The sequence below is a fragment of the Pseudomonas sp. R1-43-08 genome (genome assembly GCF_003852255.1).
Taxonomy (GTDB): Bacteria; Pseudomonadota; Gammaproteobacteria; order Pseudomonadales; family Pseudomonadaceae; genus Aquipseudomonas.
In genome coordinates this window covers 3434280-3662638 of sequence record NZ_CP027734.1, presented here as the reverse complement: position 1 = coordinate 3662638, position 228359 = coordinate 3434280, and the positions used below count along the sequence as shown (strand labels likewise).

Here is a 228359-nt window from a genome sequence, read left to right as displayed (position 1 = left end):
GCTTGCTCGCGAAAAACGTCAACGATAACGCGCAAAACCTGGGGCTACGCGTGTTCTGAGGTTCTTCGCGAGCAAGCTCGCTCCTACAGTAAGCGGTACGCTTTGTCTGGCTTATTTACGGTCGAACCACACCGTCTGCGCATTACAGAATTCGCGCACGCCAAAGTGCGACAGTTCGCGCCCGAACCCGCTTTTCTTCACGCCACCAAAGGCCACCCGAGGGTCGGAGACGCTGAACGCGTTGACGAAGATCCCACCGGTTTCCAGTTGGTTGGCGATGTCCCGTGCCTTCGCCGAGTCGCGGGTGAAGATACTCGCGGTCAGGCCGAATTCGCTGTCGTTGGCCAGTGCCACTGCATGGTCGGCGTCGCGTGCGGTGATGATCGACGCGACGGGGCCGAACAGTTCCTGTTTGAACGAGGTCATCTGGTCGGTGACGTCAGCCAGTACGGTGGGCTCGTAATAGTTGCCGGCGCCGGCCACTTTGTTGCCGCCGAGCAACAGGGTCGCGCCTTCTTTCACGGTGGCCTGGACCTGGCCGTGCAGTTCATCGCGCAAATCGAAGCGCGCCATGGGGCCGATGTAGGTGGCCGGCGAGGTCGGGTCGCCCATCACCAGGTTGCGGCTGGCTTCGAGGAACTTGGCGGTAAAGGCTTCGACCACGCCGTCTTCGATGATCAGGCGCTTGGCGGCGGCGCAGACTTGGCCGCTGTTCTGGAAACGGCCGATCAGCGCGGCCTGTACGGCTGCGTCGAGGTCGGCGTCGTTGAGCACGATGAACGGGTCGGAGCCGCCCAGTTCCAGCACGCATTTCTTCAGTGCCGCACCGGCCTGGGAGCCGATGGCGATACCGGCGCGCACGCTGCCGGTGAGGGTCACGGCGGCAATGCGTGGGTCGGCGATGGCGCTGGACACACCCTCGGTCGTGACGTTGATGACCTCGAACAGGCCTTCAGCGAAGCCGGCCTTTTGGAACGCCTGCTGGATCAGGTAGGCGCTGCCCATCACGTTCGGCGCATGCTTGAGCACGTAGGTGTTGCCGGCCAGCATGGTCGGGATGGCGCCGCGCAGCACTTGCCACACCGGGAAGTTCCACGGCATCACGGCAAGGATCGGGCCCAGCGGGCGGTATTCGATGTGGGCGGTGCCGTTGTCGACCAGGGTCGGCTCCGGGGCGAGCATGGCGGGGCCGTGCTGCGCATACCACTCGCTGAGCTGGGCGCACTTCTCGATTTCGGCTCGGGCCTGGGCGATGGGTTTGCCCATTTCCAGGGTGATCATCTGCGCCATGGCTTCGGCCTGGTCACGCAGGGCGCTGGCCAGGGCCAGCAGCAATTCAGCGCGCTGGCCGACGGATTGGCGGCGCCAGGTGCGGAACGCAGCGGTGGAACGGTTAAGCGCGGCGTCCAACTGCGATTGGCTTTCGTACGCGTAGCGGGCAACGGTTTCACCGTTGGCCGGGTTGATCGACAAGGCGTGGGTCTGGTGAGAAATAGCGTTCATGGCACCGTCCTGCTGGGATGATTGGAATGGAGTTCAGCGTACGGGGCTGTATCTTTTCTGGAAACTGAATAATATTAAGCAATACGTTCACGAATGGAGAATGAATTGGATCTGGTGCAGTTGGAAATCTTCAAGGCCGTTGCCGAGCAAGGCAGCATCAGCGCCGCCGCGCAGTTGATCCATCGGGTACCGTCAAACCTGACCACCCGCATCAAGCAACTGGAGCAGGATCTGGGCGTCGAGTTGTTCATCCGCGAGAAAAGCCGCCTGCGCCTGTCACCGGCCGGGTGGAATTTCCTCGGCTATGCGCGGCGTATTCTCGATCTGGTACAAGAAGCCCGCGCAACGGTGGCGGGGGAGGAACCCCAGGGCGCGTTTGCCCTTGGCTCGCTGGAAAGTACGGCGGCGGTGCGTATTCCCGCGTTGCTGGCGGCGTATAACCAGAAACACACCAAGGTCGAGCTGGACCTGAGCACAGGACCTTCGGGCACGATGATCGAAGGCGTGCTGTCCGGGCGGCTGACGGCGGCTTTTGTCGATGGCCCGGTGCTGCACTCCACCCTGGAGGGCGTCGCGGTGTTCGAGGAAGAAATGGTGGTGATCGCACCGCTGCACCATGCGCCCATTACGCGGGGGCGGGAGGTGAATGGCGAGAATATCTACACCTTCCGCTCGAACTGCTCCTACCGGCATCACTTCGAGCGTTGGTTCTCACAGGATGGCGCGATGCCGGGCAAGATCTTCGAGATCGAGTCTTACCACGGCATGCTGGCATGCGTCAGTGCCGGGGCAGGGCTGGCGTTGATGCCGCGCAGCATGCTGGAAAGCATGCCGGGGTTTGCGGCGGTGAGCGTGTGGCCGCTGGCCGACAGCTACCGCGTGCTGAACACCTGGCTGATCTGGCGCAGGGGTACGGTGTCGCAGAGTTTGAACAGCTTCGTAAAACTGCTGGAGGAACGCGGGTTAGTAGCAGCCTGAATCCAATGTGGGAGGGGGGCAGGCCCTAATCTTGTAGGAGCGAGCTTGCTCGCGAAAAACGTCAACGATAACGCGTAATTCCTGGATAAACGCGGTGGCTGTGAGTTTTTCGCGAGCAAGCTCGCTCCTACAACATCGGGAGCAAGTCGAGTCGTCGCACCGCCCCTCCCACAGTTTGACCTTCATCAGCCGCCGAACTGGAAGGTGCCCATGGCCAGCTTGGCCATGATCGCCGTGGCGCCCAGTTGCACCAGCCACAACGCCAGGCCACCGAGGAATACGCCCAGCGCCACTTGCAGCACCAGGCTTTTCTGGCGCTTGGCTTGGGGCGCGCGTGGGGTGAAGTGGTCCAGTTCGTCGCGGTCGGCGCGCAGGTCCAGGTCGTCGTTTCTCATAGGGTTCTCGCAGCAGAAGGGCAGTTGGTGTTCAGTCTAGTGGGTTCGCCAGCAAAAAGGGGGAAGCCATTGGCTTCCCCCTTCGTATAACGCTGGCAGGTTTACAGCACCTGAACGATCGCGTTGGTCACAGCACCAATGTTGGACTGGTTCAACGCCGCCACACAGATACGCCCGGTATCCAGGGCATAGATGCCGAACTCGCTGCGCAAGCGGGTGACTTGCTCGACGCTCAGGCCGGAGTAGGAAAACATCCCGCGTTGGCGGCCAACGAAGCTGAAGTCGTGGCCGGGAGCCGCCTTGGCCAGTTCGGCCACCATCTGCTCGCGCATGCCGCGGATGCGCAGGCGCATTTCGGCAAGTTCGGCTTCCCACTGGGCGCGCAGCTCAGGGTTGTTCAGTACCGCTGCAACGATCGCCGCGCCGTGGGTCGGCGGGTTGGAATAGTTGGTACGGATCACACGCTTGACCTGGGACAGGATGCGCGCGCTTTCTTCCTTGGATTCGCTGACGATGGACAAGGCGCCCACGCGTTCGCCGTACAGGGAAAACGACTTGGAGAAAGAGCTGGACACAAAGAAGGTCAGGCCCGATTCGGCGAACAGGCGCACGGCGGCGGCGTCTTCGTGGATGCCGTCGCCAAAGCCCTGGTAGGCCATGTCGAGGAACGGCACCAGGTTCCGCGCCTTGATCACGTCCAGCACGTTCTGCCAGTCGGCCGGGCTCAGGTCGACGCCGGTGGGGTTGTGGCAGCAGGCATGCAGCACCACGATGGACTGCGGCGGCAGAGCGTTGAGGTCGTCGAGCAGGCCGGCACGGTTGACGTCGTGGGTGGCGGCGTCGTAATAGCGGTAGTTCTGCACCGGGAAACCGGCGGTTTCGAACAGCGCGCGGTGGTTTTCCCAGCTCGGGTCGCTGATGGCGACGACGGCGTCGGGCAGCAGCTGCTTGAGGAAGTCAGCGCCGATTTTCAGCGCGCCGGTCCCGCCGACGGCCTGCACGGTAACCACGCGGCCAGCGTTGAGCAGGGGCGACTCAGCGCCGAACAGCAGGGTTTGCACGGCCTTGTCGTAGGCGGCGATCCCGTCGATCGGCAAGTAGCCACGGGCAGCGTGTTGCGCCACACGAATGGCTTCCGCTTCGGCAACGGCACGCAAGAGTGGAATCTTCCCCTCCTCGTCGCAGTAAACGCCCACGCCAAGGTTGACCTTGGTGGTTCGTGTATCAGCGTTGAATGCTTCGTTGAGGCCCAGGATTGGATCGCGTGGTGCCATTTCGACAGCGGAGAACAGGCTCATTTTTGCGGCAGCTCTATGGGGGAAGGGAGGGACGTGTCGCGCTCCAGCCGGATGCACTAGAGCGGTGCACAAACGGGGAGCTAGTATAGAGGCCATCACTGCTGAGGGCGACAGCCGAAATGGCTTTTCGGCCAAGTTTTTCGGTTTATTTGCCGACCGTTAGTCTTATTGCAATATGGATCCCGGACGAAGGTAGGGCGATTGCCTTGAAACCCGTCACATTCGTCACCACTACTACGGCTATCATGGTTTTTTCCTGCAGCCTGCGATGACTATTCGCGGGTTGCTGAGCTATTTCGTCCCTGGCGGTGTTGAGTCTGGGGTGACCACACGAGGTACGTTATGTCGGATTTCCAGCTCGTCACCCGTTTTGAACCCGCCGGCGATCAGCCGGAAGCCATTCGCCAGATGGTCGAAGGTATCGAGGCCGGCCTGGCGCATCAGACGTTGCTCGGGGTGACCGGTTCAGGCAAGACCTTCAGCATCGCCAATGTGATCGCGCAGGTGCAGCGCCCGACCCTGGTGCTGGCACCGAACAAGACCCTCGCCGCACAGTTGTACGGTGAGTTCAAGGCGTTCTTCCCGAACAACGCGGTCGAATATTTCGTTTCCTACTACGACTACTATCAGCCGGAAGCATATGTGCCGTCCTCCGATACGTTTATCGAGAAGGATGCGTCGATCAACGACCATATCGAGCAGATGCGGCTGTCGGCGACCAAGGCCCTGCTGGAACGCAAGGACGCGATCATCGTCACCACGGTGTCGTGCATTTACGGCCTGGGCAGCCCGGAAACCTATTTGAAAATGGTGCTGCACGTCGACCGCGGCGACAAACTCGACCAGCGCGAACTGCTACGGCGCCTGACGAGCCTGCAGTACACCCGCAACGACATGGACTTTGCCCGCGCCACATTCCGTGTGCGCGGCGATGTGATCGATATCTACCCGGCAGAATCCGACCTGGAAGCGATCCGTATCGAGCTGTTCGACGATGAAGTTGAAAGCCTGTCGGCCTTCGACCCGTTGACCGGCGAGGTGATCCGCAAACTGCCGCGCTTCACCTTCTACCCGAAAAGCCACTACGTGACCCCGCGCGAAACCCTGATGGGCGCCATCGAGGGCATCAAGGTCGAGTTGGCCGAGCGCCTGGAATACCTGCGCGCCAACAACAAGCTGGTGGAGGCCCAGCGCCTGGAGCAGCGCACCCGCTTCGACCTGGAGATGATCCTGGAGCTGGGCTACTGCAACGGCATCGAAAACTACTCGCGCTACCTGTCGGGCCGCGAGTCCGGTGCGCCGCCGCCGACCCTCTATGATTACCTGCCGCCGGACGCCTTGCTGGTGATCGACGAGTCCCACGTCAGCGTGCCGCAAGTGGGCGCCATGTATAAGGGCGACCGCTCCCGCAAGGAAACCCTGGTGGAATACGGCTTCCGTCTGCCATCGGCGCTGGATAACCGGCCGATGCGCTTTGACGAATGGGAAGCCATCAGCCCGCAAACCATCTTTGTCTCCGCCACCCCCGGCAACTATGAGGCCGAACACGCCGGCCGGGTGATCGAGCAGTTGGTGCGACCGACTGGCCTGGTGGACCCGCAAATCGAAATCCGCCCGGCGCTGACCCAGGTTGACGACCTGCTGTCGGAAATCAACAAGCGCGTGGCCCTGGAAGAGCGCGTGCTGGTCACCACGTTGACCAAACGCATGTCCGAAGACTTGACCGATTACCTGGCCGACCACGGCGTGCGCGTGCGCTACCTGCACTCGGACATCGACACCGTGGAGCGTGTGGAAATCATTCGGGACCTGCGCCTGGGTACCTTTGATGTGCTGGTGGGCATCAACCTGCTGCGCGAAGGCCTGGACATGCCGGAGGTGTCGCTGGTGGCGATCCTGGACGCGGACAAGGAAGGCTTCCTGCGCTCCGAGCGCTCGCTGATCCAGACCATCGGCCGTGCGGCGCGTAACCTCAATGGCCGGGCGATCCTGTATGCGGACCGCATCACCGGGTCCATGGAGCGGGCGATTGGCGAGACCGATCGCCGTCGCGAGAAGCAGATCGCGTTCAACCTGGAGCATGGCATCACGCCCAAAGGCGTGTTCAAGGATGTCGCCGACATCATGGAAGGCGCCACCGTGCCCGGCTCGCGCAGCAAGAAGCGCAAGGGCATGGCCAAGGCCGCCGAAGAGAGCGCCAAGTACGAGAACGAACTGCGCTCGCCGAGTGAGATCACCAAGCGGATTCGCCAGTTGGAAGAGAAGATGTATCAGTTGGCGCGGGATCTTGAGTTCGAGGCCGCGGCGCAGACCCGGGATGAGATTGGCAAGTTGCGCGAGCGCTTGCTCACCGTATAAAACCACCCACTGTAGGAGCGAGCTTGCTCGCGAAAATCGTCAACGATAACGCGGGGTCTTCTGGCTAAACGTGGTGTCCTTGCGTTCTTCGCGAGCAAGCTCGCTCCTACAATAAGGCGCTTTGGGCTGTTACCATTCGCCCCTTGTTTCAATTTTCAGTTATATCGCCCATTCGAGACCTGCCATGACCACCGTCCGCACGCGCATTGCGCCATCGCCTACTGGGGATCCCCACGTCGGCACTGCTTACATCGCCTTGTTCAACTACTGCTTTGCCAAGCAGCACGGCGGTGAATTCATCCTGCGGATCGAAGACACCGATCAACTGCGCTCCACTCGTGAGTCGGAGCAGCAGATTTTCGATGCGCTGCGCTGGCTGGGTATCACCTGGGCCGAAGGCCCGGACGTCGGCGGCCCTCACGGCCCGTATCGCCAGAGCGAGCGCAGCGACATCTATAAAAAGTACACCCAGCAGCTGGTGGACATGGGCCATGCGTTCCCCTGCTTCTGCACCGCCGAAGAACTCGACCAGATGCGCGCCGAGCAACAGGCCCGTGGCGAGACGCCGCGCTACGACGGCCGTGCATTGCTGCTATCGAAAGAAGAAGTGGCCGCGCGCCTGGCCGCCGGCGAGCCCCATGTGATCCGCATGAAAGTGCCGAGCGAAGGCGTATGCGTGGTGCCGGACATGCTGCGCGGTGACGTCGAGATCCCGTGGGACCGCATGGACATGCAGGTGCTGATGAAGACCGACGGCTTGCCGACGTACTTCCTCGCCAACGTGGTCGACGATCACCTGATGGGCATCACCCACGTGCTGCGCGGCGAAGAATGGCTGCCGTCGGCGCCGAAGCTGATCCTGCTTTACGAATACTTCGGCTGGGAACAGCCGCAGTTGTGCTACATGCCGCTGCTGCGTAACCCCGACAAGAGCAAGCTGTCCAAGCGCAAGAACCCGACGTCGGTGACCTTCTACGAGCGCATGGGCTTCATGCCCGAGGCGATGCTCAACTATCTGGGGCGCATGGGCTGGTCCATGCCGGATGAGCGCGAGAAGTTCTCGCTGCAGGAAATGGTCGATAATTTCGACCTGTCCCGCGTCTCCCTGGGCGGGCCGATTTTCGATATCGAGAAGCTGTCGTGGCTCAACGGCCAGTGGCTGCGTGACCTGCCGGTGGAAGAGTTTGCCAGCCGCGTGCAGCAATGGGCGCTCAACCCCGAGTACATGATGAAGATCGCGCCGCTGGTGCAGGGCAGGGTGGAGACGTTCAGCCAGGTTGCGCCGTTGGCCAGCTTCTTCTTCGCCGGTGGCGTGAACCCGGACGTCAAGCTGTTCGAATCGAAAAAGCTTTCGGGTGACCAGGTACGCCAGCTGATGCAGTTGATCCTGTGGAAGCTCGAAAGCCTGCGCCAATGGGAGAAGGATGCGATCACCGCGACGATCCAGGCGGTGGTCGAGTCCCTGGAACTGAAATTGCGCGATGCCATGCCGCTGATGTTTGCCGCGATTACCGGGCAGGCCAGTTCGGTGTCGGTGCTCGACGCGATGGAAATCCTCGGTCCGGACCTCACGCGTTTCCGTCTGCGCCAAGCCCTTGATTTGCTTGGTGGTGTTTCAAAGAAAGAAAACAAAGAGTGGGAAAAACTGCTGGGCGCTATCGCTTAAGCAGGTGGCTGTAAGCACGAAACCCCGGTTTTCCGGGGTTTCGTCGGTAAGTGATTGTTATCCCGGCAAAAAATTTTGAAAATTGTTGAAAATAAATTTGACACGTTTCGAAACCGCCATTAAGATTCGCCCCGTCCTCACCGATGAGGGGCTATAGCTCAGCTGGGAGAGCGCTTGCATGGCATGCAAGAGGTCAACGGTTCGATCCCGTTTAGCTCCACCAATTTACAGGTTCAAGGTCTGGCCACACCGTCCTTGAATCGATCGGCACTCAGCGCCGATCAGTTGTACAGAAGGTTTTGTCCCCTTCGTCTAGTGGCCTAGGACACCGCCCTTTCACGGCGGTAACAGGGGTTCGAGTCCCCTAGGGGACGCCAGTTTCAACAAGCAGTTCGAAAGGTCTGCTGCGCCGCCAGGCGAAAAATCGGGGCTATAGCTCAGCTGGGAGAGCGCTTGCATGGCATGCAAGAGGTCAACGGTTCGATCCCGTTTAGCTCCACCAATTTACAGGTTCAAGGTTGCGGCCACACCGTCCTTGAATCGATCGGTCCAAGCACCGATCACTGTACAGAAGGTTTGTGTCCCCTTCGTCTAGTGGCCTAGGACACCGCCCTTTCACGGCGGTAACAGGGGTTCGAGTCCCCTAGGGGACGCCACGATTACCCGCTTTGCGGGATTTTTAAGGGTCATTCAATTATTGAATGGCCCTTTTGTTTGTCTGGCGTTTGGCCAACTCTCTCCTTACTTCCTTTTTGCGTTCTGACCAGTGGTCACGCTTCTCGCTTGCGCAATATTATTATGGTAATAATATTCAACCCATGACAGACGGAGGCTTTGATGAGCGACAAGAAAGCGCAAACTCGCGAACGCATATTGCAGGCTGCCAGCGCGGCATTGGTCCAGCGTGGCCCGGCTGAGCCGAGCGTCGGCGAAGTCATGGGGGCGGCGGGGCTGACGGTCGGTGGTTTTTATGCGCACTTTGAAAGCAAGGACGCGCTGATGCTGGAGGCGTTCACTCAGCTATTGGCCAAGCGTCGCGCGGCGATCGAAGACATCGACTCAACACTCACCGGCGAAGAGCGCCGAAGCCTGGTGGCGGCGTTTTACTTGTCGCGCAAACACCGCGACTCCACCGCCCAGGCGTGCCCGCTGCCGGCGACAGTCGGCGAGATGGGCCGTTTGCCGGACGAATTCCGCCAGGCCTTGAGCGAACACTGCGAGCTGATGGCAGCTCAACTGGCGGCCAGCCCGGAAGACACCGACAAGGCGCTGGCCGACATGGCGTTGATGATCGGCGGCCTGACACTGGCGCGGGCCCTCGGCCCCGGCGAGCTGTCCGATCGTGTATTGCGCGCCGCCAAGTCGGCGGTACGCTGAAGAGGGTTCACCGCATGGGCGACTTGACCTGGGTTCGTGGCTTCAACGGCACTGTCGGCCGACTTGCTCCGCAAATGGCGGCCAACAGGATGCGTCGCACCTTCATGACGCCCCGTGAGCTGCCGCCGCGCGCGTGGGAGCTGCCGCTGCTGGCGCAATCTGAGCGCATCACCTTGCGTTTCGGCCTGTCGGCGCTACGTTGGGGGCAGGGGCCGGCGGTGTTGCTGATGCACGGTTGGGAAGGGCGGCCTACCCAGTTCGCCAGCCTGATTACGGCATTGGTAGAGAACGGCTATTCGGTGATTGCGCTGGACGGCCCGGCCCATGGGCATTCGCCGGGGCGCGAAGCAAACGTGCTGTTGTTCGCCCGTGCCATGCTCGAGGCGGCGGCTGAGCTGCCTGCGCTGCATGCGGTGGTCGGCCACTCGATGGGCGGCGCCAGCGCGATGCTGGCGGTGCAACTGGGGCTGCGCACGCAGGCGTTGGTGAGTATCGCTGCACCATCGCGGTTCCTCGATGCGCTGCGCGGTTTCACGCGAATGGTGGGTTTGCCGCCGCGCGCGCGTTCGGCGTTTATCCACGCGGTGGAGCTGTCTTTCGGTATGCCGCTCAAGCACCTGGATGTCGCCCATTACCACATGAACCTTCCTGGCCTGATCGTGCATGCCGAAGACGATACGTTCGTCCCGGTCAAAGCCTCTCAAGCCATTCACGAGGCCTGGTTCGACAGCCGCCTGCTGCGCCTGGAGCAGGGCGGGCATCAGAAGGTCCTGGCCGACCCGCGCGTGATCGAAGGCGTACTTGCCCTATTGGCAAGCTGCCATTTACAGGCGCGCCAAACCGCCTGATACACTGCGCCCGCCGACATCAATCGACTGGAGCAAGGCATGGGCTGGGATTTGGCAACGCCGTTTATCATCGATCTGCAGGTCGCCCCTGAGGACATCGACGGCCTGGGGCACGCCAATAACGCGGTGTACGTGTCCTGGCTGGAGCGTTGCGCCTGGCGCCATTCCCAGCGCCTGGGGCTGGACCTTACCGAGTATCGGCGCCTTGACCGTGCCATGGCCGTGGTGCGTCATGAGATCGACTACCTGGCGGCCGGCTACGAAGGCGATGAACTGCAACTGGCCACGTGGATCGTCGATTGGGACCAGCGTCTGAAGATGACGCGGCGTTTCCAGCTGATACGCCCGCGTGACGGCGCCACCTTGCTGCGCGCGCAAACCACCTTTGTGTGCATCGAGCTGTCCAGCGGCAGGCCCAAGCGCATGCCCGTCGAGTTTATCGAGGGCTATGGGCCTGCGCTGACAGGGGGTTAACGGTTGTTGGGGGAAACCCAGTAAACTGCGTCACGATTTTTGTTGAGTGTTTTCCATGCAAATTGCTTTGGCGCCCATGGAGGGGTTGGTCGACAACATCCTGCGGGACGTGCTGACCCGCGTGGGCGGTATCGACTGGTGCGTGACCGAATTCATCCGCGTCAACGACCGCTTGCTCACCCCTGCCTATTTCCACAAGCTCGCCCCGGAACTGCTGCACGGCGCCCAGACTGCGGCGGGCGTGCCGCTGCGCGTGCAGTTGCTGGGGTCTGACCCGGTATGCCTGGCGGAAAACGCCGCACTGGCCTGCGAGTTGGGGTCGCAGGTGATCGACCTCAATTTCGGCTGCCCGGCCAAGACCGTCAACAAGTCCCGAGGCGGTGCAGTGCTGCTCAAGGAGCCGGAGCTGCTCAACCGGATCGTCGAGCATGTGCGCCGTGCGGTGCCGGCCCATATCCCAGTCACTGCTAAAATGCGCCTGGGCTTCGACAGCCCGGATGGCGCGCTGGTCTGCGCCACGGCGCTGGCCGAAGGCGGCGCCGCGCATATCGTGGTGCATGCACGTACCAAGACCGATGGCTACAAGCCGCCGGCCCATTGGGAGTGGATCCCGCGGGTGCAGGAAGTGGTCAAGGTGCCGGTGTTTGCCAATGGTGACATCTGGAGCGTCGAAGATTGGCAGCGTTGCCGCGAAGTCAGCGGCGCCGAAGACATCATGTTGGGCCGTGGCCTGGTGGCGCGCCCTGACCTGGCGCGGCAGATCGCGGCGGCGCGCACAGGGCAGGAGGTGGTGGAAATGACCTGGGCCGAAATGCAGCCGATGCTCCAGGAGTTCTGGACCCAATCGGTGGCGCAATTGACTGAGCGCCAGGCGCCCGGCCGCTTGAAGCAATGGCTGGCGATGCTGACGCGCAATTACCCCGAGGCGGTGCAGCTGTTTACGGCGATGCGCCGCGAGACCGACCTGGAGCAGGTCAGTCGCCTGTTGGGGATGCCTCATCCACTGGCTGCCTGACGCCAGTCAACGACCACTGCTTATATCCATCTAAAGAAGGCGCCACTGCAGGCGCCTTTTTTTGTCGGCGAATTAACACAAACCACCGACGGGTAGATGCGCGAAATGTTATCGATGAGTGACTTGCCTACCGAGTATTAGCGCGTGTGACCACGCTTGAACCTCAAATAAGCCATGAATCAAGGCTTGGAGTAAATTGTCCATGAGGCAAAGTCTGATAATGCGCTTTGGTTTCCTTATATGAACTGCGAATTTCGGAACTCGATAGCCTAACTCCCCACGAATGGGGGGACTGCGAAACAGCGCTGTGGTTATTCAGTCTTAAAACTATCACTCCCTCTGGCCATTAACCGGTCAGGTTGTATGGAATAAAGGAACTCGCGAATGTCTATGTCGATTCACACTCCGCCTTTGGTAAGGGGCGATACATCTGGCCTTGATCAGCCAGCAGTTTCGAACAATAAGCTTATTGTAAAACCGAACGCTCAGACCCCTGGCGCAACGGTGCTGCAGACGTCATTGCGTCTTGACGATACTCAAGGTTTGCGCAATACGGCGCTGACCCCCGAGACTGCTTTGCGGCAACTGTTCGATATGCTGGAAGGCATCTTCAGGACCATGCGCGACATATTTTCAGGCAAGACCACGATTAAGCCCGATCCGGACAAACAACCGGTTGCGCCGGACACCCGCAAGGAACTCGTCAAGCCAGACGCAGGCAAGTTGCCGGTGCTGCCGGATGCCTCCAAGGAGCTGGTCAAGCCGGATGCAGGCAAGTTGCCGGTGCTGCCGGATGCCTCCAAGGAGCTGGTCAAGCCGGATGCAGGCAAGTTGCCGGTGCTGCCGGATGCCTCCAAGGAGTTGGTCAAGCCGGACGCAGGCAAGTTGCCGGTGTTGCCGGATGCCCGCAAGGAACTCGTCAAGCCGGACGCAGGCAAGTTGCCGGTGCTGCCGGATGCCCGCAAGGAGTTGGTCAAGCCGGACGCAGGCAAGTTGCCGGTGCTGCCGGATGCCCGCAAGGAGCTGGTCAAGCCGGACGCAGGCACGCTGCCGGTGGTGCCGGATGGCCGCAAGGAGCTGGTAAAACCGGACGCCGCCACGGTGCGAGTGCTGCCGCAACCTGCTGATGTTTCGGTCATCGTGCCCGACGGAAATAAGCCGCGCCCCTCGCCATTTCCGCCAACGGTGCCCAAGCCCGAGATAAGCGTGAACAATGACCCCAAGACAAACGTTCAGGTGAATGTGGTCCTTAATCATTGCCACTGCCCGGATGGAAAGGTGTCGCCGGACCGACTGCCGACACCGAGGGTTTCCACGGATACGCGGCCTCAGCCATCCATACTGCCAGACGCCCAGCCCCAGCCAGCGGTGCTTCCGGGCAACATCCCGAAGCCGAATGTGCCGATGGATATCAAGCCTCAACCCCAGGTGTTGCCGGATACAAAACCGACGCCTTTGCCCGACACTCCCGCCCCGGATCTGACCAGTCCAGGTCCTGTCGACGCTGGCAGGCATGGACGCTTTAATCATCGGCTAAGTTCCAGGTTCTAACGATAGCTGTCGCGTTTCAATCTTTTATAAGTGCAGGCATCTTTTCGAAAGTTCGTTTCGAGGAGATGCCTGTGTGGAGAACTCTATGTCACTCTTTCCAATTAATAATATTGCGCGGGTCATTGATGTAAGGCCGTCCCTGTCAATCGATGCACTCACTGCAAGTAATGAAACTACGATCAGACCCAATGTCGGTCGCGAGTCGGTCAGGACAATGCCTGTCATGGCATATGGTGATAAATCGCATAGTTTGCCAGGTGCCGGGAACGACTCGCCATCGATCAGTGCAATCGTGGCTATATTTGCTTCACTCTTTTCTCAGCTGCTCGCTCTCGTAGCTGATAAAAAAGACAAGCATGTTCCTGACACTAATCCTTTACCCCCGCCTATTGTTCCGCAAGTAACGCCCCAACCGGTATTACCCAGGCCTGATGCCGCAGCGAACATTCCGGGTTTGTCGACCAAGCGCGGCGGTGCGAAGCCGGACAATATCTGGAGTGGCTTTCGCCAGGGCCCGGATGGCAATTGCGTGACGGTGTCGGCGATCAAGGCTGCAATGTATCGATTCGGTCAAAGCCCCACGGATATTTTCAAGGAGGTGGCCAAGACGAGCGACGGTTATCAGGTGTTCATGCGTGATGGCTTTCGGCTCACGTTGACCGACCGCGAGCTGGCGGAGGGCGCCCGGGGCGCCAAGTTCAGCGGGCCCGACACCGGCATGCTGAAGGATGCGCAGTTCCTGTTCGCCGTCAGCGCCAAGCGTGCGCAGATGGAAAACAACGATCGTACGGCCGGTCGCAGTTTTCAGGCCGCGATCCGCAGTCTGAACGATGGAGAGGATGAGAGCGGTCCGGGAGAAGGCTTTCTACGCCTTGGGTTGAAAGGCCACATGAAAAGAGTGTCGGTACGTGAGCTCGCCCAAGGGCAGATAGGCATGTGCAACCGGACCGGGCATTCGGTGGCCGTCATCAATGGCCGCGAGGAGTTATGGGGGAAACAGGGACGAGTCCCGACGCATGGTCATGCCGTCGCACTGATGTGACCGTGATGCACCTGGGCAGGGATAACCCAGGCTGCATATTGTTTCAATGCTGGGTTTCAAACACATCTATTCCAGTAACTGCCTGAATCCCTCTATCGGCAATGGCCGACTATGCAAATACCCCTGGTACAAATGGCAGCCGAGCTTTTGCAGGAACGCCAGTTGCTCCGTAGTTTCCACGCCTTCGGCAATCACCTCCAGATTCAAGCTGCGGGCCATGGCGACAATGGCGCGGATGATTTCAGCGTCATTGGGATCGTGCGTCGCGTCGCGCACGAACGACTGGTCGATTTTCAACGCGTCCACCGGCAGGCGCTTGAGGTAGGTCAGGGATGAGTAGCCCGTACCAAAGTCATCCATCGCAAAGCTGATGCCGAGTTTTTTCAGGCGGCGCATTTTCAACACCGTATCGTCCAGGTTCTGGATCACGATGCCTTCAGTGATTTCCAGCTTCAGCAAACTGTAGGGCAGTTGGTGCTGCGTGAGGCTGCGTTCGACCCGTTCCACAAAGTCGTTCTGGCGAAACTGTCGGGGGCTGATATTCACGCACAGGCTGAAATTCAGCGGGTCCACCAGGCCGTCGGCAATCAACTGCGCAAAGGCGCTGCACGCTTCGTCGAGGATCCAGGTGCCGACCTCCAGGATCAAGCCGCTGTCCTCCAGCACCTTGATAAATTCGGCCGGCGACTGCGCACCCAGTTGGGGATGCTGCCAGCGCACCAGAGCCTCGGCGCCGACAATCTTGTTGCCGCGCGCATCCACCTGGGGCTGGTAATGCACACTGAACTCCCCGCGGGACAAGGCCAGGCGCAGGTCGGTTTCCATGCGCAGGCGCTCGCTGGCGGTTTTCTGCATGCTGTTGTGGAACATCTGAATGGTGTTGCGCCCGGAATCTTTGGCGCGGTACAGGGCGATGTCGGCGCGCTTGAGCAAATCGGCGGGCGTGGTGCCATGGTCGGGGATCAACGCCACGCCGATGCTCGGCGTTACTTGCAGGCGGTGGCCGTCGAGGAACATCGGCTCGGAGAGCAATTCACGCAGGGTATCGGCCAGTTCCTGCACCTGGCCGCTCACTTGCGTGCGTGAGCCCTCCAGGCCGCTGAGCAGCACCACGAACTCATCACCGCCCAGGCGCGCCACCGTATCCTCCATGCGCACACTGGCTTCCAGCCGTGCGGTGACGATTTTCAGTACGGTGTCGCCCACCGGGTGACCGAGGGAGTCATTGATATGCTTGAAGTGGTCGAGGTCGAGAAACAGCAAGGCGCCACGCAGGTTGTGGCGCTTGAGCAGGGCGATCTGCTGGCTCAGGCGGTCCATCAGCAGCGCGCGGTTGGGCAGGTTGGTCAGCGGGTCGTGATAGGCCAGGTGGCGGATCTGGGCCTGGGCGTTTTTCAGCAGGCTCACGTCACGCGCGGTCAGTAGCAGGCACGGCGTTTCATTCAAGGTAATCGGTTCGACCGACACCTCCACCGCCAGCACGTCGCCCAGTTTGTTGTGCCATAGCATTTCCAGATGATGGATGCGTCCCTTGATCTGCAGCTCGGCCAACAGCGCGGTACGCTGGTTTTCATCGGCCCAGATGCCAATCTGGTACAGGGTGAGGCCGATGGCTTCTTCGGCGCGATAGCCGGTCAGGCGGCAAAACCCGTCATTGACCTCCACATATCGACCGGTGTCGCGCTCGGTGATCGATATGGCGTCGGGGCTGGAATGGAAGGCCTTGGCGAACTTCTCCTCACTGGCCTTGAGCGCCGCCTCCGAGCGTTGCTGCTGGGTGATGTCGCGCAGGGTGGTGACGATACACGGCTGCTCATTGACCTTGACCAGGCGGCTGGAAATCACACAGGTCAGGCTCTGGCCGTTCTTGGCATGCACCACGATGGCCACATTGCTCAATGACTGCTCGCGAATCACCCGCTCGATGCGTTGCAGGCGCTTGCTCGACTCATCCCACAAGCCGATCTGCTCGGCGCTTTTGTCGAACACTTCGGCGGCGGTCCAGCCAAAGGTCTGGGTGAACGCCGGGTTGATCTCGATAAACGCGCCGCTATCCAGGCAGGTGACGCAGATTGGATCGGGGCTGGCCTGGAACAGGCTGGCGAATTTCTCCTCGGAAGCGCTCAGGCGTTGTTCGCGCTCCACCTGATCGGTGATATCGAGCAAGGTCCCGGCCATGCGCAGGGGCTTGCCGGATTCATCGCGATACAGGCGTGCGCGGCTTTCCAGATAGCGCGAGCTGCCGTCCTCGACCGGCACGCGATAGGTCAGCTGGTAATTGTCGCCCGGGCCTTCACGCAGGTTGCGGTAGGCATGGCGCATGCCCTCGCGGTCCTCATCGGACATACCTTCAAAAAATGCATCGAAGGATTCGTGGAAGGGTTCGCACGGCAGGCCATGGAGTTGGGCGGCGCGGGCGGAGCCGTAGAGCATGCCGGTGGGAATGTGCCAGTCCCAGGTGCCCAGCTGTGCCGAGTCCAGCGCCAGATCCAGGCGTTCCTGGCTGTCTTTCAGCGCTTGCTCGGCGTTTTTGCGCTCGGTGGTGTCGAGGAAGGTGCTGATCAGATAGGCCTCGCCCTCCAGTTCGACCTTTTGCGCGCTGAGCGTGCCATCGTGGATCTGGCCGTTGCTGGCGCAGAACTGCACTTCCATGGTGATGGATTCACCTTTGCGCTGGGTGGCCTTGACCAGGTGCGCGCGCTGCTCCGGATGACGCCACAGGCCCAACTCCAGGGTGGTGCGGCCGATGGCGTGAGCCACCGGCCAGCCGAACAGCATTTCGAAATGCTGGTTGGCTTCGCTGATCAGGCCGTCGGCCTGACGCGTCAGCAGCACCATGTTCGGGCACAGGTGGAAGAGCGTGGCGAAGCGCTTTTCAGAGTGGCTGAGCGCCTGTTCCCGCTCGCGCTGGTGAGTGATCTCGCGGATCACCCCGATCATCCGGCGCTTGCCGTTTTTGTCCGGCACCAGGCTGCCATTGATTTCCAGCCAGTGCAGGCTGCCATCGGGCCACTGGATGCGGTGATGCATGGCCTGTTCGACCGGTTCGCCGGCCAGCACCGCATGAAACGCCCGTACCACGCGGGCACGGTCTTCCGGTGCCAGCAGGTCGAGGTAATTGAGGTCGTTGGGCAGCGGCTGGCGCGGGTCGTAGCCAAACAATGCCTGAGTGCCTCGCGACCAGCTGATCTTGCCCGTTTCGATTTCCCAGCACCACGCGCCCAGCCGCGCGGCATTGAGTGCCGACAGCAGTTGCGGGGCGCTGTCCCAGCGTTGTTCCGCCTCTTGAGGGTCCAGGGCGTAGATGCGGGGCAGCGGTGGCACAGAATCGACGGGGTTGGGCATTATTCAAAGGGCCTTGGCTCGATGGAAGACAGCGCGGTTTACCTGAAACCCGAGGCCGCACAATGTCATGCCGGTAGCCCTGGCAGATCGACCTGTGCATCCAACAGGCTCATGAAAGCCCGCGCAGCGTTCGACAGCGTCCTTTCGGTGTGCACGATATAGCCTAGCTGGCGACTGAGCTGTATGCCCGGCAAAGCGATACTTGCCACCTGGGCGTCGAACATGGTGCGTGGCAGCACGCTCCAGGCCAGGCCGATGGACACCATCATTTTGATCGTCTCCAGGTAGTTGGTGCTCATGGCGATGTTCGGCGTCAGCCCCTGGGCCTCGAATAGACGGCTGACAATATGGTGGGTAAAGGTGTTCCCTCCGGGAAACACCGCAGGGTGCCCGGCGATATCGGCCAGGCTGACGGAGCCGTTGCTGATCAGGCTGTGTTCGGGGGCCACCACGAAATCCAGCGGGTCGTCCCATACCGGCGTCGCGCGTACCAGGTTGTGCGGCTCGGGCGCCAGGGTGATCACTGCCACTTCGGCGCGACCGTGGAGGATTTCTTCGTAGGCCACTTCTGAATCGAGGAATTGAATATCCAGCGCCACGTTCGGGTACTGCCGAGTGAAGGTACGCAGGACCGGCGGCAGGCGATGCAGGCCGATATGGTGGCTGGTCGCCAGGGTGAGGCGCCCGCTGACTTCTCCGGTGAGGTTGGTCAGGGCGCGACGGGTGTCGTCCAGCACGTTCAGGATCTGATAAGCACGCGGCAGCAAAGCTCGCCCGGCTTCGGTCAAGCCCACTTCACGGCCCAGGCGATCGAACAGGCGCACCTTCAATTGTTGCTCCAGGCCGGCGATGCGTTTGCTGATGGCCGGTTGGGTCAGGTGCAAGCGCTCACCGGCGCCGGAGAAGCTGCCGGTCTCGGCAATAGCGATAAAGGCGTTGAGGTTGGCCAGGTCCATGGTGCTATTCCAGTTGGTAATCCAAAGCATGAAAAATATGAATTTGAGTTATTTAATGTAGCGCCCTACCATCAGCCTCACAAGCCAAAGGGTTATAGAAAAGCCCGGCGCAAAGAAACACCGCTGATGAGGACCGACTGATGGCCGGCAAAACGCTTTACGACAAGCTTTGGGATTCCCATGAAGTGAAACGGCGCGATGATGGGTCGTCGCTGATCTACATCGACCGTCACATCATCCATGAAGTGACCTCGCCCCAAGCGTTCGAAGGCCTGCGGCTGGCCGGGCGCAAGCCATGGCGCGTCGACTCCATCATCGCCACGCCGGACCACAACGTGCCGACCACCCCGGAGCGCAAGGGCGGGATCGACGCCATTGTCGATACTGTGTCGCGCTTGCAGGTGCAGACCCTCGACGACTATTGCGACGAATATGGCATCACCGAATTCAAGATGAATGACGTGCGTCAAGGCATCGTCCATGTGATCGGCCCGGAGCAGGGCGCGACCTTGCCGGGCATGACCGTGGTCTGCGGTGACTCGCACACGTCGACCCACGGTGCCTTTGGTGCCCTGGCCCATGGCATCGGCACCTCCGAGGTGGAGCATGTGTTCGCCACCCAGTGTTTGGTGGCCAAGAAAATGAAGAACATGCTGGTACGCGTCGAAGGCCAGTTGCCATTCGGCGTGACCGCCAAGGACATCGTGCTGGCGGTGATCGGCAAGATCGGCACCGCCGGCGGTAACGGGCATGCCATCGAGTTCGCCGGCAGCGCCATTCGTGACCTGTCCATCGAAGGCCGCATGACCATCTGCAACATGTCCATCGAAGCCGGTGCCCGCGTGGGCATGGTGGCGGCGGACGAAAAAACCATCGAATACGTCAAGGGTCGCCCATTCGCACCAAAAGGCGCCGATTGGGACGCAGCGGTGCACGCCTGGAAAGACCTGGTATCCGACGCCGATGCGGTGTTCGACACCGTGGTCGAGCTCGACGCAACCCAGATCAAACCGCAAGTCAGCTGGGGCACATCACCGGAAATGGTGCTGGCCGTCGACCAGAACGTGCCGGACCCGGCCCAGGAACCCGACCTGGTCAAGCGCGGCTCCATCGAGCGCGCCCTCAAGTACATGGGCCTGAAGGCCAACCAGGCGATTACCGATATCCAGCTGGATCGCGTGTTCATCGGCTCCTGCACCAACTCGCGGATCGAAGACCTGCGCGCCGCCGCCGTGATCGCCAAGGGCCGCAAAGTGGCCTCGACCATCAAGCAAGCCATCGTGGTTCCCGGCTCGGGGCTGGTCAAAGCCCAGGCCGAAGCCGAGGGCCTGGACAAGATCTTCCTCGAAGCCGGCTTCGAATGGCGTGAGCCGGGCTGCTCCATGTGCCTGGCGATGAACCCGGACCGGTTGGAATCCGGCGAGCATTGCGCATCGACCTCCAACCGTAACTTCGAAGGGCGTCAGGGCGCCGGTGGCCGTACTCACCTGGTCAGCCCGGCCATGGCTGCCGCCGCTGCCGTCAACGGTCGTTTCATCGACGTTCGCGAATTGATCTGAGGAAATCCCGATGAGAGCTTTTACCCAGCATACCGGTCTGGTAGCGCCGTTGGACCGTGCCAACGTGGACACCGACCAGATCATCCCCAAGCAGTTCTTGAAGTCGATCAAGCGCACCGGGTTTGGCCCCAACCTGTTCGACGAATGGCGCTACCTGGACGTGGGTTACGCCTACCAGGACAACTCCAAGCGCCCGCTGAACAAGGATTTCGTGCTCAACGCCGAGCGTTACCAGGGCGCCAGCGTGTTGCTGGCCCGGGAAAACTTCGGTTGCGGCTCCAGCCGTGAACACGCGCCGTGGGCCCTGGAAGAATATGGTTTTCGCAGCATCATCGCGCCGAGCTACGCCGACATCTTCTTCAATAACAGCTTCAAGAACGGCTTGCTGCCGATCATCTTGAGCGACGCCGAAGTGGATGAGCTGTTCCAGCAAGTGGAAGCCAATGTGGGCTACCAGTTGACCGTGGACCTGGCCGCGCAGACCGTGACTCGTCCGGACGGCAAGGTGTACCACTTCGAGGTGGATGCCTTTCGCAAGCACTGCCTGATCAATGGCCTGGACGATATCGGTCTGACTTTGCAGGACGGCGACGCGATTGCAGCGTTTGAAACCAAGCATCGGGCGAGCCAGCCCTGGTTGTTTCGCGATTGATGCAGGCAGGACCGCCGCCATCGGGAGCAAGCCCCCTCCCACACTTTGAATTGTGAATACCTTCAAATGTGGGAGGGGGCTTGCCCCCGATGAGGCCAGTGTCAACACCACAAAACCCAAGGAAAGCCCCCATGACCAGCACCGCCCACACCCAAGTTGTGCAAAAACAATTCGGCGAGCAAGCCTCGGCCTACCTGAGCAGTGCCGTGCACGCCCAAGGCACCGAATTCGCGCTCCTCCAGGCCGAACTGGCCGGGCAGGGCGCGGCGCGACTGCTGGACTTGGGCTGCGGTGCCGGGCATGTGAGTTTCCAGGTTGCCCCGCTGGTCAAGGAAGTGGTGGCCTACGACCTGTCCCAGCAGATGCTCGATGTGGTCGCCGCCGCTGCGCAAGATCGCGGTTTGACCAATATCAGCACGGTTAACGGCGCGGCTGAACGCCTGCCGTTTGCCGATGGCGAATTCGACTTCGTGTTCAGCCGCTACTCCGCCCACCATTGGAGCGACCTCGGCCTGGCCCTGCGCGAAGTGCGTCGGGTGCTCAAACCCGGTGGCGTGGCGGCGTTCGTGGATGTGTTGTCACCGGGCAGCCCGTTGCTGGACACTTACCTGCAAACCGTCGAAGTGCTGCGCGACACCAGCCATGTGCGCGATTATTCTGCCGCCGAGTGGATGCGCCAGCTCAGCGAAGCCGGTTTGCATGTACGCAACAGCAGCCGCCAACGCCTGCGCCTGGAATACACTTCGTGGGTCGAGCGCATGCGCACCCCGCCGGCCTTGCGCGCGGCGATCCTGCAGCTGCAACAGGCGATGGGCCAGGAAGTGCGCGATTATTACGAAATTCAAGCCGACGGCACCTTCAGCACCGACGTGCTGGTGGTGTGGGCGAACGCTGATTGATTTTTTCCGACCTGCCCACGGGCAGGTCGCTCGATGAAATGAGGAACCCATGAGCAAGCAGATTCTGATTCTCCCTGGCGACGGTATTGGTCCGGAAATCATGGCCGAAGCGGTCAAGGTCCTTACACTTGCCAACAGCAAGTACAGCCTGGGCTTCGAGCTGAGCCACGACGTGATCGGCGGCGCGGCCATCGATAAGCACGGCGTGCCCCTGGCCGACGAGACCCTGGAGCGCGCCCGCGCCGCCGACGCCGTGCTGCTGGGCGCCGTGGGTGGGCCGAAGTGGGACAAGATCGAGCGTGATATCCGCCCTGAGCGCGGCCTGTTGAAAATCCGCGCGCAACTGGGCCTGTTCGGCAACCTGCGTCCGGCGATTCTTTACCCGCAGTTGGCCGAGGCGTCGAGCCTCAAGCCGGAAGTGGTCGCCGGCCTGGACATCCTGATCGTGCGTGAGCTGACTGGCGGTATCTATTTCGGCTCGCCACGCGGGGTGCGCGAGCTTGCGAACGGCGAACGCCAGGCCTACGACACCCTGCCGTACAGCGAGAGCGAAATCCGCCGTATCGCCCGTGTCGGTTTCGACATGGCCCGCGTGCGCGGCAAGAAGGTCTGCTCGGTGGACAAGGCCAACGTATTGGCCTCCAGCCAACTGTGGCGCGAAATCGTCGAAGAAGTCGCCAAGGACTACCCGGACGTCGAACTGAGCCACATGTACGTCGACAACGCCGCCATGCAACTGGTGCGTGCGCCGAAGCAGTTCGACGTGATCGTCACCGACAACCTGTTCGGCGACATCCTGTCCGACCAGGCCTCGATGCTCACCGGTTCCATCGGCATGCTGCCGTCGGCGTCCCTGGATACCAACAATAAAGGCATGTACGAGCCTTGCCACGGCTCGGCGCCGGACATTGCCGGCCAAGGTATCGCCAACCCGCTGGCGACCATTTTGTCGGTGTCGATGATGCTGCGTTACAGCTTCAACCTGGTTGACGCGGCCGACGCGATCGAGAAAGCCGTGAGCCTGGTGCTGGACCAGGGTTTGCGCACCGGCGACATCTGGTCGCAGGGCTGCACCCGGGTCGGCACGCAAGAAATGGGCGACGCTGTAGTCGCCGCGCTGCGGAATCTGTAATCTCTCGGGCCCGCTTGCAGTTATCGCTGCAAGGCGGCCCACTTTTTAACAAGGTGTAGTTGCGATGAAACGTGTAGGTCTGATCGGTTGGCGCGGTATGGTCGGTTCCGTGCTCATGCAGCGGATGCTGGAAGAGCAGGATTTCGATCTTATCGAGCCGGTGTTTTTCACCACTTCGAACGTAGGTGGCCAAGGGCCGTCCGTGGGCAAGGATATTGCCCCGCTCAAAGACGCCTATAGCATTGAAGAGCTGAAGACCCTCGATGTGATCCTGACGTGCCAGGGCGGCGACTACACCAGCGAAGTCTTCCCCAAGCTGCGCGAAGCCGGCTGGCAGGGCTACTGGATCGACGCCGCGTCGAGCCTGCGCATGCAGGACGATGCAGTGATCATCCTCGACCCGGTCAACCGCAAGGTCATCGACCAGCAACTGGATGCCGGCACCCGGAACTACGTCGGCGGCAATTGCACCGTCAGCCTGATGCTGATGGGCCTGGGTGGCTTGTTCGAAGCCGGCCTGGTCGAGTGGATGAGCGCCATGACCTACCAGGCGGCCTCCGGCGCCGGTGCGCAGAACATGCGTGAGCTGATCAAGCAGATGGGCGCAACCCACGCGGCGGTGGCCGATCAACTGGCCGACCCGGCCAGTGCGATCCTCGATATCGACCGCCGCGTGGCCGAAGCCATGCGCAGCGACGCTTATCCGACCGAAAACTTCGGCGTGCCGTTGGCCGGTAGCCTGATCCCGTGGATCGACAAGGAACTGCCGAACGGCCAGAGCCGCGAAGAGTGGAAGGCCCAGGCCGAGACCAACAAGATCCTCGGGCGCTTCAAGAACCCGATCCCGGTGGACGGCATCTGCGTACGCATTGGCGCCATGCGCTGCCATAGCCAGGCGTTGACCATCAAGCTGAACAAAGATGTGCCGATTGCCGATATCGAAGGGCTGATCAGCCAGCACAACCCCTGGGTCAAGCTGGTGCCGAACAACCGTGAGATCAGCATGCAGGAGCTGAGCCCAACCAAGGTCACCGGCACCCTGAATGTGCCGGTAGGCCGCCTGCGCAAGCTGAACATGGGCAGCCAGTTCCTCGGCGCGTTCACCGTGGGCGACCAGCTGTTGTGGGGCGCGGCTGAGCCGTTGCGTCGCATGCTGCGGATTCTGCTGGAGCGTTGATCGCTTGCAGGCTTTGAAGAGCCCCGCGTTCTGGTGACAGGCGCGGGGTTTTTTTATTGTTCTTTCGGACGCTATCGGGGACAAGTCGAATCGTCGCACCGCCCCTCCCACATGTTGACCTGTGAACACATTCAAGTGTGTGAGGGGGCTTGCTCCCGATGGGGCCGTCAGCTCCACCCCAATTGCCTCACCCCCAACCACCCGGTAAAGTGCCGCTCCCCCCGCAATGCCCGAGGCAGCCCGATGACCCAGACCTTTGAAATCGCCGTGATCGGCGCCACCGGTACCGTTGGCGAAACCCTGGTGCAGATTCTCGAAGAGCTGGACTTCCCGGTAGGCACCCTGTATTTGCTGGCCGGCAACAACTCCGCCGGTGCATCGGTACCGTTCCGGGGCAAGAACGTGCGGGTCAAGGAAGTCGATGAATTCGACTTCAGCAAGGCGCAGTTGGCCTTTTTCGCGGCCGGCCCGGCGGTGACCCTGAGCTTCGCCCCACGTGCCATCGCTGCCGGTTGCTCGGTGATCGACCTGTCTGGCGCATTGCCAGCCGAACAGGCGCCGTCCGTGGTGCCGGAAGCCAACGCCCATGTGCTCAAGGGCTTGAAAAAACCCTTTCAAATCGCCAGCCCGAGCCCGTCCGCCACCAACCTGGCGGTGCTGCTGGCGCCGTTGCGCGGTTTGTTGGATATCCAGCGCGTGAGCGTCACCGCTAACCTGGCCGTGTCGGCCCTGGGCCGCGAGGCCGTCAGCGAGTTGGCCCGCCAGACGGCCGAGCTGTTGAATGTACGCCCGTTGGAGCCGACCTTCTTTGATCGGCAAGTAGCCTTCAACCTGTTGGCACAAGTCGGCACGCCAGACGCCCAAGGTCATACAGCCCTGGAGAAACGTCTCGTACATGAACTGCGGGCCGTGCTGGAAACTCCGTCGCTGAAGATTTCCGCAACCTGCGTTCAAGCCCCGGTGTTTTTTGGCGATAGCCTGACTGTGTCGCTGCAATTGGGGGCGCCGGCCGATTTGGTTGAGGTGAACCGTGTACTCGATGCGGCGCCGGGTATCGAGCTGGTCGAGGCGGGCGACTACCCAACGGCAGTAGGCGATGCGGTGGGTCAGGACGTTGTTTATGTAGGGCGAGTGCGCGCAGGTGTGGACGACCCGGCGGAACTAAATGTGTGGCTGACGTCAGATAACGTACGCAAAGGCGCTGCGCTCAATGCCGTGCAGCTGGCGCGGTTGTTGATAAAAGACCTTGCGTAAAAGATACTTGGCGCCAATTTGTAGATTGATTCTCACCAAGCGCTATGCTTGGCCAAAAGCGGAACACAAGCGCGTCGGTGACCTATCGGCTCGCCATGCCTTATGGCAGCGGTTACCAACCTTCTCGAAAGCCGGGGAGTGTTCAGACAAAGGATGAGGCTATGGTTCAAGTTCGCAAACTGGTGTTAGCAATAGCGGCCGCCTCGGCGCTGTCCTCCGGTATGGCGCAGGCGCTGCAACTCGGGGAGATGACCCTCAAGTCGAAGTTGAACCAGCCGCTGTCGGTGGAAATCGAGTTGCTCGACGTCGGCGGCCTTACGGCGTCCGAGATCACCCCGAGCCTGGCCTCGTCCCAGGCGTTCGTCGATGCCGGTGTCGATCGCCAGGCCTTTCTCGACGACCTCACCTTCACGCCGGTGGTCAATCCCAACGGCCGCAGCGTGGTGCGTGTCACCTCCAGCAAACCGTTGCCTGATTCCTATGTGCGCTTCCTGTTGCAGGTGCAGTGGCCGAACGGCCGACTCATGCGTGACTACAGTGTGCTGCTCGATCCCGCCAAATTCGACCAATCGACACCGGCTGCCAGTGCGCCAGCGCCGCGCTTGAGTGCGCCGGCCAGTACCGCGACCGCCGTCAGCAAGCCAGCGCAACATACCACCACTGCTCGCGATACTTTGTGGGAAATTGCCGAGAAAAACCGCAATGGTGGCTCTGTGCAGCAGACGATGCTGGCCATTCAGGCGCTCAACCCGAATGCGTTTATCGACGGCAACATCAACCGCCTGAAAACCGGCCAGGTCCTGCGCCTGCCGGACACCGTGCAAAGCACCGCGCTGGGGCAACCGCAAGCGATTGCCGAAGTGACGGCGCAGAACGCTGCCTGGCGTCAGGGCCGCCGCACCGCCGCCCAGCAAGTGGCGGGTAAGGCCCAGCTGGATGCTACCAAGCGCACCGAGACTGGCAATGCACCGTCGAGCACCAGCGCCAAGGACAACTTGAGCCTGGTGTCGGCCGAGTCCGCCAAAAAAGGTGCAGCAGGCAAGGCCGGTGATAGCCGCGCGTTGAGCGACAAGCTGGCGATGACCCAAGAGCAACTGGACACCACCCGTCGCGACAATGAAGAGCTCAAAAGCCGCGCGGCAGATCTGCAAAGCCAGTTGGACAAGCTGCAAAAGCTGATTCAACTGAAGAATGATCAGTTGGCCCGTCTGCAGGCCGAGAAGGGTGATGCGGCTGTGCCCGCAGCGGCGGCAGCGGCGGCAGCGCCTGCGCAGTTGGCCGGTGAACCGGCGCCAGCCCCGGCAGCCCCGGTAGCGACCCCTGCTCCCGAGCCGACCAAACCGGTTGCCGCGCCTGCAACCACCGAAGGCAAATTCAATGAGCTTCTGACTAACCCTGTGGTGCTCGGTGTGCTCGGTGGCGCGGCCGTGATTCTGGCGCTGTTGCTCCTGCTGCTGTGGGTGCGCCATCGCAACGCCCGTCTTGAAGAAGAAAAGCACCTGCGCATGGCGCGCGCGCTGGCTGAAGAGCCGGAATTCACGTCGAATATCGATCGCGACCTGCCACCCGACAGTTTCGAAGGCCTGGAAGTACCGCCGCCGAGCGTCACGCGGGCACCCGCGCCTGCACCCGTTCCGGTGGTTGAGCCAGTTGTGCCTACCGTCGCCTCCGTGCTGGCGCCGTTGGCGGCTGCCGTCGCCCCGACTTCCAGCGACGCGTTGTCCCAAGCCCAGTCCCATATCGACCGGGGCCACCTGAACCAGGCGGCTGATGTGCTTGAGCAAGCGATCAAGCAGGAGCCCAAGCGCAGTGACCTGCGTTTGAAACTGATGGAAGTCTACGGCCTGCAGAATGACAAGGACGGTTTTGTCAGCCAGGAGCGTCAGCTGGTGGCTACGGGTGAAAACCACGCCCACGTCGAGCAGCTCAAAGGTCGCTTCCCGGCCATGGCGGTGTTGGCAGCAGGTGTGAGCGCCGCAGTGGCCGCCGCCGCCCTGGACGCCCAGTACGTCAAGGACCTGCTGGAAGACAAGCCGGCTGCGCCGCAGCCAGAGCCTCTGGATACCGATTTTGACCTGAGCCTGGACGACCTGGAGGCGGCATCGCCGGCAGAGGTCAAGGACGATCAGTCATTCGAGGCGCTTCTTGAGCAGCAGACCGCAGCCAACGCCAGCGCAGATGACCTGTCGGACTTCGACCTGGACCTGCAATTGGATGCACCGGCGTCCGCGCAATCCGATGACGACTTCCTGTCCGGGCTCGAAGAACAAATGAAGGACGTACCTGCCGCCGAGCCGCCGACTTTGACCCCGGCAGCGCTGGATGACTTCGATTTGCCGGAAGATTTCGACCTCTCCCTGGCGGACGAGCCCGAATCGACGCCCAAGCCCGATGCCTTCGCTTCGGAACTGGACGACGTCAACGCCGAGTTGGACCGTCTGTCCCAGAGCCTGGAGCATCCCTCCATCGAGCCGTCCTTCACGGCTGAAGATGCAGCGCTCGGTGACGACGAGCCCGAGTTCGATTTCCTGTCGGGCTCCGATGAAGTCGCCACCAAGCTGGACCTGGCCCAGGCTTATATCGACATGGGCGACGCCGATGGCGCCAAGGACATCCTTTCCGAAGTGCTGACCGAGGGCAACGAGACCCAGCGCGGCGAGGCCAAGGAAATGCTCGGCCGAATCTGAAGGCTGATACGCGCCCAACGGGGAGAGGGCTTGCTCCCTGCCACCGTTGGCGCGGCGTCCACCCCAACAAAAGCGCCCGTCGCGCAGCCGGCGCCTTTATAATCCCCGTCTTCGCGCAACTCATCAGGCTCTCAGTTCTTGGCAAATATAGATAACGCGGCCGCCGAAATGGCGGCCGCAGGCTTTCACCGCATCGCCCTCGGCGTGGAATACAAAGGCTCGCGCTATCGCGGCTGGCAGCGCCAGGCCTCCGGTGTGCTGACGGTGCAGGAAACCCTGGAAAACGCTCTGTCGAAAGTCGCTGACTCGCCGGTATCGCTGATGTGTGCCGGGCGTACCGACGCCGGCGTGCATGCCTGCGGCCAGGTGGTGCACTTCGACACCCAGGCCGAACGCTCGATGAAGGCGTGGGTGATGGGCGCCAATATCAACCTGCCCCATGACGTCAGCGTCACCTGGGCCAAGGTGATGCCCGCGCATTTTCACGCGCGCTTCAAGGCCATCGCCCGACGCTATCGCTACGTGATCTACAACGATCAGATCCGCCCGGCGCACCTGAATCAGGAAATCACCTGGAACCACCGCCCGCTGGATGCCGAACGCATGGCCGAGGCTGCGCAGCATCTGGTGGGTGTGCATGATTTCAGCGCGTTCCGTGCCGGCCAATGCCAGGCCAAGTCGCCGATCAAGGAAGTCCACCATCTGCGCGTGACCCGGCATGGCAAGATGATTGTGCTGGATATACGTGCCGGGGCGTTCCTGCACCATATGGTGCGCAATATTGCGGGCGTACTGATGACCATTGGCACCGGCGAGCGTCCGGTGGAATGGGCCAGGGAAGTGCTGCAAAGCCGCATTCGCCGTACCGGTGGGGTGACGGCGCATCCGTTCGGCTTGTATCTGGTGGATGTGGAGTACCGCGACGAGTTCGAGCTGCCGGAGCGTTTTATCGGGCCACACTTCCTCACAGGTTTCAGTGAACTTGGCGGCTGACGCCTGGAAAAGCTTTTGTTACCATCCGGGACTTTCTCGGTTCAATCCCTGAGGTTTCTACGATATGTCAGCCGTTCGCAGCAAGATTTGCGGGATTACCCGCATCGAAGACGCGTTGGCGGCGGTCGAGGCGGGGGCGGATGCCATTGGCCTGGTGTTTTATGCCAAGAGTCCGCGGGCGGTGAATGTGTTGCAGGCGCGGGCCATCATCGCCGCACTGCCACCGTTCGTGACCACCGTGGGTTTGTTCGTTAACGCCAGCCGTTGTGAACTCAATGAAACCCTGGATGCCGTGCCGCTGGACATGCTGCAGTTTCATGGCGATGAAAACCCGGACGAGTGCGAAAGTTATCAGCGCCCCTATATCAAGGCGTTGCGCGTCAAGGCCGGCGATGACATCGCCGCCGTCTGTGCCGCCTATGCGGGCGCGCGCGGGATTCTGCTGGATACCTACGTCGAAGGTGTTCCCGGCGGTACGGGAGAAGCCTTCGACTGGTCGCTGATCCCGGAGGGCTTGAGCAAGCCGGTCATCCTCGCCGGTGGGCTCAACCCGATGAATGTCGGCGCGGCCATCGAGCAGGTCCGGCCGTATGCGGTGGATGTCAGTGGCGGGGTGGAGCAGGGCAAGGGCATCAAGGATCCCCACAAGATTCGCGCATTCCTGCAGGCCGTGCGCAACAGCAGCGGTGCGATGTGACGGCTGGCAGTCTGCCGCCGTCCATAGCTACCACTGTGTAAAACAGCACCGGCGCCGCCTGCGGGAGGCCCGGAAACGAAGTGGCAACCCTGCGCTGGCAGGTTGTCTGGAAGGCTGAGGATGCAGGCGGGAAATGGCTGGTCGAACCTCTGACCCCGTCCCGCCGGCCTCATCGCCACATATGAATTTAGCTCAAGGGCATACGCGGGGCTGTGTTCAAGCCACCGGTACTGGAGAAAGAAAGCATGAGCAACTGGTTAGTAGACAAACTGATCCCTTCGATCATGCGTTCCGAGGTGAAGAAAAGCTCGGTTCCTGAAGGTCTGTGGCACAAGTGCCCATCCTGCGACGCGGTGCTGTACCGCCCGGAGCTGGAAAAGACCTTGGACGTTTGCCCCAAGTGCAACCACCACATGCGTATTGGCGCACGCGCCCGTATCGACATCTTCCTCGACGCCGACGGCCGCAACGAGCTGGGCGCTGACCTGGAGCCGGTCGACCGCCTCAAGTTCCGCGACAGCAAGAAGTACAAGGACCGTCTGGTCGGTGCGCAGAAGCAGACCGGCGAGAAAGACGCGCTGATCTCCATCAGCGGCAAGCTGCTGGGGATGCCGGTGGTGGTTTCGGCGTTCGAGTTCTCCTTCATGGGCGGCTCCATGGGTGCCATCGTCGGCGAGCGTTTCGTGCGCGCCGCCAACTATGCCCTGGAAAACCGCTGCCCGATGATCTGCTTCGCCGCCTCCGGTGGCGCGCGTATGCAGGAAGCGCTGATTTCCCTGATGCAAATGGCCAAGACCTCGGCGGTATTGGCGCGTCTGCGCGAAGAAGGCATTCCGTTCATCTCGGTACTGACCGACCCGGTCTACGGCGGTGTTTCCGCCAGCCTGGCGATGCTTGGCGATGTGATCGTCGGTGAGCCAAAAGCCCTGATCGGCTTTGCCGGCCCACGCGTCATCGAGCAGACCGTGCGTGAAAAACTGCCGGAAGGTTTCCAGCGCAGCGAGTTCCTGCTGGAACACGGTGCCATCGACCTGATCATCCCGCGCGGTGAGCTGCGCCCACGCCTGGGTAACCTGCTGGCGCAAATGATGGGCCTGCCGACGCCTGTCTACGTCGCGCCCAAGGTCGAGCCGATCGTCGTGCCACCGGTGCCAGCAAACCTATGACCCAACGTACCCTCGGCGAATGGCTCGCCTACCTTGAGCAGTTGCATCCGTCCGCCATCGACATGGGCCTGGAGCGCTCGCAACAGGTAGCGGCCCGCCTTGGGTTGGGGCGGCCGGCACCGCGTGTGATCACGGTCACCGGCACCAACGGCAAAGGCTCCACCTGTGCCTTTGTTGCGGCGCTGCTGCAGGCCCAAGGGCTGAACGTCGGCGTGTACAGTTCGCCGCACCTGCTGCGCTACAACGAGCGGGTGCAGCTCAATGGCCGCGAAGCGAGCGACGAGCAGCTCTGCGAAGCCTTCGCCGCCCTCGATGCAGGGCGTGGCGAGATTTCCCTGACCTATTTCGAAATGGGCACCCTGGCGGCGTTGTGGCTGTTCGAGCGTGCGCAACTCGATGTCGTCGTCTTGGAAGTGGGCCTTGGCGGGCGTCTGGATACGGTCAACGTGGTGGATGCGGACATGGCGCTGGTCACCAGCATCGGCGTCGACCATGTCGATTACCTGGGTGACACCCGTGAATCCGTAGCATACGAAAAGGCCGGGATCTTTCGCCAGGGCAAGCCTGCATTGTGCGGCGATCTTGACCCTCCGCAACCCTTGCTGGACAAGGTGCTTGAGCTCGACTGCCCGTTCTTCCTGCGCGGGCGCGACTTCAATCTGGAGATCGGCGATCAGCATTGGCAATGGTCCGGGCGCGATGCGCGGGGCCAGCCGGTAGCGTTGCGCGATTTGCCGCTGCTGAACCTGCCGATGGAGAATGCCGCGCTGGCGCTGCAAGCCTATCTGCTACTGGATCTGCCGTGGAATGCCGGGCAAATAGCCGCAACCCTGCTGGCAGCGCGCATAGTAGGGCGTCTGGATCGACGTGCCGTGGAGTGGGAGGGCAAGCGCCTGAACCTGCTGCTGGATGTGGGCCATAACCCTCACGCTGCTGAGTATCTGGCGCAGCGCTTGGCGCAAACGCCGCCGTCCGGCCGCCGCCTGGCGGTGTTTGGCCTGCTGGCCGACAAGGATCTCGACGGCGTGCTTGCGCCGTTGCTGAGCGGGGTTCAGTCCTGGGCCGTTGCGCCGCTGGATACGCCACGTAGCCGTCCGGCAGTTGAGCTGGAAACGGCCTTGCAGAACCTTGGTGCGTCGGTGACGTCGTATGCAAGCATCACCGCGGCCCTCGAGGCGCAGTGTGCGGTAGCGACGGCCGAGGACGAGATTCTGTTGTTCGGATCATTTTATTGTGTTGCCGAGGCGCTCGAATGGCTGGCCCGGCGCTCCACGGAGGAAGCTGCACATGGCATTACTGGATAGCGCATACAAGCAGCGAATGGTCGGAGCCCTGGTGTTGGTGGCATTGGCGGTGATTTTCTTGCCGATGCTGTTTTCCCGTCAGGACGAACAGCGCCAGGTGGTCGTCGAGGCTCCGGCTGCGCCCCAGGCGCCGGTGGTGCCTCAGGTCCAGGTTGAACCGGTGGTGGTGCCTGAGCCGCAGGCGCTGCCTGAAGAAGAGCCGGTGCCGAGCGATGAAGAGGTCGCCGCGCAACAGGCGCCGTCCATGCCGGTGCAGCCAAGCGTGCCGGTGGTCAAGCCGGCACCCGCTCCGGCTGTTGCCGCCAAGCCCGCGACGCCAGCGCCTGCGCCCAAACCGGTAGCGCCACAGCCTGCCGCGCCGGGCAAGCCTGACGTGGGGCAGAGCCGTATCGACCCGAATGGTCTGCCGATCAGCTGGTCGATTCAAGTGGCCAGCCTGGGCAACCGCGAAGGCGCCGACGCCTTGCAGAAAAAGCTGCGCGCCCAGGGTTACAACGCCTACATCCGTAGCGCCGACGGCAAGAACCGCGTGTTTATCGGGCCGCTGATCGAGCGCGCCGAAGCCGACCGCCTGCGGGATCTACTGGACCGTCAGCAGAACCTCAAGGGTTTCGTCACTCGCTTTCAGCCTGAGCGCGGCTGATTTCGAGACTTGAAATGCAGTCAAGTGTGGGAGGGGGCTTGCTCCCGATAGCGGTGGGTCAGTCAGTACATCTGGCACTGAACCACCGCCATCGGGGGCAAGCCCCCTCCCACATTGGTTTTCAGCGGTCTTGAAATACTGTGCGCACCGCCCAATCTATTGATTTGCAAGGCACCCGCAATCACCGCTTACCGATAGCCCGGCGCTCTGCTAAAATGCGCCGCCTTATCCGTACGTAGGCTGCACTGTGCCATTTACCTGGGTTGATTGGGCGATCGTTGCAATCGTCGCCATCTCCGCTTTGATCAGTCTGAGCCGCGGCTTCGTAAAAGAAGCACTGTCGTTGCTGACCTGGATCATCGCAGGAGTCGTAGCCTGGATGTTCGGTGGTTCACTGTCGGTCTACCTGGCCGGGTACATAGAGACACCCTCGGCTCGCGTCATCGCGGGCTGCGCCATCATGTTCATCGCCACGCTGCTGGTGGGGGCAATGGTCAATTATCTTATTGGCGAGTTGATACGTGTCACCGGCCTTTCCGGGACCGATCGATTTCTCGGCATGGCCTTCGGCGCCGCGCGTGGCGCGTTGCTGGTGGTCGTGGCGGTCGGGCTGTTGAGCCTGGGGCCGGTACAGCAGGATTCGTGGTGGCAGGAGTCGGTGCTCGTGCCAAAATTTCTATTGGTTGCAGACTGGTCCAAGAACCTCATATTGGGGTGGAGCAGTCAGTGGCTGGCCAGCGGAATCAGCGTACCCGCTGATCTTCCGTTCAAGGAACACCTCTTGCCGGCCAAAACGCCTCAGTAAGAGTGTTCAGTCAAGATCCATTAAGTAGGGGTTGCGTCGCATGTGTGGCATCGTCGGTATCGTCGGTAAGTCGAACGTCAATCAGGCGCTGTATGACGCGCTAACCGTCCTCCAGCACCGCGGCCAGGACGCTGCCGGTATTGTGACCAGCCACGACGGCCGGTTATTCCTGCGCAAGGACAATGGCCTGGTGCGCGACGTGTTCCATCAGCGTCACATGCAGCGCCTGGTCGGTCACATGGGCATTGGCCATGTGCGTTACCCAACCGCTGGTAGCTCGACGTCGGCCGAAGCTCAGCCGTTCTACGTCAACTCGCCTTACGGCATTACCCTGGCGCACAACGGTAACCTGACCAACGTTGAGCAACTGGCCAAGGAGATCTACGAATCTGACCTGCGCCACGTCAACACCAGTTCCGACTCGGAAGTGTTGCTCAACGTGTTCGCCCATGAGCTGGCCCAGCGCGGCAAGCTGCAGCCGACCGAAGAAGACGTGTTTGCTGCCGTGATCGACGTGCATAACCGTTGCGTGGGCGGCTATGCCGTGGTGGCGATGATCACCGGTTATGGCATCGTCGGTTTCCGCGATCCGCACGGCATCCGCCCGATCGTGTTCGGCCAGCGTCACACCGACGAAGGCGTCGAGTACATGATCGCCTCCGAAAGCGTGTCCCTGGATGTGCTGGGCTTCACTCTGATTCGCGACCTGGCACCGGGCGAAGCGGTGTACATCACCGAAGACGGCAAGCTGCACACCCGCCAGTGCGCCGTCGCGCCGAAACTCACCCCCTGCATCTTCGAACACGTCTACCTGGCGCGTCCGGATTCGATCATCGACGGCGTTTCGGTGTACAAGGCGCGCCTGCGCATGGGTGAGAAGCTGGCCGAGAAGATCCTGCGCGAGCGCCCCGAGCACGACATCGACGTGGTCATCCCGATCCCGGACACCAGCCGTACCGCCGCGCTGGAGCTGGCCAACCACCTGGGCGTCAAGTTCCGCGAAGGCTTCGTCAAGAACCGCTACATTGGCCGTACCTTCATCATGCCCGGCCAGGCAGCGCGCAAGAAGTCGGTGCGCCAGAAGCTCAACGCCATCGAGCTGGAGTTTCGTGGCAAGAACGTGATGCTGGTGGATGACTCCATCGTGCGCGGCACCACGTGCAAGCAGATCATCCAGATGGCCCGTGAAGCCGGTGCGAAGAACGTGTACTTCTGTTCCGCCGCGCCTGCCGTGCGCTACCCGAACGTGTACGGTATCGACATGCCGAGCGCCCATGAACTGATCGCCCACAATCGTTCAACCCAGGACGTGGCCGACCTGATCGGCGCCGACTGGTTGATCTACCAGGACCTGCCTGACCTGATCGAAGCGGTCGGCGGCGGCAAGATCAAGATCGACCAGTTCGACTGCGCCGTGTTCGACGGCAAGTACGTGACCGGCGACGTCGATGAGGCCTACCTGAACAAGATCGAGCAGGCGCGCAACGACTCGTCGAAGATCAAGACCCAGGCGGTCAGCGCGATCATCGATCTGTACAACAACTGAGTGAACACCGGCCCTGAGGGGCCGGTTTTGTATCTTAAATAAAGAATTCGAGTAAGGAGTCGCAGCATGAGTCAGGAATGGGATGCCGGTCGTTTGGACAGCGACCTCGATGGCGTAGCTTTCGATACCCTGGCTGTGCGCGCCGGCCAGCACCGTACCCCGGAAGGGGAGCACGGTGATCCGATGTTCTTCACCTCCAGTTATGTGTTCCGCACGGCGGCCGACGCTGCTGCGCGTTTTGCCGGTGAAGTGCCGGGCAACGTCTACTCGCGCTATACCAACCCGACCGTGCGTGCGTTCGAAGAGCGTATCGCCGCCCTGGAGGGTGCTGAGCAAGCGGTGGCCACGGCGACCGGCATGGCGGCGATCCTGGCGGTGGTGATGAGCCTGTGCAGCGCTGGCGACCACGTGCTGGTATCGCGCAGCGTGTTCGGTTCGACCATCAGCCTGTTCGAGAAGTATTTCAAGCGCTTCGGTATCGAAGTGGACTACGTGCCCCTGGCGGATCTGTCTGGCTGGGAGGCGGCGATCAAGGCCAATACCAAGCTGCTGTTCGTTGAGTCACCGTCCAACCCGCTGGCTGAACTGGTGGATATCGCCGCGCTGGCCGAAGTAGCGCACGCCAAGGGCGCGATGCTGGTTGTCGACAACTGCTTCTGCACCCCGGCGCTGCAACAGCCGTTGAAGTTGGGCGCGGACATCGTGGTGCATTCGGCCACCAAGTTCATCGACGGCCAGGGCCGTTGCATGGGCGGTGTGGTGGCCGGTCGCAGCGAGCAGATGAAGGAAGTGGTGGGCTTCCTGCGCACCGCCGGGCCGACCCTGAGCCCGTTCAACGCGTGGATTTTCCTCAAAGGCCTGGAAACCCTCAGCCTGCGCATGAAGGCCCATTGCGCCAACGCTCAGGCGCTGGCCGAGTGGCTGGAGCAGCAGGACGGAATCGAGAAAGTGCATTACGCCGGCCTCAAGAGCCACCCGCAGCACGCATTGGCGCAGCGCCAGCAGCGCGGGTTCGGCGCGGTAGTGAGTTTCGAAGTGAAGGGTGGCAAAGAGGGCGCCTGGCGCTTTATCGATGCCACGCGCCTGATCTCGATCACCGCCAACCTGGGTGACAGCAAAACCACCATCACGCACCCGAGCACCACCTCCCATGGGCGCCTGTCGCCGCAGGAGCGTGAAGCCGCGGGCATCCGTGACAGCCTGATTCGCATCGCAGTCGGGCTGGAAGACGTGGCTGACTTGCAGGCCGACCTGGCTCGCGGGCTGGCGGCCTTGTGATCGAGTGGTCCATGGAGGCCGCAACGGCCAGTAACGGGCGCGTGGCACTGGTGACCGGCGCAGCGCGGGGCATTGGCCTCGGGATCGCGGCGTGGCTGATCAGCGAAGGCTGGCAGGTGGTGTTGACCGACCTGGATCGCGAGCGCGGTTCCAAGGTGTCCAAGGTGCTGGGCGAGAATGCCTGGTTTATCAGCATGGACGTGGCCGACGAGAAGCAGGTGGCTCAAGGTGTGGCTGAGGTATTGGGGCAGTTTGGGCGCCTGGATGCGTTGGTGTGCAATGCGGCGGTGGCCGATCCGCGCAATATCACCCTGGAAAGCCTCGACCTGGCGTACTGGAACCGCGTACTGGCGGTGAACCTCAGTGGGCCGATGCTGCTGGCCAAGCACTGCGCGCCGTACCTGCGGGCCCACGGTGGCGCTATCGTCAACCTGGCCTCGACACGGGCCCGCCAGTCGGAGCCGGACACCGAAGCGTACGCGGCAAGCAAGGGTGGCCTGCTGGCGCTGACACACGCGCTGGCGATGAGCCTGGGCCCGGAAGTGCGGGTGAATGCGGTCAGCCCTGGCTGGATCGATGCGCGTGATCCTGCTGCGCGGCGTGCCGAGCCGCTCACCGATGCCGATCACGCTCAGCATCCGGCGGGCCGGGTAGGCACGGTGGAGGACGTAGCAGCCATGGTGGCGTGGTTACTGTCGCGCCAGGCCGGGTTTGTCACCGGGCAAGAGTTCGTGGTGGACGGTGGCATGAGCAAGAAGATGATTTACAGCGAGTAGGGCGGTCTTGAAGCTTTTTTGTCTTTTTCAGAAAAACTTCAAGCGGGCTATTGACTTAGGTCCGCTACCTGCGTAAATTTCGCGGCCTCAACGAAGCAAAGGGTGATTAGCTCAGCTGGGAGAGCATCTGCCTTACAAGCAGAGGGTCGGCGGTTCGATCCCGTCATCACCCACCACTTCTTGAGAGTTTTGCCCTTGTGGCAAGACGCAACGTTAAAGGTTGCACCGACGCGCAGCGGTAGTTCAGTCGGTTAGAATACCGGCCTGTCACGCCGGGGGTCGCGGGTTCGAGTCCCGTCCGCTGCGCCATATTTTCCAGGTCCGATGTGTCGGACTTGAGATTGAACAGCCAAGGCTGACCAATCAGATGTTTAAAGGTGATTGAGGGGTTTAGCCTCAGTCAGCCAAGCGATACGCAGCGGTAGTTCAGTCGGTTAGAATACCGGCCTGTCACGCCGGGGGTCGCGGGTTCGAGTCCCGTCCGCTGCGCCATATCTGCCTCAAGGCCCACTGAACGCCTTGAAGCACAAGGAAAGCCATTGGCTGACTTTGATCCGATAGCAAAGACCCTGGTCGAAAGACCGGGGTTTTTTGTGTCTGCGATTTGGCTTTCTAGGCAAGGAGCCGGCGAACCGGCTCCCCGTTGCGCGTCAAAAGCCCAGCTTATCCCGCAGCCCGTAATACCACGCGCCCATTGCGGCAAAAGGCGTGCGCAGGAGCTGGCCACCCGGGAACGGGTAGTGGGGCAGGTCGGCAAACGCGTCGAAGCGTTCAGCCTGGCCTCTCAGGGCTTCGGCCAATACCTTGCCCGCCAGATGCGTATAGGTCACGCCGTGGCCGCTACAGCCTTGAGAGTAATAGATGTTGTCGCCGAGGCGGCCAACCTGAGGCAAGCGCGACAGGGTCAGCAGGAAATTGCCGGTCCAGGCGTAGTCGATCTTTACGTCCTTGAGCTGCGGGAAGGCCTTGAGCATTTTCGGCCGGATGATCGCTTCGATATTTGCCGGGTCCCGCGCGCCATACACCACGCCACCGCCGAAGATCAGGCGCTTGTCGCTGGTGAGGCGGTAATAATCAAGCAGGTAGTTACAGTCTTCGACACAGTAGTCCTGCGGCAGCAACGTCCTGGCCAATTCATCGCCCAAGGGGGCGGTAGTGATCACTTGGGTGCCGCACGGCATTGATTTCGCCGCCAGCTCCGGCACCAGGTTACCCAGATAGGCATTCCCCGCGACGATGATGAACTTGGCCCTGACTTTACCTTCGGCGGTATGCACCACCGGATTGGCGCCGCGTTCGATGCGCACCGCTGCCGATTGCTCATAGATCGTGCCGCCCAGGGATTCAACGGCTGCCGCCTCGCCCAAGGCCAGGTTGAGCGGGTGGATATGCCCGCCGCTCATGTCCAGCAGGCCGCCTACATAGTTGTCACAAGCCACTACTTCGCGAATCCGGCGCTCGTCCAGCAGCTCCAGCTGCGTATGGCCGTAGCGCTCCCACAGGCGCTTCTGCGATTCCAGGTGGCCCATGTGCTTGTTGTTGAGGGCGGCGAACACACCGCCGTCCTTCAAGTCGCACTGGATCTGATACTTGGCCACGCGTTCACGAATGATCCTGCCACCCTCGAATGCCATCTCACCCAGCAATTGTGCCTGCTTGGGGCCGACGCTGCGTTCGATGACATCGATGTCGCGGCTGTAGCTATTGACGATCTGCCCGCCATTACGGCCGGACGCACCAAAACCTACCTTGGCGGCTTCCAGCACCGTCACGCGAAAGCCGTTCTCGAGCAGAAACAGCGCGCTGGACAGGCCGGTATAACCGGCGCCGATCACACAGACATCGGTTTCGATCTCACCTTGCAGCACCGGGCGCGGCGGAACCGCGTTCGCGGAGGCGGCGTAATAGGACTGGGGGTAGGGGGTGTTCGCCATCCTGGAACCTCTGTTTTATATTTTTTACGAGTGCGGCGATCCTACCTGAGTTGAAAATTGCCTGCCAGCCACCCGTAAGTCGCGGGCGCGTCGCCCGCGAATAAAAAATTCGCATATTCATAGGCTTAGCTGCAAAAAAGATGTTGACACCCCTACGGAATTCCGTAGAATGCCGCCTCACAGCAGGCACGTAGCTCAGTTGGTTAGAGCACCACCTTGACATGGTGGGGGTCGTTGGTTCGAGTCCAATCGCGCCTACCAAACAAAATCCGCTCTGCTGGGCGGTCTAGAAGGGCTCACCGAAAGGTGAGCCCTTTTTTGTTGTCTTGGGTTTCATGTAGAACGTTCACACATATTGAGTTCGTTCACACCAGGTAATGTGAACACCATTAATTGATCGTTGTCGCATGGCGAACCGCCTGAATTCAGGTGGGGATGCAGGCGAGCGTTACGACAGAGATGCGGTAAGCTTAGTAATCGCTTGCAAGGATGTATCGCATGACGCCACCCTCAGATCTTAAGATCCTCAACGCAATCTACAAGCTGTACTACGAAGAGTTTAAAAACTTTACCCAAGCGCCCGATGTTCAAAATGGTCGGGTGAGTAAAATCTACGTTCCTATCAACTGCATGGTGATTGCTAAGGACCTGAACGTGGACAGTGACATCGTTTTTGGACGGCTCTATTACCATTTGGAGCAGAAGTATGGCTACAAGAAGGATGACGGTAGGGTTGCGTTCTTCTCTTTGGGTGTTGGCTCTGACAAACACTGCGTTAACTTTCCACTGCTTGCCTCTGTGCTCGCAGGCCTGCAGGAGGAAAGCAGCAAATTCCAATGGACGATAGTCCTTTCGGGCTTGGCTGTCGCCATATCAATTGTGGTGCCGCTGGTTACCGCGCTCTTGGACAAGCCGTGAGCAGTTTCGTGACTTTGACTGCTTTTGCTCATGCGGCGGCAGGATAAGCACACGTGCGTACTGTCTGTGTATTATCCTTAGCCTATTGCTAAACAGGGAGTTAGGTTGAAAATAGTAGATGGCTTCATTGCAACCATCAAAAACAGCGCACCTGCCCTTATAGAGCTTGCTAAGGATTTAGGCGAGGTAGCGCTTGATCATGGCGCGGGAGACGATGCTTTTAAAGAAATTCCGATTATCGGTACACTCATATCAATGCACAAGCTAGGTAATAGTATCAGTGCTGCATTGTTCGAGATAAAGCTAAATAGATTTCTGTCAGAGGTTGATGACGTCTCAAACCAAGAGCGCATCGATTTTCTAGACAAGCATTGTACCGACGCTGAGGCGATCAACCACCTTGGTGCGTCGACCCTGATGGTGCTGGACAAAATTGATCATCCGCAACTGGCATCTATGTTAGGAAAAGCGTTCGCCCTAATGATCATGGAGGTTATAGATAGAGCATCGTTCGATATGTACTGTCATGTCATAAAAAACTTAAATTCATATCTGATTCAGCAAATGCATAATCTATTCAAAATTGAATACTCAATCTCTGGAGATGTGCCTGCAGTTGTGTTTCTAGCAAATCTTGGTCTCTTTTATCTTGAAAAAATGCCTACATATGTAGGAGCAACAGAAATGCCTTCTGGCACCTATAGAAAAACGAGTTTTGGTATCGAGTTTTATAAGAACGTGATGTGAGAACCACAGAGGGTACATCTAGGTAGACTCCATCTTTATCATGCTGCCTTAGAGTATGAATATCTTCAATCAACGTTTGCGTATTGAGAGGCTCTCTATTGCAGTACCTTTCTGGAAAATAATTCACTATTTTGAGACTGTAACGGTCCGGTCTGTCCCTGCCCAATACCTTTGTTTAGTAATCCAGTTTCCTTCTTTGGCCTTTACTTATCTGCTCAGCAGAACATATAACGAAGCACTGTCGAGGGCGTTAACGACTTGAGGTTGAAGTGGATTAACTTGAGAGTAATTGCTCTCTCTAGGATTCCAGCTGGGGTGCAACTACGTGCCGGTATATCGCAACGGCATATCTGCACTTGATGCCTACCACGGGCGCAGTGCGTGTCGCTATCGCTTCCCCGCCTGCTCGTACACGGAGCTGCGCTCACGTTTACCGACGGCCAACACCAGGATGACAATTCGCTCATCTTCAACGCGGTACACCAGCCGATAGCCGGCGCCGCGCAATTTGATTTTGTAGCAATCCTTCATGCCGTGAAGCGCATCACCTGGCACGCGCGGTCCGGTCTGCCGTTCCTGTAGTTTTTTCAAGAACTGCAGGCGGACTGTGCCATCGAGCTTTCGCAGTTCTTTCAGCGCCTTCGGATCCCACTCGACGTTGTACTCATTGGCCATTGGCGATATCTGCCTCGGCCTCGCCAATGAGATCGTCGAGCGATACTTGAACCGGTGTTTCATTGGCGTCGAGCCGAGCCTTTACCAGTTGGACCAATTCCAGTTCATCCAGGCGTTCGACCATTGCTTCGTAAACGTTGGCAGGGACCATGTAACCCACAACGCGATTGTGGTTCAGCACAGCCACAGGCAAGCCGTTGGCGCCGCTCAAGACGGAGGACGGGTTCTTCTTGAGTTCGGATACGCTGACGGCTACATCAGCCAGGATATTTTGCATAAATAAGACTCCTTTACAGGTCTTTATTCTGGTCTTTTTATGCGTAAGCTGCAAACGCTCGGAGTCCAAGCTCTGCTGGACGGTCTGGAATTCGGACAATACCTTGCCAAAGTGACACCTGGCGGCGCACTTGAGGACTACGCGTCTCGATCAACAGAAAAGCGTAGCCACCGACAGCAGGCAAATGATCTGGACCGCCATCTGGCAGCGTATCTCGCCAATCGTTGTCGCCATACTGCTCATTTGACCGGCATACATAGCTGGAGCCCTCATTGTCGGCAATCGCACCGTGGATGATCCGCAGGACCATCAAGGCTAAGTATAGGGCCAATCCCGATTCCCTCCAGTTGCCAGGGCCTGCGCTGCCAATCTCGACAAAATTTATTGGTCTGCAGCAACAGTTTTTCTTGTTGGACACCTCCCACCTCAAGGCAGCAAAGTTGCCGCCACTGCTCGACCTTCCGGGTCAACAATAAAAAAACCGAGCCGACTGCACGCCACTTTCATGCTGTGAGCCCTTTGCTCACATCCTGCTGTAATGGCGCCGCAGCGCGCACTAAAGGACCTCTCCGCCATGCAAACTGTTGTGAACTTATGGCCGTTGATCGGCGTACTTGTCATCGTGGTCGGCTTTGTATTGCGCTTCAATCCGTTGCTGGTGGTGACCGCCGCCGCTATCGCTACCGGGCTCGCCGCCCATTTCCCGCTGGAAAAAATTCTCGCAACCATGGGTGATGGCTTCCTTCAAACCCGTGCGTTGCAATTGATCCTGTTATTACCGTTGGCGGTGATTGGCCTGTTGGAGCGTCATGGCCTGCGCCTGCATGCGCAGAACTGGATCGCCCGCTTCGAGCGCGCGACGGTCGGGCGTTTGCTGATCATCTATCTGTTCGTACGTGAAACGACCGCGGCCATGGGGCTGACCAGCCTGGGCGGGCATCCGCAGATGGTACGGCCATTGCTGGCGCCGATGGCCGAAGGGGCGGCGGAAAAGCGCTATGGCAAGCTGCCGGACAAACTGCGTCACAAGGTATTGGCCATGTGCGCCGCCACCGACAACGTGGGGCTGTTTTTTGGCGAGGACATCTTCGTCGCCTTTGGTGCGATCGCCTTGATGCACACCTTCCTGCTCGGCTCGGGGATTGATGTAGATCCGCTGCATATTGCGGTGTGGGGCATCCCCACGGCGATCTGTGCCTTTATCATTCACGCCATTCGCCTGCATCGGTTCGATCGCAGGTTGACCCGTGAGATGACCGCCGCCGCCCCGTCGGTGGAGGCCGCGCAATGATTATTTCCATTCAATACCTGTACTGGCTGGCCGGGGTGCTGTTGCTGATCACTGCCGGCATGATCTTGTTGGATCGCACCCACCCCAAGCGTTGGTCCAGCGCGCTGTTCTGGCTGCTGTTTGCCATTCCGTTCCTGGTGGGGGAGCGGCTGCCCTCGGTGGTCATAGGTGTCGGCGTTGTGGTGATGGCGTTGATTGCGGGCCTGGGCGGCGTTGGCCGTGGCCAGCACGCCGAACTGCACGTCAAGGCTTCCCGTGCCAGTGCCGGTCGCCTGGGTCACAAGCTATTTATCCCCGCGCTGGCGATTCCGCTGACCACGGTGATTGGCTCGGTATTGCTCAAGCACACCGAAGTCGGCGGTGTACCGCTGCTCGATCCGAAGAACACCACCTTCGTCTCGCTCGGCATCGGCTGCCTGATCGCCCTGGGACTGGCCTGCTGGTTGACCCGCGATACGCCGGTGCAAGCCTTGCGCGAATCGCGTCGCCTGACCGAAGCCCTTGGCTGGGCCATGGTGCTGCCACAGATGCTGGCAATGCTCGGGCTGTTGTTCAATGAAGCCGGGGTGGGCACGGCGGTCGCCCACGTCACCACCACGTACATCAACCTGGACTTCAAGTTGGTGGCGGTCATGGTGTATGTGCTGGGCATGGCCTTGTTTACCGTGATCATGGGCAACGGCTTTGCAGCCTTTCCGGTGATGACCGGTGGCGTCGGCGTGCCGGTACTGGTGGGGATCTACGGCGGCAACCCGGCGGTAATGGCGGCGATCGGCATGTTTTCCGGCTACTGCGGTACGCTGATGACGCCGATGGCGGCCAACTTCAATATCGTACCGGCCGCGCTGCTTGAGTTGCCAGACAAGAACGCGGTGATCAAGGCCCAATTGCCCACCGCATTGATGATGCTGGTGGTCAATATTGTGCTGCTTTATCTGTTGATGTGAGGCCAGGATGAATACCCTATTGCTGACAGGCTTCGAGCCTTTCGATCACGACGACGTGAACCCATCCTGGGAAGCGGTGCGCCAGTTGGAGGGAATGCAACTGAGCGATGACGTGCGGATCGTCGCACGCCGGTTGCCCTGTGCCTTTGCCACTGCTGCCGAAACCTTGATGGCGTTGATCGACGAATTACATCCGGTGATGGTCATCGCCACAGGCTTGGGCCCTGGGCGCAGTGACATTTCGATCGAGCGGGTCGCGATCAACGTCAATGATGCACGCATCCCGGATAACCTGGGCGCCCAGCCGATTGATACGGCGGTGGTAGAGGGTGGCCCGGCCGCTTACTTCTCGACATTGCCGATCAAGGGCATGGTCAGGGCGGTGCGAGAAGCGGGTATTGCTGCCTCGGTTTCGCAGACGGCGGGCACGTTCGTGTGTAATCAGGTGTTTTATCGATTGCAGCATGCGCTGGCGGGTTCAGCGGTGCGCAGTGGGTTTATCCATGTGCCGGGCTTGCCTGAGTCGGGTGAGCCGTCGATGGCGCTGCCGATGTTGGTGGAAGGCTTGCGCCTGGCGGTCGCGGCGGCCTGGCAGACTCAGGTGGATATTGTGGAAACAGGTGGGCGGGTAAGCTGATTCAGTACGCGGTGGGCTAAACCTCGACTACAGTTGATCAGGTATCCCCCTGGAAAAACTACATCATGATCAAGTGCCCGAAGTGTGTGTCGGTGGTGTTGTCGCTCGCATTGTTTGCAGGCAGCAGTATCGCCTTGGCTGATCCCGGCAATGGCAAAGGCCAGGGCAATAACAAAGGGAATAACCAGGCGGGGCAGGGCCACGGCAAGCCTGGTGGCAAAGGTTCGGCGGGTAATCGCGGCCCCAGCATTGATCGGGGCGGTGTGCTGAGCCTGGTGGGCGGTAACCGCGATTACTGGAGCCCTGGGCCTGCGCTGCCTCCGGGTATTCAGAAAAATCTGGCGCGCGGCAAACCGCTGCCGCCCGGTATCGCCAAGAAACTCGATGGTCGCCTGGCGGGGCGCCTGCCTCACTACGACGGGTATGAATGGCAGCAAGCCGGCACTGACTTGATTCTGGTAGCCATCGCCACCGGTATCATCTACGAAGTGCTCAACGGGGCTTTTGATTGACCCAGCGGTGCCTCACGCTTCCCGTGCGGGGAAAAACAACTCGAAACGCGTGACGCCACCTTCGCTGCTGACGCCATACCGCCCGTTGTGCAATTGCATGATGGTTGCCACGATCGACAGCCCCAGCCCATTGGACTGGGAGGACCGTTCGCGGGATTCATCCACCCGGTAAAACCGTTCGAACAACCGCGGTAGATGCTCGGCGGGAATGGTTTCACCGTGGTTACTGACCCTCAGGTTGACGCCCTCGTCATGTGCAATGGCCTGGATGCTCAGCGCCGAGCCCGGCGAACCATACTTGATGGCGTTGGCGCACAGGTTGGCCAGGGCACGCCGCAGGAGCATCGGCTCCGCCCATATCACGCCTTCGCCCTCGACCACGATGTGCATGCCCGCGTCAGCGGCCAACCCTTCGAAATAATCCGCGATGCGTTCCACTTCATCCGCAGCATCCAGCGCCTGGCGTTGGCGCAACGCGCTGGCAGGGTCGGTGCGCGCCAGAAACAGCATATTGTCGAGCATCCGCGCCAAGCGTTCGAGTTCTTCGACATTGGAGGCCAACAGCTGCTGGTAGCTTTCGATACTGCGCTGCTGTTGCAGGGCAACCTGGGTTTCGCCGAGCAGGTTGTTGATCGGCGTGCGCAGTTCATGAGCCATGTCGGTGGACACCTGGCCCAATTGCACAAAGCCCTTGGACAAGCGTTCAAGCATGGTGTTGAACGACTCGATCATCGGCAGCAATTCTTTGGGTGCGCCCTGGCCGTCGAGGCGCTCGGCCAGGTTGCCGACGCCGATCCCTTGCGCGTGCCGGGCGAGGCGGCGCAAGGGCAGCAAGCCGCGATGCACCAGCAGGTAACCGGCCAACGCCAGGACGATCGCAGCGATGCTCGCCAGGATATAAACGCTCAACCGATAGCTGGCGAGTACGGCGGTGCGCTCGGTCATCAGGCGGCCGCTGGTGACTTGCAGGCTGCCCAGGTCGCCCGAGTCGATGGTCGCGGCCACGGTTGAAAAAGGAATGCCGTTAAGCCCCGGCAAATGCTGCACATCGCTCAGCGCCAGTACGTGATCCCTGGGCACCGGTTTGACCGAGGGCAGCTCGATATTCGCCGGGTTCACCAGCAGCAACGGTTGTTGACCGGGGGCGCCGATACTCAATACGGATTCGCGGTTGCCCAGCATGTTCTGGAACAACTCGGGCTTTGTCTGGATCAGGCCCAGGGTATTGCTGTCGTTGAGCAGGTTGCGCAGTTGATCCACTCGGGCGACCAGCGCGGTATCGTCGCGGCGCACCAGCTCGCGCTCCAGCTCGCGGTACAGGGCCACGCCCAAGGTGGCCAGCAAGGCGAAGGCGAGCAAGGCGAAGATCAGCGCCAGGCGCAGGGTCAGCGAGTAGTGGCGAGCGCGGCTCATGGCTGGGTATCGAAGCGGTAGCCGATGCCCCGCACGCTGTGGATCAACTTGAGCTGGAACGGGTCATCGATTTTCAAGCGCAGGCGCCGCACGGCCACGTCGACCACATTGGTGTCACTGTCAAAATTCATGTCCCATACCCGCGAGGCAATCAGCGAGCGTGACAGCACCTGGTCCTGATGAGTGGCGAACAGATGCAGCAGGGCGAACTCTTTATTGGTCAGGGTAATGCGCGTGCCGGCGCGGGTGACGCGGCGCTTGAGCACGTCGATTTGCAGGTCGGCGATGTGCAGGTGTTCTTCTTCTCGCGTCGGGCCGCGTCGGGTCAGGGTGCGCAGGCGTGCGACCAGCTCGGCGAAGGAGAAGGGCTTGATCAGGTAGTCGTCGGCGCCCAGCTCCAGGCCTTTGATGCGGTCGGCGATGTCATCGCGGGCGGTGAGAAACAGTACCGGCGTGTCGGCTTCCTTGCGCAAGCGGCGCAGTACTTCCCAGCCATCCATCTTCGGCATCATCACGTCGAGCACTATCACGTCGAACGGGGTTTCCAGGGCCTGGTGCAATCCGTCCACGCCATCGCGGGCCAGGCTCACGCTGTAGCCCAGCTCCTGCAGGCCATTGAGCAGGTAATTGCCGGCCTTGGGTTCGTCTTCGACTACGAGGATGTTCATGGGAAAAGCCCTGGTTCGATGGGTTGCGCAAGTTTAGCCTGATCAATTGTCACTGGCGCAACCGGTGCCCTGCACGCGGTAGTCCAGCACATGCTCACGATCCTGGTGGTCCAGGTAGCGCAGTTGTGCCGGGACGATACCGCATTGGCCGTAGGAGTCGGTACTGGACAAAACCTTGGCGACATCCAGGTGGACGAAGAAGCCGGTCTGATCATGGATCACGGGCGCGGTTGAAGCGGTGTCGGCAGCGAATACCGAGCCGGTGGCGAGCAAGGCAGCAAAAGCGAGGGCAAAGCGTTTCATGGCGAGATCTCTGTTTAAAGTGGCTGCCGGGGTTGGCAGTGAATTCACAGTAACCAGGCGACCCGAACAGCTAACCAACAGGATGATGACAAGTTCGTCATTCAAGGTTTAACGCTGGCGCCTCGCAGCGTTTACAAGTGCCGAGGTGAACCGTAGATTGCGTGGGGTCGATCATTGCTTGAACCCATGGAGAAGCCGCGTAGTGTCCAGTCGAAATCCAGCCGTATTCAGTCAGCGTTACCGTGCCTTCCTGTTCGATATGGACGGCACCCTGCTCAATTCCATCGCCGCTGCCGAGCGTGTATGGAGCCGCTGGGCTGAACGCCATGGGCTGGATGTGCAGGCTTTCCTGACGACCATTCATGGCGCCCGCGCGATTGATACGATCAGGCGCCAGGGGTTGCCGGGTGTGGATCCCGAGGCGGAGGCGGCGTGGATTACCGAGGCTGAATTGAACGACGTCGAGGGTGTCGTGGCGCTTGCCGGCGCGGTCCCGTTCCTGAACTGCTTGCCGGCCGATCAGTGGGCACTGGTCACGTCTGCGCCCAAGGCACTGGCGTTGCGTCGAATGCAAGCGGCGGGTATTTCTATGCCGGCGGTAATGGTGACGGCCGAAGATGTCGCCAGCGGCAAGCCGGATCCTGCGTGTTACGTGCTTGGCGCCCAGCGCCTGGGCGTGCCGGTGCAGGATTGCCTGGTGTTCGAGGATGCGAGGGTAGGCATTCGAGCAGCAGAAGCGGCGGGAGCGGACGTGATGGTAGTGACCTCGACGCACCTGGCGCCCATGGCGACTGAACATGCCTGTATCGAGGGATATGAGGGGTTGCAAGTCGTGCGAGAAGCGGATGGCCTGCTGACGCTGCGAGAAAAGATAGACAGTCAGCGTGCGGTTTTTTGATGGGCGCGATGCGCCTCGCGCTGGCACAGCTTACGCAAAATAGTCTTCTGAATCGGCTTGAGACAGAACGCAAACAGGTAGGCACACAAGAGTAAGGCGAGGTCCAGCCAGGAGTGGTCTGCGGTGTCGACAGCCGCCTCGGCTTCCAATCGCAGGCCATACCCGAGCGCCAGAAAGACCAGCCCTATCAGCAGGGCGATCGTCCAGGAAAGGGAAACCATGGGCTGTGTGACGGTTGGCCTCATCGACGTGCTCCTGAATGCACTCGGACCGCAGGATGACGTGGGATTTGGCTGCAAATGATGCAACAAGTTCCGGGGAGCATGGCAGTTTCATCTTGCAGCGCAGGCCGATGTACGAGGCGCATAGCTCGGGTAGAAAAAGAACGGGTCAATCGGGGTTTTCGCCAGCCGTTACGGTGAAGCAAAAGGCTGGCTACTGGAGGTGCTTCAAGGCGTCTGGTTTTTGTCCGGCGCAGTGAGGCCGGCCTGGATGCGCTGATAAATTTCCTCGCGGTGCACGGCAACATCCTTGGGGGCGTTGATGCCGATTCGTACTTGCTGGCCGCTAACGCCCAGGATGGTGATCGTAATGTCATCACCGATGTTTATGCTTTCACCAACTTTGCGGGTGAGTATAAGCATGGACTTCTCCTTGATTACTTTTAAGGACACATGTTCAGACAGGGCAGGTGTCGGATGTGCGTAGCTTACTGCGAAGCGCTTCCCTGTGACTGCCTCTTTTAGGACGCATAGAGGCGACATTAATTCCCATGGCGGCATCATACAGGTCGCGATACATCATTCGCATTGTTTAAGCCAATGTTTATGACGGCCAGAATAGACAGTGAATGGTAAAGTCGCCTCTTTATCTTCAAAGGAGCAGGGCAGTGCGTAAAGTAGCGATGGCAATTGCGGTGTTGGCGTTGGCCGGATGCGGCGAAGGTAAACCTGTCGATGCGCCCAAGGCCAAGCCTGTCGTGACCCAAAGCCAGCCACAAACCGGTGCGATTGCCGCTCAAGAATGGGATGTATGGGTGGGCCCGCCGGATCACAAGCTGCAGGCGATCACGGACCTGACCGCCTGGTTGCTGGAGCATGGTTTCAATTTTTATATCGTCAAGGTCGACGGCAAGGATCAGGTCCTGCTGGGCCCGTTTGCGAGCAAGGCCGAGGCTGAGGCCAAGCAGACCCTGCTCAACGAAAAGATGGCGCGGGCCAAGAAAAACGACACCGTGTCAGAGGTCATCGAACACAAGGTCACCCAGTAACAAGCCGGGTGGGCGGGTTTTGCGCCCACTTTCAGCCACAGGCCTTCAGGTTCACCGGGCCGACGAACTCATTGCCACGGCCCATCACACAGCCCACGGTCTGGTTGCGCTGGCGCTCCCAGGCTTGCACCGGGTAGGTCTTGTTCCAGGCTTCATACAGCTGGCGATCCTGTTTCGACAGGCGCAGGCCGTATTGCTTGCTCATATAAAAATAGGTGCGCGCGATCATTCCGCGGATGGACGGACGCGGCATGACCTTCTTGGCCTTGAAGTCCACTTGCGTCAGGCATGAGCCGTATTGCCCGCTTTGCACCGGCAGCCAGCCGAAGCTGAAGTTGTTGCGGTCGCCATTCACCTCGCCGATGCTCGGCACCAGGTTATGCAGGTCCGCTTCGGCGCGCTTGAACACGTCGTCATGGCGCGTGCAGTTTTTACGCCCGCCATTTTGCCAGCACTGACGTTGATGGCCGATCTGCCAGGCGGGCACGATGTGTTCCCACTCGATGCGTGCGGCGCGGTTGGCGTTCTTGCGCGGGATGTAGCCACAGGCTTTCAGGTCTATACGGTTACCGGTGTATTTGCAGCCGCAGTAGAACTCGGTGGACTGCGGAGCGTAGAGCTTCCAGGCGATTTTTTTGGCTTCACTGAAAGTGCGGGGGCTTGGGCGTTGGCGGTGACGGCAAACAACAGGCAGCACACAGCAAAAAAACGGACACTCATTCAATCAATCTTCCTTCGGCACAACCCAGAAAATCTGCACGCCGCCGTCATCCCTGTAGGCGAGGGTGACGTTGTCGTTTTCCGCAATCTCTTCAAGCAAGCGCGCCCATTCGTCTTCGGGCTCATCCGGCAGGCGGAAGATCAGCGCCGCCTTGGCCTTCTGCGCGTTGGTCGAATTGATGATTTTTTGGACGCGAATAGCCAGGCGCTGGTAGGCATCTGGCGGTGCGGGTGCTGCGGAGGAGGGCTTTGCCACGGAGTATTCCTTAGTAAGCTGTACGCACATACAGTATTTAACTGTAGGTAATTTCGCAACTGCTTAAATTCAAAGAACTCCGTCTGACAGCGAATTTGGAAATTTGCTGTGATTTTTTGCGAGGAACTGTAGGAGCGAACTCGCTCCTACAGATAAAGCCTGGAATCAATACTCCCAGAACATCCGTTGCAGCTCTTTGCTGTCCTGGGTCTTGGTCAGGGCGACCATCGCCAGGATGCGCGCTTTCTGCGGGTTCAGGTCAAGGGCGGCGACCCAGTCGTATTTGTCGTCTGGTTGCTCTGCGTTACGCAGCACCATGCCGCCGGCATTGACGTGGGAAGAGCGAATGATCTGCACGCCTTGCTTGCGCAATTCCACCAGCGCGGGAACGACCTTGGACGACACTGAGCCATTGCCGGTGCCTGCATGGATGATCGCCTTGGCACCCGCTTGGGCCAGGGCCTTGTAGGCAGTGTCGCTCACGTTGCCGTAGCCGTAGGCAATTTCGACGTCGGGCAGGCTCTTGATGGTCTTGATGTCGAATTCCGAATCCATGGTGTGACGCTTGGCCGGCAGGCGGAACCAGTAGGATTTGCCTTCAACGACCATGCCCAGCGGGCCCCACGGGCTCTTGAAAGCCTCGGTCTTGATATTGATCATCTTGCTCACGTCGCGACCCGACTGGATCTCGTCGTTCATGGTCACCAGCACGCCTTTGCCCCGTGCGTCCTTGCTGCCTGCGACGGCAACGGCGTTGTACAGGTTGAGCATGCCGTCTGCCGACATGGCGGTACCAGGGCGCATGGAGCCGACCACCACGATAGGCTTGTCGGTTTTTTCAACCAGGTTGAGGAAGTAGGCGGTTTCTTCGAGGGTGTCGGTACCGTGGGTGATCACAATGCCATCCACGTCCTTGTCGTCAGCCAATTCGGCGACGCGGCGACCCAGTTGCAGCAGGTTGTCGTTGTTGATGCTTTCCGAAGCAATTTGCATCACTTGTTCGCCGCGTACATTGGCGATCTGGCTAAGCTCAGGAACACCCGCGATCAATTGTTCGATGCCGACTTTGGCGGCCTGGTAAGTGGCGCTGTTGGCCGCACTGGCGCCAGCCCCGGCAATGGTGCCGCCAGTGGCGAGGATCACCACGTTGGAAAGCTTGGTCTTGGTGTCGACTTCTTTTGCCTGAGCGGCAACCGGGAACAGCAGCAGGAGGGCCAGCGCCCCAGGAACAAAGGTCTTCAATGCAGATTTCATTATTTTTCTCTCTGGTTTTTGATGAGTGCGGTAGCAGGTTCATCCAGAACACCCGGGCGACTCTGAACGCCTCGAGGTGCTGAGAAAGAGCAGGATTTGTACCAAGCCAATCATGCTCGGAGCGATAAAATAAGCTATTGATTTAAAACAACTTAAATGGGATTTTCAGTCTGGGCTGACGCGACGCCGTCCGGCTTTCCGAACGGAAGGCGCTTCGCTGTTCGGTTGTCCGAAAGCCAGCTCGGGTTGGCGCAGGTTATGTATGAGATCGTCGTTGCGCCTGTCGTTTCAACCAACGGGAAAAGGGCAGGGTGGGTTCAGGATGAAAGGTGAACGACTGCCGTTGACAAATCTCGACAAGGTTCTCATAGTTCTGACAACGCAAACGTTTGCGAGATGTTTCTTCGGCGCGAGCGTTGCTCACAATAATCATAAGATCGGAGTACACCCATGAAGCTGCCATTTGCAGGACGTCTTCTTGCTGTCGCTGTGCTTGCCGCCGCATCCGCTGCCCTGCCTCTCTCTTCTGCTTTCGCTGACGACGCCGCCGCCAAACCCAAGGTTGGCCTGGTGATGAAGTCCCTTGCCAACGAATTTTTCGTGACCATGCAGGAGGGCGCCAAGGATTACCAGAAATCCCACGCCGCCGACTTCGACATGATCACCAACGGCATCAAGAACGAAACCGACACCAGCGCGCAGATCGATATCGTCAACCAGATGATTCTGGCCAAGGTCAACGCCATTGTCATTGCACCCGCCGACTCCAAAGCGCTGGTCACCGTGCTGAAGAAAGCCTCGGATGCCGGCATCAAGGTGGTCAACATCGATAACCGTCTGGACCCGGACGTGCTGAAAAGCAAAAAACTCGATATTCCCTTCGTCGGCCCGGACAACCGCAAAGGCTCCAAGCTGGTGGGTGACTACCTGGCCAAGCAACTGGCCGCAGGCGACAAGGTCGGTATCATCGAAGGCGTACCGACCACCACCAACGCCCAGCAGCGCACCGCAGGCTTCAAGGATGCGATGGATGCTGCAGGCATGAAGATCGTCTCCACCCAATCCGGTAACTGGGAAATCGACCAGGGCCAGAAAGTCGCATCGGCGATGCTGAGCGAATACCCGGACCTCAAGGCACTGCTGGCCGGTAACGACAACATGGCCCTGGGCGCAGTCTCCGCCGTACGTGCGGCAGGCAAGGCCGGTAAAGTGCTGGTAGTGGGCTATGACAACATCGAAGCCATCAAGCCGATGCTGCAGGACAGTCGCGTACTGGCGACCGCCGACCAGGCCGCTGCCCAGCAAGCTGTGTTCGGCATCCAGAACGCGCTCAAGCTGGTCAAGGGCGAGAAGGTCGATGCCACCGACGGCGTGATCGAAACCCCGGTCGAACTCGTCCTCAAGAAGTAATCCCGGCAGTAGCCAACAGCGCCCGCTCGTCCTGAGCGGGCGCCTGGAGATTTTCCTATGTCATCTTCCGCCCCGAACGCTGTCCTCTCGGTCAGCGGTATCGGTAAGACCTATGCCCAACCGGTTCTGTCCGACATCACGCTCACGCTCAATCGCGGTGAAGTGCTGGCGTTGACCGGTGAAAACGGCGCAGGCAAAAGCACCTTGTCGAAGATCATCGGCGGGCTCGTCACGCCAACCACCGGGAACATGCAGTTCAATGGCCAGGCCTATCAACCCGGCAGCCGCACCCAGGCCGAAGCGCTGGGTGTGCGCATGGTCATGCAGGAACTCAACCTGCTGCCAACGCTGACGGTGGCTGAAAACCTGTTCCTGCATAACCTGCCCAGCCGTGGTGGCTGGATCAGCCGCAAACAGCTGCGCAAAGCCGCGACCGAAGCCATGGCCCAGGTTGGCCTGGACGCCATCGACCCGGACACGCTGGTCGGCAGCCTGGGCATTGGCCATCAACAAATGGTCGAGATTGCCCGCAACCTGATCGGCGACTGCCACGTACTGATTCTCGACGAACCTACGGCAATGCTCACTGCCCGTGAAGTCGAGATGCTGTTCGAACAAATCACTCGCCTGCAGGCCCGAGGCGTGGCGATTATTTATATTTCGCACCGGCTGGAAGAGTTGGCCCGTGTGGCCCAGCGCATTGCGGTATTGCGCGATGGCAAGCTGGTGTGTGTCGAGCCGATGGTCAATTACAACAGCGAACAATTGGTGACGCTGATGGTGGGGCGCGAGTTGGGCGAGCATATCGACCTGGGCCCACGCACCATCGGCGGACCGGCCCTGACGGTCACAGGCCTGACGCGCTCGGACAAGGTCCGTGACGTGTCGTTCCAGGTGCGCGCGGGTGAAATCTACGGTATTTCCGGCCTGATCGGCGCCGGTCGTACCGAGTTGCTGCGCCTGATTTTCGGCGCCGACCCGGCCGACAGCGGCACCGTGGCGCTGGGGCCGCAGGCCAATGTAGTGAGCATTCGCTCCCCGGTCGATGCGGTCGGTCATGGCATTGCCCTGATCACCGAGGACCGCAAGGGTGAAGGCCTGCTGCTGACCCAGTCGATCAGCGCCAACATCGCCCTGGGCAACATGCCGGAAATCTCCGCTGGCGGGCTGGTGAACAGCCGCGATGAAACCGCCTTGGCCAAGCGCCAGATCGACGCCATGCGTATCCGCAGTTCCAGCCCGGCGCAGTTGGTTTCCGAACTGTCGGGCGGTAACCAGCAGAAGGTGGTGATTGGCCGCTGGCTGGAGCGTGATTGTTCGGTGATGCTGTTCGATGAGCCCACCCGAGGTATCGACGTGGGTGCCAAATTCGACATTTACGCCTTGCTCGGCGAGTTGACGCGCCAGGGCAAAGCGCTGGTCGTGGTCTCCAGTGACCTGCGCGAGCTGATGCTGATCTGTGACCGCATCGGCGTATTGTCCGCCGGGCGCCTGATCGAGACCTTCGAGCGCGACAGCTGGACCCAGGACGAATTGCTCGCCGCCGCCTTTGCCGGCTATCAGAAACGTGATGCGCTGCTCAACGATGCAGCGCCTAGGAATACCCCATGAAAACAACCACTTCCCCCGGTAAGACTGGCGGCAACTTCTACGGCCTGGGTACCTACCTGGGGCTGGCAGGTGCATTGCTGGCAATGATTGCGCTGTTCTCGGTGCTCAGCGATCACTTCCTGTCCTATGACACGTTCAGCACCCTGGCCAACCAGATTCCGGACCTGATGGTACTGGCGGTGGGCATGACCTTCATCCTGATCATCGGTGGCATCGACCTGTCGGTGGGCTCGGTACTGGCGTTGGCGGCGTCGGCGGTCAGCGTGGCGATTCTGAGCTGGGGCTGGAGCGTATTGCCGGCCGCCGTGCTGGGCATGGGCTGCGCCGCATTGGCCGGCACACTCACCGGTTCCATCACCGTGGCCTGGCGGATCCCGTCCTTTATCGTGTCCCTCGGCGTGCTGGAGATGGCCCGGGGCGTGGCGTACCAGATGACCGGCTCGCGCACCGCTTATATCGGTGACTCGTTTGCCTGGCTGTCCAACCCGATTGCGTTCGGGATCTCGCCGTCGTTCATCATTGCGTTGCTGGTGATCATCGCCGCCCAGTTGGTGCTGACCCGCACCGTGTTTGGTCGCTACCTGATCGGTATCGGCACCAATGAAGAGGCGGTGCGCCTGGCCGGCATCAACCCCAAACCCTACAAGATCCTGGTGTTCAGCCTGATGGGCCTGCTGGCCGGTGTAGCCGCGCTGTTCCAGATCTCGCGCCTGGAAGCGGCGGATCCGAATGCCGGCTCGGGCCTGGAACTGCAAGTGATCGCTGCTGTGGTGATCGGCGGTACCAGCCTGATGGGCGGGCGCGGTTCGGTCATCAGCACCTTTTTTGGTGTGCTGATTATTTCGGTATTGGCTGCGGGCCTGGCACAGATCGGCGCGACAGAACCGACCAAACGCATCATTACCGGTGCGGTGATCGTGATCGCCGTGGTCCTTGATACTTACCGCAGCCAGCGCGCCAGTCGGCGGGGCTGAACCATGGCAACGATCAAGGATGTGGCAGCGCTGGCGGGGATTTCCTACACCACGGTGTCCCATGTGGTGAACAAGACGCGCCCGGTCAGCGAGCCGGTGCGCATCAAGGTCGAGGCGGCGATCAAGCAGTTGGACTACGTGCCGAGTGCGGTCGCGCGCTCACTCAAGGCCAAGACCACTGCGACAATCGGGCTGCTGGTGCCCAACAGCCTCAACCCGTATTTCGCCGAACTGGCCCGGGGCATTGAGGACTACTGCGAGCGCAACGGCTACTGCGTGATCCTCTGCAACTCCGACGACAACGCCGAAAAGCAGCGCAGCTATTTGCGCGTGCTGCTGGAGAAACGCGTCGATGGCTTGATCGTAACCTCGGTGGGCGGCGATGACAGTGGCCTCGCCGCTGGCTTGAGTGCGGTGCGCACGCCCATGGTGATAGTCGACCGGGCACTGGACGGTATCGACGTCGACCTGGTGCGCATCGATCATGAAGAGGGGGCTTATCTGGCGACCCGGCACTTGCTTGAATTGGGCCATCGCGACATCGCCTGCATCGCCGGCCCGGCCCATACTCGCGTGGCGCAAATGCGTCTGGCAGGGTATCGGCGTGCGCTGCGCGAAGCTGGGGTTGAAATAGCGGCTGAGCGCATCCGGGAAAGTGATTTTACCAGCACCGGTGGTTATGCCGTCGCTGTGCAATTGCTTGCGCAGCAACCCCCCAGTGCGATATTTGCCTGTAACGACATGATCGGTTTCGGCGTGCTGCGCGCTGCGGCAGAGCAGAATATCCGCGTGCCGGGCGAGCTGTCGGTGATTGGTTTCGATGACATTCAAATGGGCCGGTATGTTTATCCGGCGCTGACCACGGTCGGGCAGTCGATCCTGCAACTGGGCGAGACAGCGGCTGAATTATTATTGCGACGTATAGCGACACCCCAACGCCCGATCGATCAACGCATCGTGACGCCGAGTATTGTCTTGCGTGAGTCGACGGCGCCGTTGGCCGGTGTGTTCGCCCAATACCGCTGAACTGAATTGATGAGTACTGATGTATGCCAGCAAAAGTAGTGGTAGTAGGCAGCTTGAACATGGACCTGGTCACCCGCGCCAGTCGCTTGCCGCGCGCCGGTGAAACATTGATCGGCCAGACGTTTTCCACTGTGCCCGGTGGCAAGGGCGCCAACCAGGCCGTAGCCCTGGCGCGCCTGGGGGCGGATGTGGCGATGATCGGTTGCGTCGGCACCGATGCCTACGGCGGCCAACTGCGTGATGCGCTGGTGATCGAAGGTATCGATTGTCAGGCCGTCAGCACCGTGGAAGGCTCCAGTGGTGTCGCGCTGATCGTGGTGGATGACAGCAGCCAGAACGCGATTGTGATTGTAGCGGGCAGTAACGGTCAGTTGACGCCCGACTCGATGACGGCCTGCGACGCGGTGTTGCAGGCCGCCGACGTGATCATCTGCCAGCTTGAAGTACCGATGGAAACCGTCGGGCATACGCTCAAGCGCGGCCGCGAGCTGGGCAAGACCGTGATCCTCAACCCGGCGCCGGCCAGTGGGCCCTTGCCGGCTGCGTGGTATGCCTCGATTGACTACCTGATCCCCAACGAAAGTGAAGCCAGCGCCTTGAGCGGCGTGACGGTCGACTCGCTCGACAGCGCCAAGCTTGCCGCTACCGCGTTAATCAAGGCTGGCGCCGCTAAAGTCATCATCACCCTTGGCGCCCAGGGTGCACTGTTTGCCGATGGCAACAGCTTCGAACACTTGGTCGCGCCCAAGGTTACGGCGGTGGACACCACGGCTGCCGGCGATACCTTCGTAGGTGGCTTTGCTGCGGCATTGGCCGCAGGCAAGAGCGAAGCCGAGGCGATCCGGTTTGGCCAGGTTGCGGCAGCGTTGTCGGTGACCCGTGCCGGCGCCCAACCTTCTATTCCTACCCTGCACGACGTACAAGGTTTTGTGCCCTCATGAAAAAGACCCCTCTGCTCAATATCGCCCTGTCGCGCGTGATCGCGTCACTGGGGCACGGCGACATCCTGGTCATCGGTGATGCCGGCCTGCCGGTGCCACCTGGCGTCGAGGTGATCGACCTGGCGCTGACCCAGGGCATCCCGGATTTCATCAGCACCCTGCGCGTTGTGCTCAGCGAAATGCAGGTGGAAAGCCACGTGCTGGCTGAAGAAATCCTGCTCAAGCAGCCGCCGGCGCTGACCGAGCTCAATGCGCTTACCGCACAAGCTGCGCTGGGCGAACGACGCTTGCTTAGCCATGACGCGTTCAAGCAACTGAGTGGCAAGGCGCGCGCCGTGGTGCGCACCGGCGAATGTCAACCGTACTGCAATATCGCGCTGGTCTCCGGCGTAACCTTCTAGAGTCCCCCTACGACAAGGAGTGTTTTATGCAACGTGGTCTTCCATCCCTGAAAAACCTGTTTCGGAGTGTTCTGCTTTTGTCCGCACTCACAGCTGCAAGCGCCCAGGCGGCAGAAAAAATCGACCTGATCATCGATACCGACCCAGGTGCCGATGACGTGGTTGCCTTGCTGTTCGCCATGGCGTCGCCGGAAGAGCTGAGCATCCGCGCGCTGACGACCGTGGCCGGCAACGTGCGCCTGGACAAAACCTCGCGCAATGCACGCCTGGCGCGCGAGTGGGCAGGGCGCGAGGACATCCCGGTATACGCGGGGGCTCCGGCACCGCTGCTGCGCAAGCCGATCTATGCCGAGAATATCCATGGCAAGGAAGGGATTTCCGGTGTCACCGTGCACGAGCCGAAACAAGGCCTGGCTGACGGCAACGCCGTGGATTACCTGATCAAGACCCTGACGGCCGCCAAGCCCCACAGCATCACTATTGCCATGCTCGGCCCGCAGACCAACCTGGCCCTGGCATTGACCCAGGCACCAGAAATCACCCAGGGCATCAAGGAAGTGGTAGTGATGGGCGGTGCGCACTTCAATGGCGGCAATATCACGCCGGTGGCCGAGTTCAACCTGTTCGCCGACCCGGTGGCCGCCGAGATCGTGCTTAAAAGCGGCGTGAAGTTGACCTACCTGCCGTTGGACGTGACCCACAAGGTGCTGACCAGCGAGGCTCGCCTGAAGAAAATTGCCGACCTGAACAACAACGCAAGCAAGGTTGTGAGCAATATTCTTAACGAGTACGTCAAAGGCGATATGGAACACTACGGCATTCCTGGCGGGCCGGTGCATGACGCCACGGTGGTCGCCTACCTGCTCAAGCCGTCGCTGTTCAGCGGTCGCCAGGTCAATGTGGTTGTCGACAGCCGGGAAGGCCCGACCTTCGGCCAGACCATTGTCGATTGGTACGATGGGCTGAAGCAGGACAAGAATGCGTTCTGGGTCGAAAACGGCGACGCCCAGGGCTTCTTCGATCTGTTGACCGAGCGCCTGGCGCGTTTGAAGTAAACCCCTTACCGGTCGGCGTTCGCCGGCCGGTTCTTATGCGCGCTCGGGTGCGCCCATGTGGTCGGCCGGGTATTTCTCGAATACCTGGCTGATGAATGCTTGCGCGCCCTTGGTGCCGAGTTCCTTGACCAGCAGGTCGATACCGATGATCGCCAATTCCTCCGGACTCCCGGGGCTGTAGGAGCTTTGCCCTTGGGGCCATTTGGCTTTGATATCGGCTTGGAGCGTTACGGTGGTCATGGGAAATCTCGCGGGCTGTAGGTACTGGGCAATGCGCTGGCGTGTGGCTGCAGCGGGCGCAGTTAACCATTTTGCGCGCAAGTTGGCACTGCTACTTAGGCATGAGGAAGGGGGTGTGCGACACTGTCCGCCTGTTTATTGGCCGGGAAACACTGCGTGCAGATCGATTTGAATAACCCCGAGAGTCTTACGCTGGTCGCTGTGCGCCAACTGCTGGCCGGCGCCAGTGACGATGAGCACACCCAGCTGCGGGTCAGCAAGGCGGGTATTGCCTACATTTCTTCAGGCGTGGTCGGGGGCGCTGATATAGGTGGTTTGCTGTTTCGCCTGGAGACCTGGGCAAAGGGTTCCGGTTATGTGGGTAACGTGGCCGCGAACGACGAAGTCTGGGTGATGCAGATTTTCAACGCGCTCAAGCAGAATTGGCCAACGCCGTCGTCTGACTACATCGATATCTACTGAACATATTCATATCTAGTCACGATTGACGGGGCGCTTGCCGGGCGTGACTCAGGCAGACTTGCACGTCAGACGTTAACGTCTTGAAACCAATCTGCTCACTCGCTGTCGCACGATCTCTGTCCATTTTTAATCATAGGAGGCTTCATGCCTTGGAAGCTCGCATCATTCGGTACTTTGTTGGCAGCGCTCGCGTTGGCGGGTTGCAGCACCCCGGGTGCCTCTGAGCCAGGCAAAGATGCCACCGTGACCGATGCTGGTCATAGCCGCTGTGAGTCGAAGGCTGCCGAGTTCACGATCGGCCAGAAAGCCTCGCCTCAACTGCTGGAGCAGGCGCGTACGCGTGCCGGTGCGCAGAACGCACGCATCCTCAAACCCAACGACATGATCACGCTGGAGTATCGCTCCGACCGCCTGAACCTGAACACCGACGATAACCTGGTGATCACGCGGGTCAATTGCGGCTGATAGCCTAGCCACTGGCTTTTGCAGCATCCATAAAAAACCCCGTCACATGGACGGGGTTTTTTTAGCTCGGCGGAGAATTACTCGCCGCGAACTTGTGCAGCTTGCATACCCTTTTGGCCTTTCTCAGCCACGAAGGAAACGGTTTGGCCTTCTTTCAGGCTTTTGAAACCGTCGCTTTCGATAGCTTTGAAGTGTACGAACAGGTCGTCACCGCCACCTTGAGGAGTGATGAAGCCGAAGCCTTTTTCATCGTTGAACCATTTAACGGTGCCGGTTTGGCGATTAGACATGGTGTATCTCCAAGAAACATATATTTTCAGTAGTGCTGTGCTGCTCAGGCCAACTGGGCACACAGGGCTATCATAGTCGAAATGTTCGGCTTGGGAGCCCCCCCAAGGCATTGTTTGCTAATCAATCGCGTTGCGTTGCGTGCCTGTTTTGGCTGAAAGCCACGTTCTACGGGGCTTTGGAGCGAAATATCAGCTGTTAAAAAAAGCCGTAAAAGCTGCGTAATTTGTGAGAAACAGCCGTTTTCAGGCTGTTTTTCCGGCAAAAAAGGCGCTCGCTCAGTGAGCGTTCTTACTTTTTCTTGACCACTTTGCAGGACGAAATAGCCGCGACCGCTTTGTTTTTAAGCTCTGGGCTGGCGTTCTGGTTGGTCATCAATTCTTTGATTTCCGCAGTGCTCAATTCGGCGTTGATCTTGTCGGCGCCACATTCACAATGATCTTTGGCAGTTTTGACGTCCACGTTCTGGCTGGCCGCAGCGCTGCAGTCTTTGACGAAGGCGTCACGGGCGCCTTCCGGCCAGTTCGATGGTGCTGCGGCTTGCGCGCCAAGCGAAAGGAATGCCAGGGAAGCGGCGAGGGCGAGTGTCGAGGTAAAACGCATCATGGGATGCTCCTTTGGGTCGAGGACGAACGGCGATTCTCGGGGTGTTTGAGGCGTGGCGTACAGCTCAAGTTCACTTTTGCGGCCATAAGGCATGGAATTTACTTCTACCGCAGGTCGTGTCGGCGCGATGACCGTTCATCTGTGCTAGCATCCTGGGCTTGGCTTTTTCCAGGTGTGCTCCGTGCCGCCTTGCCAGCTCTTTTTTGTTCACTCCAGTCACTCTGGTTCGATTATCGGTTGGCCGAAAGGCTCCTGCCGCTGTAAGGCAGGCGTTCAGTATTGAGCGGCCTGGTGTTGGATCTTGTACTGGCTCATCCCAACCCACGTGACCTTTGGTAGGGGTCACCACTAGGAGAGGAGGCGCCATGCCAACTATTACTCTACCCGACGGCAGTCAACGTTCGTTCGATCATCCGGTTTCCGTAGCCGAAGTCGCCGCATCCATTGGTGCCGGCCTCGCCAAGGCCACCGTGGCCGGCAAGGTCGATGGCAAGCTGGTTGACGCCAGCGACCTGATCACCGCCGATGCCAGCCTGCAGATCATCACGCCCAAGGATCAAGAGGGGCTGGAGATCATTCGCCACTCTTGCGCGCACCTGATTGGCCACGCGGTCAAGCAGCTGTATCCCACCGCGAAAATGGTGATCGGCCCGGTCATCGACGAAGGCTTCTATTACGACATCGCTTATGAGCGTCCGTTTACACCGGATGACCTGGCGGCGATCGAGCAGCGCATGCACGCGCTGATCGAAAAAGATTACGACGTCATCAAGAAAGTCACCCCGCGTGCCGAAGTGATCGATGTGTTCACCGCCCGTGGCGAAGACTACAAGCTGCGCCTGGTGGAAGACATGCCGGACGAGCAGGCCATGGGCCTGTACTACCACGAAGAATACGTCGACATGTGCCGTGGCCCGCACGTGCCGAACACGCGCTTTCTCAAGTCGTTCAAGCTGACCAAATTGTCCGGCGCCTACTGGCGCGGCGACGCGAAGAACGAGCAGCTGCAACGGATCTACGGTACCGCCTGGGCTGACAAGAAGCAGCTGGCTGCCTATATCCAGCGTATCGAAGAGGCCGAGAAGCGTGACCATCGCAAGATCGGCAAGCGCCTGAACCTGTTCCATCTCCAGGAAGAAGCGCCGGGCATGGTGTTCTGGCACCCGAACGGCTGGACCCTGTACCAGGTGCTCGAGCAGTACATGCGCAAGGTTCAGCGTGAAAATGGTTACCTCGAGATCAAGACCCCGCAGGTGGTTGATCGCAGCCTGTGGGAGAAATCCGGGCACTGGGCCAACTACGCCGACAATATGTTCACCACCCAGTCGGAAAACCGCGACTACGCCATCAAGCCGATGAACTGCCCTTGCCACGTGCAGGTGTTCAACCAGGGCCTGAAAAGCTACCGCGAGTTGCCGATGCGCCTGGCCGAATTTGGTGCCTGCCACCGCAACGAGCCATCGGGTGCGTTGCACGGCATCATGCGGGTGCGCGGCTTCACCCAGGATGACGCCCATATCTTCTGCACCGAAGAGCAGATGCAGGCCGAGTCCGCCGCGTTCATCAAGTTGACCATGGACGTTTATCGCGATTTCGGTTTTACCGAAGTCGAAATGAAGCTGTCCACTCGTCCGGAAAAGCGCGTCGGCTCCGACGAACTCTGGGATCGCGCCGAAGCTGCACTGGCCGCAGCGCTCGACAGCGCGGGCCTTGCGTACGACCTGCAGCCGGGAGAGGGCGCGTTCTACGGTCCGAAGATCGAGTTCTCGCTGAAAGATTGCCTTGGCCGTGTCTGGCAGTGTGGTACCCTGCAGCTCGATTTTAACCTGCCGATCCGTCTGGGAGCCGAATACGTCTCCGAAGACAACAGCCGTAAACACCCGGTTATGCTGCACCGGGCGATCCTCGGCTCCTTCGAACGGTTCGTCGGGATCCTGATCGAGCACTACGAGGGTGCATTCCCAGCGTGGCTGGCTCCGACTCAGGCAGTGATCATGAATATCACTGATAAACAGGCAGATTTTGCCGCTGAGGTTGAAAAAACACTCAACGAAAGCGGATTTCGTGCCAAGTCCGACTTGAGAAATGAAAAGATCGGCTTTAAAATCCGCGAGCATACTTTGCTCAAGGTTCCCTATCTTTTGGTTATCGGAGATCGGGAAGTCGAGATGCAGACTGTCGCTGTGCGTACTCGTGAAGGTGCTGACCTGGGCTCGATGCCCGTCGCCCAGTTCGCTGAGTTCCTCGCGCAAGCGGTTTCCCGGCGTGGTCGCCCAGATTCGGAGTAATTATTATTAAGCGTGAAATGAGACAAGATAAACGAGCTGCACCGAAAGCCCCGATCAACGAGAATATCTCGGCACGCGAGGTTCGGTTAATTGGCGCTGATGGCGAGCAGATTGGCATCGTCTCGATTGATGAAGCGCTTCGTATTGCAGAAGAGTCCAAGCTGGACCTGGTGGAAATTTCCGCCGATGCAATCCCACCCGTTTGCCGGGTGATGGACTACGGCAAGTCGATCTTCGAGAAGAAGAAACAGGTTGCCGCAGCGAAGAAGAACCAGAAGCAGATTCAAGTAAAAGAAATCAAGTTTCGTCCAGGGACGGAGGAAGGGGATTACCAGGTAAAACTGCGCAACCTGGTACGTTTCCTGAGTGATGGGGACAGGGCCAAGGTATCCTTGCGATTCCGCGGCCGTGAGATGGCCCACCAGGAGCTGGGGATGGAACTCCTCAAGCGGGTTGAAGCTGACCTGCTCGAGTACGGTTCGGTCGAACAGCATCCTAAGATGGAAGGACGCCAGCTGATCATGGTCATCGCCCCGAAAAAGAAGAAGTAATCAACAGGGCACGGCAGGCCTTCTGATTATGTTTATCAACTGAATGCGGAGTATCCGAACATGCCAAAGATGAAGACTAAAAGTGGTGCTGCTAAGCGGTTTCTGAAAACTGCTAACGGTATCAAGCACAAGCACGCTTTCAAGAGCCACATTCTGACCAAAATGTCGACCAAGCGTAAGCGTCAACTGCGCGGTAGCAGCTTGCTGCATCCGTCTGACGTGGCAAAAGTCGAGCGCATGCTGCGCCTTCGTTAATTTTGGATCAAGAATAGAGGAAGTAACTCATGGCTCGTGTAAAGCGTGGCGTCATTGCCCGTAAACGTCACAAAAAAATTCTGAAACTTGCTAAAGGCTACTACGGCGCGCGTTCACGCGTATTCCGTGTTGCCAAACAAGCGGTAATCAAGGCAGGCCAATACGCCTACCGTGACCGTCGTCAGAAAAAACGTCAGTTCCGCGCCCTGTGGATCGCTCGTATCAATGCTGGTGCACGTGTTAACGGTCTGTCCTACAGCCGTTTCATCGCTGGCCTGAAAAAAGCGTCCATCGAAATCGACCGTAAGGTTCTGGCTGAACTGGCCGTGAACGAAAAAGCGGTGTTTGCTGCGATTGTCGAGAAAGCTAAAGCCTCCTTGGCTTAAGTACCCCCGACAGTCACCCTGGGTTACTCCTGTAGCCCAAGGTGGTAAACGTCATAAATAGGGGAAGAGCCTTCAAGCTCTTCCCCTATTTTGTATCTGGAGTCTGTACATGGAAAACCTGGACGCGCTCGTCGCTCAAGCTCTTGAGGCTGTGCAAAGCGCTGAAGATATCAATGCCCTGGAGCAAATCCGGGTTCACTACCTTGGTAAAAAGGGTGAATTGACTCAGGTGATGAAGACCCTGGGGAATTTGCCGGCTGAAGAGCGCCCGCAGGTCGGTGCGCTGATCAACGTTGCCAAGGAGCGCGTCACCGAGGTTCTCAATGCGCGCAAGGCGTCGCTCGAGGAGGCCGATCTTGCGGCCAAGCTCGCCGCCGAGTCCATTGACGTGACCTTGCCTGGCCGTGGCCAGGCCTCGGGCGGTTTGCACCCGATCACCCGGACTCTGGAACGTATCGAACAGTTCTTCACCCACATTGGCTACGGCATTGCCGAAGGCCCTGAGGTCGAAGACGATTATCACAACTTCGAGGCGCTCAACATCCCAGGCCATCACCCGGCCCGGTCGATGCACGACACCTTTTATTTCAACGCGAACATGTTGCTGCGCACCCATACCTCGCCGGTACAGGTCCGCACCATGGAAGCGAACAAGCCGCCGATCCGCATTGTCTGCCCAGGCCGTGTGTACCGTAGCGACTCCGATATCACCCACTCGCCGATGTTCCACCAGGTCGAAGGCCTGCTGGTTGATCGCGATATCAATTTCGCCGACCTCAAAGGCACCATCGAGGAGTTCCTCCGGGTGTTCTTCGAGAAAGAGCTGGCGGTGCGTTTCCGTCCGTCCTTCTTCCCGTTCACCGAGCCGTCCGCTGAAGTCGATATGGAATGCGTGATGTGCAGCGGTAAAGGCTGTCGCGTGTGCAAGCAGACCGGCTGGCTGGAAGTGATGGGCTGCGGCATGGTCCACCCTAACGTGCTGCGCATGTCCGGGATCGACCCGGAAGAGTTTTCGGGCTTTGCCTTCGGCATGGGCGTTGAGCGTCTGGCCATGCTGCGTTACGGCGTGAACGACTTGCGTCTGTTCTTCGACAACGACTTGCGGTTCCTCGCGCAATTTCGCTAGTCGTAACGAATCTTTAGGAGAGCAGGATGAAATTCAGTGAACAATGGCTGCGTGGCTGGGTAAGCCCGCAGGTAGATCGCGACGCGCTGGTTGCGCGTCTGTCGATGGCCGGTCTTGAGGTCGATAGCGTTACCCCGGCCGCCGGTGTATTCAGCGGCGTGGTGGTGGGCGAGGTGCTGAGCACCGAGCAGCACCCGGATGCCGACAAATTGCGGGTGTGCCAGGTCAGCAATGGCGCCGAAACCTTCCAGGTCGTGTGCGGAGCGCCCAATGTGCGCCCGGGCCTGAAGATTCCGTTCGCCATGATCGGTGCCGAACTGCCGGGCGACTTCAAGATCAAGAAGGCCAAGCTGCGCGGCGTCGAGTCCAACGGCATGCTGTGCTCCCAGGCCGAGCTGCAGGTAGGCGAGGGTAACGACGGCTTGATGGAACTGCCGGGCGACGCGCCAGTGGGCCAGGACATCCGTGTTTACCTGGAGCTGGAAGACGCCAGCATTGAGGTCGACCTGACCCCGAACCGTGGCGATTGCCTGTCCCTGGCCGGTCTGGCCCGTGAAGTGGGCGCGCTTTACAACGTGCCTGTTACCCGCCCGGTGGTTGCCAGCGTGCCTGCCGTGCACGACGACGTGCGCTCGATTGAAGTGCTGGCGCCAAACGCCTGCCCACGTTACCTGGGCCGTGTGGTCCGTAACGTCGACCTGTCCAGGCCAACCCCGCTGTGGATGGTCGAGCGCCTGCGCCGCGCTGACGTGCGCAGCATCGATGCGGCCGTCGATATCACCAATTATGTGATGCTGGAGCTGGGTCAGCCGCTGCACGCGTTTGACCTCGCCGAAATCAATGGCGGCATCCGCGTGCGCATGGCAGAGGAAGGCGAGAAGCTGGTACTGCTCGACGGCCAGGAAGTCAGCCTGCGCGCCGACACATTGGTCATCGCCGACCACTCCCGTGCCTTGGCGATTGCCGGCGTAATGGGTGGCGAGCACAGCGGCGTATCGGCGACCACTCGCGACGTTTTCCTTGAAAGCGCGTTCTTCGACCAGATCGCCATCGCCGGCAAGGCCCGCTCATACGGCCTGCACACCGATGCGTCGCACCGCTATGAGCGTGGCGTGGACTGGAAACTGGCCCGTGAAGCCATGGAGCGCGCCACTGGCCTGCTGCTGGAAATCACCGGTGGCGAAGCCGGCCCGATCACCGAGACTGTCAGCGAACAGTACCTGCCGTCCGTTGCGCCAATCACGCTGCGCGCCAAAAGCGTTGAGCAAATGCTCGGCCTGGTGATCGAGCCAGCCGAGATCGAGCAACTGCTATCGGCCCTTGGTCTCGCCATCTCCGCGGGTGGGGAAGGGCAGTGGCACGTTGAAGTGCCAAGCCATCGCTTCGATATCAGCCTGGAAGTCGACCTGATCGAGGAACTGGCCCGCCTGTACGGCTACAACCGCCTGCCGGTTCGTTACCCGCAAGCGCGTCTGGCCCCGCAGCCGAAAGCTGAAGCCCGTGCACATCTGCCGGAACTGCGTCGCCTGCTGGTTGCCCGTGGTTATCAGGAAGCGGTGACTTACAGCTTCATCGATCCAAAGCAGTTCGAGCTGTTCAATCCAGGTGTCGAGCCGCTGTTGCTGGCCAACCCCATTTCCAACGATATGGCGGCCATGCGTTCGTCGCTGTGGCCAGGGTTGATCAAGGCGTTGTCCCACAACCTGAACCGTCAGCAAGATCGCGTGCGCATGTTCGAAAGCGGCCTGCGCTTTGTCGGTCAGCTCGATGGCTTGAAGCAAGAGCCGATGCTGGCGGGTGTGGTCTGCGGTAGCCGCCTGCCGGAAGGCTGGGCACAAGGCCGCGATGCCGTGGACTTCTTTGACGTCAAGGCTGACGTGGAAGCGGTACTGGGCTTTGCCGGTGCGCTGGACGCCTTCACGTTCCTGCCAGGCAAACACCCTGCACTGCACCCAGGCCAGACGGCGCGTATCGAGCGCGAAGGTCGTTTGGTCGGCTTCGTCGGTGCCATTCACCCGGAACTGTCGAAAACCCTGGGCCTGGATCGTCCAGTCTTCGTTTTCGAGCTGGTTCTGGCTGAAGTTGCGTCGGGCAAAATGCCTAAATTCAGCGAGCTTTCGCGCTTCCCAGAAGTGCGTCGCGACCTGGCCCTGATCGCCGACCGTGAAGTCGCTGCCACTGCCGTTCTGGATGTAATCCGAGAAAATGCAGGGGAATGGCTGACAGACCTCAGGCTATTTGACGTCTATCAGGGTAAAGGCATTGATCCGCATAGAAAAAGCCTTGCGGTTGGCTTGACCTGGCAGCATCCATCGCGCACTCTTAATGACGATGAGGTGAATACCACGACACAAAATATCCTCACCTCGCTCGAACAAAGGTTGAACGCCACGTTAAGGAAGTGACGTATGGGGGCTTTGACGAAAGCTGAGATGGCGGAACGTCTGTACGAAGAGTTGGGTCTTAACAAGCGTGAGGCCAAGGAATTGGTCGAGCTGTTTTTTGAAGAGATCAGGCACGCTCTGGAAGACAACGAACAGGTCAAATTGTCCGGTTTCGGCAATTTTGACCTGCGGGACAAACGCCAGCGGCCTGGCCGCAATCCAAAAACGGGAGAAGAAATCCCGATCACGGCTCGCCGTGTGGTCACCTTTCGTCCAGGGCAGAAGTTGAAGGCCCGAGTTGAGGCTTATGCTGGAACCAAGTCATAACGACGAACTACCCGTCATCCCGGGCAAACGCTACTTCACCATCGGTGAAGTCAGCGAGCTGTGTGCGGTAAAACCGCACGTGCTGCGCTACTGGGAGCAGGAGTTTCCTCAACTCAACCCCGTCAAACGCACTGGGAACCGCCGGTATTATCAGCGCCAGGATGTGCTGATGATCCGGCAGATCCGCGCGTTGCTGTACGACCAGGGGTTCACCATCAGTGGCGCACGCCAGCGCATGTCCGGTGATGAAGCCAAAGACGACACCACCCAATACAAGCAAATGATCCGCCAGATGATCTCCGAACTCGAAGATGTGCTGGTGGTGCTGAAGAAGTGATTCAGGCTTTAAAAATACTTCCACATTTCAAAAGCTTGCGGTATATTCCGGTTCGCTCCGTTAAGAAGCAAACCCAGTAACACGCCTAGTCGGGGCGTAGCGCAGTCCGGTAGCGCACTAGCATGGGGTGCTAGGGGTCGAGTGTTCGAATCACTCCGTCCCGACCATATTTTTCAATGACTTAGCCCAATCTGAAAAGGTTGGGCTTTTTCATGTCTGAAAAAATGCTCCCACATTTACTCCCACGGCTATTCTGAATTTTGCAAGCTTCGTGTGAACCAGCGACATCTTGGTACTGATTCGCATGATGTGGCGTATGTAAGAAGATGACCGGCTGCAAAACCCTCACCGACATTCAGCGCGCCGCCCGAGCTTTCTATCTGCAGAGGCTTTAGCGAGATTGTCAGGGCTAGGCGGTAGCGAGCCAGGCAGCAACTCTTGCAGGGCCTTAAGGCGTTCGCTGTAGGCTTCCTGGATCAGCGGCGTCAATCCGCTGCCAGCGGTCGCACGCAGAGTTTCGCAGCTGTCGCAGGTCGCGACTTCGCTCTCCCTCAGCACGCGAACGGCCCATTCGGCTTCTCCTTGAGGTGAAGTCCATGTTTGGCAAATAGCCCCACCCAGGCAGTCACTGCTGTCATGCCGCAGACGAAGTTATCAAGAGCGGTAATTGGGGGCGAGAGTTGAGCGCCAACCGAACGACTGCCATCCCCAAGTCCACCGAATTCTCCGTGAGCGCTAGGCGCGATTGGCGTCTTTCTGATTTTCAGTGCAGCTTTTTCAGGCTATCGAGAAACATAAATGGCCCCATCTGACGCGGTGAGGACAGAAAACAAAATCCTTGAACGTCTACCAACTGGATGGTAGCCTTGATTAAAAGCGCTCTGTCGTATCCCGAGCCATCTTGGTTAGGGCGAAACGGAAAAGTGACCAAACTGGCATAGAATTATCGTACGCTCGATGAACTCAATGGTCATGGTATCCAGCGGTAGCCAGTCCTATGGCGGCTCTTAACAGGCAGCAGGACAGATTTAGGAAAATTCCCATGAGCAAACAGATGATAACGTTCCAAAATCGCCAAGGTATAAGTCTATCTGGGCTGCTTGAAGTTCCCGAATCGCCTAGCGCATACGCACTATTCGCACATTGCTTTACATGTGGAAAGGATATCAAGGCCGCTGCAAGAATTTCGAAAGCGCTGGTAGACAACCATGTAGCGGTGCTTCGCTTTGACTTCACAGGGCTAGGTGGTAGTGAAGGTGACTTTTCGAACAGTAACTTCTCGTCTAATGTCGCCGACTTGGTAGCAGCTGCAGAATTTCTGCGTGATACATACCAAGCTCCCTCCATCTTAATTGGTCATAGCTTAGGCGGAGCCGCAGTAATAGCAGCAGCGAAACACATACCAGAAGCGAAGGGCGTTGTAACAATTGGCGCCCCTGCTGAAGCTGCCCACGTCATGAAACAATTCAGAACTGATGTTGATTCGATAAGAGACTTTGGCGAATTCCAGGTCATGCTCGCAGGTCGAGAATTCACGATAAAGAAACAATTCCTCGATGACATCGAAGCCCACCAGCAGGATGAAAACATCGCCAATCTGCAACGCGCATTGCTTATTTTCCACTCTCCTGTGGATAGCGTTGTGTCGATAGAACAAGCGCAAAAAATTTATCTCCAGGCGAAGCACCCGAAAAGTTTTATCTCCCTGGACTCTGCAGACCACCTGCTAACCAACAACAAAGACGCAAGCTATGTCGCTTCATGCATTACAGCTTGGAGCTCCAGATACTTATAATAAATTTTACGTAACCCTAAAGCTCACTATAGGTTCCAATCATATGCGGTACTGCTCGATATTGGCTCTAAAGGCAGCCAGAGAAAGGGAAAAAGATAAGCCGCTTTTTTGCGATAGTGAGTTGGCGCGTCGCCATAAAAAATACAACGGCACGAGCAAAGCTCTTCCGGTTTTTCTTTTGATGGTGATGGTAATTCTTTCACTAGCAGCATTAGCAGGAACGTTATAGCAATAATTTAACGCATCATGGCTCTTATAACGCCTACAAAATAAATCGTACGTGAGTTCAGCCATGTACCGGTTCCAACACATCCGGAGATTAAAATGCCGTACGACTTTGACCTTTATGTAATTGGTGCAGGCTCCGGAGGTGTTCGGGCTGCTCGTTTTTCCGCAGGTTTTGGCGCCAAAGTGGCTGTGGCCGAAAGCCGCTATCTGGGCGGCACTTGCGTCAACGTCGGCTGCGTGCCGAAAAAACTGCTGGTCTATGGAGCGCATTTCGCCGACGACTTCGAGAATTCACAAGGTTTCGGCTGGACTCCGGGCGAGGCGAAGTTTGATTGGTCGACGTTGATTGCCAACAAGGATCGCGAAATCAATCGTCTGAACGACATCTATCGCAATCTGCTAGTCAACAGCGGTGTGACCCTGCATGAGGGGCATGCCAAAATCGTTGATCCTCATACCGTGGAAATCAATGGCGAGCGTCACACGGCTCAAAACATCCTGATCGCTACCGGCGGCTGGCCGCAGATTCCCGAAATTCCAGGACACGAGCATGCGATTAGCTCCAACCAGGCATTCTTCCTCAAAGAGCTACCAAAGCGCGTTCTCGTGGTCGGCGGTGGTTACATTGCGGTGGAGTTCGCCGGCATCTTCCATGGCTTAGGTGCCAAGACCACCCTGCTGTATCGCGGTGATCTGTTCCTGCGCGGCTTCGATGGTGCGGTACGCAACCATTTGCAGGAAGAGCTAACCATGCGTGGCATGGATCTGCAGTTTAATGCCGACATCGAGCGCATCGACAAACAAGCCGACGGCAGCCTGAAAGCTACTCTCAAGGATGGTCGTGAGCTTGAGGCGGACTGCGTGTTCTACGCTACCGGTCGACGTCCGATGCTCGACAACCTCGGCTTGGAAAACACTGGCATTAAGCTCAACCAGAAAGGCTTTATCAAAGTAGATGAGCTGTATCAAACGGCTGAGCCATCAGTTCTGGCCTTGGGGGACGTAATTGGTCGAGTGCAGCTTACACCAGTCGCATTGGCTGAAGGCATGGCTATTGCTCGTCGCCTGTTTAAGCCTGAGCAGTACCGTCCAGTAGATTACAGAATGATCCCGACAGCAGTGTTCAGCCAACCGAACATCGGTACTGTCGGGTTGACCGAAGAAGAGGCGCGAGGGGCTGGGCACGAAATAGTGATCTTTGAAAGCCGTTTCCGTCCGATGAAATTGTCGCTAACCGAATGCCAAGAGCGCACTTTGATGAAGCTGGTGGTGGATGCCAAGACCGACAAGGTATTGGGCTGTCACATGGTCGGCCCGGACGCTGGCGAGATCGTGCAGGGTTTGGCGATTGCGCTGAAGTCGGGGGCGACCAAGCGCGATTTCGACGAAACCATCGCCGTGCACCCGACGTCCGCTGAAGAGTTTGTAACCATGCGCACGCCCGTCGGGAGTTAATCGGTTTTTAGCATTGGGCGCCTGGCTCTGTCGCAACGGCAGCCGCTGGGCGCTAGCTCAATTTCCAGCTTACCCACTTAGCGACTTACCACGCAGCGCTCTGCTCAGGCCAATTTAAAACCTAAAGCGCTGCATGCAAAGGATTGACTCTATTGAGTCTTAGCCAGCCTTCGCGAATACGATGCGCTGCATTCGAGTCCTTCCCTTAGGTTGCCTGAAATAATTCTCCTTGTGAAAGCCTATCTCTAGATAGGCAAGCAGCCAGCGCTGAGCACCCTCGACCAAATTTCAATTAATGAGTGCACATCGAGATTGTCATGCTCTCCATGCGTAATGACATGAATTAAGAACGACCCTATTGCAAGCCTACCAACTAGATGGTAGCTTATACAAAGATTCAAAAATCAACCCACCCCTACGGGGCGTTAACGCCCATGTGAGAATCCCATGCAAGATTGGAAGCAAGCCCGTAAAGACATCAGTGCTCGTTTGGTAGAACTCAATGGCCTCTCCCCGGAGACCATGAAAGGCATGGCTGCACTCGGTGCCGCCGGTAGCAAAACCAATCACCTGGATGCAAAGACTCGCGAGCTGATCTCCCTGGCGGTGGCCGTAACAACTCGCTGTGATGGCTGCATCGCCTTCCACGCAGCTGAAGCCAAGAAGCTCGGTGTCACTAGTGAAGAAGTGGCCGAAGCACTGGGTGTGGCCATCAACATGAACGCCGGTGCAGCATTGGTGTATAGCACCCACGTACTCGACGCGTTTGATAAGTCCTAAATCAAACGCAAAATCCAACTCCTCAACGACGTCGAGATTAATTATGAATAAGCTATTCACTCCTTACGATTTGGCAGGTATTTCCCTTAAAAATCGCATTGTCATGGCCCCTATGACTCGCACCCGTACTTTGGATAACGTTCCAAATGAAGCCAACGCGCTGTATTACGCGCAACGTGCCTCTGCTGGTTTGCTGATCACTGAAGGTTTGCCTATTTCCGACGAGTCCCGGGGCTATCTGTATACCCCTGGTATTTACGAAGATGAGCACCTGCCAGGCTGGCGCAATGTCACTAAAGCCGTGCATGCCAAAGGCGGGAAGATTTTTGCGCAACTCTGGCACGTAGGCCGCATGTCTCACGTCTCCGTGCATGGCATCGTGCCGGTCTCTTCGGGCACAGTACCAGCGGTAGAAACGACCGTGTATGCCTGGATCGAACCTGGCAAAGCAGGCCCTGTTCAACCTAGCGCACCACGTGCACTGGAAACTGAAGAGGTGAAGCGCGTCATCGCTGACTTCGTTAAATCCGCACGGATGGCCATGGACGCCGGCTTCGACGGCATCGAAATCATGGCAGCCAACGGTTTCCTGTTCGATCAGTTCTTGAGCAGCTCCCTGAACACGCGTACCGACCAGTACGGTGGTTCCATCGCCAACCGTCAGCGTTTCCTCCTCGAAACTATTGACGCAATCGCTGCTGAAATTGGTGGTTCGAAGATTGGTGTGCGCTTCTCGCCGTTTGGTCGGCTGTACGACTTCGGTGTGTACGAAGGCGAAGAAGAGACCTGGATGAGCATGGCTGCGGCACTCAATGAAAGGGAACTGGCGTTTGTTCACCTGAACTACCAACCGACCATCCTTGCCGCACAAACACCACCTGGTTTCGGCGCTGCGTTCCGTGAGGCGTACAAAGGCACCCTTATGGCTGCTGGCGGCTTCACCAAGGAAATCGCAGAGTCTGAGCTGGCTAAAGGTGAGCTAGACCTGATTGCCTTCGGCACCGCTTATATTGCCAATCCAGATTTGGTCGAGCGTATGCAAAACAATTGGCCATTGGCCGAGAGTGATCGCGCTACCTATTATGGCGTGAGCGGTTCGATTGAGAAGGGTTACACCGACTACCCGGAATACGCGGCGACCCAAGCCTAACTTCTTCTCAGACATTCAGGAGAACACCATGCCACTTGTCACTATTAAAGGCATCGAAGGCGTTTTTTCCGACGAACAAAAAGCTGAAGTCATCCGTAAGGTGACTGACGCCATGGTATCGGTGGAAGGTGAAAACATGCGCGCCCTCACGTGGGTCATCTTCGAAGAGGTTAAGAGCGGGGACTGGGGTATTGCCGGCAAGCCTGTGACTGCGCAAGAGGTACTGAAGCTTCAAAACGGTCAATAAGGCTGCACCGTTCCGTTATTAGCTCCCTGATGGTTGAGTGAGTTTATGCTCAACAACCAGGGGGCTTTTTCCGTTCTTAATGAACGCCGGATCTGTAGGGTCTGCTCCGTGATTCTGATCATTTATGCCCATCCCTATCCTGAGAAATCCAGGGTCAATAAACTGATGCTCAGGGTGGCCGCCAATAATCCCGAAGTCGTTATTCGCGCAGTTCACGGTGCATACTTAGCTAATCAATCGTCACTTATTAAGCAAATTCGCCATTACGGCGAGCGCCTAGCCTGCTGGAGGGAAGTTTGAATGGATACTCACAGCCTGATTGAAATGCTCATTTACCTGGGCTCGGCTGCCTTGATAGTCCCAATCGCCGTTCGGTTAGGGCTCGGCCCGGTTCTGGGCTATCTGTTGGCCGGCTGCCTGATCGGCCCGTGGGGCCTGAAGCTGATAACGAATGTGGAATCCATCCTGCACTTTGCTGAAATCGGCGTAGTTTTGATGTTGTTTATCATTGGACTAGAACTTGATCCCAAACGCCTCTGGGCAATGCGTCGAATGGTATTCGGCGGTGGCGCATTACAGATGCTTGTGTGCGGGGCGGCCATCGCCGTGTTCTGCGCTGCACTTGGTTTGAACTGGACAGCAGCGCTGTTGGTTGGCTTGACGCTGAGCCTATCCTCGACAGCGATTGCCATGCAGGCAATGAACGAGCGAAACATGACGTCAACCGCCGTGGGCCGCAGCAGTTTTGCCGTGTTGTTATTCCAAGACATCGCAGCCATTCCGCTTGTGGCCACGATTCCATTGCTGGCCGCGAATGGCGGTACGCCTTCCGGCGCCGAGCTCGCACTGTCGATTGCAAAAATCGTCGGTGCAATCGTCGCGGTGGTGCTTTTAGGTCGGTACGTTTCTCGACCCGTCCTGCGCTTCGTCGCACGATCTGGCTTACGCGAAATATTCAGTGCCGTCGCACTCTTCCTAGTATTCGGGTTCGGCCTCTTACTCGAAGAGGCTGGCTTGTCCATGGCCATGGGCGCTTTTCTAGCAGGCGTTCTGTTGGCCAGCTCGGAATATCGGCATGCCCTAGAGAGCGACATCGAACCGTTCAAGGGGCTTTTGCTCGGCCTGTTCTTTATCGGCGTGGGTATGTCCATCGACTTTGGCACGCTGATTGATGAACCATTGAGAGTGCTCACGCTGACCTCGGGGTTTATTGTGATCAAGCTGCTCATGATCAAACTCCTGGGACGCCTCCTCAACGTCCCAAGCAATCAGCGTTCATGGCAGGCGGTATTCCTTGGACAGGGCAGCGAATTTGCTTTTGTCGTTTTTGGCGCTGCGACAGTTGCCGGCATCTTGATCGAGCCATGGGGTAAAAGCCTGACTCTGGCGGTGGCGCTGTCGATGTGCGTGACACCGCTGCTGATTCTGCTGCTCAATTATCTGGAGTCGTCGAAAAAACAGGACAGCAAGGAAGCGGACACCATCGATCAAAGCAATCCTCGAGTGATCATTGCTGGCTTCGGACGATTCGGTCAGATCGCTGGACGTCTATTGATGTCCTGTGGTTTTGAAGTCGTGGTATTGGATCATGACCCTGACCACATCGAGACGCTGCGCAAATTCGGGGTGAAGGTGTTTTACGGTGATGCGACCCGCCTAGATTTGCTCCACGCAGCAGGTGCTGCACAAGCTGTGGTACTGATCAACGCTATCGACAACCAGGACGACAACCTACTACTGACGAAGTTGGCTCAGGAGCATTTTCCGTCGCTGAAGCTCGTGGTGCGGGCCCGTGATATGGGGCACATCATTACCTTGCGTCAGATGGGCATCGAGGCCGTCGAAAGGGAAACCTTTGAAAGCGCTTTATCTCTTGGGCGTCGTGCCTTGGAGCATCTAGGCGTTGGGCGCTACGAGGCTCGTGAGCGTGCCGACACATTCCGTAGGCTGAACTTGGAGATGCTAGAGGAAATGGCCGCACAGCCGGTGGACGATACTGAGTTCAGATATGACGCTTACAAACGAGCCAACGCCTTATTAACGGAACTCTTTAATGACGATCGCGCCCATCCTATCGATGGAGAGGCTAAGAAAAATGACTCTACAAATCAGCGAGACCAATAGCTGATTCGGCTGGACGGAGTCGGAGGAACCTGCTTGGCTGGCATCCTCCAGCTCAACGATATTCGCTTTTTTCAGAACAGAAACTGATCTCGACCCGGCGATGACTCGAAGCAGTCGTCCTTCATGAAAAACTCCCAGGGACGGCACTGAGCTATCCTCGATGTTCGCGTTGGCTGGCATTTTATTGAGTGCTTCGAAAAAGGCTGCGTCAGGCTGCGCACCCGATAACGAGAACGCGTTGTCGAAGACAAACAGCGGGACGCCGGAACCTAACTGCGCTGCGAAAGCTTCTTCCTCTTCCATCTCATCGCGTAGTTTTGGGGATGAGCATGCCAACTGAATTGACTCCTCCGACACGCCGACCTCTCTCGCAATCACCTCCAAACTGGAGCGATCAAAGATTGATCTGCTATGACTGGTACCTTGCTCATACAGCGCCTCTACAAGGCGCGCTTTCACTGCGGTATCCCCAACAGCTTTCACCAGCATGTGAGTATCAGCCGTATCGCCAAACATCATGGTCTCAAAGTGATAATCCAGACCGTCAGTACGACCGTAACCGCTGACTGTACTCATCATGGCGTCAGCGGATCCTGCGTGGCGGTATAGAAAGAACAGTGTAAGTTCGATTGGAATAATCGAACGCCAAAAGAGCCAAAACCACCAGCAAGAAAACAAGAGTTAACCAAGAGGTAAACGGAGCTCCAGGCATTCTAAATGAGGCCATTTCGACCTCACCTATTTTTACAGCACGACGGTATTTTATTTGCGATAGAAATGTAAGTCTGGAATATGCCCGGCAACCTCGTGACCTGTGGCAAAGAAATACGATCCAATCACCAAGAACACGCTAATAGCAGCGACCTTGATCACGGCGAACCAGAATTCCATTTCACCAAACCACTTAACACCAACCATATTCATCAATGTAACCACGCCCAAGGCGCTTAATGCGAAAACCCCGTCGCATGGGAAGTGCGGGAAACGCCTCGAGCTCCAATGCCGTTAACGACATTAAAGCGCTCCCACCCAATGCCGTAGCACGCTCAGATCATCACATTTAGGTCGATCAGGTCGCTAGGTCCCGAAACACAAAAAACCTACCATTCACATGGTAGCTGCGCAAACTCTATTTTTTATGCATCCGTAACCATTTGTTTTTAGATATGTTTATCTAAGCGCCAACCTATAGGTAGACATTTATATAAAATAGTATTTTAATCTTGAATCTGCGGCGAATACGCAACCCATCCCACCCCATCCCGCCAAGGTACGAATTGGATCCGGTATGAAAAAATATAAAAACGTACAGACCTTACTCGCCCACGCGTCTATCGAGCCTGATCAACACCACGGATTCGTCAACACGCCCGTTTACCGAGGCTCTACTGTAGCCTTTCCCACATGCGAGTCGATGCGCGAAGGACGTCAAAAATACGCTTACGGACGTTGGAACAACCCTTCTACAGAGGCACTCACTGCGGCCCTTCAGCAATTGGAAGGTTCGGAAGGGACGGTTCTATGCCCTTCAGGGTTATCAGCGTGTACGACTGCGATACTTTCCGTAGTGGGGACAGGTGATCACATTTTGATTGCCGATAACGTGTATGCGCCGGTAAGGGTCTTCTGCGAGCAGGTAGGCCAGCGCTTAGGAATCGAGGTGTCGTTTTACGATCCTACGATAGGATCCGGCATTGTCGATTTCATCCAACCTAACACCAAAGCTATTTATTTAGAGTCCCCTGGCTCCTTAACATTAGAGATACAGGACATTCCGGCTATAGCGAATGTTGCCCATGACCATGACATCCTGGTTATTGCAGACAATACTTGGGGCACGCCGCTTTACTGCCCGTCGATGGAGCTTGGCGTCGACCTTTCCATCATGGCAGCAACAAAATACATTGTCGGCCACTCCGACGCAGTTCTTGGCACTGTATCCGCATCCAAGCGAGCGTGGGAAAGCCTCAAGCGATACCACTTCAATATGGGCTTATTTGCCAGCCCGGACGATGTGACCCTGGCCCTTCGAGGGATGAGAACGCTAGACGTGCGCCTAGAGCGTCACTATAAAAATGCGACGATAGTTGCCAAATGGTTGGAAAGCCGAGAGGAAGTTATCGCAGTTCATTACCCGGCATTAGAATCCCACCCACAACACGACTTATGGAAACGGGATTTCAAAGGAGCATCTGGCTTGCTGTCGTTTACGACAAAGCCTTCCACGCAGCCAGCAGCAGATGCTCTCTTGGATAATCTATCGCTGTTTGCAATCGGTTACTCATGGGGTGGTTTTGAAAGTTTGGCAATGCTGGCGAATCCTAAACCAGTCAGAAGTGTGAACCACTGGGACATCGACGGCCATCTAGTGCGACTGCATATCGGTCTTGAGGAACCGTATGACTTAATCGCCGACCTCAAAGTTGGCTTTGCACATTTTAATAGATTACGTTGCTAGTTATACCCGTTAGGCACAGCTCTTGATGGGCTGTGCTATCGGACAGCAAACCTCACCTGCTCAATAAGGAGCCATTGGTGTCACAGCGCATAATTGCCACGTTTTCATTCAAAGGGCTGAGACAAGTCGTCTTCCTCACCACGCTAGCTATGCTGTCCTTTGCAGCTAACTCGGTTCTATGCCGGCTAGCGCTTCGTCATACCGAAATTGACCCTACGTCCTTTACACTTATACGGCTGTTGAGCGGAGCCGTTATACTCTGGATAATCTTAGCAATAAAAGGAGCTCACTCCCGCGCTTCTGGCACTTGGTTAGGTGCTTTCACGTTGTTTGCCTACGCTTTCGCCTTTTCATACGCCTATTTGGGCCTGGAAACGGGAACTGGCGCGCTCCTATTATTTGGTGCTGTCCAGCTCTCTATGCTTGGATACGGCTTTTATAAAGGCGAAAGGATGCATGCAGTAGCTATTACAGGCCTCATCCTTGCTATTGGAGGCTTGGTCGCTTTGTTACTACCTGGGGCAACGTCCCCTCCGCTGGCTAGCGCTGGAATCATGCTGTTTTCTGGCGTTGCGTGGGCCATATACTCGCTAATTGGTAAACAATCGAATGATCCACTCGCGTCTACTACCTGGAATTTCCTACGAGCCGTCCCAATGATGCTTTTGGCATCAATCCCCTTTGCAAGTCAACTATCAATAGATATTTCAGGTGTCTTTTGTGCGATTGCGTCGGGAACAATTGCTTCGGGCGTTGGTTATGCTATCTGGTATGCGGCATTACGCTCGCTTTCGTCATTTCAGGCAGCAACCATACAGCTAAGCGTCCCTGTTTTGGCATCGCTCGCAGGTGTGCTCATCTTAGATGAAAGCATGACTACTCGCTTAGCGCTTACATCGCTGGCTGTGCTTGGGGGAATTGGGCTAATACTTAGCGATAAGCGCGTAATAATCCCTAGAAAATAAAGACTGTCTGAGGGCCTGTCTAGATGCGGGGTAAGCGCGGATCAAATATATCCATGTTTCGAAATTACAGAAACCACAGATATTATGAAGAGGATGTGGGCTATAAAACTAGTCACGCGATAAAAGGCGTCGAAACACCATCGCGCCTAAATCAAGCTTAATCAATGTTATCCTTCAGAACGCAGAAGTCCAGAGATAAATAAATCAAACCCAGACGACTGCTCGTAATCATCGCTCATCGCCCAAGATACAAAGCTTGCACCTTCCAAGGTATTCAATATGAATCTTGAAACCTTGATCACGTCGAGCTCGGGCTTGAGCACGCCCTGATCTTGACCATGCTTAATATTTCCTTGAAGCCAAGTAAGATGGATTTCGAAGAAATCCTTTGTCATTGCTTTAAGGCTTTCAGGTAGGGCGAGAAGCTCGGCAGCCAAAGCTCCACAAAGTGGAAGCATTCCGTTTTCGCTGCTGTGCGCGAACATCAACGTGAATGCCTTCAGCCGGTCGACGATGCCAACATTCTCATCATTGATAGCTTCCAGCTGCTTCCTAAACCGGAACAGATAGCTGTCGACGATGGCTATTGCCAAGCCTTCCTTAGTAGGAAAGTGATGGTGAATACTGGCCTTCTTAATGCCGATGTCATCCGCAAGGTCGGCATAACTGAAGGCCGCGTAGCCTTTCGTGCGCAGCAGAATCTCAGCGCTGGTCAAAAGGTCTGAACGTGTACTCATGATGCTGCATCCAAATTTATCATCCTGGCATCATAAATTAGTCACACCTCATAAGACAGCGTTCGCCTTGCGCTGCACTGAGCTATCTATCTATCGCGACGATCTTGGATGCTCCCGCTAAGCCGCATGTGCCTCCTCAAATAGCCAGTCTCGAAAGGCTTTCAATCTTGGCAGGCTCGCACACTCAACGGACGCGATGGAGCCTCTGTGGATGCAATGGATGACGGTTGCGACCAAGGGGCTGCGGCGGCCTGCTATTCCAAGGGCATCAGTATCAGCGTCAAGGCCGCTAAGCTGCGGCGCTAACATGGGCTTCTAGGTAGAAGGGGCAATCAGCGCCGATGCCCCCGAACTGCGGTAGGCGCGAAACCGAACCTGTCTCGAAAGCGCACGGCAAATTGCGACGGCGTTTGATAACCAACGCAAAGCGCTATCTGCATGACGGTCTGAGCGGACGACTGCAACAGCTGCAAGGCAAAGGTCATGCGTGCATCAATCAATAAGCGACTGAAGGTGGTGCCTTCTTCCGCCAGCCTGCGCCGTAAGGTGGCTTCACTAAGCGCAAAAGTGGAGGCAATGTCCAGAGCGCTCCAATCGTTCGCCAGGTCGCTAGTGATCAACTGCCGGACCTTGAACGCCATTGTCGGCAGACACGGCTGCTCGAACCGCACCCCCAGCACACCTGTCCAGACCAGCAATTCCTGTACACGATGTCGAGCGACCAGATTGGGTATCGTGGTGTCTTTTACCGCCTCAACGGCACGCTCAAATGACCCGGCAAAATGCTCTCCGTCGCATGTGACGGGCTGAGCGTATCGGATGACCGCAAGGTGCATGTTGGCTTCGGCGTAAGACTGAATCAACGCCCCGTCCAACACCAGCCAGTGGGCCTGATAGCTGCCGTCTTGCGCCAACCGGTTGATGATATCCAGATATAAACCGCCTGCCACAGCTATGGCCTCGCCTGGGTTTATCACGTACTCGCCGCCTGACCATCGTACGGTTTTCGAGCCCCGCTCAATGTAGATCAAGACGGGGCTCTCGATGTACAAACGCTTGAACTCCAGACTTTCTTGCTGAAGTACGATACCTGCCGAACCGACGCCGGGTCGATGGATAATGCGCAGAGACTCGTAAGCGTTCGTCGATGACATTATCGGCCGCCTTGTACCGTGAGGGTGGCCTTGGCAAGCGAATTACCTGGCACCATGAAGCCAAGCATGGCCGGAGTGGCAGTCAGCGGTAATTTGATTGTATCGACGTTCATGGCATAGACCGTGATGACGTAATGGTGGGTTTGCCCTTCGGGTGGACAGGCCCCTAGATAACCGGGCATACCGCTGTCACCGTGTACTTGCAGCGTACCGTCGGGTAGTTTGCCTCCGGCGCTCCCGGCGCCTTCCTTCAGTTCGTTTACCGTTGCAGGCACGTTTGCCAGCACCCAGTGCCACCATCCAGAACCCGTCGGAGCGTCGGGATCGTACAGGGTTACCACAAAGCTCTTGGTGTCAGGCGGGGCACCGCTCCAGGAAATTTCAGGGGAGAGGTTCTTGCCGGTGCAGCCGAACACATCGGCAAACTGGCGCTGTTGAAAATGCCCGTCCTCGACACTGCTGCTGGACACCGTGAACGATTGTGCTTGCGCGTTGGCGGCGATGAGTGAAAGGGCAAACAGGCCCGCGGCGACACGTAAAATTTTCATACCGACTCCTCTTGGGTTGGAGTGGGTAGTCTGGGGTGTCTGGTCAGACAAGACCGTTTGCCAGCGCTCGATTTTCATCGCAATCCAGTCAATATGCTTGAACCCCATGAGGCTTTAAGGGCGTCGTGAGCGTCATTATGCGGGATTCATAAACGGCTCAACCGCTTGCAAGCCTTCAACCAGCATCAAGGATGTGGTGTGGATATGCTGTTTCAACAGCTCACAGGCTTTGGTTGTTTCTCTGGCCAGCGCTGCATCAAACAGCGCTTGGTGTTCACCCCCAATGTCCCGATCCGTGGTCATGGCAATCGACATCGCGCGATAGCGAGCGGTCTGCTCGAATAACATCGCGCGAATGCGCAATAGCCAAGTATTGGGACAGGCGCTGACCAACGCCTCATGAAAAGCTGTATGGGCGGCAGCCCATTCATCCGCGTCACCCTGACCAATTCTTGAGAGACAGTGATGTGCGACGACCAGTCCTGCTTCCCATGCAAGCGTACCGTTGTCCATTGCATGCTGAAGACAGCTGGCTTCTATCTCCATGCGAGCGCGTGTGAGGTCGTTCAGGTCCGCCAGCGAAATGGCAGAAATACGAAAGCCTTTCTGGGGCTCGGCAATCACCATTCCCTCTGAAACCATTCGAGACAATGCCTCTCTAACCGCGCCCGCACTGGCGTTATAGCGTTCGGCCAAGACCTTTACGTTAACGCGGTCCCCTGGGCGCAAAACACAAGATAAAACGTCATTGCGCAAGCGCTCGTAGGTCGCTTGCGTGAGGCTTTTTGCGGGCTGAACAATCATGGAATAATAATTCCTTATAAATATATTTTGTTTCAAGAAATATATTTTAATCCTTATGATGGTTTTATTCAAATCGGCCGATTTGCTTCTGCAGCTTTGGCGTTTGCCTCTAGATGTTGCAGTTCATTTTCCCTTTATTGCTAATCGAGGTAGTCATGAAGCTTTGTCGTTTTGGCCCACGAGGCGAAGAGCGTCCGGGGGTGATAGATGCCGACGGACGCGTTCGCGATCTCTCAGCGCACGTCACCGATTTCAATGCGGCGGTGCTAGCGCCGTCGTCACTTGCACATTTGGCGACCTTGAATATAGCCAGTTTGCCATTGGTCGAAAGGGGGGTTCGTTATGGTGTACCTGTAGCTCACGTGCGCAAATTTATCGCCATCGGGCTCAATTATCGCGACCACGCAGAAGAGGCGCACATGGCGATCCCAAGCGAGCCGATCATTTTTCATAAAGCCATCAGTTGCCTGAACGGCCCCGATGACGACATCCAGCAGCCACGCGATTCCACCCAGTTGGATTGGGAGCTGGAGCTGGGCGTAGTGATCGGCAGTGAAGCCCGCTACGTGGACGAAGCCGATGCCTTGAACTACGTTGCGGGCTACTGCGTCGTAAACGATGTGTCGGAGCGGGCATTCCAAATGCAAAGTTCACAGTGGGACAAAGGCAAAGGGTGTGACACATTCGGTCCTATCGGGCCCTGGCTGGTGACCCGGGATGAGGTCCCCGACCCGCAAAACCTGAACATGTGGCTGGAGGTCAATGGTGAGCGCCGCCAGACCGGGAATTCGAAAACCATGATTTTCTCTGTTGCTCAAATCGTGGCGTATTGCAGCCGCTACATGACGTTGCAGCCGGGCGATGTAATCTGTACGGGCACGCCACCGGGTGTGGGGATGGGCATGAAGCCGCTGCCACAGTGGTTGTCACCGGGTGATGAGATCCACCTGTGGATCGACGGGCTCGGCGAGCAGCGGCAAAGGGTTGTCTCAGTCCTTTGAATAGAGGGTAAACCGCGCCTGATAGGACAGGCGCTTTTTGACCGACGTCGGTTCAGATCGCCGTAGTGAGATACCCTCCATCAACCGGCAAAATTATGCCATTCACAAACGACGCCGCATCCGACGCCAAAAACGCAATCACCTTCGCGACCTCTTCAGCGCTGCCGAAGCGCTTCATGGGCGTGCGAGACAGCAAACGGTCGATCCTGGGCTGATCATCGATTTTCGCCAGCAGTGGCGTGGTGATCCACCCCGGGGCCACGGCGTTGACGCGAATGTTGTCCGGGGCGTAGGCCTCCGCCAGGGACTTTGTGATCTGCACAACCGCCCCCTTCGCGGCTGAATAGGCCACAAGCTTCCCTCCGCCGAAGTAAGAAAACATCGACGCTATGTTGATGATCGATCCGCCTTGCCTGGCCAGTAAGGGATGCGCCAGGTTGATCAGGCGGTAGACGGCGTTGAGTTGCACCGACAACACTTGGTTGAAGGCTTCCCACTCCATCTCCATTTCGCCCAGGGTACCACCCGCAGCCGGTACCAGAATATCCAGGCGGTCCAGGCTTTGGATCACGCCTTTGAGTGCGTCATCGTCGGTGACGTTAACCTCGCGAAGATCGAGCTCCACCCCCTCGGCGACGACTGTCGCGTCGGCGCCCAAGCCGATTGCCACTACCTTGGCGCCATGTCGGGCCAGAAACTCGGCGGTCGCCTGGCCAATCCCGGACGTCCCGCCGCTGACGAGCGCGACCTTGCCTTCAAACAGAGTGCTGCTGAACATAGTCATCGTTACCTCATGGAGTCAGTTAAACGCTTTATTCAAGGCACGGGCTTACAGACCCAGTACCGAACCCACATCCAGCACCACTTGCAGGCCGACCACAAACCCGTTGTTGCTCAACTGCGTTGCGCCCGGGTTGTAGAAATTGTCCGGATTGATGATGTACTGGATGCTCGGCTCGATCGCCAGGTTGTGGGTCAAGGCAAAATGGCCGTTGGCTTCCATGGCGTAGACATTGCGCTCGCCCAGTTCAGGGTCACCACCGGCGGCCGTGCGCAGGCGTTGCTGGAACTGCAACTGATGAGCGTTGACTTGCAGGTAACTGGCTTTGAGATTGAGCTTGTCCTGCGCCCGATCAAAGGGCGCAAGGTAGGTCAGCCCGGCTTCGGCGAAATGGCTGAAGGGTTGTTTGTCGTCGGCCGCCGCCGACAGCGAGCCGAATACCTGCACGCCTTGCTGGCCGCCGCGCCATAGCGTCTGGCGAAACTTGAAGAAGCCGCCGGCAGTGCCGTGGTCGCTGGCACCCGTCAACGGGTCGACCTGGTTGGACGAGTTGAAGTACGCATTCAGTTCGTATTGGGTGGTGTCATCGCCAGGCTTGCTGCCAATGCCCAGCAGAAAGCTGGTTCCACTCGCGTCGTCGGTGCTGAAATCCAGGCCTTTGCGTTTTTTTAGGTAATCCACCGGGTTGGATTCGAACGCACCTGCGTGCACGTAAAAACGGGGGGTCACTTGATACTTCAGGTAGCCCCCCCAGGCGCCGAAAGGCGGCGGCAACATGCCGCTTGACGCGTCCAGGATCGGGTCGGTGCAGGTGACTCCCGTTTCGCAGTTATAGATATAGAAGTACCGTCGCCCATTGGTCCGCCCGACGTGCAGGTCGAGCTGACCATCGAGCCATTTTTGCTCGTAGGTCAACACGCTCAACTGATTGCTGGCGATGTCGTTGTGCAAGGGCGCACCGCCAAAATAGCTGCCGACGGCACCTTGCCATTTGCCCGCCGTTGGCTGGCCGGTCCCGTTATCGAGGATAAAGACGGTTTGTTCGAAATGCAGGGCTGCGCCGTCCAGGCCACTGAGCGTGGCGAGGTTAACGTCTGCGCCAATGTACAGGTCACCGCTGTTGCCGAAGCTGTAGGGGCGCGGGCCGGTGTCGAGGTTTTTCATCGACAGACTTGTGAATTGCACATGGGGTTGGATGCCATAGTTGGCCAATTGCCCGCCAAGGCTGGCCAGTGGGCCTTCACGCTCCTGTGCCCAGGCTTGGGGGTAGGCAAACACGAGGTACAAAAACGCGCACAAACGAAGGGTAGGGTGCATGGTCGGGGACTCATTTTATTGTTGTTGTGATGAGTAAATGGAGCGGCGTGGTGATGCGGATCACACACGCTATGTGCAGGCTTGCATTGATCGGCGTTGCAGCACGCCAGGCGCGGTCTCCTTGAGCAGCAGGGAAAGCCCCGCTGCCAGCAAGGCCCCGCCGCAGGAAATCCACATCACGATCGACAACCCGAACTGATCGGCGGCGAACCCGGCGACGGTCGGCGCCACGAACCCTCCCACCAGTTCGCCAACGCCCATGATCATGCCCAGCGCAGTAGCCATGACTTCACGCGGGACGGTTTCAGCCGGAATGGTGGACATGAACAACGTGAAGCATCCAAGCCCGGTGAAGGTGAGCACCATCAGCACGCCGAGGACCATTGGCGAGGGCGCGTACAGCAACGCCAGCGGACAGCAGGCGGCAATCAGCGAGAAAAGCACCAGCGTCGGGCGGCGGCCGATTCGGTCGGAAATGCTGGGCACCACAAATCCCCATACGACCCAGGCCGCGCCCAGGCAACTCATGATCGCGCCCATGCTCGGTGCGCTGTACTCGCGCACACTGACCAGAAATGTGGGAGTAAAAGAGATCAGGATGACGAACCAGGTTAAAAACACGCAACTAATCAACGTGCACAGCACGATGTTGCGGCTTTTAAGCAACGCCAGACGGTGCACGGAGGATTTGGCATTGTTCACTGGAACCGGCCGTGGTTCATCCTGGCGCACATAGCGCCAGATGAGCCAGGCAATCAGCAGCCCCGGCAGCAACGAAACAACGAACGCATGCCGCCAGCCATAGGCTTGTGCCAGGGCAATCAACACCGGAGGGCCGATCACCGCGCCCAACAGACCCGCTGCCGAACCTTGCAGCAAGCCCATGTTCAGGCCTCGCCGATGCGGCGATGACGCCTCGACCATCATTGATTGGGATAGTGGCAGGATCGGCCCCTCGGCCAACCCCATGATCCCGCGAAACAGCAACAGGCTGAGAAATCCTGAGACCAGCCCCGAGAGGGCGGAGCACAGGGAAAACAGGATGACCGCCGCAATCAGCAGCGGCTTGCGCACCCCCGGCGATCGGACCACGCGCCGACCAGCGTACCGGAGATCGCCCAGGCCAAGGCCAGCACTGAGGACAACATGCCGAGGTGGCTGTTATTCAGATGCAGTTCCTCAGCCATGAACGGAAACAGGAACGACAGCGCCAGACGGTCGAAAAATACAAAACCAAACGTCAGGAACAACACGCAGAGCAAAACATTTTCATAACTGGCTTTATTATTGTTGTGAGCCATGACGGTTCTCCGTAGCACGGGGTTTAACGGAACAGACGGTCCACTGTGTCAGCGCCCAGGCCGACCTTTTCGTAGTGTTCGCGGCACAGGGCAATGTAGGAGTGCACGTCGAAGTAACCGGTGGACTCGCCTTGATCGTCGAGCCAGATCAGCGGCCCCTTGACGATGAAGAACACGCGCATGGGTTCCTCGTGCTCGTAGGCCACCAGGGTGTGACCCTCGCCAGGCGTTTCGTAGACGAAGTCGCCGGCCGTGGCGGTCCAGTCATGCTCCAGGTAACCCCACTTGCCGGACAGCGTGTAGGCGAATACTTCGTGCGGGTGGTAGTGGCGATTGACCAGGCCGGCCTTGCTCGACATCAAAATGTCGCACCAGCGGTTTTCGCTCGGGGAGATCCACAAGGGGCGTGAAGAGACGGTCTCGGTAAAGGGTACGTAGAGCCGCAAGTCATCACTGGCGGCATTCGGCAGGTAAACCTCAGGCTTGGCGTCGGGCTTGAAGCAGTTCGCGATGGGCTGCAGGTCTTTCCAAAATTCGTTGCGGGCTAATTCGGGCATGTTGGGCCTCTGATTGTTGGAATACAGTGGCCACTCTAGGGAGAACGGGGCGCTACGGTTTGATCGAAACTGACATCATTGTTGTCTGAATCGGACGGATATTTTCAGTTCATCGGTTGCCGTGGTTTTGTGTCGGCTACCGATTGACAGCGTGCCTGTACGGGCGGTTAATGGATCGCTGCAGGCCCCGTAATCCGCCTTGTGTGGGACCAGGCAGTCAATAAGAACGAGAATAAAAAATGACCCGATCCGCCGCCTTGCTTGATACCCAGCGTGCCAGTACCGATGACCTTCCGATGGATCAGCGCGTGGCATTCTGGGAGCAGTACAACGCATCGACGCTGGTCGGCCTGAAGTGCTCTTCCTTCAGCGAAACCGGGTTCAGCGCGCGGGAGGGCAACCTGAGCCTGGACCGGCTGCGGGTCGCTCATATTGCCGGTACTCAACACGTCATCGAGCGTGATGGTTCAATGATTCGCACCGTGCCCAAAGAGTCGGTGTTCGTATCGCTGGTGATGGGCAGTGCGTCGTTTTTCTTTCAGAACGGCAACTGCCATCAGCTGGAACCAGGCGAGATGATGGTATATCGCACCGACAAGCCCTACTTGTTTGGCTTCTCCGGCTCGATGCACAAGTTTATCTTCGACATTCCCCAGGACGTGTTCGCCTCCCACTGTCTGCGCCGTTTTGAAAACGCTGTGAAGATCAGCGCGCATACCGGCACCCAGCGGTTATTGTTGCGCACGTTGAGTGAACGTACTGGCGGCTTTTTCGAGCGGCCAATCAGCGAAGGAGCGGATAGTTATCAAGAGGATGCCCTGGAGCTGTTGGGCACTATTATCGCGAGCCAGTTGGGCAACCGTCGAATCAACGCACTCAGTGCGTCCTACCTGTTGGCAGCCAAGCAATGCATCCTTGAGCAACTGTCCGATCCTGCATTGAGTTGTGAGCGGGTGGCTCTTCAAACCGGCGTCTCCACACGACACCTGGCCAGGCTATTTGCCCTGGAAGACACACAACCCCATCGATTTATTCTGGAAAAGCGCTTGCAGGGAGCGTTCCGTCTGTTGAGCCAGGCGGACGGTCGCGGATTGAATATTGCCGAGGTTGCCTACCGCCAAGGTTTTACCAGCCAGGCGCATTTCGCCAGGGCATTCAAGGCATGCTATGGGCGCACGCCCAGCGACGTGCGCGCTTCGGCGCTGGGCATGTAGCGCCACGCCGCGTTCTTCACTCTCGACTGCGCTGGACGAGCCCGGGGCGTGATCGACCCTCTGGGCGGCATCAACATCTTGTGGACGCTGTTTTGCATCAGGGCTGCGCACTGTCAACCGCGGTGTGACTGATTTATGATGGCAGATTGATAAAATTTGGATGAAGCATCATGAGTACACGTTCCGACCTTCTGAGCAGCGCTGAAATCCTGTTGCGTACCAAGGGCTATGCAGCCTTCAGCTACGCCGACCTGGCCGCTGAGATAGGTATCAAGAAGGCGAGTATTCATCACCACTTCCCGACCAAGGAAGGCTTGGCGATCGCTATCGTCGAGAGCTACCTGTTCAGGTTCAAAAAAAACCTGGAACAAGTGAATGAAGACAACGCCGATGTCGTCGATCGCCTCAAGGCATTTGTGCTGATGTTCGCACGGAGCAGCGAGAACGGCTTGTTACCGCTGTGCGGCGCGCTGGCTGCCGAATTGATGGCGCTGCCTGAAAGCCTCCAGGAATTGACCCGGCACTTTTTCGAAATTCATCTGGAGTGGCTTCAGGCCAATATCGCTCTTGGTCAGGCGAACGGGGAGCTCAAGGCGCAGTTGGACGTAAAGAAAACCGCCAGAATGATCCTGAATACCTTGGAAGGCGGTAGTTTTGTGGCGTGGGCGATGAGTGATCAGTACGAGCAAGCGTCCGGATTTGACTTCATTCTGGAGGCAATGTGTGCAGCGCCCAAGCCTCATTGAAAACTTAATTCATTGAAAAGCCTCGATTATTCGAGGCTTTTTTTTGTTTGAAAATCAGCTCTGGGAAAGGTTTAAATAAACTGCTTGATAGTAAACCAACTAGTTGGTAGGCTTGTTTCATTCCGAGGCGAATGCCCGGTCCATCCGAAGAGGAATGTACACATGAGCACTAACTTGAACGGTATCGATGTTGCCGCACTCCAGCAGTTTGCCCAAGGCGTTGCCGAAGATGCGACCAAGCGCCATGCAAGCTTCAACGTCAAAACTCAATGGAAGGGTCAGACCCGTTCCGTAGCGAAGGTCAATCGCTACAGCCTGGCCGGTGAAACCTATTCGCGTGATTTTGAAATTGCTGCAGACGAGCCAAACGAACTGTTGGGTCAGAACTCCGCGCCCAACCCGCAGGAACTGCTGATGGCCGCGCTCAATGCGTGCATGTCGGTCGGTTACGCCGCCAACGCGGCGATGATGGGCATCAAGATTCACAGTCTGGAAATTGAAACTGACGGCACCCTCGACCTACGTGGCTTCCTTGGCATCGACGAAAGCGTCAACCCAGGTTACGACGAGGTCAGCGTCGTGATTCGCTTGCACACCGACGCCTCCCGTGAGCGTGTTGAAGAGCTGCATAACGTGGTGCTGAAGACGTCGGTGAACTACGCCAACTTCTCGAAAGCCATCCGTATGGTGCCGACTCTGGAAGTGCGTGAAGGCTGATTCGCCCGCTTCAAAAAAATGAGACACCTTGCGTGCACCAGCAGGCGATTGATTGCCCTGGTGCAACACTTACGAAATTTTGAAATCCGGAGTCTGTCATGAGCGATTATTTTAAAGGCAAAAAACTGTTGGTCGTTGGCGGCACCAGCGGCATGGGCCTGGAAACGGCACGCATGGTGCTGAAGGCTGGTGGCAGTGTTGTTCTCACCGGCAGCAAGCAAGACAAGGCCGATGCGGTGCGTAAAGAACTGAGCCCGCTGGGCAATGTCTCTGTCATCGTGGCCAACTTGATGACTGAAGAGGGTATGCACACCGTTCTCCAGGACATCAACGCCAACCACAGCGACATCAGCCTGATGGTCAACTCTGCCGGGATCTTCATTCCCAAGCCGTTCACCGAGCATGATGCGGCCGAGTACGACATGTACATGTCCCTCAACCGTGCGACGTTTTTTATCACTCAGGCGGTCGTCAAGAACATGCTCGTCGCAAAACGTGAAGGTTCGATTGTCAATGTCGGCTCCATTGGTGCTCAGGCCGCGCTGGCGGGCTCGCCAGCCTCGGCCTACTCCATGGCCAAAGCTGGTTTGCATGCGCTGACACGCAACTTGGCGATTGAATTGGCGCATTCGGGTATTCGCGTCAATGCGGTTTCCCCAGGCATCGTGCATACCTCGATTTACGAGGGCTTCATGGACAAGGATGCGATCCCGGAAGCGATGAAGTCGCTAAACGCCTTCCATCCGCTGGGACGCGTGGGCGTGCCGGAAGATGTGGCCAACACGATCCTGTTCCTGTTGTCGGATAAAACCTCATGGGTGACCGGCGCAATCTGGGACGTGGACGCCGGTGTCATGGCCGTGCGCGCCTGAATCCCAGGTAGCAGACCATCAATGGCTGAACGCTGGCCGCAGGAGGCTCGAATGTCTATCACGACAAAGGCCGCGCTGTTGCATGCCGCGGAAACACACATGCGCTCCAAAGGCTATTCAGCGTTCAGCTATGCTGATCTTGCGGCACAGATCGGCATCCGCAAAGCCAGTATCCACCATCACTTTCCCACCAAGGAGAGTCTGGGGGCTAAGCTGATCGAGGATTACGTACAGCGCTTCGAAGAGACGCTGAAAGCGATTGAAGCGATGCATGCCGATCCGTTGCTGCGGCTGCGTGGTTTTTCTCGACTTTTCGTGATCAGCGCCAATGACGGGCTGCTGCCGTTATGCGGTGCCTTGGCTGCAGAAATGGCGGCATTGCCGCTGTCGCTGCAAGCGCTCACTCGGCGTTTCTTCGAGTCCCAACTCCATTGGCTGCAGAGCACCCTCTGTGACGCAGTCGAGAAGCACCGCTGGGTGTTGGATAAACCCGTTGACGTCTACGCGTTCATGCTGCTGGGCGCGCTGGAGGGCGCAAGCCTGATCAACTGGGCATTGGGCCGATCAAACGACTCTTTGTCGGGTTTCAATCATTTACTTGAAACGCTGGCAACGCGGTCTTCACTTATTTGTGCAGGATGAGTTATGCAAACCCCTTCGAAAAAGTACGTCGTCGATATCTGGTCTGATTTCGTCTGTCCTTGGTGCTGGATTGCCAAGCGTCGTTTTGAAAAAGCGCTTGAACAGCTTTCCGGCAAGGACAGTGTTCAAGTCAACGTCAGAGCTTATCGTCTAGCCGCCAATCATGCGCCGGAACCTATGGTCGCGGCGCTCAAGCGCAAGCTCGGCAATCCCCATTCTGCCGATGCGATGATGGATACCGTGACTAAATACGGACGCTCTGACGGGCTGGATTATCGCTTCAGCACGATGTTGTTTGGCGATACGGCCGACGCCCATGTTCTGGTCAAGGCGGTCGCCGACCCTGTGGCGAAAAAACGTCTCGTAGAGATGCTCTACGAACAGAGCACCACCCACGGCAAGTCGCTGTTTGACCGCAGTAGCTTGACCGCTATGGCCAAAGCCGCCGGCGTATCGAATGAGTCAATCGAACTGGCGTGGTCATCCGAGGAGCTACGTGTAGAGATGGAGGAGGATGAGCATTTCGCCGCCCGGCTGGGCTCCGGCGTACCGCTGTTCGTCTTCGACAATGCGTTCTCCGTGTCAGGTGCCCAGCCTGTGACGGCGTTTCTCGAGGCGCTGAACAAAATGCAGGAAAATGCGCAGATCGAAGGTGATGCGTTCATTGGCCAGGTCTGTGGCATCGATGGCTGTAAAATTTGATTGGCAATGCTCGCGCGGCCTCGCGAGGGGCTGCGCTCAATGAGGTCCCGATGAGCCGTATCGTTGAATTGAGTGCCCCACAGTTCGCTCGCTTTGTTGCCAAAGGCAGCAGTGTCGTGTTGTTTTCAGCTTCCTGGTGCAAGCCATGCCAGGAGATGAAGCCAGTATTTCATGCCTTGGAGGAGAAGCTTCACGCGCTGGCCTCCTTTGGAAAAATCGATGTGGCAGTATCACCGACCATCGCGCAGATGTATGGCATTCGCGCGGTACCGTCCTTAGCGGTGTTCCACCAGGGGCGGCTGCTGCGAGTGATGCCTGGATCTCGCTCAGTCGCGGCCCTGAAAAAATCCGTACTGGCGGAGCTGGAGGAGGCGCGCTGAGCGGTGCTTTTTTTGCGCTCGTTCGGTCTCGCGTGCTTGCGTAGCCGGTTGAGGTTTACATAATGATGTGCCCCATGTCGCGGGCACGCACCACCAGTTTCAGTGAGGGAAGTGCTCCTGGACCTGCGGCGCGCAGCACTCCATGCGGATCTGGCTCAATCCTTCGACGCTGGTCAGTTTTGGCCTGACGCCGGTCAATGTGAAAAGTGCGATTCAAACCCAAACGTGCAAGTGTCGTCCGGGCAGATCGGTGGATGCTGACCTTAAATGACTCTTAGCTGTCCCCCTGAGCAGCAGAAAAACACTTTGTCTCACCTTATGCTTGCTGTGCATGACTTGGGTAAATAGCACAGTAAGCACTTCTGATAAGGGGATTCAAAATGCACATGCCTTCGCTTAAGGCCGTGAGTGAACAGGAGTGGCAACTGCGATGTGATTTGGCGGCTTGCTATCGCCTGGTTGCTTTGTACGGCTGGACCGATCTGGTATTTACTCACATCAGTGCCCGTGTTCCCGGGCCGGACCACCATTTTTTGATCAATCCCTACGGGCTCCTTTTCGAAGAAATCACAGCCTCTTCCTTGGTGCTGGTAGACCAGGAGGGCAATCAGGTCCGTGAGTCCGGGTTCCATGTGAACCGAGCAGGCTTTGTGATTCACAGTGCCATTCATGCCCTGCGTACGGATGTCCAGTGTGTATTGCATACCCACACGCGGGCTGGTGTGGCGATCAGCGCCCAGCGTGCCGGTCTGCTTGCCGTATCACAGCAAGCGTCATTCGTTCTCACCGGTCTTGGCTATCACGACTATGAAGGTGTCGCACTGCGTGATGACGAGAAGCCGCGCTTGCAGGACAGCCTGGGTCCGAACAACTTTCTGATGTTGCGCAACCATGGGCTGCTGACTGTCGGGAGAACCATCGCGGATGCTTTTTTAGCGATGTATATCTTTGAAAGCGCCTGTCAGATCCAGGTGTCTGCGCAGGTAGGTGGTGAGTTGCTTTGCATTGATCCACACATCCTTGAAGGCGTGGCTGACGCGGCGCGCTTACAGACTGTAGGTTTGGGGGGCGAGTTTGTCTGGCCAGCACTCCTGAGAAAGTTGGATCGCCTCAATGCCGACTACAAGGACTAATTCGTTCCTTAATTGGAATGAAGTTGTTGAATCAATTTGCGGGAGACGAAAATGACAGCGCCAGTGAAGTTTAATAATTTTAGAGCGTTTTACTCATTTTATCTGAGTGAACATTCTGACCGGACGTCACGCCGCCTGCATTTTATTGGTTCGACGATAGCTATTCTACTAACGATCGTCGCTGTCCTTACGGGTAGCGGGTGGATGCTCATTCTCGCTATGGTTCAAGCGTATACCTTCGCCTGGGTCGGTCATTTTTTTTATGAGCGAAATCGACCTGCCACCTTCAATCATCCCATCAATAGTTTCATTGGCGATTGGCGGATGTGGTGGGATATTCTGACCGGCAGGATCCCGTTCTAACCATTCGTATAACAACCTCGTTCAGGAAGAAGGGCGCATATCTCCATCGCATACGCTTGGCAACCAAGCGTCAAACGATTATCTACACCACCCGCTGGTGACTTTTTTGAGAGCGTTGATGTACATGCTGATCAGCGTCTTGGTGGCAGTCCGTTTTCAACCCTTTTTCGTCCATCTCGCCCCTGCTTGCAGCGGGTGCGCTTGGTTATTTTAGATAAATCACCTGTTTGCGGATTAGTCGCATGAGCCACCAAGGTGATGGGTGATTTCCCAAACTGACAAGCCACGTTTTGATAATGACTTATGGTCTTGATTGGAAGTTAAATAACTATGAATAGTAAAGTAGATGCACCTGAGTTGGCCTCGGCAAAAGCGGCTTTCGATGCTGCCCGCGCTGGTTTTGAACTCTATGCCAATCTCACAACCGAAGAGCGCCTTGCTGAAATTTCAAAGTTAAAGGAGACGATTCTTACGAACCGTTCGATGATTATCGAGCGTGTTATGAAAGACGTTGGAAAGTGCCGGACCGATGCGCTGATCGCTGAGATTTTAGGGACAGTCGATTGGATCAACTGGCTTGAAAAAAATGCGGCACGGTTGCTCCGTCCAGAAAAGGTAAAAACACCGATCACGCTGTTGGGCAAGCAGTCGCTATTGCTGCATGAGCCATTGGGTGTTGTGCTGATTATCTGTCCCTGGAATTACCCTTTTCACAACGCGATCACGGGCATCGTAGCCGCGATTTCCACCGGAAACGCTGTTGTCTATAAGCCTTCCGAACATGCCCCTTGTACGGGGTTGATAGAAAAAGTCTTGGCGTGCTCGCCGGTGCTTCAAGGTTTGGTGCAGGTTGTGTATGGCGACGGACGCTTGGGCGCGGCGCTTATAGATGAGCAACCGGCCAAGGTTTTTTTTACCGGCAGCGGGTCAACGGGCAGCAAGATAATGGCCCAGGCGAGCAAGGAGTTGATTCCTGTCGAGCTCGAACTGGGCGGCAAGGACCCGATGATCGTATTTGCCGATGCGCCGGTGTCACGTTCGGTCGCAGGCGCACTGTGGGGCGCTTTTACCAACGCGGGTCAATCCTGCAGCGCTGTGGAGCGGCTGCTGGTGCAGGACACCCTTCATGACGCCTTTGTCGATGAGTTGGTAAAAGAGGCTGGAAAAATTGTCGTGCGTCCTGACGACAGTGGCGATGCGGATATTGGCCGAATGACCGTGGGTTCTCAGAGAGACAAGGTTATCGAGCATGTGCAACAGGCGCTTGATTCAGGCGCTCGTCTGCGATTTGGCCAAGTGCCTACGCGGGACTCATTGATCGTGCAACCGATTATCCTCGACCAGGTCACCCCGCAAATGCTCGTGTGGAAAGACGAAACGTTCGGTCCTGTGCTTCCCGTTATGAAATTTTCCAGTGAAGCACAGGCTATTCGTGAGGCCAATGCCACCAGTTATGGCCTGTGTGCCAGTGTGTTTACGTCTGATCGCGAGCGAGGACTGCGCGTTGCGCGGGCGATGGACGTGGGCGGCGTCTCGATAAATAACGTCAACATGAGCGAGGGGAACCCAGGCTTGCCTTTCGGTGGGGCCAAAAAGAGTGGGTTTGGAAAATTGCGAGGGCCGGAAGGGTTGTTGGGATTCACCCGCAGCAAGGCTGTGCTGATCGACAAAGCAACGCCCAAGATCGAAGCCAACTGGTATCCCTATACCCAAGGAAAATTCAGTCGCTTTGAGCATTTTATCAATGCGTTATATCGGCCGCGCCGATTCCGGCTTCTGGCCATTGCCTGGCATGGCTTCAGACTGGAGTCCTTCAGTCAAAAATCACGTAAGTAAGTAAAGGGACCCATGTAGTGGGAACGTCCGTTTGTGGCTGTTCGTAGCCGTGGGACTGACGGTTCTACTCAATAAGAAACATGCATTTTATCACTGGAGCTACTGCGTCAGACGTTGCTTAACTGCCTTTCTCCTAATCCAATAACAATGAAAGGGTGTACCCATGAAAAAAACAACCGCTAGAAATATTAACGTCTCTGTATTGACGCTGATCTCAATGAGCTCTGTCGCTTGTGCGGCACAGGCAGATGATGACATTGCCAGCTATTCGCTGGATGTGACTGCAAAGTTAGCCTCCGATATACGCAACCGAGGGACATCTGACTCATTGAATGGTCCGGGTGCGAAGGTGTCTTTCACGCTTGCCCATGAAAGTGGTCTCATTGGTTTGGTCGAGCTCACAACCGTGAGCGACAAACAATATTTGAACAGTGACAAATACAACGCGCTTGTGGCTGGCGGTTATCGATTTGGCGATCCTGATGCCGGGCATTATGGCGTGGGCCTGGCCGCTGAGTTTTTCCCAGGTGGGAAATATCAGGCGCCCAGTCATTTTGATTTTGAAAATTTTGTGCCGACCGACGTGCGATCCACTAATTACAATGGTCAGTTTGCTTTTGTGGAACTAGGGTATGGTGCGTTGGAGGCGCGAATCGCCACAGTTATTTCGAAAACGTATCGCGGCACTAATACGTCAGGTGTATGCGGCACCATGCTGCAGTATATGAGCGATCCCACGGATGCATTGAAGTGCTACGCTCGGGGAGACCATAACTCACGGGGCAGCATGTTGTATGACCTGGACTATAAGTACGCACTAGGCGCTGCCACGACCTTGAAGTTGCATGCGGGTTATCAACAAATCAGGAATTTTTCCGAGGCCAGTTTCTACGATTACGGCGTAGGCGTTGTCCATCAGTATCTGGGGTTCGACTGGGGTCTGGACTGGGTCTCACCCAGAACGCGTGTGCGGGAGTTGTTCATTGCCCAGGATGGCGACCATCAGCGCCCCACGGACGAAAACAAGTGGGTGTTTTCCGTTTCCCGTGTTTTTTGAGTGTTCGGCGAGCACTGTAACGGCGTGACCTTCACTCACCTTGTACAGGCGCGTGTCTGCGAGGGGAGGAGGTCTTTATTACGTCAACTGTTCAGGCGTTGGCTTGTCGGGGGCCATGTCCCGTCCATCGTTTGAACGCTCTGCGAAAGTTGTGAGCGTCGCTGAAGCCTACTTCGTAAGCTATTTCATCCAGTGTCAGTCGAGGGTTGTTCAACAGGGATAACGCACGGTTTTTACGTAAGTCATCCAATACAGCCTGGTAAGACACGCCATGCTCGGTCAAGCGTCGACGCAACGTACGGTCGCTCATGCACAGCTGCGATGCGACGGATGACAGGCTGATGGTATGGCGTAGGTCGCGTCGTACAATTCGCTCTATCGACTCGATGAATTCGCTTTCGCCGGATTTCTGATGCTCGCTCATCTTCAGCAATTCAAGGACCTGCCGATTGCTCAGCGAATCATGTGTGGCGATGGGTTTGTTTGCCCAGCGGGCGTCACACGTAAAGGTGTTGTCTTTTTGATCAAAGCGTATGGGGCACTTGAACAGTTGGTCATATTGAGCTGCATAGAGAGGCCTTGGATGGCTCAGCTCAATGGAGGCCGGCGTGAACGCTTCGCCCAGAAGTGCGCGTGCGATATTCAGGAACACCCCGAAGGCTTCTTCAACCAGAAACGTCTGGATATCGGGTTCGTGAAAGCCGCAGATAACCCTGATTGAAAAGCTTCCGGCGTTCTCGACTTTTTCAAAGTGCAACAACGCTCCGGTATGCTTCTGCATGGCAATGCCCAGGTCGATTGCGCTCTTCAACGTAGCACTGGTCAACATGGCGTAACCCACCAGCCCCATGGAGGCAATGCTCTCATGGGCACTCATGTCCAGGCCCAGGCTGCGATTGCGGCCTTTGGTCATGTCCAGGGCGCGTCTGATCATCAAACAAGCCTGCCGAAAAGACACCCGACTCTGCGGATTGGATAGATCTGCAACATCAAAGCCAAGTCCGATACACAGCCGGTTCGCATCTATCCCCAGATCCACGCTTGCGTCAGCCAAGCTGCGCAGGAGATTCACTTGTAATTCGGCTGTTGCGTAGCGAGTCGATCCGATCATGTGCAGTAACCTCTTTTAATTTGAAAGGGAGGTTTTTTGGTCTGTCTGAGGGCTCCCCTGGTGTTGGGGAAACGCATCCGGGAAGGAGATTCGAGAAATTCCCTTCGTCCATCTGAGGGTGCTGGCTTGACGCTCAAAAGGAAGTGTAGTCGCCGAATGATTAGTACATGATCGTCTGTGCTAATCAACGGCATAGTGAAGGATGCTTCAAATGTTTGCGTTGCGTTAAGGGCGCGTGCCAAGGGCGGCTGGGCGATCAATTGAACGCCGGGCTGCCGAGGGATGAACAGGTGGGTACGTCACGGCCCGTCCATGTTCAATGTATGGTTGCGCAGGCGTTGGCGGGCCGAGCCGATCGAAGCGAAAGCCAGACGAATGGCATCGTAAGTGCTATGCCCAGGCCTAGGCCGCAGGCGAACTCAATAGCACCGAGCTGGGAGAACAACGACCCCGCCACGCCCGTTCCGACCCCGGCTCCCAAGAAGGTGATCACGACTGTTCGTGCGATCAGTGACCCGTCAGGATCAACGTCCGAAAGCAGCCCGCTGAGGAAGGGAATAATGATGAAAAACGCGGTGTTCATTATCACTTGGCTCAAGAAAAACGACCAGGCGTCTCGCTCCAGGAAGAACCAGATAATCGAGCCTGCCAGCATCAATTGAGCAAACCAGATAATGCTCAGCCTGTGATTGTGGCAGCCGCGGATAGAGGGCACGATTGCCCCGGCAAACCCCAGAAATGACGAGATCGACAGCAGCACTGCGGTTGTGGTGCTGGTCAACCCAGCATGGCTTCCGACAAGCGTTGACACGGCCCACTGAGACGCCTGAACGCCATAAATGAGGACCGTGCAGACCCAAACGCTCAACACCAGCTTTTTCGGCGGTTTAATACGCCTGGAAACCTGGACCACATTGTGAGTAAGTTTGCCTATCGTGGTTATCCACGGCGCGATCACCAGGGCGACGCCGGTCAGCAGGAGAAACAGCCAACGGCTCAGCCAGCCTTCCGGCAGGTTTGAGATCATGATCAGGACACTGCCATTTATCGCGCCGGCAATCAGATTGATCTTGCCCCATAACCGATCGGTCCCCATGCGCTGGGAGATCGCTGCCCCCACAATGACAAACAACGCTCCTTCACATAAACCGGTCAGGCCTCGTGCTATGCCGACGCCAATCACGGTTGTCGCCATGGCGCTGAAGAGCTGGCCCGCCACAATTCCCACTGTACCCAAGAGCGTGAAAGTGCCTGCAGTCCGGGTAATCCAGCGTGGAAGTAATGCGCAACTTATGGCTATCCCCAATATTTCGACCCCAGCCATTTGTGTGGCAACGCTCTCATCCAACTGAAACCTGAGCATGACCGAGGCCACCAGAAAAGGTGTCAGGCTCAGCCCCGCGGTGGCGAGGGCGTAGGCCAGGGCCAGTCGGAGCACTGCGGCTCCGCGTAATTCAGAGCGCAAGGTGGGTAATTCGGATGATGCCGATGACATTGAGTCACCTCATTGTTGTTATTTAGGGGAGGGGCTTGTTACTGGCCGAGCATCAAGCGGGTCACCAGACGCGTCATGGCTCCGTAGGGGGCCGAAACCTTGTCGGACATGTTGAAGCGGCTCAGCTTGAATACGCCTCGCGCATGAGAGAAGCGAATAAACCCCTCATAACCGTGATACGCGCCAGTTCCACTGTTACCGACACCACCAAAAGGAAGGTCATCCTGGGTCGCGTGCAGCATCGTGCCGTTGATCGTCACCCCGCCGGAGCGCGTCTGTTCTAACAGCTGATCAACGAAGGCGTTGTCATTCGAAAAACCATAGAGCGCAAGAGGTTTGGGGCGCGCGTTGATAAAGGCGATTGCTTGTTCGAGATTGTCGTAGCCAATGACTGGTAACAAAGGCCCGAAGATTTCTTCGCACATCACGTCGGCATCCAGGGACACATTGGTCAGAATGGTTGGGGGCACTTTGCGCTCATCCGTCCCGCGGACCATACCGTTTTGCCAGATCCGCGCCCCACCGGCACCTGCCTGATCAATCATTTTCATCAGTCGATCGTAGTGTCTAGGCGAGATGATCGAGGTGTAGTCCTTGTTCCCCTGAATGCTCGGATACAGCTGTTTCGCGGCGTTTAAACATTCTGCGGCGAAGGTGTCCACCAGGTGGCGCGGTACCATGGCGTAGTCGGGAGCTACACAGGTTTGGCCGGCGTTGAAGAGTTTGCCTATTGCAACCAGGCGTGCAGCTTTCTTTAAGGGGAAATCCGCGCCGATGACCACTGGCGACTTACCTCCGAGCTCAAGTGTTATCGGGGTCAAGTTACGTGCGGCGGCGGCCATGACATGCCGACCCACATTCGTTGAACCGGTGAACACCAGGTGATCGAAGGCCAGCTCACTGAACCGGCTGGCCAGCGAGGCATCGCCTATGATCACGCTGATTTGCTCGGCAGGAAAAATTTCGCCGAGCAGGCGTTTGAGCAGCTCAGCGGTGTGCGGGGTGAGCTCTGACGGTTTGAGCATTACCCGGTTGCCGGCGGCTAGCGCTTCCATAAGCGGTACCAGTGTTAATGTCAGCGGGTAATTCCAGGGCGCCAAAATGCCTACGACGCCTAACGGCTGGTACATCACACGTGCAGTGGCCGGCTTGAACGCCATGCCCACTTTACGTTTGCTGGGCCGCATCCAGCTTTTGAGATGGGCGCGAATATGTTTGATGCCATTGACGATAGGCATCAATTCGCTGAGTTTGGTTTCAGCGAACGAGCGATTGCCGAAGTCTTTGCAGACCGTCTCGATGAGCACATCATGATTGGCCTTAATCAGTTGCAATAAGGCCTCCAGGTCCGCCATACGCTGCTTGTAGCTGGGCGCGCCGTGCACGAGCACAGCTTGTTGCTGAGCGTCGAAAATTGCTGTGAGCGGGTCGGTATCCTGGATCGAAGGGCTTTGAATGCGCGCTGGATGGTTCATTACGTTATGTTCCTGGCGTAGTGTCTTGAGGGAGAGAAGGAGCGGGGCTGGCTCGACGCTGTCAGAAAAAGCTTTTGCCTTCGCCACGATAAGTAAGGACACGATCCACCACTCGCCCGTTGCGGATAAGAAGCAGCTCATTGAATCGCTCGCAGAGCTCGCCTGCTTTGGCATGACGAAACAAGACGGGTTCGCCGATCTTCAACGCCGATGCCAAAGGATGGCGCAACGGTGTCTGCACCTCACCTGCTGCCTCGTTGTCAATCAAGGTGCAGCCAGCCGGCAACCAGGGGGTGGGCAAACGATCCTTACCCGCCGGCCCGGAAGCGATGTAGCCACCGCCGGAACAGACCATCACACCGGCGTCCTGGGTTCGCGTAACGGTCAGCGCAAACCCTGCGGATGGAAGCAGCTCAAACGCCTGGTAATGATCGAACAGGGTGGGCGCATAGAGTCCGGAACCGGCTGCCAGCTCAGTGACCGATGAGTCTTCACGGGTACTTTCGAAACTGCCCGTTCCGCCGCCGTTTACGAAGCGCAACTTATGCCCAGCGTCCAGCAAAACCCTCACAACGTCTTGTCGCCGTGCGTTAACTTCCCGGATGGACCGTCGCTTCAGATAACGGATGATTTTATTTTTCAGGGCTTGCCCCGGCACCGCGTCCATCAGGCCGGCAATTTGTCCTTCGTAGCCCATGAGGCCTTCGAGCACCACGCCTCGGCGTTCGACAATCTGATTGGCCAACTTCAAGGCCTTGACAGCATCATTGATGGGCGAGCGATGGACGCCAAAATAAAGCCCAGGGAAATTGGAAGACATGTCCAGATCGATGGACAGCGGAATGATGACGTCTTCGTTGAGGGCTATTTCGTTGATTGCCACGACTTGTGCCAGGTTGTCGACCATCAAGGTAATTGATCGGCCCCTGCGCAGTTGGGCAGCCACTTTGAGAATGTCGCGTACGTCTACGGTGGGGTAGGCCACGACGATATCGTCGAACCCCTGACTGGCCAGCCAGGCGGCTTCACCTGCGCAATAGCACAGCAGGCCCTGCATGAACGGGCCAGCCTCCATGATCCGGCGAATCATTTCGACGCTACGCACCGACTTCGTCACCAGGCGTATAGGCAGGGGACCTGCGCGCAATCTCAACTGCTCCAGATTGATCAGCAAATGGTCCAGATCTATGAACGCTGCAGGCAACTGATAATCAGCCAAAATCCCACGGTAATAGGTGTAGTTTCGTACCGGTCCCTCGAGGGGAATTTTTGTCTCTAAGCAGCTCATGGGCTTTCCGGTGGGATCATCAGGTAAAGGAATGGGCAACTCGCCTCGTTTTAATGAGAGTAATCGGCGGATAGGAACTGAAACAGGTTGAGTCAGGACCATCTAGGGGTCCGAAAAGGCCACAATCGACAGGAAATGAGCCTGGCCTGCATTGACTCCAAACTGGCCTCGGCGCGGCCCCGAAGTTCGTGATCACACTCATACACTGGCACGTCGAGAACGTCTTGAATTGAGGAGTGTGATTAATGAAGTATGCGTTGATTACTGGGGCATCCAGAGGTATCGGAGCGGAGTTTGCCAAGTTGTTCGCTCGCGATGGTGTTGGCGTTATTTTGTGTTCCAGCCCGCGGGGTTGGGATGAGCTTCAGGTCCAAGTGCTGGAGCTAAAATCGGTATTTGGAGTGGAGGCCTACGCACTTTGCCAAGACCTCTCTTTGCCTGGCGCCGCCGCCGCACTTATCGAGCAAGTCAATGAACTGGGATTGCCCATCGAATATCTCGTAAACAATGCAGGCGTCGGTATTGTCGGCATCGAATTTCAAGGCTACGACCAGGCTCAAATGACCGCCATGCTTCAACTCAACGTTGTAACGCTGTCTGAATTGACGTTGCATTACGTCAAGCAAATGCTCCCACGGGGGCGTGGCCGGATCCTCAATGTCAGCGCGGCATCGGGCTATATCATTCCTCATGGGTTGGAAACGGGGTATGCCGCTTCCAAGTCTTATGTCATCAGCCTCTCCGAGGCGCTCTCGTGCGATTTACGTGGCACGGGCGTGACCTGCACCCATGTCGCCCCCAGTGCCACCAAAACCGGTTTCTTCTTTAATGCGGGTCTGGTCGATGATCGTCGGCTCGCCAAACTGGGTTACAGCCAGCCGGAAGAGGTTGCTCGTGCGGGATACCAAGCCATGCAGGCAGGACATATGTCTGTGGTGCCGGGGCTGAGCAATAAAATCATCATTTGGCTGGCGCGTATTTCACCTTCCAGGTTACTGACCGGGATCATTTCCAGCTATGTCGTTACACGCAAATTGGATTGAGTGTTCGGTCACCGCAGCAGGCTGTTTCCACGCAGTGTGAGTCCGGGCCAAACCAGGCCTGGAACCTGCCGGCAGCAAGGCCGAGGGGCGCCTCGATTTAAGCATTTGGTACAGGCGCCAGCCGATCCAAATGACTGACAATCATAGAAGCGACCATCGCACAGACGCTTTTAGGGTTAAGCGACTCATCAAACAACAACTCAATTGTTGCGTGGATCATCTCCACTGCCACCCTGGCGGCGGTTGCGAGCTGCTGCGGGTCTGCCTGTGGGAAGACCTGCGCGAGAATTTCTGCCTGCGCGCCGGATACTCGCCGGTGGGAGTCGATCCTTACATGCTCCAGCGCGGGTACTGCGCGCAGCCCCTTGAGAATCCACATGCCGCCCAACGTGGCGTCGGTGACCCGATAGGTGTCCAGGATCAATTCGGCTAGCGCAGATTCCAGGGCTTCTGGCGGGCCAGACAACAATTGCGGGGTAATCCAATGGTCAATCAGGCCGTTCTGTTTTTCCAGCAGGCGCTCACCCAGCACGGTCAGTAGCGCGTATTTGTTAGGAAAGTAGCGATACAGGGCCGGCGGGGTCAGCCCTGCACATTCGCAAACCAGGTTGGTGGACAAACGCTCGATTCCCACATCGCACAGGGTTTGCGCGGTCGCGACCAGTATCCGCTCGTAGGTTTCAGTACTGCGCTGCTGTGCAGGCGGCTTCTTGTGTTCCTGGGTTTTCCCGGCATTGGAGGCGTGGGTGCTGGCAGTGTTGAGCTTGGCCATAGGTACCTAGCAAAAAAAGGTTCAAGACTCAGCGTATCAAAATGAAAAAAAATGTTGCTGAGTCAGATAATGGTAGTTATAACTATCGTGTAGCGATGACTATCATAACCGATGCGTCGTTAGTGTGACGGTCTCTTAAAACAAAAAATACAGGTGATGACTATGAACGCGCGGCATTGGCTTTTCTTTTCACTGGCATTGGTGTGCTCTTCCAGCGGTTATGCGGCGGGTCCACAGGAGGCCAAAGGTCTGTGGCTCACATCGGAAAAGGATGCGGTAGTCAAGGTCGACGATTGCACCGACAAGCCCGGCGCGCTGTGTGGAAAGGTTGTCTGGGTCAAGGACGTGGCCTCCACCACCAGCGATTGCGGCGTACAGATCATGCAACTGGATCGTTTCGACCAGGAAGCATGGCGCGATGGTTGGGTGTTTGATCCCCGTGATCATAAAAAATACAAAGGCGTCGTTCGGGTCAAAGAGGGTTACCTCAATGTCCGGGCTTTTGTCGGTACCGAGATCCTCGGCAAGACTGAGCAGTTCGAACGCATTGCCTCACTGCCTCCTGCACCGGTTTGCACTTTGTAAATCGACCTTTTTGTGGGAGAGCCTCATGCGTGCAACGACACACCATTATCTGATGGCTGCTTTGCTGTGGCCTATCGTCAGCCCATCCTTGGCAATCGCCGACGAGATGGCCAGTTATGCAATTGATGTCACGGCCAAGGCCGTGTCCGATGTCAGGACCCGGGGCGTGTCGGACTCTTTGAACCGGCCGGGTGCCAGAGTCACGATTCAGGTCGCCCACGAATCAGGCTTGGTGGCGCTGGCCGAGTTCACCACCGTCAACAAGAAGCAATTTCTAGAAGGGGATGGTCTTGGCGTCCTGCTCGCGGGCGGTTATCGCTTTGGTGATCCTGAGACTTGGCATTACGGCGTGGGTCTGGCGGCGGAGATGTTCCCCGGTGCGCAATTCAAAGCGCCGAACAAATTCGACTTTGAAACCTTCACCCCAACCGATGAACGTACGACCAACTACAACAGCCAGTTTGCCGTATTGGAAATCGGCTACGGGGCGCTTGAAGGTCGAATTGCCCGGGTCTTGTCAAAAACCTACCGTGGCGCCAATACCGGCGGCGTGTGCGGGGCTCAGTTGCAGTTCCGTGACGATCCTACCAAGGGTTTGGAGTGCTACGCCAAGGGGGATCGCAACTCCCGTGGCAGCATGCTCTATGACCTGGACTACAAATACCCGCTCGGGATGAATACCACGCTCAAGCTGCATGCCGGTTATCAGCAAATCGTTAACTTCTCAGAAGCGAACGCGGCCGACTACGACATTGGCTTGATCCATCACTTGTGGGGCTTCGACTGGGGGCTTGATTGGGTGACCGCCAAGACGAGGGCACGCGAGTTGTATATGGCCGAGGACGACGGGCATGTGCGCTCCACAGATGACAACCGTTGGGTTGCATCGATTTCGCGTACTTTCTGAGTAGACCCTTATGAATTCGCTTTTCTTATCCCGGACGCCTCAGGCAGCCACCGGTCTGGAGCAACTCGTCCTCGCGGTGGACCTCGGCACCTCCGGTTGCAAATGTGCCCTGGTTTCATTGGACGGCGACATTCGTGCGTGGGCATTTCACAGTGTGCCGTTGCATGTGAACGGGTTGAGCGTCGAGCAGGAACCGCAGGATTGGTGGAATGCCTTTCTGCGCGGCGCCAACGAACTGCTGAGCGCTGATCCCGTACGGCGGAGGCAGGTAATCGCCGTGTGTTGTTCCACACAGAGCGAAGGCACGGTGTGCGTGGATCGGGACGGCGTGGCTATTGGGCGCGCGATGTTGTGGCTGGACAAACGAGGGGCCGGTGCGGTTAAAAAACGCATGGGAGGAGGGCGGTTCAGTCTGGCCGGGTACGGACCACTCAAGCTCTGGCGTTCATTGCACCTGACCGGCGGTGTGGCCTCGTTGTCCGGTATGGATTCGGCGGGGCACATGGCCTACATCCTCGATCACGAGCCGCAGCGCTATGAGCGAACCCACAAGTTCCTCAATGTACTCGACTATATGAACTTGCGCCTGTCAGGTCGCTATTGCGCCACCAGCGACTCGATGTTGACAGCATGGATCACCGATAACCGCGACCCTCATTGCATCCGCTACGACGACGGCCTGGTCAGGGCCCTGGGTGTTGAAGCTGGCAAACTACCTGAGCTTGTCCGTTCCACCGATGTGATCGGCATGTTACGCCCGGAGCTTGCAGAGACCCTCGGACTGGCGCGCACAACGCAAGTAGTGGCGGGCGCCGTCGACACTTCAGCGGTGGCCGTCGGCGCCACCGTCAGCGACTTTGCCCCGCACCTCTACCTGGGCACCTCGTCGTGGGTAGGCGCACACGTCCCGTTCAAAAAAACCAGCGTGCGGCACCACATTGCCGCAGTGCCCAGTGCGGTCAACGGCCGCTACCTGGCGATGGCCATGCAGTCGGCGGCGGGCGCGAACCTTTCGTTCCTGCGTGACAAGGTGCTGTACCACCCGGATGAGCTGCTCAGTGATGAACAGCAGCCGGATGTCTATGCCTTGCTCGACCGCATCGCCGCGCGGGTGCCGCCTGGCTCGAGAGGGTTGATCTATACGCCCTGGTTGTGTGGCGAACGCTCGCCAATCAGTGATCCGAGCCTGCGCGCCGGTTTGTTCAACTTGAAGCTGGAACACTCCCGCGAAGACATCATTCGCGCCTTTATGGAAGGGGTCGCGCTGAATACGCGTTGGATGTTCGAACCGTTCGCGCGCTTTCTCGGCCAGCCCAGCGACGTGATCGTAGCCACCGGCGGCGGTGCCCAATCGGACGTGTGGTGCCAGATCATGGCCGATGTCTGCGGGCGCGTTATCCAGCAGCCGCAGAACGCAATCCAGACCAACGCCCGCGGGGCTGCGTTTATTGCGGCGGTAGCGTTGGGCAAGTTGCAGTTTCACGACCTTCCGAGTCTCAAACGTCCCCATCGCCTGTTTGAACCGTCCCGGGTCACCCGCGCGCTTTATGACGACCAATTCGCCACGTTCCAAGAGGTCCGCAAGCGCCTCGCGCCGCTGTATCGGCGCCTGAACCCTACACAGGAGACTGCCTCATGAGTCATGTGCAACAACAAATCGTCGAGCTTTCACAGCATTTGTGCCACCGCGGTTTTTTTGCGGCGACGGGTGGAAATCTCGCGTTGCGCATCGATGCGCAGCACATCGCTGTTACACCCTCGGCCACCGACTATTTCACCATGCGCCCGGAGGATGTCTGCGTACTGCGTCTCAAGGATCTGACGCAGCTCTCTGGTGAGCGCGCGCCCTCGGTCGAGAGCGGGCTGCATGCAAAAATCCTGCGTGCGCGGCCTGACGTGCAGTGCAGTATTCACACCCATCAGCCCGTGGCCAGTGCCTGCACCTTGCTCGGTGAGCCCCTGGATGTGGCGGACCCGGAGCTATGGGAGTCCCTGGGCAAACATATTCCTTTGGTGGGGTATGCACCCTCCGGCTCCAATTGGCTGGCCGGTAAGTTCGGGCGGGTCATTCGTTGGGATCACAACGCTTACCTCATGCGCAACCATGGAGTGCTGTGCTGCGGCCCGGATGTCGAGATGACCCTGTCCCGCCTAGAGGATCTCGAAACGTTTTGTCGTGACTACTTGCTGCGCCAAATCGCCGAACAATCCCGTCACACGTCGCAGTCACCTGCCGCCGTGGCACGTCTGGTCGATGCCCTGGTGCGTTCCAGCACTGTCAATGCTCACCCTTCTTCCGAGACCCCATCATGAACAAGCCTCTTGATCCCATCACATTGCCTGCTGCGGAAGACTCAGCGGTTTCGCAATGGCCCGATGTCGACTCGTTGTATCGGCGTTTCGATGCGCTGGTCAAACAGCCGATTCGCCCCTTGAAGCGCGAGGCGCTGAGCAAGGTCATGGGCTACTTCGACGAGCGTTGCCAGGGTTCCAGGCGGCTCGCTGAGGAGGCCAAAAAATTCATACCGGGGGGGGTTCAGCATAACCTTGCGTTCAACCATCCCTTTCCACTCGCCGTCGCCCAGGCCAAGGGCGCGTACCTTACCGACGTGGATGGCAATCGCTATATTGATTTCCTGCAAGCCGGGGGGCCGACCTTGCTGGGTTCCAACCATCCGGCCATTCGTGAGCAGGTCAATCGGATTCTCGACGACTGCGGCCCAGTTACCGGCCTGCTGCATGAATATGAGGTGAAACTGGCGCAGTTGGTCTGCGAAGTGATGCCTGGCGTGGATATGGTACGCCTGCTGGGTTCCGGCACCGAGGCTGTCATGGCAGCAGTGCGCCTGGCGCGTGCCTATACTCGCAAGAAATGGGTGATCAAGATCGGCGGTGCCTATCACGGCTGGAGTGACCAGTTGGTGTATGGCATGCGCTTGCCCGGCACCGGCCGTATGGAGGCTGTCGGTATTCCTCGGGGCGCCACGGCCAACACCCAGGAGAGCCCACCGAATAACCTCGATGCGTTACGCCGGCGCTTGCAGATCAATCGACTGCGTGGCGGCACGGCGGCGATCATGGTGGAACCCTTTGGTCCGGAGAGCGGCACGCGCCCGGTGCATCCGGACTTCAATCGTCAACTGCGCAAGCTCTGCGACGAGTTCGATACGCTGCTTATTTTTGACGAGGTGGTCACCGGTTTCCGTGCCGGCTTGGGTGGCGCACAAGGCTATTTCAACGTGATGCCCGACATTACGGTGCTGGGCAAATGCTTGACCGGTGGCTACCCCATGGCCGGTGCGATCGGTGGGCGTCGAGATGTCATGCAACTGCTCGCGGGCGGCATTGGCACCTCGGCGCGGCGCGCCTTTGTCGGTGGCACGCTGTCGGCCAACCCGTTGTCGTGCGTAGCGGGCTACTACGCCTTGATCGAGGCGCGAAAACTGAATGCGCCTGCCCTGGCGGGACGCGCCGGCGACCGTATGCGTAAGGGGCTTGAGGAAATCATCAACCGCCGTGGCTTGCCCTACGTGGCCTACAACATGGGCTCGATCGTGCATCTGCAAACGTCGGGCGTGCTGTTGCTGGACACCAGTAATCCGCTCAAGCTGCTGCGAGCACGCAATGAAGCCAAGTCGCGCAAGCACATGATGGAAGAAATGGGCGCAGCGTATACGGCCCACGGATTGATCACGCTGGCGGGCAGTCGGATCTATACCAGCCTGGCCGATACCGACGATGTCATTGACGACGCGCTCGAGCGATTCGACGCCGTTTTCCAACTGGTGTGAGGTGAGTGCGATGCACGATGTACTGAGACAACAGTGGCTCGAGCTTCGGCAACGGCTGAGCAGCCTGGTGGATTCGAGAAGCAGCGTTTCCTTGCGTATACCGGGCGAGGAACGTATGTGGTGGGGACGGCTGGATGATGCGGCCCCCATCTGTATCGACTGGCCCGTGCATGTCATGGGTGACGGCCAGACTCATTATTCGATCTATCACGCGCGGGCCGATGTGGGGGCCGTTCTGCTGGGCGGTGGCGATTTCGCCAGGAGCCTGGGGGACTTTGGTGGGGTGATGCCGATTTTATTTGATGAGCAGGCTCGGCATATTGGCCATATGGACGGACCGGCTGCTTCAGTCCAGGACATTGCCGCCGCCTTGCAACGTGGCGGCAACGCAATGTTGATCAAGGGCGTGCCCGTCACCCTGGGTACCACCGGCACCCGGATGGCGCTGAATGCGCAACTGTTTGAAAAGTGCGCCAAGGCCTTCACCCTCGCCAAAGCGTCCGGCGCCAGGATGACGCTGTTGCCTTGGTGGGTGGTGCGGGTTGCCAACGGCCGGCTGATGAAAGATGAAAAACGCGCGATGCAATGTTTTGCCCGAGGCGAGATTCCGCCGGAAAACCGCGGTTACTGAAAACCCTTCAAGAGGTGTAACGCCATGCACATGTCGTCCGTTGTTTCCTGTAAACACCTGAGTTCAGCCTTGGCGCTGGGCTCTATCGCCGTGCTGATGGTGGGGCTGCAACCCTTGCTGCTGGGAGAATTACTGGCGCAAAACCGACTGTCACTTGAGGGCGTCGGTTTGGTCGCAATGGGCGAAATCCTCTCGCTGGGGTTGGGCGTCGTCCTGGGTGATTTATTACGCTCTGTGTTTAGCCTGCGACTGGTTACAGTCGTTGCCATTCTGGCGGCATCGAGCATGGACCTGGTCACGGCCAATACCACTGGGGATAGCGCACTCGCACTGACGCGGGCCTTGGCCGGGTTGGCCGAAGGTTTGCTGTTGTGGGGGACCGTGAACCTGATCGTCCAAGGCCCAGCACCTGACCGCGTGGCAGGTGTGTTCATGGTGGTGCAAACCCTTGGTCAGGCGTTGGTAGCTGCGGTGCTTGCATATTGGGTTCTGCCCATTCAGAGCACATCGTCATATGGTTTTGTGTTTTTGGGGGCGCTGACGGCAGCTTCTTTGCTGTTGGTCCGATGGCAGCCTATTCGGCTTGCCAGTCAGCAGGCACAGCGAACGGATGAGAGCGGTTTCAGTTGGGGCCTTAATCACCTGCTATTGCTGGGGCTGGTCTTTATGCAACTCAGCGCCATAGGTGGTCTTTGGGCTTACCTTGAGCCGTTAAGCAAATACGTGGGGCTTGATGAACAGAATTCACAATTACTCATCTCCGGTACCCTGTTTATGCAAGTGGTGGGTGGGTGCCTGGGGATTGTCCTGGTACGCCGGGTCTCGGATTTTTCGTTGTTGGCAGTTGCCGCGTTGCTGTTGGGCGGCATCGCACTGGGTATGTATTTCTCTGTCGATATGGGCGTCAGGCTATTCCTGATGTTGTGCGGCGCATTTGGCTTGATCTGGCTGATGTTGACGCCTTTCCAGGTGCGTATCGCGCTGCAACTTGATCGCTCGGGGCGGATAGCGGCGCTGGTGCCAGGCATGCAACTGCTGGGATGCGCCTTCGGCCCCTTGATGGCGTCGCAATGGTTAGTGGGGGAGAACGCCGAGTACGTATTGCTGGTGAGTGCCGCCTTCTCGCTGCTTGCATTGACGCTGGTCGGCTTGCTCCGCCAATGCCCGGCGAGCAAGCGTGTCAGCTTCGCGCGCAAAGTTGTGCTGGTGGTGGGGGCATCCTCCGGCATGGGGCGCGGGCTGGCGGTGCGTCTGGCGCAAGAAGGCGCCTGGGTAGTTGCCACCGCCCGGCGTAAGGAGCTGTTGAATGATCTGCAACTGGAAATCACGCTGCAGGGGGCAAATGCCTGGTCTCGGCAGTGGATGCGCTGGATGAGCAAGCGGCGGCCGGTCTCGTGGATGAAATTGTCGAGCTGTATGGTCGTCTGGATGTGGTCGTGCTCAATGCCGGCGGCGCCCCCGCATTGGATATGCGTGAGATGACAGCGGCCGACGTCACTGCGTATATGCGCTCGAATTATGATGTAGTGGTCAACTATCTATTCCCCGCTTTGGAGCAGATGAGTCGTCAGGGGCATGGTTTTGTCGTGCACACCAATTCCCTGGCGGGTTTCCTGGGAGTGACGTTGCAGGGGCCCTATAGCGCCGCCAAGGGGGCACTGCGCCTGTTGATCGATACCTGTCGTATTGAGTTTGGTAACCGAGGTATTCGCTTTCTGTCGCTCTACCCAGGGTTTGTGGCCACCGCGCAAACCGCGAACGATGGCATGCCGGCACCACTGGAAATTTCCGAAGCAGCCGCCGTCGATCATATGCTCTACGCGATGCGCAGCGAGCGTTGGGACTACTTGTTTCCTTGGCCAATGAGGTGGCTGATCCGTTTGGCCAGGGTTCTGCCCAAACCGATCACGCTCTGGGTATTGCGTCGAGAGTTGCCAGTGTTGGCCAATGACAGCGGCGTGTCTTCACCCGTGATCGTTTTAAAGGACACCTCGGCATAAAGCGTGTCAGGCGGTGCGCTGCGTATTCGGCACCGCCCCCGTCCAGTCCCATCACCAAATAGCGAGCTACCTCAGAAGTTTCACCGCCACGTTCGCATGAGTCTATTCAGTTCAATACGACGATATCGTTGGGTCGTGTTAGCGACCGGAACAAACTGGAAACCCAACCTTCCATCGTTTCGTGGTGAGTTCATTGGAGAAATCCGCCATTCCGATTCGTTTCGGGATCTGACACGCTGGGGTTACCAAAGCCTGACCATCGCTGCTTCGAGGCTCACCCGATTGTGTTCTACCGCGCCTATTGCCTTGTTTCGTCGCAAGGGTGAAAAAGGACATCGCAACTTGTCGTGTCGCTCGAACAACGGGGTTTAATACCCAGAGGAATAGTCGACTGCAACGTGTCGGATCGACTACTGCGGTCGCCTTGCTGGTCCTGCCCGGCACGTGATGATTATCCATACGCGCTGCCAATTTACCTGGGCGTAAAGCTCCCTTGGTTTTTGTTGAATAACAACACGTAGAGCACAGGAATCAGCCCCAGGGTCACCAGTGTCCCCAGCGCCAGACCGCCCATCAGCGTGATCGCCATGCCTTCCCACAGTGGCCCGGCAAACAGCATCAGCGGGATCAGCCCGATAATGCAGGTCAACTTGGTCATGACGATGGGGCGCAGGCGTTTCACGGCAGCGTTCACCACAGCTTCGTACACCGGCAGGCCCTCGTGGATTTCCGCTTCGATACGTTCCAGCAGCAGCACGGCGTTATTCACGATAATCCCCGCCAGGGATAACAGACCAAACGTGGCCATGAAGCCAAACGGGTAGCCGGTGATCAACAGCGCGACCGCAACGCCGATCAATACAAAGGGAATTGCTGAGACGACGATCAGCAGCTTGCGGAACGAATTGAACTGCCAGACGAACAACAGCAGCATGGCGATCAATGCGTGGGGCAGGTACTGCAACAGTGCCTGGTTGGCGTCTGCCGAGTCTTCGATTTCGCCGCCCAACTCGATGCGGTAGCCCGGCGGTAAGGCCAGCGCAGCCACCTGTGGCGCCAGTTGCTCGACAATGGAGGTCGCAGTCAGCGAAGGGTTGTGCCCGACCACGGTGATGCTGCGCTCCTGATTGCGGCGTATCAGTGTGGAGGGTTCGCTGGACGCGGCGATGTGTGCAATGGCCGTCAGTGGCAAGGGCGTCGAGCCGTCGGCCGGGTAGACCAGAATGCCGCGCAGATCCGGCGAGTCGTGGTTGGTTGCAGTGGGTTCGCGCACCACCAGGGGGACGCGGGTTTCGTTATCCTGCACCGACGATACCTGAATGCCGCCGAAGTGCAGTTGCAAAGCCTGGGCGATGGCTTGGGTGTCCACTCCGGCACGGCGCGCACTGTGCTGATCAACCTCAACGGTGTAGCGCGCCAGGCGCGTGCTCCAGTCATCGCGCACATCCAGTGTGCCCGGCACGTTACGCAGGGCCTTCTCAATCTGGCCGGCCAGCGAGCGTAGTACGTTCTCGTCCGGGCCAATCACACGATAGATGGCGACACCGGCCTCGGTGGTTCCCAGGGAAAACCGTTTGGGCTCGGCGCGCAGCTCAGGGTGTTGTCTGAGCAAATAGCGACGCATATTGTCCATTACCGCGTCGATATCCGTACCTGCCTTGACGCTGGCGGTGAAGTAAGCGGTTTCCGGTGACGGCAACGGCGGGTTGAGGCCCAGCACGATACGCGGCCCGCCATCGCCCACGTAGCCGATACTGTCGACCACCTGCGGTTCCTTGCTCAGCCACAGGCTGATCTCGCGCACGCTTTGCAAGGTTTTGCGCGAGCCGCTGCCAGGCTCCAGGGTGATGGGCACCTGAAACTGCAACCGGTCCGACTGGGGCAGGAAGTCGTAGGGCACACGCATCAGTTCGAAGAGGGCGGCAGCCAGTAGCACCAGCATGGCCATCAGAAACAGCGTCTTGTGCTGCAGCACCCGGCAGATGACGGCCCGATAACTGCGGTAGAAACCGCTGTCGTAGTTGCCCTCTGACGCCTCGTGGCGCGCAGCCTTTGCAAAATACAGGCACAACAACGGCGTAACCGTGATGCTCAGTAACCACGAGCCGAGCAGGGTAAGCGCCAGCACGATGGCCAATGAGCGCAGGTATTCATTGGTGCTGGTCTGGCCAAGAAAGAAAGGCGAGAAGGCCAGCACAATCACCAGCGATGAGGTCAACAAAGGTATTGCCAGGGTGCGTCCGGCTTCTTCGCAGGCCTGGCGCCGTTCCTCACCGGCGTGCAGCCGGCGTTCGATGTCCTCGGCAATCACGATACCGTTGTCCACCAGCAAGCCGAGCGCGAGGATGATCGCGGCAATCGACACGGTTTGCAGCTCCACCCCGAGCATGCGCATGGCGATCAACGTACCCAGAATGGTCAGCGGTACGATGGCGCCCACCACCAGCCCGGTGCGCCAGCCCAGGAACAGCATGACTACGGCCATGACGATGACTACTGTCTCGATCATCACATGCTTCATTTTGGCCATTTGCTGATCGACCACATCGGCTTGAAACGTCACGATATGCGCCGAAAAACCTAGCGGGAGTTGCTGTTCCAGCTGCGCCAAACGCGCGCGCAGGGCTGCGCCGAACTGATGAATGTTCTGCCCGGCAGCCATGGACACGGCCAGCACTACCGCGTCCTGGCCCTGGTACACCGCGGCGGTCCGGGGTGGATCGGCAGCCATCACTGATACCTGCGCCATGGCGCCTAGCGCCACGGTTTGTGCGCCGCCACTCGAGTCAGGCAGTTGGATGGGCAACGCGCGCAGTTGATCCACACTGAGCAGTTCACCGGTCACGGTGAGAGTGGTGATCTGCCCGCCAATGTCGGCGATGCCGCCTGGCGCCAGCACATTCTGTTGCTGCAATTGCTGGAACAGTTGTTGTGGAGACAAACCCAGGCCCGCCAGACGCTGCGGGTTGAAATCAATCGATAGCTGTTGGTCCTGAATACCGTGCAAGGTGACCTGGCCAATGCCGGGTAATCCGCCCAATTGATCGCGCAGGCGCTTTAACGGCCCGCGCATCTCGCTCATGCTGTAGCCCGGCGCGGTGACGGCAATGGAGGCGACAGCGACGCGCCCGAAATTGTCGTCGACAAACGGGCCTTGGGTGCCCGTTGGAAAGCCGGCACCTGCTTCGGCGACTTTATTGCGTACCTGTTGCCACAGCACCCCGAGGTCCTTGATTTCATCGCGAGCCGTTACCTGGATCACCACGCTGCCGGGGTGGATCGTGGTCACGATGTTTTTGATCTGCGACAGCTCGCGCAGTTTTTCTTCCGTGGGGCGGGCCAGCAGTTCTTCGGCGCGTTCGCTGGGCAGCCCGGGGAACTGGATACTCACCAGCGCATCGCGGATGGTCACCGAGGGCTCTTCCTGGGTCGGAAAGCTCAGGAATGCTGCCACGCCTGCAAGCAGGATCAGCAGGGCGGTGAACAACGTCAGGCGGCTCGCACCCAAGGCGTGACGGGTCAGGTTGATCATTCGGGTGTGCTCAAACGACTGGAGGGCGAAAGCAGGTTGACGGGCTGGCCGTCAGTGAGAAACGCGACGCCCGTGACGACCACTTGTTCGCCGCCCTTGAGGCCTTTGTCGATGGCGACACGGCCCTGGTCGATCAGGCCGATCGTGATATCACGTTGAGCGACCTTGCCCTGGGTGGGGTCATAGACGAATACCTGCACCTGGCTGGCATCACCGCCCATGCGCAGGGCCTGGACCGGGATGCTCAGCGCGAGCGGGGCAGGGTCTGCCAACCGCACATTGAGGCTCACGCCGCTGGGGAGCGCGAGGTCGTGGGCGTCCAGGTGAAAACGTGCGCTTTGCAACAGGCCGTTCTGCGCACGCGTCGACAAGCCTTCCAGCACCAGCGGCAGGGTGGACCCAGGCGCGGCCGGGTCGGCTGCGACGGCGTGGTCGCCAGGTTTGAGGCCGGCGGCCTGTTCTACCGGGATTTGCACGATGACCTGCAACGCGCCGCTGGCTTCGAGCTCCATCACCACCTGGCCTGCCGATAACTCGCTGTACAGCTGCGCGGGTCTTGCCACGACACGGCCGTCAAATGGCGCGATCAGCTGGCCCTGGCGTTGATCGCGCCGCACCAGATCCAGTGCCGCTTCATCGGCGGCCTGCTGTGCGACGGCGGCCTGCCACGCTGCTTCGGCTTGCTCCATGGCGCTGGCCGCGACGCTGCCCTGGGCATACAGCTGCTGCTGGCGAACCTTGTTGCGCTTGCGCTCGCCGGTTTGCGTTGCGCTGGCGAACAAGGCCGCCTGCGCTTGTTTCAGGCGCAGTCGGACGGCCACCGTATCCAGACTCGCCAGCACCTGGCCTTGTTTCACCGCATCGCCGACGTCGACATTCAACGCCATCAATCGGCCCGCACCTTCGAAGGCCAAGGCAGCGCGTTGGCGTTGGCGAACCACACCGGTCAACGGCGCGGTATCGGCCCCTGCGGCGCGCACGATGGCGACTTTCACCGACCTTACGGCCGGCTCCGGCACGGCTTCCTCGCGCGAACAGGCCGCCATCATCAGGCAGGCAACACCGAGCATCAGGGGACGGCCCCAAGGACGAAACAACTGAGCAAAACCCTGCATGCCGGACGCCTCGTTATCAGAAGGTGTAGTTGATAGCGAACATGCCCAGGCCGGCGCTTTCACGCCTGACCAGCGGACTGTTGCCGGCCTGGTCGGCGTACTGGGTCAGCGTCAGGCTGGCGAGCGTCGACCAGTGCGCGTCCAGGCTGTGCTGCCAGTTCAAGGCGGCGGAGTAGGCGTAGATCCCGGCGTCGGCGTCGTATCGCCCGTAGAGTGACCGTTGGCTCTGTGCCTGGGTGACGCCGAAGAAGGTCTGGTTGTAGCGGCCATCACCGGCGTGGGCGTCGATGTCCAGGGCCAGGGTGTCGCTGCCTGCGTGATACAGGATGCCTTCCAGGCCAAATCGGTAGCGGTTGCCGCGATGCTCGCCGGCCATGCGCAGTTCGGCTTCGCCGCTGACCGACAGCCAGTCAAGCAGTTGCTGGCTGAGGGTGAAGTCGGCGACGGTAGCGCCGTTGATATCGCCCATGCCGCTCAGCTCTCGATCTCCTGGGCGTGTGTTGCTGTCCTTTTCCTTGCGGCCAAGGTCGTAGTTGATTGCCGCGCTGGCGGCAAAGCCGCTGTCGGATTGAAACTGCACGCCGACGCCTCGGGTGGTGTCGGCAAACAGCACGCCGCGCTGGATGCTGAACATCGGCAACACGAGGGCGCGGTAACGATCGGCGCCCATGTAGCGCGGCGTGACGCCCAGGCCGAGTCCCAGGGTAGCAGTGGTCTCGTCGGCCGCAGGGCTGGCACCGGCCGCCTGTGCGTTGGTAATGAGTGTGCAGCTTGTAAGCAGGGCGACGCCCCATAGCACGGCGCGAGTAGGGGGAGTGGTCAAGTTCATGGTGAAACCCTTTCTGCGGAGGAAAACAGTGGTGCGCCGGACAGCGCGCGGTACAGTGCCAAGCGGTTGAACAACAACTGATAGGTGGCCTTGCGTAATTCGATGGCTGATTCAGCCAGGCGAATGGCAGCCGTCGGGTGCTCCGAACGTGCCGCCGCACCCGCGGCGATCTGCTGGTCGAGACGCTTGGCCTTTAATGCGGTCAACGCTGCCAGATCGATTTGCGTGGTGGCGTTGGCCAAGGCTTGTTGGCGTTGGCTCAACAGGTCGGCGATTTCGCGGAAGGCGTCCTGCACGGTCTTTTCGTATTGGGCGACGGCTGACTGTTGGCGCGCAGTGGCCAGATCAAGGTTGGCCTGGTTACGGCCACCGTCGAACAGCGGCAGGTTCAGTTGCGGTGTGAACAGCCACGCGCCGCTGCCGGATGAAAACAAGCTGCTCAAGTGTGGGCTGGCTATGCCTGTACCGGTGCTCAAGGTAATCGAGGGGAAGAACGCCGCACGCGCTGCACCGATGTTGGCGTTCGCTGCGCGTAGCGCTTCTTCAGATTGGCGCACATCGAGCCGCTGCAACAGGCGCTGCGACGGCAGTTCGACCAGCCATGGCGGAGTGCCGAGATCGATGGCGGGGATTTGTGTGGCCTGCGTCGTAGAGGCGACCTGATAACCGGTGACCCATGACAGCGCCTGCAATGCGCGCTCATGGTCGGCGCTTGCATCCTGCACTTGCTGGGTAGCTCGATGAACCTCCATGCTTTGGGTATCGACCGTGTCCTGAGCTACCAAGCCTTCCTTTTGCTGGCCGACGAGCATGCTCAGCAGCCGGTTTTGGTCGTCGGAAATAGACCGCGTGTCGGCCTGCACGCCTGCTTGCAAGCGCTCCTGCAAATACAAACGTGCCACTTCCACGATCAGCGCCTTGCGCGCGGCCAGGGCGCCGTAGTGCGTCGCCAGGTAGTCATGCTGCGCCGCGTCGGCCAGGCTGCGAACCCTGCCGAAAAAATCCAGCTCGAAGTCCGATACGCCCACGGAGGCCACCGCGATGTCCTGGCCATAACGCTCATCGGCAACCTTGTCGTGCAAGTGCTGGCGGTTGCGTTGCAGCCCCAGTGCCACCGTTGGCCAGCGATCGGCGCGGGAAATGCCGTACTGGGCGCGAGCCTGCTCGACACGCAATAACGCCAGGCGCAGGTCCCGATTGTAGTTCAGGGCCTGATCGACCAACCGGGGTAGTTGCGGCGATGAATCCAGCCCGATCAGCAACTGTTTTTCTTCTTCGGTAAGCGCCTCTACCGCGTTGGTCATGGTCGATGGCGCGCCCGTTTCGGGGCCGCCGTGCAGGTTGTTCGACACCGGCAGCGCGGGCGCCTGGTACGCCGGAGCCAGTGAGCAACCAGCCAACATGCCGACCAGCAGCAAAACCGCGCTTAGGCGTTCAGGCAGCTTGATAGGCTTGGACAGCGGTGCAGTGGTCGGCATAGGATCGGTTCGCGAAAGTCAGGCTTAAGGCAATACTGGCAGTGGACTTTCAATAAACCGTTCGTGAATTATCAAGGTTTCATCAAGAGGCGTATTTGTGTCTGGGAAACGTATCCTTATCGTCGAAGACGACGCCGACAGCGCCAATATTCTGGAAGCCTATTTGCAGCGGGACGGCTTTGAGGTGGCGTTAGCCGAAGATGGCCAGCACGGTCTCGACCTGCACAGGAGCTGGCGGCCCGACCTGATATTGCTGGATGTGATGCTGCCGCGCCTGAGTGGCATCGAGGTATTGTCTGCCGTACGTCGCAGCAGCGACACGCCGGTGATCATGGTCACGGCCATGGGCGACGAGCCGGAAAAACTGGGTGCCTTGCGTTATGGCGCCGACGACTATGTGGTCAAGCCCTACAGTCCGCGTGAGGTGGTGGCGCGGGTGCACGCCGTGTTGCGGCGTACCGCGGGCTGCCAACCGGTGGAGCAGCTGCTGCGCTATGAAAACCTGCGGGTCGACCTCATTGCCTTTACCGCTGCCATTGAACGCGGTGATGGGCAACCGCAGCTGTTGGACCTGACACCCACGGAATTCAAACTGCTGGTCACGTTGCTCAAGACACCCTCGAAAGCCTTCACCCGCGATGAACTGCTCGAAATCTGCCTGCCGGACAGCGAAGCGTTGGCCCGCGTGGTGGACGCACATGTGCATAATCTTCGGCGCAAGCTTGAAAGCCAGGGCATCGCGGGTGTGCTGGTGACGGTGCGCTCCATTGGCTATCGGTTCAGGTGAACAACATGCTTGAGAAATCACGAGGCAACGACAAACCGTTGTGGCGCTGGGTCGGCATGCGCATGAGCCTGTTGGCGATCGGCGCCGTGGTGGTGATCGCCCTCTGCATGTGGATCAACTTCAGGCTGTCAGACCGGAATTTTTTGCAGCACTTGCCGCCGGCGGCGCGCGAGGAGTTGCTGCAGCTGCGCGCCGAGCCGCAGCTCAACGAGACACGCTTGCGCCAGCTGGTTGCCGAATACTACCCGGTGGAGTTCTTCCAGCCGGACATCGCCAACCGCGACTGGCTGATTCTGGCTTGCCTGGTGATGGCTGCTATCCCGATCATCATTGTCTGTGGCATGTGGTTTTCGCGACCGTTGTCCAGCCAGTTCTCGGCGATTGCCCAAGGTGCACGGCGCGTTGCGGGAGGGGATTTTCTCACCCGCCTGCCACCTCACAAGCAAGCACCCGACGAGCTGCAACGGTTGGTCAGCGACTTCAACAGCATGACCACGCAACTGGAGCGCTACGAGCGTGATGTGCGTGAGTCCAGCGCGGTCATTGCCCACGAACTGCGCACGCCGTTGAATGCGGCCATGGGCCGGGTCCAGGGCATGCTTGATGAGGTGTTCCCAAGCGATGCCGTGCAGTTAAGCATGGTCAAACGCCAGCTTGACCAACTCAGAAAACTGGTGGATGACCTGCATCTGTTGTCGATGGCCAGGGCGGGCCGGCTGGTGTTGGAGCGCAGCGATTTTTCATTGGCCGCGTTGTTCGCCGAACGGCTTACCTGGTTTCAGCCGCAACTGGATGAGGCTCATATTCAAACGCACGCCAGCATTGCAGAGGGGCTTCATATCCATGCCGATCGCGATCGCCTGGGCCAGGTGCTGAACATCCTGTTCGATAACCTGCTGCGTTACGCGAGTGGCGGTGGCGAACTGAACATCATGGCGCACAGAATTCATGATCGGGTCGTGATTGAAATCGGCGACCGCGGCCCTGGCATCGAGGCGCAACACCTGGACAGCGTGTTTGACCGCTTCTGGCGGGCAGAGCGTTCCAGGGCCCGGTACTCCGGTGGCAGTGGCTTGGGCCTGTCCATCGCCCGTGCCATCTGCCAGGCCCATGGCGGGACGATTACCGCAAGCAATTGTCCCCAAGGCGGGACCCTGGTCAGGGCTGAGTTTCCACTGTGATTACATCGCTTGCTGTCCGAAATACATAGGTCTACATCAACTGCACGCTATCAAATACAAAACCCGGGCTCAGGAAACCGCTGCCGGCTTGTCCCGATGCAACGCCGATCTCCAGCGTATTCGTGCCCGGCCGTAACGCGCAGGCCGGAATGCTCACCTCAAACACGGTGTTATTGCCCCGATAAGTGCCTCGAGTGATACCCCGGCTGTTGGGTTGGTTGGAGGCGGGGGGCGCGGGCGCGGTCCAGTGCTGGTTGACGCTTACCTGGGGGCGGCCGCCGGCTTGAGCCAGCGAAATGAACAGACGCAGGCGGTAATCGCGCACCTCGTTGGCCGCCAGGACGAAGTCGATGCGCGTGGGGCTGTTGATGTCGCGCCATTGTGCGGCGGGAAATGCGTCGAGATGGCTGCTGCCGACGGTGTAGGTGGTCGGGGCCCATGGCGCCATTCGTGTGTCGCTTGGATGGGCCGATGACAGCAGCCCGGCGTCGCGAAAACCCGTCGGGGTGCCATCGGGTACGCCGATTTGCCATTTCACCTGGCCTGTCGGTGGCCGCGCCTGCAAGGTCGTTTGCGCGGTGCTGCCAGCCTTCACTTGCACAGTGCCTTGCGCCACTTCCAATTCGCGCTGATAAAGCGTCATTCGGTATCGCCCTGGCCGTACAGCCGTCAGCTGAAACCGGCCGTTGCCATCGACAGGTGCCCAATACTCGGCGTTGGTATTGCTCAGGCCCACCACGGCGGGCAGGCTAGGGGCCACCCCGGAAACGCGACCTGTTACCGCGCCGCGTCCGGCACTGTCCAGGAAGCCTGCGAGCCCCAGGGTGTTGTTGACGAAAGCCAGGTTGGTCAAGGCTTCGCAAGGCGCGTCACCGTCGGTGAACAGCAGCCCATACACCCCGTGCAAACCGCCTCGATAGGGCTCGGTCTGGGTGTGGTTGGAAAACATGTAGTTGTACAGCTCATGGGTGACGTCGGTCTTCTGGGTGGCAATATCTTTGAAAAACGGCCCCCCGGAACTGAGTTCGCGATTGCCCATCAGCATATACACCGCGACACCCGGTCCTTTAACCCCGTGCATGGGGTCATCGATCATCGGTTGTGCCGAATAGAACTTGGAACTGGTGCGCCCATCCGGCAGCAGGAATACATCCTTGCCTTCGATCGCAGTGCCGACATTGGAGTCGGTTCCGCGTGTGGCCTTTGGCAGCGTATTGACGTTGAGCCGCGCAACAAAACGCAATTCGCCCACCGGCAGCAAGGTCGGGGCATAGGTCGCCATGTAAATCGCGTTGCGCCCTTTATCGGCGAGGTAGTACTGGATCAAATCACCAGCCCGTGCGCTGATCACGATGACGTCGCCCACCGTACGGGCGTCCACTTGCGCGGTGCCCAGGCCGGAAGCGATTTGCGAGGCTTTGGGCTCGGTGGTCTGCAACTCGTGGCCGTGAAAGCGCATGGACACCAGGTCGCCGTTACGGGTGTCCACGCTGAAGACCAGATCGGCACCGGTGTCGACGACGATCCGGGTACCCGTGCGCGTAGCCCCGAAACTGGCGGCGTGCGCTTGCGCGATAATCGCCATGCCAAACACCATAATCAGCAGCGCACGTCGCATCAGTTTTTCTCCGCATTAAGGTGGCCTGCTCCCGCGTTTCTGGGTACCTGGGCCAGCGCAACCTCAGCAGGCTGTGGCGTGACGAGGTATTCACGGTACGCGGTGAACGCCGCCAGCGCCGGCACGTCCTGGGGCCGGTAATCATCGCCGCTAAGGTGTTGTTGATTGACCGCACAGGGCCTGCCGATCGCGACCTGGCAGGCATCCCCAACCGCTTGCGCGAAGGGCGCAAAGGCCGTACCGGGTTGCCGGGTGTCATTGAACAGGGGGTGCGACACGTCCTCGAAGGCGTTGCCCTCCACCAGCAGGTGGGAGGTGGCGGTGCGCGACATGATCGCGCCCTGGTAGGACAGGTGCGCGAACACGTTGTTGACCAGTTGCGCGCGAACATCGGTCTCGCCCATGCCGCCGGAATGAGGCGCGCGTCCCGAGGTGTCATGCACGTAGTTGCCGACCAGCGTGAGGGTGTCGTGATGCCCCAGAAACAACCATACCCAGTAATGATGCCCATCACAGGTGGCAGAGTAGGGCGTGCGGCCATCGAACTCATTGTTGGACAGGGTCACGTGTGCCGCGCTGCCCCAACCGGTCACGACCATCTGGCGGCCAATGCGTACGAACGTGTCATGGTCGATCCAGACGCCATCGGCATCATCCAGCGTGAGCGCGTCGCCGCCCCAGACCACCCGCGGGTTGATATCAGACAAGGTCAGGTTACGAACAATGACATTGTGCGCGCCGCCCCCGACGAACAGCCCCATACCCTGGATACCGGCGTGACTGCCCAGACCGATCAGCGTCTTGTTCGAACCGATCTTCAGGCGCTGCAATCCGGCCTTGTCATAGGTCACGGTGGCCGGTGGTTTGGACTGGCAAAAATGATTGGCACCATTGATCGCCCATTGCCCGCCGCCATGGGGACAGGCATTGGCCATGCAACCGGCTTCGGTGACCTGGGCGCTGCCGTTCGAGATAACCGAACCGCGAAAATCGAACCTGTGGTCCAGGGCAATGACGCGCGGCGTGTCATCTGTGCACTGACCTCGGGTATCGTAGGTCGCACACAGGGCCGTTTTAAGTTCATCGGGCGTTGCGGGGCGCACAATAGTGGCGTTACCGCCCCCGGTTACCCCCTTGGCAAAGCCCACAGGATGAGCGTCGGCGAGTGCACACTGGGGTGATATCAGAGCCGCGCAGAGTATGGACGCGGACAAGCAGCGCACAAGGCAAGTGCTGAGCTTCAAGTGCATCTCCTGAACGTTGAGTACGGCGCAAAAAAGCCGGCGGCGCCTGGTGAATGAGGCGGGCTATAATTTGAATACTCAACGGTATTTATCAAATGGTTTGAATCCCGACCCTGAGTGCCTTCAGGTTAGGTTCAGTTGGAGCAGGTGCTGGCTATGAATGTTATTTGCCAAGTTGGGCTTGGGGCGCAATTTTCGTCATGCCCGACCAGCTCGTGTTTCTAGAGCCGCCCGCCCCGCGCGTCCAGCCAGACCTGCCCTTCCAGTGGGCGGATGGTCCGATCTCACTGTGTTCAGCTGGCTTGCGCAATAGGAGATGAAATTGAGAACAGGGCTGTCGGCGGCGACCCGCCGATAGCTCCCAACGTTCTAGACGTTTAGTTTTCTTTGTTGGCCGTCCGTCTTGGGTCGTTTGCCGTCCTTCACAATGGGCAACTATCGGCCAGAAGCAGTCGGACAGCTATGGGGTTCCGCCAGCAAACCAAATGCCCAGGAGGACAATTGGATCGCCTGTACGCCGCGTTTTTTTCACGAAGCCAACGTCTAGGCTTTTGAGTTCCAGCCGTGACGAACGCGCTGGAGCATGAGGCGGACGTAACCAAGGTCCAGGCTTGGCTAGGGCATGCGAACATGAGCACGACGAAGATCGATGTTCGGCGGTAGAACACGCCAGAGGATTCGCCGGCATATAAGGTGGTTTGCTGAGTCCCTAACCTACTACCGGATTCCTGCCTGGGCTAAACTCAATGCGGCCTTGTCTTTCGTTTTGACACGAGCATTGACGGGGCTAAGAGATGAACTGGTCAGGCCACAAATTTTTGCTGCAGTTTTAGCGAGGACCATGCCGCGAAACTGCCTATGGCCGATGCTTCGCCTAAACGTCCTAGCGCCTCGAATGAAGGATCTAGGTGAGCTGCAAAGTAGGCAATAAGTCCCAGAAAATAAGCGAGGACATTGTTAACAATCGGCATCGCCCGTAGCGAAACCACAATCATCGCGACGACGAACACGACTATCGGTAATGCCAGTTTACCAACCATTGGGCCAAGCGCAGAGATAGCCATAGCCGCCACCATACCGAAGCATATTCCAGCTAACATACTGCCATAGTTAGCGATTCCGTCTCGGAAGCTATGTCCGCGCGAAAAGAAAGCCACCCAACCGATGAACATAGCCCACACGGGCAAACCTGCCATCAAGCTTGCTGCTGAGGCCACCGCAGCTGTTGCTGCAGCGATCGCGGTGACCCCGTTGAAGGTGAGCTGCGCTCGTAGGCTTGAAGTAGGGACAGTTACAGTTTTTGGCAAAATATTCATGAAAAACTCCTTAGGCTGTTGCTCACCCCCTGGGGGGTGAGTGTGTCGATCAAGCGTTTATCCGGACTGTCAGCAAATCTTCGAGACCAATGCGGCGAAACATTTCAGCGCGGACTCGGTCAGCCATGGCATTCACAATCTCTGCCCCATCCCGCGACGGGTCGATGTGCCGGCGGAAGGGGCGGCTACCCTGTGGCATATTCACGATCTCGACGATAGCGCGCGCTACGTCCGCAACGTCCGCATCGGCAGGCTCAAGCGCAGCCAGACCTTTGAGGCTTTGCTCGGCGAGCGCCGCGTAGGGGCCGTTGTCGTATTCGGCCGCTCTGGCCTGGTCTGCAGGAGAGCCGGAGTGTACGAAGTGATTGGTGCCTTTGGTGAATGCCCCGGGCACAATGATTGACGTCTCGACTCCCCATCTGGCCAGCTCGCTTGCATAGGACACGGCCAATGAATCCATTGCCGCCTTGGCGGCGAAGTACGGCGCGAGATAAGGCGGGGTACCTCCTCGGGCGCTGCTGGAGGAGATCCACAAAACGAGGCCCTTACCTTGCTTACGAAGATAAGGAAGAGCCGCTCGGTTGACCCGCTGCGTGCTCAGAACATTGATGTCATACAGCTGAGCAAACTGCTCTGGTGTGAACGCTTCCGCTGGGCCAAACGACATGTGGCCAGCGTTGTGAACCACTACATCCAGACGGCCCGCTTCTTGGATGATGCGTGCGATACCCTTTTCCACCGAATCGCTAGAAGAGACATCCAGCTCCACGCTGCGCAAGTCAACGCGGTGCTCCTCAGCGTATCGCGCCACTTCAGCTACTTGAGGGGCGTTACGACCCTGGGTTTCGCGCATGCTCGCGTAAACCGTATGGCCTGCATGTGCCAAAGCGCGGGCAGTGAGGGCACCGAAACCGCTGGAAGCGCCGGTAATTACAATGACGTTTTTCATAATGCAGCTCCTATCGATGGTGGGGTAAGGGTGGGACGGGGTTAGATAATCCCGCCATTCGCTCGCAAGGTCTGGCCATTGATCCAGGCGCCATCCGGGCCGGCAAGGAAGGCGACAGTTGCTGCAATATCCTCTGGCTGACCCAGACGTTCCAGAGGAGCCAGTTTGGAGAGCCGTTCAACCGCTTCTTGTGGCTTACCGTTGAGGAAAAGGTCGGTCGCGGTAGGCCCTGGTGCAACGGCGTTTACAGTGATGCTGCGGCCGCGCAGCTCTTTGGCGAAGACGCTGGTCATTGCCTCGACTGCTGCTTTGGTACCGGCATAGACCCCATAGGTAGGCTGCAGCATCGCAACCACGCTGGATGAAAAATTGATCACTCGGCCACCGTCTCGCATGCGGATCGCAGCTTCTCGCATGGTATTGAACGAACCCTTGAAGTTAATGTTGATCTGCCGATCTACAGTCGCGTCATCGGTCTCGGCAATCGTTGCCAACGACATGATCCCTGCGTTATTGACTAGGACGTCTACCCCGCCAAACTGCTGTTCGGTTTCATCAAACAGGCGCCGTACATCCTGGCTGCTGGCTACGTCGGCTTTGATCGCGATAGCCCGCCCGCCGTGCGTTTCAATAGCGCTGACCAGGGTCTCTGCCTCGGCAGCGCTGCTGGAGTAGTTCACAACGATGGCGAAGCCTTCCTGAGCGAGACGTTTAGCAACTTGGGCTCCGATGCCACGAGATGCGCCGGTGACGATAGCTACTTTGCTGTTGGTCGTATTCATGGTCAGTCCTTTTCGCGTTTGGTTGGTTAAGGTGTGGGATTAGAATCCCATGCTGTCGAAATTGGATAAATACTCGATAACTGTCTTCATTGTTTAATAAATATAAACAATCGAGACGTCAAATATCCGCTGGTGAATAGCTGGCTATCTCATGAACTAGTTTTTGGAATCAGCGCAGGCCACCGCTGCAATGATCTCGAGTTCAAGCATGCCGGCGCCTGGTAGCCCGGCTACTCCAATAGCTGAACGAGCATGTCGCCCTTTAACGTCGAAGAGATCGATGAGCAGACGAGACGCACCGTCCGCTGCTGCGGAGTAGTCGTTATATCCGGGGGCCCCGTAGATAAAGGCGCGGACGAACAAAATCTGGCTGATATTTTGCAGCCCTACTTTTTCGTCTAAAAGACTTAGCGCGCGTAGCACACAGGTTTTCCCCGCCTCGATAACCAATTCGCCGGGTGTGTCACAGGTGATGGGGCCGGTGATTACTCTGTCACCAATTCGGCAAACTTGGCCGCTCACATAGGCCAAACCTTCGTGAATGACGACAGGCTCGTAATTTCCCCGTGCCGCTGGTTTTTCGGGCAGGGTGAGTCCCATCTGCTTCAATTTTCCGAGAACCGTCATGCGGTATCTCCTACAAATTCTGCATAGCCGCCCAACCAGCAACCATCCACCCGCCCTTCTTCATTGCGACGGAAACGGAGAGTGATTTCTGAGGGTTTGCCCATTGCTCGACCTTGCCGGATCCGGACTGGGCGATCATCAGCAGAGACCAACCCGTTATCGAGCAGGCCGAACGCAAGCGCCGCTGCTGCAATACCTGTCGCAGCGTCTTCAGGATAACCAGATGATTTTGGGAACTGCCGGGCATCAAATTGACGTGATTCGACATCCGTTGTGGCGTAGGGGTAAAGGCCCGTGGAGCCGATGCGCTCGCAAAGTGACTCGATACGTCGAAAATCAGGTTTGAGGTTATCTAGGACCTGGGCGTTCTTTAGGCCGATAAGTGTTTTTACACGGCTCGTGCTCGCGTTCTGAATGGGGAAAGGAGCGAGTTCATTGGAGCTGATACCTAATACAGCCAAAATCTCTGCCTCTAGGGCCGCATCCTGCAGGTCCTCGACGTGTCCCTTTGGCTGGCTGATTTCAACCGAGGCCTGCGGGGTTCCTCTACGATGGACCTGGACGTCCACAGGCCCGCTAAGCGTCCAAAGCCGCATCTGATCCTTTTCCAATAGACCAAGGTGGTCCAGCAACCAGATGGCCCCAACGGTTGCATGGCCACACATTTCCATCTCATGGTTAGGCACCCAAAACCGCAGAGCGAAATCGTAGTCAGCCAAGCCGGGGGCTGAAAAAACGAAGCCGCACTCGTGGCCATAAACTTGAGCGACGGCTTGCATTTGCCGATTCGTCATACCGTCAGCCTGGGCCACGATAGGCGCGGGATTTCCACCACCAGGTGCGGCAGGGAATACATTGATCACATGAACCACCGGGATCATTTTGCCTCCCCTTTAATGCTGGATAGGCTTGGCATAACCGCGTCGACGACCGTGTTTGTAAAAGCAGAATTGCTATCGATAGTGACCGGGTCGTTTTCCACGGCATTCATGAAGCTAATATTTTTTTCGATTCCTGCCGCTTCGATTCGCGGTGTCTGCGGATAAGACGATAGCGAGGCGCTCCAGGCCGCATCAAAAATGGCCGCTGTCGTACGCACGAAATACGGCCTGACAGACTCTTTTGCCTCGGAGGGATCAGTAGCCAATAGCTGCTCAGCGCGCCAGAGCGCGCGCACTAGCTTCTGTGCAGTCTGCTGGTTTTTTACCAGCCAATCTTCGCGCGCAATCATTGCTGTGAATAAAAAGCCATCCAGCGGCTTATATTCCCCTTTAGCCAGATCCATCAGTACATATCCGCCGCTTTGCTGGGCAGTCGTTACGGTCGGCGGCGAGAGGGAAAATCCGTCGATGCTCCCCTGCGAGAAGGCCGCCAACATGTTGGGAGCTCCACCGACCGGCATGATCGTCATGTCCTTATCAGCGTTCAAGCCAGCGTTCTTAGCGAGATAGCGCACCAGCATATCGGTCGTACTGCCAGGCCCGGTAACTCCGATCTTCAGACCGCGCAGGGCTTGAGCTCTCTGCTCAAGGGATGAGTTCGACGACAAGCCGGCATTAGTTGCGGATTTCGCGTCGATTACCACGGTGCTTCCGAACTGGGTTTGTACTGCTGCGAAGGCTTCAACTTTTTGCCCTTTGGCGCGGGCTCGGACCGCGACCGCTGGCAAGCCAACGTAGACGTCGGCATCGTTACCCAAGACGGCGGTCAAGGCCGCTGAACCACCTTTCTGAAACAAAATGATTTCCAGATCGAGGCCTTCCTGGGCGAAATACCCCTGCTTCTCTGCGACATAGATAGGGATATAAAGAAAACCCTCACTGGGAAATGCCAGCTTTATCTTGGTTTTCTCCTCGGCCTGACCAATAGATGCCTGGAATCCAGCGAGGAGCAAGCAGGCTATAGCGCCCGCACCCAAATGGCGGTTTAACATGGTGATCTCCGATTGATTGAAGGGCTGGGCTAGACCGAAATTTCTCTTTCGGCGTCGCTGGCTTTCCAGGGCATCAGCTTGCGTTCGGCAAGCTTCACCGCGACGTTCAGGATAAGAGCCAGCCCAATGATTCCAACCAGCGCTGCAAAGACTCCGGCGGTATCGAACTGCGAAGCTGAATCCGAAAGCAGATAACCCAGACCTCGATTTGCAGCGATGATCTCTCCCACCAACGCGCCTATAAGCGCATAGGGCACTGAAAGCCGGAGCCCGGTGAACACCCAGGTAAAAGCCGAAGGAATGACGACCATTGTTAGAAGGTCACGCTCTTTAGCTCCCATCAGCCGGAGGATGGTCAACTGCTCGCGTGCCACATTTCGTACGCCACTGTAGGTGTTCAGGAACACCAGGAAAAACACTACCGCAGCCGTCAATATCACTTTCATGGGCAGGCCGATTCCGAACCAGAGGATAAACAGAGGTGCCAGCGCCACTTTAGGCAAGCTGTAAAACGCCGTGAGAAACGGATCAAGGATATCTGCCAGCAGCTTTGCCCGACCTAGCAGCAGGCCGGTAGCAAAGCCTGCGACTGAACCGAAGACAAAACCCAGCACCGCTTCAAGTGTTGTGATGCCCGCGTGATAGAAAAAAACCCCGTTGCTTAAGATCTTCCAGAGGCTGGCGGCTACGGCCGAGGGGCGGCTGATAAAAAACTCAAAACCAGACGCTCGCGAGATCCCTTCCCATAGGGCGAGAAGAATGGTGAGAAAGACCAATCGGTAGATTTGAATCATGAGGCCACCATCGAATGAGCGAGCGAAGCCGAAGGAGCGGCTACCGAGTCGGGCGCAAGGCGTCTCCACAGCGACGCGCAGAGCTCGATATATCGGGGGTCGGAACGTAGCTGAACCAGATTCCGCTCACCGCTAAGTGGGACGTCAATAACGTGATCAATGGTTCCCGGGCGGCCGGCAAACACCACGCAACGGTCCGCGAGCGCAATGGCCTCATCAACGTCATGGGTCACGAACAGTACGGTCTTGTTAAGCTTGCGACACAGGCGCAACAATTCGGTCTGCAGAGTCAGGCGCATTTGCGCATCAAGCGCGCCAAAAGGTTCGTCTAGCAAAAGCGTCTCAGGGTCGCTGGCCATCAGGCGAGCCATTGCAGCGCGCTTGCGCATACCGCCCGAAAGTTGCGCCGGGTAACTTTCTCCAAACCCAGTCAACCCAACTAATGCCAGCAGTTCTTCGACGCGGCTTTGGATGTCGTTTTGCGCCATGCGGCGTATCTGCAGGGGAACAGCAATGTTGCCCGTGACCGTCCGCCAGGGAAGCAGATGGTCCGCTTGGGTCATATAGCCAACGCGAGTGTTAACCCCGGTGACTTTACTCCCCGAGTACTCCACGCGGCCTTGGTTGGGACTGAAAAGACCCGCAGTCATATTCAGCAGTGTCGATTTACCGCAGCCTGAAGGCCCTACCAGTGTAATTATCTCGCCGCGCATGACATCCAACGATACATCGTGCACCGCTACAAACTCTCGGCCTTCTACCTTGAAGCTTTTCTGGACTGCGGTAAAACTTATGAAAGGTTGATGGCTCACCATCCCTCCTGGTCCGTTCGACTGGACTTCGTTGTTTTGAGGAATATGAGAATGAACGGACCTCAAATTTCCATCGCGCGCAATCGGGCCCATTGATGAGCGTGATCGGGCCATCTGCTACCGCAACGTAGCCAGCTTATGGCCGAGGCAGAGCCCGCTCTCGGCGCCACTGTTCGGGAGGTTGGCCTACGTTCCGACGGAATAAGTGAGCGAAATGCGACGGGGATTCGTAGCCAACGGAGTTCGAGATTTCGAGCACTGACATGCGTGTGTGCTCAAGTAGCACCTGCGCTCGCTCCAACCTGATTCTTTGAACGTAGGCCAGTATGGATTCGCCCGTATGGCTAACAAAAAGGCGGGTGAGATGTCGACGCGACAGGTGAAACGTATCGGCAAGCACGTCGAGGGAATGAGGCTTGGTCAGGTTACCCGCGAGAAATTCCTTCACATCACGCACCAGCATGGCGCCATGTCGCTCTGTCGATGACCGTTGATTACTAGGCTGGCTGAGCGCGACGGCGAGACACTCCAGCAATAGGAGGTGATCTAAATGCACCGCGATGCGGCTGCGATCGACGAAAGATGTGGGCTGGCTGAGAGCCGTTTTTGCCCTTAACAAATGCTGTACGGGTGCCGACGTCTGCCAAACCCCTAACGTCGGCATTCGTAACAGACGGTTAGAGCTCCCCGACAAATCACGAAGCGCGAAGCGCATGTAATCTGGCTCGACGTAGAAAGCGACGTGATTCTGCGTGTCAGTCATGGATAAAGATGAATGTCCCCGTTCGGGGGGACCAACAAGAACTGGCCATCAATGAGGGTAGTAGCTTTGCCCGAGTCTTCGTCTTTGAAGCCCAGCAATCCCTCCCTGGGCACCATTAGCATGAACTCATCGTGCATATGCGCCCCGGTTTCATAAGCGCCGTTTGAGTTGAGAACGCTATATATCTCCCGCATCGAATAGCCCCTGTGTGCTTGGCTTTTAGCCAAAAAATAAGCAGGTTTCGCGCCACAGCTTAACGAGATCTACCCGATCAGAGATTTCCGGCGCAGAGGAGCCCGAAACCAACCCTCGCAGCCTAAGGGAGCAGGAAGACCACAATGCCAATAGCAAACTCGACCACAACGCTGTAACCAGCCGCTACCCCGAGTCCCCCATGAATCAGAAGTGCTGCGCCGTTGCATGGGCGCAGGTCTGGTCAAAGGTGAAGGCTTTGCCGTGGACGCCAGTATCATCAAAGCGGATGCGAGTCGGCAGCGCGGCGTACCGGGAGATGAGCAGGTCAACTGGAGCGATCCATCCCTGAGCACTCGCGCCGTGCGTGAGTACCTTGAAGGCCTCAATGGAGAGATGCTGGCCGAAACGCTACCGAAGCGCCTGTCCATTGCGCAGCGAATGGCGAGCCTTCAAGAATGAACGTTCACATGCACCAGGCAAAAAACCTCAAATTACCCAATAACAGAGCAGCAAAGGTCACCGAAGGGCCGAAAACCATCCAATGTGGTGAGTAGGTTGTCCGGTGGTGGGCGTGCCTGAGTTCAGGCCCTTAGTAAATCCGATTTTTTCCACAGAATCGGCCAAAAGCAAACGTTCGGAGCATGGAAATATTCCCTACTTGTCTAGGTCCCGTCCGCTCCCATTGTTGGTTCTTGTTGAACAGCTATGCCAATAAGTGGCGGATTATCTTTCTGATGAACCCGCTCAGTATTGCCTTACGCCCGCTACCCACCTCGTGAGGAACCTTCAATGAACTGTTCGCTGGTCAAGACGCAACTTATCCGCTGGTTAGCTCTGAGTACTGTTGGTCTTGCCCTTATTGGCTGCATTCCACAGGCACCGACCGACTCTGAAACCGTCTACCAGGACAGCCGCATGAACGCCTCCGTCACCTATTTGCACCTGCTTCGCCACACGCCGTTCTTTACCGAACTCAACGATGAGCAGTTGAAGTGGGTAATCAAGCACTCTCGCGAGTGGGATGCGCCCGCCGGCACTGTATTGGATAGCCGTGCAGCAGGTACGGCGGTATCTTCGGACCTCTGGGTTCTGCTCGATGGTGGCTGGCAGGTTGAAACTCAGACCAACGCCTATGCTGCTGGCAACGGTGCCCCTGGCAAATGGTATAGCCCTGCCCAAACACAGTCGGACAATCGCTTGGTGACAATCCAGCGCAGCTATGTGATGCGTATCAAGGCAGCCGATCTGCAGACAATGCTTGCGCAAAACTTTCCATTCGAGAGGCATCTGTCCATTGGCCGTGCGTGGTACGCGCATATCAGTGCAGCACAACCGCGAGCCGTGGCGCCGTAAGTGATGCGGCGCTTGTACCAGCCGACGCTCATGACAGCTTTTCGGTAAATCGTTCAGCTCTTGAAAATCTCTTTAAGCCAATCGACGAACACTCTCACGCGAGGCGAAAGGTGTCGATTTTGCGGGTATAGCACCGACACGGGCATGGGTGGTGGAGGGTTTTCCGGTAGTAGCTCACGCAGCACGTCGTTCTGCAACTCCTTGGCAACCCGGTATCGAGGTACCTGAATGAGTCCAATGCCAGCTACAGCAGAAGCCGTATAAATCTCCGCGCCGAACACCGAGATCGCAGTGGGAATAACCATCTCCTGCACCGCTGCGCCAATCTGAAACTCAAACGGAAAAGGTTTGCCGCTGGTTCGCGAGACGTAGTTGATTGCCTTGTGCTGAGCCAGGTCGGCCACTGTCTGTGGCTCACCATAGGTGTCGATGTACTTCGGGCTGGCACAGGTGACTTGAGGCAGGTCGATAAGATGCCTACCTATCAACGACGAGTCGGCTAGCGTCCCCGCGCGAATGACGCAGTCCACGCCTTCTTCAATCAGATCCACGAAACGATCGGTCTCGCTGAACGATAACTCAACCCCCGGATAACGCCGCATAAAATCGGGCAGCGAGGGGATGACGAAAAACCGCGCCAACGTGCCATGGAGGTCCACCCGCAAACGCCCCTTCGGAACGCTTTGGCGGAAGGCAAGTTCGGCCTCCTCCAGCTCCGCTAGCAGATTTACGCAGCGTCGATAATAGGCTTCGCCATCGAGCGTCGGACGCACGCGTCGGGTACTGCGCTCCAGCAGCCGAGTACCGAGCCACTGTTCGAATTGGTTCATCACATGGGTGAGCGTTGCCCGAGGTATTTCAAGGTCCTCGGAGGCGGCAGTGAAGCTACTGCGTTCGTAGATACGAACGAAGATTTTCATGGCACGAACCTGGTCCATCAAGTCACTTCTGATTGTTGCTTAGGAATAAACAGTATCGCCAACGTCTAGCCATTAGCCAAGTGAACAACCAATACTTCGGGGGGGCAGTGCTTAGAAACTGCAATGATCCCAAGCTTGAGTGATTTCAGCATGGAAGTGTCCATTAACTGTTTTCTTGTTTTACATGGCTTAGGTCCACGACAGTTACCTGCGGTTTTATTGGTTGTCATGTTCGATAGTCGGTCCTGACCGAGCGTTGAACGTTGCGCCAGTATGCGCAGGTTTCAACAGCCCTACGACACGGATCGTGTCCCTTTGGCAGGTGCTGAAACCCCAGCGCACTCCACTGAGCAAGAGCGTGAGCGCTTGAAGAACTTCAACAAAGACGGCATTCCGCCTGGCGCTTGCTGATCTGTTCGCCACTTGACCCAATAGGCAGGACGTTCTAGCTGGATGGCCTCGACGCCAGGTTCATGACCATCTCATTGCTCCGCTGAAAGCGACCTTGCCTGGTCAGCAGGTCTGGAATGTACTGCCTTACCTCCTTCTGCTGTCGGTTCAGGAACGCAGAGGACGGCAGGCTTCTTCCAGAACGGCGCGTACAGCCTGGCATAGCTCATCGGCCCCGGGCTTTTGGCGCAAGTCTCGAAGTTGTTGTTGAAGGGCGGTGAAAGCAGTTCCGTCGACGGCCTTTGCCAGGCTCAGTAGCGGGTCTGGCTGAATGTATTGCAGGTGGTCGGGCGCCATGTACAGCCCATTGAGGTTCTGGTAGTCAGCGTCGATCCAGGCGTACAGGTGATGGTCAAAGCGCTCGACAAAACGATAGCGGCCAAAGTCCATGATCTGCAACTGCAGGGGCTCGACGCTGGACTTCCCGGCCAGTTGTACATTGACGCCGTCGATCACCAGCGGCTTGCCTTGGTTGTTCGCCAGCAGCTGTTCCAATCGCTCGGTCACCTGGTTGCTGACCTTAAGTGTTGCGCCGTCGCGCTGCACCTGCAGTTTCCCATTCTCATGGCTGACGTGAAAACGCACAGCGCCACAGCTGCTGGCTGTCAGGCCATAACGCCTGAGACGCAGTTCGGCCTGCATCAAGGCGCCCGCCAGCTCGGGCCCTTGCCAGTAACGTTGCCACTGGCAGCGCGGGCGGGTGCAGGGGCGGCGCAATAACAGGACGGCGGGTTCGGATGGTCGACCGTCATGCCACAAGGCGTCGAAGCCCAGGTCAATAACGGCATAGGTCGGCAGCGGAGTGATCGCCTCTTTTGCATGAGTCATGGCCGCCAACACTAAGTGTTCCATCAGCACTTCATGCAGGGCTTCGGCCAGGGTCAGCAAACCGTTGGAATGGGGAAGCACGGGGGCTTCATCCGGGGGAACACCGAGGCCTTTGACGTCGAATAGCACCTGATCGCTGGAGGGTGAACAAAGCACCGCGGCCCTGCCATAGCGGGGCGGGCGCCAAGCCGGCGTGCGGCGGCCGTCGAGGGCGATCGGGGTGTTGATGCCTTGCGCCGCAGCTTGGCTGCTGGAGATAAAGGCTGCGTTGTCCAGCAGCCACTGGTCGATCTCGATGTGCGAGGAGGTATCCGTAGACGATCCCCAAAGCGTGCCGAAGTCGGCCCGAATCGCTGCATAGTTGGCGAACAGGACACGGGCGTCGGCCACCCCCAGCAGCTGTTCTTCGATTAACGCCTGGCCACTGTCGGCGTAGTCCGCAAGGTGCTGCACCCTTGGGCCGATAGTGAAAGGCTGGGCCAAGTCATGGGTGCGCGGACTCATGGCAGGTCTGCGGCCCAGGCCGCCAGCTGCTGCGGATGCTTGAGGGCAGCCAGGGGGTCGAGCAGTATCCAGTTGCGGTGCAGGTCCAAGGTGGGCCGTGGCCCCTGGGCTACCTCTGCGCGAGTGCCAAGCATGGGTAATTCCCTCAGAGGGCGCGGGGCTGGGGCACAGACGCCGAGGAGATCGGCATAAGGGCTGTAGCGAAGGTGTTCGAAGACCCGTGGGTCGCGGGTGCGGATCGGAATGAATTGCCAGCTGGGTGCCGATGGGTCTTGGGTGATCCAGGGATCCAGACCATATTGACGCAACCGCACCATTAACCCGGGCACCTGCAGCCGCAGCCTTTGGGTTCGCGCCTGGGCCGTTGCGACGGCCTGCATCAGGGCGGGCAGGGCGTGGACCGACAAGGGCGCAGTCGACGCCGGGCGTGGTCGCGAACGTTGGCCTGGCGACCAGACATCGATATCGGCATCCACTGGGGTGTCGCTGAACACTGCGCCGCCACCGCCGATATCCAGCGGCTTTCCGCGTCCCAGGGAAGTCACCACCCGTGACGCGCCAGGTCGATTGAGGTCCCAGGCGCCAGCGCTGTCTTCGATGATTGGCATCTGCGGGCCCAGTTGTCGGCGCAGGGCTGGAATATCGCAAGGCAAACCGTATTGATGAACGGCGATCACTGCATCCAGGCTGTTTTTATGACATTCCAGGGCGGCGCTGCTGAGCAGTAACTCAGCACCGTTTTCAATGATGACCGGGACCGCGCCGGTATTGAGCACAGCCGCCACCACCTGATGACAGGTAGCCGCCGGAACCGCCACCCGCCACTCGGTCGTGACACCCAATTGCCGTAGCGCCAGTTCCAGCGCTGCGGTGCCGCTGCCTAGCAGGGCTGCGTGACGGCGGGCGTAAAACTGTGCGAGCCAGGACGAGCACGGGAGCCTGTCGGCTTCCCGTGCCCGCCACTGACCATCGGCAGTGCTGGGCGCTACTTGCATTTGTCCATGGCGCACGCGGTCAGGGCTTCAACCTTGCACTTGTCCATGGCGCACGCGGTCAGGGCTTCAACCTTGCACTTGTCCATGGCGCACGCGGTCAGGGCTTCAACCTTGCACTTGTCCATGGCGCACGCGGTCAAGGCTTCGGCCCGTGACCCGCCAATGCGCCAACTGGTGAACTTGCTTTGCGCCAGGGTCGCACGCTTGACCACATCCAGGTGCAAGGTGCGGGCATCGTGATCGTTGCACTCAAGGAGAATCTCGTCCTCGGCCACCGCGAAGTGATCATGCAGCAGGCAGAGTCCGAAGCGATCCAGGTTGCCATGGCGCTCCAGTAGCTCATGCAGGTCATTGATGAATTGCACGTCAGACGCGCCCAATGGCGTAGCTTCGGCAAAGGAGGGATTGGTGTGTCCGTTCATAAGGTGTACTCCAATATGTTTGAGTTTAAACCTGTCAATGTCTTCCACCGTACTCAGTGCGTTTTTGCCTCATAGACCTCCTTGTTCCGGGGGAACCTTGTTGACCGATATCCAAAGATTTTCGATGCTCAGCAACGGCGGCTGGTTGTCTGAGGGCAATGCTCCCTGTGCAAGTTGGGTCGGATCGTCGGCGCTGAACGCGCGCAGGGTCAGCTCGACCCGGGCGTTGCCCTGGACAGTGACTTTTTCGGCCAGGCGCCAGCGATCGATGGCCTGGCTGAACGTGCTGATGAAGGCGGGCGGGGTATTCAGCGAAGTGCTCGCCGGCAACATCAGCGCGGCCGGCAGCACGGTGCGCGCGACGACTCCCTGCCCGGCGATGTCGTAGCTGTAGCGCCCCTCCATGCCCACCTGGACCGTGGTGCCGTTGCTGCCTGAACCCAGGGCGGCAAAAAACACATTCAAGTAATCCTCCAGACTCGCCTTCGCCACTGGCAGGCTGTCCAGGGAAAAGCTGTCCTGGATGATGTGGGGGCTGATGCTGTCGACAAAACGCACGACCGGTGTGGAGAAGCGGAACAGCGGGTTGGTGTGCAAGGTGCCGATCTGCGCGGCGGGGAACAGGATGCGGTTGCGCTCCACCGACAGCGAAGCCCACGCGTCCTGATGATCGAACACGTTGAGGGCCGGCAGGCTGGTGCGGCGCTCGTTGACCAGCAGCGCTTGCGCATAATCGAGCCATTTTGCCGGCACCACATTCTTGAGGCGATAACGGTAGGCGACCGCTCCGGGGATGTCCGGATCGATGACACTCACCGCCTCGTACTGCGTCGGATCTATTTCCACCCGTGGCGCCGGCAGGCTGACCTCGCCCCATTGCGCCAGGGTAGCGCTGATTCGGCCGGTACCTGGATCGTAGCTGGCCGCCACATCGTTGATGGTCATGTCCAGCAGCAGGGTCTCGGCCACCTCTTGACCGTCGACCATCACCCCGGCGAGCACTTGGCTGAAGGCGCAGGTCAGGGCCTGGGGAGGCACAAACGCGGTTTTACTGCGGATCGGACTGGCCCAGGCATGGTAGGCATCGGTGACCTCCTTGACGATGTACACGAAGGCCGCCACCGCATGCTGGGCCGCAGCGATTTGCAGCTCGGTCGGCTGGCTGACATTGATCCCGGTGAGGTTTTGCTGCATGGCCACTTCGATGCTCGGGTAAACAGTGACGAACTGGGCCAATGCGGCGACCAGGCTTTTACCGGTGCTGCGCAACGCGCCGTTGGTTGTCGGGGTGTTCAGGGCTATGGCGACGTTGAGGCTGTCCTGGGCGGCACCCCGGACCAGGGAGTCAAAGGCATAAGTCCACTTGCTCAGGTCCGAAGCACTTTGCGCCGGCTGTGCCCAGGCTGTCGCGGTCTGGCTCTGGACCGTCGGTGGTTCAGGCAAGGCTCTCAGCAGCACCGGCAGGTTCATGGTCTGCCCCCCGGCCAAGGGGATCAGCAATGGCCCGCAGATCAATGAAATCCAGTTCGATTGGGCGTAGCCGCTGATCCCCGGGACGCTGCGCATGTCGTGTTCCAGGTGACTGACCTGCAACGCCAGTTCCAGTGGTACATAGCTCCTTGCTGCCTCGTTGCGCGAATTGAACACAAACGCAAGGGCGCTTTCGCCAACCGAAGCCTGCAAGCGAATGCGCCCGCTGCCGAAGGCGTAGTTGTCGTTCCCTGTGCCGGGCGTTGACTGACTGGAACCCGAAACGGTCGGCTGGCCGTACAGCGACAACGTTTGGTCGGTGGCGCTGCCTTGCACGCAGAAGCCGACGATAGCGGTGGTGCTGTAGGCCGAGTACAGCTGGTTGAGCAAGCTCTGGCGCAGTTTTTCAGCCGCGGCGGCCAGGGTTGCCCCGTCTTGCGGACCTGCCGATAGCACCGGTTCCAGGGTGGACGCGATATCGTCAGCCAGCACCTGTTTGGCGCTGAGGATTTTGCCGAGATAACCGTCCTTGAGCGGGTCCTTGCTGCCCAGCAGGGTGTCGAGCAGGAACACCGAGGGGGCATAGGTCGGTGACAGGAAGCCGTCGATGGCCTTGAGGGCGGTTTCGAACCAGAGGTTCTGATCGACGCCCGTGAGGTTGAGTGTCGCCAGGTCATCGCCAGGGAACGGCTGGTCCGGCCGGTAGGTGGGGTAGATCTGCACGCTGTCGGAGGTCAGGCTGTTAGCGATCGGCCGGGCTGCGAAGTAGCCTGGGACCGGATCGATGCGGTAGCGAATACCTGCCGCGCCGTCCTGCTCGGCGAAACGGACGGCCCACAGCGTCTGGCTGCGTCCGTCCGGCGTGCTGCCGGGGTCTGCGGTGCCGCTGCCGACCCGTGTCAGCCAGGCGCCGGGGCGCAGGAACAGCGCCTCGAAGGCTGCAGCGAACACGCTATATCCACTGGTGCTGGCGGTCACTGGATCGGGGACCGGCAGCAGCGTACTGGTCACCGCCACGCCGCCTGCCAGGCCGGCGACATCCGGCGCCACCAGGGTCGAGGCCCGCCGCAGGCTGAGGGTCAGGCTCAGGGGCAGGATCGAGCCGGACGCGAGGTTATCGATATCCACTGCCAGGCACAGGCGCACGGTAGCGGGTGGTGCTGCAGTGGCGCCCTGGATCAATTGCCCGAGGTACAGAATCACCCCGTTGATGTAGTCCAGCAACGGCTGCGACTGGCTGACGTCAAGCTGGCTCAGCGGCTGGGCGAACAGGCTGTTGACCAGTTCCACGCTGACCGCGCGGCCGTTGCACCAGGGCAGGTTCAAGTCCTGGTAGGACTGGTTCAGTTGGTAGTAGATCAGGCTGAACATCTCCAGATCCTTACCGGCCTGGATCTTGATGTCGCCGCCGCCGGCCGGGTCGTAGCTGGAGGTGTCGAGGCTCAGGTGGATAACCAGTTGCACGCCGCCGGCAGCGGCTTCATAGGTGTAGAAGGCGCGGGTGTTGGGCCAGGCCGACAGGGCGATCAGGCGATCGTTGTAGCGCAACGGCAGCGGAGGATGGTTGAGGCTGCCACTGTAGCCGGGCGGCGGCTGCTGGAAGGGCGTCACGGTGATATTGCCAAAGATGTCCAGCCAGGAGAGGTTCACCTGGGCGAAGCTGCCCACACCTCGATAGGGGTTGTCGGAGGCGGACGGCAGGCCTGGGTCCACCGGCTGCGGGGCGGCATTGCTGGTGGCGCGGCGGGCCAGGCCAAGGGTTTGCTGATAGAAGTACTGGCTGTCCTCGGCCAGGGCGTTAAGGGCTTCGCGTCGGCTCTGCGGGTTGCGCATGGCTCGACGATGGATTTGCGCCTCGAGCTCATCCGCTCCAACGTCCGGCCGCTGTGGCCCGAAGGGCAGGGCCAGGTCGCTGGCGATGAACCAGGGCGAGCCGTCGATGCCTGCACTCAGCACCGAGTAAAGGTTGTACAGGTAGGCACTGGCATAACCGTCCGGGTCCACACTCGGGGAATCCACCGGTGGCGGGTTGTCACGCAGGACACTGAAAGCGGCATTGCCTTGATTGAACACCGCTTGCAAATCGAAGGTCCGGGTATCCAGCGTCAACGCACTGCCGCTCACCAGCAGCCCGACTACCCGCTCGGCGCCGACCGCCAGTGCATCGAGATCGAGCCCGTAGTAGTCGGCCAGGGACCGCAGGCTGTTGCCCGGTGCAAGGCTGCCGTCAACGACATAGACCAGTGCCGGGATGAACAGCGCCACGGTGCTGGCGGCGCTGACGCCGGGGTTGAGGGCCGCGATCTGCGCGGCGCTGACCGGTTGCAGTGCCCCCACCGAGTAGTAGCGGGCCAGATTGTCGAGGATTGCCGCGGGCACGCCATTGCCTGCGCTGGAATCGGCCGGTGTCACCAAGTGAATGATGCCGTCTATCGGTACTTGTGCGTTCGTGGTCAGTGTCGCGCCCGGATTGAGTTCGGCAATGCGTCCGGAGCCGATACCGTAGAACGTCGCCAGGCTTTCCAGGCTGTCACTGGCGCGGGTCGGCTGGCTGACACCGGCGGTGCTGGCCGAGCGCAGGGCCATGTGGCTGCCTTGCTGGATCACCGTATCGGTGGTGACAAAGGCATTGATGAAGTTGCACAGGCGGCCTAGCAGGGCACCCCGTGGATAGGTCATTACCAGGGTCAGGGTCGCCGTGCCACTGTCGTCGAAAATCCCATCGGGCAACCCGCTGGCGGCGATCACGTCGTAATAGCTCAAGTAGTAGCCGCCCGAACGGACGGTAGACAGTTCCCAGAGCAGTTTTACCACTTCCTGGGGGGATTGAGGATGCCACGCGGCCCCGCGTCGTCGGCCGTGCGCGGGGTCATCAAGTCGGGTGGCGGGTTGGTTTCGGTCGACAGGTTGGTCTGCGTCAGGAACGCGAGGAAGTCGCTCTGTGCCTGACTCAGCAGGTTGCTGGCCTTGGCATTGCCCTGGGGCATCAGCAGGAACTGGCCGCTGATGATTGACGTACCCAGCTCGCTCACCGCGCTCAACAGGCGCTCCAGTAATTGCGCATCGGTAGCCGAAGGGCCGAGCAGTTGGTAGGTATACGCCAGGCTGCTGCCATCGCTGGCGATTACGCCGGGCTCGGCCTGGGGCAGCCGCTTGATGGTGAAGTCCACCCGCGTCGCGTAGCTGTAGGAGGCTATTTCGCGGCGGGTGGTTTCGAGGGTTGCGGGGTCGGTTGACACTTCCCAGGGGGTGAAGGCCGGCAGGTAAGGCAGTTGCTGCGAGAGATCAGGCAGTTGCGCAGCGAGGCAGCCCACCCGCTGGTTGCTCAGTCGCACCAGGCCATCCGGCAGGGACCAGAGTATCGGTTGCACGCTGGGCGCCTCGTCGGTTGAGGCGCGCAGGTTTGGCTGGCAGAGGTCACGCAACTGCTGCAGGTCAGCGGTTGACCACAGGGAGATGCTTTTAACCGCATAGTCTTTCGGGCTGCGGGCAACGGTCGGCAGCAGGCTGATGCTCGGTGCCGGCTGGAACTTGCCTCGTTGCGCGTAGGCCAGCACCACGCAAAGGTTGCTGTAGGCCTCGTTCAGGTTCATTGAGCCGCTGCTGCCGCCGGCGATCGTTACGAACGACAAGTCGACACCATGGCTGCTGGCGTCCCGGCTCAGGCTGATGGGGAAGTCAGTCCCGGGCATCTGGTCGGTTGGCGTGGGGAACTGCTGGCCGGTGAGTTGATAGAGACCATAGGCGCTCTGGTTGTTTGGGTAGAGAAATTGCGCGCCCAGGCTCAGGCCGCCCATGCCTGCCGGGTTCGACGGCAGACGCAGGCCATAGGCCAAAAAGCGCGAAAGCATGCCGGCCAATTGGGCCAGTTGATCGGTGCCCACCACCACGGCCCACAGGTCCTGGGTAAAGAGGCTATCGAGGGCTGTCAGGGTGATCTGTTGCGTGGCAAATAGCGGCCCGACACTGACGTTCGCGGACAGCGGATCGCTGAACAGGGCCATGGCACTCACGCCAAAGCGTGCGCCGCTGCTGTTCAGGCTGTCGCCGGCGGCGGTCTGGTACGCCAGGCTCGGCAGCAGCAACGGTTGGCCCGGCAACAGCAGGTCGGCCATGATGTACAGCGCGCTGTCCTGGGCCAGTGCGGGCAGGTCGATTCCCAGGGCCCTGGCCAGGCTGTTGAACGTTTCTCCGGGCCCCGTGGTGTATTGGTGAATGTCGTTACCCACCATCAGGCTGACGAGTTGACCGGCGGCAATCACCGTCGAGTTGCCGTTGGCCAGGATCAAACCCGCCGCAGTGGTCGTCCAACGGGCTGGCACGGCGCTGTCGGACCAGGCCCGTGCGACGGTTGCCAGGGTGTCGCTGCTTTGCAAGGTATAGGCGGGCAGGGGGATGTGCAGAGTCAGCCCATCGGTCAAGGCGACTTCGGCGTTTGGCCGCAGAATATCGTCGAGAGTCAGGCTGTTGCCACGCGCTTCATTGGTCCATTGCAGGATCTGCTCGATGGAGTTGCCGTTGGCCGTGGCATAGGCGTAGTCGTCAAAGGCATTGAGGGCGACCTGCAATAGTTGCCGGCCAATAACCATGAAGGCATCGGTAAAAATCACGGCGGCCATCGATTCGTTGTCATCGTCCGAGGCGCGCAGCGACGGCGCGCGGCGCTCATCCTTGGCCGTGACAACGGCCGCCAGTTCCTTGAATAACTGCGCGACGTTGCTGCGATAGGTGCTGTTGGTGCCCACGTACTGGAGAAAGTCCAGGGTCGCGCTACCGGCGTTCGCCAGGGGGACGTTCAGGGACAGGCCGTCGAAGACCGGGAACAGCACCGAGCCGGCCTCCAGCACCTGCTTGATCTGCGCCTGGTTGGCAGCGTCGGGCAACGTGATGCTGACGTCGAAGGACGACAGGAACGTCAACAACTCGCTGATGCCGAACGGCGGGTTGGCCAGGTCGGCAAGGCGTTCGATATCCACTTCCAGCAGGGCCTTGTCCACCAATGTGCCGAGGATGTCGGCCAGGGTGTCCTGCTCGCTTCTGGCTGAGCCCAGGGTGCCGATCAGCCACGGCAGGTAATCGGCGCACAAACGCTCGAAACTGCTGGAGCCAACCGCCTGCCGTGTCTGTTGCGTCGGGGACGGTGCGTCCATGGTCAACAGGAACACGAAAGCACCTTGCTGGCCGCTGTAGCTGTTCACGCCTTCGTTGCACATCACGGTGAATTGCGGCGTCGCGTACAGGTTCAATGCCGGCTTGGTTGCACTGCGCGGCACCGACATTGCCTTGGGTGTGACGGCCCGTCGCTGGCCGGCGAGCTGCAGATGCCGAGCCTGGCGAGCCAGCAGCGCGGTCGGCTCGGCCCAGGGAGCCGGGCCGCTGTTGAGGGCATTGATCTCGAAGCGCGCCGAGACGTCGGCATGGAATGAAAAGCTGATGCTGAAACTGAACAATCCCAGGTCGATCTTGACCTTGACGCTGACTTCCACGGTGGCTCGGGCGGCGATAGGAATTGGCATGTAGCTCTCATACGTCAGCGAGAGCGACAGGGTGATGCGCACGTTGACCGCCGCCGAAATAATCGCGAAGTCGATGCTGCCGTAGAGCAGGCCGATGACCCCGACTGTGCCCTGGATCTTGAAGTAATAGTCGTCCTGCACACTGCTGTTGGCCGTGACCAGCGCGGTGGACGGGCGATAGGCGTGAAAGGCGGCAATAGTGCCCTCCAGGATGCCGAATACCGTCAGCGCGAAGCCGGCCTTGAGCGGCCCCTTGACGAAGTTGTAGCCCAGGCCCAGTTGCAGGCCCAGGCCGAAGACAATCACCGGGTCGAAAGTGCCCTGGGTGGTCTTCGGTACCTGGGTCGCGGTGACCGACGAGAGCTTGCCCAGGTAGAAACCACCGGCACCCAGCACTGGCACGCCGTACACGATCGCGCTAATCGAGAACGAGCGGCTGAAGTCGAGATTGTAGGGGAAGCCGATGTCGATGAAAAAATCGCCATTGGTATAGATCTTCACTCCGATCTCCGGCAGCACGATCGATACCGCACCGAAGTTCAGGTTGCGGATGCTGTCGGGAAAGGTCCATTCGATCTGGTAGACGCCCACATCGTCGGTGATTTTCTTGTAGAGGATGTCGAGCACCAGATTACCCAGCGCCTTGGCCTTCTCTCCGGCAAGGGCCAGGCGCAGGCCGTAGAGGTTGGGGTCGTTGAATACCAGCATCAGGTCGACGGTCCAGTCCTTGCCGGTCTTGAGCAGCAACAGTTGCCCGGCGATCAGCCAGTCGCTGTTGCGGTTGTAGTACGGCGTGCCCTTGGTACCGCTGTCGCCAGGGTTCAGCGGGTTGCTGGAACCGGTGGTTGAAGGCACCGCTTTCAAGGCGTCGATCACCGCTTTGGTATTGGCGAAGCTGTCGTAGCCACTGATGGCTACGCGTTGGCCAAGTACCAGCAACGGCAGGCTGAAATAGTCCGTACCTTGGCCTGGAACCGAAGGCAGCTTGTCCACGGGCTGGCCTTTCTGGGGATCCAGCAGGTTGCTCCAGTCCTGTTGTTCCTCGGGATTGTTGCCTTTGAACACCGAGGAGCCGTCGATGCCCAGGGTGATTTTGTCAACACCGTCGACCTTCTTGCGCTCGAATACCAGGCCGTCGATGCTCATGAAGCCCAGGTCGATCTTGCTCGCCAGGGTGTATTTGGCGGCGATGGTCGGCGTGCTGCCATTGCTGGTTTCCAGGCTGATGACCAGCGACAGGCCGTCGAGGGAGACCTGGTTGAGCACGTCCCAGGGTGAGTCGAGCGTGAAGTAGGGGTCGCCCAGGGACTGCATGAGTTTCTGGATCAGACGCCCCAGGCTCCAGTTTTTCAGGGTGAAGGTCAGGGTTTTCTTGTCGACCTGATAAATCGCCGTCAAGCCTTCCCAGGACAGGCTCAATTGGGCATTGCTGCCCTGATTGTCGGGCGCAAAGCTATAGCCCAGCAGCACGCTGTCGTTGAGGAAGCTGAAATCCCACAGCGTAGTGGCGCTGCCACTGTACTGCTGCTGGGCGGGTTTGCTGGCGTCGTAGCTCAGGCTCAGGGTGGCCAGGGTGTCGACGCTGAAGGCCTGGCCCAGGTTGAAGGTCCAGCGCAGGCTACCGGCGACGGTGTAGCGGTCGATCGGCGTCGCACCGGTGGCAAGAGTGGCGTCCACCTCAAGCGTGTCGACCAGCAGGGTGCCGGGCAGGAAATCGGGGAATGTGAAGGCGCCACCGAAGCTGAGGAATTGGCTGACCAGCTGTTGCACATCCACCGGTTGCGCCAGCCGTGCGGCGACTGTCCAGGTGGCTGGGGACTCGGTGCCGTCATAGTCGATGCTGGCGTTGGCGAAATACGGCCCGATGCCGACCAGTCCGCCGATGCCTGCCTGGTAAGTGGTGACCGGCGCGGTATTGGCCACACCGCTGGCACTGGTGGGGGTGGTGGCCTTGATATAAAGCTGACCGTCGGTGACCGAGAGTATCGGCAGGCCGTCGAGCGTGAACAGGTTCAGGTCCAGTTCGAAGCCGGCGTTGAAGGCATAGCTCTTGGCGCCCACGTCAAGGCTCAGGCCTACGTCGGACAGCGAGGCATCGACGAAGCTTTTGGGAATGCGGATCAAACCCAGGGTGAGCGCGGCAATCAGGTCGTTGAGATTGGCGGTACCGTCGAAACGTGCAAGCAGCTGGAGGTCGGAATTGAATTGGACGAAGAACAGGCCGTTTTCTCCGGTGGTCTTGCCCTTGAACACCTCGGGTAACAACAGGAACTGGGTCTGGAACAGAAAACTATAGGCACTGCCCTGGGGAAGATAGTTGATGCCCCACACCAACTCGAAATCGGTGACGCCGAAAACCAACTGGTTGGTCGGGTCCTGCAAGGGGACCCAAGGGTGCTCGGCATTGATCACCGTCGGGTCTGCCCCCAAGGTCACGCTGGCGCTGCTCAGGGCCAGGCTGGGGCTGGTGGTGCCGCTGAGGCTGAGGCTACGCAGGCCGATCCCGGAGAGAAACTGCTGCAAGACTGGTGGCGTTCCCGTGAAGAAACTGCCTTTGTTGTCCAGCAGTCCGATGACCGTGGCCGGGGTCAACAGGGCGCTGCCGTCGTCGCTGTGACCGAGGTAGAAATTGAACGCGTTGCCATTGTTGATCTGGGCCAGGGCGCGCATCTGGTAGTCGATGGATTGACCGCGCTGGTCCGTCAGGCTCAGGTCGAGGCCCAGATACAGGCTGACCTGCTGGTCGTAGAAGGCTTGCGCCGGGTCGTCGCCGTCCTGCAGCTCCGGTGGGCCGATGATCAACCCGAAAATCGGCGCACCGACACTCAGATTAAACAGTTTCAAACCGCTGTCCGCGCCGAGGAAAGGCGCCTCCAGGGTCGTGGTCGGCATGAAAATATCGATCCCGTCGACCTTGGCGAAATCCATGCTGCCGCTAAAGGGCAGGGCCAGGGTTGGAAAGCCCAGGCCCTGCACCACCGCGACCGCATTGTTGAGCTGGGCGGGCGGCGTCAGGTTGGCGGCAAAACCCTGGCAGGGACCCAGGTTGTCATTGAAGGTGAACACCGCGTTGCTGATCACGGCCCACTTGAAGGGAGTCCCGGTGGCAAAATTCGACAGATCGGACCAGGTCCAACTGGCCGGCGTGGTGACGATCTCCAGGCTCAGGGCCTGCGCGCCGTCGATGCCGCTCAGGCCGAAGGTCAGCACCAGCCCCTGCTGCACGTCCTGCTGCAGAAACCGCGCACTGACGCCCGTGACCTTGAACGTCTGGCTGGTCGGGTTCAGCGGTTGCACGCTTTGCGCTGTCAGGCTGATCGACAATCCGGCGACAGACGATTGGAAGGCCGCGTTGAGGTCGCTGTCCAGGCTCTCGGAAACGCTGACGCCGGCATCCGCCAGGCCTGCGATCAGGTAGTCACGGGTGAGGAGGATCGGGGCGCCGGCATCGCGAGTCAGTGCCGCGGCGAGGTTGCTCAGTGGGTTGTTGGCCATCTGTCTTCTCCTTGAATCAGACCGTCACGAACAGGGCCAGGTGATCGCTGGTGGAGCGGATGTGCCCCATGTTTCGCCAGCCACGGAAACGTTGCCGGTCGCCAGCGGCGAATGCCGGCGCCGGTGATGGCGGCCAGCCGAGCGGAGGCGCCTGGAAATCGCTGGCGATGGCCACCATGCCCACGGGCGCACCGCCAGGCGCGGGGTTGACCACATTCAGCGGCGTGCCGACCACGGTGTTGGCGATGGTGAAGTTCCCGGCCGCGCCGCCACGCACCAGGATGTTGTCGATCGAATACAGGTTGCTGCTGCTCGACGAGCCGATGTAGCGGTAACCCGGATAAGGCACGGCTCCCACGTTGGTCGACCAGAAGATCGTCGATTTCTTGCTCTTGAGGTGGGTGGCGAAATAGCCCATGTAGGCATCCAGGGCCGGAGGCGGGGCCGCAGCCGGTGGCTGCAGTTGCAGGGCGTACCCCAGGCCCGTGAGCGGGGCGTAGCGCAGTGGATCATTGCCGGTCTGGCTCAGCAGGTTGACATTGAAATCACCGGTGATGACCCGGGTTTCCAACGCGCCCAGGGCGGCGCTGATGTCACGCACGTTGGCCAGACCGTTGAGGTAGGCATTGGCCGCCACGTACTGCGGCGGCGAATGGATGGCAAACAGCGTGAGGTTGCGCTGCACCACCACGGGCGGGCCGTCGACGGTTTCACAGAACGTCACCATATAGGGTTCGCGCAGGCCGCCATAGTTGAGGGGCGCGCCGAGGTTATCGACGAAATCGACCCGCGCCGCGCACCGGCTTTCGGACAGGTTGCCGGGGTTCAGGGCGGCAGGGGGAATAGCGCGACCGGCGACGGTAAAACAAGCGTTGGTCTGCAGCGGCGGGTAGTTGCCGGCGGCGGGCGCAGGCAAAACGGTGGGGTTGAAGCTGATGCCATTGCCCGCTGGTGACCAGGCGTTGGGGCCGGTGAACAAGCGTCTGCCGGCCGCCACGCCGGGGCCCGCCGGGATCACCGGTTTGTAGAACACCGCGACGCCCTCGGCTCGCCCGGCCTGGCCGACCACCAGGGGCGGCACCAGGTTCCAGGCAAGCCCGGTCAGGTTGCGGATGCGCAACAACAGCTCCACGCAACCTTGCCAGCCGCCGGTTGGGGAAATCAGTGAGCCTGGGCCGTGGCTCGGGCCGCTGGCGGTCTCTACCACCACGAAGATGTCCGGGTTGAAGGCAGTGATATGGGCCAGGATCAGCGCCAGTCGGTCCGCAGCGTTCAGGTCGGGAATAAACGCCCCGGCGCGGTTCCGCTTGGTGCTCAAGGGGCGGATCTTGTTATAGCCGAAGCTCTCGATGTTCCAGTACAGGACGCGCGTCATGAGGCGATCTCCGATGGCCCGGTCAGTGCCGGATGCGTGGACGTATCCAGCGCCAGGGCCAGCAGGCGCTCGGTGTCGCTGTCCGGATCTTTGACGTAGGCGGCATACCAGCCCAGGCTGCCGGAGGACTGAGGGTCGCCAAACAGGAAAAACTGCAGGGTCGCCCCCGGGGGCAACTTGGCGATGCCGAGGATCTTGATGCCGATATCGGTCAGTTGCAGGTTGAAGAATTTCGCCTGCGGATCGGGCTGCCCCGGTATGGTCTGGTAGAGCAGTTTGATCGGTCCGGTGGACACCTTGATGATTCCCTGCAGGGAAAACACGCTGGCGGATGGCGCGGCACCCGGCAGGCTCAAGCCAACGAAGAGCATGGGGTTGGCGTCGGTGCTCTGGCTGTCGGGCGACCAGGCAACCAACAGGTCGGACTCGAAACCAGCGCCCGAGACCAAGGCGCCGGGCGATCCCATGGTGACTTTGTAGACAATGCCCGACCAGGCTCCGGACATAGGCTTGAGCGACAGGTTCTCCGGCAGGACCGGGAGAAAACCGTAATCCGCGGGTTTCTTCTGTTCCGGCGCCTGGATGAATTGCTTGAGCTGCAGGGTCAAACCCTTGTAGAGGCTTTTGCCGCGAACCTGGCTGGTGACCGGATCGAATCCCAGGTTGCCGGGATCGAAGCTGAAGCTCACGGCGTTAGGTGTGGCGCTGGGAAAACTCATGCCGATCTGCAGGTTGGTATAAGCCAGGCCCTCGTTGCTCGCACTGCCGTCTTCGCTGCCAAAGGACAACAGGTCGAATGGCCCGGAGGAGGTCTCGAGCAGGGCGAAGTCCAGCTTGCCCCACATCAGGAAACGACTGGCGGTGGTGACGCCGCTGTCCGGGCTGCCCAGGGTGTTGAACTGGATGCGATTGACGGATGCGGCCGGCAGCACGTTGCTGTCCAGGTTGAACAGGTAGCTCTGGCTTTGTTCGAAAACATAGGTGGTGGTGTCGTTTTGTTGCAGGGCGCTGCCGTCGAGGACCATGGCATTTACGGCACTCGGATTTTCAGCGCGTCGCGTGGCCTGGATCGCTGAACCGAACAGGCGGTCCAGGCTCAGTTGGATACGACTGTTGAAGGTCACCAGCCTGGACTGACGAAACAGTGCCTGGAGCTGGAGGACGCTGAAGGCATAACCTTCGGTCGTGGCCAGGGCGATGGGCATGTCGGCGTCCGCGCCGTTGGCCCGGGCCTGTTCATAAGCCGGGTTCTGATAGTCGATCAGTCCAAAGAGATTGGAAATGCCCTGGATATCCAAGGTGTCGTCCTGATGGCTGATGCGACTGACGCTGGCGCCGAAGTGGTGGGCGAGAAAGCGGCTGTAATCGATGCCGGCGGCGATCCCGGCCAATTGCTCGGGGAGGCTGTCCAAGGGCAGGTCGGCGTTGAGCACCATAAAGCCTTTCCATTCGGGGTCGTTGACCTGGGCGACGAAGTCCGCATAGAGGCTGTCCGGTGTGGCGGCGGCCTTGAGCTCGGCGGCGCTGATGAAGTCCTGCAGCCACTGGGACAAACCGGTGTAGGCCAGGGTCTCAAGCCCCGGCACCAGATCTGCGGTTTTCGAGAACGTCTCGGGCAGGGTCCAGCGGTTGGGATTGTCGATGCGCTCTTTCAGGCTGCCACTGCAATATTTCATGATCAGCACGTTGCGGTAGCTGGTGGTTTGCACGCCGGCACCGATATTGGCGATGAAGTGCCAGTCGGCGATCTCCATGTGGTTGCTGAACGTTGCGCCCTGGGTGAAAAACGGTTGCGGGTTGACGCCGACGAGAAATAACTGATTGGTTTGCAGCGCCTCGTGCAGTGCCTCGGTGGGCTGTTCGAAGGCAAAATCCAGCATGCTCTCGGCAGATTTCGAGCGTGCCAGCAGCACTTTGCGGTAGCCGATACCGTCCGGATCCAGGTCCACCAGCAAGCCTTGCGGTGTGGTCGCCCGATCGGGTTTTTCGGCCGCGCCAGCCGGGGCCCGTTGCAGCCGTTTGAGCCGTGCGGCCCGCCTGCCCGGCAGGGTGGCGGCGCTGATCAGGCTCTTGCGCGAGGCGGCAAGAATCTCGCTCTCGAACTGGGTCAGATTGACGCCCGTCGTATTGGTCATGCCGGCATACGGCACCAGGGGGAAGGCGAAGCCTGGGGTTTGCGGGAGCGGTGTGCGTGGCGCGGCGGGGGCCAGCATCACGGTGTCGCCAGCGGCTGCGGCCTGGCCATAAAGCGGGCTGCCGTCGGGCTGTGCGCTGTAGGCCGGGATGGAGGCGCCGGCAATCAGGCTGCTCCAGGAGGTCCGGTAGTCGCCGGTCAGCAGGGCGGTGACCGCGCCACTGGTGGGGGACACCAGGCTGCTGGTCGGGAATGGGAAGATGGGTGCATACGCCGATTGAGCGGCGAGCAGGCGTATGCGGTCATTTTCAGTGGGACTGGCCGCAGGATTGTAGTTGGAAAAGCTCAGCCATTCGGTACCGAAGATGCCGCACAACAGCGATTGCCCGACGGCGGCGGGAAGGGTCGGCACACTCAAGCCATAGTCACCGCTCAGGGTGAGGCTGTAGCTCGCGCCGTCATCACAGAACACCAGGCTGGCCGCGTGGGGCAGGGGCCAGCCATTGGCATCGAGGCCATTGAGCGGGACCAGATTGATGGGGTTGCCGGCAGTGCTGCGCCATTGACTGGGCAGCGAGGTGCTGCCGGCAGCGGCAAAGGCCAGGCCGGTTCGGATCAACCCGGCGGCCAGTTGCGTTGCACTGATGTGCTGGTTCAGCCGGTCCAGCGGGTCGAGGACACCGCCCATGTTCAACGTGGCCGGCATGCCGATCGGGTTGAACACCGGGTAGTTGAGTAGGGTGTTGCCGTTCCCGGTGTTGACCACATAGGCAAAGCCGGTCTGGAAATACCGCAGCGCAGCCACAGGGTTGTAGGTCAAGGCATAAACCAGGCTTGCGGCCTGGCTACCGTCCAGCGGTACATAGGCCAACGGCTGCTGCGGGGGAGTCAGTTGCAGGCCGCTGTCTGCCTGCAGTTTGTCGTTGAAGCCCATGCTGATCCCGGTACTGGACTTCAGGCGCAACGCGTTGAGGTCGGCATCGTATTTGACGAAGGTGCCGAAGTTGATGAAGAAGGTCAGGCGATCGCCGAGCTTTATGTTGAGGTTGTTCTGCACTTGGCAGGACGTCCCCAGGCTGATGCGCAACCCATAGTCGTTGAAGCGTTTGGGCGCCGGCAGGTTGCTGCCCGGCAACCAGAGCAGCGCCCTGCCGACGAAGTTGCGCTGCTCGACGGCAAACAGAAAGGCATAGAGGGCGGTGACAAACGCCGACGGGTCGCTGCTTAGGCTGACCGGCTCGCTGGGGGCAAACAGGTAATGGCCGGCCTGCTTATCGAACGCATCGGCAGGGCTCAGGCTGGCCGGCAAATCGGCGGGTAGGGTGCCTTGGGGCATCACGTAGCCGCGCCAGCCATAACCACTGTCATCGGGCAGCGCATAGGCCGCGCTGTTGGCAATTTGCTGATAGTCGGATGGGGTGGTGGCGCGGCTGGTCATGTCTATCCCCTGCAATTGTCGGCACGGCCACGAATCCACGACCAGTCGGCGATGCTGCCGGCGTAGTGGTTGGGCAGGTTATGGCCGGACTGGAAAGTGCCATCGAGGCTGAGCTGCCCCCGCTGTTCCTGGGTGGCGGGACGAAACGACAAGGCCCCACCCTGGATATGCACCGGCCCGACGCTGGATTTGCGCAGGGTCACGGGGGTGGCGGTGGCCATGACGGTGTAGCGGTCGATCAGGTTCGTGGCGTAGTAGAAACTCACTTGGGCCGTCAACGCGTTGCTGCTGTCGGGTTTGTAGGGATCAAGCAGTTCCACGGTCACTTGCAGGTCCGGCAACAAGGGTTGGCGGTAGTGGGCAATCACGCTGGTGGTTGGGCTCTGCCAGCGGATAAGGTCGCCGCGATAGGCTTGCGCGCTGTCCTTGTTGTCCTCGTGCGTGCCTTCGATATTGAAGTCGGCGAGCACATGCGAAGTGTTCGGAGGGGCACAGAAAAATGCGCCCAGGCTGCCACGTATGCGTTGCCCATCGCTGGCCAGGTCAAAGGTGGCAGTGGGTGTGTCGGCCGTCATGCTCAACCCGGTCAGGCCAGCGCCGCCCATGGACAGTTCGGCGTTCACCCGGGCCTCGCGACTGTCGACGACCAGAACGAACAGTACCGGACCGACCTGACGGCTGACGTTCATGCCGGGCAGCAGTATCGGCCCTGGCAGGCAGGGTGCCGGGGTCGCCGAAGAGGCGGAAGGAGCGGGAACGAGGTCGGCGCAGCCCGAGGTCAGGGAGGCGTACTCGACGCTGGAAAAAGTATGGCTGAACCCGTCAGGCAAAGCCGTCGGCGCATGTCTGCCGGTCGCCATTACCCACAGGATGCTTGCCAGAATCGCGCCCAGTGTTAACCAGCAAACCCGGGTATAAAGCATCCGATGCTTTGTCACGCGAGGGTACCGTCCATGTCCCGTACTGCGTTAATGAAACCGGCGTACGTGCGCGTCCGCCGGCTTCAAGGATGGGGTCTGGCTAAAGAACCCGTATGGATCAGGAAAGGCTGAATGTACCGATGTTGGTGCTGGTGAAAGGCGTCTCGGAACCGCTGTCGACGATGACGCCAGTGAACAGGATGCTGAACCCCGCGCCGACGTTTTGCAGCGTCACCTTGGCGCCCGCGCGCAGGATCACCGGTCCGGCAGGGGCGTCGGCGGCGAGAATTTGCGTTGAGGCAGTGTTATTGACTTGGGTAGCCCACAGCAGGTTGTTCTGGTAGTTGAACGTGACCTTGGTGGTTTCGTTGGGATCGCCGTTATACGTGGTCACGGAGTTGCAGTTGATGGTGAGGGGCGTGGTGACGGTATTTACCGAAGTGAAGGCGTTCATTTTGAATATCCTTTTCCAGTGTTGGTCATGATCCAGGGAGCTGAATCGAGTGAGAGTCTAGGCGTGCTTCTTCGCCTGTAAAGGCAGGGCGTTAACAGAATTTGGTGCGTTTTTTCGCCAGTTTTGCGACGAGCGCGTGGCTTGCTTAGCGTCCAACTGACTGTAATCAGATGGCTTTTTGCAGTGGGGCAGGGTATGGCTAAATGCCTCTAATAGCGTTTTATAAGCATCGTTAGGCCGAAATAGTCGTTCGATCAGCTCCCTGGGCACGCCCATGGTAAAAAGCAGTATTGGCTGTGGAAGAGGGGGTAGAAATCCCTTCCCGGCGAAACACCTTCGCGCGTGGTGCCGGAGTAAAACGCTTGCCTGTTTTTCCTCGCCGGTTATTTAAGGGAAAGTGTGTGAATAATTAAGGCGTATGGCTATGTGCAACTAGTGGCAATTGGCTGTTAACGCTCTAAATCAGTGCATTCAGCAATGTTTTGTATTTATATTTCCATCGCACAGGAACTAGCGCTATAACTTCCAGTCGATACCCCCGGCTAACTCCCGGCAGGGCTATGGCGAACTAATGGCATTGTTCGGTAGTTCCAAATAGCCATACTTCTCGCCCTATCAGATATCACTTCATTATGTCGTCAGCCCCCATCAATGCCTGCCAGATGCCTGTCCCGCACACCGAGCAGGTGTGCGCATGGTTGATGGCGCATGCAGGACTGAAGACCGTCGACCTGGACCGCGCCAGACGCTTATCCACCGAGGGTAGCGACCTGCTCGGCCTGCTCACGCGCCTGGGGTTGGTCAGCGAAATCGAACTGGCCCGCGCCTGGGCCGCCTTGCTCGATGCGCCGCTGGTGCAAGCCGAGGCGGCGCCGCCGTTGCTCGACCCGATCCCCGCGCTGACCGAGCGCTTCATGCGCCACTACCAGCTGGTGCCCATCGGTTGGGCCGATGGCGGGCTGCGCGTACTCGCGGCCAACCCGGCCCAGCTGTATCCATTCCAGGCCCTGGCCTATGCCTGCCAAGTGCCGATCTGGCTGGCCATCGGCGCGCGCACCGAGGTCGACAGCCTGATCGAGCGCTACTACGGCCAGGGCCGATCCGCCATGGGCACGCTGGTGGAGAACCTGGGCGAGCAGGGCGGTGCGCTGGAAGATATCGAGCACCTCAAGGACATGGCCTCCGAAGCGCCAGTGATCCGCCTGGTCAACCTGATCCTGCAGCGCGCCGTGGAGCAGCGCGCCTCGGATATTCACATCGAACCCTTCGAACACCAGCTCAAGGTGCGCTACCGCATCGACGGCGTGCTGCACGACGCCGAGGCGCCGCCGGCCAGCTCCTCGGCGGCGGTGATTTCCCGGGTGAAGATCATGGCGCGCCTGGACATTGCCGAGCGCCGCCTGCCCCAGGACGGCCGCATCATGCTGCGCATCCAGGGCAAGGAATTGGATTTGCGCGTGTCCACGGTACCCACCGCTTTCGGCGAATCGCTGGTGATGCGCTTGCTCGACCGGCAGACCGTGCAGTTCGATTTTCCCAGCCTGGGCTTCGATGGTCAGCGCCTGGCCACCTTTCTTGAACTGCTCGAACGGCCCCACGGCATTCTGCTGGTGACCGGGCCGACCGGATCCGGCAAGACCACCACGCTCTACACCGCGTTGTCGCGCCTCAACACCCCTGAGCGCAAGATCATCAGCGTCGAAGACCCGGTCGAATACCAGCTCGAAGGCATCAACCAGATCCAGGTAAAACCGGCCATCGGCCTGGACTTTGCCGGCGTGCTGCGCTCCATCGTGCGCCAGGACCCGGACGTGATCATGATCGGCGAAATCCGTGACCTGGAAACCTGCCGCATCGCCATCCAGTCCGCGCTCACCGGCCATCTGGTGCTGTCGACCCTGCACACCAACAGCGCCGCCGCCAGCATCACGCGGCTGCTGGACATGGGCGTCGAAAGTTACCTGATTGCCTCGACCGTCAGCGGCATCCTTGCCCAGCGTCTGGTGCGCCGCCTGCACCCGGCCACCCGCGTGGCGTTCGAAGCGCCAGCCGCGTTGATCGAAGAGCACGGCCTGGACCGTCTGACCGACCAGCGCCCGATCCTGCTCTACCACGGCGATTACCATGGCCGCAGCGCCCTCACCGAGTTGCTGGTGATGAACGATGAGGTGCGCGACCTGTTGATGCGCCACGCCGACGCCGCCACCCTCGAGCAGGCCGCCCGCCGCGCAGGCTTGCGCACCTTGTATGAAGAGGGCTTGCGCCAGGCGCTGGCCGGCGTCACGAGCCTGGAAGAAGTGCTGCGCGTCACCCGTGGGGAACCCGCGTGACGCTGTTCAAGTTTCGTGCGCTCGACAGCCAGGGTGTCGCCCACAACGGCACCCTGCAAGCCAGGGACCAAGCCGCTGCCGTCGCCGCGTTGCACAAGCGCGGCCTGCTGTTGTTGCAGATCGAAACAGCGGGCCGGCCCTTGTTGAACCCTGCGCGCGGAGCATTGAAAGGCGCGGGCCTGGTCAGCTTCACGCAACAACTGGCGACCTTGCTCGGCGCCGGCCAGCCCCTGGAACGCTGCCTCGGCCTGCTGCTCAAGCAGCCCGGCTCGCCCCAGGTGCGCGGTTTGATCGAACGCATCCGCGACGAGGTCAAGGCCGGCCAACCGTTATCGGCCGCGCTGGAACAGGAGGGCGGCAGCTTCTCGCCGCTGTACCTGAGCATGGTGCGCGCCGGTGAGGCGGGCGGCGCGCTGGAACGCACCCTGCGCCAGCTCAGCGACTACCTGGAGCGCAGCCAGCGCCTGCGTGGCGAGGTGATCAACGCGCTGATCTACCCGGCGTTCCTGGTGGTGGGCGTATTGGGTTCGCTGGCGCTGTTGCTGGCGTACGTGGTGCCGCAATTCGTGCCGATTTTCCAGGACCTTGGCGTGCCGATCCCGCTGATCACCGAAGTGATCCTGGGGCTTGGCGAGTTTCTCGGCGCCTATGGGCTGCTGGTGCTGGCCGGGTTGATTGCCCTGCTGTGGGCGGTGGTCATCGGCCTGCGCGACCCGCGCCGCCGCGAGCGCTGTGACCGCCGCGTGCTCGGCCTGCGCGTGCTCGGCCCGCTGCTGCAACGGGTCGAAGCGGCACGGCTGACGCGCACCCTGGGCACCTTGCTCAGCAATGGCGTGGCGCTGCTGCCGGCGCTAGTGATTGCCCGGCAGGTCTGCAGCAACCGAGCGCTGCAGGCGCAGGTGGCGATGGCCGCCGAATCGGTGAAAGCCGGTGGCAGCCTCGGCCAGGCGTTCGGCGGCCAACCCTTGCTGCCCGAACTGGCGCTGCAAATGATCGAGGTCGGTGAACAGGCCGGTGAACTGGACAGCATGCTGCTCAAGGTCGCCGATATTTTCGACGTCGAGGCCAAGCGCGGCATCGACCGATTGCTCGCCGCACTGGTGCCCACCCTGACCGTGGTCATGGCGGTGCTGGTGGCGGTGATCATGCTCGCGATCATGCTGCCGCTGATGAGCCTCACCAGCCATATATGAACTTCAAGGAGCTATAACGATGAATGCCCGACGCCGCCAAAGCGGTTTTACCCTGCTGGAAATGCTTGCCGTGATCGTGCTGCTGGGCATTGTCGCGACCATCGTGGTACGCCAGGTCGGCGGCAATGTGGACAAGGGCAAGTACGGCGCGGGCAAGGCGCAACTCGCCGGCTTGAGCATGAAGATCGACAGCTACGCGCTGGATGTCGGCTCGCCGCCCACCAGCCTGCAACAGCTGGTGGACAAGCCGGCGACGGCGTCCGGTTGGGCCGGGCCCTACGCCAAGCCGTCGGAATTGAAAGACCCGTTCGGCCACGCGTTCGGCTACCGCTTTCCCGGTGAGCATGGCGCTTTTGACTTGATCTTCTACGGCCAGGACGGCCAACCCGGCGGCGAGGGCTACAGTGCCGACCTGGGCAATTGGGAATAAGCGGCCCATGGCCCAGCGTGGATTTACCCTGCTGGAAATGCTGGTGGTGATCCTGCTGATCAGCCTTGCTGCCGGCTTGCTCAGCGTCGGGCTGCGCCAGGGCCTGCAAGCGGCCAAGGAGCGTCGGGTGGTCGGGCAGATGGTCGAGGCGCTGCGCGCTACACGCGCCGGGGCGATTATCAGCGGCCAGGCGGCGCGTACCGAATTCGATCTGCCCAACCGTGCGTTCAACGCGCCTGGCCGGCCACCGCTGCACTGGCCGCAAGCGCTGCAACTGAGCATGCACACCGCCGAGCAGGCAGGCTCGGCGGTTGAGTTCTACCCTGACGGCAGTTCCACCGGCGGCAACCTGGTGTTGGCCAACGGCAGCCGGCGTTGGCGTATCGATATCGGCTGGCTGACCGGCAGCGTGCAGTCCAAGGCGTTGCCATGAAGCGCCAGGCCGGTTTCACCCTGCTCGAAATGCTCGCCGCCCTGACCCTGCTGGCGGTGTGCAGCAGCGTGTTGCTGGTCGCCTTCGGCCAGAGCGCGCGCTCCCTGGCGCAGGTGGCGCGCAGTGATCGGCTGGCCCATGCGGCGCTCACGGTGCTTGATCAGGAAACCGCCGGCCGCCTCGACAACGGTGTGCGCCAGGGCGAACTGGATGGCATCCACTGGCAACTGACCCTCAGCCGCCAACAGCCGCAGCTGTATCGCCTCGACCTGACCGTCAGCGAAGGCCCGCACCAGGCGCATTTCAGTACCTTGAAGGCGCGCCTGTGAAGCGCCGCGAGCAGGGCTTCACTTTGCTGGAAATCCTCGTGGTACTCAGCTTGCTCGCAGTGCTGCTGGTGCTGGTCGGCGGCGCCTTGCTGGGCGCCAATCGTGCGGTGACCAAGGCCCAGCGCTACACCGTCAGCCTGGACGAAATGCGTGCCGCCCAGCAGTTCTTGCGCACCGCCATCAGCGAGGCGCTGCCCCTGGATGTGACGGAAGACGACAGCCAGGCCGAGGGCTTTTTCAGCGGCACGGCCGAGCGCCTGCAGTTTGTGTCAACCTTGCCCGGTGTGCTCGGCGGCGGTATCCAGCGCTTTACCTTGCAGCGGGTCGACCAGGCCTTGCAGGTGCAGTTCGCACAGTTGGAATCCCACATAAACCCCGCCCGCGTCGAACCGCAGGTGCTGCTCAACCACGTCGAGCAGTTGCAGTTCAGCTACCGCGGCCTGTCGCCCCTGGGCCAGCCGACCGGTTGGGTCGCTGACTGGCCCTGGCCGAGGCGCTTGCCGTATGCGGTGCGCATCGTGGCCAACGTCAACGGCCCGGTGCCGTGGGTCACCCAAGTGATTGCGCTGCGCCTGAACCTGTCCAGTGGGAGCCTGGAAGAATGAAGCGCCAGCGCGGTGCGGCGTTGCTGCTGGTGCTCTGGGTGCTGGCATTGCTCAGCGTGTTGCTCGGCGGCCTGGCCGGTTGGGTGCAGTTGCAAAGTCGCCAGGCACTGTGGCTCAAACAGCATACCCAGACGCAATTGGCGGCCCAGGCCGGCATCGCCATGGTGATGGCGCAGCCGCACTGGGTGGCCGATGGGCGCGCTATCGCGCTGGGCTTTGACGATGCGCGGCTGCAGGTCAGCCTGCGCAGCGAGCGCGGCAAGTTGTACCTGGTCAACGCCACGGCCGATGACCTCACGCGCCTGGCCCTGGCCTGCGGGGCCACGCCGGCCCAGGCGCAGCAATGGGTCAAGGCGCTCGAGGCCCGGCGTACACATGGCCTGGCGCCGTTTCGGGTGCTCGAAGAAGTGCGTCAGCTGCCTGGCATGACCCAGGCGCTCTACAGCCAATTGCTGCCCGAAATCACCTTGTGGAGCGACCTGGATCGACCCGATCCGGCGTTCGCCAGCCCCTTGATGCGCAAGGCGCTCAACCTGCCAAGCCGCAATGCCGAGGGCGCCGACCCCGGCCAAGTGGTGGAAATCGACAGCCGCGCCGAGCGCCCCGGCGGTTATCAGGCGCGCGTGCGCATTACCGTTTCACTGAGCCCAGCGGAGGACAGCGCACAGCCCTATCGGGTGCTGCGGTGGCAAGAATGAATCGACTCGAACCTATCGCCCGTCATTGGCGCGGCAGCCTGGCCCAACAGGCCTGGCGCCTGTGGCTCACGGAGTTGCGCGGCTGTGTGCCGGGCTGGCTGGCACTCAAGGAGCCGCCGGAGCGCATCCATCACTGGCCGCTGGGCGCGCCGCTCGAACCGGGCCAAGCGCGCCAAGTGCTGATGCTCGGCCCTGACGACGTGCTGCGGCAAACTGTGCACCTGCCCCTGGCCGCGGCGCGCAACCTGGCCAATGTGGTGGGGTATGAACTGGACCGCTACACACCGTTCGATGCCGAGCAGTTGTACTTCGTCGTGCGCCAGGAACAGCGCACCGCTACGCACCTTGAGGTGACGCTGGTAGCGATCCTGCGCGAACGCCTGGACCAGATTCTCGCCGACTGCGCCACCCTGGGCCTGCGGCCTCATCGGGTGGATGTGGCAGGCATGGGCATCGACCTGTTGCCCGCCAGCCTGCGCCCGCGTCAACGCGCACAGGGCTCAGGCTTGCAACGCAGCCTGCCGTGGCTGTGCGGCGCCTTGCTGATCGCGGCGATGCTGCTGTGGCTCAACGACCGCCAGCGCGTGCTCGATGCCATGCAGCACAGCGTCCAGCAACAAAAAGCCCAGGTGGCCCAGGTGCATGCCCTGCGCCAGCAACTGCTCAACACTCAGGGCGCGGCGCAGTACCTCACGCGCCGCAAACTGGCGCAGCCGCCCTTGGCCGGGCTGCTGAATGACTTGACCCGCTGCCTGCCGGCCGACACCTGGCTCGAGCAATTGGACGTCAAGGACGGTGAGATTTCCATCGCCGGTCAAAGCGCCAAGGCCAGCGGCCTGATCACCCGGATCAAAGGCTGCCACCGTTTGGAAAACGCCCAGTTCGAAGGGGTGATTCAACCCGATGCGCGCACCGGCAAGGATCAGTTTGCCCTGCGTGCCCACTTGCGCCAGGAGGCTGCCGATGCGCCGACCCCTCACACCCCGTGAACGTCGCGGGGCCGCCTTGCTGGTGCTGGCTGTCGTGCTGGGCGCGGCCTACTGGCTGTTGATCGACAGCTGGTTCGCCGGGCCGCTGCGCAGCATGGGCGCCCACGCCGAACAGTTGCGCGAACAACAGCAACGCTATGCCAGCCTGTTGCGCCAGGGCGATGCACTGCGCCAGCAGCTTGAGCAGGCACGCCAGGACCCGGCCAGCAGCGCCAGCCTGTTGCCGGGGGATGACCCCGACGTGGTCGCCGCCGACCTGATGCAGCGCCTCGCCGACCTCATCGCCAGCCAGGCCAGCCGTGGCGGCGGTTGCAGCCTGACCCAGCGCAAACCCATCACTGCCGGGCAGGACGCTGGCGAGCCGTATCGCCAGGTCAAGGTCAGCCTGACCCTTGAGTGCGCCATCGAACCGTTGACCGCGATCCTGCATGCGCTGGAGTATCAGCCGCCGTATCTGTTCGTCGATGAGCTGCGCATCCGTCGCAGTCGCGAAGCGCCCTCCCGTGGCGGCGCGGGCAAGTTGGTGGTCAACCTGCTGGTGCGCGGCTACTTGCAACCGGCGCGGGTGGCACCATGAACGGCACACTGCGCCCCTTGGAGTGGGGCTTGCTCGGCCTGGCCGGGCTGTTGGGACTGTTGATGGCCGTGATCCTCAGCAGCATCGGCGATGAACCGCAGTGGTTGCCCGAGGAACCTGCGCCGGCGCAGCCCGCCGTCAACCTGCAGGCGCCGCCGACGGTGGCCCTGGCCGACCTCGCCGGCACATGGCAGGCGCCGCTGTTCAGCCCGGATCGCAGCCCAGACCGCGTGGCGGGCAAAGCGCGGGTCACCAGCCTGTCGAACCTGACCCTCAGCGGCATCATGATCACCGGCAACCTGCAAATGGCCATGCTTAAACAAGCCGACGGCCCACCCCTGACGGTGCGCCTGGGCCAGAGCCTGCCCAACGGCTGGCGCCTGGAACACCTCACCCCGCAATCGGCGCGCTTCGCCCTGGACGGACGCACCCAGACCCTGAGCCTGTACGGCAAGCGGTTGCCCTCGATTTCTCCTTCTCGCGAGCCCCTCCCTTGATTGATATGCGCACCCCGTTGTTTTGCCTGGCCACCACCGTCGCCCTCGGCGGCTGCGGCGCGTTGCCCGACCGCCTCGACCCGGATAAAGAACTGCTCCACGAAGCCCTGCAGGGCACCGGCTCGCAACGCCCGCCCAGCGAAGCGCCCGTGCTGCAAAGCCCCCAGCCCGGGGCGAAGTCACCCGCGCCGCGCCAGTTGATTCGCGGCAACCAGCAGTTCCTGCGCGCGCCTGCGTCAACACCTGCGGTGAAGGAGGCGGGCGGCGACATCGTATTCAACTTTCAGGACCAGCCCATCGAAGCGGTGGTCAACAGCGTAATGGGCGACCTGCTGCACGAAAACTACAGCATCGCCCAGGGCGTGAAGGGCAACGTCAGCTTCTCCACCTCCAGGCCGGTGGATAAGCAGCAGGCGCTGTCGATCCTCGAAACCCTGTTGTCCTGGACCGATAACGCCATGATCCGCCAGGGCAACCGCTATGTAATCCTGCCGGCCAATCAGGCGGTGGCCGGCAAGCTGGTGCCGCAGATGCGCGTCGCGCAGCCCGCCAGCGGCCTCTCGGCACGCCTGTTTTCGCTGCGCTATATCTCCGCCACCGAGATGCAGAAACTGCTCAAGCCCTTTGCCCGGGAGAACGCCTTCCTGCTGGTGGACCCGGCGCGCAATGTGCTGAGCCTGGCCGGCACCCCGGAAGAACTGGCCAACTACCAGGACACCATCGACACCTTCGATGTGGATTGGCTCAAGGGCATGTCGGTGGGTGTGTTCGGGCTGCAGCGCGCCTCGGTGGCCGAGCTGATGCCCGAGCTGCAAGCCATGTTCGGCGCCGACAGCGGCACGCCCCTGGCGGGCATGCTGCGGTTCTTGCCGGTGGAGCGCACCAACTCGGTGGTGGCGATTTCTTCCCAGCCCCAGTACCTCAGCGAAGTGGGTGACTGGATTCGCACCATCGACGAGGGCGGCGGCAATGAACCGCAGATGTACGTGTACGACGTGCGCAACATGAAGGCCGCAGACCTGGCCAAGTACCTGCGGCAGATTTACGGCAATGGCGCGATCAAGGACGACACCCCGGCCAAGGTCGCGCCGGGGTTGCGCACCACCACGCTGTCCTCGTCCACCAGCGCAGGGCTGCAGGCCAACACCCCCGCGCCCGCCGCCGAGGAACCCACGCAGGAGAGCAGCGAGGAGACCCCGGCGCCGCCCATCAGCGACCTCGAAACCGGCACCCGTATTACCGCGCAAAAAAGCAGCAACCAACTGCTGGTGCGCACGCGTCCGGCGCAATGGAAAGAAATCGAAGCGGCGATCAAGCGCCTCGACAACCCACCGCTCCAAGTGCAGATCGAGACGCGCATTCTCGAAGTCAAACTGACCGGCGAACTCGACCTTGGCGTGCAGTGGTACCTCGGCCGCCTGGGCGGCAATTCCACCAGCACCACGGTGGCCAACGCTTCCGGAAGCCAAGGTGCGTTGGGCGGTGGCGGGGCAGGGCTGGGGGCGGCGGATTCGTTGTTCTATTCCTTCGTCAGCTCCAACCTGCAAGTGGCCCTGCACGCCCTGGAAACCAACGGCCGCACCCAGGTGCTGTCGGCGCCGTCACTGGTGGTGATGAACAACCAGCCGGCGCAGATCCAGGTGGGGGACAACATTCCCATCAGCCAGACCACCGTCAACACAGGTGACGCCGATACCACCTTGAGCAGCGTCGAATACGTGCAGACCGGTGTGATCCTCGACGTGGTGCCGCGCATCAATCCGGGCGGGCTGGTGTACATGGATATCCAGCAGCAGGTCAGCGATGCACAGAGCGCGGGTAGCAGCAGTGAAACGCCGGTCAATCCACGGATTTCCACGCGCTCGGTGTCGACCCAGGTCGCGGTGCAAAGCGGGCAGACCGTGTTGTTGGGTGGGCTGATCAAGCAGGACAACGCCGAGAGCGTCAGCGCCGTGCCGTACCTGGGCAAGATCCCCGGCTTGCGCTGGTTGTTTGGCAACACCAGCAAATCCAAGGACCGCACGGAGTTGATCGTGCTGATTACCCCACGGGTGATTACCAGCAGCAGCCAGGCACGGCAGGTGACGGATGATTATCGCCAGCAGATGCAGCTACTGCGGCCCCTGTAGGAGCGAGCCCTCCCACATTTGATCGTTCCCACGCTCTGCGTGGTAACGCCTCCTGGGACGCTCCGCGTCCAGCTTCCGGCCGATGCTGCTGCGTACAGGTGACGCAGAGCGTCACGGGCTGCATTCCCACGCGGGAGCGTGGGAACGATTTTCGAACGCCGTACCAATGTGTCTGAGACATTATTTATATGAATAAAGATATTTATAAATAATGAAATTAACAAATATTAGCTTATGCCCAAATAGCATTATATTTTTAAAATCCATTCCGTTATGTTTGGTCTCAACAGCCTACCCCAGACCCCGGATGGTACCCAGCGTGATTCAGATTCTGCGCACCTGACCGGGTAAGCCCCGGCAGCAGAATCGTTGGAACGGAGTTCAACGTATGTTGCCCCTTCAAGCCCCTCGCTCGCCCCACACCTAATTCAAACCGCACCCACACCTTGAACACCGGCCATGCCGCGTCTGGCGCGTGCCTGCCCGACCCTGCGATTTGAAAAACCGGGATCAGCGATGAAGCATGTTCTACCCCCCACCGCAGCCTTGACCTTGTCCCTGCTGGCCGCCGCGGCCCAGGCCCAGGGCGACAGCACCCTGTCCACCGTGGTCGTCACCGGTAACCGTGGCGCCGAGCAACGCACGGTCACCAGCAGCCCGGTGCCTATCGATGTGGTCAGCGCCAAACAACTGCAAAGCACCGGTAAACCCGGTTTGATGGAAGCGCTCAGTGCGCTGATTCCATCGCTGACACTCCCGGAAAAAACCGGCTGGGACGCCAGCGGCATTGCCCGCGCGCCCAACTTGCGTGGCTTGAGCGCCGCCGAGGTGCTGGTACTGGTCAATGGCAAGCGGCGTCATACCAGCGCGACCCTGAACATCAACGGCATCAACACCGGCGCTGCACCGGCTGACCTGGACCTTATCCCCATCAGCGCCATCGACCATGTGGAAGTGCTGCGCGACGGCGCCGCCGCCCAGTACGGTTCCGACGCCATCGCCGGGGTGATCAATGTGATCCTCAAGGCCGACACCAGCGGCACCTCGGTGACCAACGCCGGCCTTGGCTATGACGGCAAGAAGCAGACCGTGCAGCAAAGCCTCAACAAAGGCTTTGAAATCGGCGACGGTGGCATCGTGCAACTGGCCCTGGATGCGCGTAGCCAGAATGACGACAACAAGGCCAGCGCCAACGGCTACAGCTATGAACAAGCCTACGGCCTGGCCGGCAAGTCCACCTACGGCGGCTACGGCACGCCCAAGACCAACCTGCTGACCCTGGGCTACAACGCCGAACTGCCGATCGACGACAGCCTGAGCCTGTACTCCTTCACCACTTACTCACGGCGCAAGGCCGAGCAGGGCCAGAACTTTCGCCTGCCGACCATCACCAACACGATTACCACCGGGCCCAACGGTTATCCGGCCGGCTACACGCCCACCTGGTACATCGACGAAGACGATTTCCAGGCCGCCTTCGGTGGCAAAGGCACCGTGGGCGAGTGGGACTGGGACCTGTCCACCACCTACGGGCGCAACGAAGCGGAGCAGGGCACCACCCATAACCAGAACCCGTCCCTGGGCGAGGCCACGCCGAACAGCTTCACCTCCGGCACCTGGATTTCCACCGAGCTGACCACCAACCTGGACTTCAAGCGCGGCTTCGATATCGGCCTGCAAAAGCCGTTGGACCTGTCCTATGGCCTCGAGCACCGACGCGACACCTATGAGGTGCAGGCCGGTGACTACGCGTCCTATGCCAACGGCGGCTACTGCGTGGCACCGGGCAATTGCGCGTCGTCCGGGGCCCAGGTCACCAACGGCATTTCCCCGGACGAAGAAAGCACCGCCTCGCGCAACAGCGTCGCCGGTTACGTGGATGCGGGCTTCAACCCGCTGCCGGAGTGGTACGTGGGCACCGCCGTGCGCTATGAGCATTACAACCAGGGCGTGGGCGCTACTCGCAGCGGCAAACTGACCACGCGTTATGACTTCACGCCGCAATTCGCGGTGCGCGCCACCGTGAGCAATGGCTTCCGTGCGCCGTCCCTGGCCAACAGCCTGTTCAGTGCGCGCTCGACCACCTATGGCGTGGTCGACGGTGTGTACCAGTCGATCAACTACGGCGTACTGCCAGTCGGTTCGGCGGCGGCCAAGGCGTTGGGCGCCGAGGACCTCAAGCCCGAACGCTCCACCAACTTCAGCCTCGGTTTCACCCTCACCCCCACCGACCGCCTGAGCTTCACCGCCGATGCCTACGTGATCAACCTGCGTGACCGCATCACCCTCACGGGCACCTTGCTCGGGCCGGAAGTTACCCAGGTGTTGCAGAACAACGGCGTCAACTCCACCTCCGGCGGCCAGTACTTCATCAACGGTGCCGACACCCGGACCAAGGGCCTGGACCTGGTCAGCAGCTACAACCACGACCTGGGCGCGTTCGGTGCCGTGAAGTGGACGGCCGCATTCAACTGGAACCAGACCAAAATCCTCAATTACAAAGAGTCGACCACTATCCTCGGTACGTCCTACGAGCTGATGGACCGCGAGGCGCGCAACCTGATCACCGACGTGCAACCCAACACCAAGCTGATCCTCGGCGGTGACTGGAGCATCGGGCGCGTGAACCTCAACCTGGCCCTGACGCGCTACGGCGCCTACAAGGAAGTCAACGCCTCGGCCAATCGCGGCCTGGACCGCGTCTACAGCGCCAAATGGATCACCGACCTCGACCTTGGCTACAACCTCACCAAAGACCTCAACCTGGCCATCGGCGCCAAGAACCTCTTCGACATTTACCCCAAGAAACAAGGCGTGCCGAGCAGCACCATGCTCGCCAGCTACGGCACCTATTCGCCCTATGGTTTTACCGGCGGGTACTACTACACCCGGCTGACTTATGCCTTCTGAGGCCTGCGAGGAATAGAACATGCCCATTGTCGCCAAACCTTACGACCTGATCGATGAGGTCAACCATTACCCGATCCGCACGCGCCGCGCTTCCACGCCGATCAAGGCCCTGCAGGTGGTGCCGGCCCGGCATCCATGGCGCTGGGCCGGGTCGATCTTTGCCGCGCTGGTGCTGCTCGCCATCGTGCACTCCCTGGCCACCAACCCGCGTTGGGAGTGGGGCGTGTTCGGCCAGTGGTTCTTCTCGCCGTCGGTGCTGCGCGGCCTGGGGCAGACCCTGTTGCTGACGCTGCTGAGCACGCTGTTCAGCGTCATTCTCGGCACCGCGCTGGCCCTGGCGCGGTTGTCGGGCTCGCCGCTGCTGGCGGCGTTGGCCTGGGGTTATATCTGGTTCTTTCGCTCGATGCCGGCGCTGCTGGTGCTGATCATCCTCTACAACTTTGCCTACCTGTACGACCACATCGTGATCGGTGTGCCGTTCACCGAGCAGGTGTTCGCGCAGTGGTCCACCGTGGATGTGCTCAGCCAGTTCACCGTGGCGGTGCTGGGCTTGAGCCTGATGCAGGCGGCGTACGCGGCGGAGATCATCCGCGGCGGTTTGATCGGGGTGGATGCCGGCCAGCATGAAGCGGCGGCGGCATTGGGGCTGCCGGCCTCGCGGCGGATTTTCCGGATCATCTTGCCCCAGGCCTTGCGCTCGATTCTGCCGTCGGGTTTCAACGAGATCATCGGCCTGGTCAAGGGCACGTCCATTGTCTACGTGCTGGCCCTGCCGGAGCTGTTCTACACCGTGCAGGTCATCTACAACCGCACCCAGGCGGTGATCCCGCTGCTGATCGTGGCCACGGTGTGGTACCTGATCATCACCACGGTGCTGACCAGCGCCCAATATTACGTCGAGCGCCATTTCGCCCGTGGCACCGCGCGCGTGCTGCCACCGACACCGCTGCAACGCCTGCGCTTTTGGCTCAAGGAGAAATCCCATGGCTGAAGCACGCGCAGGGCGCATCCAGATCCAGGGCGTGGGCAAGCGGTTCGGCAACCAGCAGGTGCTCGATAACATCGACCTGACGATCGATCCGGGCAAAGTCACAGTGATCCTCGGGCCGTCCGGCTCGGGCAAATCCACCTTGCTGCGCACCATCAATCACCTGGAAAAGATCGACAGCGGGCATATCACCATCGACGGCGAGTACGTCGGCTATCGGCGCAAGGGTGACCTGCTCTACGAGCTCAAGGAGCGCGAAATTCTCAAGCGGCGCATCGACGTGGGCTTCGTGTTCCAGAACTTCAACCTGTTCCCGCACCTCACCGCCTGGGAAAACGTTGCCGAAGCGCCGTTGGCCCACAAACGCTGGAGCAGGGCCGAAGCCCAGGGTAAAGCCGCCGAACTGCTGGCCAAGGTCGGCCTGGCGGACAAGCTCGACGCCTACCCGCGCCAGCTCTCCGGCGGCCAGCAACAGCGCGTCGCCATTGCGCGTGCCCTGGCGCTGGACCCCAAGGTGTTGTTGTTCGACGAACCCACCTCGGCCCTCGACCCGGAACTGGTGGGCGAAGTGCTCGACGTGATCAAGGGCCTGACGCGATTGGGCGTGACCCTGGTGATCGTCACCCACGAAATCGGCTTTGCCCGCGAGGTGGCCGACCATGTGGTGTTTCTCTGCGACGGCCAGTTGATCGAAGAAGGCCCGCCCGAACAGATCTTGCGCCAACCCCGACATCCCCGCACCCAGGCCTTTCTCGGCAAGGTGCTTTAGTTCAAGGAGTGACTGCCCATGTTTAACCATCCCCTGCGCGTGGCCGTGCTGGCGCTTGCCATTGGCACCGCACAACACGCGTTCGCTGTGCAGCAGGTCGACCTCAGCCCCGACCGCCCGCGCATTCATGCGCCACGTAACGAGGCGGCCATCGCGCAAATCCCGCCGGGCTTCAAGTTCGCCCAGGCGGGCAAGTTCACCGTGGCCGTGTCCGGTGTGGCGGGGCCGCCATTGGCGCTGCTGGCCAGCGATGACAAGACCACCATCGGCAGTGAAGCCGACACCGCGCAGTTGGTCGCCGACAGCCTCGGCCTGGAACTGAACGTTGTGCAGACCAGTTGGGAGGACTGGCCCCTGGGCGTCAGTTCGGGCAAGTACGACGCGGTGATCAGCAACGTCACCGTGACCGAGGCGCGCAAGAAGCGCTTTGACTTCGCCACCTATCGACAGGATGTGCTCGGGTTTTACGTCAAGAGCACCAGCCCGATCAGCGAGATCAAACAGGCCGCCGACATTGCCGGGCTGAAGATAATCGTCGGCTCCGGGACCAATCAGGAAAAAGTCTTGCTGGCGTGGAACGAGGCCAATGAAAAGGCCGGCCTCAAGCCTGCGCTGTTGCAGTACTTCGACGACCAGGCCGCCGCGCAGCTGGCGGTGCAGTCGGGGCGCAGCGATGCGTTGTTCGGGCCCAACTCGGTGTACGCCTATTCGGCGGCGATCACCGGCGGCATCAAGCGCGTCGGTACCGTCAACGGCGGCTGGCCGTTGCAGGCGGATATCGCCGTGACCACGCGCAAGGACAACGGCCTGGTCAAGCCGATCCACACCGCCCTGGAAGGTGCGATTGCCGGAGGGCAATACGCGCAGGTGCTGCAGCGCTGGGGGCTGGATGTGGAGCGCGTCGATGCATCGTTGATCAACCCACCGGGCCTGCCGGATTAGGAGTCGCGACCATGACACTGACACGACGTGAAGCGCTGTCCAGCATTGCTGCAGTCGGCGGCGAAAAGGCGGTCAAGGATGCGCTGGCGGCATTGGGCCTGGGGCCGTCTTCACACCGGCGGCCGCAACCGCTGAAACTCAAGGATGGCCTGGGCCAGGGCACCCGCGTGCTGGTGCTGGGTGCCGGGATTGCCGGGCTGGTCACCGCGCTGGAACTGAGCCGGGCCGGCTTCACCGTGCAGGTGCTGGAGGCGCGCGACCGCGTGGGTGGGCGCACTTGGACCCTGCGCAACGGCGACCGCGTGGACTACAAGGATGGCCGCTCGCAAACCGTGGCGTTCGATCCGGGCCAGTATTTCAACGCCGGCCCTGCGCGCATCCCCAGCCAGCATCGCACGATCCTCGACTATTGCAGCGAATTGGGCGTGCCCCTTGAAGTGCTGGTCAACAGCAGCCATGGCGCCCAGGTGCGGCCCGACCTGCAGCAACCGGCGTTCACCGTCGGCCAGGCGGTCAACGATGCACGCGGGCATCTGTCCGGCTTGCTCGCCAAGGCGGTGCAGCGTGATGCGCTTGACGACGTCTTGACCCTTGATGAACGCACGCGACTGCTCGCGTTCCTGCAGGTGTATGGCGACCTTTCCCAAGCGCTGGCGTACGAGGGCAGCTTGCGTTCCGGCCACCTGGAATCGCCTGCGCACCCCGGTGCACTGCCAGCCACCGCGCGGCCGCTCGACCTTGAGCGCCTGCTGCATCCAGAGCTGTGGGGCGCGCTGCTGCACACCGAATTCCCGGAGTTTTCGGCAACCATGTTCCAGCCGGTGGGCGGCATGGACCGGATCACCGAGGCGTTCTACCAGCGCGTGCGCGAGCAGGTGCAGTTGGGCGCGCAGGTTCGGCAGATTCGCCAGTTGGACGACGGCGTCGCGGTGACCTATCACGACCAGCACAGCGGCCGTGAACAGGTGGTGCGCGCTGATTACCTGGTCTCTACCTTGCCGCTGCCGTTGCTGGCCAAACTCGACACCGACTTCAGCGACCCGATCAAGGCGGCCTTGCTCAGCACCCGCAGCGACCAGGCAACCAAAGTGGCGTGGCAATCGCCGCGCTTCTGGGAAACCGATTACCGCACTTATGGCGGCCTGTCCTGGGTCGAACACCCGGCGCGCTTGCTGTGGTACCCGAGCAACGACCTCAATACCCGCGAAGGCGTGCTGGTGGCCGGTTACGTCACCGGGGAGGGCGCCGACATGTTTGGCGCGCAGTCGTTCGACGCGCAATACGCCGCTTCCCGGCAAGCCGTGGAGTTGCTGCACCCCGGTTATTCCAGGCACCTGCGCCATCCGTTGGCGGTGTCCTGGGAGCAGATCCCCTACAGCGAAGGCCCGTGGCTGCAACGCGAACACTTCCCGGCCGATGCCAGCGCGCTGCTCGAACAGGCCCACGGCCGCGTGTACTTCGCCGGCGACGGCCTGGTGCAAAGCGGCGTGGGCATCTGGCAGGAATCGGCGGCCAATTCGGCGCGGCATGTGGTTGCGCAACTGGCCGAGCGCGTGACGCAACAGCGCCAGATCACGGCATTGGCGGCGTCATGAGACTGCGCTGTCGTGGCGAGGGAGCTTGCTCCCGCTGGACTGCGTAGCGGTCCCAATCGTGTTGAGCTGGGAGCTAGGTGACCGCCATCCCGGCCCAGCGGGAGCAAGCCCCCTCGCCACAAAGGGTATGGGGCAGCCTTCGAGATTTGTGTAAACCTTCAATCAAGGAGCAACACCATGAGCGACAGTATCCAACGCACCAGCGTCGGCGATTTCCCCATCTCGCAAACCGTGACTGTACCGGCCTCGGCCAGCCTGATCTTCGTCAGCGGCACCTTGCCGGACCTGGCCGACCCGAGCGTCCCTGGGGTTTACGGCAACACCGAAGCGCAGACGGTCTCGGTGTTCAACAAACTGCGCAAGATCCTTCAGCAACAGGACCTGGACCTGGGCGATATCGTGCAGTTGCGGGTGTTTCTGGTGGGCGCCGCTGAAACCGACGGCAGGTTGGATTTCGCCGGGTTGCAGCGGGGTTATACGCAGTTCTTCGGCACCCCCGAACAACCGAACAAACCGGCGCGCACCGCGCTGCAGGTGGTGGCGCTGCCCCTGCCGGGGGCGTTGGTGGAAGTGGAGGCGGTGGCGGCCAGGGCCGGGTGATGTCAGTCACTGCGCGGCGTCGAGGCGTTCCTGGGTAGCCCGGTCGATCAGCGCACGCAGCGCCTCGAACAAGGGCTCGGCATCCGTATGTTTCTTGCCGTATGCCAGGTTGAAAGCGTAATCGAAATCCGGCGGGTTGAGGCCCTGGGTGTGCTGCAGCAGGGTCTCCAGCTTGTCCATTGCCTTGACGGCTTTGGCTTCCGGCGACAGCGCGTTCTCGTAATCATCCCACAGCGTCAGGATCTGGCTTTTCAGGGGCCCATCCAGGGCTTGGGTCAACTGCAGCAGGTCGCGCCGCTCCTGCTCGCCCTTGTTGGGAAACGCCGCCTGGCTGACTGCTGGAATGTCACCGTTAATGGCTTCGCCCAAGTCATGGATCACGCACATCTTGAGAATTTTAAGCAGGTCCAGGCCGGGCAGTTGATCGGCGAACACCATCGCCATCAGGCACAGGCGCCAACTGTGTTCGGCGGTACTTTCCGTGCGTCCCGAAGCGGTGTGGGCGCTTCTGAGTACGTCCTTGAGTTTCTCGGCTTCGCGCAGAAAGTCGAGGCGGCCTTTGATTTTCTCGAAGTCCATGACGCTGCCTCCATCAGGTTGATGATGCAGGTAAGCCTAGGTGCGCAGGCGCGGTGCGTCCACGCATAAAAAATGCGCGAGGCCAGTCAGAGCGTCTCGACCAGACGCGCGGCGCTGCCATCGCTGAGGATCAGGCGTGTCCAGCGACACAGGCTCGGGCGGATCGGCACGAGGCTGGAGTCGTTGCTGCCGGTGCTGAATTGAAGCGCCGGCGGCGCCTGGTTCTCGCGCCAGCCGGTGTGATCCAACGCCGCTTCGACCTGGCGGATTTCCGCTGTCGCATAACGCCACAGCGATTGGCCCATCAAGTCGACCAACGGGCGGCTGAACTGAGCGGCGCGGGAGGGCGAACAGGCCAGGAGGCGGTGCGTCAGGTCGCACACCAGGTGTACGGCGCGCGAGCTGTCTCTGACCAGCCCAGCCAGGGCCTGATCAGCTGCGGTGTCAAGCCGAGCGGACAGCAACCGTTCCAGCTGTTGGTGCGCGGCAGCGTCCATGGCTTGCAGGCCATTCTCCCAACGGGACAACGTCGATTGGTTTACGTTGAACATCTGTGCGGCATGGGTTTGCTTGACGCGGTGTAACAGGCGCCATCGGCGCAGCGCAATGCCCGGAATGGCGGGCTGGGGCAGCAGGGCGGGCATTTCGCGTTTCCTCGTCAATGACAGGCCGGTGGGCTACAACTGCAACGCCTGCTGTTTGAGCCTGCGCTTTTGCTCGAATGGCAACGTTTCATTATCCCCATACGGCGCGCTGTACCAGTTGCCATATGTCGGATTGGGCAGCAGAAACCAGCGCTGCCCCAGCCAGCTCACATATGGCGCCACCGCCTTGCGTTGGGCCGCCAGCGTGTTGTGCTCGGCCTGCACGAAATCTCCCAGCGAGTCGCCGGCCATCAACAGCACGCGCGCGTGGCTGGCGACCCATTGGCGCCGGCAGGTCTTGCCGTAGCCGGCGCTTTCGCAATGGCCGATGGGGGTGCTGGCTGCCAGGATCTGTTCGTCGCGCTCGATCGGGAAACCACGCAAACGCAGGTTTCTGGCCGTGGCCGCGACCTGGCTGTGTTCGCGGTTGGTGAGGTAATAGACCTCGATGCCTTTTTGCCGAGCCGCCTGCAGGAACGCCACCGAACCAGGCAGCGCCTGGGCCTTGGCTTGATCGACCCAGGTGTTCCAGCGCTCATAGGAATAGACCTGGTTATGGATAATGTCACGGGCATTGAGCGGCACGTTGTCCAGCAGGGTTTCGTCGATATCGACCACCACGGCCGGGGGCAATCCTTTCAAATCCCGGGCAGGCAAGGGCAGGGCGTCCCAGGTGGGATCGGCCAGGGCTGCATCGAGTTGGCGGGTCGCGTTGGCGAACAGCTGGCGGTAGATCAGCTCGTGCTCGATGGAGGTCTGGGTCCAGAGCACGGCGTCGAGCTGGTCGTTGGCCGGTGGGGTTTGCTGGCAGCCGGTGAGGGCAATGGATAAAAGGCAGGCGCTGGCGAAAATCAGGTTACGCATTGAAAGGCTCTCAGCGGTGGGTAGGCTCAATCATAAGCGCTACCCATCGGCCTTGCGATCAATCCAATGGGTCTTGATGCCCTTGGCCCACGCCACCGTATAGAAACAACTGAGCAGCACGATGCCCCATTGCTCGGCATTGATCGACGACCAGAACCAGAATGGCTGGCCGGCCATGCCGAACAGGCAGGCGTAGCGGCGTACATGCAGGCGTTTGCTTTGGCTGAACCAGATAGCGACGACGCCGAGGGCGGCGATCATGATTTGCGCGATCAAAGCGATCTCCTTGATCAAGGTGAGAGGGCACAGGCCCCTCCCACCTGTTGAACGGCTGTGTGTCGCCGAAGGGTTATTTGTCCTTGCGCGCATCCATGGTTTTTTGATGCTCGGCAAGGAACGGCTGCTCCGCCGGATCGAAGCGATCGATCCCTGCGGTAAACCGATGCCAGTACGGATACAACGGCTGGCGACGCGTCACGGCCTCGATGCGTGAGGATTGCTCCTCGGTCAGCTTCAGCTCGGTGGCGGCAAGGTTGTCGCGCAGATGCGCCTCGGTACGGGCGCCGACGATCAGCGAGGTGATCCCCGGGCGATCCTTGAGCCATGCCAGGCAAGTGCGCGCCACCGAGACCCCGTGTTCATCGCCCACGGCAGCCAGGGTTTCGATGATGTCCAGCGCGCGTTCCTGGTCGTGCACGTAGGGTTCCGGCCAGTCGCTGCCCTGGCGGGTATTGGCCGGTGGTTTATGCCCGCGCCGGGTCGAGCCGGTCAGCAGGCCTTCACCCATCGGCCCCCATACCAGCGTGCCAACCTGCTGGTCCAGTGCCAGCGGCAGCAGCTCGTACTCGGCCTCGCGGGATTCGGGGGTGTAGTAGATCTGCTGGGTGATCGGCTTGAGCATGCCATGCAACTCGGCCTTGCCCAGGGTTTTCATCATTTGCCAGGCGGTGAAGTTGCTGGTGCCGAAGTAGCGGATCTTGCCCGAACCGACCAACAGGCGCAGCGCCTCGAGCGTCTCTTCGATGGGCGTCAGGCCGTCCCAGTTGTGCAGTTGGTACAAGTCGATATGGTCGGTGCCCAGGCGCTTCAAGCTGGCTTCACAGGCGCGAATCAAGTGATAGCGCGATGAGCCGGAATTGTTCGGGTTCTGGTCCACCGGGCTGCGGCCCTTGGTTGCCAGCAGGATGTCGTTGCGCTTGTCGCCCAGGGCTTTACCGACCACTTCCTCGGCCAGGCCATGGGAGTACAGGTCGGCGGTGTCGACCATGTTCACCCCGGCATCAAACGCGATATCGAACATACGCCTGGCCTGGGGCACGTCCACCGCACCGCATTTCGCGAACTCGGCGCGACCGCCAAAAGGCACGGTACCCAGGATGATTTCCGAGACCAGCAGGCCGGAATGACCCAGTTGTCGGTATTGCATGTTGCCTCCTACTTTGCGTTGCACGTGAAGGTGTGAACGATGAGGGTGGGGATAGTTTGAATTTTTTTATGAAAACTTAGGGCAGGAGCGGCTAAACAAACGCCGAGCGCGCGTCGCTGGATTGTTTCGGCAGCTGAAATACTGGATTGTAAATCCTGGTTATTCTGTCAATTGAAGCAGCGGTGGAATATGCCGGGTGTCGATATCTAATTTTCTGGAGCCCTCATGTCTCAGCCCGCAATCAAACTGTATGGTTTCCCCTTGTCCGGCCACTCCCATCGGGCCGAGCTGATGCTGTCCCTGCTGGGCCTGCCCATGGAATTTATCCTTGTGGACCTCAAGCAAGGCGCGCATAAATCACCCGAATTCATCGCCACCCTTAACCGCTTTGGCCAAGTGCCGGTGATCGACGATGGCGGGACGATACTGGCGGACTCCAATGCCATCCTGGTCTACCTGGCCGCGACCTATGGCAACGGCCAGTGGTTGCCCGCTGACCCGGTCGGGCAGGCGCGGGTGCAGCGTTGGCTCTCGGCGGCGGCCGGTCAGTTGCATGCCGGGCCTGCCACTGCGCGGTTGGCCACGGTGTTTGGCGCCGACGTGGATGCGGACGTCGCCATCAACCGCGCCCATGCACTGCTGAACGTGATGGAGCAGCAACTGGGTGAGAGCCGCTTCCTGGCTGGCGATTCGCCGAGCATCGCCGATATCGCGTTCTACACCTATACGGCCCATGCGCCGGAAGGCAATGTGTCGCTGGCCGACTATCCTCAGGTGCGCGCCTGGCTGGCCAGCATTGAAGCGCTGCCGGGTTTCGTCGGCATGCCGCGCACGGCGGCGGGTCTGCAATCAGAGTAACCAGCAAGGGGCGTCGATGGACCGTTTTCATGAAATGCAGGTGTTCCTCGCGGTGGCCGACGAGGGCGGCTTTGCCGCCGCCGCACGGCGTCTGAACACCTCGCCGCCCAGCGTGACCCGGGCGATTGCCGCCATGGAACAACGCATCGGCACCCAGCTGCTGGCGCGCACCACCCGCAGCCTGCACGTGACCGAAGCCGGGCAGCGTTACCTGGAAGACTGTCGGCGCATCCTCGCCGAGCTGGACGAGGCCGAGGAAGCGGCAGCGGGCAGTTATTCGATCCCCTGCGGGCAACTGAACGTCACCGCCCCGGTGCTGTTCGGCGAGCTGTTCGTGGCGCCGACGCTGGGCGATTATCTCGACCGCTTTCCCCAGGTGAACATCAATGCGCTGCTGGTCGACCGTGTGGTCAATATGAGCGACGAAGGCGTCGACGTGGCCGTGCGCATCGGTCATCTGCACGAGCCGGGGCAGCAGGCGATCAAGGTCGGCGAAGTGCGCCGGGTGGTGTGCGCATCGCCCGCTTACCTCGACCGGCATGGGCGACCCCAACGGCCTGAACACTTGCGTGAAGCGAAGATCGTGGCCTCATCCGCCAGCCAACGCCTGGATGAATGGGCGTTTGTCGACGCCGGCCAGGCGCTGACGGTGGCTATCGAACCGCGCCTGGTGGTCACCGCGAACAACGCTGCGATCAACCTGGCGCGCCTTGGCTGGGGCATGACGCGGGTGCTGTCCTATCAGGTGGCGGCGGCGGTGGCGGCGGGTGAGCTGGAGCTTGTGCTGCAGGATTTCGAGCCGGCAGCGCTGCCGGTGCAGGTGGTATTCCAGAACAACGGGCGAGTGCCGGCCAAGGTCCACACCTTCGTCAATTTCCTTGCCGATCGGCTGGGGCATGACGCGGCCCTGAAACCGCTGATAAAGCCGCGCGACTGATGGAGCGTTATCGCGATATGCAGTTGTTCGCGGCGCTGGCCGGGCAACCGAGCCTGGCGGCGGCGGCGCGCTTGGCGCAGGTCTCCGGCCCGACCCTGGTGCGGGCGATTGCACGTCTGGAAGGGCGTTTGCGCGTAACGTTGTTGCAGCGCAGTACCCGTGGGGTCAGTCTGACAGACGCGGGCGACGCCTACATGGCCGATTGTGTGCGGCTGCTGGCGGCGGTGGAGGCGGCTGAAGCTTCGGCCAAAGGGTTGCATAGCCAGGCCCAGGGCAATCTGCGGGTATTCTTGCCGTTGCTGTTCAGCCGCTATGTCATGGCGCCGGTACTGGCCGCGTATATGGACCGTTACCCGCAGGTACGTGTAGTGGCTCACTATCACGACTACTACCCGAACCTGCACGAAGAAGGGCTGGACGTGGCGGTGCTGGTCGGCGAGTTGCCCAGCTCGTCATTGATCGCACGGCCGGTGGGGCATGTGCGGCATATCCTCTGCGCCAGCCCCGGCTACCTGGCCGCCCACGGAGAACCGCAGCATCCCGCCGCCCTCAAGCAGCATCATTTGATCGCCAATACCGACCCGGTGCAGTGGGACTTCGCGCACTATCAGCTCAAGGCCCGCGCGCGGCTGCGCTGCGCCACGGTGCAGGGTTCCATCAATGCGGCCTTGACGGGGGCAGGGCTGCTGCGTTGCCTGAGCTACCCGGTGCACGAGCATTTGCTGAGCGGCCGGCTGCGTCGCGTATTGCCTGGCTTTGAGTTGCCGGCGGTGCCGGTGCAGCTGGTGTACCGCGAAGGTCGCCATGCGTCCATGCGCGTGCGCAGTTTTGTCGATGACTGTGTGGCGGCTTTGCGCGAGCACCCGGCATTTCAGTTGGCGTAACAGTGGATTGCCTGGGGTGGTCATTCTCTCGGCGACAGGTCAGGCGCAGCATCCAGCTATCCAACGAGAGGTGAACGCCATGAACGCGATCGAAGCATCCCCCTGGCATAGCGGCGAAAGGCAACTGCAGGAAAGTGCCGGCGTGGCCGAACGCATGGCCGTGATCGGCCCCAAGGTCATACGCGATCACCTGCCGGAGCAGCATCGCGATTTCTTTCCCTTGCTGCCTTACTTGATGCTGGGCGTGGTGGATGAACACGGCATTCCATGGGCAACGATGCTCGAAGGCGCGCCAGGATTCGCCCATTCGCCTGACCCGCAGCGGTTGCAGATTGACAGCCTGCCCGGCAAAAGCGACCCCGCCCGGGCGGGGCTGACGGCCGGCGCGTCCGTCGGCGTGCTCGGTATCGACTTGAACACCCGCCGTCGCAATCGCATGAACGGGCGCATCGGCGTGCTGGATCACGATGGCTTTGCGGTGGACGTGGTGCAGAGCTTCGGCAACTGCCCCAAATACATCCAACTGCGCCCCGTCGATACCATTGCGCGCAAACCTGGCAGCGTGGCCGAGCGCAGCGACCGCCTGGATGGCGCTGCATACACAATGATCCGCAATGCCGACACCTTCTTCGTCGCCAGTTATGTCGACCTGCACGGCGAGCGCTCGGTGGACGTCTCTCATCGCGGTGGCAACAGCGGTTTTGTAAGGGTCGAGGGCAATGTGCTGACCATTCCGGATTTTGCCGGCAACCTGTTCTTCAACACCCTCGGCAACCTGCAAGCCAACCCGGTGGCGGGGTTGTTGTTCATCGATTTTGAATCGGGTGACGTACTACAAGTAGCCGGGCGTACTTCGCTGATCCTCAGCGGGCCGCAAGTGGCCGAGTTCGAAGGGGCGCAGCGGTTATGGACGGTGACTGTGGAACAGGTGGTCCGCCGTCCGGCAGCATTGGCCTTGCGTTGGCAGTTCGTCGAATTTTCGCCCTATAGCCTGGCGATGGGAAGCTGGTAGCCAGGCGCGATCTGCCCGGCACAGGAGATCAAATGTGGGAGGGGGCTTGCCCTAATGCCAGTCAGTTAAGAAGTAGCAGGAGCGAGAACTAACTTGTGGCGAGGGAGCTTGCTCCCGCTGGGGCGCGAAGCGGCCCCAAACAATGGGACTGCTGCGCAGTCCAGCGGGAGCAAGCTCCCTCGCCACAGGTTCGGTGTCGCCTTAACTGACTGGCATTAGGGCTTGCCCCCGATAGCGGCGGTTCAGCTGGCTCATTTGTGGCTGATGCACCGCCATCAAATCGCTTGCGGCAGCTGGAATTACGCTGAGGATTGTTCGGATGAAAACGTCGCCGTTGAGGAATTTTCCGATGGAAATCAGCTGAAATAGAAGGACGTTGTTACCTGTTACGCCTCTGATATCAGGAACCTTTCCCACTGGCTTGCCACGCATGGGGACTTGTTGGATCAATGACCGACGGTGTCGGTTGGCAAGTAATGTTTCCTGAATCGCAGTGTGAGTTGTCTGGTGCGATTCCCATCCTTTTGCTAAATGAGGCTATACAAGATGGTCACGCTTAACACGTCTGACACTCGACAGGCTTATTGCGCCTATGCAACGTCTGCGCAAGTTGAAAATACACAGGGCCCTTCAACTTCCGATCGATTCAATCGTTTCGGACAAGTGCCAGCTCATCATGCGATTGGTCGAACTGTCCAGTTGAGCAGTAACGATCGAGGAACCGCTGAGCTGTTGAACTTACTCACGACGCTGGTAACAACACTTAAAACGTGGATGAGCGAGGGAAGTTTGCCTCCCACCCCACAGCCACCTGTGACCGTAATACCCAAACCGTTTATTCCCAGGCCGCCGGTCGATATCGCGCCGATCCCCGATGCCGCGCAGCCCAGTAGAAGCCGATGGAAAGAACAACTGGCACCGTTCATGAATCGGTCAGATCTGGCCAGTAGCCGAAACGCTTTCGATACTGAACTTATTGAAATGTTTTCCGATAAAAACAGCGAGCCGTCGAACACGTTTTTGTCTGAAAAAGCCCCAAGGCAAAAACCCGACGATATCCGCAACGGGCTGCGTGCCACCTATGAGAACTTTCCCTACCAGGGCACCACCGGCAGAGAAGAACACGTGGCGGCGATCAAGGTGGCCATGGCCACCTTCGGGCAGAGTCCAACCGGGGTGTTCACGCAAGTCGTCAAGAGTGGGGATGGCTATGACGTCACGATGAAAGACGGCTTCAAGCTGCATATCACCGCTGAAGAGCTGCAACTGGCGGCCAAGGCGGCGAAATTCAGTGGCGGCGATGAAGGCATGGTCAAGGATGCGCAATTTCTGTTTGGGGTAATGAGCAAGCGTCAGCACCTGGAGCAGGCGCGCAACAATGCAACGGACCCGTTCTACAGCATTTATGGCAAGGACAGCGCTTACCACGCCCACCGCACTTATCCGGGGGTGCTGGCGGCAGCGGCACAGGGCATCGGCGGCGGTATGGCGTTGTCGTACCTGGGCCTCAAAGAACATATGCAGATCATCAATGCCAGTGCACTGGGCGCGCGCGTCGGGGTGCCATTGGACAAGGGCGAGCGACACAAGAATGGTGCGCTCTTTGATGGGGTCATGGAGGGGCAGTTATATAACCAGCCCGTTTCGCCGTCGTTGAAGGTTGTAACGCTTCGCGATTGAGTGGGATAAGTACAGCGTACTAAATCTGCTTATTGCCATTAGAACAGTGGGTCATGGTAATTATGGCGCTCAAGTTTCGTGCGCCTTTTTTGAGTCAATTATGTGAGTGATTGAAGATGTTAGTGCCTAGCGTTAGTTATGCTGCGCCTGGTTTTGCCGAGGCAAGTGCCGCCGTCATTTCTCCAGGTTCCTCGATTGAAGTTGCACGCGCCGGAGCGGCTGAACAGTTAAGTGGGCTGGTCACGGAGTTGGGGCGTTTATTAGTACTGCTGTCAGCACGATTTAAAACGCAAGTCGACGTGAAACCCTCGCCTGACCCGATGGATAATCTACCTTATGATAACGACTCGGTGAATGAGCGGCCCGTCGATAATCGCCACGACTTCCTGAAGGGAACATCGACGAATAGGGGCGTCAAACCTGCTGATATTTTCAAGGACTTCTATCAGTTGGAGGAAGGCAACTGCGTGACGATATCCGCCATTAAAGCCGCCATGATGAGATTCGGTCACAACCCTCACGGTATTTACACCTCCGTCCACGCCACCGACGCCGGCTACCGTATCGTCATGCGTGATGGATTCAAGCTGGACATCACCCGTGATGAGTTGCACCAGGCCCGGGCCGGCGCGAACTTCGGCGCCAATCGGCCCAATGATGTACTGATCAATGCGCAGTTCTTATATGCCGTCAGCGCCAAGCGCGCGTATCTCGAAAATAATGACGGCACGGCCAATCTGAGCTTTGCCGCCGCGATGCGCAGTTTGAATGATGGCGAGTATCCGGGGCAGGCGCTGCGTCGCCTGGGCTTAAAGAACTTCGTTGCCCCCGCAACCGTCCAGGACTTCCTCAACGGCGCCAGCGGCACGATAGCCGACTTGCGTCATTCAATGGCAGTGGTCGACGGCTTTTTGGATAGTTATGGGGACAAACAGCAACTGAATGGACGCGACTGGAATGGCTATTCCTATATCGGCCTGAAGTTGCTCTAGCGCGGCCGCCAGACTCGTTGGCTCGCCCCACGCATCGCCCAACGCGGTATACAGATTCACCTGCGCGACCCTTTTTTCTCGCGGCAGCAAAGCCAGTCAATCAAGAAACAGCGCTGAGCTGTGGCGAGGGAGCGCGCTCCCTCGCCACATTTTATGAGGTTGTCTTCAACGGCCTCATGCACTCGATGGAGCGGTCCACGGTTGTTTTGGCAATCTCCAGCAAATGCCACACCGCCAGGATCTTCGCCCGCTCAGGGCTGCTCAGCAACTCCCCGCAATCCAACGCCGTCGCCGAAGCGCTGTCGAGCAAGCTGGCGGTGTAGAGCAGCGCATCTTCGAAGCTCAAATCTTCGTTGACGCTGTGGAATCCTTGGGTGGGCAGGTAATGGTCGATGGCCCGGTTGAACGCGGCACGGTCTTTGGCGGGATCGAGGGGTGGATCGGGGAGGACTTTGCTCATGGTGTAACTCCAACTGGAAGGTTAGGAGCCACGCCCTTCGCGACTAAACGGAGGGTGGCGGCTGTACGCAGGTTAGTCGACCGGCCAGTTGGACCCGGCGCACCCTAAGGTGCCCTGCGCACAGCCACCATGAACATGGTGACAGCTTGCGCACAACTGGAATCCGAGCGACTAAACCCGATCACTGATGAGCAGTGACAGGCCGCAGACTAGCCACCGATTCCAACCGGCACAAGGCGGCGGGGATTGTCTCGGAAACGTCCTGCAATTTAAAGAGATGTGGCTTGCTGGCCCTTTGAAAATGTTTCAGCGGGTGAACGACATTACCGCTTGAGGGGATCGTTCCCACGCTCTGCGTGGTAACGCCTCCTGGGACGCTCCGCGTCTCGCCAACCGCTACTGGACACAGGTGACGCAGAGCGTCACGGCTGCTTTCCCACGCGGAGCATGGGAACGATCGCAGGCAGCCCTGACACCTCTCGGTCCCCTGTGGCGAGGGAGCTTGCTCCCGCTGGGGCGCGAAGCGGCCCGGTCTTTGTTAAACATGACGAAACGCCAGCTATTGTGTGACCCAACAGTGGCCGTGCTCGCTTATGCATTGCCCGCGTCTCAATGCCCTTTGGGAACAAACGCCACGCTCCCCCCCGACCGCTTCTGAAACAACCGCTCCCCATTATCCGGTTGCGTCTTGACCACCTGGTGATCAACCCCCAGAAACGCCAACGGCGCGGGATCTTCCCTGGAGTACTGCGCGACGATAATCGTGTGCCTTGGATCAAAGCCCTGGCCGCTGGTTTTTTCCAGCCAGGCCATGAACGCGGCGCTGTCGCCCTGGCGCGGGAAGTCCTGGGTTTCGTTCACGTAGTAGAACGGTTTGCCGCCGTTCTGCAGGTACATCGGCAGTTTGTTGTCGACTTCCACCAGTACCAGTTGCCATTGGTTCCACGGCGCGCTCTTCACCGCCTGGGCTTGGACGTCCTCGGCGAAACGGGTCACGCCGCCGTTGCCGGTGGTCCAGGGGTAGATCACGCCCAGCACCAAGACCAGCAGGCCGGCGGCGACGCCGAAGCTTGTTTGCCAGCGCGGCCAACGGGCCGGGTGTTGGCGCAGGTGTTCGCTCAGCCACCAGGCGGCGAGTAACTGTGCGAAGGGCACCAGGGGCAGTACGTAGTAACTGCGTCGGCTGCCGCTGGCGGTGAAGAACACGAACAACAGGCCCAGGCTCCACACCAGCCAGCGTACGTTGGGCGGCGTGCGGTGCCAGTGACGCAGGGCGAGCCACGCGCCGAGCATCCAGCATGGCGCCCACGGCAGGGTGTAGACCGGCAGGTAGATCAGGTAGGTGTAGATCGGGCCCATATGGTCGAAGGGGTCGAAGAAGCGCACCACGTTTTCGCGAAATACCAATTCCAGGCCGCTCTCGCCGTAGGTGGGGGCGCCGTAGAGGTGGGACAGTCCGAAGGGAATGGCGTAGAACGCGCCGGCGATGAGCAGGGCCAGTACCAGTCGCAGGTTGAGGTGGCGTTTGTAGCGGTGTTCGCTGAGCAGGTGCGGCAACAGCGCGAGCCCCGGCAGCACAAACCCGATCAGGCCCTTGAACAGCGACGTTGCCGCCAGCAGCAGGAAGAATACGGTGTAGCGGCCCAGCCGGGTGTCATCCGGCCCGCGCCAGTACCACCAGACCGCCGCCAGTACGCCGCACACGGTCAGCACATCGGCCGTGGCCACGCGGGCCCAGAACAGGAAGTAGAAGGTGGTGGCGAGCATCCAGCCGGCGATCAGCCCGGTGCCTTTGCGAAACAGCTGTTCGCCGATCAGGTACACCAGCCAGATGCTCAGCCAGGCCGCGATCACCGAGGACAGGCGCAGTGACCACGGGCCAAGGCCACCCATCAGGTTGGCGAAGCCGGTGATCAGCCAGTAGGAGGGCAGGGGTTTGTCGTAATAGGGCGTGCCCTTCAGGTACGGATCGAAGTAGTCACCGCTTTGCAGCATCTGCAGAGCGATATTCGCCCAGCGCGTCTCCGGCCCCCACAGCTCGCGACTGCCCAGGCCCAGCAGCAGGAGCAAGGCCGAGACACCCAGCAATAAAGCCAGGGCGCCGCGTTCGGTTTTCCAGAAGCGCATTGGGCTGTTCCTGTAAAGGCTATCAAGGTTGTTGGGGGTAAATCGTCAGCACCAGGTCGCCCTTGCGGTAGCGCTTGCCACCGGGCGGCAGTTGGCCTTCCTCAAGGTGTTCGCTGGTGCTCATGACGCGCATCAGCACGCCGACCGAACCTTGGCGGCGGGCCTCGATCAACCAAGACTGAACGCTGTCCAGGGTGACCTTGCGCGGCTGCGAAGCCGGGTAGTCCAGGCCGTAGCGCAGTTCGCCCGCGGTGTTGTAGAACGCCACGTCCGGCCGGCGCAGGCGCCACGCCAGGGCAGACGCCGAGCCCAGTTCATTGCTCAGCAAAGCATGGGTGTGTTGCAGTTCATCCAGATGTTCAAGCACGAACTGGTCGGGCATTTCGTTCGCCGCGATGAGGTGTGGCATGCCCGCCGGCAGCAGCGCCACCAGCAGGCCGATACCCAGGGCCGGCATCGCCCATAAGGTCAACGGGCGCATTGCTTGCAGCAGGTTGGCCAGGATCCAGCCGAGCAGCACGATAAAGGTCAGGGACAGGCTGAACATCTCGGCGTGGCTGTTGCTGTAGATCGGGTTGGCGATCTGCAGGTAAATCAGCGTGACCATGGCCGCCATGCCGAGGACGAAGTTGAGCGCGCCGTTGATGAAGATCGCGCGGGTCTTGTGTTGGTTGATCAGGTCGATCAAGGCATGGCCCATCAGCAGCGCCAAAGGTAACAGGCACGGCATGATGTAGGTCGGCAGCTTGCCGCTGCTCAGGCTGAAAAAGCCCAGGGGCAGCAACAGCCACAGGGCGAGAAAGGCGATCGCGGGCTGGCGTTTGTCTTTCCAGGCCTTGAGCAGGGTAACAGGCAACAGGGCTGACCAGGGCAGGCATGCCACCACCATGATCGGCAGGAAAAACCAGAACGGCCGCGCATGCTGCGCCGTGTCCGAGGCGAAGCGGCGGATGTGTTCATGCCAGAAAAAGAAGCGCCAGTAATCCGGTTCCTGCACATGGATCGCCAATACCCACGGCAAGCAGACCAGCACCGCGACCAGGATCGCCAAAGGCCCGTACCGCAGCAACTCGCCGACGCGTCGCTGCCACATCAGGTACGGCACGGCGATCAGCACCGGCAGCAGCCACGCCAGAAAGCCCTTGGTCATGAAGCCCACGCCGCAGGCCAGGCCCAGTAAGGCCCAGGCACCCAGGCGACCGCGTGGGGTGGCGCTGTCGAGCGCAAACCAAAGCGCGACCAGGCTCAGGTTGACCCAGAAGGTGAATTGCGGATCGAGGTTGGAATAGCCCGCTTGCCCGGCCACCAGGCCAAAGCTCATGTAGAGCAGCGCGCAGGCGAAGCTTTTACGCGGCTCGTTCCACAGACGGCGTGCAATCACGTAGGCCAACAGCACGCTCAGCGCCGTGGTCAGGACCGAGGCGATACGCACGCCGAACAGGTTCTCGCCAAACACCGCCTGGCCCAGGGCAATCAGCCAATAACCCGCGGCTGGCTTCTCGAAATAACGCACGCCCATGAAGTGCGGCGCCACCCAGTTGCCGCTCATCAGCATTTCCTGGCTGACCTGGGCATAGCGGGTTTCATCCGGGATCCATAAGCCGTGCAAACCCAACGGCAGCACGAAGAAAATGACCAGGCCAAGCAAGAACACCGGCAAGGGCTGCAATCGGCTCATGACCGTGTCACGCCATGGCGTTCAGTCGTGCGTGGGAAGTTTGAACAGTTAAAGACGTCAGGCATTAAGAGGGTCACTAATTCATTGGGAAGTTAGGGCGTCCTGAACTAACAGGCGCACTTAAAATGCCAGACGCAGGCTGTCGTCTTGCTGAACGCACTACTGGGTAATATGTAAAAAAGTGTATTTAAAGTTGCTTCAGCGCGGCGGCCCATTCCTGGATTTTCATCGTGCCGATTGCTTTGAGTGTGCCGTTGGGCAATACCTGTACGAAGAGTGCGCTGCCATACTCAGCGGCCTGCGCATGGGGTAGCCGAGTGCGGCTTGGAAGTCACTCATGCAGGCGCTATGGGTGATCAGCATCAGGTTGCGATCCGCCTGTTTATGGCTGAGGATTTCTTCGCCCATGGCATCACCGCAGATGGCGAGGGGGCCAGGGGACAGCTCGGTCTTGCCGAACATGAACAGCGACGTCTGCGCAGTGCGCGTGGTGGGGCTGCTGAGCACGTCGGTGCGCTCCATGCCCAGTATTTCAAAGGCTATGCCCAGGTCGGCCGCGCGTTGCGTGCCATCGACCGTCAGGCCGTCGGCGGGCCCGTAGCAGGGATTGTGCGAGCGGTCGCAGCGCTCTTCGTGGCGCACCAGCACGACCAGGTCGCCGTTGCGCCAACTGGCCAGCACCCCGGAGGTGACCAGGCGGTTGCCGATGCCCAGATCTTCCGGTGACCGTGGCCAGAATACAAAACCGGTCAAGAGCAGTGCGAACACGATGATACTTGCTACAGGCACCCGGAATTTCTTCAGGCGCTTTAACCTGGCCCGTGGGGGTTTGGTCAGGGTGATGTCTGCCACGTTGTTCACCATGGACACGAATGAATGTTTTGTTGTTAAAAGACAGACGCAACTAATACGGCAGATGCCCTTAGTGGAGCAAAAGCCTGTCATAGGGCTGCTGTCTTTTAGCTGAACATATGGATATTAAGAAACACCGTTTTGGGCAACTTTGAAGTGTCCGGTTAATGAGGCTTGGGTGGGAATTTAAAGTGTCGGGGGTGGGCAAGCGGTGAAATCAATGTGAAAAAATTGCGTAGAAACGCGCGGCAGCCGTTATTCTCGTTTGCAGTCCTTAACCCGAGTGTTGGTGATGTTGCAGGTAGAAGGTGTTGTTAAACATTACGCCACCCCTCAAGGCCCGCTGGCCGTTCTGGCAGGCGTCGATCTGCACCTGGGGGCGCGCAGCAGCCTGGCGCTGATGGGCGAGTCGGGCAGTGGCAAAAGCACGTTGCTGCACCTGGTGGCCGGGCTCGACCGCGTGGATGGCGGCAGCATCCTGATCGGCGGCCAGCGCCTCGATCGCCTCAACGAAGGGCAACTGGCCCATTGGCGGCGCACCGAAATCGGCCTGGTGTTCCAGCAGTTCAATCTGATCGGCAGTTTGCGCGTCGAGGACAACCTGGCGTTCCAGGCGCGCCTGGCCGGGCGTTTCGATCCGCTGTGGCAGGCGCAGTTGGTGGAGCGCCTGGGGCTGGGCGACCTGCTCAAGCGTTACCCGGAGCAGCTCTCCGGCGGCCAGCAACAGCGGGTGGCGGTGGGGCGCGCACTGGCGTCGCGCCCCGGTCTGCTCTTGGCCGACGAGCCCACCGGCAACCTCGACGAAACCACCAGTGATGAAGTGCTGCAACTGCTGCTCGACCTGCTGCGCGACAGCCCCACCAGCCTGCTGATGGTCACTCACAGCCCGCGTCTCGCCGCGCGGCTGGATCAGCAAGTGGTGCTGCACCACGGCCGCGTCGTGCCGATGGACCCGCGCTGAGATGGCGGTGTTCCATTGGGCGCTGCGGGCGCTGTTGAGCCATTGGCGGCGCCACCCCGTGCAGTTTTTCAGCGTGCTGACCGGCCTGTGGCTGGCCACCGCGTTATTGACCGGGGTGCAGGCCCTCAACAGCCAGGCGCGGGACGGCTATGCGCGCGCGAGCCAGTTGATCGGCGGCGCACCGCAAGCCAGCCTGAGCGCGCCGGACGGTGCCGGCTTCCCGCAGGCGTTGTTCGCCGAACTGCGCCGTGCCGGATGGCCGGTGTCACCGGTGGTGCAGGGGCGGATAGTGCTCAAAGGGCATGAAGAACAGCGCCTGCAGTTGATGGGCATCGAGCCGGTGTCGTTGCCCGGTAGCGGCAGCGTGGCGGGGCAACGCTTGAGCCAGGCACAGATGCTCGCATTTTTCGAGGCGCCGGGGCGCACCTGGATTGCCGCGCAGACCTTGCAGGCCCTTGGCTTGCGCCCAGGCGAACAACCACTGACGGCTAACGGGCAACGCCTGCCGCCGTTGCAGGTGCAGCCGGACATGGCCCCCGGCATGCTGCTCACCGACATCGGCTTTGCCCAACCCTTGCTCGACATGCATGGACGGCTGTCGCGCCTGCTCCTGGACAACCGCTTCGCCGCCGCTCATCCCACGCCGCCCGCCGGGCTGCAACTCAAGCAGGGCGACGACAATAACCTCTCGCGCCTCACCGAAAGCTTTCACCTGAACCTCGACGCCTTGGGCTTTTTGTCCTTTGTGGTGGGGCTGTTCATCGTGCACGCGGCCATCGGCCTGGCCCTGGAGCAACGCCGGGGCCTGCTGCGCACCCTGCGCGCCTGCGGGGTCAGCGCACGCATGCTGATCCTGAGCCTGGGCGTTGAGCTGGGGTTCCTCGCGTTGCTCGGCGGCGTGCTCGGCGTGGCCAGCGGTTACCTGCTCGCCAGCCTGTTGCTGCCGGATGTCGCGGCCAGCTTGCGCGGCCTGTACGGTGCCGAAGTCGCCGGCCAACTGAGTTTGAGCCCGTGGTGGTGGCTGGCCGGCCTGGGCTTGAGCCTGCTCGGTGCGTTGCTCGCCGGGGCCAGCAGCCTGTGGCGTGCGGCACGCTTGCCGCTGCTGGCGCTGGCCAACTCCCAAGCCTGGCATGAGGCCCACGGGCGTTGGTTGCGACGCCAGGGCTGGGTGGCGGCTGCGGCCCTGCTCATCGCCTTGCTGGCGCTGGTCTGGGGCAACAGCCTGGCCGCCGGATTCGTGCTGATGGCGGCCTTGCTGCTGGGCGCCGCACTCGGTTTGCCGGTTCTGCTCAATGCGCTGTTGAAGGGCGTGCTGGGGCGCAGCCGTTCGGTGCTGGGCCAATGGTTCCTGGCCGATTGCCGCCAGCAATTGCCGGCCTTGAGCCTGGCACTGATGGCGCTGCTGTTGGCCCTGGCGGCGAACATCGGTGCAGGCTCCATGACCTCGGGTTTTCGCGCCACGTTCAACAATTGGCTGGAACAGCGCCTTACCGCCGAGCTGTACCTCAACCCGCAAAATCCGGCCCAGGCGCAGCACCTGCAGGCGTGGCTGGCGCAACAGCCGCTGGTGCGGGCGGTGCTGCCCAGCTGGCAGGTCGCGGTGCAGCTGCAAGGCTGGCCGGCGGAGGTGTTTGGCGTGGTCGACGACCCCACCTATCGCCAGCACTGGCCGTTGCTGGAGGCAGCGAGTACGCCCTGGGACCGTCTGCTGCAGGACGACAGCGTGATGCTCAGCGAGCAATTGGCGCGACGCTTGAACGTCCGGCTGGGCGACACGGTACAAGTCCCCACGCCCCAGGGCCCGTGGGCGCCGACAATCGTCGGGATCTACGCCGATTACGGCAACCCCAAGGGCCATCTGCTGGTCAACGCCAAGCACCTGTTGGCGCATTGGCCGAGCCTGTCACCGGTGCGTTTCAACCTGCGCGTGGCGCCCCAGGATGTGCAGCCGCTGATACGTGAAGTGCAGCGTGAATTTGCCCTGGAAGACAGCCGCATCGTCGATCAACAGCAACTCAAGGGCTGGTCCAGCCAGGTCTTCGAACGCACCTTCGCCGCCACCGCCGCGTTGAACAGCCTGACCCTGGGCGTGGCCGGTGTAGCGCTGTTCATCAGCCTGCTGACCCAGAGTCAGAGCCGCCTCGGCCAACTCGCGCCGCTGTGGGCCCTGGGGGTGACGCGCCGCCAACTGATGCTGCTCAACCTCGGCCAGACCTGGCTGCTGGCGGTGCTCACTCTGGTACTGGCGTTGCCGTTGGGGCTGCTGCTGGCGTGGTGCCTGGATGCGGTAATCAACGTACAAGCCTTTGGCTGGCGCCTGCCGTTGCAGGTGTTCCCGTGGCAGCTGGCGCAATTGATGGGGCTGGCGATGCTTGCCACCTTGCTCGCCTCGGCCTGGCCGTTGTGGCAGCTGTATCGCAGCCGCCCGGCGGATTTGTTGAGGACCTTTGCCCATGAAGATTAAAGCGTTGGGGTGGGTGGTGTTGCTGCTGCTGAGCGCCTGCGACCAGGCGCCGGCGCCCCAGGAGAGCTTCGCCGGCCTGGGCAGCGATGCGGCAGACTTTGTCCAAGTAGTGCCCGGCAAAGTCTTCAGCTTCCCCGAGGACCACGGCCCCCATCCGGGCTTTCGCATTGAATGGTGGTACGTCACCGCCAACCTCAAGGACGCGCAGGGCAATGCCTTCGGCGTGCAATGGACGCTGTTTCGCAATGCCGTGAAAGCGGGGCCGACGCAAGCGGGCTGGCGCGACCCCACGATCTGGCTCGGCCATGCCGCCGTCACCTCCGCCACCCGGCACTACGCCGCCGAGCGCTTCGCCCGGGGTGGCGTCGGCCAGGCCGGGGCGCAGGCGCAGCCCTTCAGCGCCTGGATCGACGACTGGACCTTCGCCACCCGCCCTGGCGCCGCCAACCCCTTGGCCGCCATGCAACTCAAGGCCCATGGCGCGCAGTTCGCCTACGACCTGCAACTGACCTCCAGCCGCCCGCTGGTGCTGCAAGGCGACAACGGCTACAGCCGCAAATCCGACCAGGGCCAGGCGTCCTACTACTACAGCCAGCCGTTCTTCAGCGCCAACGGCAGCCTCAGCATCGACGGCCAGACCTACCAGGTCAGCGGCCCCGCCTGGCTCGACCGCGAATGGAGCAGCCAGCCACTGGCCGCGAACCAGACCGGTTGGGACTGGTTCTCCCTGCACCTGGACCGAGGCGAACACCTGATGCTGTTTCGCGTGCGGCAGAAGGACGGTGGCGGGTACCTCACCGGCACCTGGATCGATGCGCAAGGCCGTACCGAGACCTTGCATAACGCCGATATCCAACTGGCGCCGCTGACCACCACCCAGATCGAGGGGCGCAATATCCCCACGCGCTGGTCGCTGAAAATTCCCGGCAAACACCTGGATATCACTACCGAAGCCGTCAACCCGAAGGCGTGGATGAACCTGGGAATTCCCTATTGGGAAGGGCCGGTGAAGTTCGACGGTGGGGTGGGGTATTTGGAGATGACCGGGTACTAGGATTTTTCATCGGGCTTGCTCCGACATGACCGACAAAAAATTGAGAAAATACTGTACATATAAACAGTATCGTCCTACAGTCCATCCCAGGTGACCGGATGTCACCGCTCACCTGAGCTTCAATTTTTTAACTATGGATGGATAAAAAAATGAAATCGAAAAAAGCCCTTATGCTAAGTGCGGCCGTGATGGCCTCCTGCTTCGTCTCGGCCTTCTCCCTCGCTGATCAAGCGCCTCGGACACTCAGTGCCGAAGCGGTCAAGCAGGCCGCGAACAAAGCGCTCAAGTCCGGCGGCAAGCTGGACGCCTCGCAGGTCTCGCCGCAACTCAAAAAGAAACTGTCGGTGGCCAAGTCCGGCCAATCCAAGGCAGTGACCAAAGCCCTCAAGTCCGCCCCGTTCGACAGCGTGGTCGGTGAGCTGAAGAAACCGGCGCAAAGCGAGCTGAAAAACGCAGCGGTTGCAGCGTTTGAGCCGCTGTTCCCAACCCTGGATATCAACACGCTCTACACCGTCGATGGAGTGCAGGCCGGTAACGAATTTGCCTACCACTTCAACCTGCCGCAGAACGCGCGAGTGCAGGTACAGCTGGTCAACCAGAGCGCAGGCGCGGATATGGCGCTGACCCTGTTTCAGGACGACGGCCAGGGCAACCTGAGTGTGGTGGGGACTTCGGATGCCGCGGGCAATGCCGATGAATACCTCAACGGTGTACTGCCGGCCGGTGATTATTACTGGTACATGGTGGCCAATGTCGCCGATAACGCGCAGTTCAGTTTCGGCGTGGCGGTGGACAGCAACGTCGACGCGTTTGAGCCCAACGACAGCGCGCAAACCGCGTTCGTCTTGCCGGACTCGATGAACAAACTCAGCGGTAACCTCGACAATGCCGGCGACGTCGATTATTTCGACTTCAAGGCGGTCCGTGGCCAAAGCGTGAGCATGTACCTGGCGGGCGATGAGAACGGCAGCCGTGAGCAGTGGATCTTCGATCGCTTCGATGGTGCCAATTGGATCACCGTGCCGGCGGGTTCCACCTCGACCTATCCGAGCGTCGCGCCGGGCACCACGGTGAAGGTGCGTGTGCGGGCCAACCCGGCGGTGGCGCAGGACCCGAGCAAGTATTACCAGTTGAGCCTGGGTTCCACGCCGAGCCTGAAGACGTTTGATGTGAAGGGTGACAACATCGTGCGGGTGCCGGTCAGCGAGGCTCCGCTGGCCACCCAAACCGCGCGGCAGTTGAATTGGTCGACCCAGTGGTCTGACTCCACCGGCGCGCCGCTGCTGGGCGTCACCCCGGTGTTGCGTGTGGACAACCACTTCGTTGACCTGAACTTCCACTGGGTCGACTACCCGGCGACCACCAACAGCGCCGGTGCGTCCACGGCCACGGCCAATATCGGCACCTGCTTCGGTGATTACACCACGGTGATCAACGACAGCAGCACCGGTGTGCCGTACCGGTGGAGAACCACTTACAACGAGGGTGGCTGGCGCATCGAACTGGCCGAGTTCCCCGGCGTGGGTGTCGGCGGTGATAGCAAGCAATACGTCAGCCTGGGGCATATCTGCACCCAGACCATCATCCCTTGACAGCGTGATGTGAAACAGAAGGGGCGGCCTCCAGGGGCTGCCCCTTTTTTTGCTTCGTGTGTATAGATCGTTCCCACGCTCCCGCGTGGGAATGCAGCCCGTGACGCTCTGCGTCACCTGTGCGCGGTAGCCGAAACGTGCAGCGGTTGGCGCGACGCGGAGCGTCGCAGAAGGCATTCCCACGCAGAGCGTGGGAACGATCAGCTCCCTCCCACATTTGAATCAAGACTGATCAACGGCCCCTTGCGCGGGCCTCATTTACTTGCTAGCTTCTCGCAAAATGTTAACGATAACATTTGCTCTAAAAATAAAAACAAAACAGAGACCCATGCCATGAAAATGCTCCCGAAAACCCTGTGTTTACTGGCTGCCAGCATCACCCTGGGCAGCGTTTCCGCCGTTTTTGCCGAGGCCGCCAAACCGATCCGCATCGGCGCTTCGTTCCAGGAAATCAACAATCCTTATTTCGTCACCATGAAAAACGCCCTGGAAGAAGCCGGCGCGAGCATCGGTGCGAAGCTGATCATCACCGACGCCCGCCATGACGTGTCCAAGCAAGTCAGCGATGTCGAAGACATGCTGCAAAAAGGCATCGATATCCTGCTGATCAACCCGACCGACTCGGTGGGCGTGCAATCGGCGGTCAAGTCCGCCCATGCCGCCGGTGTGGTCGTGGTGGCGGTAGACGCCCAGGCCGATGGCCCGCTGGATTCCTTCGTCGGCTCGAAAAACTACGACGCCGGTTTCCAGGCCTGCGAATACCTGGCCAAGAACATCGGCGACAAAGGCAACATCGCCATCCTCGACGGCATCGCCGTGGTGCCGATCCTGGAACGTGTGCGCGGTTGCAAGGAGGCGGTGGCCAAGCACCCGCAAATCAAGATTGTCAGCATCCAGAACGGCAAGCAGGAACGTGACCAGGCGCTGACCGTCACCGAAAACATGTTGCAGGCCCAGCCCACCCTCAAGGGCATTTTCAGCGTGAACGACAACGGCTCCCTTGGTGCGCTGTCGGCCATCGAAGCCAGCGGCCTGGATGTGAAACTGGTCAGCGTCGACGGCGCGCCGGAAGCGATCAAGGCGATCCAGAAACCCGGCAGCAAGTTCATCGCCACCTCGGCCCAATACCCCCGCGACCAGATCCGCCTTGCCCTGGGCATTGCCCTGGCCAGGAAGTGGGGCGCGCAAGTGCCCGCCACGCTGCCGGTGGACATCACCTTGATCGACCAGGCCAAGGCCAAGGACTTCAGCTGGTAAATCGCCCGCGCGCCGCGCCCGCCGTGGGGCTCGGGTTGTCCTTCTGAATGCGAGGTCGGCGGTATGAGCAGTCTTCTGAAGCTGGAAAACATCTGTAAGCGTTACCCGGGGGTACAAGCCCTCACGTCCATCAACCTGCAAGTGGAGCGCGGCGAAATCCACGCGTTGCTCGGGGAAAATGGCGCGGGCAAATCCACCCTGATGAAAATCCTCGGCGGTGTCGAGCATCAGGACGAAGGGCAGATCCTGATCGACGGCCAGGCCCGGCAATTTGCGACCTACCGGGACGCGATTGCCGCCGGCATCGGCATCGTGTTCCAGGAATTCAGCCTGATTCCGTACCTCACGGCGGTGGAAAACATCTTCCTCGGCCATGAGCTGAGCAACCGCTTCGGCCTGTTGCGCAAGCGCGACATGCGTGAGGCCTGCGAAGCGCTGTTCAAGCGCCTGGGCGTATCGATCAACCTTGATTGCGCGGTCAAGCACCTGAGCGTGGCCGAGCAGCAGTTCGTCGAAATCGCCAAGGCCCTGGCCCTGGACGCGCGCTTGCTGGTGCTCGATGAACCCACCGCGACGCTGACCCCCAGCGAAGCCGAGCTGCTGTTCGAGATCATGCGCGAGCTCAAGCGCCAGGGCGTGGCGGTGATCTTTATCTCGCACCATCTGGAGGAGATTTTCCAGGTGTGCGACCGCATCAGCGTGCTGCGCGACGGCGCTAACGTGGGCGTCACCGATGTGGCCGACAGCGACATCGACCGCTTGGTCGAAATGATGGTCGGCCGCCGCCTGGCCTGCAGTTTCCCGCCCAAACCCACCACAGAACGCGGGCCTTTGCTGCTGGAGGTCAAGGACATTCAGCTGGTGCGCAACGGCCCGCACAACCGCTTCAACCTGCACCAGGGTGAGATCCTCGGCTTTGCCGGCCTCGTCGGTTCCGGCCGCACCGAGCTGGCCCTGGGCATGATGGGCGCGCTGCCCTCGGTGAGCAAAGACGTATGGCTGCGCGGCGCCAAGGTCAGCCTCGACGACCCGGCCCAGGCACTTGCCCATGGCATCGGCCTGCTGCCGGAGAGCCGCAAGAGCGAAGGGCTGATCACCGACTTCAGCATTCGCGAAAATATCTCGCTGAATAACCTGCCCAAATACCAGAACGCCACGGGCCTGATCGACAAGGCCAGGGAATGCGCCAGCGTCGAAGCCTTGATGCGCCAGCTATCGATCAAGGCGCCCAGCGCGGAAAGCCGAGTGTTCAACCTCAGCGGCGGCAACCAGCAGAAAGTCGTGATCGCCCGCTGGATCAACCACCACTGCGACGTGCTGGTGTTCGACGAACCCACCCGTGGCATCGATGTAGGGGCCAAGGCGCAGATCTACGCGCTGATGCGCAGCCTGACCAAACAGGGCTACGCGATCATCATGATTTCCTCCGAACTGCCGGAAGTCATCGGCATGTGCGACCGCGTCGCGGTGTTCCACAAGGGCGCGATCGTCAAGGTGCTGGAAGCGTCCGCCGTCAATCCTCAAGAGGTCATGCGCCATGCAACAGGGGGCTCCAGTGAATACGTCCATTAACCTTGCAGGCAGCGGCCGGTTGCGCCTGAACCTGGCGCGGCTGCTGCGCTCGCCGGCGTTTTATCCCTTCGTCGGGCTGGTGGTGGTGACCCTGGTGATGATCCTGGCCAGTGACACCTTTCTCACCGCCAGCAACCTGTCGAACATCGCCCGCCAGGTATCGATCAACGCGATTATCGCGGTGGGCATGACCTGCGTGATTCTCACCGGCGGCATAGATCTGTCGGTGGGGCCGGTGATGGCGTTGTCCGGCACGCTCACGGCCGGCTTGATGGTCGCGGGTGTGCCGCCGGGCCTGGCCATCGGCGCCGGCATGCTGGTGGGTGTGGCGTTCGGCATCGGCAACGGCCTGTTCGTGGCCTACCTGCATATGCCGCCGATCATCGTGACCCTGGCGACCATGGGCATCGCCCGTGGGTTCGGGCTGATGTACACCGACGGCTACCCGATTTCCGGGCTGCCGGAGTGGTTCGCGGTCTTCGGCCGCGCCAGCGTGTGGGGCATCCAGGTGCCGATCCTGATCATGCTGCTCACCTACCTGGCGGCTTATGTGCTGCTGCAGCACACGCGCATCGGTCGCTACATCTACGCCATCGGCGGCAATGAAGAGGCGGTGCGTTTGTCCGGGGTGCGGGCGGCGCGCTTCAAGTTGCTGGTGTACGGCATCAGCGGCCTCACCGCCGCGATAGCCGGGCTGGTGCTGACGTCGCGCTTGATGAGCGGCCAGCCGAATGCTGGCGTGTCGTTCGAGCTGGATGCGATTGCCGCCGTGGTACTGGGCGGGGCATCGATTGCCGGTGGGCGTGGGGTGATCGTCGGCACGTTGCTGGGCGCGATGCTGCTCGGCGTTTTGAACAACGGCCTGAACATGCTTGGCGTCTCGCCTTACGTGCAGAGCGTGATCAAGGGCGCAATCATTTTGCTGGCGATCTTTATCAGCCGTCAGCGCCATCGATAAACAACGATCAACACAGGACGAACACCATGGACAAGCACACAGAGATGCAAGCCGTCGTCTGCCACGGCCCGAATGACTACCGTCTGGAGCGCATCGGCAAACCCCAGGCGCGCGCCAATGAACTGGTGATCCGTATCGCCGCGTGCGGTATCTGCGCCAGCGACTGCAAGTGCCATTCCGGCGCGGCGATGTTCTGGGGCGGCGACAACCCCTGGGTCAAGGCGCCGGTGGTGCCGGGCCACGAGTTTTTTGGCTATGTGGTGGAGGCGGGCGAGGGCGCTGAGGAACACTTCGAAGTGGCGGTGGGGGACAAGGTGATCGCCGAGCAGATCGTGCCGTGCGCCAAGTGCCGTTTCTGCAAGTCGGGCAAATACTGGATGTGCGAAGTGCACAACATCTTCGGCTTCCAGCGTGAAGTCGCCGAGGGCGGCATGGCGCAGTACATGCGCATTCCCAAGACCGCCATCGTGCACCGGATTCCCGAGTCGGTGTCCCTGGAAGACTCGGCGCTGGTCGAGCCGATGGCCTGCTCGATCCACACGGTCAACCGTGGCGATATCCAGCTCGATGACGTGGTGGTGATTGCCGGCGCCGGTACCCTGGGCCTGTGCATGGTGCAGGTGGCGGCGCTGAAGACGCCGAAGAAACTGGTGGTGATCGACATGGTCGACGAGCGCCTGGCGTTGGCGAAGAAGTTCGGTGCCGATGTGGTGATCAATCCGTCCCGCGACAACGCCCGCGAGATCATCAACGGCCTTACTGATAAATACGGCTGCGATGTGTACATCGAGACCACCGGCGTACCGGCCGGCGTCACCCAGGGCCTGGACCTGATCCGCAAGCTCGGGCGTTTCGTCGAGTTCAGCGTGTTCGGCGCCGAGACCAGCGTGGACTGGTCGATCATCGGCGACCGCAAGGAGCTGGACGTACGCGGCGCCCACCTCGGCCCGTATTGCTACCCGATCGCCATCGACCTGTTCGAACGCGGCCTGGTCACCTCCCAGGGCATCGTGACCCATGACTTCCCGCTGGATGACTTTGCCGAAGCCTTTGAGCTGGCCAATTCCACGAAGTCGATCAAGGTCTTGTTGAAGCCGGTGCTCTGACCATGGACTACGTGATCGGGGTCGACATCGGAACCCAGAGCACCAAGGCGCTGCTGGTGGATGCCCACGGCACGCTCATCGCCCAGCACAGCCACGGGTATCGCGTGGATACCCCGAAAGTGCGCTGGGCCGAGCAATGGCCGCAGGTCTGGTTGGCGGCGGTCGAGGCGTGCGTGGCGCAGTGCATGGTCAAGGCCGGTGTGGAGCAGGCGCAGGTCAAGGCGCTGTGCATCAGCAGCCTGTATGGCGGTTCGGGGATCGCGGTGGATGCGCAGATCACCCCGTTGCACCCGTGCCTGATCTGGATGGACCGGCGCGCTGGCGAGCAGGTGCAGTGGGTGCGTGAGCACATGGACCTGGAGCGGCTGTTGGCGATCACCGGGAATTCGGTGGACAGTTACTACGGCTTCACCAAGATGCTCTGGCTCAAGCAGCATCGGCCTGAGGTGTGGGCCAGTACGCGCTATTTGCTGCCGCCCAACAGCTACATCAACTGGTGCCTGACCGGCGCGCTGGCGGTGGACCACAGCAGCGCCGGCAATATCGGCGGTGTCTACGATGTGGCTGCGCGCAGCTGGTCGGGCGAGATGCTCGACGCGCTGGGCATCCCGCACTCGATGATGCCCGAGCGGTTGGTGTATTCCGGTGAAGTGGTGGGCGGTCTGCTTGAAGACTGGGCCGCCCGCCTGGGCTTGCAGGCAGCCACGCCGGTGCTCGCCGGTGGCGTGGATGCGGCCATGGCGACCCTGGCCGCAGGCGTGACCCAACCGGGCAACCATGTGGCAATGATCGGCACCAGCATGTGTTGGGGCTACCTCAACCAGCAGGTCGACGCGCACCACGGGTTGGTGAGCATGCCCCATGTCTACAACGGCCATCGCGACCTGTACATCTTCGGCGGCGCGATCACCGCCGGGGCGTCGGTCAGCTGGTTTCGCGAGCAGTTCTGCCAGGCCGAGGAGCACCAGGCCCAGGCCACCGGCCAGGACAGCCTGGCGCTGCTGGAACAGGGCGCGATGACGATCCCGGCGGGCAGCGAGGGCCTGCTGTTCCTGCCGTACCTGATGGGGGAGCGCAGCCCGGTATGGGATGACCGCGCCAGTGGCAGTTTTGTCGGGTTGAACCTGTATCACACGCGCCTGCACCTGTACCGCGCCGTGCTCGAAGGGGTGAGTTTTGCCCTGCGCCACAACATCGAAGCCGGCACCCAGGGCGCGCATTCCCTGGACCCGCGTTTGATCGTGGTGGGCGGTGCGAGCCATTCGGATCTGTGGATGCAGATCATCGCGGATGTGACGCGCTACCCGGTGTACACCCTTGTCCAGGAAGTCGAAGCAGCGCTCGGCGCTGCATTGTTGGCGGCGCATACGGTGGGGATGGTCAGTGATGGGCAGATGGACAAGGGCTGGGTGCAGTTGACGCTGCGCGCACAGCCCAAGCGCGAGAACGTCGCGATCTACGACCAGGCGTTTTCCGAATATCTGAAGCTCTACCCGGCCCTGAAACCGATCATGCACAACCTGCAAGCCACCTGAGCCAACATTGGCCAAAAATGTGGGAGGGGCTTGCCCTAATGCCAGTCAGTTAAGCGTACACCACCGTCTGTAGGAGCGAGCTTGCTCGCGAAAAACGTCAACGATAACGCGTGCTTCCTGAATAAACGCGGTGCTTGTGAGTTTTTCGCGAGCAAGCTCGCTCCTACAAAAAGCCTTAACTGAATGGCATAGGGCAAGCCCCCTCCCACAGGGGATCTTCATTATTTTGGGAATTCATTTATGCAGGCCAGCTTTGACTTCACCCGTCACCGTATCCTCGTCACCGGCGCCAGCAGTGGCATCGGTCGCGAGATCGCCCGGCAGCTCATCCTCAGCGGCGCTGAAGTATTCGCCCTGGGCCGCGATGCTCAAGCTTTGGCCGAATTAGGCTGCCATACCCTGAGCCTGGATATCGCCGACAGCGCGGCCCTCGATAAAGCATTGCAAGACCTGCCGCCCCTGCACGGCCTGGTCAACTGCGCCGGCATTTCACGCCTGGAGCCCGCCGTTTCCATCAGCGCTGCGGCCTTCGACCAGGTGATGAACGTCAACGCCCGCGCCGCTGCGCAGGTGGCCAGCCGTGTCGCGGCGAGGATGATCGAGGCGAGCATCGCCGGCAGTATCGTCAACGTGTCCAGCCAGGCCTCGCTGGTGGCCTTGGATGATCACCTCGGCTACTGCGCCTCCAAGGCCGCGCTGGATGCGATCACCCGCGTGCAGTGCGCTGAATGGGGCCGCTTCGGCATTCGCGTCAACAGTGTCAACCCCACTGTCACGCTCACGCCGATGGCGACCATGGCCTGGTCGGATCCGGCCAAGCGCGATCCGGCGCTGGCCGCGATTCCCCTCGGCCGTTTTGCGCAAACCGTGGAAGTGGCGTTGCCCGTGCTGTTCCTGCTCAGCGATGCCGCCAGCATGATCAGCGGCGTGAGCCTGCCCATCGATGGCGGCTATACCAGCCGCTAGCCGTTCTCCAGCTGCCCGGCGATAACCACCTTGTCCCGGGGTTTGTGCGGGTCTTGCAGGCGATCAAGCAGCAGGCGTACCGCGCTGCTGCCAGCCAGGGATGCGTCGTGGGCCACACAGGCGATGGGCACACCGAAAATGTCGGCGAAGGGCAGGCGGTCGATGCCGCAGATGGTCAGGCTGTCATGGGCGATGTTGTGCATGCGCAACGCGCGCAGGGCGCCGAGGGTGATCAACTGGTTGAAACCCATGATCGCGTCCGGCGCCGAGTGCGCGGCGAGGTAGTCGAGGGTGTGCAGGTAAGCCGGCATCAACGTGTAGTCCCCGGCCTGCACTTCGACCTGCACCTGGGGATGTTCGGCGAGCACTTCGCGCAGGCCCTTGAGGCGCTCCACGGTGATGCGCGAGTGCTCGGGGCCGGTCAGCACCAGCAGGCGCTCAAGGTTCGGGGTTTGGCGCAACAGATACTGCGCGGCCTGGATGCCGCTGTGGTAGTTGTCGAGCACCACGCGGCTGAATGGGCTGTCATGCAGCGTGCGGTCAAGCAGCACCACCGGCGTCTTGCCGTTGCCCAGGCGCTCGAGATAGTCGGGCTGGTAGCTCGGCTCATCGGAGACCGGCGACAGGATGATCCCCGCCACGCGATACCCCAGCAGGGTATCGACGGCCTTGCTTTCCAGTTCTTCCAGCTCATCGGTGTCCACCAGCATGATGGTGTAGCCGTGTTTTTTCGCTTCGCGGGAAATCGCCTTGATCATCTCGCTGTAGAACGGGTTGTCTACGGATGCGGTGATCACACCGATGATCAGGCTCTCACTGCGCTTGAGCCCGCGCGCGAAGGCGTTGGGCACGTAGTCGAGCTCGCGCGCCACTTCCAGAATGCGCGCCAGGGTGGCGGGTTTGACCAGGTCGGGTTTGCTCAGCGCCCGGGACACGGTGATGGTGGTCATGCCCACCCGTTTGGCGATGTCGCTGATGGTGACGGACTTTTTCTTGTTCATCGGTAAGGCTGCGAGAGGAAACACCCGCAGGCTAGCATGGGCGCAGGTGCAGGGTGATTCAAATCAGCGGGTCCCAGCGTTGCGACCAGTCACCTTCGGCCTTGACCACCTCGCGCAACAGCGTCAACGCCTGCTGCAGCACCGCCGAGTCCCGTGCCCGCGAGTACACCAGATAGGTCGGAAAACTGAACTCCGGCGCCTTGGCCACGCGCTGCATCACGCCGCTGTCCAGGTAACTCTGCACCACCCGCGTGCGGAAATACCCGGCGCCGCCGTTCTCCAGGATGTACTGCAACGCCAGCGGCCCCAGGTTGAAACTCACCGCAGCACGCGCCCGGTCGGGCAGGGCGGCGTCGTGCTGCTGGCGAAAGCCTGGGCCCCAATCGATATACACGTAGGGCTCGGGCTTGCTCGCCAGTTGCACCAGGATCAGTTTTTCTTCCAGCACCTGCTCCACCTGCAAGCCCGGCCAGTATTGCGGCTGGAACACCAGCGCGGCGTCGAGCACCCCCAGCTCCAACTGGCGCAACAGGTACTCGCCTTCACGCACTTCCGTGCGCAGCGCGTGCCCCGGTATCCGCTCGCGCAGCGCCTTGGCCCAGCCGAGCATCAACGGGTTGCACAGGCTGACTTCGCCACCGATATGCAGCACATTGCGATAGCCATCGGGCAACGGCAGGTCACGGCGTGCCGCTTCCCAGGTTTGCAGCAACTGGTTGGCGTACACCACGAAGGCCTCGCCATCGGCGGTCAGCCTGGCCCCGGCGCGATTGCGCACGAACAGCGTACTGCCCAACTGATTCTCGAGGTTTTTCACCCGTGCGGTGATGGCGGTCTGGGTGACGTGCAATTTCTCCGCCGCCGCGGCCAGGCTGCCGCAGCGGGTGATTTCGAGGAAGGTGCGTGCCAGTTCGATGTCCATGAAGCCCCCCGGAAATGAATGGGGCATTGTAGAGGTTAGGGACTGGAATGCGGTCAAAAATGTGGGAGGGGGCTTGCCCCCGATGGCGGTGGATCAGTGACAGATTAATTGACTGAACCACTGCTATCGGGAGCAAGCCCCCTCCCACAGTTTGATCTAGGGTGCTTGGGTTATCGGGGCTTGCAGGTGTTGGGTGGGGAATGCCTTGGCGTACGCGTGGCACACCCTCAACACCTGCTCATCGGCAAACCGCGCGGCCACCACATGCAGCCCCACCGGCAGCCCATTCGCCGCCAACCCGCACGGCACCGACGCGGCCGGTTGCTGGGTGAGGTTGAAGGGGTAGGTGAACGGCGTCCACTGCGTCCATTCCTCCAGGCCCGAACCCGGCGGGACGGTGTGCCCGGCCTCGAACGCGGTGATCGGCATCATCGGTGACACCAGTACGTCGTAGTGCTCATGGAACGCCGCCATCCGCGCGACCAGCGCCGCACGTGCCTCCAGGGCCGCATTGAAATCATCCAGGCTCAAGCGTTCGCCCCGTTGCGCAATGCGCAGCAAACCGGGATCGAGCAGCTGCTTCTGCGCGTCGCTCATGCTGCGAGTCAACCGCGCAGCGCCGGCGGCCCACAAGGTGCTGAAGACTTCCAACGGGTCGCTGAAACCGGGGTCGATCTGTTCGACATGGGCGCCCAACTGCACCAGGCCATTGACCGCCGCGGCGACCACCCTGGCCACCTGCGGGTCCACATCCACGTAACCCAAGGTGGGGCTGTAGGCGACGCGCAATCCCTTCAGGTCGTTACCTGGCGTCAGCCACGGCGTGGTTCTCGGCGCACCGATTAGCCCGTCCCGCGCGTCCGGCTGCGCCACGGCCTGCAGCATCAGCACGCTGTCTTCCACGGTGCGCGTCATCGGGCCCAGGTGCGACAGGATCGTCATCGAGCTCGCCGGCCATTGCGGCACATAACCGAAGGTCGGCTTGATGCCGAAGGTGCCGGTGAACGCACAGGGAATTCGGATCGAGCCGCCCGCGTCGCTGCCCTGGTGCAGCACGCCGAGGTTCAGCGCCGCTGCCGCTCCGGCACCACCGGACGAACCGCCCGCCGTGGTGCGGGTGTCCCAGGGGTTGCGCGTGATGCCGTACAGCGGGTTGTCGGTGACGCCTTTCCAGCCGAACTCCGGGGTGGTGGTTTTGCCCAGCAGCACCGCGCCGGCCTTGCGCATGAAGGCGGTGAAGGGCGCATCGACGTTCCACGGCCCTTCGGCGGACGTGGTGCGCGAACCCTTGCGGGTGGGCATGCCCATCGTCAAGGTCAAATCCTTGATCGAGGCCGGCACGCCGTCCAGCGCGCCGCAGGGCTGGCTTTTGAACCAGCGTTGCTCGGCGGCGCGCGCCGCATTCAACGCACCTTGCGGGTCCACATGGCAGTAGGCATTCACCAGCGGGTTATAGCGCTCGATGCGCAACAGCGCATCCTCGGTGACCTCCACCGGCGACAAGGTCTTGTCGCGAAAATGCTGCAGCAGTTGCACCGCCGTCAGTTGCCCGATTTCGCTCATGGCTGGGCTCCCTGTGCGGCATTGACCATGGCGCGCAGCAGTACCGCGCAACCCGCCGCCAGGTCATCCGGCGCGGCGTTTTCGATTTCGTTGTGGCTGATGCCGCCTTCACACGGCACAAAGATCATCCCGGCCGGGCCCAGTTCGGCGACGAAGATCGCGTCATGCCCGGCGCCGCTGACGATATCCATATGGCTCAAGCCCAAGGCCTTCGCGCCGTCGCGCACGGCGTTCACGCAGGTGGGGTTGAAGTCCAGGGGCGGGAAGTCGGCGGTGGGGGTCAGTTCGAACGTCAAGCCGTGCCTTGCGGCGCTGGCTTCGATCACGCCGCGCACTTCGTCGACCATGGCGTGCAGCTTGTCTGCATGCAGGTGGCGCAGGTCGAGGGTCATGTGCACCTGGCCGGGAATCACATTGCGTGAGCCGGGGTGCAGGCTCAGGCAACCGACGGTACCGCAGGCGTGAGGCTGCTGCTGATGGGCGATGCGGTTGACCGCGCTGACTACCTCGGCGGCGCCCACCAGGGCGTCCTTGCGCAGGTGCATCGGCGTCGGCCCGGCATGGGCTTCGACGCCGGTAAGGGTCAGGTCGAACCATTTCTGGCCCAGGCAACCCATCACCACGCCGATGGTGGTGGCCTGGTCCTCCAGCACCGGGCCCTGTTCGATATGCGCCTCGAAATACGCGCCCACCGGATGGCCCAGCACAGGGCGGGAGCCGGCATAACCGATGCGCTGCAACTCTGCGCCCACCGACAGGCCATGTTCGTCCTGTTTGTCGAGGGTGTCCTGCAGGTCGAACTTACCGGCGAATACCCCGGAGCCCATCATGCACGGCGGGAAGCGCGAGCCTTCTTCGTTGGTCCACACCACCACTTCGATGGGCGCTTCGGTTTCGATCTGCAGGTCGTTCAGGGTGCGGATCACTTCCAGGCCGGCCATCACCCCGTAGCAGCCATCGAACTTGCCGCCAGTGGGCTGGGTGTCGATGTGGCTGCCGGTCATCACCGGGGGCAGGGCGGGATTGCGCCCGGCGCGGCGGGCAAAGATATTGCCGATGGCGTCCACGCTGACGCTGCAGCCGGCGGCTTCGCACCACTGCACGAACAGGTCACGGGCCTGGCGGTCCAGGTCGGTCAGGGCCAGGCGGCACACGCCGCCTTTGGCCGTGGCGCCAAGCCGGGCCAGGTCCATCAAGGATTGCCACAGGCGGTCGCGATCGATCAGCGGGGCGTTGCTGGTTAGCGGTTGCGCAAAGCTGTTCATGGGCATTCTCCGGTCAGGCACTCAGGGCCAGGTAGCGATTCTTGATGGTCGGGTCGGCGCGAAAATCTGCAGCGCTGCCTTCGTACACCACGCGGCCCTGTTCGAGTACGTAATGGCGGTCGGCGAGCTTGTCGCAGACCATCAGGTTCTGTTCCACCAGCAGCACGGGCAGGCCGTCGTCCTTGACCTTGCGCAGGATCTTCACCAGTTCGTCGACGATCACCGGGGCCAGGCCTTCGGTGGGTTCATCGAGGATCAGCAGCTTGGGGTCGTTAAGCAGCGCGCGGGCAATGGCGAGCATCTGTTGCTCGCCGCCGGAGAGTGCATGGCCGGCGTTCTTGCGCCGTTCCTTGAGGCGCGGGAACATGCCGTACACATCCTCCAGCTGCCAGCGGCTGGTCTTGCGGGCGGCGATGCGCAGGTTTTCCTCGACGCTGAGCAGGCGGAAAATCCCACGGTTCTCCGGCACCAGCGCCAGGCCCTGGCGGGCGATTTGAAAAATCTTCTGGCCCACCAGCGCCTGCCCGTTGAAGTGAATCTGGCCCTGGCGCGGGCAGATGATGCCGAGGATGCTGCGCAAGGTCGTGGTCTTGCCGGCGCCGTTACGGCCCAGCAGCGTCACCAGTTCGCCGGGGTTGACGGTCAATGACACGCCTTCGAGCACGTGGCTCTTGTCGTAGTAGGAATGGATATTCTCGACGATCAGCATCAGGCAGCCTCCCCAAGATAAGCACTGCGTACACGTTCATCGGCGCGCACGAATTCCGGCGTGCCTTCCACCAGGATCTGCCCGTGGCTCATCACGGTGATGCGTTGGCTGATGGACATGACGATGCTCATGTTGTGTTCGATCAGCAGCACCGTGTGGTCGCGGCCCAGATCGCTGATCAGTTGGGTCATGATCGGAATGTCATCGATGCCCATGCCCGAGGTGGGCTCGTCGAGCATCAACAGTTTGGGCCTGGAGCAGATCGACATGCCCACTTCCAGGACCCGCTGCTGGCCGTGGGACAACTCGCCGGCCAGGGTGTCGGCGCGGGCGGTGAGTTGCAGGCGCTCCAGCACCTGGTCGGCCATCTCCAGGTGTTCGCGCTTGCTGTCCACGCGGCGCCAGAAGTTCAGGGCGCGCGCACCGTCACGGCCCTGGGCCGCCAGGCGCAGGTTTTCGCGCACGCTGAGGTTCTGGAACAGGCTGGTGAGCTGGAACGAGCGCGCCATGCCCAGGCCGACGCGGGCGTGGGCGGGTTTGCGCATCAGGTTCCTGCCGTCGAAGTGGATCGCGCCGGCAGTGGCCTGGCGCTCACCGGTGAGGCAGTGGAACAGGCTGGTCTTGCCCGCGCCGTTGGGGCCGATGATGGTGTGGATGGTGCCGGCCTCGACCTTGAGGTTGACGCCATTGACCGCATGGAACGCGCCGTAGGCCAGTTCCAGGTCTTGGGTTTGCAGCAGGATGCTCATAGCACTTCCTCCTTGGTAACGACGCCGGGCTTGCGACTGGCGCGTACTTTTTCGTACAGCGCGGCCAACCCGCCCCACAGACCGCCGCGCATGAAGATCACCACCAGGATCAGAATCACCCCCAGCAGCATCAGCCAGCGCGGCCACAGGTCCGACAGGAAATCCCCCAGCAGCACGATGGAGCCGGCGCCCAGCAACGAGCCGAACAACGAGCCGGTGCCGCCGACGATGGTCATGATCAGGATGTTCTCGGACATCATCAGATCGATATTCGACAGCGGCACAAAGTGCAGCAGCATCGCGTACAGCGCCCCGGCGATACCGGTGACCGCGCCCGACAACACAAACACCAGGATCTTGAAATGCCGCGTGTCGTAGCCGATGGCCGAGGCGCGGGTTTCGTTTTCGCGGATCGCCATCAAGGTGCTGCCGAACGGTGAGGCGATCACCCGGCGCGCGCCGATGAAGATCAGCAGGAACAGCACCGCGACAAAGCCGTAGAAGGCGCGTGCATCGGCCAGCGACAACAGCACCGTGTCACCGATACGGATCTCCGGGCGCGGCACGCTGAGCAGGCCGTTGTCACCGCCGGTCCAGTCACTCAGGGTGTAGGCGACAAAGTAAGCCATCTGGCTGAACGCCAACGTGAGCATCACGAAGTAGATGCCAGTGCGACGGATCGCCAAGGCGCCCACCAGCAACGCCAGGAAGCCGCCGACGACGGCAGCACCCAGCAACGCCGTGAACAGGCCCCATTGCAGGTGGATCATCAGCAACGCCGCGCAATATGCACCGGCGCCAAAGAAAATACCTTGGCCGAACGACAACAGCCCGGTGTAGCCCAGCAACAGGTTGCAGGCCAGGGCGGCCATGGCAAAGATCAGTATTTCGCTGGCCAGGGTGGCCGAGGGTAAAACCAACGGCAGGCCGATCAGCACCGCCACGACCCACAGCAACATGGCGCGCGATTGCGTCTTGGCAAACGGCAGGGGATTTTTCTCGCTCATGTCAGGCTCTCCCGAACAGGCCGTAGGGGCGTACCAGAATCACCACGGCCATTGCGCCGTAGATCATCAGGCTCGCGCCCTGGGGCCAGAGTGTGGTCATCAGGCTTTGCACCACGCCCACCAGCAAACCGCCGACCAGCGCACCGCTGAACGAACCCATGCCGCCGATCACCACCACCACGAAGGCGATGCCGAGAATCTCCGGGCCCACGAACGGCTGCGCACCGCGCAACGGCGCGAACAGCACACCGGCCATGCCGGCCAGGCCAACACCAAGGGCGAAGGTCATGGAGAACAAACGGAAGATATTGGTGCCCAGCAGCGATACGGTTTCGGTGCTCTCGCTGCCGGCGCGTACCAGTGCACCGAAGCGCGTGCGTTCCAGCAGCAGCCACAGGGCCAGGCCCACCACCGCGGAAAACACGATGAGGAACAGGCGGTAGTAGGGGTAGACGAAATCGCCCACCACCAGCACGCCGCGCAACAGTTCCGGCACCGCGACACTCTTGCCCACCGGACCCCAGATCATCACGCTGGCTTCCTGGATGATCAACGCGATGCCCAGCGTTACCAGGATCTGGAACATGTGCGGCAAGTGGTAGATACGCTGGATCAGCAGGCGCTCGATCACCCACGCCAGCGCGGCCACCACCAGCGGCGCAATCAGCAGCGCCAGCCAGAAGCTGCCGGTGAGGCTGACGGCGGTGTAGCAGATATAGGCGCCCAGCAGGAAGAACGCGCCGTGGGCGAAATTGACGAAGTTGAGCAGACCGAAAATGATCGTCAGCCCGACCGCGATCAGGAAGTAGATCATTCCCAACCCGAGGCCGTTGAGTATCTGGAACAGGTAAAGATTAAGCATGCGCAAGCCCTCAGCAGGAAGCCGGTGCGATAGTCAGAAACTCAGACGAGCGTGCAGCCCGTGGCTTCCACCGGTGGGAAGGACTGGCCGGCGCTGAGCACCTTGGCCAGGTCGTCCTTGTCGGTCATATCGGCGGCGGCCTTGCCGATCAGCAGGTAGTAGTCCTTGATCACCTGATGGTCGCCGGCGCGGATCGACTCCTTGCCGGTCGGGCCCTCATAGCTCAAGCCCTGCATGGCCTTGGCCACGGTCGGCCCGTCGAAGCTGCCGGTGGCGACGATGGTCTCGAGCATCACCTTGGTGCTGATGTAGTCGGCGGCGAGCGGGTAGGTGGGGTTGATGCCGTATTTGGCCTGGGTCAACTTGACCAGCTCGCGGTTGAGCGGCGTATCGACCTGGTGCCAGTACTGCGCGCCGAGGTACACGCCTTCGAGAATATCGCTGCCCAGTTCCTGGAACTGATCGAGGCCGGCGGACCACACCAGCAGTACCTTCATGCGCTCCTTGATGCCGAAATTCACCGCCTGGCGCAGGGTGTTGGACGACTGGCTGCCGAAATTCAGCAGCACCAGCACATCGGGTTTGGTGGAAATGGCGTTGGTCAGGTAGCCGGAGAATTCCTGTTCCTGCAAGGAGTGGTAGCTGTTGCCGACGTGTTCCAGGCCGTGTTCCTTGAGCACGTTTTTCGCGCCTTCGAGCAAGGCTTCACCGAACACGTATTGCGGGGTGATGGTGTACCAGCGCTTGGCGTCCGGCAGCAGCTTGATCAGCGGCAGCATGGTTTCGCGGATGGCGCCGTAGGTGGGCACCGACCAGCGAAACGTGGCCTTGTTGCAGTCCTTGCCGGTGACCTCGTCGGCGCCCACCGGGGTCATGAACACGCCGCCGACCTTGTCGACTTCCTTGGCCACTGCCAGGGCCGACGAGGACAGCGTGCAGCCCTGGAAGAACCGCGCGCCGTCCTGCTGAATCGCCTCCTGCACCTTGCGCACCGCCTTGCCGGCATTGCCCTCGGTGTCGATGACCTTGTAGTGCAACGGGCGGCCGAGCACTTGCGGGTGCTGCTCCACCGCCAGGCGCGAACCCATGTCGGCAAACTTGCCATAGCTGGCAAAGGCGCCAGACATGGACTTGAGGCCGTAAAAGGTAAAGGGCTCGGCGGCGAATGCCGCACGCACGCTCAGCGGGAGGCTGAGGGCGGAGGCGAAGGTGAGACTGGCTTTCAATAACGTACGACGCTGCATGGGGTGACTCCCTGGTTTAGTTATTGGCAGGAGCGGCAAGGGCGATACGGTGGAGCAAGGGCCTGTGGGCAGGCGTTTTTTATTGAGGTGACGCGGGTCTATCGGTTGGAATGCAAACCCAATGTGGGAGGGGGCTTGCTCCCGATGACTGAGTGTCAGTCACTGCATCGGGTGGCTGATCCACCGCTATCGGGAGCAAGCCCCCTCCCACATTGGATTTGTGGTGGTTTAGGAGTGATCGAACTCCAGCAGGAAGTGCGGGCTGACTTGGCCTTCCAGTGCAGTCATGTGGTGTTCGGCATCGCACATGTGTTCATGCATCAAGCTGCGCACCGCGCTTTCATCCCCGGCGCGAAAGGCGATCAGCAATTGCTTGTGGTAGTCGAGGTTGGCCGCATCGAACTGCTTGCGCTTGGGCTTGTAGGCTTTTTTCAGCACCACCAGGTCGCGCAGCAGGTCGTTGAGGAACTGCGCCATGAAACCGAGCAGCGGGTTGGGGCAGGCCTTGGCCAGCAGGTTGTGAAATTCCAGTTCCGCCAGACGCTGTTCGCGCTGGCCGGCTTCGCTGTCTTCGGGGGCGCTGCAAAAGTCCACGTTGTCCTGCAAGGCCTGGTAGTCGCTCTCGCTCAAGCGCCCGAGCACCGACAGCGCCAGCTCCACTTCGATGACCTTGCGCAGTTGGTACACCTGCTCGCCGTCCAGGTGCTGGAAGTGCAGGTAGTTGCGCAGCGCGCGGCTGGCGGGTTCGGTGCCGGCCTGGTTCAGGTAGGCGCCGCCACTGGGGCCGGTGCGCGTGCTCACCAGGCCTTCGACTTCCAGCGCCTTGAGCGCTTCGCGGGCCGAGCCCTTGGAGCACTGGAAGCTTTCCATCAGCTCGCGTTCGGTGGGCAAGCGGTCGCCGGGCTTCAACGCGTCGGTGACGATGGAGCGCTTGACCGACTCGACGATCACATCGGACAGCTTCTGGCGTTTGCGGCGTAGCGGACGGCTCAGCATGGTTTCGATTTATCGTATTAATGCGGATAAATAGCACTTAATAACGATCGGGCCGCAGCGTCAACGCAGGGTGTCGTTTCTGGTATCAACAGGTCGTAAACGTCAGGGTCAGTCCCAGCCGCCACGGTCTAGGCACCGTGTGTTCGCCGGTGGCTGTTTGCCGAAAACCAGAAAATCACCGAGCCAGCGGCTGACACAGCCGTCACCGCTGGCCTGGGCGGGTTCCTTGAGCAGCAGCAGCTCGACGCCGGAAGCCACAGGTTCGCCGCGCCCGGCGTTGACCAGCACCATGCGCGTGATGCGTTCGGGAAACAGCGTGCCATAGCGGTTGCCGAGCCTCGCCGCGTCGGCATTGCCGACGTAGTTGAGCTGGGCCTCGCCCAATTGCACACGGACATACTCCATATCCCGCGCCGCCTGTTCGACGGCGGCGTCCTGTTGCAGGTCGCGGGGGCTCAGTTCGATCACGTCGTAGCGGTCGACCAACGTGCGGTAAGCCTGGGTGGCATAAGACTCCCAGCGGCCAACGAGATGCAGGGCAAAGGTGGCGTTTTTAGCTGCACGCGGGTCGCCGGACTGGATAAACACCACGCCCTCACGGTTGAGCGGGTCGCGTGCGCCGACGCGTGTCACGCTCAGGCGCAGGCGGCCGCGGCCGGGTGCGGCATAGTCGCGGGGTACCGTCACCTGGCCGCATTGGGTGCGCGCGAGGACTTCTGGGTCGAGCCGTTCAAACGCCGGGAAGGGGCAATCCAGTAACCAGTCGATGGCGGTGGGCGTGATCAAGGGGTCGGCCAGGGCCAGGTGGGCGATCAGCCAGGCGCCGAGGCAAACCAGGCATTTTCCAACAACGCTGGGTTTCATTAAAAGGTCCTGGAAGAGCCGTGTGAAGGCGGCTTTTTTACCAAGGACCTTGGGTCTAATAATGTAAGGCGATTAAACGGTTTGTGTACGAAACTGGAGTTTTGTTTTTCAGTTGCCGCTGCTCCAGCCACCGCCCAGCGCTTTATACAACGCGATGCTGGCCTGCAAGCGCGACAGTCGCAGTTGCACGTTCAAGTCCTGGGCCGCGTACAAGGTGCGTTGGGTTTCCAGCACCGTGAGCAAATCCTCGGCACCGGCCTGGTAACGGCTTTCTGCGATCTGGAACGCGGTCTGTGCCTGTTGCAGCTCCTCGGCTTGCCATTGGCGCTGCTGGTCCAGGCGGGTGATGCTGCTGAGGGCTTTTTCCACGTCGGCAAAGCCGTTGATGATCGCCCCTCGGTAGGTGTGCAGCAGCTCATCCTGGCGCGCGCGGGCCTTGTCGCGTTCCGCGCTTAAACGACCGTTGTTGAAGATCGGCGCCACCAGGCCCGAGGTCAGGGTGTAGAACGGGCTGCGCAGGATGTCGTCGGCCTTGTACGCGCCCGAGCCCAGGGTCGCGCCCAGGGTAACGGCAGGCAGCATCGCCGCACGGGCCACGCGCACATCGGCGCTCGCCGCCGCCAGCTGTGCCTCGGCCTGGGCCAGGTCGGGGCGCCGGCTCAATAACTGGCTCGGCACGCCGGGCCCGATGCTTGGCCAGGTCAGTACCTGGAACGCCTCGTTGCCCAGGGCCAGCGCCTGCACGGGCTGGCCGAGCAACGCGGCAAGGGTGATCCTCGAATCTTCGGCCAACTGCTCGATCAGCGGCAGTTGCCGTTGCTGGCTGGCCACCAGGCTTTTCTGTTGCGCCAGCTCCAGGGCTGTGGCGGAGCCGGCGTCGTAGCGGGTTTGCACCAGCTTCAGCACATTGCGCGCATTCGCCAGGTTCAGCTCGGCGATCTGCACGCGCTGGCGCGCGGCCAGGGTTTGCGCGTAGCGGTCGGCCACGTTGCTGAGCAGGGTCAGCTCGACGTTGGCCTGGTCGAACTGGCTGGCCTGCAGGCTCTGCAGTGCGCTGTCCCGTGCGGCGGCGCGGCCGCCCCAGAAGTCGAGTTCGTAGCTGGCCGTGAGGTTGGCGTCATAGCTGCTGACGGTTCTGTTGCTCTCGGTGGCGTTCAGGTCCGAGTTGCCGCTGCCGCGCAGCAGCTTTTCACGGCTGGCGGTGAGGTTGAACTTGACCTCGGGCAGCAGCGGTGCGCCGGCAATCACCGCCGTTGCCTGCGCCTGGCGCACGCGGGCCATGGCGGCGGCGACATCGAAACTGTCCCGGCGCGCCTGGTCGATCAGGCGGTTGAGCGAGGGGCTGCCAAATTGCGTCCACCAGCGCTGGTTGGCGGCTTGATTGGCCGCGCGCTCGGCGTATTGCCAGGCGGCGGGCGGCGCGATGCCGCTGTCGACGGCGGGCGTATTACCCGCACAGGCATTGAGCAACAAGCACAGGCTGAGCAGCGCCAGCGGCGGTGCGAGGGGTCGTTTATTCACTGGTCAACGCCTTAACCGGATCGAGCCGGGCAGCTTTACGGGCCGGCATAAAGCCGAATACGACACCGGTGACCAGCGCGCAGCCAAAGGCGCCGAGCACCGCCATCAGGGAAAACTGCACCGCCACCTCGGCCAGTACCAGCACGCCGCCCACCAGCAAGGCCAGGCCGATCCCGAGCAGCCCGCCGACCACCGAGAGCATCACCGCCTCGGTGAGAAACTGGCGCAGGATGTCGCGCTGACGGGCACCGGTGGCCATGCGGATGCCGATCTCGCGGGTACGTTCGCGCACGGTCATCAGCATGATGTTCATCACGCCGATGCCGCCCACCAACAGGGAAATCGCCGCAATCGAACCGAGCATCAACGACAGTGTGTTGGCCGTGCGCGCCTCGGCCTGGATCATCGCGGCGTTGTTGGTCAGGTGATAATCGTCCTTGCCCTGGTGCAGGCGCTTGAGCAACTGATCAATGGCCTGCTCGGCGGCGTTCACCCGGGTGGCGTCGGCTGCGGCAATCACCACGTACTCCGGGTTATAGCTGCCGAACAGGCGAATGCTGGCGGCGGAGTAGGGGATGGCAATGCGGTCATCACTGTCTTTGTTGCCCGAGCTGGAACCTTTTTCCTGGAGCACGCCCACCACCTGGAACGGCACGTTTTCGATCAGGATGTACTGGCCGATGGGGTTGACCAGGCCTTTGAACAGCTTGTCACGCACCCTTGCGCCGATCACGGCGACGGTGGCGGCGTTGCGTTCGTCGGCTTCGGTAAAGTAGCTGCCCTCGACCACCGGCCAGTTGAAGATGCTCGGAAACTGGGTGTCGTTGCCGCCGACATAGGCAATGTAGTCGATGTTGCCGAAACGCACGCCGGCTTCGGCGCCGTTGACCGGCATGATCCGTTTTACCTGGGGCAGGGTGGCCAGGGCGGCCACATCCTGGGGTGTGATGATGCCCAGGGGCGTACGCGGGTTGGGTGACGAACCACTGACATACAGGATGTTCGAGCCGAACGCGCCCATCTGCGCCATGACCTGGCGCTTGCTGCCTTCACCCACGGCCAGCATGACCACCACCGAGGCCACGCCAATAATGATTCCGAGCAAGGTCAGCGCGGTGCGAAAGCGGTTGATCCACATCACGCGCCAGGCCGCTTGCAATGCGTCGAGCAGTTCGGCCTTCCAGGCGCCGTTGTGTTCGGCGCCGTCGACCAGGCGCTGGCGCAGGTCCACGGCTTGCAGCGCAGTGCTGTCCGCTTCGGCAGGCACGCAGGCCTGGGCGCCGGCCGAGTCGCTGATGATCAGGCCGTCGCGAATCTCGATGATGCGGTTGGCCCGTGCGGCCACTTCGCGGTCATGGGTGATCAGGATGACCACATGGCCCTGGCTCGCCAGTTCGTCGAGCAGGCTCATCACTTCGGCGCCGCTGTGGCTGTCGAGGGCGCCGGTGGGTTCGTCGGCGAGGATGATATGCCCGCCGTTCATCAGCGCCCGTGCGATGGACACCCGCTGCTGCTGGCCGCCGGAGAGCTGGTGCGGACGGTTGCCGGTGCGGTCGGCCAGGCCCAGGCGGGTGAGCAGGGCGGTGGCGCGGGCGTGCCGTTCGCTGGCACTGATGCCGGCATAGATCGCCGGCATCTCGACGTTTTCCTGGGCCGATGCCGACGGGATCAAGTGGTAGCCCTGGAACACGAAACCGAAGGCTTCGCGGCGCAGCCAGGCCAGTTCGTCGCTGCCCAGGTGGGCAACGTTTTCACCGGCGAACAGGTAGTCACCGTCGCTTGGGCGGTCGAGGCAACCGAGGATATTCATCAATGTGGACTTGCCGGAGCCGGACGCGCCGACGATGGCGACGAACTCCCCGGCATGGATCGACAGGTCGATGCCACGCAGCACGTCGACCTGCGGGCTGTCGCCGCCGCCGTAGGATTTGCGGATGTGCTTGAGTTCGATCAGGGGCGTGGTCAATTCAACCCCCGCTGCTGTCGGCCGGGCCGATCAACAGGTGATCGCCTTCGCTGAGGCCATCCAGCACCTGGACGCGCAGGCGGTCGCTGACACCCAGGCGCACCGTGCGCTGCTCGATGCTGCCGTTCTTCGCCACCACCCGGGCGATTTGCGTATCCGCGTTGGGCGTGCCTTGCAGCGCGGCGACCGGTACGGTGAGGGCGTCCTTGACTTGGTTTGCGACGAAAAACACTTGGGTGGTCATTTCCGCCATCAGCGCGTTATCGGCGTTGTCCACGTCCAGCAGCACCGTGTACAGCACCACGCGGCCGCTGCCACTTTTGCTGGCGCTGCTCGGGCTGCCGCTGCCCTGGGTTTCGTTCAAGGGTTTGGGCGGAATCGGCAGGATCTGGCGCACGGTGCTGGTCCAACGCCGGCTGCCGCCGCTCAAGGTGGTGAAGTACGCGCTCATACCGGGTTTGACATGGCCGATATCCGCCTCGGAGACTTCGGCCCACACGGTCATCGGCGACAACCTGGCGATGCGCAGAATCAGCGGGGTTTGTTGTTGCGCGTTGAGCGTCTGGCCGACCCGCGCATCCACCGCGACCACGGTACCGGCCATCGGCGCATAGATACGCGTGTAACCCAGTTCCGCTTCGTCGCTGCGCAGGCTGGCCCGCGCCTGGCGGATCTGGGCCTGGAACATCTCGACCCGCGCCTGGGTCGCGCTCAGTTCGGCCCTGGCGGTTTGTACATCCTCTTCGCGCGTGGCGTTGCCGGCGCTCAAGCGTTGCTGGCGCTGGTACTTCTGGCGCGCCAATGCATGCTGGGCCTGTTGCTCCTGCAACTGCGCCTCAAGGTTTTCGATGGCGTAGCGGCTGGCATCGAGCTTGGCCTTTTGCGTCGAGGGGTCGATCTCTACCAGCAATTGGCCCTCCTTGACCTGGTCGCCGGCTTCGACGTGGATCTTCTGGATCTGCCCGGAAGCCTGGGCGCCCACATCCACATAACGCCGCGGTTGCAGGGTGCCCAGGGCCGTCACGCTGTTTTCGATATCGCCACGGGTGACGGTGACGGTGGCCAGGGTGTCGCGACCCGGCGCCAGGCCTTGCCAGGTGGCAAACGCAACGATGGGAATCAGGCACGCCACCACAAGCAGGGCGCGTCGGGCAGGTCGAGGGCGTTTCATGCGTAGGTTCCAGCCAGGAAAGATCGGGGCGCAGTCGCGCAGAGCTGACAGTTAAACGAAGAAAATGCCGCAGGATTTAGGCGGTTACACGCGCGGTTACAGCTCGCGCAGCGAAAAAAATCGGCCGTTGATGCGAGACTTCTTTAAAAGTAGATGAGAATTACTATAAATTGCACCTACTCAAACTGCCATCATCGATGGGCCTGTTCCTACACGGACTGGCATCGTTAGCACCACGGCCACGGGGCCAGGAGTCATGTTGGAAAACTACTATCGTGAGCTGGTGTGTTTCCTCAACGCTAAGCTGGGCAACCGTCAGGTGGCCGAGGATGTGGTGCATGACGCGTATGTGCGGGTGCTGGAGCGTTCCAGTGACACCCCGATCGAACAGCCGCGCGCGTTCCTGTATCGCACCGCGTTGAACCTGGTGATCGACGGCCATCGGCGCAACGCCCTGCGCCAGGTCGAACCGCTGGAGGTGCTGGACAACGAAGAACGCTTCGCCCCGTGTTCACCCCACGCCAGCCACGACCAGGGCCAGCGCCTGGAGCTGCTCGAGCGCGCCCTGGCCGAGCTGCCGGCGGCCTGTCGCGACAGTTTCCTGCTGCGCAAACTCGACGGCCTGTCCCATCTGCAAATCGCCGAGCGCCTGAGCATTTCGCGCAGCCTGGTGGAAAAGCACATCGTCAATGCCATGAAGCACTGCCGGTCACGCATGCGTGAGTGGGAAGCCCACTGAAGCGGCATTAGTTAAATTTTATTTCACTGTCCTCGTTTCCTATCAACACACGGCCTGTTGTGCAGGCCATGAAGGTATTCCCGCCCCAACCGCCAAGGGGCTTATCCAGAGGACACTGGAATGACACAGGCAATTGCTTCGCCCGCGGTTCACGACCTGATCGGTATCGGCTTCGGCCCTTCGAACCTGGCGCTGGCCATCGCCCTGCAGGAGCGCGAAAAGGCCCAGGGCAAACTGGATGTGCTGTTCCTCGACAAACAAGGCGACTACCGCTGGCACGGCAATACCCTGGTGACCCAGAGCGAACTGCAGATTTCCTTCCTCAAGGACCTGGTGACCCTGCGCAACCCCACCAGCCCGTATTCCTTCGTCAATTACCTGAAGGCCCACGACCGCCTGGTGGACTTTATCAACCTGGGCACGTTCTACCCGTGCCGCATGGAGTACAACGACTACCTGCGCTGGGTCGCCGGGCAATTCCAGGCCCAGGCCCGCTACGGCGAAGAAGTGCTGGCCATCGAGCCGATCCTGCACCAGCAGCAGGTGGAAGCGCTGCGCGTGATTTCCCGTGACGCCCAGGGTGAACAGCATGTGCGCACCACGCGCGCGGTGGTGGTCAGCGCCGGTGGCACGCCGCGTATTCCCGAAGCGTTCAAGGCGCTCAAGGGCGACAGCCGGGTGTTCCACCATTCCCAGTACCTGGAGCGCATGGCCAGCCAGCCCTGTGTCGACGGCAAGGCCATGCGCATTGCGGTGATCGGCGGCGGCCAGAGCGCGGCCGAAGCCTTTATCGACCTCAACGACAGCTTCCCCTCGGTGCAGGTCGACTTGATCCTGCGTGGCTCGGCGCTCAAACCCGCCGACGACAGCCCGTTCGTCAACGAAGTGTTCTCGCCGGCCTTTACCGACCTGGTGTTCCAGCAAGTCGGCGCTGAGCGTGAGCGGCTGGTTGCCGAGTACCAGAACACCAACTACTCGGTGGTGGACCTGGACCTGATCGAACGCATCTACGGCATTTTCTACCGGCAGAAAGTCTCCGGCATCGCGCGCCAGGCGTTCCGCACCATGACCGTCGTCGAAAAGGCCAGCCCCGGCCCGCTTGGCATCGAACTGGTGCTGCGCAACAACGCCAGCGGCGAAACCAGCGTCGGCCACTACGACGCGGTGATCCTCGCCACCGGTTACGAACGCCAGATGCACCGCGAACTGCTCGCGCCGCTGCACGCCTACATGGGCGACTTCGACGTGGCCCGCGACTACCGTATCGTCACCGATGAGCGCTGCAAGGCGGGTATCTATATCCAGGGATTCAGCCAGGCCAGCCATGGCTTGAGCGATACGTTGCTGTCGGTGCTGCCGATTCGCGCGGATGAGATTGCGGCGTCGTTGTATGCGCTGGACCATCACCGTGGCAAGGCGCGTTCGGTGCAGGACGTGCTGTTGGCTACTGCCAGCTGACCTGTCCCCCTGTAGGAGCGAGCTTGCTCGCGAAGAACGCAAGAGCGCCGCGTTAATCCAGACAAGGCGCGTTATCGTTGACGTTCTTCGCGAGCAAGGGCTAGCCGCCCGCCTCGCTCCTACAGACGGCACTTGTGACTGGGGGTTGCTGCTGATACTGTACAAAAAACCAGTATTGGTAGCTCTCCATGCAGTTGATCGAAAAACTCAGCATCCTCGCCGACGCCGCCAAGTACGACGCGTCATGCGCCAGCAGTGGCGCACCCAAGCGCAGCTCCGAAGGCAAGGCGGGGCTGGGTTCCACCGATGGCATGGGGATCTGCCACAGCTATACGCCTGACGGGCGATGCGTGTCGCTGCTCAAGGTGTTGCTCACCAACTTCTGTCTCTACGACTGCCAGTATTGCGTCAACCGCCGTTCCAGCGATGTGCCCCGTGCGCGGTTCAGCCCGGAGGAGGTGGTCACCCTGACCCTGGACTTCTACAAACGCAATTGCGTCAGCGGCCTGTTTCTCAGTTCCGGCATCATCCGTTCGGCCGACTACACCATGGAGCAATTGGTGCGGGTCGCCAGGCTGTTGCGCGATGAGCACGACTTTCGCGGCTATATCCACCTCAAAACCATTCCCGAAGCCGACCCGGCGCTGATCGCCGAGGCCGGGCGTTATGCCGACCGCCTGAGTGTGAATATCGAACTGCCCACCGATGCCAGCCTGCAAACCCTGGCGCCGGAAAAGCAGATCGTCTCGATCAAGCAGGCCATGCAGACCATCTACACCGGTGAGCAGACCGTGCTCAACGAACCCCGCGCGCCGCGCTTCGCCCCGGCCGGGCAGAGCACGCAGATGATCGTCGGCGCCGACGACACCGACGACAGCACCATCCTGCACGGTGCCGAAGCCCTGTATGGCAATTACAAGCTGCGCCGCGTGTATTACTCGGCCTTCAGTCCCATCCCCAACAGCCCGAAAAGCGTGCCCCTGGCCGCGCCGCCACTGATGCGCGAGCATCGTTTGTACCAGGCCGATTTCCTGTTGCGCAGCTACGGTTTCAGCGCGAACGAGCTGTTCGAAGGCCCCGGCCACCTGGCTTTGGATATCGACCCCAAGCTGGCCTGGGCTCTGGAACATCGCGAGGTGTTCCCCCTGGACCTGAACCGCGCCGAACCGACCTTGATCGCGCGCATCCCCGGTATTGGCCTGCGCACCACCCAGCGCCTGGTCGACCTGCGCCGCGAACGCAAGATCCGCTTCGAAGACCTGGCGCGCATGCGCTGCGTGCTGGCCAAGGCCAAGCCGTTTTTCATCACCAGCGATTACCACCCCCAACAAGCGGACACCACCAGCGTTTTGTTGCGCGAGCAGCTGCGCGATCGCCCGCAACCGCAACAGATGGGGTTGTGGGGATGATCAGCCTGGAATGCGACAACCTGTTCAGCACCTGGCGCGAACAGGCGCGCTGGCTGCTCAGCCATCAGGTCGACCCCAGCCAGGTGAGTTGGGGCGAAGCCGAGGTGGCGGATCTGTTTGCCACCGACGAGCCGATTCCGCCTGGGCCTGGCCCGTTCCAGGCGCGCATTCCCAAGGTATTGCTGCACTTGCTGGAGTCGGCCGCCTGCTACCACGGCGACCAGCGCTGGAGTTTGCTGTACGAGGTGTTGTGGCGGGTCAGCCATGGCGATCGCACGGCGATGCTGGCCGGTGACAAGTTGGGCAGCGAGTTGCAGCGACGCATCAAGCAGGTCAGTCGTGAAGCCCACCACTTGCACGCGTTTGTACGGTTTATCGCATTGCCGCCGGGGGCAGGGCCGGAGCTGCCGGAGTACGTGGCCTGGCACGAACCGGCCCACGATATTCTGCACAGCGCCAGCCAGCATTTTGTCGGGCGCATGGGCCGGCATCGCTGGATGATCGCAACACCCTTGGACGGGGTGTATTACGACGGCGAGCAATTGATTCACCAACGCCAGTGCCCCGAGGCTTGGCAGCAACTGGCGCAGAATGTCGAGGATCCGCACAGCGCCATGTGGTTGACCTACTACAGCCACATCTTCAACCCGGCGCGGTTGAACCCCAAGGTGATGGAAGGGCACTTGCCGAGCCGGTTCTGGAAGAACCTGCCGGAGGGCAAGTTGATTCCGGGGCTTATCAGCGAGGCGCGTACGGGCAAGCAGAAAGATGGGCAGGCCAAGCTGGTTGGCGCCAAGCCGGGCAAACGTATTTCAAGTGGGCACGGTTAGAAAATGTGGGAGGGGGCTTGCCCTGATGCCAGTCAGTCAAGGCGACACCGAACCTGTGGCGAGGGAGCTTGCTCCCGCTGGACTGCGCAGCAGTCCCATTGTTTGGGGCCGCTTCGCGCCCCAGCGGGAGCAAGCTCCCTCGCCACAAGTTAGTTCTCGCTCCTGCTACTTCTTAACTGACTGGCATTAGAGCTTGCCCCCGATGGCCATAGGTATCTACACGATTTTGTAGCAGCAGCCTACGGTAACCACAATGCGAAGCGAGCCGCTCTTGCTTTTGCTTTTGCTTTTGATCTTAGGCGCCCCGTTAAACCACGCTGGCCGCAATTCGATAGTGATTTGGGGGGTAAACCGGCAGGGATGCCGGTTTAGCCGCCCCGCGCCATGGATGGCGCGTGGCGGCGGCCTCCCAAATCACTGTCGGATTACGGGCACACCGAGCTGGGGCGAGGTGCCGAGTGGTGGGGCAAGAGCCCTTTTGGTTACTTTTGGGGCTCTTTTCCAAAAGTGACCCGCCGTCAGGGCGGAACCCTAAGCCGCCGTTACCGCAGCAACGGATATGTACTCGCTCTGATCCAACATCCTGGTCGGCTGTCAGGCCGCCACGGGAGCAAGCTCCCTCGCCACAGGTTCGGTGTCGCCTTAACTGACTGGCGTTAGGGCACCGCCCCTCCCACATTGGTATTGTGGTGCTTGTTATAGCGCCGTCAGCCAGGAGCAAGCATGTCTACCGTCGTTCGTAGTGCCCAAGCCTCAGATGCCGAAGGCATCAGCCAGGTCATCCTCGCCGCCTTGCACGGCAGCAATGCACGGGATTACCCGGCGGATGTGATCGCTCGCGTGGCGAGCAATTTCACACCCGAGGCGGTTTTGGAACTGCTCAAGCGTCGTGTGGTGCTGGTGGCGGTAAAAGCCGATGTGATCGTCGCCACGGCGGCGCTGGACGCCAATGTGGTGCGCTCGGTATTCGTCAACCCAGCGCTGCAAGGGCAGGGCATTGGCCGGCTGCTGATGATCGAGATCGAACTGCGCGCCCGTGAAGCCGGGGTCAGCGTGTTGAGTGTGCCGTCTTCGCTGACCGCCGAGCCGTTCTATAGCAAGCTGGGTTTTCATACCGTGCGCGATGTCTACCACGGCAACGAGCGCACGCTGGTCATGGAAAAGGCGCTGCTGTCTCGGCACCCCATCGGCCCGTATCGCGACCGCCAGCACCGTGCGCAGGTGGTTGCCTTATGGCAGGAAGCGTTCGGCTATGACACCGCGGATAACCTGCCGACCCTGGCGATCGATAAGAAGCTGGCGGTCAATGACGGGCTGTTTTTTGTCGCCACCGATAAAAAAACCGTGATAGGCACGATCCTCGCCGGGTACGACGGCCATCGTGGCTGGCTGTATTCGGTGGCGGTGCACGCCGACTATCGTCGCCACGGCCTGAGATCATCGTTGGTGCGTCACGCGGAACAGGCGTTGACGGCGCTGGGTTGCATGAAGATCAACCTGCAGATCACCAGCGGCAATGATGCGGTGGCGGGGTTTTACGAGGCGTTGGGGTATGGGGTGGAACAGAGGATCAGCATGGGCAAGAAGATTGCCAGTAACATCCCCCAATCTTGAAAATACCGGGAATCAAAATGTGGGAGGGGGCTTGCGCCCGATGGCAATGTGTCAGTCACCGAAGATGTTGACTGATACACCGCCATCGGGAGCAAGCCCCCTCCCACATTGGGTTTTGCGTTGTTGCTATTAGACCTTGACGATCCAACCCGCTGGCGCTTCAACGTCACCGGTCTGCACGCCCGTCAGCTCTTTGTAGAGCTTCTGGGTAACCGGGCCCACTTCGGTCTCGCTGTGGAACACATGCAGTTTGCCGTTGTACTGGATGCCACCGATCGGCGAGATCACTGCAGCGGTACCGCAGGCGCCGGCTTCCTTGAATTGGTCCAGCTTGTCGATGAACACTTCGCCCTCGACCACGGTAAGGCCCAGGCGGCTCTGGGCCAGTTCGATCAGCGACAGGCGGGTGATGCCTGGCAGTACCGAAGGCGACTTCGGCGTGATGAACTGGTTGTCATGGGTGATGCCGAAGAAGTTGGCCGAGCCGACTTCTTCGATTTTCGAATGGCTCATCGGGTCCAGGTAGATCGCGTCGGCGAAGCCGGATTTTTTCGCTTCCGAACCTGGCATCAGGCTGGCGGCGTAGTTACCGCCGACTTTCGCGGCACCGGTGCCCTGCGGCGCGGCGCGGTCGAACGTGGAGATCTGGAAGTTGTGGGGCACCAGGCCGCCTTTGAAATAGGCGCCGACCGGGATGCAGAACACCGAGAAGATGAACTCCGGCGCGGTGCGCACACCGATGTTGTCACCGGTGCCGATCACGAACGGGCGCAGGTACAGCGCGCCGCCGCTGCCGTAAGGCGGGATGAAGCGCTCGTTGGCCTTGACCACTTGTTTGCAGGCATCGATGAACGCATCGGTCGTCACATGCGGCATCAGCAGGCGGGCACAGCTGCGCTGCATGCGCGCGGCGTTCTGGTCCGGACGGAACAAGTTGATCGAGCCGTCCTTGCAGCGGTAGGCCTTGAGGCCTTCAAAGCACTGCTGGCCGTAGTGCAGGGCGGTGGAGCCCTCGCTGATGTGCAGCATGTTGTCGTCGGTCAGGGTGCCGTCTTGCCATTCGCCGTTTTTCCAGACCTGGAGAAACCGCTTGTCGGTCTTGATGTAGTCAAAACCCAGCGTGTCCCAATTGATGCTCTCGTTACCCATGACACCCTCTATCTTGGTCAAGTCGGATTTTTTTCTGGATGGGCGCAACAATACTTCATTCGCGGGCCCGTTCGCATCCCCTGTATCTGCAAGCTTGTTGTGGCGAGGGAGCTTGCTCCCGTTCGACTGCGCAGCAGTCGCCGGCTTTTGGGGGCGCTTCGCACCCCAGCGGGAGCAAGCTCCCTCGCCACAAGAGCTATAGATGCAACGCGTGGCCCAGGGCGCGCAGCGCCGCTTCCTGTACGGCTTCACCCAGCGTCGGATGGGCATGGATGGTGCCGGCCACATCTTCCAGGCGCGCGCCCATTTCCAGGCTCAGGCCAAACGCTGTGGACAGCTCGGACACGCCAGCGCCCACCGCCTGCCAGCCGACAACCAGGTGATTGTCACGCCGCGCCACCACCCGCACGAAACCGGTGTTCGACTCCAGGGTCATGGCCCGGCCGTTGGCGGCGAAGGGGAAGCTCGACACGATGCACTCCACGCCGGCCGCCTTGGCTTCGTCAGGCGTCTTGCCGACCACCACCAGTTCCGGGTCGGTAAAGCATACGGCCGGGATCGCCGCCGGGTTGAATTCGCGGGATTTGCCACTGATCAGTTCGGCAACCATTTCGCCCTGGGCCATGGCGCGGTGCGCCAGCATTGGCTCGCCGCTCAGGTCGCCGATGGCCCAGACGTTGCGCATGCTGGTCTGGCAACGGCTGTCGATCTTGATCGCCGCGCCGTTCATCGCCAGGTTCAGCGCTTCGAGGTTCCAGCCCTGGGTGTTGGGTTTGCGACCCACGGCCACCAGCACCTGGTCGGTCTCCAGCGCCAGCGTGTCGCCATTAGGGTCGCGCACCTGCAGGCGGTTGTCGGCAAACCCAGTGACGGCGTGCTGGAGGTACAGCTTGATGCCCAGTCGTTTGAGCGACTCGCCGACCGGTTGGGTCAGCTCGGCGTCGTAGGCCGGCAGGATGCGCTCCTGGGCCTCGACCACACTGACCTCGGCCCCGAGCTTGCGGTAGGCAATCCCCAGCTCCAGGCCGATATAACCGCCGCCCACCACGATCAGCCGCTTCGGCACACGGGTCGGTGCCAGGGCTTCGGTGGACGAAATGACCGGCCCGCCCAGCGGCAGCATCGGCAGCTCGACGCTTTTCGAACCGGTGGCCAGCAGCAGGTGTTCGCACTGAATGCGCTGGTCGCCCACGTCGACAGTCTTGCCGTCCACCACCTTGGCCCAACCGTGGATCACCTGCACCTTGTGCTTTTTCAGCAGCGCGGCGACACCGGTGGTCAGGCGGTCGACGATACCGTCTTTCCATTCCACGCTTTTGCGGATGTCCAGGGTGGGCACATCCATTTCGATGCCCAGGGGCGAGCCCTGGCTGTGGTGAACGCTTTGCTGGAACTGTTCGGCCACGTGGATCAAGGCTTTGGACGGAATGCAGCCGATGTTCAGGCAGGTCCCGCCCAGCGCCTGGCCTTCCACCAGAATGGTCGGGATGCCCAGTTGGCCAGCGCGAATCGCGGCCACATAACCGCCCGGGCCGCCGCCGATAATCAGCAGGGTGGTGTGTAATGTCTGAGTCATGCCCTTACTCCAGGAACAGGCTGGCGGGTTGTTCGAGCAGGCTGCGAATGGCCTGGATGAATTGCGCCGCGTCCATGCCATCGACCACGCGGTGATCGAACGAGCTGGAGAGGTTCATCATCTTGCGCACCACGATCTGGCCCTTGATCACCATGGGCCGCTCGACGATGCGGTTGACGCCGACGATGGCGACTTCCGGCAGGTTCAGTACCGGCGTGCTGACAATCCCGCCCAGCGCGCCGAGGCTGGTCAGGGTGATAGTCGAGCCCGACAGCTCGTCGCGGCTGGCCTTGCCAGTGCGCGCAGCCGTGGCCAGGCGTGCGATTTCTTCGGCATTGCCCCACAGGCTGCGGGCTTCGGCGTGGCGCACCACCGGCACCATCAGGCCAACGTCGCTCTGGGTGGCGACGCCCACATGCACCGCACCGAGGCGGGTGATGACCTGGGCTTCGTCGTCGTAGCGCGCGTTGATCTGGGGAAAATCGCGCAGTGCCACCACCATGGCGCGCACGATGAACGGCAACAGGGTCAGCTTGCCGCGGGTGGCGCCGTGTTTTTCATTGAGGTGCACGCGCAGCTCGTCCAGCGCCGTGACGTCGATTTCTTCCACATAGCTGAAATGCGCGGCGCGGCGGGTGGCGTCCTGCATGCGCTGGGCGATCTTGCGGCGCATGCCGATCACCGGAATCTGGTGCTCGTCGTTGCGTTCGGCGTAGGGGTTGGCCGCGGTCGCGGTGTTGCTCGTGCCTTGCTGAAGGTAGGCGTCGAGGTCTTCATGCAGAATCCGCCCGGCCGGGCCTGTGCCCTGTACCAGGCGCAACGCAATACCCGCATCCAGCGCACGCTTGCGCACGGCGGGAGAAGCCAGCGGGCGGTCAGCCGCATCGCGGGCCACGGGGGCTTGAGGCTTGGTGGCGACAGGCGCGGGCTTGGCTTCAACCGGTGCCGGTTTGCTCTCCACCACAGGCGCGGCTTTTGCTACCGGAGCGGCCACCGCTGGCGCTTCCCTGGCGTTACCCGCGCCTTCCACCTCAATGCTGATCAAAATACTGCCCACCGCCATGACTTCACCCGGCTCGCCGCCGAGGGAAATCACCTTGCCGTGGACCGGCGAGGGAATATCCACCATCGCCTTGTCGGTCATCACATCCGCCAGCACCTGGTCTTCGACAACCATGTCGCCGACCTTGACATGCCACTGCGACAATTCAACTTCCGCGATGCCTTCGCCAATGTCCGGCATCTTGATTACGTGCGTGCCCATTCAGACCTCCATGACCCGTTTCAACGCCGCGCCCACTCGGGACGGGCCTGGGAAATACGCCCACTCCTGCGCGTGCGGGTAGGGGGTGTCCCAGCCGGTGACGCGCTCGATCGGCGCTTCCAGGTGGTGGAAGCAATGTTCCTGCACCAGCGCCACCAGCTCGGCGCCAAATCCGCAGGTGCGCGTGGCTTCGTGCACCACGACGCAACGGCCGGTCTTTTTCACCGAGTTGACGATGGTTTCCAGGTCCAGCGGCCACAGGCTGCGCAGGTCGATGACTTCGGCATCGATGCCGGTTTCTTCGGCGGCGACTTGCGACACGTACACCGTGGTGCCGTAGGTCAGCACGGTCACGGCCGAACCCGGACGCACGATGGCGGCCACGTCCAG

Annotated in this window: 203 protein-coding genes, 9 tRNA genes and 7 pseudogenes (1 of these 219 only partly in view); 131 read left to right on the top strand and 88 right to left on the bottom strand. The window is 60.2% G+C overall.

Annotated elements, in window-relative coordinates:
• Positions 1 to 111 precede the first annotated feature (111 nt).
• Positions 112 to 1503 (bottom strand): aldehyde dehydrogenase family protein, encoded by a 1392-nt coding sequence (locus C4J87_RS16780; protein ID WP_124367688.1) that lies wholly within the window; start codon positions 1501 to 1503, stop codon positions 112 to 114.
• A gap of 105 nt (positions 1504 to 1608) precedes the next feature.
• On the opposite strand from C4J87_RS16780, the gene C4J87_RS16775 reads away from it, so the two are divergent.
• Positions 1609 to 2481, top strand: coding sequence for a LysR family transcriptional regulator (locus C4J87_RS16775; protein ID WP_124369000.1), 873 nt, complete (start codon positions 1609 to 1611; stop codon positions 2479 to 2481).
• A gap of 185 nt (positions 2482 to 2666) precedes the next feature.
• Here C4J87_RS16775 and C4J87_RS16770 read toward each other — a convergent pair whose 3' ends face one another.
• Both C4J87_RS16770 and C4J87_RS16765 read right to left on the bottom strand, forming a co-directional pair.
• Positions 2667 to 2876, bottom strand: a complete 210-nt coding sequence (locus C4J87_RS16770) for a hypothetical protein (protein ID WP_124363615.1) — start codon at positions 2874 to 2876, stop codon at positions 2667 to 2669.
• A 101-nt stretch (positions 2877 to 2977) separates the two neighbouring features.
• Positions 2978 to 4174, bottom strand: coding sequence for an amino acid aminotransferase (locus C4J87_RS16765; RefSeq protein ID WP_124367687.1), 1197 nt, complete (start codon positions 4172 to 4174; stop codon positions 2978 to 2980).
• Positions 4175 to 4516: 342 nt separating this feature from the next.
• On the opposite strand from C4J87_RS16765, the gene uvrB reads away from it, so the two are divergent.
• From uvrB to C4J87_RS26450, 12 genes are all read left to right on the top strand, one after another.
• Entirely contained in the window at positions 4517 to 6532 is a 2016-nt protein-coding gene (gene uvrB, locus C4J87_RS16760; protein ID WP_124363613.1) for an excinuclease ABC subunit UvrB, read from the top strand.
• A 184-nt stretch (positions 6533 to 6716) separates the two neighbouring features.
• On the top strand, positions 6717 to 8198 hold the full coding sequence (gltX, locus tag C4J87_RS16755) for a glutamate--tRNA ligase (protein WP_124367686.1): 1482 nt from the start codon (positions 6717 to 6719) through the stop codon (positions 8196 to 8198).
• A gap of 147 nt (positions 8199 to 8345) precedes the next feature.
• Positions 8346 to 8421 (top strand) — tRNA-Ala (locus C4J87_RS16750).
• Positions 8422 to 8499: 78 nt separating this feature from the next.
• Positions 8500 to 8575: transfer RNA gene (locus C4J87_RS16745), tRNA-Glu, on the top strand.
• Positions 8576 to 8624: 49 nt separating this feature from the next.
• Positions 8625 to 8700, top strand: a tRNA-Ala gene (locus C4J87_RS16740).
• A 78-nt stretch (positions 8701 to 8778) separates the two neighbouring features.
• Positions 8779 to 8854: transfer RNA gene (locus tag C4J87_RS16735), tRNA-Glu, on the top strand.
• Between the two features lie 181 nt (positions 8855 to 9035).
• The gene (locus C4J87_RS16730) at positions 9036 to 9575 is read left to right on the top strand and encodes a TetR/AcrR family transcriptional regulator (protein ID WP_124367685.1); all 540 of its coding nucleotides are present in this window, start codon (positions 9036 to 9038) and stop codon (positions 9573 to 9575) included.
• A 14-nt stretch (positions 9576 to 9589) separates the two neighbouring features.
• Positions 9590 to 10423: an alpha/beta hydrolase gene (locus C4J87_RS16725; RefSeq protein ID WP_124367684.1), complete on the top strand. Its 834-nt coding sequence runs from the start codon at positions 9590 to 9592 to the stop codon at positions 10421 to 10423.
• 39 nt (positions 10424 to 10462) lie between these two features.
• A complete protein-coding gene (locus C4J87_RS16720) occupies positions 10463 to 10897 on the top strand; it encodes a thioesterase family protein (protein WP_124367683.1) in 435 nt (144 codons plus the stop codon).
• Between the two features lie 55 nt (positions 10898 to 10952).
• Positions 10953 to 11912, top strand: a complete 960-nt coding sequence (locus C4J87_RS16715) for a tRNA-dihydrouridine synthase (RefSeq protein WP_124367682.1) — start codon at positions 10953 to 10955, stop codon at positions 11910 to 11912.
• 384 nt (positions 11913 to 12296) lie between these two features.
• On the top strand, positions 12297 to 13463 hold the full coding sequence (locus C4J87_RS16710) for a hypothetical protein (protein ID WP_124367681.1): 1167 nt from the start codon (positions 12297 to 12299) through the stop codon (positions 13461 to 13463).
• Between the two features lie 85 nt (positions 13464 to 13548).
• Positions 13549 to 14505 (top strand): hypothetical protein, encoded by a 957-nt coding sequence (locus C4J87_RS26450; RefSeq protein ID WP_256679894.1) that lies wholly within the window; start codon positions 13549 to 13551, stop codon positions 14503 to 14505.
• A gap of 66 nt (positions 14506 to 14571) precedes the next feature.
• Here the strand turns inward: C4J87_RS26450 and C4J87_RS16700 are convergent, their stop codons facing one another.
• A complete protein-coding gene (locus C4J87_RS16700) occupies positions 14572 to 17850 on the bottom strand; it encodes a PAS domain S-box protein (RefSeq protein WP_124367680.1) in 3279 nt (1092 codons plus the stop codon).
• Positions 17851 to 17915: 65 nt separating this feature from the next.
• Positions 17916 to 18806, bottom strand: coding sequence for a LysR family transcriptional regulator (locus tag C4J87_RS16695; RefSeq protein ID WP_124367679.1), 891 nt, complete (start codon positions 18804 to 18806; stop codon positions 17916 to 17918).
• 140 nt (positions 18807 to 18946) lie between these two features.
• Between C4J87_RS16695 and leuC the strand changes: the two genes are divergently transcribed.
• From leuC to C4J87_RS16600, 19 genes are all read left to right on the top strand, one after another.
• Positions 18947 to 20365, top strand: a complete 1419-nt coding sequence (leuC, locus tag C4J87_RS16690) for a 3-isopropylmalate dehydratase large subunit (protein WP_124367678.1) — start codon at positions 18947 to 18949, stop codon at positions 20363 to 20365.
• A gap of 10 nt (positions 20366 to 20375) precedes the next feature.
• On the top strand, positions 20376 to 21017 hold the full coding sequence (leuD, locus tag C4J87_RS16685; protein ID WP_124367677.1) for a 3-isopropylmalate dehydratase small subunit: 642 nt from the start codon (positions 20376 to 20378) through the stop codon (positions 21015 to 21017).
• A 131-nt stretch (positions 21018 to 21148) separates the two neighbouring features.
• Positions 21149 to 21916: a class I SAM-dependent methyltransferase gene (locus C4J87_RS16680; protein WP_124367676.1), complete on the top strand. Its 768-nt coding sequence runs from the start codon at positions 21149 to 21151 to the stop codon at positions 21914 to 21916.
• 49 nt (positions 21917 to 21965) lie between these two features.
• Entirely contained in the window at positions 21966 to 23048 is a 1083-nt protein-coding gene (gene leuB, locus C4J87_RS16675) for a 3-isopropylmalate dehydrogenase (RefSeq protein ID WP_124367675.1), read from the top strand.
• A gap of 64 nt (positions 23049 to 23112) precedes the next feature.
• On the top strand, positions 23113 to 24225 hold the full coding sequence (gene asd, locus C4J87_RS16670) for an aspartate-semialdehyde dehydrogenase (protein WP_124363600.1): 1113 nt from the start codon (positions 23113 to 23115) through the stop codon (positions 24223 to 24225).
• A 243-nt stretch (positions 24226 to 24468) separates the two neighbouring features.
• Complete coding sequence (locus tag C4J87_RS16665; RefSeq protein ID WP_124367674.1) at positions 24469 to 25479, top strand: aspartate-semialdehyde dehydrogenase; 1011 nt, start codon at positions 24469 to 24471, stop codon at positions 25477 to 25479.
• A 161-nt stretch (positions 25480 to 25640) separates the two neighbouring features.
• Positions 25641 to 28166, top strand: coding sequence for a FimV/HubP family polar landmark protein (locus C4J87_RS16660; RefSeq protein ID WP_124367673.1), 2526 nt, complete (start codon positions 25641 to 25643; stop codon positions 28164 to 28166).
• A 168-nt stretch (positions 28167 to 28334) separates the two neighbouring features.
• Positions 28335 to 29159 carry a tRNA pseudouridine(38-40) synthase TruA gene (gene truA, locus C4J87_RS16655; RefSeq protein ID WP_124368998.1) on the top strand — a complete coding sequence of 275 codons (825 nt, stop codon included), beginning with the start codon at positions 28335 to 28337 and terminating at the stop codon, positions 29157 to 29159.
• A gap of 64 nt (positions 29160 to 29223) precedes the next feature.
• A complete protein-coding gene (locus C4J87_RS16650) occupies positions 29224 to 29856 on the top strand; it encodes a phosphoribosylanthranilate isomerase (protein ID WP_124367672.1) in 633 nt (210 codons plus the stop codon).
• A 245-nt stretch (positions 29857 to 30101) separates the two neighbouring features.
• The gene (accD, locus tag C4J87_RS16645; RefSeq protein WP_124367671.1) at positions 30102 to 31022 is read left to right on the top strand and encodes an acetyl-CoA carboxylase, carboxyltransferase subunit beta; all 921 of its coding nucleotides are present in this window, start codon (positions 30102 to 30104) and stop codon (positions 31020 to 31022) included.
• The gene (gene folC / locus C4J87_RS16640; protein ID WP_124367670.1) at positions 31019 to 32326 is read left to right on the top strand and encodes a bifunctional tetrahydrofolate synthase/dihydrofolate synthase; all 1308 of its coding nucleotides are present in this window, start codon (positions 31019 to 31021) and stop codon (positions 32324 to 32326) included. Before accD ends, folC begins: the two co-directional genes overlap by 4 nt.
• Positions 32310 to 32969 carry an SPOR domain-containing protein gene (locus tag C4J87_RS16635; RefSeq protein ID WP_124367669.1) on the top strand — a complete coding sequence of 220 codons (660 nt, stop codon included), beginning with the start codon at positions 32310 to 32312 and terminating at the stop codon, positions 32967 to 32969. Before folC ends, C4J87_RS16635 begins: the two co-directional genes overlap by 17 nt.
• 247 nt (positions 32970 to 33216) lie before the next feature.
• Positions 33217 to 33774 (top strand): CvpA family protein, encoded by a 558-nt coding sequence (locus C4J87_RS16630; RefSeq protein WP_003192538.1) that lies wholly within the window; start codon positions 33217 to 33219, stop codon positions 33772 to 33774.
• Between the two features lie 40 nt (positions 33775 to 33814).
• Positions 33815 to 35320 carry an amidophosphoribosyltransferase gene (purF, locus tag C4J87_RS16625; RefSeq protein ID WP_124363594.1) on the top strand — a complete coding sequence of 502 codons (1506 nt, stop codon included), beginning with the start codon at positions 33815 to 33817 and terminating at the stop codon, positions 35318 to 35320.
• Positions 35321 to 35386: 66 nt separating this feature from the next.
• The gene (locus C4J87_RS16620) at positions 35387 to 36598 is read left to right on the top strand and encodes an O-succinylhomoserine sulfhydrylase (protein ID WP_124367668.1); all 1212 of its coding nucleotides are present in this window, start codon (positions 35387 to 35389) and stop codon (positions 36596 to 36598) included.
• 11 nt (positions 36599 to 36609) lie between these two features.
• Positions 36610 to 37374, top strand: a complete 765-nt coding sequence (locus C4J87_RS16615) for an SDR family oxidoreductase (RefSeq protein ID WP_124367667.1) — start codon at positions 36610 to 36612, stop codon at positions 37372 to 37374.
• Between the two features lie 100 nt (positions 37375 to 37474).
• Positions 37475 to 37550, top strand: a tRNA-Val gene (locus C4J87_RS16610).
• Positions 37551 to 37606: 56 nt separating this feature from the next.
• Positions 37607 to 37683 (top strand) — tRNA-Asp (locus C4J87_RS16605).
• Positions 37684 to 37789: 106 nt separating this feature from the next.
• Positions 37790 to 37866 (top strand) — tRNA-Asp (locus C4J87_RS16600).
• Positions 37867 to 38024: 158 nt separating this feature from the next.
• Here C4J87_RS16600 and C4J87_RS16595 read toward each other — a convergent pair.
• The gene (locus C4J87_RS16595; RefSeq protein ID WP_124367666.1) at positions 38025 to 39308 is read right to left on the bottom strand and encodes an FAD-binding oxidoreductase; all 1284 of its coding nucleotides are present in this window, start codon (positions 39306 to 39308) and stop codon (positions 38025 to 38027) included.
• Between the two features lie 184 nt (positions 39309 to 39492).
• Here C4J87_RS16595 and C4J87_RS16590 point away from each other — a divergent pair.
• The 3 genes from C4J87_RS16590 to C4J87_RS16580 all read left to right on the top strand — a co-directional run bounded on the left by C4J87_RS16590 (position 39493) and on the right by C4J87_RS16580 (position 40973).
• Positions 39493 to 39569, top strand: a tRNA-Val gene (locus C4J87_RS16590).
• A gap of 237 nt (positions 39570 to 39806) precedes the next feature.
• The gene (locus C4J87_RS16585; protein ID WP_177412798.1) at positions 39807 to 40226 is read left to right on the top strand and encodes a hypothetical protein; all 420 of its coding nucleotides are present in this window, start codon (positions 39807 to 39809) and stop codon (positions 40224 to 40226) included.
• Positions 40227 to 40331: 105 nt separating this feature from the next.
• Positions 40332 to 40973 carry a hypothetical protein gene (locus C4J87_RS16580; protein ID WP_124367665.1) on the top strand — a complete coding sequence of 214 codons (642 nt, stop codon included), beginning with the start codon at positions 40332 to 40334 and terminating at the stop codon, positions 40971 to 40973.
• 387 nt (positions 40974 to 41360) lie between these two features.
• Here C4J87_RS16580 and C4J87_RS16575 read toward each other — a convergent pair whose 3' ends face one another.
• Complete coding sequence (locus C4J87_RS16575; RefSeq protein WP_124367664.1) at positions 41361 to 41648, bottom strand: type II toxin-antitoxin system RelE/ParE family toxin; 288 nt, start codon at positions 41646 to 41648, stop codon at positions 41361 to 41363.
• Complete coding sequence (locus C4J87_RS16570; RefSeq protein ID WP_124367663.1) at positions 41638 to 41925, bottom strand: type II toxin-antitoxin system Phd/YefM family antitoxin; 288 nt, start codon at positions 41923 to 41925, stop codon at positions 41638 to 41640. The genes C4J87_RS16575 and C4J87_RS16570 overlap by 11 nt, the downstream gene beginning before the upstream one ends.
• Before the next feature lie 574 nt (positions 41926 to 42499).
• Between C4J87_RS16570 and C4J87_RS16565 the strand changes: the two genes are divergently transcribed.
• The 4 genes from C4J87_RS16565 (at position 42500) to C4J87_RS16550 (ending at position 45312) form a co-directional block, all read left to right on the top strand.
• On the top strand, positions 42500 to 43216 hold the full coding sequence (locus C4J87_RS16565; protein ID WP_124367662.1) for a DUF969 domain-containing protein: 717 nt from the start codon (positions 42500 to 42502) through the stop codon (positions 43214 to 43216).
• The gene (locus tag C4J87_RS16560) at positions 43213 to 44163 is read left to right on the top strand and encodes a DUF979 domain-containing protein (protein ID WP_124367661.1); all 951 of its coding nucleotides are present in this window, start codon (positions 43213 to 43215) and stop codon (positions 44161 to 44163) included. Before C4J87_RS16565 ends, C4J87_RS16560 begins: the two co-directional genes overlap by 4 nt.
• Before the next feature lie 7 nt (positions 44164 to 44170).
• Entirely contained in the window at positions 44171 to 44800 is a 630-nt protein-coding gene (gene pcp / locus C4J87_RS16555) for a pyroglutamyl-peptidase I (protein WP_124367660.1), read from the top strand.
• 65 nt (positions 44801 to 44865) lie between these two features.
• Positions 44866 to 45312: an anti-virulence regulator CigR family protein gene (locus tag C4J87_RS16550; protein WP_124367659.1), complete on the top strand. Its 447-nt coding sequence runs from the start codon at positions 44866 to 44868 to the stop codon at positions 45310 to 45312.
• Positions 45313 to 45324: 12 nt separating this feature from the next.
• Here C4J87_RS16550 and C4J87_RS16545 read toward each other — a convergent pair whose 3' ends face one another.
• From C4J87_RS16545 to C4J87_RS16535, 3 genes are read right to left on the bottom strand one after another with little or no spacing between them, the layout of a single operon-like run.
• Positions 45325 to 46725: a heavy metal sensor histidine kinase gene (locus tag C4J87_RS16545; protein WP_124367658.1), complete on the bottom strand. Its 1401-nt coding sequence runs from the start codon at positions 46723 to 46725 to the stop codon at positions 45325 to 45327.
• Positions 46722 to 47393 (bottom strand): heavy metal response regulator transcription factor, encoded by a 672-nt coding sequence (locus C4J87_RS16540; RefSeq protein ID WP_124367657.1) that lies wholly within the window; start codon positions 47391 to 47393, stop codon positions 46722 to 46724. Before C4J87_RS16540 ends, C4J87_RS16545 begins: the two co-directional genes overlap by 4 nt.
• A gap of 42 nt (positions 47394 to 47435) precedes the next feature.
• Positions 47436 to 47696, bottom strand: a complete 261-nt coding sequence (locus C4J87_RS16535) for a DUF2790 domain-containing protein (RefSeq protein WP_124367656.1) — start codon at positions 47694 to 47696, stop codon at positions 47436 to 47438.
• Between the two features lie 202 nt (positions 47697 to 47898).
• On the opposite strand from C4J87_RS16535, the gene C4J87_RS16530 reads away from it, so the two are divergent.
• Entirely contained in the window at positions 47899 to 48594 is a 696-nt protein-coding gene (locus C4J87_RS16530) for an HAD family hydrolase (protein ID WP_124367655.1), read from the top strand.
• Here C4J87_RS16530 and C4J87_RS16525 read toward each other — a convergent pair.
• Complete coding sequence (locus C4J87_RS16525) at positions 48576 to 48839, bottom strand: hypothetical protein (protein ID WP_124367654.1); 264 nt, start codon at positions 48837 to 48839, stop codon at positions 48576 to 48578. The genes C4J87_RS16530 and C4J87_RS16525 overlap by 19 nt on opposite strands.
• Before the next feature lie 204 nt (positions 48840 to 49043).
• On the bottom strand, positions 49044 to 49238 hold the full coding sequence (csrA, locus tag C4J87_RS16520) for a carbon storage regulator CsrA (protein ID WP_003192511.1): 195 nt from the start codon (positions 49236 to 49238) through the stop codon (positions 49044 to 49046).
• A gap of 260 nt (positions 49239 to 49498) precedes the next feature.
• Here csrA and C4J87_RS16515 point away from each other — a divergent pair, with 260 nt between their 5' ends.
• Complete coding sequence (locus tag C4J87_RS16515; protein ID WP_124368997.1) at positions 49499 to 49864, top strand: SPOR domain-containing protein; 366 nt, start codon at positions 49499 to 49501, stop codon at positions 49862 to 49864.
• A 31-nt stretch (positions 49865 to 49895) separates the two neighbouring features.
• Here C4J87_RS16515 and C4J87_RS16510 read toward each other — a convergent pair whose 3' ends face one another.
• The 3 genes from C4J87_RS16510 to C4J87_RS16500 all read right to left on the bottom strand — a co-directional run bounded on the left by C4J87_RS16510 (position 49896) and on the right by C4J87_RS16500 (position 52094).
• Positions 49896 to 50588 (bottom strand): endonuclease, encoded by a 693-nt coding sequence (locus tag C4J87_RS16510; RefSeq protein ID WP_372238419.1) that lies wholly within the window; start codon positions 50586 to 50588, stop codon positions 49896 to 49898.
• Complete coding sequence (locus C4J87_RS16505; RefSeq protein WP_124404699.1) at positions 50589 to 50840, bottom strand: DUF1654 domain-containing protein; 252 nt, start codon at positions 50838 to 50840, stop codon at positions 50589 to 50591. It lies immediately after the preceding gene.
• 165 nt (positions 50841 to 51005) lie between these two features.
• Positions 51006 to 52094, bottom strand: a complete 1089-nt coding sequence (locus C4J87_RS16500) for an asparaginase (RefSeq protein ID WP_124367653.1) — start codon at positions 52092 to 52094, stop codon at positions 51006 to 51008.
• Positions 52095 to 52544: 450 nt separating this feature from the next.
• Between C4J87_RS16500 and C4J87_RS16495 the strand changes: the two genes are divergently transcribed.
• The 7 genes from C4J87_RS16495 to C4J87_RS16465 are packed head-to-tail and all read left to right on the top strand — an operon-like array spanning position 52545 to position 59512.
• Positions 52545 to 53504: a sugar ABC transporter substrate-binding protein gene (locus C4J87_RS16495; RefSeq protein WP_124367652.1), complete on the top strand. Its 960-nt coding sequence runs from the start codon at positions 52545 to 52547 to the stop codon at positions 53502 to 53504.
• Between the two features lie 57 nt (positions 53505 to 53561).
• Positions 53562 to 55115, top strand: a complete 1554-nt coding sequence (locus C4J87_RS16490) for a sugar ABC transporter ATP-binding protein (RefSeq protein WP_124367651.1) — start codon at positions 53562 to 53564, stop codon at positions 55113 to 55115.
• Positions 55112 to 56089 carry an ABC transporter permease gene (locus tag C4J87_RS16485; protein ID WP_003174987.1) on the top strand — a complete coding sequence of 326 codons (978 nt, stop codon included), beginning with the start codon at positions 55112 to 55114 and terminating at the stop codon, positions 56087 to 56089. The genes C4J87_RS16490 and C4J87_RS16485 overlap by 4 nt, the downstream gene beginning before the upstream one ends.
• A 3-nt stretch (positions 56090 to 56092) precedes the next feature.
• Complete coding sequence (locus C4J87_RS16480; RefSeq protein WP_124367650.1) at positions 56093 to 57115, top strand: LacI family DNA-binding transcriptional regulator; 1023 nt, start codon at positions 56093 to 56095, stop codon at positions 57113 to 57115.
• A gap of 23 nt (positions 57116 to 57138) precedes the next feature.
• Positions 57139 to 58056 (top strand): ribokinase, encoded by a 918-nt coding sequence (gene rbsK, locus C4J87_RS16475; protein ID WP_124367649.1) that lies wholly within the window; start codon positions 57139 to 57141, stop codon positions 58054 to 58056.
• A complete protein-coding gene (gene rbsD / locus C4J87_RS16470; protein WP_124367648.1) occupies positions 58053 to 58457 on the top strand; it encodes a D-ribose pyranase in 405 nt (134 codons plus the stop codon). Before rbsK ends, rbsD begins: the two co-directional genes overlap by 4 nt.
• A 26-nt stretch (positions 58458 to 58483) precedes the next feature.
• Complete coding sequence (locus tag C4J87_RS16465) at positions 58484 to 59512, top strand: nucleoside hydrolase (RefSeq protein WP_124367647.1); 1029 nt, start codon at positions 58484 to 58486, stop codon at positions 59510 to 59512.
• Positions 59513 to 59545: 33 nt separating this feature from the next.
• Here C4J87_RS16465 and C4J87_RS16460 read toward each other — a convergent pair whose 3' ends face one another.
• Entirely contained in the window at positions 59546 to 59752 is a 207-nt protein-coding gene (locus C4J87_RS16460; protein WP_124367646.1) for a hypothetical protein, read from the bottom strand.
• A gap of 156 nt (positions 59753 to 59908) precedes the next feature.
• Here C4J87_RS16460 and C4J87_RS16455 point away from each other — a divergent pair, with 156 nt between their 5' ends.
• Together C4J87_RS16455 and C4J87_RS16450 are read left to right on the top strand one after the other, a co-directional pair.
• The gene (locus C4J87_RS16455) at positions 59909 to 60214 is read left to right on the top strand and encodes a hypothetical protein (protein WP_124367645.1); all 306 of its coding nucleotides are present in this window, start codon (positions 59909 to 59911) and stop codon (positions 60212 to 60214) included.
• A 144-nt stretch (positions 60215 to 60358) separates the two neighbouring features.
• Positions 60359 to 60679: an I78 family peptidase inhibitor gene (locus C4J87_RS16450; RefSeq protein WP_124363571.1), complete on the top strand. Its 321-nt coding sequence runs from the start codon at positions 60359 to 60361 to the stop codon at positions 60677 to 60679.
• Positions 60680 to 60756: 77 nt separating this feature from the next.
• Here the strand turns inward: C4J87_RS16450 and C4J87_RS16445 are convergent, their stop codons facing one another.
• Both C4J87_RS16445 and C4J87_RS16440 read right to left on the bottom strand, forming a co-directional pair.
• Positions 60757 to 60969: a cold-shock protein gene (locus C4J87_RS16445; protein WP_003234260.1), complete on the bottom strand. Its 213-nt coding sequence runs from the start codon at positions 60967 to 60969 to the stop codon at positions 60757 to 60759.
• Positions 60970 to 61258: 289 nt separating this feature from the next.
• Positions 61259 to 61573 carry a hypothetical protein gene (locus C4J87_RS16440; protein ID WP_124367644.1) on the bottom strand — a complete coding sequence of 105 codons (315 nt, stop codon included), beginning with the start codon at positions 61571 to 61573 and terminating at the stop codon, positions 61259 to 61261.
• 365 nt (positions 61574 to 61938) lie between these two features.
• Between C4J87_RS16440 and thrS the strand changes: the two genes are divergently transcribed.
• The 9 genes from thrS to C4J87_RS16395 all read left to right on the top strand — a co-directional run bounded on the left by thrS (position 61939) and on the right by C4J87_RS16395 (position 69394).
• Entirely contained in the window at positions 61939 to 63861 is a 1923-nt protein-coding gene (gene thrS, locus C4J87_RS16435) for a threonine--tRNA ligase (protein WP_124367643.1), read from the top strand.
• Positions 63861 to 64412 carry a translation initiation factor IF-3 gene (gene infC / locus C4J87_RS16430; RefSeq protein ID WP_015884933.1) on the top strand — a complete coding sequence of 184 codons (552 nt, stop codon included), beginning with the start codon at positions 63861 to 63863 and terminating at the stop codon, positions 64410 to 64412. Before thrS ends, infC begins: the two co-directional genes overlap by 1 nt.
• Before the next feature lie 60 nt (positions 64413 to 64472).
• A complete protein-coding gene (rpmI, locus tag C4J87_RS16425; protein WP_002553160.1) occupies positions 64473 to 64667 on the top strand; it encodes a 50S ribosomal protein L35 in 195 nt (64 codons plus the stop codon).
• 29 nt (positions 64668 to 64696) lie between these two features.
• Complete coding sequence (rplT, locus tag C4J87_RS16420) at positions 64697 to 65053, top strand: 50S ribosomal protein L20 (protein WP_005789679.1); 357 nt, start codon at positions 64697 to 64699, stop codon at positions 65051 to 65053.
• A gap of 109 nt (positions 65054 to 65162) precedes the next feature.
• Positions 65163 to 66179: a phenylalanine--tRNA ligase subunit alpha gene (pheS, locus tag C4J87_RS16415; protein WP_034099107.1), complete on the top strand. Its 1017-nt coding sequence runs from the start codon at positions 65163 to 65165 to the stop codon at positions 66177 to 66179.
• Positions 66180 to 66205: 26 nt separating this feature from the next.
• Complete coding sequence (gene pheT, locus C4J87_RS16410) at positions 66206 to 68584, top strand: phenylalanine--tRNA ligase subunit beta (protein ID WP_124367642.1); 2379 nt, start codon at positions 66206 to 66208, stop codon at positions 68582 to 68584.
• 3 nt (positions 68585 to 68587) lie between these two features.
• Positions 68588 to 68890, top strand: a complete 303-nt coding sequence (ihfA, locus tag C4J87_RS16405) for an integration host factor subunit alpha (protein WP_002553164.1) — start codon at positions 68588 to 68590, stop codon at positions 68888 to 68890.
• Positions 68871 to 69227, top strand: coding sequence for a MerR family transcriptional regulator (locus C4J87_RS16400; protein ID WP_003219935.1), 357 nt, complete (start codon positions 68871 to 68873; stop codon positions 69225 to 69227). Before ihfA ends, C4J87_RS16400 begins: the two co-directional genes overlap by 20 nt.
• Before the next feature lie 90 nt (positions 69228 to 69317).
• Positions 69318 to 69394, top strand: a tRNA-Pro gene (locus C4J87_RS16395).
• Positions 69395 to 69608: 214 nt separating this feature from the next.
• Here the strand turns inward: C4J87_RS16395 and C4J87_RS26445 are convergent.
• Positions 69609 to 69860 (bottom strand): annotated as a pseudogene (locus C4J87_RS26445) (integrating conjugative element protein); the annotation flags it as partial.
• A gap of 409 nt (positions 69861 to 70269) precedes the next feature.
• On the opposite strand from C4J87_RS26445, the gene C4J87_RS16385 reads away from it, so the two are divergent.
• Positions 70270 to 71022, top strand: coding sequence for a S9 family peptidase (locus tag C4J87_RS16385; protein ID WP_124367641.1), 753 nt, complete (start codon positions 70270 to 70272; stop codon positions 71020 to 71022).
• 39 nt (positions 71023 to 71061) lie between these two features.
• On the opposite strand, the gene C4J87_RS16380 is transcribed toward C4J87_RS16385, so the two are convergent.
• Positions 71062 to 71316 (bottom strand): hypothetical protein, encoded by a 255-nt coding sequence (locus C4J87_RS16380; RefSeq protein ID WP_124367640.1) that lies wholly within the window; start codon positions 71314 to 71316, stop codon positions 71062 to 71064.
• 30 nt (positions 71317 to 71346) lie between these two features.
• On the opposite strand from C4J87_RS16380, the gene gorA reads away from it, so the two are divergent.
• The 6 genes from gorA to kefC all read left to right on the top strand — a co-directional run bounded on the left by gorA (position 71347) and on the right by kefC (position 77006).
• Entirely contained in the window at positions 71347 to 72705 is a 1359-nt protein-coding gene (gene gorA / locus C4J87_RS16375) for a glutathione-disulfide reductase (RefSeq protein ID WP_124367639.1), read from the top strand.
• A gap of 447 nt (positions 72706 to 73152) precedes the next feature.
• Entirely contained in the window at positions 73153 to 73485 is a 333-nt protein-coding gene (locus tag C4J87_RS16370; protein ID WP_086792976.1) for a carboxymuconolactone decarboxylase family protein, read from the top strand.
• Between the two features lie 43 nt (positions 73486 to 73528).
• A complete protein-coding gene (locus C4J87_RS16365; RefSeq protein ID WP_124367638.1) occupies positions 73529 to 74635 on the top strand; it encodes an alkene reductase in 1107 nt (368 codons plus the stop codon).
• A 28-nt stretch (positions 74636 to 74663) separates the two neighbouring features.
• On the top strand, positions 74664 to 74882 hold the full coding sequence (locus C4J87_RS16360; RefSeq protein ID WP_124367637.1) for a 4-oxalocrotonate tautomerase family protein: 219 nt from the start codon (positions 74664 to 74666) through the stop codon (positions 74880 to 74882).
• Between the two features lie 45 nt (positions 74883 to 74927).
• On the top strand, positions 74928 to 75182 hold the full coding sequence (locus C4J87_RS16355) for a hypothetical protein (RefSeq protein ID WP_256679888.1): 255 nt from the start codon (positions 74928 to 74930) through the stop codon (positions 75180 to 75182).
• Entirely contained in the window at positions 75183 to 77006 is a 1824-nt protein-coding gene (kefC, locus tag C4J87_RS16350) for a glutathione-regulated potassium-efflux system protein KefC (protein WP_124367636.1), read from the top strand.
• Positions 77007 to 77150: 144 nt separating this feature from the next.
• Here the strand turns inward: kefC and C4J87_RS16345 are convergent.
• Both C4J87_RS16345 and C4J87_RS26440 read right to left on the bottom strand, forming a co-directional pair.
• Positions 77151 to 77597: pseudogene (locus C4J87_RS16345) on the bottom strand (DsbA family protein); the annotation flags it as partial.
• A 171-nt stretch (positions 77598 to 77768) separates the two neighbouring features.
• The gene (locus C4J87_RS26440) at positions 77769 to 77930 is read right to left on the bottom strand and encodes a hypothetical protein (RefSeq protein WP_256679887.1); all 162 of its coding nucleotides are present in this window, start codon (positions 77928 to 77930) and stop codon (positions 77769 to 77771) included.
• A 364-nt stretch (positions 77931 to 78294) separates the two neighbouring features.
• On the opposite strand from C4J87_RS26440, the gene metC reads away from it, so the two are divergent.
• Together metC and C4J87_RS16330 are read left to right on the top strand one after the other, a co-directional pair.
• Positions 78295 to 79464, top strand: a complete 1170-nt coding sequence (gene metC, locus C4J87_RS16335; protein WP_124367634.1) for a cystathionine beta-lyase — start codon at positions 78295 to 78297, stop codon at positions 79462 to 79464.
• A gap of 254 nt (positions 79465 to 79718) precedes the next feature.
• Positions 79719 to 80429 carry a DMT family transporter gene (locus tag C4J87_RS16330; RefSeq protein WP_177412814.1) on the top strand — a complete coding sequence of 237 codons (711 nt, stop codon included), beginning with the start codon at positions 79719 to 79721 and terminating at the stop codon, positions 80427 to 80429.
• Positions 80430 to 80596: 167 nt separating this feature from the next.
• Here the strand turns inward: C4J87_RS16330 and C4J87_RS16325 are convergent, their stop codons facing one another.
• The 4 genes from C4J87_RS16325 to C4J87_RS16310 form a co-directional block, all read right to left on the bottom strand.
• Positions 80597 to 81166 (bottom strand): TetR/AcrR family transcriptional regulator, encoded by a 570-nt coding sequence (locus C4J87_RS16325; protein WP_124367632.1) that lies wholly within the window; start codon positions 81164 to 81166, stop codon positions 80597 to 80599.
• A gap of 332 nt (positions 81167 to 81498) precedes the next feature.
• A complete protein-coding gene (locus C4J87_RS16320; protein WP_164487666.1) occupies positions 81499 to 82320 on the bottom strand; it encodes an AraC family transcriptional regulator in 822 nt (273 codons plus the stop codon).
• Complete coding sequence (locus tag C4J87_RS16315; RefSeq protein WP_124367631.1) at positions 82320 to 82868, bottom strand: YbhB/YbcL family Raf kinase inhibitor-like protein; 549 nt, start codon at positions 82866 to 82868, stop codon at positions 82320 to 82322. Before C4J87_RS16315 ends, C4J87_RS16320 begins: the two co-directional genes overlap by 1 nt.
• Before the next feature lie 135 nt (positions 82869 to 83003).
• Positions 83004 to 83672: a GntR family transcriptional regulator gene (locus C4J87_RS16310; protein WP_124367630.1), complete on the bottom strand. Its 669-nt coding sequence runs from the start codon at positions 83670 to 83672 to the stop codon at positions 83004 to 83006.
• Between the two features lie 155 nt (positions 83673 to 83827).
• Here C4J87_RS16310 and C4J87_RS16305 point away from each other — a divergent pair, with 155 nt between their 5' ends.
• Positions 83828 to 84673 (top strand): fumarylacetoacetate hydrolase family protein, encoded by an 846-nt coding sequence (locus tag C4J87_RS16305; RefSeq protein ID WP_124368994.1) that lies wholly within the window; start codon positions 83828 to 83830, stop codon positions 84671 to 84673.
• 52 nt (positions 84674 to 84725) lie between these two features.
• Here C4J87_RS16305 and C4J87_RS16300 read toward each other — a convergent pair whose 3' ends face one another.
• From C4J87_RS16300 to C4J87_RS16285, 4 genes and pseudogenes are all read right to left on the bottom strand, one after another.
• The gene (locus C4J87_RS16300; protein WP_124367629.1) at positions 84726 to 85457 is read right to left on the bottom strand and encodes an SDR family NAD(P)-dependent oxidoreductase; all 732 of its coding nucleotides are present in this window, start codon (positions 85455 to 85457) and stop codon (positions 84726 to 84728) included.
• A gap of 45 nt (positions 85458 to 85502) precedes the next feature.
• Positions 85503 to 86771 carry a carbohydrate porin gene (locus tag C4J87_RS16295; protein ID WP_124367628.1) on the bottom strand — a complete coding sequence of 423 codons (1269 nt, stop codon included), beginning with the start codon at positions 86769 to 86771 and terminating at the stop codon, positions 85503 to 85505.
• 69 nt (positions 86772 to 86840) lie between these two features.
• Positions 86841 to 88072: pseudogene (locus C4J87_RS16290) on the bottom strand (MFS transporter).
• A gap of 23 nt (positions 88073 to 88095) precedes the next feature.
• Positions 88096 to 88629, bottom strand: a complete 534-nt coding sequence (locus C4J87_RS16285) for a 2,4'-dihydroxyacetophenone dioxygenase family protein (protein ID WP_124367627.1) — start codon at positions 88627 to 88629, stop codon at positions 88096 to 88098.
• Positions 88630 to 88868: 239 nt separating this feature from the next.
• On the opposite strand from C4J87_RS16285, the gene C4J87_RS16280 reads away from it, so the two are divergent.
• The 12 genes and pseudogenes from C4J87_RS16280 (at position 88869) to C4J87_RS16230 (ending at position 98291) form a co-directional block, all read left to right on the top strand.
• Entirely contained in the window at positions 88869 to 89843 is a 975-nt protein-coding gene (locus C4J87_RS16280) for a helix-turn-helix domain-containing protein (protein WP_124367626.1), read from the top strand.
• Positions 89844 to 90013: 170 nt separating this feature from the next.
• The gene (locus C4J87_RS16275; RefSeq protein WP_124367625.1) at positions 90014 to 90589 is read left to right on the top strand and encodes a TetR/AcrR family transcriptional regulator; all 576 of its coding nucleotides are present in this window, start codon (positions 90014 to 90016) and stop codon (positions 90587 to 90589) included.
• Positions 90590 to 90751: 162 nt separating this feature from the next.
• Positions 90752 to 91306, top strand: coding sequence for an OsmC family protein (locus C4J87_RS16270; protein WP_124367624.1), 555 nt, complete (start codon positions 90752 to 90754; stop codon positions 91304 to 91306).
• 98 nt (positions 91307 to 91404) lie between these two features.
• Positions 91405 to 92178 carry an SDR family NAD(P)-dependent oxidoreductase gene (locus C4J87_RS16265; protein WP_124367623.1) on the top strand — a complete coding sequence of 258 codons (774 nt, stop codon included), beginning with the start codon at positions 91405 to 91407 and terminating at the stop codon, positions 92176 to 92178.
• A gap of 51 nt (positions 92179 to 92229) precedes the next feature.
• A complete protein-coding gene (locus C4J87_RS16260) occupies positions 92230 to 92820 on the top strand; it encodes a TetR/AcrR family transcriptional regulator (protein ID WP_124367622.1) in 591 nt (196 codons plus the stop codon).
• 3 nt (positions 92821 to 92823) lie between these two features.
• Positions 92824 to 93522 carry a DsbA family oxidoreductase gene (locus tag C4J87_RS16255; protein WP_124367621.1) on the top strand — a complete coding sequence of 233 codons (699 nt, stop codon included), beginning with the start codon at positions 92824 to 92826 and terminating at the stop codon, positions 93520 to 93522.
• Between the two features lie 50 nt (positions 93523 to 93572).
• Positions 93573 to 93902, top strand: coding sequence for a co-chaperone YbbN (locus C4J87_RS16250; protein WP_124367620.1), 330 nt, complete (start codon positions 93573 to 93575; stop codon positions 93900 to 93902).
• A gap of 127 nt (positions 93903 to 94029) precedes the next feature.
• Positions 94030 to 94157 (top strand): annotated as a pseudogene (locus C4J87_RS26730) (efflux RND transporter permease subunit); the annotation flags it as partial.
• Between the two features lie 125 nt (positions 94158 to 94282).
• Positions 94283 to 95035 (top strand): class II aldolase/adducin family protein, encoded by a 753-nt coding sequence (locus C4J87_RS16245; protein WP_124367619.1) that lies wholly within the window; start codon positions 94283 to 94285, stop codon positions 95033 to 95035.
• Between the two features lie 51 nt (positions 95036 to 95086).
• On the top strand, positions 95087 to 95398 hold the full coding sequence (locus C4J87_RS16240) for a DUF962 domain-containing protein (protein ID WP_164487665.1): 312 nt from the start codon (positions 95087 to 95089) through the stop codon (positions 95396 to 95398).
• 330 nt (positions 95399 to 95728) lie between these two features.
• Positions 95729 to 97234 (top strand): aldehyde dehydrogenase family protein, encoded by a 1506-nt coding sequence (locus C4J87_RS16235; RefSeq protein WP_124367618.1) that lies wholly within the window; start codon positions 95729 to 95731, stop codon positions 97232 to 97234.
• 163 nt (positions 97235 to 97397) lie between these two features.
• Positions 97398 to 98291: a TorF family putative porin gene (locus C4J87_RS16230; protein WP_124367617.1), complete on the top strand. Its 894-nt coding sequence runs from the start codon at positions 97398 to 97400 to the stop codon at positions 98289 to 98291.
• Positions 98292 to 98382: 91 nt separating this feature from the next.
• On the opposite strand, the gene C4J87_RS16225 is transcribed toward C4J87_RS16230, so the two are convergent.
• The 4 genes from C4J87_RS16225 to C4J87_RS16210 form a co-directional block, all read right to left on the bottom strand.
• Positions 98383 to 99402, bottom strand: coding sequence for an AraC family transcriptional regulator (locus C4J87_RS16225; RefSeq protein ID WP_124367616.1), 1020 nt, complete (start codon positions 99400 to 99402; stop codon positions 98383 to 98385).
• A gap of 316 nt (positions 99403 to 99718) precedes the next feature.
• Positions 99719 to 100840 (bottom strand): MFS transporter, encoded by a 1122-nt coding sequence (locus C4J87_RS16220; RefSeq protein ID WP_256679886.1) that lies wholly within the window; start codon positions 100838 to 100840, stop codon positions 99719 to 99721.
• A 95-nt stretch (positions 100841 to 100935) separates the two neighbouring features.
• Positions 100936 to 102372 (bottom strand): coniferyl aldehyde dehydrogenase, encoded by a 1437-nt coding sequence (locus C4J87_RS16215; protein WP_124367614.1) that lies wholly within the window; start codon positions 102370 to 102372, stop codon positions 100936 to 100938.
• A 61-nt stretch (positions 102373 to 102433) separates the two neighbouring features.
• On the bottom strand, positions 102434 to 103762 hold the full coding sequence (locus tag C4J87_RS16210) for an amino acid deaminase/aldolase (protein ID WP_256679885.1): 1329 nt from the start codon (positions 103760 to 103762) through the stop codon (positions 102434 to 102436).
• A 143-nt stretch (positions 103763 to 103905) separates the two neighbouring features.
• On the opposite strand from C4J87_RS16210, the gene C4J87_RS16205 reads away from it, so the two are divergent.
• The gene (locus C4J87_RS16205; protein WP_124367613.1) at positions 103906 to 104703 is read left to right on the top strand and encodes an SDR family oxidoreductase; all 798 of its coding nucleotides are present in this window, start codon (positions 103906 to 103908) and stop codon (positions 104701 to 104703) included.
• A gap of 97 nt (positions 104704 to 104800) precedes the next feature.
• Here C4J87_RS16205 and C4J87_RS16200 read toward each other — a convergent pair whose 3' ends face one another.
• Positions 104801 to 105475, bottom strand: coding sequence for a TetR/AcrR family transcriptional regulator (locus tag C4J87_RS16200; protein WP_124367612.1), 675 nt, complete (start codon positions 105473 to 105475; stop codon positions 104801 to 104803).
• Positions 105476 to 105637: 162 nt separating this feature from the next.
• On the opposite strand from C4J87_RS16200, the gene C4J87_RS16195 reads away from it, so the two are divergent.
• The 7 genes and pseudogenes from C4J87_RS16195 to C4J87_RS26205 all read left to right on the top strand — a co-directional run bounded on the left by C4J87_RS16195 (position 105638) and on the right by C4J87_RS26205 (position 113389).
• The gene (locus C4J87_RS16195) at positions 105638 to 106060 is read left to right on the top strand and encodes a DUF2147 domain-containing protein (protein WP_124367611.1); all 423 of its coding nucleotides are present in this window, start codon (positions 105638 to 105640) and stop codon (positions 106058 to 106060) included.
• A 25-nt stretch (positions 106061 to 106085) separates the two neighbouring features.
• Complete coding sequence (locus C4J87_RS16190; protein WP_124367610.1) at positions 106086 to 106967, top strand: TorF family putative porin; 882 nt, start codon at positions 106086 to 106088, stop codon at positions 106965 to 106967.
• 10 nt (positions 106968 to 106977) lie between these two features.
• On the top strand, positions 106978 to 108606 hold the full coding sequence (locus tag C4J87_RS16185; protein WP_124367609.1) for an FGGY-family carbohydrate kinase: 1629 nt from the start codon (positions 106978 to 106980) through the stop codon (positions 108604 to 108606).
• Positions 108603 to 109280 (top strand): class II aldolase/adducin family protein, encoded by a 678-nt coding sequence (locus C4J87_RS16180; RefSeq protein WP_124367608.1) that lies wholly within the window; start codon positions 108603 to 108605, stop codon positions 109278 to 109280. The genes C4J87_RS16185 and C4J87_RS16180 overlap by 4 nt, the downstream gene beginning before the upstream one ends.
• Entirely contained in the window at positions 109277 to 110758 is a 1482-nt protein-coding gene (locus C4J87_RS16175) for an aspartate aminotransferase family protein (protein WP_124367607.1), read from the top strand. Before C4J87_RS16180 ends, C4J87_RS16175 begins: the two co-directional genes overlap by 4 nt.
• A gap of 10 nt (positions 110759 to 110768) precedes the next feature.
• The gene (locus C4J87_RS16170) at positions 110769 to 111389 is read left to right on the top strand and encodes a hypothetical protein (protein WP_124367606.1); all 621 of its coding nucleotides are present in this window, start codon (positions 110769 to 110771) and stop codon (positions 111387 to 111389) included.
• Between the two features lie 24 nt (positions 111390 to 111413).
• Positions 111414 to 113389: pseudogene (locus C4J87_RS26205) on the top strand (SDR family NAD(P)-dependent oxidoreductase).
• 472 nt (positions 113390 to 113861) lie between these two features.
• Here the strand turns inward: C4J87_RS26205 and C4J87_RS16155 are convergent.
• The 4 genes from C4J87_RS16155 to C4J87_RS16140 are packed head-to-tail and all read right to left on the bottom strand — an operon-like array spanning position 113862 to position 120343.
• The gene (locus tag C4J87_RS16155) at positions 113862 to 116921 is read right to left on the bottom strand and encodes an efflux RND transporter permease subunit (protein WP_124367605.1); all 3060 of its coding nucleotides are present in this window, start codon (positions 116919 to 116921) and stop codon (positions 113862 to 113864) included.
• On the bottom strand, positions 116918 to 118036 hold the full coding sequence (locus C4J87_RS16150) for an efflux RND transporter periplasmic adaptor subunit (RefSeq protein ID WP_124367604.1): 1119 nt from the start codon (positions 118034 to 118036) through the stop codon (positions 116918 to 116920). The genes C4J87_RS16155 and C4J87_RS16150 overlap by 4 nt, the downstream gene beginning before the upstream one ends.
• 16 nt (positions 118037 to 118052) lie before the next feature.
• A complete protein-coding gene (locus C4J87_RS16145; protein WP_124367603.1) occupies positions 118053 to 118865 on the bottom strand; it encodes a MipA/OmpV family protein in 813 nt (270 codons plus the stop codon).
• Positions 118862 to 120343: an efflux transporter outer membrane subunit gene (locus C4J87_RS16140; RefSeq protein ID WP_124367602.1), complete on the bottom strand. Its 1482-nt coding sequence runs from the start codon at positions 120341 to 120343 to the stop codon at positions 118862 to 118864. Before C4J87_RS16140 ends, C4J87_RS16145 begins: the two co-directional genes overlap by 4 nt.
• Before the next feature lie 97 nt (positions 120344 to 120440).
• On the opposite strand from C4J87_RS16140, the gene C4J87_RS16135 reads away from it, so the two are divergent.
• Positions 120441 to 121130 carry a response regulator gene (locus tag C4J87_RS16135; protein WP_124367601.1) on the top strand — a complete coding sequence of 230 codons (690 nt, stop codon included), beginning with the start codon at positions 120441 to 120443 and terminating at the stop codon, positions 121128 to 121130.
• Between the two features lie 5 nt (positions 121131 to 121135).
• Entirely contained in the window at positions 121136 to 122311 is a 1176-nt protein-coding gene (locus tag C4J87_RS16130) for a cell wall metabolism sensor histidine kinase WalK (protein WP_124367600.1), read from the top strand.
• A gap of 31 nt (positions 122312 to 122342) precedes the next feature.
• On the opposite strand, the gene C4J87_RS16125 is transcribed toward C4J87_RS16130, so the two are convergent.
• From C4J87_RS16125 to C4J87_RS26430, 11 genes are all read right to left on the bottom strand, one after another.
• The gene (locus C4J87_RS16125; protein WP_124367599.1) at positions 122343 to 123929 is read right to left on the bottom strand and encodes a rhamnogalacturonan lyase B N-terminal domain-containing protein; all 1587 of its coding nucleotides are present in this window, start codon (positions 123927 to 123929) and stop codon (positions 122343 to 122345) included.
• Positions 123929 to 125179: a pectate lyase gene (locus C4J87_RS16120; protein ID WP_124367598.1), complete on the bottom strand. Its 1251-nt coding sequence runs from the start codon at positions 125177 to 125179 to the stop codon at positions 123929 to 123931. Before C4J87_RS16120 ends, C4J87_RS16125 begins: the two co-directional genes overlap by 1 nt.
• Before the next feature lie 797 nt (positions 125180 to 125976).
• Positions 125977 to 126489, bottom strand: a complete 513-nt coding sequence (locus tag C4J87_RS16115; protein ID WP_124367597.1) for a DUF1097 domain-containing protein — start codon at positions 126487 to 126489, stop codon at positions 125977 to 125979.
• 49 nt (positions 126490 to 126538) lie between these two features.
• Complete coding sequence (locus tag C4J87_RS16110; RefSeq protein ID WP_124367596.1) at positions 126539 to 127438, bottom strand: SDR family oxidoreductase; 900 nt, start codon at positions 127436 to 127438, stop codon at positions 126539 to 126541.
• Between the two features lie 41 nt (positions 127439 to 127479).
• Positions 127480 to 128220, bottom strand: coding sequence for an SDR family oxidoreductase (locus tag C4J87_RS16105; RefSeq protein ID WP_124367595.1), 741 nt, complete (start codon positions 128218 to 128220; stop codon positions 127480 to 127482).
• A gap of 156 nt (positions 128221 to 128376) precedes the next feature.
• Complete coding sequence (locus C4J87_RS16100) at positions 128377 to 128847, bottom strand: RidA family protein (RefSeq protein WP_124367594.1); 471 nt, start codon at positions 128845 to 128847, stop codon at positions 128377 to 128379.
• On the bottom strand, positions 128844 to 129728 hold the full coding sequence (locus C4J87_RS16095; protein ID WP_124367593.1) for a PhzF family phenazine biosynthesis protein: 885 nt from the start codon (positions 129726 to 129728) through the stop codon (positions 128844 to 128846). The genes C4J87_RS16100 and C4J87_RS16095 overlap by 4 nt, the downstream gene beginning before the upstream one ends.
• A complete protein-coding gene (locus C4J87_RS16090; protein WP_124367592.1) occupies positions 129725 to 130780 on the bottom strand; it encodes an ABC transporter substrate-binding protein in 1056 nt (351 codons plus the stop codon). The genes C4J87_RS16095 and C4J87_RS16090 overlap by 4 nt, the downstream gene beginning before the upstream one ends.
• Positions 130781 to 130809: 29 nt before the next feature.
• Complete coding sequence (locus C4J87_RS16085; protein WP_124367591.1) at positions 130810 to 131574, bottom strand: ABC transporter permease; 765 nt, start codon at positions 131572 to 131574, stop codon at positions 130810 to 130812.
• The gene (locus C4J87_RS16080; RefSeq protein ID WP_124367590.1) at positions 131571 to 132386 is read right to left on the bottom strand and encodes an ABC transporter ATP-binding protein; all 816 of its coding nucleotides are present in this window, start codon (positions 132384 to 132386) and stop codon (positions 131571 to 131573) included. Before C4J87_RS16080 ends, C4J87_RS16085 begins: the two co-directional genes overlap by 4 nt.
• 136 nt (positions 132387 to 132522) lie before the next feature.
• Positions 132523 to 132849: a helix-turn-helix domain-containing protein gene (locus C4J87_RS26430; RefSeq protein WP_256680096.1), complete on the bottom strand. Its 327-nt coding sequence runs from the start codon at positions 132847 to 132849 to the stop codon at positions 132523 to 132525.
• 699 nt (positions 132850 to 133548) lie between these two features.
• Between C4J87_RS26430 and C4J87_RS16070 the strand changes: the two are divergent.
• Both C4J87_RS16070 and C4J87_RS16065 read left to right on the top strand, forming a co-directional pair.
• Positions 133549 to 133773: pseudogene (locus tag C4J87_RS16070) on the top strand (IS5/IS1182 family transposase); the annotation flags it as partial.
• 360 nt (positions 133774 to 134133) lie between these two features.
• Positions 134134 to 134697 carry a hypothetical protein gene (locus C4J87_RS16065; protein WP_218566962.1) on the top strand — a complete coding sequence of 188 codons (564 nt, stop codon included), beginning with the start codon at positions 134134 to 134136 and terminating at the stop codon, positions 134695 to 134697.
• A gap of 53 nt (positions 134698 to 134750) precedes the next feature.
• On the opposite strand, the gene C4J87_RS16060 is transcribed toward C4J87_RS16065, so the two are convergent.
• The 10 genes from C4J87_RS16060 to C4J87_RS16015 form a co-directional block, all read right to left on the bottom strand.
• A complete protein-coding gene (locus C4J87_RS16060; RefSeq protein ID WP_124367589.1) occupies positions 134751 to 135635 on the bottom strand; it encodes a LysR family transcriptional regulator in 885 nt (294 codons plus the stop codon).
• Positions 135636 to 136175: 540 nt separating this feature from the next.
• Positions 136176 to 137399, bottom strand: a complete 1224-nt coding sequence (locus C4J87_RS16055) for a hypothetical protein (RefSeq protein ID WP_124367588.1) — start codon at positions 137397 to 137399, stop codon at positions 136176 to 136178.
• A complete protein-coding gene (locus C4J87_RS16050; RefSeq protein WP_124367587.1) occupies positions 137396 to 138394 on the bottom strand; it encodes a DegT/DnrJ/EryC1/StrS family aminotransferase in 999 nt (332 codons plus the stop codon). Before C4J87_RS16050 ends, C4J87_RS16055 begins: the two co-directional genes overlap by 4 nt.
• Positions 138385 to 138816: a hypothetical protein gene (locus tag C4J87_RS16045; protein ID WP_256657419.1), complete on the bottom strand. Its 432-nt coding sequence runs from the start codon at positions 138814 to 138816 to the stop codon at positions 138385 to 138387. Before C4J87_RS16045 ends, C4J87_RS16050 begins: the two co-directional genes overlap by 10 nt.
• A gap of 69 nt (positions 138817 to 138885) precedes the next feature.
• On the bottom strand, positions 138886 to 143049 hold the full coding sequence (locus tag C4J87_RS16040; protein WP_124367586.1) for a hypothetical protein: 4164 nt from the start codon (positions 143047 to 143049) through the stop codon (positions 138886 to 138888).
• 44 nt (positions 143050 to 143093) lie between these two features.
• Positions 143094 to 149297 (bottom strand): hypothetical protein, encoded by a 6204-nt coding sequence (locus C4J87_RS16035; RefSeq protein ID WP_124367585.1) that lies wholly within the window; start codon positions 149295 to 149297, stop codon positions 143094 to 143096.
• 16 nt (positions 149298 to 149313) lie between these two features.
• Positions 149314 to 150672: a hypothetical protein gene (locus C4J87_RS16030; protein ID WP_124367584.1), complete on the bottom strand. Its 1359-nt coding sequence runs from the start codon at positions 150670 to 150672 to the stop codon at positions 149314 to 149316.
• Entirely contained in the window at positions 150669 to 154244 is a 3576-nt protein-coding gene (locus tag C4J87_RS16025; RefSeq protein WP_124367583.1) for a hypothetical protein, read from the bottom strand. The genes C4J87_RS16030 and C4J87_RS16025 overlap by 4 nt, the downstream gene beginning before the upstream one ends.
• A gap of 2 nt (positions 154245 to 154246) precedes the next feature.
• Positions 154247 to 155104 (bottom strand): hypothetical protein, encoded by an 858-nt coding sequence (locus tag C4J87_RS16020; protein WP_124367582.1) that lies wholly within the window; start codon positions 155102 to 155104, stop codon positions 154247 to 154249.
• Positions 155105 to 155282: 178 nt separating this feature from the next.
• A complete protein-coding gene (locus C4J87_RS16015; RefSeq protein WP_124367581.1) occupies positions 155283 to 155618 on the bottom strand; it encodes a hypothetical protein in 336 nt (111 codons plus the stop codon).
• A 662-nt stretch (positions 155619 to 156280) separates the two neighbouring features.
• On the opposite strand from C4J87_RS16015, the gene C4J87_RS16010 reads away from it, so the two are divergent.
• The 17 genes from C4J87_RS16010 (at position 156281) to C4J87_RS15930 (ending at position 173632) form a co-directional block, all read left to right on the top strand.
• Positions 156281 to 157948, top strand: coding sequence for a GspE/PulE family protein (locus C4J87_RS16010; protein WP_124368990.1), 1668 nt, complete (start codon positions 156281 to 156283; stop codon positions 157946 to 157948).
• Entirely contained in the window at positions 157945 to 159141 is a 1197-nt protein-coding gene (gene gspF / locus C4J87_RS16005; protein ID WP_124363484.1) for a type II secretion system inner membrane protein GspF, read from the top strand. The genes C4J87_RS16010 and gspF overlap by 4 nt, the downstream gene beginning before the upstream one ends.
• 19 nt (positions 159142 to 159160) lie before the next feature.
• On the top strand, positions 159161 to 159571 hold the full coding sequence (gene gspG / locus C4J87_RS16000) for a type II secretion system major pseudopilin GspG (protein ID WP_124363483.1): 411 nt from the start codon (positions 159161 to 159163) through the stop codon (positions 159569 to 159571).
• A 7-nt stretch (positions 159572 to 159578) separates the two neighbouring features.
• Positions 159579 to 160004 carry a GspH/FimT family pseudopilin gene (locus C4J87_RS15995; protein WP_124367580.1) on the top strand — a complete coding sequence of 142 codons (426 nt, stop codon included), beginning with the start codon at positions 159579 to 159581 and terminating at the stop codon, positions 160002 to 160004.
• On the top strand, positions 160001 to 160333 hold the full coding sequence (locus C4J87_RS15990) for a type II secretion system protein (RefSeq protein ID WP_124367579.1): 333 nt from the start codon (positions 160001 to 160003) through the stop codon (positions 160331 to 160333). The genes C4J87_RS15995 and C4J87_RS15990 overlap by 4 nt, the downstream gene beginning before the upstream one ends.
• Positions 160330 to 160938: a prepilin-type N-terminal cleavage/methylation domain-containing protein gene (locus C4J87_RS15985; protein ID WP_124367578.1), complete on the top strand. Its 609-nt coding sequence runs from the start codon at positions 160330 to 160332 to the stop codon at positions 160936 to 160938. The genes C4J87_RS15990 and C4J87_RS15985 overlap by 4 nt, the downstream gene beginning before the upstream one ends.
• Positions 160935 to 161636: a general secretion pathway protein GspK gene (locus tag C4J87_RS15980; protein ID WP_124367577.1), complete on the top strand. Its 702-nt coding sequence runs from the start codon at positions 160935 to 160937 to the stop codon at positions 161634 to 161636. The genes C4J87_RS15985 and C4J87_RS15980 overlap by 4 nt, the downstream gene beginning before the upstream one ends.
• Positions 161633 to 162625 (top strand): type II secretion system protein GspL, encoded by a 993-nt coding sequence (locus C4J87_RS15975; protein ID WP_124367576.1) that lies wholly within the window; start codon positions 161633 to 161635, stop codon positions 162623 to 162625. The genes C4J87_RS15980 and C4J87_RS15975 overlap by 4 nt, the downstream gene beginning before the upstream one ends.
• The gene (gene gspM, locus C4J87_RS15970) at positions 162600 to 163202 is read left to right on the top strand and encodes a type II secretion system protein GspM (RefSeq protein WP_124367575.1); all 603 of its coding nucleotides are present in this window, start codon (positions 162600 to 162602) and stop codon (positions 163200 to 163202) included. Before C4J87_RS15975 ends, gspM begins: the two co-directional genes overlap by 26 nt.
• Positions 163199 to 163699, top strand: coding sequence for a general secretion pathway protein GspN (locus tag C4J87_RS15965; RefSeq protein WP_124367574.1), 501 nt, complete (start codon positions 163199 to 163201; stop codon positions 163697 to 163699). The genes gspM and C4J87_RS15965 overlap by 4 nt, the downstream gene beginning before the upstream one ends.
• 5 nt (positions 163700 to 163704) lie before the next feature.
• Positions 163705 to 165828, top strand: coding sequence for a type II secretion system secretin GspD (gene gspD / locus C4J87_RS15960; RefSeq protein WP_124368989.1), 2124 nt, complete (start codon positions 163705 to 163707; stop codon positions 165826 to 165828).
• 516 nt (positions 165829 to 166344) lie between these two features.
• Positions 166345 to 168738, top strand: a complete 2394-nt coding sequence (locus C4J87_RS15955) for a TonB-dependent siderophore receptor (protein WP_124367573.1) — start codon at positions 166345 to 166347, stop codon at positions 168736 to 168738.
• A gap of 19 nt (positions 168739 to 168757) precedes the next feature.
• Positions 168758 to 169729, top strand: coding sequence for an amino acid ABC transporter permease (locus C4J87_RS15950; protein ID WP_124367572.1), 972 nt, complete (start codon positions 168758 to 168760; stop codon positions 169727 to 169729).
• Positions 169722 to 170495, top strand: a complete 774-nt coding sequence (locus C4J87_RS15945; protein ID WP_124367571.1) for an amino acid ABC transporter ATP-binding protein — start codon at positions 169722 to 169724, stop codon at positions 170493 to 170495. Before C4J87_RS15950 ends, C4J87_RS15945 begins: the two co-directional genes overlap by 8 nt.
• Positions 170496 to 170513: 18 nt before the next feature.
• Positions 170514 to 171437, top strand: a complete 924-nt coding sequence (locus C4J87_RS15940) for an ABC transporter substrate-binding protein (protein WP_124367570.1) — start codon at positions 170514 to 170516, stop codon at positions 171435 to 171437.
• A gap of 11 nt (positions 171438 to 171448) precedes the next feature.
• The gene (locus C4J87_RS15935; RefSeq protein WP_124367569.1) at positions 171449 to 173032 is read left to right on the top strand and encodes an FAD-dependent oxidoreductase; all 1584 of its coding nucleotides are present in this window, start codon (positions 171449 to 171451) and stop codon (positions 173030 to 173032) included.
• Between the two features lie 177 nt (positions 173033 to 173209).
• Positions 173210 to 173632, top strand: a complete 423-nt coding sequence (locus C4J87_RS15930) for a RidA family protein (protein WP_124367568.1) — start codon at positions 173210 to 173212, stop codon at positions 173630 to 173632.
• Between the two features lie 6 nt (positions 173633 to 173638).
• On the opposite strand, the gene C4J87_RS15925 is transcribed toward C4J87_RS15930, so the two are convergent.
• The 5 genes from C4J87_RS15925 to C4J87_RS15905 form a co-directional block, all read right to left on the bottom strand.
• The gene (locus tag C4J87_RS15925) at positions 173639 to 174211 is read right to left on the bottom strand and encodes an HD family hydrolase (protein ID WP_124367567.1); all 573 of its coding nucleotides are present in this window, start codon (positions 174209 to 174211) and stop codon (positions 173639 to 173641) included.
• An 86-nt stretch (positions 174212 to 174297) separates the two neighbouring features.
• Positions 174298 to 174855, bottom strand: a complete 558-nt coding sequence (locus C4J87_RS15920) for a helix-turn-helix transcriptional regulator (protein ID WP_124367566.1) — start codon at positions 174853 to 174855, stop codon at positions 174298 to 174300.
• A 33-nt stretch (positions 174856 to 174888) separates the two neighbouring features.
• Positions 174889 to 175719, bottom strand: coding sequence for a 5'-nucleotidase, lipoprotein e(P4) family (locus C4J87_RS15915; RefSeq protein WP_124367565.1), 831 nt, complete (start codon positions 175717 to 175719; stop codon positions 174889 to 174891).
• A gap of 39 nt (positions 175720 to 175758) precedes the next feature.
• Positions 175759 to 175995 carry a hypothetical protein gene (locus C4J87_RS15910; protein WP_124363466.1) on the bottom strand — a complete coding sequence of 79 codons (237 nt, stop codon included), beginning with the start codon at positions 175993 to 175995 and terminating at the stop codon, positions 175759 to 175761.
• A 73-nt stretch (positions 175996 to 176068) separates the two neighbouring features.
• Complete coding sequence (locus tag C4J87_RS15905; RefSeq protein WP_124367564.1) at positions 176069 to 177145, bottom strand: aldo/keto reductase; 1077 nt, start codon at positions 177143 to 177145, stop codon at positions 176069 to 176071.
• 225 nt (positions 177146 to 177370) lie between these two features.
• Here C4J87_RS15905 and C4J87_RS15900 point away from each other — a divergent pair, with 225 nt between their 5' ends.
• The 6 genes from C4J87_RS15900 (at position 177371) to C4J87_RS15875 (ending at position 183508) form a co-directional block, all read left to right on the top strand.
• Positions 177371 to 178003, top strand: a complete 633-nt coding sequence (locus C4J87_RS15900; RefSeq protein WP_124367563.1) for a glutathione S-transferase family protein — start codon at positions 177371 to 177373, stop codon at positions 178001 to 178003.
• Between the two features lie 16 nt (positions 178004 to 178019).
• Entirely contained in the window at positions 178020 to 178940 is a 921-nt protein-coding gene (locus tag C4J87_RS15895) for a LysR family transcriptional regulator (RefSeq protein WP_124367562.1), read from the top strand.
• The gene (locus tag C4J87_RS15890) at positions 178940 to 179824 is read left to right on the top strand and encodes a LysR family transcriptional regulator (RefSeq protein ID WP_124367561.1); all 885 of its coding nucleotides are present in this window, start codon (positions 178940 to 178942) and stop codon (positions 179822 to 179824) included. The genes C4J87_RS15895 and C4J87_RS15890 overlap by 1 nt, the downstream gene beginning before the upstream one ends.
• Positions 179825 to 179903: 79 nt before the next feature.
• The gene (locus C4J87_RS15885) at positions 179904 to 180836 is read left to right on the top strand and encodes a pyridoxamine 5'-phosphate oxidase family protein (protein WP_124367560.1); all 933 of its coding nucleotides are present in this window, start codon (positions 179904 to 179906) and stop codon (positions 180834 to 180836) included.
• A 732-nt stretch (positions 180837 to 181568) separates the two neighbouring features.
• Positions 181569 to 182516, top strand: coding sequence for a type III secretion protein (locus C4J87_RS15880; RefSeq protein WP_177412797.1), 948 nt, complete (start codon positions 181569 to 181571; stop codon positions 182514 to 182516).
• 116 nt (positions 182517 to 182632) lie between these two features.
• Positions 182633 to 183508, top strand: a complete 876-nt coding sequence (locus C4J87_RS15875) for a hypothetical protein (RefSeq protein ID WP_256680094.1) — start codon at positions 182633 to 182635, stop codon at positions 183506 to 183508.
• Positions 183509 to 183659: 151 nt separating this feature from the next.
• Here C4J87_RS15875 and C4J87_RS15870 read toward each other — a convergent pair whose 3' ends face one another.
• The 4 genes and pseudogenes from C4J87_RS15870 to C4J87_RS15855 all read right to left on the bottom strand — a co-directional run bounded on the left by C4J87_RS15870 (position 183660) and on the right by C4J87_RS15855 (position 188637).
• Entirely contained in the window at positions 183660 to 183968 is a 309-nt protein-coding gene (locus C4J87_RS15870; protein ID WP_124367559.1) for a DUF6124 family protein, read from the bottom strand.
• A gap of 609 nt (positions 183969 to 184577) precedes the next feature.
• Positions 184578 to 186095: a glycosyltransferase family 39 protein gene (locus tag C4J87_RS15865; RefSeq protein ID WP_124367558.1), complete on the bottom strand. Its 1518-nt coding sequence runs from the start codon at positions 186093 to 186095 to the stop codon at positions 184578 to 184580.
• A 22-nt stretch (positions 186096 to 186117) separates the two neighbouring features.
• Complete coding sequence (gene arnT / locus C4J87_RS15860) at positions 186118 to 187773, bottom strand: lipid IV(A) 4-amino-4-deoxy-L-arabinosyltransferase (protein ID WP_124367557.1); 1656 nt, start codon at positions 187771 to 187773, stop codon at positions 186118 to 186120.
• 187 nt (positions 187774 to 187960) lie between these two features.
• Positions 187961 to 188637 (bottom strand): annotated as a pseudogene (locus C4J87_RS15855) (histidine phosphatase family protein).
• Positions 188638 to 188917: 280 nt separating this feature from the next.
• Between C4J87_RS15855 and C4J87_RS15850 the strand changes: the two are divergent.
• The 10 genes from C4J87_RS15850 to C4J87_RS15805 all read left to right on the top strand — a co-directional run bounded on the left by C4J87_RS15850 (position 188918) and on the right by C4J87_RS15805 (position 202090).
• On the top strand, positions 188918 to 189586 hold the full coding sequence (locus C4J87_RS15850; protein WP_124367556.1) for an ABC transporter ATP-binding protein: 669 nt from the start codon (positions 188918 to 188920) through the stop codon (positions 189584 to 189586).
• A gap of 1 nt (position 189587) precedes the next feature.
• On the top strand, positions 189588 to 192050 hold the full coding sequence (locus C4J87_RS15845) for an ABC transporter permease (protein ID WP_124367555.1): 2463 nt from the start codon (positions 189588 to 189590) through the stop codon (positions 192048 to 192050).
• On the top strand, positions 192040 to 193104 hold the full coding sequence (locus C4J87_RS15840; RefSeq protein ID WP_124367554.1) for a lipocalin-like domain-containing protein: 1065 nt from the start codon (positions 192040 to 192042) through the stop codon (positions 193102 to 193104). Before C4J87_RS15845 ends, C4J87_RS15840 begins: the two co-directional genes overlap by 11 nt.
• Positions 193105 to 193253: 149 nt before the next feature.
• Entirely contained in the window at positions 193254 to 194696 is a 1443-nt protein-coding gene (locus tag C4J87_RS15835) for a hypothetical protein (protein ID WP_124367553.1), read from the top strand.
• A gap of 333 nt (positions 194697 to 195029) precedes the next feature.
• On the top strand, positions 195030 to 195953 hold the full coding sequence (locus C4J87_RS15830) for a substrate-binding domain-containing protein (protein ID WP_124367552.1): 924 nt from the start codon (positions 195030 to 195032) through the stop codon (positions 195951 to 195953).
• Positions 195954 to 196016: 63 nt separating this feature from the next.
• Positions 196017 to 197525, top strand: a complete 1509-nt coding sequence (locus C4J87_RS15825; protein ID WP_124367551.1) for a sugar ABC transporter ATP-binding protein — start codon at positions 196017 to 196019, stop codon at positions 197523 to 197525.
• Positions 197491 to 198483, top strand: coding sequence for an ABC transporter permease (locus C4J87_RS15820; protein ID WP_124367550.1), 993 nt, complete (start codon positions 197491 to 197493; stop codon positions 198481 to 198483). The genes C4J87_RS15825 and C4J87_RS15820 overlap by 35 nt, the downstream gene beginning before the upstream one ends.
• Positions 198484 to 198509: 26 nt before the next feature.
• A complete protein-coding gene (locus tag C4J87_RS15815) occupies positions 198510 to 199589 on the top strand; it encodes an alcohol dehydrogenase catalytic domain-containing protein (RefSeq protein WP_124367549.1) in 1080 nt (359 codons plus the stop codon).
• 2 nt (positions 199590 to 199591) lie between these two features.
• The gene (locus C4J87_RS15810; protein ID WP_124367548.1) at positions 199592 to 201124 is read left to right on the top strand and encodes an FGGY-family carbohydrate kinase; all 1533 of its coding nucleotides are present in this window, start codon (positions 199592 to 199594) and stop codon (positions 201122 to 201124) included.
• Between the two features lie 240 nt (positions 201125 to 201364).
• Positions 201365 to 202090, top strand: coding sequence for an SDR family oxidoreductase (locus C4J87_RS15805; protein WP_124367547.1), 726 nt, complete (start codon positions 201365 to 201367; stop codon positions 202088 to 202090).
• Here the strand turns inward: C4J87_RS15805 and C4J87_RS15800 are convergent.
• From C4J87_RS15800 to C4J87_RS15735, 14 genes are all read right to left on the bottom strand, one after another.
• On the bottom strand, positions 202087 to 203091 hold the full coding sequence (locus C4J87_RS15800) for a LacI family DNA-binding transcriptional regulator (RefSeq protein ID WP_124363442.1): 1005 nt from the start codon (positions 203089 to 203091) through the stop codon (positions 202087 to 202089). The two genes, C4J87_RS15805 and C4J87_RS15800, sit on opposite strands and share 4 nt — an antisense overlap.
• A gap of 58 nt (positions 203092 to 203149) precedes the next feature.
• On the bottom strand, positions 203150 to 204013 hold the full coding sequence (locus C4J87_RS15795; RefSeq protein WP_124367546.1) for a LysR family transcriptional regulator: 864 nt from the start codon (positions 204011 to 204013) through the stop codon (positions 203150 to 203152).
• Positions 204014 to 204169: 156 nt separating this feature from the next.
• On the bottom strand, positions 204170 to 205576 hold the full coding sequence (locus tag C4J87_RS15790; RefSeq protein ID WP_124367545.1) for an amidase: 1407 nt from the start codon (positions 205574 to 205576) through the stop codon (positions 204170 to 204172).
• Positions 205573 to 206841: a Zn-dependent hydrolase gene (locus C4J87_RS15785; protein WP_124367544.1), complete on the bottom strand. Its 1269-nt coding sequence runs from the start codon at positions 206839 to 206841 to the stop codon at positions 205573 to 205575. The genes C4J87_RS15790 and C4J87_RS15785 overlap by 4 nt, the downstream gene beginning before the upstream one ends.
• Positions 206842 to 206854: 13 nt before the next feature.
• Positions 206855 to 207550: an ABC transporter ATP-binding protein gene (locus C4J87_RS15780; RefSeq protein WP_124367543.1), complete on the bottom strand. Its 696-nt coding sequence runs from the start codon at positions 207548 to 207550 to the stop codon at positions 206855 to 206857.
• Positions 207550 to 208299 carry an ABC transporter ATP-binding protein gene (locus C4J87_RS15775; protein ID WP_124367542.1) on the bottom strand — a complete coding sequence of 250 codons (750 nt, stop codon included), beginning with the start codon at positions 208297 to 208299 and terminating at the stop codon, positions 207550 to 207552. Before C4J87_RS15775 ends, C4J87_RS15780 begins: the two co-directional genes overlap by 1 nt.
• Positions 208296 to 209306 carry a branched-chain amino acid ABC transporter permease gene (locus tag C4J87_RS15770; RefSeq protein ID WP_124367541.1) on the bottom strand — a complete coding sequence of 337 codons (1011 nt, stop codon included), beginning with the start codon at positions 209304 to 209306 and terminating at the stop codon, positions 208296 to 208298. Before C4J87_RS15770 ends, C4J87_RS15775 begins: the two co-directional genes overlap by 4 nt.
• Before the next feature lies 1 nt (position 209307).
• Positions 209308 to 210168 (bottom strand): branched-chain amino acid ABC transporter permease, encoded by an 861-nt coding sequence (locus C4J87_RS15765; RefSeq protein WP_124367540.1) that lies wholly within the window; start codon positions 210166 to 210168, stop codon positions 209308 to 209310.
• A gap of 41 nt (positions 210169 to 210209) precedes the next feature.
• Complete coding sequence (locus C4J87_RS15760) at positions 210210 to 211412, bottom strand: ABC transporter substrate-binding protein (RefSeq protein WP_124367539.1); 1203 nt, start codon at positions 211410 to 211412, stop codon at positions 210210 to 210212.
• Positions 211413 to 211640: 228 nt separating this feature from the next.
• The gene (locus C4J87_RS15755) at positions 211641 to 212408 is read right to left on the bottom strand and encodes a FadR/GntR family transcriptional regulator (RefSeq protein WP_124367538.1); all 768 of its coding nucleotides are present in this window, start codon (positions 212406 to 212408) and stop codon (positions 211641 to 211643) included.
• A 108-nt stretch (positions 212409 to 212516) separates the two neighbouring features.
• Positions 212517 to 213272: an alpha/beta hydrolase gene (locus tag C4J87_RS15750; protein ID WP_124367537.1), complete on the bottom strand. Its 756-nt coding sequence runs from the start codon at positions 213270 to 213272 to the stop codon at positions 212517 to 212519.
• Between the two features lie 108 nt (positions 213273 to 213380).
• The gene (locus C4J87_RS15745; RefSeq protein WP_124367536.1) at positions 213381 to 214793 is read right to left on the bottom strand and encodes an efflux transporter outer membrane subunit; all 1413 of its coding nucleotides are present in this window, start codon (positions 214791 to 214793) and stop codon (positions 213381 to 213383) included.
• Complete coding sequence (locus C4J87_RS15740) at positions 214786 to 216759, bottom strand: MacB family efflux pump subunit (protein ID WP_124367535.1); 1974 nt, start codon at positions 216757 to 216759, stop codon at positions 214786 to 214788. Before C4J87_RS15740 ends, C4J87_RS15745 begins: the two co-directional genes overlap by 8 nt.
• A 1-nt stretch (position 216760) precedes the next feature.
• Positions 216761 to 217930, bottom strand: a complete 1170-nt coding sequence (locus tag C4J87_RS15735; RefSeq protein WP_124367534.1) for an efflux RND transporter periplasmic adaptor subunit — start codon at positions 217928 to 217930, stop codon at positions 216761 to 216763.
• 256 nt (positions 217931 to 218186) lie between these two features.
• On the opposite strand from C4J87_RS15735, the gene C4J87_RS15730 reads away from it, so the two are divergent.
• The 5 genes from C4J87_RS15730 to C4J87_RS15700 all read left to right on the top strand — a co-directional run bounded on the left by C4J87_RS15730 (position 218187) and on the right by C4J87_RS15700 (position 223980).
• On the top strand, positions 218187 to 218669 hold the full coding sequence (locus tag C4J87_RS15730; RefSeq protein WP_124367533.1) for a sigma-70 family RNA polymerase sigma factor: 483 nt from the start codon (positions 218187 to 218189) through the stop codon (positions 218667 to 218669).
• A 120-nt stretch (positions 218670 to 218789) separates the two neighbouring features.
• Complete coding sequence (locus C4J87_RS15725; RefSeq protein ID WP_124367532.1) at positions 218790 to 220127, top strand: lysine N(6)-hydroxylase/L-ornithine N(5)-oxygenase family protein; 1338 nt, start codon at positions 218790 to 218792, stop codon at positions 220125 to 220127.
• Between the two features lie 188 nt (positions 220128 to 220315).
• Positions 220316 to 221536: a putative DNA modification/repair radical SAM protein gene (locus tag C4J87_RS15720; RefSeq protein WP_124367531.1), complete on the top strand. Its 1221-nt coding sequence runs from the start codon at positions 220316 to 220318 to the stop codon at positions 221534 to 221536.
• A complete protein-coding gene (locus C4J87_RS15715) occupies positions 221533 to 222366 on the top strand; it encodes a TIGR03915 family putative DNA repair protein (RefSeq protein WP_124367530.1) in 834 nt (277 codons plus the stop codon). The genes C4J87_RS15720 and C4J87_RS15715 overlap by 4 nt, the downstream gene beginning before the upstream one ends.
• Before the next feature lie 723 nt (positions 222367 to 223089).
• Positions 223090 to 223980 (top strand): GNAT family acetyltransferase, encoded by an 891-nt coding sequence (locus tag C4J87_RS15700; RefSeq protein ID WP_124367529.1) that lies wholly within the window; start codon positions 223090 to 223092, stop codon positions 223978 to 223980.
• Positions 223981 to 224109: 129 nt separating this feature from the next.
• Here C4J87_RS15700 and C4J87_RS15695 read toward each other — a convergent pair whose 3' ends face one another.
• The 4 genes from C4J87_RS15695 to C4J87_RS15680 form a co-directional block, all read right to left on the bottom strand.
• Positions 224110 to 225129 carry a branched-chain amino acid aminotransferase gene (locus C4J87_RS15695; protein WP_124367528.1) on the bottom strand — a complete coding sequence of 340 codons (1020 nt, stop codon included), beginning with the start codon at positions 225127 to 225129 and terminating at the stop codon, positions 224110 to 224112.
• A gap of 196 nt (positions 225130 to 225325) precedes the next feature.
• Entirely contained in the window at positions 225326 to 226705 is a 1380-nt protein-coding gene (gene lpdA, locus C4J87_RS15690; RefSeq protein WP_124367527.1) for a dihydrolipoyl dehydrogenase, read from the bottom strand.
• A gap of 4 nt (positions 226706 to 226709) precedes the next feature.
• On the bottom strand, positions 226710 to 227969 hold the full coding sequence (locus C4J87_RS15685) for a dihydrolipoamide acetyltransferase family protein (protein ID WP_124367526.1): 1260 nt from the start codon (positions 227967 to 227969) through the stop codon (positions 226710 to 226712).
• Positions 227970 to 228359, bottom strand: the 3' portion of a protein-coding gene (locus C4J87_RS15680; RefSeq protein ID WP_124363420.1) for an alpha-ketoacid dehydrogenase subunit beta. It continues 669 nt past the right edge of the window; only the last 390 of its 1059 coding nucleotides appear in the window; the start codon falls outside the window, past its right edge; the stop codon is at positions 227970 to 227972.

Bases quoted from the DNA above. Each gene is read 5' to 3' on its own strand.
- C4J87_RS16780 (WP_124367688.1), bottom strand. From the start codon at position 1,503: ATGAACGCTATTTCTCACCAGACCCACGCCTTGTCGATCAACCCGGCC.
- C4J87_RS16770 (WP_124363615.1), bottom strand. From the start codon at position 2,876: ATGAGAAACGACGACCTGGACCTGCGCGCCGACCGCGACGAACTGGAC.
- C4J87_RS16765 (WP_124367687.1), bottom strand. From the start codon at position 4,174: ATGAGCCTGTTCTCCGCTGTCGAAATGGCACCACGCGATCCAATCCTG.
- uvrB (WP_124363613.1), top strand. From the start codon at position 4,517: ATGTCGGATTTCCAGCTCGTCACCCGTTTTGAACCCGCCGGCGATCAG.
- gltX (WP_124367686.1), top strand. From the start codon at position 6,717: ATGACCACCGTCCGCACGCGCATTGCGCCATCGCCTACTGGGGATCCC.
- C4J87_RS16730 (WP_124367685.1), top strand. From the start codon at position 9,036: ATGAGCGACAAGAAAGCGCAAACTCGCGAACGCATATTGCAGGCTGCC.
- C4J87_RS16725 (WP_124367684.1), top strand. From the start codon at position 9,590: ATGGGCGACTTGACCTGGGTTCGTGGCTTCAACGGCACTGTCGGCCGA.
- C4J87_RS16720 (WP_124367683.1), top strand. From the start codon at position 10,463: ATGGGCTGGGATTTGGCAACGCCGTTTATCATCGATCTGCAGGTCGCC.
- C4J87_RS16715 (WP_124367682.1), top strand. From the start codon at position 10,953: ATGCAAATTGCTTTGGCGCCCATGGAGGGGTTGGTCGACAACATCCTG.
- C4J87_RS16710 (WP_124367681.1), top strand. From the start codon at position 12,297: ATGTCTATGTCGATTCACACTCCGCCTTTGGTAAGGGGCGATACATCT.
- C4J87_RS26450 (WP_256679894.1), top strand. From the start codon at position 13,549: ATGTCACTCTTTCCAATTAATAATATTGCGCGGGTCATTGATGTAAGG.
- C4J87_RS16700 (WP_124367680.1), bottom strand. From the start codon at position 17,850: ATGCCCAACCCCGTCGATTCTGTGCCACCGCTGCCCCGCATCTACGCC.
- C4J87_RS16695 (WP_124367679.1), bottom strand. From the start codon at position 18,806: ATGGACCTGGCCAACCTCAACGCCTTTATCGCTATTGCCGAGACCGGC.
- leuC (WP_124367678.1), top strand. From the start codon at position 18,947: ATGGCCGGCAAAACGCTTTACGACAAGCTTTGGGATTCCCATGAAGTG.
- leuD (WP_124367677.1), top strand. From the start codon at position 20,376: ATGAGAGCTTTTACCCAGCATACCGGTCTGGTAGCGCCGTTGGACCGT.
- C4J87_RS16680 (WP_124367676.1), top strand. From the start codon at position 21,149: ATGACCAGCACCGCCCACACCCAAGTTGTGCAAAAACAATTCGGCGAG.
- leuB (WP_124367675.1), top strand. From the start codon at position 21,966: ATGAGCAAGCAGATTCTGATTCTCCCTGGCGACGGTATTGGTCCGGAA.
- asd (WP_124363600.1), top strand. From the start codon at position 23,113: ATGAAACGTGTAGGTCTGATCGGTTGGCGCGGTATGGTCGGTTCCGTG.
- C4J87_RS16665 (WP_124367674.1), top strand. From the start codon at position 24,469: ATGACCCAGACCTTTGAAATCGCCGTGATCGGCGCCACCGGTACCGTT.
- C4J87_RS16660 (WP_124367673.1), top strand. From the start codon at position 25,641: ATGGTTCAAGTTCGCAAACTGGTGTTAGCAATAGCGGCCGCCTCGGCG.
- truA (WP_124368998.1), top strand. From the start codon at position 28,335: ATGGCGGCCGCAGGCTTTCACCGCATCGCCCTCGGCGTGGAATACAAA.
- C4J87_RS16650 (WP_124367672.1), top strand. From the start codon at position 29,224: ATGTCAGCCGTTCGCAGCAAGATTTGCGGGATTACCCGCATCGAAGAC.
- accD (WP_124367671.1), top strand. From the start codon at position 30,102: ATGAGCAACTGGTTAGTAGACAAACTGATCCCTTCGATCATGCGTTCC.
- folC (WP_124367670.1), top strand. From the start codon at position 31,019: ATGACCCAACGTACCCTCGGCGAATGGCTCGCCTACCTTGAGCAGTTG.
- C4J87_RS16635 (WP_124367669.1), top strand. From the start codon at position 32,310: ATGGCATTACTGGATAGCGCATACAAGCAGCGAATGGTCGGAGCCCTG.
- purF (WP_124363594.1), top strand. From the start codon at position 33,815: ATGTGTGGCATCGTCGGTATCGTCGGTAAGTCGAACGTCAATCAGGCG.
- C4J87_RS16620 (WP_124367668.1), top strand. From the start codon at position 35,387: ATGAGTCAGGAATGGGATGCCGGTCGTTTGGACAGCGACCTCGATGGC.
- C4J87_RS16615 (WP_124367667.1), top strand. From the start codon at position 36,610: ATGGAGGCCGCAACGGCCAGTAACGGGCGCGTGGCACTGGTGACCGGC.
- C4J87_RS16595 (WP_124367666.1), bottom strand. From the start codon at position 39,308: ATGGCGAACACCCCCTACCCCCAGTCCTATTACGCCGCCTCCGCGAAC.
- C4J87_RS16585 (WP_177412798.1), top strand. From the start codon at position 39,807: ATGACGCCACCCTCAGATCTTAAGATCCTCAACGCAATCTACAAGCTG.
- C4J87_RS16575 (WP_124367664.1), bottom strand. From the start codon at position 41,648: ATGGCCAATGAGTACAACGTCGAGTGGGATCCGAAGGCGCTGAAAGAA.
- C4J87_RS16570 (WP_124367663.1), bottom strand. From the start codon at position 41,925: ATGCAAAATATCCTGGCTGATGTAGCCGTCAGCGTATCCGAACTCAAG.
- C4J87_RS16565 (WP_124367662.1), top strand. From the start codon at position 42,500: ATGCAAACTGTTGTGAACTTATGGCCGTTGATCGGCGTACTTGTCATC.
- C4J87_RS16560 (WP_124367661.1), top strand. From the start codon at position 43,213: ATGATTATTTCCATTCAATACCTGTACTGGCTGGCCGGGGTGCTGTTG.
- pcp (WP_124367660.1), top strand. From the start codon at position 44,171: ATGAATACCCTATTGCTGACAGGCTTCGAGCCTTTCGATCACGACGAC.
- C4J87_RS16550 (WP_124367659.1), top strand. From the start codon at position 44,866: ATGATCAAGTGCCCGAAGTGTGTGTCGGTGGTGTTGTCGCTCGCATTG.
- C4J87_RS16545 (WP_124367658.1), bottom strand. From the start codon at position 46,725: ATGAGCCGCGCTCGCCACTACTCGCTGACCCTGCGCCTGGCGCTGATC.
- C4J87_RS16540 (WP_124367657.1), bottom strand. From the start codon at position 47,393: ATGAACATCCTCGTAGTCGAAGACGAACCCAAGGCCGGCAATTACCTG.
- C4J87_RS16535 (WP_124367656.1), bottom strand. From the start codon at position 47,696: ATGAAACGCTTTGCCCTCGCTTTTGCTGCCTTGCTCGCCACCGGCTCG.
- C4J87_RS16525 (WP_124367654.1), bottom strand. From the start codon at position 48,839: ATGAGGCCAACCGTCACACAGCCCATGGTTTCCCTTTCCTGGACGATC.
- csrA (WP_003192511.1), bottom strand. From the start codon at position 49,238: ATGCTTATACTCACCCGCAAAGTTGGTGAAAGCATAAACATCGGTGAT.
- C4J87_RS16515 (WP_124368997.1), top strand. From the start codon at position 49,499: ATGGCAATTGCGGTGTTGGCGTTGGCCGGATGCGGCGAAGGTAAACCT.
- C4J87_RS16500 (WP_124367653.1), bottom strand. From the start codon at position 52,094: ATGAAATCTGCATTGAAGACCTTTGTTCCTGGGGCGCTGGCCCTCCTG.
- C4J87_RS16495 (WP_124367652.1), top strand. From the start codon at position 52,545: ATGAAGCTGCCATTTGCAGGACGTCTTCTTGCTGTCGCTGTGCTTGCC.
- C4J87_RS16490 (WP_124367651.1), top strand. From the start codon at position 53,562: ATGTCATCTTCCGCCCCGAACGCTGTCCTCTCGGTCAGCGGTATCGGT.
- C4J87_RS16485 (WP_003174987.1), top strand. From the start codon at position 55,112: ATGAAAACAACCACTTCCCCCGGTAAGACTGGCGGCAACTTCTACGGC.
- C4J87_RS16480 (WP_124367650.1), top strand. From the start codon at position 56,093: ATGGCAACGATCAAGGATGTGGCAGCGCTGGCGGGGATTTCCTACACC.
- rbsK (WP_124367649.1), top strand. From the start codon at position 57,139: ATGCCAGCAAAAGTAGTGGTAGTAGGCAGCTTGAACATGGACCTGGTC.
- rbsD (WP_124367648.1), top strand. From the start codon at position 58,053: ATGAAAAAGACCCCTCTGCTCAATATCGCCCTGTCGCGCGTGATCGCG.
- C4J87_RS16465 (WP_124367647.1), top strand. From the start codon at position 58,484: ATGCAACGTGGTCTTCCATCCCTGAAAAACCTGTTTCGGAGTGTTCTG.
- C4J87_RS16460 (WP_124367646.1), bottom strand. From the start codon at position 59,752: ATGACCACCGTAACGCTCCAAGCCGATATCAAAGCCAAATGGCCCCAA.
- C4J87_RS16450 (WP_124363571.1), top strand. From the start codon at position 60,359: ATGCCTTGGAAGCTCGCATCATTCGGTACTTTGTTGGCAGCGCTCGCG.
- C4J87_RS16445 (WP_003234260.1), bottom strand. From the start codon at position 60,969: ATGTCTAATCGCCAAACCGGCACCGTTAAATGGTTCAACGATGAAAAA.
- C4J87_RS16440 (WP_124367644.1), bottom strand. From the start codon at position 61,573: ATGATGCGTTTTACCTCGACACTCGCCCTCGCCGCTTCCCTGGCATTC.
- thrS (WP_124367643.1), top strand. From the start codon at position 61,939: ATGCCAACTATTACTCTACCCGACGGCAGTCAACGTTCGTTCGATCAT.
- rpmI (WP_002553160.1), top strand. From the start codon at position 64,473: ATGCCAAAGATGAAGACTAAAAGTGGTGCTGCTAAGCGGTTTCTGAAA.
- rplT (WP_005789679.1), top strand. From the start codon at position 64,697: ATGGCTCGTGTAAAGCGTGGCGTCATTGCCCGTAAACGTCACAAAAAA.
- pheS (WP_034099107.1), top strand. From the start codon at position 65,163: ATGGAAAACCTGGACGCGCTCGTCGCTCAAGCTCTTGAGGCTGTGCAA.
- pheT (WP_124367642.1), top strand. From the start codon at position 66,206: ATGAAATTCAGTGAACAATGGCTGCGTGGCTGGGTAAGCCCGCAGGTA.
- ihfA (WP_002553164.1), top strand. From the start codon at position 68,588: ATGGGGGCTTTGACGAAAGCTGAGATGGCGGAACGTCTGTACGAAGAG.
- C4J87_RS16400 (WP_003219935.1), top strand. From the start codon at position 68,871: ATGCTGGAACCAAGTCATAACGACGAACTACCCGTCATCCCGGGCAAA.
- C4J87_RS16385 (WP_124367641.1), top strand. From the start codon at position 70,270: ATGAGCAAACAGATGATAACGTTCCAAAATCGCCAAGGTATAAGTCTA.
- C4J87_RS16380 (WP_124367640.1), bottom strand. From the start codon at position 71,316: ATGGCTGAACTCACGTACGATTTATTTTGTAGGCGTTATAAGAGCCAT.
- gorA (WP_124367639.1), top strand. From the start codon at position 71,347: ATGCCGTACGACTTTGACCTTTATGTAATTGGTGCAGGCTCCGGAGGT.
- C4J87_RS16370 (WP_086792976.1), top strand. From the start codon at position 73,153: ATGCAAGATTGGAAGCAAGCCCGTAAAGACATCAGTGCTCGTTTGGTA.
- C4J87_RS16365 (WP_124367638.1), top strand. From the start codon at position 73,529: ATGAATAAGCTATTCACTCCTTACGATTTGGCAGGTATTTCCCTTAAA.
- C4J87_RS16360 (WP_124367637.1), top strand. From the start codon at position 74,664: ATGCCACTTGTCACTATTAAAGGCATCGAAGGCGTTTTTTCCGACGAA.
- C4J87_RS16355 (WP_256679888.1), top strand. From the start codon at position 74,928: ATGCTCAACAACCAGGGGGCTTTTTCCGTTCTTAATGAACGCCGGATC.
- kefC (WP_124367636.1), top strand. From the start codon at position 75,183: ATGGATACTCACAGCCTGATTGAAATGCTCATTTACCTGGGCTCGGCT.
- C4J87_RS26440 (WP_256679887.1), bottom strand. From the start codon at position 77,930: ATGAATATGGTTGGTGTTAAGTGGTTTGGTGAAATGGAATTCTGGTTC.
- metC (WP_124367634.1), top strand. From the start codon at position 78,295: ATGAAAAAATATAAAAACGTACAGACCTTACTCGCCCACGCGTCTATC.
- C4J87_RS16325 (WP_124367632.1), bottom strand. From the start codon at position 81,166: ATGAGTACACGTTCAGACCTTTTGACCAGCGCTGAGATTCTGCTGCGC.
- C4J87_RS16320 (WP_164487666.1), bottom strand. From the start codon at position 82,320: ATGTCATCGACGAACGCTTACGAGTCTCTGCGCATTATCCATCGACCC.
- C4J87_RS16315 (WP_124367631.1), bottom strand. From the start codon at position 82,868: ATGAAAATTTTACGTGTCGCCGCGGGCCTGTTTGCCCTTTCACTCATC.
- C4J87_RS16310 (WP_124367630.1), bottom strand. From the start codon at position 83,672: ATGATTGTTCAGCCCGCAAAAAGCCTCACGCAAGCGACCTACGAGCGC.
- C4J87_RS16305 (WP_124368994.1), top strand. From the start codon at position 83,828: ATGAAGCTTTGTCGTTTTGGCCCACGAGGCGAAGAGCGTCCGGGGGTG.
- C4J87_RS16300 (WP_124367629.1), bottom strand. From the start codon at position 85,457: ATGACTATGTTCAGCAGCACTCTGTTTGAAGGCAAGGTCGCGCTCGTC.
- C4J87_RS16295 (WP_124367628.1), bottom strand. From the start codon at position 86,771: ATGCACCCTACCCTTCGTTTGTGCGCGTTTTTGTACCTCGTGTTTGCC.
- C4J87_RS16285 (WP_124367627.1), bottom strand. From the start codon at position 88,629: ATGCCCGAATTAGCCCGCAACGAATTTTGGAAAGACCTGCAGCCCATC.
- C4J87_RS16280 (WP_124367626.1), top strand. From the start codon at position 88,869: ATGACCCGATCCGCCGCCTTGCTTGATACCCAGCGTGCCAGTACCGAT.
- C4J87_RS16275 (WP_124367625.1), top strand. From the start codon at position 90,014: ATGAGTACACGTTCCGACCTTCTGAGCAGCGCTGAAATCCTGTTGCGT.
- C4J87_RS16270 (WP_124367624.1), top strand. From the start codon at position 90,752: ATGAGCACTAACTTGAACGGTATCGATGTTGCCGCACTCCAGCAGTTT.
- C4J87_RS16265 (WP_124367623.1), top strand. From the start codon at position 91,405: ATGAGCGATTATTTTAAAGGCAAAAAACTGTTGGTCGTTGGCGGCACC.
- C4J87_RS16260 (WP_124367622.1), top strand. From the start codon at position 92,230: ATGTCTATCACGACAAAGGCCGCGCTGTTGCATGCCGCGGAAACACAC.
- C4J87_RS16255 (WP_124367621.1), top strand. From the start codon at position 92,824: ATGCAAACCCCTTCGAAAAAGTACGTCGTCGATATCTGGTCTGATTTC.
- C4J87_RS16250 (WP_124367620.1), top strand. From the start codon at position 93,573: ATGAGCCGTATCGTTGAATTGAGTGCCCCACAGTTCGCTCGCTTTGTT.
- C4J87_RS16245 (WP_124367619.1), top strand. From the start codon at position 94,283: ATGCACATGCCTTCGCTTAAGGCCGTGAGTGAACAGGAGTGGCAACTG.
- C4J87_RS16240 (WP_164487665.1), top strand. From the start codon at position 95,087: ATGACAGCGCCAGTGAAGTTTAATAATTTTAGAGCGTTTTACTCATTT.
- C4J87_RS16235 (WP_124367618.1), top strand. From the start codon at position 95,729: ATGAATAGTAAAGTAGATGCACCTGAGTTGGCCTCGGCAAAAGCGGCT.
- C4J87_RS16230 (WP_124367617.1), top strand. From the start codon at position 97,398: ATGAAAAAAACAACCGCTAGAAATATTAACGTCTCTGTATTGACGCTG.
- C4J87_RS16225 (WP_124367616.1), bottom strand. From the start codon at position 99,402: ATGATCGGATCGACTCGCTACGCAACAGCCGAATTACAAGTGAATCTC.
- C4J87_RS16215 (WP_124367614.1), bottom strand. From the start codon at position 102,372: ATGAACCATCCAGCGCGCATTCAAAGCCCTTCGATCCAGGATACCGAC.
- C4J87_RS16210 (WP_256679885.1), bottom strand. From the start codon at position 103,762: ATGGTCCTGACTCAACCTGTTTCAGTTCCTATCCGCCGATTACTCTCA.
- C4J87_RS16205 (WP_124367613.1), top strand. From the start codon at position 103,906: ATGAAGTATGCGTTGATTACTGGGGCATCCAGAGGTATCGGAGCGGAG.
- C4J87_RS16200 (WP_124367612.1), bottom strand. From the start codon at position 105,475: ATGGCCAAGCTCAACACTGCCAGCACCCACGCCTCCAATGCCGGGAAA.
- C4J87_RS16195 (WP_124367611.1), top strand. From the start codon at position 105,638: ATGAACGCGCGGCATTGGCTTTTCTTTTCACTGGCATTGGTGTGCTCT.
- C4J87_RS16190 (WP_124367610.1), top strand. From the start codon at position 106,086: ATGCGTGCAACGACACACCATTATCTGATGGCTGCTTTGCTGTGGCCT.
- C4J87_RS16185 (WP_124367609.1), top strand. From the start codon at position 106,978: ATGAATTCGCTTTTCTTATCCCGGACGCCTCAGGCAGCCACCGGTCTG.
- C4J87_RS16180 (WP_124367608.1), top strand. From the start codon at position 108,603: ATGAGTCATGTGCAACAACAAATCGTCGAGCTTTCACAGCATTTGTGC.
- C4J87_RS16175 (WP_124367607.1), top strand. From the start codon at position 109,277: ATGAACAAGCCTCTTGATCCCATCACATTGCCTGCTGCGGAAGACTCA.
- C4J87_RS16170 (WP_124367606.1), top strand. From the start codon at position 110,769: ATGCACGATGTACTGAGACAACAGTGGCTCGAGCTTCGGCAACGGCTG.
- C4J87_RS16155 (WP_124367605.1), bottom strand. From the start codon at position 116,921: ATGATCAACCTGACCCGTCACGCCTTGGGTGCGAGCCGCCTGACGTTG.
- C4J87_RS16150 (WP_124367604.1), bottom strand. From the start codon at position 118,036: ATGCAGGGTTTTGCTCAGTTGTTTCGTCCTTGGGGCCGTCCCCTGATG.
- C4J87_RS16145 (WP_124367603.1), bottom strand. From the start codon at position 118,865: ATGAACTTGACCACTCCCCCTACTCGCGCCGTGCTATGGGGCGTCGCC.
- C4J87_RS16140 (WP_124367602.1), bottom strand. From the start codon at position 120,343: ATGCCGACCACTGCACCGCTGTCCAAGCCTATCAAGCTGCCTGAACGC.
- C4J87_RS16130 (WP_124367600.1), top strand. From the start codon at position 121,136: ATGCTTGAGAAATCACGAGGCAACGACAAACCGTTGTGGCGCTGGGTC.
- C4J87_RS16125 (WP_124367599.1), bottom strand. From the start codon at position 123,929: ATGCGACGTGCGCTGCTGATTATGGTGTTTGGCATGGCGATTATCGCG.
- C4J87_RS16120 (WP_124367598.1), bottom strand. From the start codon at position 125,179: ATGCACTTGAAGCTCAGCACTTGCCTTGTGCGCTGCTTGTCCGCGTCC.
- C4J87_RS16115 (WP_124367597.1), bottom strand. From the start codon at position 126,489: ATGAATATTTTGCCAAAAACTGTAACTGTCCCTACTTCAAGCCTACGA.
- C4J87_RS16110 (WP_124367596.1), bottom strand. From the start codon at position 127,438: ATGAAAAACGTCATTGTAATTACCGGCGCTTCCAGCGGTTTCGGTGCC.
- C4J87_RS16105 (WP_124367595.1), bottom strand. From the start codon at position 128,220: ATGAATACGACCAACAGCAAAGTAGCTATCGTCACCGGCGCATCTCGT.
- C4J87_RS16100 (WP_124367594.1), bottom strand. From the start codon at position 128,847: ATGACGGTTCTCGGAAAATTGAAGCAGATGGGACTCACCCTGCCCGAA.
- C4J87_RS16095 (WP_124367593.1), bottom strand. From the start codon at position 129,728: ATGATCCCGGTGGTTCATGTGATCAATGTATTCCCTGCCGCACCTGGT.
- C4J87_RS16090 (WP_124367592.1), bottom strand. From the start codon at position 130,780: ATGTTAAACCGCCATTTGGGTGCGGGCGCTATAGCCTGCTTGCTCCTC.
- C4J87_RS16085 (WP_124367591.1), bottom strand. From the start codon at position 131,574: ATGATTCAAATCTACCGATTGGTCTTTCTCACCATTCTTCTCGCCCTA.
- C4J87_RS26430 (WP_256680096.1), bottom strand. From the start codon at position 132,849: ATGCTGGTGCGTGATGTGAAGGAATTTCTCGCGGGTAACCTGACCAAG.
- C4J87_RS16065 (WP_218566962.1), top strand. From the start codon at position 134,134: ATGAACTGTTCGCTGGTCAAGACGCAACTTATCCGCTGGTTAGCTCTG.
- C4J87_RS16060 (WP_124367589.1), bottom strand. From the start codon at position 135,635: ATGGACCAGGTTCGTGCCATGAAAATCTTCGTTCGTATCTACGAACGC.
- C4J87_RS16055 (WP_124367588.1), bottom strand. From the start codon at position 137,399: ATGAGTCCGCGCACCCATGACTTGGCCCAGCCTTTCACTATCGGCCCA.
- C4J87_RS16050 (WP_124367587.1), bottom strand. From the start codon at position 138,394: ATGCAAGTAGCGCCCAGCACTGCCGATGGTCAGTGGCGGGCACGGGAA.
- C4J87_RS16045 (WP_256657419.1), bottom strand. From the start codon at position 138,816: ATGAACGGACACACCAATCCCTCCTTTGCCGAAGCTACGCCATTGGGC.
- C4J87_RS16035 (WP_124367585.1), bottom strand. From the start codon at position 149,297: ATGGCCAACAACCCACTGAGCAACCTCGCCGCGGCACTGACTCGCGAT.
- C4J87_RS16030 (WP_124367584.1), bottom strand. From the start codon at position 150,672: ATGACGCGCGTCCTGTACTGGAACATCGAGAGCTTCGGCTATAACAAG.
- C4J87_RS16025 (WP_124367583.1), bottom strand. From the start codon at position 154,244: ATGACCAGCCGCGCCACCACCCCATCCGACTATCAGCAAATTGCCAAC.
- C4J87_RS16020 (WP_124367582.1), bottom strand. From the start codon at position 155,104: ATGGCGACCGGCAGACATGCGCCGACGGCTTTGCCTGACGGGTTCAGC.
- C4J87_RS16015 (WP_124367581.1), bottom strand. From the start codon at position 155,618: ATGAACGCCTTCACTTCGGTAAATACCGTCACCACGCCCCTCACCATC.
- C4J87_RS16010 (WP_124368990.1), top strand. From the start codon at position 156,281: ATGCCTGTCCCGCACACCGAGCAGGTGTGCGCATGGTTGATGGCGCAT.
- gspG (WP_124363483.1), top strand. From the start codon at position 159,161: ATGAATGCCCGACGCCGCCAAAGCGGTTTTACCCTGCTGGAAATGCTT.
- C4J87_RS15995 (WP_124367580.1), top strand. From the start codon at position 159,579: ATGGCCCAGCGTGGATTTACCCTGCTGGAAATGCTGGTGGTGATCCTG.
- C4J87_RS15990 (WP_124367579.1), top strand. From the start codon at position 160,001: ATGAAGCGCCAGGCCGGTTTCACCCTGCTCGAAATGCTCGCCGCCCTG.
- C4J87_RS15980 (WP_124367577.1), top strand. From the start codon at position 160,935: ATGAAGCGCCAGCGCGGTGCGGCGTTGCTGCTGGTGCTCTGGGTGCTG.
- C4J87_RS15975 (WP_124367576.1), top strand. From the start codon at position 161,633: ATGAATCGACTCGAACCTATCGCCCGTCATTGGCGCGGCAGCCTGGCC.
- gspM (WP_124367575.1), top strand. From the start codon at position 162,600: ATGCGCCGACCCCTCACACCCCGTGAACGTCGCGGGGCCGCCTTGCTG.
- C4J87_RS15965 (WP_124367574.1), top strand. From the start codon at position 163,199: ATGAACGGCACACTGCGCCCCTTGGAGTGGGGCTTGCTCGGCCTGGCC.
- gspD (WP_124368989.1), top strand. From the start codon at position 163,705: ATGCGCACCCCGTTGTTTTGCCTGGCCACCACCGTCGCCCTCGGCGGC.
- C4J87_RS15955 (WP_124367573.1), top strand. From the start codon at position 166,345: ATGAAGCATGTTCTACCCCCCACCGCAGCCTTGACCTTGTCCCTGCTG.
- C4J87_RS15950 (WP_124367572.1), top strand. From the start codon at position 168,758: ATGCCCATTGTCGCCAAACCTTACGACCTGATCGATGAGGTCAACCAT.
- C4J87_RS15945 (WP_124367571.1), top strand. From the start codon at position 169,722: ATGGCTGAAGCACGCGCAGGGCGCATCCAGATCCAGGGCGTGGGCAAG.
- C4J87_RS15940 (WP_124367570.1), top strand. From the start codon at position 170,514: ATGTTTAACCATCCCCTGCGCGTGGCCGTGCTGGCGCTTGCCATTGGC.
- C4J87_RS15935 (WP_124367569.1), top strand. From the start codon at position 171,449: ATGACACTGACACGACGTGAAGCGCTGTCCAGCATTGCTGCAGTCGGC.
- C4J87_RS15930 (WP_124367568.1), top strand. From the start codon at position 173,210: ATGAGCGACAGTATCCAACGCACCAGCGTCGGCGATTTCCCCATCTCG.
- C4J87_RS15925 (WP_124367567.1), bottom strand. From the start codon at position 174,211: ATGGACTTCGAGAAAATCAAAGGCCGCCTCGACTTTCTGCGCGAAGCC.
- C4J87_RS15920 (WP_124367566.1), bottom strand. From the start codon at position 174,855: ATGCCCGCCCTGCTGCCCCAGCCCGCCATTCCGGGCATTGCGCTGCGC.
- C4J87_RS15915 (WP_124367565.1), bottom strand. From the start codon at position 175,719: ATGCGTAACCTGATTTTCGCCAGCGCCTGCCTTTTATCCATTGCCCTC.
- C4J87_RS15905 (WP_124367564.1), bottom strand. From the start codon at position 177,145: ATGCAATACCGACAACTGGGTCATTCCGGCCTGCTGGTCTCGGAAATC.
- C4J87_RS15900 (WP_124367563.1), top strand. From the start codon at position 177,371: ATGTCTCAGCCCGCAATCAAACTGTATGGTTTCCCCTTGTCCGGCCAC.
- C4J87_RS15895 (WP_124367562.1), top strand. From the start codon at position 178,020: ATGGACCGTTTTCATGAAATGCAGGTGTTCCTCGCGGTGGCCGACGAG.
- C4J87_RS15890 (WP_124367561.1), top strand. From the start codon at position 178,940: ATGGAGCGTTATCGCGATATGCAGTTGTTCGCGGCGCTGGCCGGGCAA.
- C4J87_RS15885 (WP_124367560.1), top strand. From the start codon at position 179,904: ATGAACGCGATCGAAGCATCCCCCTGGCATAGCGGCGAAAGGCAACTG.
- C4J87_RS15875 (WP_256680094.1), top strand. From the start codon at position 182,633: ATGTTAGTGCCTAGCGTTAGTTATGCTGCGCCTGGTTTTGCCGAGGCA.
- C4J87_RS15870 (WP_124367559.1), bottom strand. From the start codon at position 183,968: ATGAGCAAAGTCCTCCCCGATCCACCCCTCGATCCCGCCAAAGACCGT.
- C4J87_RS15865 (WP_124367558.1), bottom strand. From the start codon at position 186,095: ATGCGCTTCTGGAAAACCGAACGCGGCGCCCTGGCTTTATTGCTGGGT.
- arnT (WP_124367557.1), bottom strand. From the start codon at position 187,773: ATGAGCCGATTGCAGCCCTTGCCGGTGTTCTTGCTTGGCCTGGTCATT.
- C4J87_RS15850 (WP_124367556.1), top strand. From the start codon at position 188,918: ATGTTGCAGGTAGAAGGTGTTGTTAAACATTACGCCACCCCTCAAGGC.
- C4J87_RS15845 (WP_124367555.1), top strand. From the start codon at position 189,588: ATGGCGGTGTTCCATTGGGCGCTGCGGGCGCTGTTGAGCCATTGGCGG.
- C4J87_RS15840 (WP_124367554.1), top strand. From the start codon at position 192,040: ATGAAGATTAAAGCGTTGGGGTGGGTGGTGTTGCTGCTGCTGAGCGCC.
- C4J87_RS15835 (WP_124367553.1), top strand. From the start codon at position 193,254: ATGAAATCGAAAAAAGCCCTTATGCTAAGTGCGGCCGTGATGGCCTCC.
- C4J87_RS15830 (WP_124367552.1), top strand. From the start codon at position 195,030: ATGAAAATGCTCCCGAAAACCCTGTGTTTACTGGCTGCCAGCATCACC.
- C4J87_RS15825 (WP_124367551.1), top strand. From the start codon at position 196,017: ATGAGCAGTCTTCTGAAGCTGGAAAACATCTGTAAGCGTTACCCGGGG.
- C4J87_RS15820 (WP_124367550.1), top strand. From the start codon at position 197,491: ATGCAACAGGGGGCTCCAGTGAATACGTCCATTAACCTTGCAGGCAGC.
- C4J87_RS15815 (WP_124367549.1), top strand. From the start codon at position 198,510: ATGGACAAGCACACAGAGATGCAAGCCGTCGTCTGCCACGGCCCGAAT.
- C4J87_RS15810 (WP_124367548.1), top strand. From the start codon at position 199,592: ATGGACTACGTGATCGGGGTCGACATCGGAACCCAGAGCACCAAGGCG.
- C4J87_RS15805 (WP_124367547.1), top strand. From the start codon at position 201,365: ATGCAGGCCAGCTTTGACTTCACCCGTCACCGTATCCTCGTCACCGGC.
- C4J87_RS15800 (WP_124363442.1), bottom strand. From the start codon at position 203,091: ATGAACAAGAAAAAGTCCGTCACCATCAGCGACATCGCCAAACGGGTG.
- C4J87_RS15795 (WP_124367546.1), bottom strand. From the start codon at position 204,013: ATGGACATCGAACTGGCACGCACCTTCCTCGAAATCACCCGCTGCGGC.
- C4J87_RS15790 (WP_124367545.1), bottom strand. From the start codon at position 205,576: ATGAGCGAAATCGGGCAACTGACGGCGGTGCAACTGCTGCAGCATTTT.
- C4J87_RS15785 (WP_124367544.1), bottom strand. From the start codon at position 206,841: ATGAACAGCTTTGCGCAACCGCTAACCAGCAACGCCCCGCTGATCGAT.
- C4J87_RS15780 (WP_124367543.1), bottom strand. From the start codon at position 207,550: ATGCTGATCGTCGAGAATATCCATTCCTACTACGACAAGAGCCACGTG.
- C4J87_RS15775 (WP_124367542.1), bottom strand. From the start codon at position 208,299: ATGAGCATCCTGCTGCAAACCCAAGACCTGGAACTGGCCTACGGCGCG.
- C4J87_RS15770 (WP_124367541.1), bottom strand. From the start codon at position 209,306: ATGAGCGAGAAAAATCCCCTGCCGTTTGCCAAGACGCAATCGCGCGCC.
- C4J87_RS15765 (WP_124367540.1), bottom strand. From the start codon at position 210,168: ATGCTTAATCTTTACCTGTTCCAGATACTCAACGGCCTCGGGTTGGGA.
- C4J87_RS15760 (WP_124367539.1), bottom strand. From the start codon at position 211,412: ATGCAGCGTCGTACGTTATTGAAAGCCAGTCTCACCTTCGCCTCCGCC.
- C4J87_RS15755 (WP_124367538.1), bottom strand. From the start codon at position 212,408: ATGCTGAGCCGTCCGCTACGCCGCAAACGCCAGAAGCTGTCCGATGTG.
- C4J87_RS15750 (WP_124367537.1), bottom strand. From the start codon at position 213,272: ATGAAACCCAGCGTTGTTGGAAAATGCCTGGTTTGCCTCGGCGCCTGG.
- C4J87_RS15735 (WP_124367534.1), bottom strand. From the start codon at position 217,930: ATGAAACGCCCTCGACCTGCCCGACGCGCCCTGCTTGTGGTGGCGTGC.
- C4J87_RS15730 (WP_124367533.1), top strand. From the start codon at position 218,187: ATGTTGGAAAACTACTATCGTGAGCTGGTGTGTTTCCTCAACGCTAAG.
- C4J87_RS15725 (WP_124367532.1), top strand. From the start codon at position 218,790: ATGACACAGGCAATTGCTTCGCCCGCGGTTCACGACCTGATCGGTATC.
- C4J87_RS15720 (WP_124367531.1), top strand. From the start codon at position 220,316: ATGCAGTTGATCGAAAAACTCAGCATCCTCGCCGACGCCGCCAAGTAC.
- C4J87_RS15715 (WP_124367530.1), top strand. From the start codon at position 221,533: ATGATCAGCCTGGAATGCGACAACCTGTTCAGCACCTGGCGCGAACAG.
- C4J87_RS15700 (WP_124367529.1), top strand. From the start codon at position 223,090: ATGTCTACCGTCGTTCGTAGTGCCCAAGCCTCAGATGCCGAAGGCATC.
- C4J87_RS15695 (WP_124367528.1), bottom strand. From the start codon at position 225,129: ATGGGTAACGAGAGCATCAATTGGGACACGCTGGGTTTTGACTACATC.
- lpdA (WP_124367527.1), bottom strand. From the start codon at position 226,705: ATGACTCAGACATTACACACCACCCTGCTGATTATCGGCGGCGGCCCG.
- C4J87_RS15685 (WP_124367526.1), bottom strand. From the start codon at position 227,969: ATGGGCACGCACGTAATCAAGATGCCGGACATTGGCGAAGGCATCGCG.